Consider the following 230686-nt stretch of genomic DNA (forward strand, 5'->3'; position numbering starts at 1 on the left):
ACCGATTTATTAGCTTATTCAAGATTATCATCTCAGGTAAAACCCGAAGTAACAGATCTTAATGTGGTTTTGCAGGAAGTTTTATCTGATTTTGATTATTTGATCGAAAGAAAAAATGCGACTATAAAATCGAACGAACTTCCTACTATAGATAGTATTCCGAGTCAGTTGAGACAGGTTTTTCAGAATTTGATAGGTAATGCTTTAAAATTCTCCGGAAATTCCCAACATCCATTAATCGAAATTACTTCAGAATTAATTTCAAACAAATCATTTGAAAGTCCAACTTCCCCGGAAGGGAAATTTTGCAGAATTACAGTAAAAGACAACGGAATTGGTTTTGATGAAATTTATCTCGACAGGATATTTATTATTTTCCAAAGCTTAAACGATCGTCAATCATACGAAGGAACCGGAATTGGATTGGCCATCGCTAAAAAAATCATCGAAAAACATAACGGATTAATTACCGCAAAAAGTCAGGTGGGACAGGGCGCAAGCTTTATTATTATCCTGCCTTTAAAATACGAATAAATAAAAATATTGATTAGGTACAAGTTTGAACCTGAAAAAAAGAAAACCAAAGAAACCAAAAACCAAAAACAAAAAATAAGAAACAAAAACATGAAGAGTAATTTTAAAAGAAATTTATTAATAAGTTCGATGGTATCGTTACTGGTCTTAATGATCAGTTCGACGGCTTCATTTCTTAGTATAAAAAGCTTGTTAGACAGTAATTCGTGGGTCAATCATACTCAGGAAGTTATTTATAACCTGAACGAAGGTTCGGCTATCATTACCGAGGCACAAACCAGTATGCGTGGTTATTTGATTACGGGCGATGAGCAATTTGTAGACCGATACAATGACGCCGAGGCAAAATCTAAGGTTTTTTTCGATAAAGTAACTGAACTTACGGTTGATAATCCGTCGCAGCAAATGCAGCTAAAAGAGTTGAAGGTACAACGCGAAAACTTTTTTAAATATCTGAACAATCAAATTGTAAAGAAACGTCTCGGAAAAAACTCGGCTACATTTGACCTTACCGAAGGTCGTAACATGATGAACGATTTGCGAGCGCAAATAAAAACGGTCGAAAATACAGAACAAAACCTTTTAAAAGTTCGCAACGAAAATTCAGAACGTTATGGGACTTATAGTATTGTACTGATTATTGTGGCGTTTATCATCGCTTTTGTTATTTCGATTGTGTTCTTAATCAGAATCCTGAAAGATTTTAACGAGCGTGCTTTACTTCAGAACGAATTAGAGAAAAAAGACAAAGAAACGGCTGAAAGAATTGTAGCAATTAGTGCAATTGCGAGTAATATTTCGAGCGGAAATTATGATATCAGGGTTGATGATACGCAGTCTGATGCTTTGGGTAGTGTAGGAGAATCGCTGAACAATATGGGAGTTTCGCTTAAAACCTCTTTTGATTTATTGTCTCAAAAAGAATGGCTTCAAACCGGTATTGCGAATCTTAATAATGTGATGTTGGGCGATAAAACGCTTCAAAAATTATCAAAAGATGTGATCGAATTTGTGTGCCAATATACCAATAGCAGCGCGGGAGTTTTATATGTTTTAGAAGATAATGAACTTTTTGTTACGGGAGGATACAGTTATATTCCCGGCAAAAATCGCGAACGCATTCGAAAAGGAGAAGGTTTAATTGGTCAGTCGATTGTTTCAGGAAAAATCCTCGAATTAAAAACATTATCTCCGGATGATATTCAGATTAATTATGCTTTAGGGCAGATAAAACCAACGCATATTGTAGCAGTTCCGTTGTTAGATAACAAAATCGAAGGTGCAATTGAGCTGGCAAGTATTTACGGATTTTCGGATTTGCATTTAGAGTTTTTGAAAAGTATTTCGAACAACATTGGTATTGCGATTAAATCGACTCAAAACAGAAAAAGAGTGATGGAATTGCTGGAAGAGACCAAATCTCAGTCTGAAGAACTTCAGGTGCAACATAGCGAACTAGAGGCTATTAATGCTGAATTAGAAGCGCAAACAGAGAAACTTCAGGCATCAGAAGAAGAATTAAGAGTGCAGCAGGAAGAATTAGAGCAAACGAACGAAGAATTGTCTGAAAGAAGTGTTTTATTGGAAGAAAAAAACAACGAAATCCAGAAAAAATCTGAAGCTTTAGAACTTACAACGCGTTACAAGTCAGAGTTTTTGGCTAATATGTCGCACGAATTAAGAACGCCTTTGAACTCGATTTTACTTTTAAGCCGTTTGTTATCTGAAAATAATAACAAAAGTATGGTGGCCGAGGAAATTGAATTTGCAAAAGTGATTCAGAGTTCCGGAAATAGTTTGTTAGGTTTGATTGATGAAATTTTGGATTTATCTAAAATTGAAGCCGGAAAAATGGAGCTTGAATTCCTGGATGTTTCTACCAAAGAAATTACAGATAATTTATGGAATTTGTTTAATCTGGTGGCAAAAGAAAAAAAGATTGAGTTTGAAATTATTGCCAAAGACGCGCCGGTTGTTATTAAAACCGACAAAATGCGTTTAGAGCAAATTCTTAAAAACTTGATTTCTAATGCGATTAAGTTTACTGAGAAAGGAAAAGTAACGTTAGAAATTAAAATAAATACTGACGACGATAAGATTATCTGTTTTATTGTAAAAGATACCGGAATTGGAATTCCGTTAGAAAAACAACCTTTAATTTTTGAAGCTTTCCAACAAGCCGATGGTTCTACAAAACGTAAATACGGAGGAACCGGTTTAGGATTATCAATAAGCCGCGAATTAGCGAAACTGCTTCGTGGAGAAATTATATTACATAGTAAGGAAAATGAAGGAAGTTCGTTTACTTTATGTCTGCCTGTTTTTGGATCTGCAATTCATAAAATTAATGTAGAAAGAATTCCGCCAACAGAATTTACAGAAGTAGAAGAGGAAAAAGCGCCGCCAAAGAAAAAATACATCAGCGAAGTAATTCCTGCTGAAATTGAAGACGACAGAGATTCAATTTTGCCGGGAGATAAAGTAATTCTGATTGTAGAAGACGATATTAATTTTGCAAAATCACTTTTAACCTTTACCAGAAAAAAAGGATATAAAGGAGTTGTTTCTGTACGTGGTGATTATGCTTTAAACTTTGCGTTGATTTACAATCCGGTTGGGGTTTTATTAGATATAGAATTACCAATAAAAAGTGGTTGGGAAGTTTTAGAAGAATTAAAAAATCATTCAGCAACCAAACACATTCCGGTTCATATTATGTCATCGCACAAATTAAAACAGGAAAGTTTATTAAAAGGAGCCGTAGATTTCTTAGACAAACCGGTGGCTTTCGAGAAAATTCCGGATGTGTTTTTACGAATCGAACATATCATTAATAAAGAAGCACAAAAAGTTTTAATTATAGAGGATAATCCAAAACACGCTAAAGCGCTAGCTTATTTCTTAGAAACGTATAATATTAATTCAGAAATAAAAAGCGAAGTTTCTCAGGGATTAGAAGCTTTAAACAAGACCGAGGTTGATTGTGTGATCCTTGATATGGGAATTCCGGACAAACACGCTTATCAAATTTTAGATGGCGTTAAGAAATCTCCGGGATTAGAGAATCTTCCGGTAATTGTTTTTACAGGAAAAAGTTTATCGATGAAAGAAGAAGTGAAAATTAAAAAATACGCCGATTCAATTATTGTAAAAACAGCTCATTCGTACCAAAGAATGCTTGACGAAGTATCATTATTTCTGCATTTGGTAGAAGATAAAAAAGATCCAAAAGATAAAAAAGAAAGCCATAAAAAGCTAAATTTACTAAATAATATCCTGCACGAGAAAAAGGTATTAATTGTAGATGATGATGTTCGTAATATTTATTCGTTAACGAAAGCTTTGGAAGTTTTTAAAATGAATGTAATTACCGCTTTTGATGGTAAAGAAGCTATCAAAATTTTAAGCGAACATCCTGATACAGATGTAGTTTTACTGGATATGATGATGCCAAATATGGATGGCTACGAAACAGCCGAAAAAATACGTTCAAATCCTAAATTCCTGAACCTTCCGGTTATTGCCGTAACAGCAAAAGCAATGACAGGCGACAGAGAAAAATGCATCAAAGCAGGAGCATCAGATTATATTACCAAACCGGTAGATATCGATCAGTTATTGTCGTTATTGAGAGTATGGTTGTACGATAAGATATAATGAAAGGTTCGCCAAAGATTAAAAAAGTTAGCCACGAATTGCACAAATTACACAAATCAGGATGAAAAATAATTCGTGAAAATTCGTGGAATTCGTGGCAAAAAAATTAAGCCCAAGATTAAAAAAAGTTCGCCACGAATTGCACGAATTGCACAAATTAGGATGAAAAATAATTCGTGAAAATTAGTGAAATTCGTGGCAAAAAAAGCCAAAGATTAAAAAGATTCTCGCAGATTATTTTCTATAAAGAAATCCTTTTTAATCCTTTAATCTGTGGCAAAACTAATCTGTGGTAAAACTAATCTGTGGCAAACAAAAGAATTCACAGCAAAAAAATAAAAAAACAAACCAAATAAAAAGTAGACGAAATGAGTAAAAAAAGACTCTTGATTATTGATGATGATTCTAGAAATATTTTTGCTCTGGAACACACTTTACGTGCAAAATCATTCGATTGTTTGTCTTGTTTAAGTGCCGAAGAAGCTTTGAAATTATTAGAAACAGATGAAGTTATTGATGCGGTTCTGATCGACATGATGATGCCTGAAATGGATGGTTATGATGCGATTCCGCTTATAAAAAAGATTCCGTCGAGAGAGTCGCTTTTTGTTGTAGCAGTAACAGCTCAGGCGATGACAGGCGATAGAGAAAAATGTTTAGAGGCCGGGGCAGATGCTTATATTTCGAAACCGGTAGATGTAGATAAATTACTGCTTATTTTAGGTAAAATTTGATGGGATTATGATTGAGGATATTGAGTTAGAAACACTAATTAATGATGTTTATGAATATTATGGTTTTGACTTTAGCAGTTACTCGCGCGCTTCTTTAAAAAGACGCGTAAACAGGGTAATTCATCTTGATGGATTTACACATTTTCATGAATTTCTTTCCAGGGTTCGTTACGATCCTGAATATTATAAAAGAATGGTCGATGAAATCACGGTAAATGTTACCGAGATGTTTCGCGATCCTGCTTTTTATGCCGTTGTCAGAAACGAAATATTACCATTATTAGGTACAAAACCTTTTATTAGATTATGGCATGCAGGCTGTTCTACAGGCGAAGAAGTCTATTCTATGGCCATTATGCTAAAAGAAGCCGGTTTGCTGCACAAATCCCTGATTTATGCCACAGACATTAACGCATCAGTTTTAGAAACGGCCAAAAAAGGAATTTTCCCTTTACGAATGATGAAAGAATACTCAGAAAACTATCGTGATGCCGGAGGACAAGAAGATTTTTCGAGTTACTATATTGCCAATTATGGTATTGCTAAGTTTAATGAAGAACTGGCAGAAAAAATGGTTTTCTCGCAGCATAATTTAGTTTCAGATACCTCATTTAATGAGTTCGATATGATCTTATGCCGTAATGTTTTAATTTATTTTGATAACGATCTTCAAAAAAGAGTCATTAATTTATTTGATGAAAGTCTGTCCGTATTGGGTTTTCTGGCGCTCGGAACCAAAGAAACCATAAAATATTCGATTTCGATGAATAAATACAAGCAGTTGGATAAAGAGAAAATATGGAGGAAGATAAAGTAATATCAAATTGCAAAGTGGTAATAATAGGAGGATCTGCAGGAAGCTTAAATGCTTTAATGCAAATTCTGCCTGATTTATCGCAATTAAATGGTTTTGCCATTGTAATCGTTTTGCACAGAAAAAGTACAGACGATCAGACTTTAGAAGAATTAATAGCTTTAAAATCGAGTATTCCGGTAAAGCCGGTTGAAGACAAAGTACCACTTGTAGCGGGTTCTATTTATATTGCACCTTCAAATTATCATTTATTATTTGAAAGAAACGATACACTTTCTCTGGATATATCTGAAAAAATAAATTACAGCCGTCCCAGTATAGATGTTTCGTTTGAGTCGGCATCAGAAATCTATGGCGAAGCTTTAGTTGGGATATTACTTTCAGGTTCTAATACAGACGGAACCATTGGTTTAAAAGCCATTAAAGCCGCCGGAGGAAAAATCGCGGTACAAAATCCAACCGTAGCCGAAATGCCTTTTATGCCTAATAACGCGATCCTGTATACTGATCCCGATTTTGTTTTAGACAATCAGGAAATACTACAATTATTGGGTGCTATAAATACTAAATAATACGAATCAGGATTTGGTTGACATGCGCCGTTTGGCACTAAATGTTGGTAAAAATTCGGTTTATAATAGGCTGGCGTGCCGTAGGTACGCAACAAACCGATTAATAAGGCGTACTTAGATCTGATTATCTACCGATATTTAAAGCCTGACAGCACGAATTACAGATTTTTTATAACCTATTTTTTAGGTTTAGGCGCTTCATCTTCCGGAAGAACAACCTTATTTAATTCAGCCTCTTTTTCAGCCCTTCTCTGAGCCGCTTTTCCTTTACCAATAGGTATTCCAGCCGTGAGATATAAAGATCTGTTGTATACATTGGGGCCATCGCCTTTCATTACAGGAACCAGTCCGTAATAATATTGAACCGTTACATTTAGTCCGTTTCCGATATTCATATGATAACCCGCGCCAAAACATACTCCGGCATCAATAACACGAATCTGATCGCGAATATTCTTTTTATAAATCACATCATCTTTATCGTATTCCTGCTTAAATTCATCAAAAGCTTTGGCCAGCAAACCAAACTGAGGCCCGGTTTTAAGATAAATTCTATTTTTAAATTGATATTTAATTAAAATAGGCACATTAAAATACCTGATTTCGCGATTCACGCTTCCTCCCGCAAAAGTATTGTCGAGATTTTCGTCGTTGAGAGCATACACAGGCAAGCCATGCGCTCCCATGGGCGATTTTACAATAACTCCCGTATTAATCATCCAGGCCGGATTTTTATGAGACCGAATATCAAAATAAAAACCAAGATTAAATCCCGGTTCTGTTCCTGAAGTATTCAGATCAGAAATAGTAGAGAAATTTGCTCCGCCTTCAAGACCAAATTCTAAAAAAGGAGAATTCAGTTTGTCTCCAAAAATTAAGGAAATTAAAACCTGCGAGCGCGCCGGAGCCATGCAAAATAATGCGATAAGAAGTAATAAACCTTTTTTCATTATAATAAGGATTAAAGTCCAAAACGATATTGCAGCCCGGCTAAATATTGAGTTCGCGTGCCTAAAAATCCGGCTTCGACTCTAAACATAATATGTTTGTTGTATTGAAATTGAGATCCAACAATAAAGTTCCACATATCCTTAGGTGCTTTGTGCAGAGAATATTGTACCGTCGATGATCCCGCCGTGCTCAAAGCCCCGTCCAGCGTCGTTAAAAAATTCCCTGCAGATTCCAATGCCCTGTCTGCTGTATTGTGTTTGGCTACATTCGCAGGATTTTTTTGCTCTGCCGGAGTTAAACCATTCCACCAGGTATCTACTTTGTTTTGGTTTTCAGAAACTTTTGTCAATCCGTCATCAACTTTTTGCTGCGCGTTATCCAGATTCAAAACATCAGATAAATTGATGTTTCCCTTAGTATTTCCTTCAATATGAACTCGGAAACCACCCACCCAAACCGCAATATTGCGTTCCGCTTTATGAAGTTTAAAGGTTTTTCCCAATCTTGGTCCAAAAATATAAGAGAAAGCAGGTTTATCTAAAGCACTAACATCACTCCACGACATATTCATATCAAGCGCCAGCCAACCGCCGCCAATACCAATAGTTGGTGTTAAACCTAACCCAAATGTAGTGGCACTAAAATTAGCTTTCGTACTAAAATTGGCAATTTCCGACCAATTATTATTGGCATCAGGAATCCAGATTCCGGCATTTATCTTGGTGGTAGGATTCGATTTTCCAAAAATCCCATAGACATTTAAAAACGGAAGTAACCAAATATCAGGTCTTATGGTAATAGCACCAACTTCTACAGAAGATTTATCAAAACGAACAATTTCGTCTAAATCGTGCATTGGCCCATTGTTGAATCCAACTTGAAGATCTTTGATTGTAATTTCAGAATCCTGCCAGAAATAGTTAATAGAAAGTCCGGCTGAGTAAGGTAAATTATATCCTTTCTGGGCTACTTTTTCTCCCCAAATAGGTAAAGCGTAGGGATATTTTACGACTGCGAGGCTGTCTTTTAGTTCTTGATTTTTTTCTCCTACGATTTTATCGGTGTAGACTTGTCCAAAAATTTGCATGCTAAAAAATAATAAAATGGCTGATAGTAGTGTATTATATTTCATTGAATTCGGTTTTAAATTGTTAATTAATAAAACTGCGTAAAATAAATATGTACTAATGATTGTAAGGGGTAGAATATGCGTATTTTTCTGTTCTGCAGGTAGATAGAGTTATCGGCTTTTAGATAAAAAACTGGAAGTGTATGTTAATTATTGTTAAAGTTAACTAAATTTTCGTACCAACAATCAAAATTTTTTAAGAAAATAGAATTTTATTCAAATGCATTTCAACTGAATTTGTGAAAAAATTATCCTTTTTCATTCGCATCATTTTCAATTATTTAAATTTTAGAATAGAAATAAATACTATTTTTGTATCGTGAAATGGATAACAATCATATTGTCGATTTATTTAATGGCGCTTTCTAATATGCCTTGTGCAGATATGGAAGTGAATAGTGCTGCTCATAAAACAGCCCAGTTTTCATCAGAAGACAACCATACTCACGATAAAGACAATGATTTATGTTCTCCGTTTTGCGCTTGTAATTGTTGTGGAGCACAGGTTTTAAGCTATCAGACTACTGTAAATTTCGACTTTCCTGTTGCGTATTCCATTATTTCAATTGCATTACCTAATTATACCTCAGTTGCTGCTTCCACTTTCTACGGAAGTATATGGCAACCCCCTCAAATAGCATAATGATGCCCATTTCTAAGGCTATCTTACGAATACAAATGCTAAAAAATTACACACGAATTTTCAATTCTGTATTAGTTTATTAAATTAATTCCACGAAAAAATCCGTACCAATTGGTGAAATCTGTGTTTACTATTTGTATTAAGATCCGGACAATCAATTATTTTTTCTTTTATCGAAAGTTCCTAATAGTACTTTCATAGAATAAAATCTAATAAGTCTGAAGATTACTTAGAATTTGGGTAAGAGAGTTGTAGATTTTTCTACAAAAGTAATAGGCAGACTTTGCCTCATTTCTCACGTCATTATACCCTAAAAATGTTAGATAAAATTATACAGTTTAGTATAAAGAATAAGTTCGTTATACTATTATTTACCCTTGTTTTAATAGCTTGGGGAAGCTATTCGCTCAAGCATTTACCACTTGATGCTTTGCCTGATATTACCAATAATCAGGTACAAATTATTACAACGGCACCTACTTTGGCAAGCCAGGAAGTCGAGCAGTTAATCACATATCCGCTCGAGCAAGCCGTAAAAACAGTTCCGGATATTATAGAATTGCGTAGTATTTCGCGTTTCGGATTATCGGTGGTGACTGTTGTTTTCGAAGACGATGTTGATATTTACTGGGCGAGAGAACAAATATTTCAGCGCTTAAAACAAGCCGAAGAAAACATTCCGGATTATGCGGGATCTCCTGAATTAGCCCCAATTACAACAGGTTTAGGAGAAATTTACCAATATGACGTTTATGCCAAAAAAGGCTATGAAAACAAATACGATGCGGTAAAATTAAGAACCATTCAGGATTGGATTATTATTCCGCAATTGCAAGGGGTTAAAGGCGTTGCAGATGTAAGTACCTGGGGTGGAAAACTAAAACAATACGAAATCGCCGTAAACCCAAATACGCTTAATAGTTTGGGCGTTACGATTACAGAAATCTTTGATGCTTTAGAAAAAAACAATCAAAATACAGGAGGTGCGTATATCGAAAAAGATCAATTGGCCTACTTTATTCGTGGTGTTGGTATGGCAAAAGGCACGAAAGACCTGGGAAATGTAGTGGTAAAAAACCGAAATGGTTCTCCCGTTTTGGTTCGTGATGTTGCCGAAGTTCGTGAAGGAGTTGCCCTGCGTTACGGAGCATCGACCAAAGATGGAAAAGGTGAAATTGTTTCCGGTATGGTTTTAATGTTAAAAGGCGAAAACTCAAGCGCAGTTGTAGACCGAATCAAAGAAAGAATGGTTCAGATTAATAAAAGTTTACCCGAAGGCGTTGTAGCCGAAGCTTTTATTGATAGAGGAAAATTAGTAGATAACGCGATCGGAACGGTTACGAAGAACTTATTAGAAGGCGCTTTAATCGTAATTTTTGTATTGATTTTATTCCTTGGGAATCTTCGCGCCGGATTAATCGTTGCTTCGGTGATTCCGTTAGCCATGCTTTTTGCTATTATATTAATGAAAGCCTTTGGCGTAAGCGGAAACTTAATGAGTTTAGGTGCGATCGACTTTGGAATTATTGTCGACGGAGCTGTGATTATTGTAGAAGCCACGATGCATCACTTACAGCAATTGAAACGCAAAAAAGAGTTATCGCAAAGCGAAATGGATGCTGAAGTTTACAATTCGGCTTCGAAAATCAGGAATAGTGCGGCTTTTGGAGAAATTATCATTTTGATTGTTTACTTGCCAATTCTCGCTTTGATTGGTACTGAAGGAAAAATGTTCAAACCTATGGCGATGACGGTTGGTTTTGCCGTTGCAGGAGCATTTATTCTTTCGCTGACTTATGTACCCATGATGAGTGCTTTATTCTTGTCTAAAAATACAGAACACAAAGAAAACTTCAGCGACAGAATGATGGCCTGGTTAGAGTCATTTTATACGCCTTTATTAGAAAAAGCACTTCAATTTAAAAAGGTCGTTCTGGGGATATCACTTGGATTATTTGCACTCGGATTAATCGTTTTTAATAGTATGGGAGGAGAATTTATTCCTACTATCGAAGAAGGAGATTTGGCCATAAATGCGACTATTATGACTGGAAGTTCGCTTACGCAGATGGTAGAAACGACGACGAAATACGAGCAGATATTAAAAGCGAAATTTCCGGAGATAAAAACCATTGTAACCAAAATAGGAAGCGGAGAAATCCCGACAGATCCTATGCCTATTGAAAGTGGCGATTTGATTATTGTGCTTAAAGATAAAAAAGAATGGGGACGAAAATATCGTAATTGGGAAGAATTGGCCAATGCCATGAAAGAAGAAATGGAAGTCATTCCCGGAGCTAATATTGAGATTTCGCAACCGATACAAATGCGTTTCAACGAGTTAATGACCGGAAGCCGAAGCGATATTGCCATCAAAATTTTTGGTGATGATCTTGAAATTCTGGATGCCAAAGCCACCGAGTTAATTTCGAAAATTAAAGGCATCGAAGGAATTGGAGATTTAAAAGCCGATAAAGTAACCGGTTTGCCTCAAATTACCATTAAATACGATTATAATAAAATTGCTTTATACGGACTAAACATTTCAGACATCAATCAGATTATACGTTCGTCGTTTGCGGGAGAAAGTGCAGGAAAAATCTACGACGAAAGCAAGAGATTTGATGTTGTGGTGAGAATGAATCAGGACAATCGCGCTGATATTACTGATGTTAGTAATTTGTTTATTCCGCTACCAAATGGTCAGCAAGTACCGCTTTCGCAAGTTGCGACAGTCGATTATGAGCAAGGTCCGGTACAAGTAACGCGTGAAGACGGAAAACGCAGAATCACCGTTGGGCTTAACGTTCGCGGACGAGATATAAAAAGTGTTGTAGAAGAAATTCAGCAAAAACTAGATAAAGACTTGAAACTTCCGGCGGGATATTATGTAACCTATGGTGGTCAGTTCGAGAATTTAATCGAAGCGACAAAACGACTTTCGATCGCATTACCAATCGCTTTAGGACTAATATTAGTGTTGCTGTATTTCACTTTTAAAAGCTTTAAACAAGCGGGATTAATTTTTACTGCAATTCCGTTATCGGCAATCGGTGGTGTTTTTGCGCTCTGGTTACGCGGAATGCCGTTTAGTATTTCGGCAGGAATTGGTTTTATAGCTTTATTCGGAATCGCGGTTCTCAACGGAATCGTATTGATATCGTATTTCAATCAACTAAAAACCGAAGGAATTTTAGATCCGTTACAAAGAGTTTTAATCGGAACCAAAACCAGATTACGTCCAGTTTTAATGACCGCAGCCGTAGCTTCCTTAGGATTTTTGCCAATGGCATTATCAACAAGTGGAGGAGCAGAGGTTCAGAAACCTTTAGCAACCGTAGTAATTGGTGGTTTGTTTTCGGCAACATTATTAACGTTGATTGTATTACCGATTTTGTATTTGCTTTTGGAAAGTAGGTTTAACCGCAAAGATCGCGAAGATTTACGCAAAGAACGCAATGAAGATTAAAAAGAGACAAGATGAAAGACACAAGATATAACTTAAACACAAACCCCTTTGCGAACTTTGCGAATCTTCCTTTGCGAACTTTGCGGTTAATCACGTTCCTATTGATTAGTCTATTTTCGCAAGCACAAGAAAAAATCAGCTTAGAAAAAGCAATAGAACTTGCCAAATCAAACAACATCGATTTAAAAATTGCCGATAAAGAAATAGAGCGACAAACGGTTCTAAAAAAGACCGCATTTCAGCCGGAACCGCTTCAGGTGCAATATCAGGGCGGACAATTTAATAGCGCTGATTTTGATCATAATGTTTCGGTTCAGCAGTTTTTTCCAATGGGAAATATCACCAAAGCCAATCGTCAATTGCAGGAAGAATTGGTGAAACTGGCCGAAAAACGAAAAGCGTTATCTTCTTATGACTTAGAAAAAGCCGTTACCTTATCGTATTATCAATATTTATATGGCGTTTCGATTCAGAAATTGAACTCGGAACTCAATGATATTTATACCAAATTCTTAAAGAATGCCGAATTGCGTTTTAAAACCGGAGAAAGCGGAAATATCGAAGTTATTAGCGCTAAAGCGAAAGTAAAAGAGATCGAAACGCAAAAAGCACAATTAGAATACGATTTGGTGATTTACCAAAAACAATTGCAATTCTTTGTTCAAACCGATGAAAATATTGTTCCGGATGATAAAACGTCTTTGCAATATACGGTTCTAAATGAAGAAGGAAATTCGAAAGCAGAAAGTTTAATGACCGATTATTATCAGCAACAGATTTCGGTTTCTCAAAAAGAAGCCAATACGTTTAAAGCAATGCGAACGCCTAAAGTAGGATTGGGGTATTTTGCCCAAACGATCGATACGAGATCATTGTATCAGGGATTCACGGCAGGATTGCAGATTCCCTTGTTTGGCGGCGTAAATACTGCCAGAGCAAAGGCTTCGGCTATTAGTATTTCGCAATCGCAATTGGCTTTAGATAAAAATAAATTAACGCTGAATCTGCAAAGACAAGAGTTGCAAAACAATTATGCCAAGCAGCAAAAAGCATTAGATTATTTCCAAAAAGAAGGATTGCAATATGCGGATCAGATTATTACGACAGCGCAAAAAAGTTATGCCAATGGCGACATGAGTTATTGGGCGTACATCAGTTTTTTAAATCAGGCAATTGATATTAAAAAACAGTATACAGAGGCGACTCATAACTTCAATCAAAGCGCTATCGAGCTTCAATTTCCAACCATCAAAAACAATTAAAAATGAAAAATATAGTTAAAAACTTAACCGCAAAGAACGCAATAGATTTTTCGCAAAGTTCGCAAAGTTTAATTTCCTTGCGTGCATTGCGCTTTTTCCTTGCGTGCCTTGCGGTTATATCCTTTGCATCTTGCAATGAAAAGAAAACAGAAGAGCCACAAGAAGAAGAAAAATCACAAACAGAAGTAGCTCTAAACGAATCTCAATATAAAACAGTCGGGATCGAAACGGGATTTATTGAAGATAGAAACTTAAACAAAGTCATAAAAGCGAATGGTTATACGACAGTTCCGCCACAAAATTCTGCCGAAGTTTCGACTCTGATAGGAGGAACGGTAAAAGACATTTTTGTTTTAGAAGGTACATATGTTAATAAAGGAAAAGTTTTGGCTACGATTCAGAATCTGGAAGTAATCGAAATGCAGGAAGATTATCATTCGGCTACAGCCAATATCGAATATTTGCAATTAGAATACAATCGTCAGAAAACGTTAAGTGATGAAAATGTAAATCCGAGGAAAGTTTTTCAGGAAGTAAAATCAAAATTGGCAGCAGAAAGAGCGAGAGCACAAGCAGCAAAAAACAAATTAGACGCTTTGCACGTGAGTACAAAAGGCAGCACTTCGTTAGTGCCAATTGTAGCGCCAATAAGCGGTTATGTTGGGAATATAAAAATTGCCAAAGGAGCATTCGCACAAAGCGGAGTAACATTGTTTGAAGTGGTAGATAATACGCAAATGCACTTGGATTTAAATGTATATGAGAAAGATTTAGGTTCTATCTCGATCGGGCAAGTAATTGATTTTGTACTGACGAATCAGTCCAATAAATCTATTAAAGGAAAAATATTCGGAATCAATAAGTCATTTTCTAACGAAAGTAAAACGGTTGCCGTTCATGCTAAAATCGAATCGGATGATGCAAAAGGATTGATTCCGGGAATGTATGTTTCGGCCAATATCAACATTACCAATGCAACCGTGCCAGCATTACCAAAAGATGCCGTGGTTCGAAATGCCGATAAGTATTTTGTATTTATTCAGGAGGATGAACACGAAGAACATGAGAAACATGATGAAAAGAAGGGAGAAACAGAAACTCCTCATGAAAAAGAAATTCACTTTAAAGCCATTGAAGTAATTCCCGGAACAACCGATTTAGGCTTTACAGAAATAAAGTTTGTCAATGAAATTCCTGCGAATTCAAAAATTGTTACAAAAGGTGCTTTTTATTTGCTTTCGGCAATGAAAGGCGGGGGAGAGCATGGGCATTAATTTTTTTTTGAAGGTGCTGAGTGACTAAGATACTAAGGTGCTAAGGTTTAAACGTAATCTTTGGATAGCCCCTAGCTTTAGCTAGGGGAATTCATAGAGGTAATAAAAAGGCTTCAGCCAAATTGTTTTTCGGCTAAAGCCATTTAAATTGATTTGATAAAAACCCCAGCTAAAGCTGGAGGCAATTCAAAACAAAAGCTTTTTACTCTTTAACATTATAATTTTAACCTTTAAACTTACTTATTAAAAATTGATACAAAATGTTTAACTTTAGAAAGTATTAAATAGTAGTAATTATTTGCGCTAGTTTGTCATTTCGACGGAGGAGAAATCCCCACAACGTTAGTAATAACCAGCGGAGATTTCTCCTCCGTCGAAATGACAGTACTTTGTGACAATCCTTGATAAAAAATGGAACATATACATACAGAAGAAAAAATAACAAAAAAGAAACCAAAACAATCTAGCTGCTGTTGTTCACATGACGAACCCGTTCATTCTGAAAATGACGGACACGATCACGGAGACGGTCACGATCATGAACATAACGCCGAGGGAAGTTTGTTTAAAATGTTTTTACCAGCCATAATATCCTTTGTTTTATTGCTTATTGGTATTGGTCTTGACAATTATTTTCCGCAAACCTGGTTTACCGGTTATGTTAGAATTGCATGGTACATCGTGGCTTATTTACCAGTTGGACTTCCGGTTTTAAGAGAAGCGTATGAAAGCATTATGAAAGGCGATGTTTTCTCAGAATTTTTCCTGATGTGCATTGCTACAATCGGAGCTTTTGCGATTGGCGAATATCCTGAAGGTGTTGCCGTAATGTTGTTTTATACGATTGGTGAAAACTTTCAGGGATTGGCGGTAAGCCGTGCAAAATCGAATATTAAAAGTCTGCTGGACCAACGTCCTGATGAGGTGAATATTATAGAAAATAATGTTGCAACAAAAGTCAAAGCAGCTGAGGTTGCCATAGGATCGATTATTCAGCTTAAAGCGGGAGAAAAATTAGGCTTAGATGGCGAATTATTGTCAGATACCGCTTCGTTTAATACGGCTGCTTTAACGGGCGAAAGCAAACCTGATACCAAGGTAAAAGGAGAAACGGTTCTTGCCGGAATGATCAACGGAAACACGATTGCTTTAGTAAAAGTGACTACGGCGTACAAAGACAGTAAACTTTCTAAGATTCTGGAAATGGTACAAAATGCCACGACCAAAAAAGCCCCAGCCGAATTATTCATTAGAAAATTTGCTAAAATCTACACGCCAATTGTGGTGTATCTGGCAATTGCGATTTGTTTGTTGCCATGGCTTTTTGTCGATCAGTATGTTTTTAGCGATTGGTTGTATCGAGCTTTGGTTTTCTTGGTAATTTCATGTCCTTGCGCTTTGGTTATTAGTATTCCGTTAGGATATTTTGGCGGAATTGGCGCTGCAAGTAAAAACGGAATCCTGTTTAAAGGAAGTAATTTTCTGGATAGTATTTCGACGATTCAGAATGTGGTGATGGATAAAACCGGAACCATGACCGAAGGTGTTTTTAAAGTTCAGGAAGTGATTATTTCTGATGATTTTGATAAAGATGAAATTCTGAAATTCGTGAATGTTCTCGAAAGTCAAAGTACACATCCTGTTGCCACGGCGATTCATAATCATGTGGGTAAAATTGATGCTTCGATCGAATTGAAAAATGTAGAAGAAATTTCAGGACATGGTTTAAAAGCCGAGATCAACGGAAAAGAATTACATGTTGGGAATTTCAAATTAATGGATAAATTCAATATTAAGTACGATCTTGATCCTAATTCGGTGGTGTATACTACGATTGCAATTGCCTACGATAAGAAGTTCGCAGGATATTTAACAATTGCTGATGAAATAAAAGCCGATGCACAAGAAGCCGTTAGCAAACTAAAAGCATTGGGGGTTAAAGTAACGATGTTAAGCGGTGATAAAGCTAATGTCGTGCAATTTGTAGCGGACAAATTAGGGATTACAAATGCTTTTGGAGATTTACTTCCTGAAGGCAAAGTCGATAAACTAAACGAGATTAAAGCCAAAAACGAAACCGTAGCTTTTGTGGGCGATGGTGTAAATGATGCTCCGGTTATTGCCTTAAGTACCGTAGGAATCGCAATGGGAGGTTTAGGAAGCGATGCTACGATCGAAACTGCGGATGTGGTGATTCAGGATGACAAACCAAGTAAAATTGCAATGGCGATCAATATTGGGAAACAAACAAAAAAAATCGTGTGGCAAAACATTACTTTGGCTTTCGTCGTAAAAGCTTTTGTATTGATCCTTGGCGCCGGTGGACTTGCCACAATGTGGGAAGCTGTTTTTGCAGATGTTGGAGTGGCATTATTGGCGATATTAAACGCTGTGAGAATTCAGAAAATGAAATTTTAATTCAGCATTACATTAAATATAAAAATCCCAATTCATTTGTTTGAATTGGGATTTTCTATTTTGATAATTACTTCTTCAAATGTTTTTGTTCCTGAATTTCTCCATTACCAAAAGACCAATTCTCCTGACCATTATTTTCTAATAAAACAATGATCACATTGTTGATTAAAATTTCGGTTGAAGCAGCAATTCTGGTCGCAATTTGATGGTATAATTTTTTCTTTTGTTCTAATGTTCTTCCTTGTCCAGCCGTAATCTGAACATAAATAATTTCATCAGAATGCGAAATGTCAAGGTAACTTTCAGGATATTTTATCTGATGAGGTTCTAATTCTTCAATTACATGAAAATAATCGGCTGCAGGGATATTAAATTCGGCTATTAAAGATTGATGAATCGATTCTGAAATAGTATTTTTTGTTTCTAATGAAAGCTTTTTAGGCAAACTGATTCTAACGAATGGCATTTTTGATATTTTAAGTTTTTATAAAAGTAAGGAATATTTATAAGATGAAAAGAGGAAGTATTACTGAAATTTTAATTCAATTACAGCGCCGTTATTCTCAATCTTAACTTCAGTTTTATTACTTTCAGAAGGGGTTTGGGTTGGATACCACTTTCTATTTGGTTGCACCATAATCAGTAAACCTTCATCATCTCCAACGGCAGCAAATAATTCGCTATTGTCATTTTTAGAAAAGAATTCTAAGTCGTGTTGTGCTATTAATTCTTTTCCTAATTCGAGTGGATTTTCATTTACAATACCAATTTCACTAATATTTAAAATAGACTTAGAACTGAATTTTTCGGATTGAGCATTGTTTAGATCATGTCGGGCAATAAACTCTAATAAATTACCATTATTATCATAGAAATAAACGGCATGAGCGTTCCAGTTTTCGAAATTAGTAATCACGTTTTGATCTTTAATTAAAATTAAACCGACTTTGTTTTTGCACCATTCAATTGCTTCTTCAAGTTTGTTTTCAGGGATATTAAAAGCAAAATGATAAATAGACTTAAACTGAGGATTTTCGACGAATTTTAAAGCTGAATTTCCAGCCTGAACGCTAACGGAATCGGAGTCTTTTTCTATGATTGGCAATTCTAATATATCTTGATAAAATGCGGTTGTCTGTTCGATATTGTTGGTCTGAATTTGTATGTGTGCTAACTTCATGGTGGTATTTTTTATAAAGAAGAAAAAGCTTCCTTTCGTTTCAAACAAATTTAAGAAATGATCGAAGGATTACGATCAGCAGACTATTTTATACTTCGATGAAAGAATAGTAAATTATGATGGAAATTTGTCTCATCATAATAGGTCTTTAAATAAAGAAAAGCCCATTTCATAAAGAAACAGGCTTTTAGGATTTGAAAAATTTGGAGCAATTTACAAACCATTAACTAAATTATTTTGGCATTTCCGGCACCATAATTCTTCGTGTTGGCGTGCTTAAAGTTTCTATAAAAGCCAAAATATCACTGATTTCTTCTTTGCTTAAATCTAGTTTTCTAAGCATCGGATCTGATTTTGGAATTAAAGTATCTCTCGCAGTTCCTAAATATTTTTTCTGAACCGGAGATGGATTTCCTAAATTATACAATTCGACAACATCTAATAAAGACGGAAAATGCCCGTGATGCATCCAGGGTTTTGTGTTAGCTACTTCACGTAGTGTTGGCGTTCTGAATTTGCCAATATCTTCTTTGTTTTTGGTTACATTATAACGTCCGAAATCTTCATTTTTTGTTCCGAATAAAGTTTGTCCGTCATTATGAAACTGATTGTCGCTAAAATAAGGCGTATTATGGCAATTGATGCATTGTGCTTTGGTTCTGAACAAATGCAGACCTTTTACCTGCGCATCAGTATAAGCATCAGATTTTCCGCTAATGAAGTTATCAAATTTACTTTTCGGACTATTGATCGATCTTTCGAAAGTGGCAATGGCATATTGTATACGTTGAAGATTCACTTTTTTATCTCCAAAAGCGGCTTCAAACAACGGTTTATACCCTTTTATTTTAGCAATTTTATCAACGGCAATCGTCAATTTTTCGTTCATTTCGAGAGGATCTCCAATAGGAAATTGTGCCTGATCTTCAAGACTTGAAGCGCGGCCATCCCAAAATAAAGAGGTGGCATACGCCGAATTTAAAATTGTCATCGAATTTCGTTTTCCCGTTTGGCGATCATGACCAAAAGAACGCGTTAAATTATCTGTCCAGCCCAATTCGGGATTATGGCAGGAAGCACACGCAATTTGACCGCTATTAGATAATCTCGGATCAAAAAATAAGATCTTACCCAGACTTTCTTTTTCCTTCGAATACGGATTATAAGCCGGATAAGGAACCGCGGGAAGCACACCAATATCCTGAAATTTAGATTTATCGACATTTTGGTGTAATTCTGCTGCCGGCCATTTCGTGACATCTCCACCGGAATATAGTTTTCGCAATTCCTTAATATCGATATAATCCGGCTGTTCAACGCTTTTGTAAGCCGTTAAACTCAGAAGAAGTAGAATAGGGAAGATTAGTTTTTTCAATTCTTTTTGTTTTTGTTTTGACTTGTTTCAGGTTTTCAGTCTCAGTCTCAGTTTTCAGTCTCGATTTTTGTTTTTTTAATCGTAAACTTGTCAGACATAGCCCGTGGTTTCAACCACGGGGTCGGGGTACAATATTATTACGTCTCGTATTGTGTTCCCGTGGTTGAAACCACGGGCTATGTTTGAAAATAGAGATTAATTTTTTTTATTTATAAAATGACCAAAATGCGAATAAATACTAAAGCGCAACTTCCTTAGGGCAATCGATACTTAAAGCTGCGGGTTTTGGATATGTTTTGTTATTGTACATTCTGTATTGTGTCGAAACAGTTCCTCCAAATAATGCGTCGTTTGTAAGTTTTAGTTCGAAAGAAATTTCAAATAAACCTGCACTGATTTCTTTATAAGTACCTTCTCCGGCGATTTCAATATTATGACTGTTTTTATTGGTTCCTGCAATGGTAATATATTGCGGAATCACCAATACTTTCCCTTGCGTTTTGCTGTTTCCGTTCTCCGGAAAAAATTCTAAAGCTGAGGTAATATTGAATCCTGGAGAGCTTGCTGCAGCTACTGCTTCATTACTAAACCATCTTTTTAAATTAAAGGAATTGGTTGTTGAGGTACCTGTTACAACATTAAAACCAATTTTAAAGGCATCGTGGTAAACATCGTCATTTGGGTTGGCGGTTCCTTTATCACTATACAAAATCGCATTTTCATTATCTTTTGTTACTACAACAGGAAACGTAAAGGCATTATAAGCCTGCCACGCACAAGTACCGCTTTTATCAAACCAGGTTTCGCCATAAGTCAGGTAAAACTGGCTAGATAAATCGTAAAATTTAGATGCCGGATTTGCATTAACATCTCGGGGTGATCGTGTAGGTTTTATGATTTGCAAAACGGTATTTCCGGTTGCAACATAATTAGGTGTATTGGTTAATGTTAGTTTAGTTTCATAACGTACATCCGGATTTTGAATATCTTCTAAAAGAGTTAAATGATAGTTGATGGAGCTTCTGTTATCTCCAAAATCATCATGCGTTAACGAGTAATCAAAACCATCAAGAAATTTAAAAATAGAGGCATTTTCAATTTCAGACGGAATAAATCCGTTAGGGAAGTTGACTTTAAAATCGATTTTTTCGCCCACTTCTCCTTTAATCAAATATTGACCCACAGGAAATGTATACGCTGTAGTTATTTCGCCCAGGGTTATGGTAAAAGTATCGTTTGGAGCGTAAGTATTTATGTTTCCGATATGAATAGCGGGATCTGATGCGCTTTCTAGTTTTAATGTAATAGTTTGCTGGTTAGTCCATCTTTTATCAAAAGAAACAAAAACAGTATCAGTAAGCTTATTTCCTTCAAAAAGCAATTCACTCTTTGGTGATACACTAAAACTATTTGAATCTCCGGAAGTAGTCGCACTAAAATTAACCTTAACCTGAGATTTTAAAGGTGCGGTCGTTAAAGAAACCGGAACTTTCAAAACCTTAACCGATTTGTTTTCAAAAGTATTACTGGGAACTATCGTTGTACTTACTGTTGGATATTCGATAGGAGTGTTATTGCCTCCCACTAAAAAATTAAATCTTACAAAACGATCAACGGGACCAGAATCTAATCTATAATCATCTTTTGAACAAGATGCAAATGCAAGAACGAGACTTAATACGAATATAATTTTAATACGATTCATTTTGCTTTAGATTGTTGTTAAGGTTAATATTGCTTCTTGGAATTGGGAGTATAAATTTTGGTGAAGGATAGGTGAGACTACAACTAAGGGCGATACAGCCATCATTTCTCGAAACATCTTTTTTATTTCTGGCGATATCAAAAAATAAATGTCCTTCAAAGCAAAGTTCTTTTCTTCTTTCTAAAAACACAGCTTCTTTAAGATCTTCATTTCCTTTTAAAACCGCCGCATTTGCTCTTGTTCTAATGGTATTGATGTCTTGTGTTGCCTGAGAACTATTGTTGAGTTCGATTGCTGATTCGGCACGAATTAAATATTGTTCGCTTAAACGGAAAGCCACATATCCCGGATTTCCCTGAAATTTATCGGTAAAATAGTAATTTAGGATTTCCTTTTGCAGATTGACTGAAGTAGGCAATGGATGATTTTTGAATAACTGTTTGCGGATATCTGTAGATTCGTAAAGATCAAAGAGATCTTTAGATGCAGTGTACTTTCCGTATTGAGAATCTGATGTATATCCAAAAAATGCTGCTAATGAGCCGCTTATTGCTCCTTCGGCATCTTTGGGAATTGAAAACTCCAGTAAAACCTCAGAAACCGGAGCATCTGGTTTTTGCCATTGTGCCAGGTAATCGGCAGAACTCATTAAAACCACACCCGAATTTTTAATAATATCATCTGCGGTATCATAGGCATTTTTCCAGTCTTTTTTGGCTAAATAAACTCTTGCCAATAAGGCTTTTGCATTATTTTTATTAAAATAAGAATAAGCAGGACCGTTTGAAAGAACGGTATTAGCATATAAATTCAGGGCATCTTTAATATCATTTATAATAAAGGTATAAGTAGTTGCCACAGTTTCTCTGGCAGGATATTGCAGGCCATTTGTAATGGATGTATTGTTATAGATAATTCCTAAATGAGAAGCATCTGCTGTAAAACCATAATTCTGACTGTAAATTTCACTTAACAAAAAGTGGGTGTAAGCTCTTGCGGTTAAGGCTTCTGCTTTGATCTGATTTTTTTCAGTTTCCGAAGCATCTGTTAAGGCATCTGTAAATTCTAAAATTAAATTTGCCTGATTGATAATATTATAGCTAGTACTGTAAAAGGCTGCCAAATTTGATTTATCTGCCAGATCATCAAAAGAATATAGGTTGACCACATTTCCCGGAGTGGTTACTTGTCCTACTGTTGTATTTGTAGATATACCAGGTGCAAATTTTAAATTACCGCCCTGTAAATCAGCATAAGTAGTAAAAGCTTCGGTTCTTACATTGGCTTCAATAGACCGGTACATACCATTCATTGCCTGAAGAACGCCTTGTTTGGTTCCTAATTGTTCGTTTATAGAGGTTTGTGTTCCCGGTTCCTGTTCCAGAAAATCACTGCAGCTTTGCAATAGAAAAATCACTGCTAAAATCGCTGCAAATTTTATGGGGCTGCTATTTTTTAAATATTTCATTTTTTTAAAATTTAGTATTAATACCCATCGAAATCGTTCTGGCTTGCGGGTAGGTATAATTAAATTCTCTAATGCCATTCATTCCGGCCGGACTTTTCTCTTTGTACGAGTACAGCACATTCGAAACATCGGCAAAAACAGTCAGGGTATCCAGAAATGTATTTTTTATAGGAACATTATAACTTAAGTTAATGTTACTGATTTTGATATAAGTAGCATCATAAACATACTTGCTTAAGTTGGACAATAAAGTATTGTTCCCTGGTGCAGTTTGTGTTGCAATGTCGCCGGGATTTCTCCAATAATCAAATGCGTTTACTGACATATTTCTATTTGAAGTTGTCGAGTATTTTGCAATAATGTCGTTTGAAACTAATTTATCTCCGCCCCATTGATAAGCTCCGGTGATCGATAAAGTGATGCTGTTATTGAATGAAAATCTATTACTGAAACCACCAAAAGCTTTTGGTTGTGTATTACCAATTGGCACCCAGTCGGCATTTGTAAATAAACGGTTGTAAGTAACTGAATCGTAAATTTCTCCGTTCTTTTTAACAAGATCACGACCTGTTGCAGGATCAATCCCAACCCAGTTTATTCCCCAAATTGTCGAAGTACTGTAACCAATTTTTTGGGCAAGAGCAAGATTGGCCAGCGAATAATCACTTCCTAAACCAATTAAATCTGTAACTTTATTTTCGACTGTAGAAATATTAAATGAAGTACTCCATTTGAATTTCCCTTTTTGAAACCATTTAATTCGGGTCGTAAATTCAAAACCTTTATTGTACATACTTGCAGCATTTAGTTCTAAAGTACTATAGCCGTTTTCTGATGGAATATCTCTCGAAACAATCAAATCTGATAAATCATCATAATAGTATTCTAATGATAATTCTACCGTATTAAAAACATTAAAATCTACTCCCGTATTGAATTTTTTATTTTTTTCCCAGCTTAAATTTCCATTTGGTGCGGCGCCTGGTGTAGCATAATCTTCGCCATTGTAACCGTTTTGCGCGTAATTGTACAAACCTTTTGAACGGTATGATCCAATTCTTGAATTACCGGTTGAACCATAACTAACCTTTAATTTCAATAAATCAATCCACGAACTGGACTGCAGAAAATCTTCGTTGTTGATGATCCATGCTAAACCTGCTCCACTATTTAGAGCTACATCTGAGTCGTTACCAAAAACAGAGCTTTGGTCGCGTCTTAAATTCGCTAAAAAGAAATATTTCTTTTTATAATTGTAGTTGATCTGAGAGAAAAAAGAAACTCTCGAGCCATTGCTGATTTCGCTATTGTAAGTTTGCCCGCTTAAGGATTCATCTTTTTTAGTCGTAGGATCATCATCACGTCTGGCATCTGAAACGGCATTGATAACATTCGGATTCACAAAACCAGATCCGGCAGCATAATGAAATTTACCTTTTTCTTCGGCAATCTCAAATCCCAAAATACCATCTATACCGTGATTTTTATTAATTTCTTTATTAAAAAGCATTTGTCCCTGCCAGTTCCATTTGGTAGAATTTCTTTGGTTAATTGCCCTTCTTCCCCAAGTATTATAAGCAATACCTCCTAATGAAAAATTACCATTTAAACGTCCGCTTTCATTTTCTCCTGAAAAATAACGGTCTTGTTCTTTATCCTTATAATCAATACCAAAAAGAGTAGAGAATTTAATAGATTTATTAAGTTCGTAAGCTAAATTTAAACTTCCTAAAAGGCCGTAAGTATCGGTTTCGTTTTTATTTTGGGCAATCGCCGCCAGAGGATTTCCTCCGGTTGTGCCTATAAGTCCCGTTGAGGTATAAGAACCATCTGCATTATAAGGCGCAAGAGTAGGAATATGAGCATGCGAATAATATATGTTTGGAGCAATACTTTGAATGTAACTCGGATTCAACGATAAATTTACATCAAGTTTATTGTTTCTGTAGCCTAAATTAATCCCTCCATTTAACTGTTTTGTCGTATTGCCTAATTGTGGTTCATCAATATTTAAATACGAGATATTGGTTCTATATGAAAATTTTGAAGTTCCGCCCGAAACATTAAAATTATACTTATTATAAATTCCTGAATTGTTCAGTAAATCAAACCAATCTGTGTTAACGCCATTATATGGAATTGGACTATAGTTGGTTGATGTATTTTTTAAATACGTATTTCGCATTTCGTTGTATTGCTCGCCATTTAAATATTTAATCTGATTAACGGCAGAAGAAATCCCAAGCTGATTAGAAAACCCAAATTTTGCTTTTCCGGTTTTTCCTCTTTTAGTTGTAATCAAAATAACACCATTAGCACCATCGGCACCATAAATACCAACAGCTGCAGCATCTTTTAATACCGTAAAAGTTTCAATATTTTCCGGAGCAATTTGCGCCAGGGGATTCATTAAATTTTCAGATAATGCAGTCTGGCCATTAAAAAACGGACTTGATATATAACTCTCCTCACTCATAATAACCCCATCGACAATAATAAGCGGTTGTGTTGAAGTTCCTACAATCGTACTCCCAAGCGGTTTTAAAGTTCCCTGACCACGAATATTGATTTTTACAGGCCCTCCAACACCAGAAGTATTTTCGATTAAAACCCCTGCAACTTGTCCTTCAAGCATTTTATCGACACTTTCAGAAGCCTGATATACCGGAATATCTTTTGCTGTTAGCGTAGAAATACTACCCACAATCTCTTCTTTTAATTTTGTAGTACCATAAGAAGAAGTAATTACAACGGGATTTAACTCATCTGTAACTTCTTTCAAATAAAAAACAAATTGCTTTTTGTTATCTGCTTTTTGAGATTCTGTTTCCATTCCTAAAAAGCCAACTTCGAGCACCATATCGCTGATGTTATTTCCTTTTAGCTGATAAATAAATTTTCCGTTAAAATCAGTTATAGCGCCCATTCCGGTTCCTTTTATACGAATGGTCGCACCAGGAAGAGGCTGTTTGTCTGTGGCATTATAAACCGTTCCGCTAATGAATCTCTCTTTTTCATCAGAAGGTAAAGCAGAAGTTGGAGCAGGAGTGGAGTTCGTTAATAAAACCTGCTTTTTCTGGATGTAAAACGAAATGTTTTTACCGGCAAATAATTGCGTTAAAGTAGTTTCTAAAGTCGCATTCTGAACATTAAGATCGGCCAGTTGATCGGCATCTATTTTTCGGGCATTATAAATAATTCTAAAATCGGTTTGTTCTTCAATGGCTTTGATAATTAAACTAATAGGTTTGTTTTTTAGCTGTAATGTGATGCTTTTATTTTGAGAAAAACCTTTAAAACCGGATATGAATAGGGCTAGGAAAAATAGAATTTTCCTTAAATCGTGTATCGTAAAAGTCATGTTTATTTAGTTATGGAAGATTGGTAATGGTTATTGTATTTCCTTTAATAGAATAAGTAAAAGGGGTGTCACGTTTTAGAAGTTCTAAAATGTTTTCGACACTAGATTCGCTAATTTTAATCGTACCGGTAAAATTCTGTCTGGCCAAAACAGTATTTTCATTGATAATTTCGACGTCGTAGGTACGCTGAATTATTTTAGCGATGGTAGAAAATGGGGTATCTTTAAAAGCAAGTTCACCTTTTGTCCAGGCTGTATAAAAGCTGGGGTCAACTTGTTTTGTTATAATTTTTTTGGAGTTTTTATTCCAGGTTGCCATTTGGTTGGGTTGAAGCAACACGGCATTAAGTTTGTTTTCGACTTCATACATCTGAATACTTCCTTCGACCAAAGTACCATTAACGCTTGGGTTTTCAGGATAAGCACTTACGTTGAACTTTGTTCCCAGAACCTCAATATCGACCTGATTCGCGTTTACAATAAAAGGATGTTGTTTGTCTTTGGCAACTTCAAAAAAAGCTTCACCGGTTAGGTAAACATTTCTTTTTCCGTTAATGCCAAATTGCTCCGGATATTTTAAAGTTGTTCCGGAATTTAAACTCACCACCGTTCCGTCTGAAAGGGTAAGTTTAAAATTTTTCCCGTAAGGAACTTTTAGCGTATTATAAACTACTTCCTGATCCTGAACTTTACCAAAGTACACAATATGGTTGGGTAATTTTTTGGCTATCAAATCGCCTTTGTCGTTTACAATTTTAGTCAGATTGTCTTTCGTAATATATTCTGAACGGCCATCGGCTAATTCTAAAACAATTTCTTTTGATGAGTTTGTTTTTTGAGTAAAGTCGAAAGCTAATTTCCCTAAACCAAATAAAACAAGAAATACAGCTGCATATTTCAAATAGTGAATTACTTTCTTTTTAGGCTGAAGCGTAATTACCGGCGTAGATGCTGTCGAAAGATCTTCAGAAAGTGCCGTTAATGCCCAGGTTTTCTTTAGCGTTATAAATTGCTTTTTGTTTTCTTCAGAAGCATCAATCCAATCAAAAAGCATTTGAACTTCTTGTTCTGAAGCTTCATTAGAAAGGTATTTATAAATTAGTTCCGATGTCATATTTAAGTTTTTAAACTTTCCTGTTTTAGTAAGTACACTTCAGAAATAAAATACCCTACCTTTTATTTTTAATTATTACAAATAAGGATAAAAATTAAGAACAAATAATCTGATAATTTAGTTTTTAAAATCTTCAAAGCCTTTGTCATGTGGGCTTCGACAGCTTTTAGAGTCACCTGCATTTCTTCAGCGATTTCTGCATTTTTTTTATTTTCAAAGCGTTTTTTTATAAAAACTTCTCTGGTTTTAGGCGGAAGTTCACTTATAGATTCCTGAATTAAGCGTTCTAATTCTGTCAATTCTAAAGTATCAAACTGTACCGAGTTTAAGATTTCGATATCCAGCTCTCTTTCCTTCTGATTTAAAACGTCACTTTTGAATTTATCCTTTACCTTATTATGTCGAATCATGTTCAGGCATTTCGATTTGGCATAGGTATATAAAAAAGATTGTATACCATTTATAGATTCAACACTTTCCTTATTTTGCCATAAGTGCACAAAAGCTTCCTGCGCCAGATTTTCAGCTTCCTCTTTATCATAAATAAACTGAACACTAAAAGCCGTGATTCTTCGGAAATATTTATCGTAAAAATAAGTAAAGGCAGTTTCGTCTCCTTCTTTGAAAGATTCAAAAAGATTCAATTCGAAACTGTTATTGTTGTTCATCAAACGAAATTTACTTGTAGAGACAATCGGGTAAATGTATTAAACTACCGGAATTTGTCAAGAAAGCGGCAAATATAAAAGTTTATTTATATTAATTCTAAATAAAATTCAAATAAAGAGCGTTTCAAAAAATATTATTCAGAATAAGTGTAAAAAACGCGTTTATCATATAACTTATAAGTAAGTTTAGTGTTGTGCTTTGTATTTTTTTGAACCATATAAGTTATATAAGTAAATATAAGCTTGCGTATTTTGAACCGTAAAAGTTATATGAGAAACTTTAATATGAATTTATATAACTTATATGGTGAAATGCATTTTTGAAATCCTTTTTATTCAAAGTAAAAATTATACGGACCAACTTTTAATATGAACTTATATAACTTATATGGTGAAATACATTTTATAAATTCTTTTTATTCAAAGTAAAAATTATAAGCACCAACTTTAATATGAACTTATATAACTTATATGGTGAAATGTTTTTTATAAATCCCTTTTATTCAAGGTGTAAAATTGTGCGAAACAACTTTATTATGCACTTATATTACTTATATGATAAAAAATTTCACACTCAAATATTGGTAAATTAATTTTAATTTGTATCATTGTAGTATAGAATAGTATAATAACCTAAAATTTATTTAATGAGACAGTATCCTTTCCTACTAAAAAACCTGTTTTTATCCGTTTTATTGGTTGCATTTTGTACGCCTGCTTTCGCCCAAAAAAGTATTAAAATGACTTTTGGTAAAAGTGGTGTTATTAATTATGATGCAAAGCAAAAAACAATTGCGGTAAGTCAGTCAGGTAAAATTATTTTTAGCGGAGCAAAAGCTTCAGTTATAGTTAATGGTAAAACAATTTCTGTAAATGATTATCCGGAAGCGGTTTTTGCAAAAGAAGCTATTAGCGATGATTTAGGTAAAGGTTTAAAATATACATTGACATATAAAGATAAAAGCAAAGCAACACTAATCCAAAGTTTTTATATTTATAACAATCAGGACTATTTTATAACTCAATTAGAAGTTTTAGGCAACGGACAACAAATTGCGACCAATTATATTGCACCGTTAGATTTAGGAAAAATTGCTTTTGATAAAATCGAAAATCTGCATACCGTTTTTGTTCCTTATGATAATGATGCCTTCATTAGTTATAATTCAAAAAAGTTAGATACCATTGCTCATAATAATAGTGCCGAAGTTGGTATCATATTCAATAATACATCCCGTAACGGTTTTATCGTAGGTTCGCTTGAACATACTATTTGGAAAAGTGCTGTAAAAACTATCAATCAAAATAAAACAGCGTCATTTTCTGCCTGGGCAGGATATTCAGAAAAAGAAAATACACGCGATAGTATTGCGCATGGTATTGTAAAAGGAGATAAAGTAGCTTCACCAAAATTTTTCGTGGGTTATTATTCAGACTGGAGAAACGGAATGGAACAATATGCGAAAACCAATCGTATCGTAGAGAAACCTTATGTTTTTGCGTGGGACAAACCAACGCCGGTAGGCTGGAACAGTTGGGGAGTTTTGATGGAAAAAATCAATTTTGAGAATACTACGAAAGTAGCTGATTTCTTTGCAGACTCAGTTCCGGAATTTCGTGTTGGCAATACCGCTTATATCGATTTGGACTCGTTTTGGGACAATATGGTAAAAGGTGGTTTTACAGGAGACTTTAGTAAACTAAAAGAATTTGCAGATTATTGTAAAAAGAAAGGTTTAGAACCGGGAGCTTATTGGGCGCCGTTTACAGATTGGGGCTGGAAAGACGGACCTAGTCGCAAAGCCGAAGGAAGTGATTATACTTTTGGAGAAATGTGGACGAAAACCGGAAAAACTTATTTTGATTTTGATGGTGCTCGTGCCATTGATCCTACACATCCGGGAACTTTAAAACGTGTTGATTATGTGATCAATAAACTAAAAGAATGCGGTTTTAAAATGATTAAAATTGACTTTTTAGGTCACGCTGCCGCGGAATCTACTTCGTTTTATGATCAAAATGTAACAACAGGAATGCAGGCTTATAAAGTAGGAATGGAACATTTAGTAAATGCTCTTGACGGAAAAATGCTAATTTATGCTGCGATTTCTCCAAATATGGCAACTTCCCGTTATGCGCACGTTCGTCGTATTGCCTGCGATGCCTGGAAAACAATCGAACAAACACAATATACCTTAAATAGTGTAAACTATGGTTGGTGGCAAACGTATTCATACGATTATATCGATGCAGATCACGTGGTTTTTGCCGATGTGACCGAAGGAGAAAACCGCGCAAGATTAATTTCGTCTGTAATTACAGGAACCTTAATTACCGGAGACGATTACAGCAAAGACGGAATCTGGAGCAAACGTGCCAAAGAATGGTTACAGAATAAAGAACTACTTAAAATTGTAGAAAACGGTGTAGCATTTCGCCCGCTGGAAGGAAACACAGGAAAATTAACCACCGAAGTTTTCGAACAAAAAATAGGAAACAATTGGTATATCGCCGTTTTAAATTACAGCAATATGCCTAAAAATTATGCACTTCCTTTACAAAGATTAGGCGTAAAAAACGGAAACTATAAATTGCAGGATGTTTTTACCGGTCAAAATAGCGAAGTAAAAAACAACAGTGTAATTTTAAGCCTTGGTTCTAAAGATGCCCGTTTATTTAAAATTGTAAATCGTTAACTGAATGCTTATGAAAAAACAGTTTTTTAAGAAAACGATGCTAGTATTGACGTTACTAATACTTTCGTCAAATGCGATAAATGCTGCAGTGTCGTTGCCTTCTTTCTTTACCGATAATATGGTACTGCAACAAAAAAGTGCCGTTCCGTTTTGGGGAGAAAGCGATGCAAAATCGGTTGCGATTACAACTTCTTGGGATAAAAAAACATATACATCCAAAGTTGTAAACGGTAAATGGAATCTAGTTTTAAAAACGCCAGTTTATGGTGGGCCTTTTACCATTACTATAAATGACGGTGCTGTAAAAACACTCAACAATATTTTAATTGGTGAAGTTTGGTTGTGTTCCGGACAAAGTAATATGGAAATGCCTCTTGAAGGCTGGGGAAAAATTGACAATTATAAAGATGAAATCGCCAATGCCAATTATCCTCAAATACGATTATTACAGGCAGAACATATCGAGAGCACTTTACCATTAAGTACACTAAAAGTACAACACGATGGATGGAATGTGTGCAGCCCTAAAACCATCGCTGATTTTAGTGCAACGGCATATTTTTTTGCGAGAAAAATTTATAAAGAAAAAAAGATTCCAATTGGGTTGATACATTCTTCTTGGGGAGGAACATTAATTGAAGCTTGGACAAGTTCTGGAGCGTTATCGACCCTTCATGATTTTGATGCTCAAATTCAGGCCATGAAATCTGAGGTAGATGCCGCTGCATTATTACAAAAATATAATGCTGATATGGCGGTTTGGGAAAAGAAAGTATCAGATTCTGATAAAGGTTTTGGAGCAGGAAAAGCGATTTGGGCCGCTGGCAATTTTGATGATTCATCTTGGGAAAGCATGAAACTGCCGTCATTTTTTGATAGCAACGGACTAGGAAATTTTGATGGCATCGTCTGGTTTAGAAAAAAAGTAGCTCTTACGGCAAACGATAAAGATTTTACGCTAAGTTATTTTGCAGATGATGACGATATGATTTGGGTAAACGGCAATTATATTGGCGAAACCAAAGGATATAATGTAGAACGTCATTATACCATTCCGGCAAAGTTTCTTAAAAAAGGTGAAAACACCATAACCATAAGAGTTTTTGACGGAGCAGGGAATGGCGGTGTTTACGGAGATGAGAATTTCATTCTGAAATCAGCAAAACAATCTATTGCCTTAGCCGGAAATTGGAAATATAAGATTGGTGCAGATATCAAAGATTTGCCTGTAAGGCCATATTTGGCTCAAGGCCAAAACAGACCAAGCGCCATATACAATGCAATGATTGCGCCTTTGAAAGATTATAAAATAAAAGGAGTAATCTGGTATCAGGGAGAAAGTAATGCCGAGAGAGCGTATCAATACCAGACGTTATTTCCATTATTGATAAACGATTGGAGAGATCAGTTTAAGGATAAAAATTTACCGTTTTTCTTTGTTCAGCTTGCCAATTACAAACAACAAAAACAAGAACCGGGAGATTCTGACTGGGCAGAGTTAAGAGAAGCTCAATTTAAAACCCTAAAAGTATCCAATACCGGAATGGCTGTTACAACAGATATTGGTAATGGAGAAGATATTCATCCCAAAAACAAACAAGATGTTGGTGGTCGTTTAGCCAATATTGCTTTGGCAAAGGTTTATAATGTCAAAATCGATTATTCGGGACCGTTGTATAAATCTTATACTATAAAAGGAAATACAGTTATTCTGGATTTTGATTTTAATAAAAACATAAAAGCCAGAGACGATACGCTTAAAGGATTTAGTATCGCAGGATCTGACCAAAAGTTTTATTGGGCAGAAGCTAAAATAGTAAATGGTAAAGTCGAAGTGCATTCGGAAAAAGTACCAAACCCTGTGGCCGTTCGCTACAATTGGGCTGATAATCCTGACGAAAATGTAACCAATGCATCAGGTTTGCCTGCATCATCTTTTAGAACAGATGATTGGGCAGGAATTACACAAGAAAAGAAATAGAAATAAAATATAATAAAAATGAAAAAACACATTACCAATTTAAGGCAATCTTTTGGGATCGCATTTTTTGTGCTGGCGAGTTATTGCAGCCCGGTTTCGGCGCAACAAATTATCTCAGTAAAAACAAAAAGTAATGCGCTTGTTTTGCAAGTTACTCCTGGAAAAGAGTTGAACACTATTTACTTAGGAGAAAAATTAGCCAATGATTTTGATTATGTAAAAATACAAGGTCAGTTCAAACAGGGAACAGATTATTCAGGAATTTATAATGCAGCATATACACCATCTGGTTCTAAAAACTTATTAGAACCTGCAATTGCAGTAACGCACGCTGACGGAAATACTTCGCTGGATTTATTATATGTAGATCATAAAACGACTACAGTAAGTACAGGAGTTTCTCAAACTGAAATTACCTTAAAAGACAACGTTTATCCAATCGAGGTTCATTTGTTTATTCAGTCTTACTATGATACCGATATTATCGAGCAATGGACAACGATTAAACATGCTGAAAAGGGAAATATTACTTTAAACAAATATGCTTCGGCTAATTTATACCTTAAAGGATATAATAATTTCTATTTGAATCAATATCACGGAGACTGGGCAAAAGAAATGCAACCTGAAGAAAGCAAATTAACTCACGGAATTAAAGTGTTAGATACTAAATTAGGTTCACGTGCGAATTTGTTTCAGCCTTCAGTATTTATGGTTTCTTTAGACAAACCAGCTACAGAAGATGACGGAAAAGTGTTATTTGCAGGTTTAGAATGGTCAGGAAATTTCCGTACAGATTTAGAATTAGATCCTTTGAATAATCTTCGTGTTATTTCAGGTATTAATAATGCAGCGGCAGCTTATTCTTTGGCTAAAAATACTGTATTTACAACTCCAAAATTTTGGTATACTTTATCTTCTAAAGGAAAAGGACATGCAAGCCGTAACTTACACGACTGGTCAAGAAATTATAAAATATTAGACGGAAAAGGAAGCCGTTTAACTTTGCTAAACAACTGGGAAGCTACTTATTTTAATTTTGATGAAGACAAACTAAAAGTACTTATCGCTGATAGTAAAAAACTAGGTGTTGATATGTTCTTATTAGATGACGGATGGTTCGGAAACAATTTCCCTCGTAACAATGACGACGCAGCTCTTGGAGACTGGGACGTAAACAAAAAGAAATTACCAAACGGAATTGGAACTTTGGTAAAAACAGCCAAAGACAATCAGGTAAAATTCGGAATCTGGATTGAGCCGGAAATGGTAAACCCAGCGAGTGATTTATACAAAAAACACCCGGAATGGATTGTGAAACAACCAGGAAGAACGGAGCATTATTTCCGTAATCAATTGGTTTTAGATTTATCAAACCCTAAAGTTCAGGATTTTGTTTACGGAGTAGTAGACAATCTTTTTACAGAAAACCCGGAATTGGCGTATATCAAATGGGATTGTAATGCAGTAATTTACAACGCCTATTCAAGCAATTTAAAAGACAAACAAAACAATTTCTATACAGATTATGTAACAGGATTGTATAAAGTTTTAGAGCGTATTCGTGTAAAATACCCTACAGTACCTATGATGCTTTGCTCTGGTGGTGGTGGTAGAGTAGATTATGCTGCAATGAAATATTTTACAGAATTCTGGCCAAGTGATAATACAGATCCTTTAGAAAGAGTATATATGCAATGGGAATACTCGTATTTTTACCCGGCTTTGACCATCGCAGCTCACGTAACAGATTGGGGAAAACAACCTATAAAATACCGTACAGATGTTGCCATGATGGGAAGATTAGGTTTTGATATTGTGGTAAAAGATTTAAACGAGAAAGATTTGACTTTTGCTCAACAGGCAATCAAAAATTATAATGCATTAAGCAACACAATCTGGCAAGGAGATCAATACCGTTTGCAAAATCCTTGGGGTAATGATGCGGCGTCTGTAATGTTTGTAAACAAAAGCGGAAACGAAGCAGTTGTATTTAGTTATTCTGTTAATTCAAGATACGAAGCAGGAACGCATCTTCCTATAAAATTAAAAGGATTACAAGCAGGGCAAAACTATAAAGTAGAAGAAATCAATGTATATCCGGATAAAAAGCCAGTGGTAGAAACTGCGACTTATTCTGGTGATTTTTTAATGCAGGTTGGTATCAACCCGAATGTAAATTCTACTAATACGAGCGTTGTTTTAAAAATTACAAAGGCCTAAATCTCAAACATTAGTATATATTTGTACTATCATTTCTAAATAAATACCTATTAAAACGTTTTATGAAGCAAATTATTCAGCAGATAAAAAATCTCGAATCTATAAATTCCTTCTCTAAACATGAACAATTGGTTCAGGGAATAATTAATGCCATCGATGAAAAAGTGGTTACAAAAGGAGATTTACTTCCGTCTGTAAATACTTTTATAAGTGAGTTGGGTTTTGCGAGAGAAACCATTGCAAAAGCTTATAAAGAACTTGTGCACAGAGGAATTATCGAATCAAAAAACCGACTGGGTTATTTTGTTGCGACCAATGATGTAAAGCAAGAACTAAAAGTGGCACTGCTAATATTTGCATTTGATATTTTTCAGGAAACGTTTTATGAGAATTTTAGAAAAGGTCTTGGAAAGAACATTCAGCTCGATATCTTTTTTCACCACAATAATTTCGATACATTCGAAAGTATTGTTCAGAACATCAAAGGAAAATATGGCATGTTTGTGATTGCTCCAATTCCGAGTAAAAAAACACCGGCTGTTTTAAAACAATTGCCTACCAACAGAGTTTTGCTGGTAGACCGTTTTATAGAAACAGATGAAGATTATAATTATGTTGCACAAGAGTTTGGAGATTCGTCTTACAATGCTTTTGTGCAGCTTAAAGATAAAATTAAAAAATACGATGAGATTATTTTCTTCTTTAAACCCTCATCTGCAGAACCTGATGAAATTTTAAATTCATTTAAAAGATTCATGAAGGACTATGATATTAAGGGAGTTATAGAAGAAGAGTATGTGTCCGGTTCTCTTGAAAAAGGGAAAGTATACTTCACAATTCACAATCTTGAACTTTGGGAAATGCTTAAAGATTCTAAAATCAAAGGGCTTAAAATTGGTACCGATATTGGTTTTATTTCGCACAATGATGATATCGTAAAAGAGATCATTTTTGATGGCGTTACCACTTTCTCAACTGATTTCTCTGAAATGGGAAAAAAAGCAGCTAATTTTGTTCTGAACCGTAAAAAAATTCAGGAGATTATTCCAACAGTTTTGGTCGACCGAAATTCGCTGTAGTTTATGAGTGTATTGTCTATTGTTAGTTTTTTGCTTATTACAGGTTTTATCGCCTTATTTTCAGCTTTAAAAACACGTAAAAAAAAGGTCCAAACTACAAATGGACTTTTTTTTGCAGATCATAACAACAATTTTTTTATAGTAGGAGGAGCATTGTTACTCAGTAATATAAGTGCGAATCAATTTATAGGCGAAAACGAATCCATATACACCAACAACATGAGCGTTATGGCATGGGGCGTAAGTTCTGTGTTTGCGATGTTGCTTGTGGCGGAGTTCTTTTTGCCTATTTATTTTCGTACCGGTGCCATGACAATTCCGGATTATCTGGGAAAACGCTACGATAATTCGACCAAACGATTGGTATCGATCGTATTTCTGTGCAGTTATGTCGTGAATCTTTTGCCAGCCGTTTTATATGGTGGCGCAGTAGCTCTTACCGGAATGTTCAATTTTCTATTGCCTTTGCAATTAACCTATTGGCAAAACATCTGGATTATGGTTTGGGTGATTGGCCTGACGGGTTGTGCGTATTCGGTTTTGGGAGGTTTACGCGCAATATCGATAAGTGATACCATTTTAAGCATCGGATTATTGACTATTGGAATCGCTTTTCCATATTTTGGGTTTAAATTTCTAGGTAACGGAGATTGGTTTAAAGGATTTCATATCCTGCTTTCTCAGCATACAGACCATCTCAATGCTATTGGAGGGCCAAAAGACGAAATTCCGTTAAGCACTATTTTTACAGGAATGTTCATCATGAACCTGTATTATTGGGGAATGGAACAGTTTATTGTTCAGCAGGCACTTTCGGCAAAAAGTTTATCGCACAGTCAAAAAGGGATGGGGTTGGCTTGTTTGGGAAAGCTTCTATGTCCGTTTATCATTAATATTCCCGGATTAGTTGGGGTACATTTGTATAGTAATCTCGAAAACACCGCTGAGGTTTTTCCTCTCGTTGTCAAAGATACATTGCCGGGTATTATGATTGGTTTAACGGCCGCAGTTGTTCTGGGTGCAGCAATAAGTACTTTTAATGCTGGTTTAAATAGTAGTAGTACGCTGTTTGTGCTTAACCTTTACAAACCGTGGTTAGAGAAAAGAAATAAAGAAATTACCGAGAAACACTTGGTTTACACAGGACGTAAATTCGAAATCATTGTTTCGGCTTTGGCCATGTTTTCGGCGCCGTTTATCATGTTTAGCAAAGCAGGTTTTTACACCTATTTGCAACAATTGGGCGGAATGTTTTGTGTGCCTATTTTCACCATTATTCTCGTTGGTTTTGTATCTAAAAAAGTTCCGCCACAAGCCGCTAAAATCGGAATGATATTCTTTATTTTTAGTTACATCGTCTTTAATTATATACTCGATATCAAGCTGCATTATTTGCATATGCTGGCCTTGTTATTTGTTTTTACTACAATATGCATGCTGGTTGTGGCTAAGTTTTATCCCAACTATCATTACACCGAAATCAAATTAGAGTCGGTTGAATTATCACCATGGAAAAACCGTTATTGGTATTTCGCTTTACTTTTGATGGGGATGATTAGCATTTTTGTTCTGTTCTCGAAATGGGGGATAGCGTAGGTTGAGGTTCAAAGGTTCTGAGAGACAAAGGTTCAAAGGTTTTAATATAGGGACGCATTTTTGATGCGTCCTTTTTTTGTGTTCAATACAGACCCGACAGGTTTTTAAAACCTGTCGGGTCTACTAATAACGATAAACCTATGAACGATAGTTTATTGTAGAGACGCACAGCAGTGCGTCTAACCACAGAAATTCCGCATTTATAATCGACAATAATGTCCTGCTGATTTTTATGATTAAACTAAATCTTTTTTTTTTAGGAGCTAATCCCGCTATTCGTTCCAATCTTTTGTGGCGAACCCCGCCACAAAAGGATTTCCACTTCTATCGGGGCTAGGGAACTAGTTTTCATAAGAACTATTTCTCATTTTTGTCATCCCGAGGAACGAGGGATCTCCGTAAGAAACTCCTCCTGCAAAATCGCCAATCTTTGTAGAGCTGCTTGTGGAGATCCCTCGTTCCTCGGGAGACAAGATTGCTTTGAAAACTAAAATGGTAAACTGACACTTCAAACTGCGACTTTAAACTGCGACTGTAAACTGAGACTGTAAACTGAGACTGTAAACTGAGACTGTAAACTGAGATTGCAACTGAAAACTGAGACTGAAAACTGAGACTGCGACTGTAAAACTGCGCCCTCTTATCGGGATGGTGGCACGCCCTTATATTTAAAAGTCTGTAATAAATAATGTAAATGTATTGATCTTAAAACTGCTTTTTATGTAAAAATACGTGGCTGTGTGTCTTTTTTACGCAAAGAAATTGAGGGTTAAAAGGGTTATTTTAAGACAATAAGGGCGATTTTTTTATAATGATTTTAGTAATAATTTTTTAGAAATTATGCTTTTTTTATGAAAATTAACAAAATGAAATTATGTAGTCTAAATCATTGTAAAGTGGTTATTTTCTTTGTTAAAAAATATAATTGAGAGTTTTTTGTGTGAGATTTCTCTATTTTATTGCTTTCTTTTTTTTCTTTTTCCTTTTTAAACGTAGTTATTTATGGTAAAGCCGAAATAAAAAGCGGAAAAAAATAACAAATTCTTAAAACATAAATTTGGATGTTATGAAAATATTTGTATGTTTGTATTGTTGTAGTATAGTATAGTATAAGTCAATTCGTTTTCTCATATTTTAAATGCTCAATATTCAAAAAAACCAACTCAATATTTTATTAACTAAAAACCAAATCATTATGAGAATCGCAATAAGATACTTATGCTTCTTAGTAGTTATGATGTCCGCCGGTACACTTTATTCCCAAACCATCACCGGTAAAGTTACAGATAATGAAAATTTACCTTTGCCTGGAGCTACTGTTGTAGTAAAGGGTACACAGACCTCGACTGTAACTGACATTGACGGAAGTTACAAATTAAGCAATGTAAAAACAGGAGCTATTTTAGAATTTAGTTTCATAGGATTTAATACTTTAAGTATTACGGCCAATAACCCGGTTGTAAATGCGTCTTTAAAACCAAGCTCTCAGGAACTAAATGAAGTGATAATAGTGGGAACTGTAATGAAAAAAGGAGATCTGACAGGAGCTGTAAGTAGTGTTTCTGGTGATAAACTTAGAGAAGTTCCTACGCCAAACGTAGTGCAGGCATTACAAGGGCGTGCCTCGGGTGTATATGTACAACAAAGTGCTGTACCTGGTCAGTCAGGTTCGATAAGAATTAGAGGGAATAATTCGCTAAACTTTGGCGGTAACCCAATATTTGTTATAGATGGCTTGGTTACTGATGGTAATTTTGAAAACATTAACCCTGACGATATTGCGAGTATGGAAGTTCTTAAAGATGCTTCGGCTACTGCATTATATGGTTCAAGAGCTGCAAACGGAGTAATCGTGATTACGACAAAAAAAGGTTCAAGATCAGGAGAAGCAAAAATACAATATGATACATGGACAGGTGTTTCTGAATTTGCAAGAAATATCCCGTTGATGAATGGTCAGCAATTATTTGATCTAAGAGTTGATGCTTATGCGAATCGTTATATGGATGAAAATCCAGGTGCTGATCGTGCGGCTTATGTCAACCAAATTAAATCGAATGGATCGACTGTATTTGCACCTTATGAATTAGAATCTTACAGAACAGGAAAAAGTTACAACTGGTTAGATCAGGTAACACGTTCAGGTTTTCAAAGTAATCATAACTTAAGTTTTAGCGGAGGAGGAGAAAAAGGAACTTATTTTGTGAGTTTTAATTATGTTGATCAGCAGGGACTTCTTAAAAACTCTGATTTTAAAAGATATAATGGAAAAATTAACCTTACGCAGGATTTAAAATCTTGGTTGCAGTTTGGTACTAATACTACTTTCTCAAGAAGTAAAACTGATTATCAGGAAGGTAGCACTTTTGGTGTAGCATTGGGAGCAAATCCATTATTACCTATAGATTCTAAAGCTACGTATCTTAGATATGGTGAAGTGTTTGACCAGAATCTTTATAACCCAATAAGAAGTCTTGATATCATTAATTCAAGCACACGTAACAGACTTACAAGTAGTAATTTTTTAAGTGCAAAACCATTAAAAGGACTTGATATCAGAACTACTTTATCTGTAGATATTGCAGATCAGGCTAACTTTGATTATGTGCCAAGTTACACGGGACAATCGCTTAGAAATTCTATGAATGGTGAGGCTCATCACTATAGATATTCACAATTCAATTATCAGTGGGATAACACGGTAAGCTATAATAGAGTTTTTGCTGCAAAGCATGACGTAAGTGTTATGGGAGGATTCTCTGTATTGAGTAATTCTGGAAATAGTACTGATGTAAGAGCTCGCGGATTTGTAAGTGATGATTTGACTTATAAGGCATTATCTGGTGCATATCAAAAAGATAATGCGCAGTTAAGCTCGAATTTTACAGATTACTCAAACCAATCTTATTTTGGAAGAGTTAACTATACTTTTGATGGTAAATACAATATTACAGGTACAGTAAGAAGAGATGGTTCTTCTAAATTTGGTCCTAACAACAAATGGGGAACTTTTCCTTCAGTAGCAGGAAGTTGGGATATTGCTAAAGAAAATTTCCTTTCAGGATTTGAAAAATTAAACCAACTTAAATTCCGCGTAGGTTATGGTATAGTGGGTAATCAAAATGTAGATGCTTACAGATACTTTGCCTTATACAATGCACAAGTTAGTAATAATTCAGGGACTTATGTGTCTGATAATTATATTGATAACTTTAATTTGAGATGGGAAAAACAAAAGCAATTTAATGTTGGGTTAGATACTGGTTTCTTTCAAAACAGGTTAACTGCAAGTGCTAATTATTTCCATATTAATAATGATGACCTTTTGATGTTGCGTAATATGCCGGTTTCATCAGGATATAAATATAAACTGGATAATATTGGTAGTACAACGAATGAAGGTATAGAATTAGAAGTAAGAGGTGATATTATTAGAAACAAAGACTTTAAATGGAATGTTTCTGCTAACATATCATCAGCAAAAAATAAGGTTACAAAACTTTATGGAGATGCTACAGAAATATACAATTTAGGTGGTTACAGTAACAATGAGATCCAACGTACAGGGAACTTTTTCTTAGGTAAATCAGTAAATACAGTTTATGTGTTTGAGTACGATGGTATCGCACAGCAGGGAGAAGATCTTACTAAAGTAAATTACGGAAGCAGAACTGTTCAGCCTGGAGATATTAAAATTAAAGACCGTAATGGAGATGGTGTAATAAATGATAAAGACAGATATGTAGTTGGCGATTTGAATCCTGATTATTATGGAGGTTTTTCTACAGATTTTAATTATAAAGGTTTTGCATTAAACGCAGTATTCTCTTATTCAATAGGAGGTAAAAGACCAAGTGGTACCTACGAAAGCTATATGAACTCAGGAGGTATGAGTGCAGCACATACAGATCTTTTAGATCGTTGGACGCCTACTAATACCAATACAGATGTGCCAAGAGCTTATTTTGGAGGAGGAAGATACAGTTTGGGTGAGACAGATAAGGCAATACAAGATGCTTCATTCTTAAGATTAAATGCACTTACATTCTCTTATACATTACAAGACAAGGTTGCAGAAAGTGTTTTCCTTAAAAATGTAAGGTTTTATGTAACGGGATCGAATCTATTTATTGTAACTAAATATAAAGGTTATGATCCTGAGGGAGGAGATTCTTATCCTATATCCAGAATGGTAGTTTTAGGATTAAATGTATCTCTTTAATCAAATTAATTTAAAAAATTATTTTATGAAAGCAAAAATTATAGCCTTTATGGCTCTGGCAATATTATCGACCTCCTGTTCTTCAGATTTTTTGGAAGAAGATCCTCAAAGTTCACTTACTGCTGCTCAGGCTTATGGTAGCTTAGGTAAAATTGAGCCTGTTCTTTTGGGAGCTATAACAAATTGGAGAAATATGCAAAAAGACCGTGCAGGACTTTATACTTCTCTTGGTACAGACGAAGCACAGCAAGGTGCTTTGCAGGTAACGGGAGATGCAAACCAGGCCGGACTTGATTTATACAATGGTTTTCTAAGTCAGGAGAATCAGGCAATTGGGCAATTGTGGAATGACAGATGGCCAGTAATTGAGGTAGCTGCACAAACTATTAGAGCATTAGGAACTAATACTGAAGATGATAGTGCAAAACGTGATCTTTTAATGGGTGAAGCTAGTTTTTTAAGAGCAACATTAATGTTTGAGCTTACACAATATTGGGGAGAAATACCTATTAATGATAAAGCAAAAACAGCAGAATTTGGTTTAAAACGTCAGCCTTTGCCTTTGGTTTATTCTTATATCGTTGCCGATTTAGAAAGAGCAATCGAGAAACTTCCTGCATCACAGAGCAATCCTGCATTTCCTGCAAAAGGCGTGGCTCAGGCACTTTTAGGGAAAGTATATTTATATGCTCCTCAAGCTTCAGGATACCGTGATTATACCAAAGCAAAACAATGGTTTGGAGCCGTTATTACTTCTGGCAAGTATAGTTTATTGGCTAATTATGCAGATGTTTTTAGTCCGGATCATGCTAATTCTTCAGAATCGTTATACGAATGGCAGTACAATAACAACTGGCCTGATAATAACCAGATACAATGGCAGACAGGTTCAAGAGTTTTAGCAAACATAAACCAATACGCTTATTTTGGAGGTTATGATCTTATACTTCCTACTCAATATTGTTATAAAGATAAAACGGATGGCGGAATTTGGGAACCAGGTGATACGCGTAAAGATGCAAGTATTCGTTATGACTTTACTTATAAAGGAGTTAAACCAACGCTTCCGGCTGGTTTTGGAGGTGATGAGTTAGATCCGCACATTAAGAAATTTGAAGATATTCGTGTAGAAGGAAAACAATCATTTTGGAATTCAGGTAAAAATAAAGCCTACATCAGATATTCAGATGTATTGCTTAACTATGCAGAATGCTTAAATGAATTAGGAAATACAACAGAAGCTGAAGGATATGTAAATCAGGTTCGTACAAGAGCTTTTGGAGGAACATTGCCAGCAGGAATGGCATGGAGCGGACTTTCTCAGGCTCAGTTTAGAGATCAAATTTTGGATGAACGTATGCGCGAATTAGCTTTTGAAGGCTGGAGAAGAATGGACCTTATTCGTACAGGAAAATTGGTAGACCTGGTAAAAGCACGCAACAAATGGGCCAAACAAAATGGTACAATAGCTGCATTTCATAACCTTTATCCTATTCCTATAGGCGAGATTAAGCTTAATGATGAGATTGGTCCGGAAAATCAAAATCCAGGATATTAATGTTTTTGAAGACAGTTTTAATGTAATTTTTTATTTTTTGGTCATGTGATTTTGGTTAGTCACAGTTTTGATTGTAATGCCATTTTGGATTTAGGTAATAACAGTACGAAGTTTTCTGTTAGAAAAAACTTAGTCCAAAATGGCATTCTTTTTTTTAATGTTTACAAAAATGTAAACGAATCAAATAGTAATATGAAGTTCAATAATATTCACTTTTTTATATGGTTATTAGTTTTAAATGCTTTTTCGTTAAGTATTTATGCTCAAAACAAAGTCAGTTTAAACTCTTCTGATATCGTTTGGAAAGTAAAACCGCAAGCAGAAATAGGGCAGGACAGTATTAAAATATTCTCCCCAAATTATTCCGGAACCAATTGGGTAAATGCCGTTGTTCCCGGTACTATTTTCAATTCCTATGTTGTAAGCGGATTAGAAAAAGATCCTAATTACGGCGACAATATTTATCAGGTCGATAAAACAAAATACGATCGTAGTTTTTGGTACCGTTCAGAGTTTAAAGTACCTGCAAATTTTACAAAAGAAATTATCTGGCTCAATTTTGAAGGAATCAATCGCGAAGGTGATGTTTACCTTAACGGAAAAAAACTGGCCACATTAAGCGGTATGATGCAACGCGGTAAATTTGACATTACAAAATTGGTACGTCGCAACGATAAAAATGTATTGGCAATTTTGGTAAGTATCCCAAAGCTGCCCTTAAATAATTACGGAAGTCCAACTTATATTTCAAGCGCCGGTTGGGATTGGATGCCTTATGTACCAGGATTAAATTCCGGAATTACAGATGATGTTTTTCTAAGCAATACAGACAAAGTAACGATTGTAGATCCGTGGATTCATACCAACTTACCTTCAAATGCACGCGCAGATCTTGAAGTAAAAGTAGAGCTTAAAAATTCATCCGCACAAAATCAGGAAGGAGTTCTTACGGGCGTAATTATGCCCGGAAACATTACTTTTTCTAAAAAGATTAATCTGGAGGCCAACGCAATTACAAGTGTCAATTTAAGCAAAGAACAATTTCCGGAACTTTCTATTCAGAACCCGAAACTATGGTGGCCAAATGGTTACGGAGATCCTAATTTGTATACATGTCAGTTTACTTTTAAAATAGGTAATACAGTTTCAGACGAGCAAAAAATAACCTTCGGAATTAAAAAATATACTTACGATACAGAAGGCGGCGTTTTGCATGTTTCGATCAACGGAAAACGCGTTTTCCTAAAAGGAGGAAACTGGGGAATGAGCGAATATATGCTTCGCTGCAGAGGAGAAGAATACGATCTTAAAGTAAAACTCCACAAAGAAATGAATTACAACATCATTCGTAACTGGCTAGGTTCGACTACAGATGATGAGTTTTACGAGGCCTGCGATAAATATGGAATTATGGTTTGGGATGATTTTTGGCTTAATGCAAATCCAAACCTGCCATTAGACATTCATGTTTTTAATAGTAATGTAATTGAGAAAATCAAACGAGTAAGAAATCATGCGAGTATTGCCGTTTGGTGCGGAAATAATGAAGGTTTGCCACAACCTCCGCTTAATGGCTGGATCGCTGAAAACATTAAAACTTTCGATAATAACGACAGATATTATCAGCCATGTTCGAACACAGGAAACCTAAGCGGTAGCGGACTTTGGGGCAATAAAGATCCGAGGTTTTATTTTACCAAATATCCTGCGGCTTATGTAGGCACGGGAGATGGACCAAGTTGGGGTTTAAGAACCGAAATTGGTACAGCCGTTTTTCCAAACATAGAAAGCTTCAAGAAATTTATTCCGGAGAAAGACTGGTGGCCAAGAAACGATATGTGGGACAAACATTTCTTTGGAGAAAAAGCCTTTAATGCATCACCGGATAATTATGATAAAAGCATCACAGAGCGTTACGGAAAACCGAATAATCTGGAAGAATATACCACAAAAGCACAGTTACTAAATATCGAAACCAATAAAGCCATGTACGAAGGCTGGTTAGATCATATGTGGGAAGATGCTTCAGGTATTATGATCTGGATGAGTCAATCGTCGTACCCAAGTATGGTTTGGCAGACTTATGATTATTACTACGATTTAACTGGCGCCTATTGGGGTGTAAAAGCTGCTTGTGAGCCAATGCACATTCAATGGAACTCGGTGAATAATTCGGTTAAAGTAATTAATACAACAGGAACTGATTTCAAAAATCTAAATGCCGAAGCAACGGTTTATAATCTGGATGGAAAATCAGTAGCAAAATTCAACCAAAAAGCCGTAGTAGATTCGTATTCGAATACAGCCACAGAAAGCTTTGTGATTCCGTTTTATTCGAACCAAAAAGATCTTGCTTTTCAGAAAAATGTAACAGCTTCTTCAACAGATGGGGGGAATACCAGAGACGTTACAGATGGAGATTCTAACAGTCGCTGGGCAAGTAAATCAACAGACGACGAATGGATTTACGTTGATCTTGAAAACGAATATACCGTAAACCGAGTAGTTTTAAACTGGGAAAATGCCTTTGGAAAAGAATATAAAATCCAAACTAGTACAGATGCAAAAAACTGGACAGACGCAAGCATTATAAAAGAAGGAAAACAAGGACTTGAAACTATTTCTTTTGATGAAGTAAAAGCCCGTTATGTTCGAATGTTAGGTATAAAACGCGGTTCTGGCTGGGGATATTCACTTTATGATTTTAAAGTTTTTGGTGCCGATGCCAATACTTCAGAGTTGAGTCCGGTACATTTCATTAGATTAAAATTAAAAGACGCTCAAAATAAAGTAATTAGTGAGAATTTTTATTGGAGAGGAATTAACATGAAAGACTTCACCGATTTGAATAAATTGCCAAAAGCAAATGTAAATGTTTCCAGTAAAGTCGTAAAACAAAACGGGAAATATGTTGTAAAAGCTAAAGTTTCAAATCCGTCAGGAATTGCATTTGGAGTGCACATTCAGGCATTAAATGATAAAACCGGAGCTCAGATTTTACCGGCAATCATTAGTGATAGTTATTTTACTTTGCTAAAAGGAGAAAGCAAAGAAATTACGGTAGAATTTGATGAAACACTTTTGAAAAACGGAGAAAAACCGGTGATAAAAGCTATTCCATACAATAAATAAAAAAAAATTATCCTAACAGGTTTCCAAAATCTGTTAGGTCTGTTTTAAAACCCAAAATTTAATACCAATGTATCATAGATTAGAAATCATTTCCAATGTTTTTAATCTGTGATTAAAAACAAAACAATTATGAACATTAAAAAATTTAAAGCACTGCTTTTTATACTATTGCCCTTGTTAGGCTATTCGCAAAATAACCCATTAGAATTATGGTATAATAAACCAGCTTCTCAATGGGAAGAAACATTGCCGTTAGGAAACGGACGTTTAGGAATTATGCCGGACGGCGGAGTGACAACCGAAAAATTGGTTTTGAATGAAATTACCTTATGGAGCGGAGGTCCGCAAGATGCCAACAATTACAAAGCATATTCTTTTTTGCCACAAATAAGACAACTGCTATTGGAGAATAAAAATAAGGAAGCCCAAAAACTAATCGACCAGCATTTTATCTGTACAGGAGCAGGTTCCGGAAGCGGAAACGGAGCTGATGTACCCTTTGGAGCGTATCAGGTTTTGGGAGATATGACATTAAAGTTTGATTATAAAACCCAGTCAAAACCGGTTAATTACAGCAGAAATCTGGATATTCAAACCGCAGTTGCCGGAACTCAATTTACAATTGACGGCGTGACGTATAAGCGTGAATATTTTACAGGATTTGGCGACGATGCAGGTTTTATCAAATTGACTTCTAGTAAAAAAGGAAAACTAAATTTCACTATTCAGTTAGATCGACCAGAGCTTTTTAAAACCGTAAATGGTTCTGATAATTCGCTTGTTATGACAGGTCAGCTTAACAACGGAACTGACGGAAAAGGAATGAAATATAAAGCAAAAGTAAAAACTCAGCAAGTAGATGGAAATGCTTTATATACCAATAATAAAATTGAAATAAAAAATGCTACAGAAGTTGTGATTTTTATTTCTGCAGGAACAGATTATAAAGATAAAAACTTCGAAATTACTACAGATAAAGTTTTGGATGCAGCGATGCAAACGAAATATCAGGATCAGAAGAAAAAACACGTTGAAAACTACCAAAAATTATTCAATCGTTTGACTTTAAATTTCGGAAAAAGCGCAAAGAAAACATTACCAACCAATGAGCGCCTGGATACTTTTGTAAAAGAACCAGATGCAGATACAGCGCTTCCAATTTTGTTTTATCAATACGGACGTTATTTAAGTATCAGCAGCACCAGACTAGGATTGTTGCCTCCAAACTTGCAGGGATTATGGGCGAAAGATGTACAAACGCCATGGAATTCAGATTATCATTTAGATGTAAATGTTCAGATGAATCACTGGGCTTTAGAAACCGCAAACTTATCTGAATTGAATCTTCCATTAAAAGATTTGACTAAAGATCTTGTACCAAATGGAGAAAAAACAGCCAAAGCTTATTACAATGCTGATGGTTGGGTTGCACACGTTATTACTAATGTTTGGGGCTTTACAGAACCGGGAGAAAGTGCTTCATGGGGAATCACAAAATCAGGTTCAGGCTGGTTATGTAACAATTTATGGAGCCATTATTTGTATACCAATGATCAGGCTTATTTGGCTGAAATTTATCCTATTTTGAAAGGAGCAGCACAATTTTATAAAAATATGTTAGTGAAAGATCCTGAAACGGGCTGGTTGGTAACATCGCCATCAGTATCGCCGGAAAATTCATTTTTATTGCCAAATGGTGATGCGTCGCACGTTTGTATGGGACCTACAATAGACAATCAAATTATTCGCGAATTGTTTAATAACGTGATAATCGCCTCTAAAAAACTTGGTTTAGATAATGATTTGAGTATTGAATTAGACAAACAATTAAAATTATTACCGCCTCCGGGAGTTATTAGCCCTGACGGAAGAATCATGGAATGGTTGAAAGATTATAAAGAAGAAGATCCTCAACACCGTCATATTTCTCATTTGTATGGTTTATACCCAGGATCTTTGATTACTCCTGAAAACAAACCAGAATTGGTTGACGCAATTAAAAAAACGCTTGAAGTAAGAGGAGATGACGGAACAAGCTGGTCTATAGCATATAAAATGCTGTTTTGGGCTCGTTTAAAAGATGGAAACAGAGCTTATAAATTATTTAAAACAATCCTTAGACAAACGCGTGATACCAATATTAATTATGGTCCTGGTGGTGGTGTTTATGCCAATTTACTTTCTGCAGGGCCGCCATTTCAAATTGATGGAAACTTTGGTGCATCTGCCGGAATTGGTGAAATGTTAATTCAGAGTCACGCCGGATTTATAGAATTATTGCCTGCAATGCCGGATGCCTGGTTAAACGAAGGAGAAGTAAAAGGACTTAAAGCCGAAGGAAACTTTACCATAAACATCAAATGGGAAAAAGGCAAAGTAACAAAGTATGAAGTTTTATCTCCTGTACCAACAAAGGTAAAAGTGAAAGTAAACGGAGAAATGAAAGAGATTACATCTTCTAAATTATAATTTGTAGAATTTAATTAGACCTGACAGTCCCGAAGCCTCGGGACTGTTAGGTCTACTATATTGAATAGACTCCAGCTTTAGCTGGAGGTAATAGAAAATCATCTCAAATATGGCTTTAGCCGAAATCTTAAAGTATTTTGGCTAAAGCCATTATTATATTCAATTCTTAAAATCTCCAGCTAAAGCTGGAGCCTATTCAATAAAAGAATGAAATCATGTTTTATTAATTTAATTCTAAACAATGAATTTTACTAAAATAATACTCTTTGGAACACTATTAAGTTCAATAGTTTTGGGAGCACAAACCAAAGAAAAAATAACCTCGCACGTAAACCCTTTTATAGGTACGGGAGCAGCTCACGGTTCGCCGCTTTCGGGGAATAATTATCCCGGAGCGACAGTTCCGTTTGGGATGGTGCAATTAAGTCCTGACACGAGAAATACTCCCGATTGGAGCGTTGCCAGTGGTTACAATTATAACGACAGCACTATTGCAGGTTTCAGTCACACTCATTTAAGCGGAACCGGTGTAGCCGAATTATTCGATGTTATGTTGATGCCATTTAGCGGTGCAATAGTCAAGGAAGAAGCCGGACAAAATGCGTATCAGTCTAAATTTTCTCATGAAAAAGAATCCGCTAAACCCGGTTATTACAGCGTAGAATTGTTAGATTATCAAATAAAAGCAGAATTGACGGCAACTACACATGCCGGTTTTCATAAATACAGTTTTCCTAAAAATAAAGAAGCGCATATCGTGATCGATTTAGATCATTCGATGAAAAAATCAGATTGGAATACACGTATTATTGCTTCACAACTTTCGTTTCCTAATGATCATACTATCGAAGGTTATCGCGTTATCACGGGCTGGGCGCCAATGCGAAAAGTGTTTTTTCACGCTGAATTTTCGCAGCCTATAATCCGTAATCATGTTACAGATGGCGGAAATATTTATGACAATGCTAAAATAGTCAACGGAAATGCAATAAGAGCGATTTTAGATTTTGATACCTCAAAACATCAAGAAGTTTTGGTAAAAGTAGGAATCTCAGCAACCAGTATCGAAAACGCACGTTTGAATGTTAAGACTGAAATTCCTAATTGGGATTTTAAAGCAACCGTAAATGCTGCCGATGCTGTTTGGGAAAAAGAACTCAGCAAAATAAAAATTGACGGAACAGAAGAACAAAAGCAGATTTTCTATACCGCTTTGTATCATACTTTTATACAGCCGAATACTTTGTCAGATCTTAGCGGAGATTATCCTTCAGCTGATTTTACGACCAGAAATTCATCAAAACCTTATTATTCAACATTTTCTTTGTGGGATACATACCGTGGTGCACATCCTTTGTATACTATTTTGCAGCCGGAACGTTCGGTTGATTTTCTAAATAGCATGTTGGCGTATTACAAAGTCTTTGGTTATTTACCCATCTGGCAATTGTGGGGACAAGAAAATTACTGTATGATAGGCAATCACGCCATTCCGGTTGTGGTTGATGCTGTTCTTAAAAATCTATCAGGAATTGATGCCGAAGCAGCGTTCGAAGCCGTAAAGAATTCGTCAACACGTGAACATCCGGGATCACCATTTAGTCTTTGGGAAAAGTATGGTTACATTCCTGAGAATCTAAAATCTCAGTCGGTTTCATTGACTTTAGAAATGGCTTATGATGATTGGTGTGTAGCCGAATTAGCGAAAAAACTCGGTAAAACAGACGATTACAATCATTTTACAAAACGTTCTCAATTTTACAGAAACCTATACGACAAACAAATAGGTTTTTTTAGAGCCAAAGACGACAAAGGCAATTGGATCGTGCCTTTCGATCCGCTAAAATATGGTGCAAACGGTGGATATCCGTTTACAGAAGGCAATGGATGGCAATACTTTTGGTACGTTCCACAAGATGTAAAAGGACTTGTAGGTTTAGTAGGCGGCGATAATGCTTTCACTAAAAAACTAGATACTTTTTTCACTTTAGAAGACAAACCTGAAGAAGTAAATGACAACGCTTCCGGTTTTATTGGTCAATATGCGCATGGAAATGAACCAAGTCATCATATCGCTTATTTGTACAATTACGCAGGACAACCCTGGAAAACACAGCAATACGTGTCAGAAATTCTGACGAAAATGTACAATACCACTTCATCCGGTTATTCCGGAAATGATGATTGTGGAGAACTTTCGGCCTGGTATATTTTTAGCGCAATGGGTTTTTATCCTGTTAATCCGGCAAGCAGTACGTATGTCATTGGATCACCGTCTCTTAAAGAAGCTTCTATCGAATTGAATGACGGAAAGATTTTTAAAGTGATAGCAAAGAATGTTTCTGATAAAAATATTTATATCCAAAGCGCCAAACTGAATGGTAAAAACTACACCAAGACTTTTATCCATCAAAAAGATATCGATGCTGGCGGAACTTTAGAATTTGTTATGGGATCAAAACCTAATAAAAAATGGGGAACTAAATTAGAGGATAGACCGATTAAATAGATTTATATTTTACGGAAATAGCCCACAGATGATGTGGGTTGAACGGGTCTTCGCAGATTTTAATTTTGTTATTTGTGCGTATTCTTGTCATCCTGACGAAGGAAGGATCACACTATCCCGAAGCTTCGGGACGCAATCTGAATCACCAATCTTTGTAGAGCTACGTGTGAGATCCTTCCTACCTCAGGATGACAAGATTGTGGAAACCTTTGTCAAAGTTCTAAACTTCCAAGATTAGAAGAAAAGATTCTTATGAAAATGATTGCCCTAGCCCCGATAGAAGAGGAAATCCTTTTGTGGCGGTGTTCGCCACAAAAGATTGGAACGAATAGCGGGATTAGCTCCTAAAAAAATATTGCAGAAGTAAGCATGACAAGATTGTGCAAACCTTTGTCAAAGTTCTAAACTTTGACAAAGGCTCTCCTTAAAAGTTATTCTGCGCAATTTTGTCATCTCGACGAAGGAGAGATCACACGAGAAGCTCCACAAGGAAAAGACATAACCTTTGCCGATCTACGAGTGTGATCCTTCGTGCCTCAGGATGACAAGATTGCGAGTATTTAATATGAGCGTAACATAAAAAAAATCCGTTTTATATCCGCGTTTTCGCGAAGCGAATCCGTGTCATCCGGGTGCCATATTCAATGCTCAGAAAAAACAAAAAAGGTTTGATGAAATTAATCATCAAACCTTTTTTTATTCCCAAAGACCCGACAGCTTTTTAAGGCCTTTCGGGTCTAACTGTTTAAATACCTATACTAACTTAAACAGAAACGGATTCTTCATTTTTCAATAAAGACAAATGTATGGTAACGCCTGAATGGCTTTTTTCTTCAGAAAGAACTGTTTTGAAAGTCTCTTCAGCTTCGGCTTTTTTATCCAAACCTAAAAGCCCTAAACCTTGCATGTACAAACAGTGAATTCTATTACGTTTATCTAAATCATCTTCCCAAATCATAAGATCGGGTAATGAAACCGCGAAATAGTCAATCGTAACATGATCGTTCAGGTGCTTTTGCGCATAGGCAACAAGTTTTTCGAAACGTTTATTGGCTTCAGAAATATCATTTAATTTTAAGAAAGCAAGACCCTGATAGAAAATTTTATCCGGTTGCTGATCGTTATAGAAAATCGCAGCCGTAGGTTCTTCTAGTCCCTGAGTGGCTTTTTTCCACCAGTTATTGGCTTCTTCCTGATTGTTCTTTTTATCGAAAGCAACGCCTAACCAATAATGAATATCATTTTCCTGAGCGCCCGGTAATTTCCCTTCGCCAAGATTATCAGGATAAGTTTGCGCTTGTTCTAAAAGTTTTATGGCCTGATCATAATTGCCTTCAGAGATTTGTTGTTTTGCAATTTCGGTTAAACTTGTAAGATATTGGCCGCTTACTTTTCCTTCGCCGCCTTCCCACGGATGGAAAATTCGGTTTTGTAATAGGGTTAAAGCCTTGTCGTGTTTCCCTAAAAGGTTGTACAAAGCCACTCTTTCTAAGTAAACATCGTCGCGCTGAATCACTAACTCTAAATGTTTCTCTAAGAAAGCCAATCTGAAAACCAGATCTCTGTTCAAACGTTTGTACAATTGATCCAACTCCATTAAAATTCTTGAATCATCTAAATCTAATGAAAATGCTTTCTCTAAACTGGTAAGTGCTTTTTCTTCATTTTCTAATTTATTGTAATAGGCCAGAGCCAAATTACGATGTACAGTTGGGAAAGTATCGTCTATAGCAACTGATTGTTCCCAACAAGAAATGGCATCATCATAATATTTAGAAGCGTACCAAAAGTTTCCTAAATAATACAAAGCTTTTGCATCATTGTTTTGTTTCGCGATCACATTTTGAAGTACCAATGCGGCTTCAACCTGATTTGGGAAACAATAATCCGGTTTTGCGTGAGACGCCATTTTAAAGCACTTTTCGGCTTGACCGAAATCATTTAATTTTTCATAGAAAGAACCTGCAAAATACCACGCCAATGGATATGTTTCTTCGTCTTTTAATCCTTCATTCAATAAATTTGCGGCTTCCTGATACAAACCTGCAGCAGCATAATCTAATGCATATTCTATATACGTATGAATGTTGTTTCTGATTAATGAATTAAAATACGCAAGATCTTTTTTGTCATTGCTTAAAAGGTATTTCTCGAAAAGTAATCCAAAATTGAAACAATCATTTTCAAGATAATCATTTGCTAATTGTAGCGCTTTTTCCTGCTGTCCTAATTTTCTAAGGAAAGCTACTTGCAAATGCAAGGCTTTATGATCTTCGGTATTTTTAGAAATTGCTTTTTTGATGTGTGTTAAAGCCAATTCATAATCGCCATTTAATGCGTCAAGTTGCGCTACATAAAAGTAACCTTGATTTTGCCATGCCGCATTCCACGTTGCTTTATAGAAAGCATCATAAGCCTCTTTGTTTTTATCTTGATATTTAAGACATAAACCTAAATTGAAATAAGGTTCTCCATCATAAGGATTCGGGTTTCTTTGCGTCAAAGTTTTGATAGCCGCTCTAAAATAAGGTTCAGCTTCTGTAAATTTTGCTCTTCGCATTAACCATAATCCCATCGCATTATTCGAACGAACATCGCCGGCATCACGTTTTATAGCTTCTTTGTAATACGGAATCGGGCTATAAGTTGCGTGTCTGTATTGCTCTAAATGCTGTGCTGTAAGGAACAATTGCTCATTACTTTCGATAGCTTCCGGAGCAAGAGCAGGTTTTGCTGCTTCTGGAATTTCATCTTCATTTTGTGCTTCATATGCCCAATCTACCAGAATTTTACCATCGGCATCCGTTACTGAAATCGACAAACTTTCTAAAGAAGCATTTTGATCAAAATCAATTGTTTCTTCGAATGAATTGTATGGTGAAGCATCGTATTGTTTTTGTAATAAAACAGTATCATTGCTTTTTAAAGTTACTGTTGTATTCGGGTAAACGCCTGTTGTATACGCTTTAATTACTAATTTATTATCGATACTTTCAATATTGACCATCGCATTTTTAGTCGCATTTTTCACGATGCCTAAATCGCGATACGGCATAAAATACTGCGTAAAATCTTTTTGTTCACCCGGCATAATCCACGTAAAATCTGGCTGATTATCCGTGTAAACGCCACACATTAATTCAATATATGGGCCATCTTCATCGGTAAGGTTACGATCCCACGCACGGCCAAAATCGCCATGTCCCCAAGTCCATTGTTTTTTACCGGGAGAAACATGGTGGTTGGCTACGTGCAATAACCCGCCTTTTGAATCATTTTCGTATCCGCCCACAAAATTATATTTAGACGCAATCGCCATATAAGAGGTGGGAACCGGAATATTTTTATAACGCGAAATATCAGTTCCCGGTGAATAATCTACTTTGTAATAGGTTCCTTTTGCAATCGGGAAAGACGAAACATCACGTTTACCGTGGTCAAAAACAGCATTTACATCCGGTGGAAAAACCGATTGATAATCGTCATTTACTTTAACCGCAGGATTTGCCCACCATAAAAAGGTTTGTGGGAAAGATGTTCTGTTGTACAATTGCGCTTTGATTTCTAAATATGCTTTGTCAGGATACAATCTAAATCCCGCCATACCTTTGGTTCTAAACATACGCTCAACTTCGCTGCACCAAACGGTTGCGCTTCCATCTTCATGTTCTTCGATCGTAAAATCTACCGGATCAAAAGTCGTTGGTCTGTGGTGTTGTGGCCAGTTAAACTCAATTCCTCCAGAAATCCAAGGACCTGTAAGCCCTACTAATGCCGGTTTTACAACTTGATTATAGTATACAAAATGACGTTCTTTGGTTTTATCGTATGCCATATGCACACGTCCGCCAAGTTCAGGCAAGATCATTATTTTAACAAACTCATTTTCAAGATAAACGGCTTGATATTCTTTGTCGACTTTTTCGTCTGCGATTTTTTCAATAACCGGATAAGGATATACAGATCCGTTACTTCCCTGATAAACTCTTTTTTCAATGAATACAGGATTTTTTTCAGGTTTGCCCACCTCATAGGTTGGTAGGATTATTTTTTCCTTCCAAACATTTACTTTTTGCATGATGTAATGAAATTTAAATTATTGAATATTCTTTGATTTTTTATCAGAAACCATCAGTTCCTCAATCTCTTCAAGACTTTTGTTTTTGGTTTCAGGAAGTTTTTTGAATACAAACAGAAATCCTAAAGCACAGATAACTCCGTAGATCCAGAAAGTTCCGGATGTGCCTAAATATTCGTTGAAAATGGGGAATGTTTGTACCAAAAGTGCAGAGGCAATCCAGAGTGCAAATGTCGCTACAGACATCGCAACACCTCTGATTCGGTTAGGGAAAATTTCAGATAAAATAACCCAGGTAATAGGAGCAAGGGACATGGCATAAATAGCGATCGCTAATAATACCAGTAATAATAATGGGAATCCGGTAACATTGGTATAATAAAAATACCCCAATAAAGCATAGATTACAGCAAGTGCGCCAGAACCAAAAAGCATTAGTTTTTTACGTCCAATTTTGTCTACAGTTCCCATCGCAACCAATGTAAACACAAGGTTGATACTTCCTGTAATTACAATGTTCATGAACAAATCGTTGATACTATAACCCGCTGAAACGAAGATTTCCTGAGCGTAATTAAAGATGATATTGATACCACACCATTGCTGAAAAGCGGCTAATACAATCCCGATTGTTAGAATTGGTAATGCTTTTTTATCCAGTAACATTCTGAAATCGGTTTTCTCGCTTTCGTCGGTAAACGTTTCTTTTATTTTTACCGTAGCTTCTTTGGCGTAGGCCAAACCTCCAATTTTAGTAAGCGTATTTTCGGCTGTATCGTAATTTCCTTTTTTAGCAAGGTATCTTGGGCTTTCAGGAATTAAAAACATTAATATAAAAAATAGAACTGCCGGGAAAAATCCAGCCCAAAACATCCATCTCCAGCCCGTTTGTCCGTTCCATGAAGCCAGAATTTCAACGTGTGTATATCCTGCCGGAATAACTTCGGTAATTAGCATATTGGTAATTTGTGCGGCAAGAATACCTATAACTACAGTAAGCTGGTTGATTGATACAAAAAGTCCGCGGGTTTCTTGCGGAGCGATTTCTGCAATATATAAGGGTGAAATTGTCGACGCAATTCCAATTCCGATTCCGCCAATAATACGCCAGATAATAAATACCGTAAAAGTTTCTGAGGCTCCGGTTCCAAGAGCCGATAAGGAGAATAATATGGCGGCAACGATCAACATAGGACGTCTTCCGTAAGTATCTGCCAGTTTTCCGGCAACGGCTGCTCCCGCAACACAGCCTACAAGTGCACTACTCATTGCCCAGCCCTGAAGCGCAGGAGAATTAGAAATGCCAAAATAAATTTCGTAAAATGGTTTTGCACCACCTATTACAACCCAGTCGTATCCAAAGAGTAAACCACCCAATGCTGCGACAAGGCTAATTGATAGTAAAAAGGTATAATTATAATTTTTCATAAAAAGGTTTTAATAGCTTTTGTAAAATTAGCAGAACAGGAACCTTTGATTTATGGATATTTTTTTTGAATAGATGGATTATAATACGATTTTTTTGCACTTCTGGCTAAAATACGAAAACAATTGCGTTACTGCTTGTATTCCGTACGATATTGTATGGGTGAAGTACTCATTATTTTTTTGAATAAACGCGAAAAATACAACGGATCATTAAACCCCAATGCAAAGCTTATTTCTTTAATACTCATAGTGGTAAAGCTGAGATATTGACAGGCTTTTTGCATTTTTAAGTAATTGAAATAATGTATAGGAGAGTAGCCCGTTTGTTTCTTAAACAAGGTAAAAAAGTGCGAAGACGAGTAATTAAAGTAAGCCGCGACATCATTGATTTTTAGAGCCAAATCCAGATGTTTTTTCATATAATCAATTGCGGACTCAATAGTATTATCCTCTGAAAATTGCCTGTTTTTTTTGATGAAAAACCGCTCATATAAAAAAGCATTCAGTAATTGCCATAACGAGAGATTGGCATATTCAAGATTACTGGCACTATAACCATCTTCCATAACATCGAGTATGTTTTCAAAAAGTTCAATACGTCTTTCTTCAAGCGATAATTGAGGCGCTGTGTCCGGAAATTCGCTGATGAACTTTTCGTAGAAATGTGGCGCTTGCGGTCCGGTAAAATGAATCCAGTAAATACTCCACGGATTTTGTTTTAGTGCATAATAATCATGCGCCACTTCAGGAGGTATTATATAAAAGGTATTCGCTTTGAGCGTTATGGTTTTGTTTTCTTTACTAATGATACCTTCACCTTTATAACAATAAATAAGAATGTATTGTTTGCTGCCATGTTTTCGTTTCATCGAGTGGTGGCTTGCATTGGGGAAAACACCAATATCTGTAAAATACAAACTGGCAATAAGTGCATTTTTTTTAATGCTCGAAAGTATGTTTTTAGGAATCACGATCATACGTTGGCCTAAAAAACCTTCTTTAACTTTTATTTTTTCCTTTTGTGGTGAATTCTTCATTTTTGCGGATATTATTTTTCAAATATCGTAATTTAATCCATGTTTTTAAAAAAAATGTCCATTTTGATGACAATAATCAAAACTACATTTGAAACATTCGAATAACAATGATGTTTTCAATCCTTTTTTTAAAACAATATGAATCCTATTAATAATATTGTATGCGAACCTTTTGGCGTATGCGATGGCAAAGAAATCTTTAACTTTCGACTCACCAATGTTCACGGAAACTATGTTGAACTCCTTAATTATGGAGCAATAGTAAAATCCATAGTGGTGCCGGATAAAAATGGAATTAAAGAAAATGTAGTCTTAGGATTTCCTACTCTTGAAGGCTATCTAAAAGACAAATCTTATATAGGAGCAACGGTTGGGCGTTTTGCCAACAGAATCAATAATGCTCAATTTTCGATCGAAAATAAAACCTATTATCTCGATAAAAACGACGGAAAAAACAATAATCACAGTGGCTCAGCAGGATTTAACAATAAGGTTTTTGATTTTGCGATAAAGGATGATTCAGTAGTTTTTATTCTCGAAAGCAACAGTGGAGAAGGCGGTTTCCCCGGAAACTTAAAAACAAAAGTGATATATAGCTGGACGGATAAAAACGAACTCAAAATTAAATATTTGGCTTTAGCCGATGAACCAACGCCGCTCAATTTTACCAATCATTCTTATTTTAATTTATCGGCCTGTAAAGAAAAAATACAGCATCATATTCTAAAAATTGAAGCAGATAAAATAATTGAAAGTACGGCAGATTATATCCCAACAGGGAAAATTTTACCCGCAGAAAACTATGCTTTTCAAAACTATAAATTAGGAGATGTGATGAAAAATAGTGGACTCAACACGTATTATATTTTTAATGATAATAAAATACGTCCCGATTTTTCATGCGAATTATTCGAAGAAAAATCAGGTAGAAAGCTATTGGTTAAAACCACTTATCCCGGCGTACAATTGTATACAGGAGATTATCTTAACAGTACTGTTTTGGGCGAACATGGCAAGTTTTACGAACCTTTCGACGGGCTTTGTTTAGAATGCCAATATTATCCGGACAGTCCGAATCACGCTCATTTCCCGAATACAATTTTCGAAGCCGGACAAGTTTATAATGAAACGATTATCTATGCTTTTGATGTTGTGATTTCTGAAAATTAATCTATAGTAATGCATTGGATGCAATTAAAAAAAAATATTAAACACATAGAAACATAGATTTTATGTTTAAGAAAGATTATAAAAAAAGAAACACATTTCTTCACACATAGCTATGTGTATTAATGCTAAATGAAATGCCTTTTTATGCGCAAAATAAATCTATGTTTCTATGTGTTAAAATAATTGCGCTAAAACTGTTAAAGCAGTAAAAATGAACTATCACCTCTAAATTATATACAATGAAAAAAATGCTTATTCATCGATCCTTAAGTTTGCTGATACCCGCAATGTTTTTTGTGCAGCTAACCACTAAAGCACAAAACGATGGACTTTCTCTAAAGTCTAAAGATAATCTCAACAAAATCGAGTTGTCTTTGGCTAAAGACGGAAGCTTATCTTATGAAGTAACACGTCGTGACAAAAAGATACTTTTAAATTCTCCTCTGGGTTTGACTTTCACCAACAATGATTTTACCTCTGGTTTATCGGTTGTAAAAGTTTCACCTGTCGAAGAAAAGGTAGAAAAATACGAGCTTAAAGTGGCGAATAATAAAATTGCCAATCATGTTTTTAAAAGTAAAAGCATCACGTTTAAAAATGGGCAAGGCGCTTTAATGACAATAGATTTAATTGCCGGAGAAGAAGGAGTTGCTTTTAGATACAGATTTGCCGAAAAAGAAAATCAAACCAGAGTTCTTAAAAATGAAAGTACAGGATTCCATATTGATCAAAATGCCAAAGGATGGCTTCAGCCGTACAATAAAGCTGGAGATTATACGCCTGGTTATGAAGATTTTTATATTAATGTAAAACCTGGAGACCCAATAAATGGTGCAAGAGGTGAATCTGTGGGTTGGTGTATGCCGGCACTTTTTAATGTAAACGATGCTAAAAGTTGGGTTCTGATTGCAGAATCTGCAACTGACGGTTCGTTTCCGGGATGCCATTTGCAACCCGATTCTAAAGGCGGAATTTACAATATAGCTTTCGCTAAAAAAGACGAAAAATTTACGTTGCCTTTGCCAGATAAAGAAGCTTATCCGGAATCAAATTTGCCTTGGACAATGCCTTGGAGAGTAATTATGATTGGAGATAAAGCAGGAGATATTTTATTATCGACTATGATTACAGATTTGGCTCCAGCGTCAAAAATCGAAGATACTTCGTGGATTATATCCGGAAAAGCTGCCTGGTCCTGGTGGTCACATCCTGAGGATTTTACGCCAGAAATGTACAATAAATTTACTGATGTTTCGGCTTCGTTTGGCTTTAGATACACGCTTTTTGATGCCGGATGGGAAAAAGCCAATAAAGAAGGAAAAATTATCGATTACGCTTTAGCAAAAGGAGTTCAACCGTTAGTTTGGGGATATTCAGCAGAATATTTCGATGCAGATAAAAGAAAGAAAAGGTTCAAAGAACTGGCTGATATGGGCGTAAAAGGAGTTAAAATAGATTTTTGGTGCTCAGATCGTCAGGAAGTTATGGGAACTTTACAATCGGTTTTTGAAGATGCCGCGAAACAACATTTATTAGTAAACTTACACGGAACAACGGTACCAAGAGGATGGCACAGAACATGGCCTAATTTTGTAACCGCAGAAGCAATTCTAGGAACCGAAAGCTATTTTTACGAGCCAAGATTTCCGGAAATGGCAGCGGAACAAAACACTGTATTGCCTTTTACCAGAAACGTAGCCGGACCTTCTGATTATACACCGTTTGCATTAACTTTTAGAAAATACACTCGTCTAAATACAGGAACACATGAGTTAGCGATGGCGATGATTTATACATCAGGAATTATTCATTTTGCCGATTCAGAAGAGGTTTTTAATTCATTACCAAATGAATTGAAAAATCTGCTAAAAGAAATGCCGGCAACCTGGGATAAAACCGAATGCATCATTGCGGAACCTGGAAAGGCCGTTGTACTATCGCGTAAAAAAGACAACCTTTCGTATATCGTAGGAATCAACGGAACAAACAAAGCAAAACCGGTTTCAATCGATCTTAAAAAATACGGAAAAGGCTATTCAAAATTCAGAATTATCTCTGAAGGCAAAGACCCTTTAATGGATTTTAAAGTAGAAACTCATCCGATAACTTCAAAATGGCAATATAACTTAGCTCCAAAAGGAGGATTTATTATTGAGTTTATAAAGTAATTTTTTAAACCATATAAGTGATATAAGTTCATATTATAGCTTTACACATAGTTAAGCTTAAATTACTTATATCACTTATATGGTTTTCTTTTTTATTTTTAAAGATTACTATACAGTAATTGTATCGTATGAAAATCTGAAGATCCGTCGAAATATTTGTCTAATACTTCATTAAATACAGGTTCAGTATTCTGAACACTGGCAAACAAAGTCATACACGATTGTAGTTTTTCATTGTCCGGATTTCCAAATATATCTTCTGCCGTTTTTTCATCAGTTTTGATCAGTTCGGCACTGATTTCTATCAAATGTTTTCCTAAAATCGGATGTTCCAGAAAAGCGATTGCTTCATCTGCATTTTTAATTTCGTAGAATTTAGATGTATCACACGATCCCAATCCTTTTATCTGCGGAAAAATAAACCACATCCACGGAGATTCTTTTCTTCCTTTTTTAATTTCCGAAAGCGCAGACAAGTATAATTTGTTTTGCGCGTCTAAAAAGCGAACCAATCCTTTATTATTGTAAGCCATTATTTACTGATTTTATTTGGGGCAATCAGGTCGTAAAACTACTGAAAATAAATATAGTTAAGTATTCTGAAAGTTTTTTTTACATTCCTTTTTTTCTATATATTAAGCGGGAAATTATCTGTAGTATTTATCGGAAATTTTATTGATTTAATTCTTTTTAGCTTTTTTATTTCACTCAGATTTTAAAATGATTGAAGCAGATTTTTAAAATCATTTAGATCCTTTAATCTGTGGCTAAATAAACTTGGCGTTTTTTTGATCATTTTCGATTGCTAATGGTAAAGCCAAGTCTTTTTTTCAGGAGCTAATCCCGCTATTCGTTCCAATCTTTTGTGCCGAACACCGGCACAAAAGGATTTCCTCTTCTATCGGGGCTAGGACAATCATTGTCGTTTATTTTGTCATTTCGACGAAGGAGAAATCACACAAGAAACTCCGCAATCATAATCGCCAATCTTTATCGAATTGCGAGTGTGATTTCTCCTTCGTCGAAATGACAAGATTGTGCTTTGCAATCTTTATGGTTAAAAAATTCACAATATTATTCCTGTTAACAATCCTCTTTTTTGTTATAAAACTCAATAATCTTTAGTCTTCCCGTTATAATATTTCTATTTTTACTAGTACACTACATTATCGACTTAGATAATAATTGAATTTTTGATTTGACATTAGTTTCAAAAAATGTCAATTTCTGTTAACGGGCGTTCTGCTCAATAAAAAAAATAAATTATGAAAATAGGATTAATCGGATTTGGAAAGACTGGAAAATCGGTAGCATCAATACTACTTGAAAACAAGAAATTTTGCCTGGAATGGGTTTTAAGACAAAGTACTGTTTTAGAACACAGATCAGTTCCGGAGTTTTTTGGAATTCAGTCAGAAGAACCCGGATTGATCTATTCAAGTTCTAAAACCACTATGGAGGAATTATTAGACAAACATCCTGTAGATGTCATTATCGATTTTTCGTCTAACGAAGGCATTTACACTTATGGCGAACTTGCCGCAAGCCGCAATATTAAAATTATCTCAGCAATCTCTCATTATAAGGATAAAGAATTACAATTATTAAAAAAACTGGCACATAAAACCACCGTTTTCTGGTCGCCTAATATTACACTTGGTGTTAATTATTTACTTTTTGCGGCGAAATTTTTAAAGAAAATCGCTCCGTGGGTTGATATCGAAGTCAACGAAGAACATTTTAAAATGAAACAAGGAACGTCAGGAACCGCGGTTAAAATTGCAGAAGCTTTAGACATTGATAAAGAAAATATCAATTCGGTTAGGGCAGGAGGAATCGTTGGGAAACATGAAGTAATCTTTGGTTTTCCATATCAAACCGTTCGGTTGATTCACGAATCGATTTCGAGAGAAGCCTTTGGAAACGGAGTTGTTTTTGTTGCCGAAAATTTAGAACACAAACAAAAAGGATTATACAATTTTGAAGATATTTTGTCGCCTTATTTTACGGTTTAGTTTACTGCAAATTGCTTTGCCACAAAGGCACTAAGGCAGAATTTTTTTAGGTAAAACGTTAAAAAAATCTTTCAATCCCGATAGCTATCAAGAGCTTAGACGCAAAGTTGTTTCTTTTTTAAGTTTAAAACTTTGCATCTCTGTGACTTTGCGCAAAATTCTTGTTACTACATAAAAAACTTCAGTATTCAAACCCGACAGTTCCCTAAAACTTGTCGGGTTTTTTGTATGCGAAAATTTAAAATAAAAAATAATTGATAAAAATATATTTGATATATCAAATAAATAATTACATTTGATATATCAAATACATTGTAGAGCGAATTTATCCTATAGCAGAAAATATCGCTTTCTACAAATAACTTTAAACTATAAAACTTCATAAAATGAGAAGACTATTAGCCTTATTATTGCTAACATTTTCAATTGGTTCGTATTCGCAAAACGCGTCAAACGTAAAAGAAAATCTTACTGAATTAAGTAAAAAACAAATTATTGATTCGCTAACCCAAAAACTTGAAGAGTTTTATATACGACCAAATGCTGTTGGAGATATTAAAAAGAAACTGAATGAGAATTATAAAAAAGGGCTTTATAAAGACATTGTAAAACCAAATGAATTTGGGAGTAAATTAAGTGCAGATCTTATAGAAGTTAGTAAAGACTTGCATTTTTCAGTACGATATGATCCGGAATGGACAGAAAATCAGCTTAAAAAAGAAGATAAAGAAGTACTGAAAAAAATTAAAGCAGAAGAATTGGCCGAAGCAAAAAAGAAAAATTTCGGTTTTCAGCAAGTACGAATTTTAGAGGGAAATGTAGGTTATCTAAAATTTGATTATTTTGAAGATCCTGCAATTGGTAGCGAAACGGCTGCATCGGCTATGCAATTTTTAAGCACTACTGATGCGCTGATTATCGACTTACGCCAAAATAATGGCGGAGCTATGGAAATGGGACAATTTCTAAGCAGTTATTTTTATTCCGGTAAAGAATTGCCTCTTTACAAATATTATTATAATGAGAAAAACAGAAAAAAAGTAGAACGCGAAATGTGGTTATTGCCATCTGTTCCCGGCAAACGTCTGGAAGATATTGATATTTATATTCTAACCAGTTCCGTTACTTTTTCTGCAGCTGAATGGATGAGTTATTCGCTTCAAAATTTAAAACGTGTTACAATTGTAGGCGAGAAAACGGCGGGAGGAGCACACCCAATTGATCGAAAAGTATTACCAGATGGTTTTTCTGTAAATATTCCTTTTGGAGAAGTAAAGGACCCAATTACAAACCTTGATTTTGAAGGAAAAGGGGTTATGCCCGATGTTTTATGCAAAAATGAGGAAGCTGTAAATACCTCTCATATCCTTGCTTTACAAAAACTATCAGCCAAAAATAAAGAGGTGACTAACAACCTCAATTGGTACATTCCAATCATTAAAAACAGACAAAAAGCAGCTAATATTGACAGCACGGTTTTAAAATCGTATCAGGGAAAATACGGTAAATCAGAGCTGAAGCTTGAAAATGATAATTTATATTATAAATGGAATAATTTATTCACTTTGTTATTGACTCCTCTCGAGCAAGATTTATTTCTGGTGGATGGAATAGATGATTTCCGTATAAAAGTTATTTCTGAAAACAATTTGGTAACGGGAATTAAGAGAGTGTATCAGGACGGAGAGGAGAAGTTTTATAAAAAAGAGTAAGTTTTTTTTAGAATTTAATCTCGCAAAGTCGCAGAGACGCAAAGCTTAAAATTTAAAAACAAAAAACTTTGCGTCTCTGCGACTTTGCGAGATTCTTTTTTCTATAATATCACTTCCTAAAAATCAAAGCCTTAGTATATTCCGCATTCATTTTGGCGATTGAAAGAATCGAAATTCCTTGCGGGCATTCGATTTCGCAGGCTCTGGTATCAGAACAATTTCCAAAACCTTCCTGATCCATTTGCTGAACCATGTTTAAAACCCTTTTTGACGCTTCTATTTTTCCTTGCGGAAGCAAAGCCAGATGCGTTATTTTAGCACCAACAAACAAAGCTGCACTTGCGTTTTTACAAGTGGCCACGCAAGCGCCACAACCAATACAAGCGGCGGCATCAAAAGCGGCTTCGGCGGTTTCGTATGAGATCGGGATAGTATTGGCTTCAGGCGCCTGACCTGTAGCAGTGCCAATAAAACCTCCGGATTCAATAATAGCATCAAAAGCAGACCTATCGATTTTTAAATCTCGTAGCACCGGAAAAGCTTTGGCTCGAAAAGGCTCGATATAAATGGTATCTCCATCTTTAAAACTTCGCATATGAAGCTGGCAAGTTGTTGTATTTTTTAAAGGTCCGTGTGCTCTTCCGTCAATCATAACGCCGCATTGTCCGCAAATTCCTTCTCTGCAATCGTGATCAAATTCGATGACGCGTTCTTTTTTCTGAATTAAAGATTCGTTCAAAAGATCGAGCATTTCCAGAAAAGACATATGTTCAGAAACTTCGTCGATTTCGTAATTTACCATTTCTCCTTTCGCGGAAGCGTTAAGTTGTCGCCATATTTTAAGATATAGTTTCATAGTTAATTATGAATTATAAATTGTTAATTATGAATTGTCTGTAAGTTGTGAAATTGAGATTTATGGATTGTTAATTAATAATTTATAATTAACAATTAATAATTATTTATAACTTCTAACTGCCAATTCAACCGATTCGAATACGAGAGGCTCTTTGTGTAATTCCGGCCGATGTCCTTTTCCTTTCCATTCCCAGGCCGAAACATAACAGAAATCTTCGTCGTTTCGAACTGCTTCGCCATCTGGCGTCTGGTATTCTTCACGGAAGTGTGCTCCGCAGGATTCTTCTCTTTGTAAAGCATCGTAACACATTAATTCTGCCAATTCTATATAATCAGAGATGCGTCCGGCTTTTTCAAGTTCGCTGTTCAAAGTATCGTCTCCTGTAATTAATAAGTCTTTTTCGAAAGAAGCTTTTAAGGCTTTAATTTCTTCGATGGCTTCTTCGAGTTTTTCTTTACTTCTCGAAAGACCGCATTTTTCGTATAATAATCGGCCTATTTTTTTATGAAAATAATCTGTAGAAAGCGTTCCTTTACTATTCAGAAATCGATCTAATTGTGCTCTGACTGATTTTTCGGCTTCATCAAATGCAGGATGATTTGTATTTAATTTTGGAGCGTTTAATTCTCCTGCCAAATAATTAGGGATGGTATATGGTGCAATAAAATAACCGTCGACACAAGCCTGTAGTAATGAATTTGCACCTAATCGGTTTGCGCCATGATCGGCAAAATTAGCTTCGCCCAACGCAAATAAACCAGGAATTGTAGTCATTAATTCATAATCGACCCAAAGACCGCCCATCGTAAAATGTGCCGAAGGTGAAATAAGCATCGGTTCTTTGTAAGCATTGATTCCGGTAATCTTCTCGTACATAGCAAAAAGGTTACTGTATTTGGCTTCGATCGTATCTTTTCCCTGCGCTTTTATGGCAGCGGAAAAATCGAGATAGATCGCATTTTTCATTGGTCCAACGCCATGTCCTGCATCGATTTGTTCTTTTGCGGCTCTTGATGAAATATCTCTTGGAGCCAGATTTCCAAAAGAAGGATATTTACGTTCCAGATAATAATCTCGTTCATCTTCTGGAATTGTATTGGGATTTCGATCGTCCTGGGCTTTTTTAGGTACCCAGATTCGGCCGTCATTTCGAAGCGATTCCGACATTAACGTAAGTTTAGATTGATTGGCTCCGTGTTGCGGAAGGGAAGTAGGGTGAAACTGAATCCAGCTCACGCCCGCCATATAAGCGCCTTTTTTATGCGCTCTCCAAATAGCAGAGCTATTGCAGCCCATTGCCAATGTCGAAAGATAATAGACTTTGCCATAACCTCCGGAAGCCAAAACTACAGCATCTGCAACATGACGTTCCAGTTCTCCGGTTTCCAGATTTCTGGCGATAATACCTTTTGCTTTTCCGTCAATGACTACCAATTCGAGCATTTCGTGACGGGTATGCAACGCGACTTTTCCTAAAGAAACCTGACGTAATAAACCCTGATAAGCTCCTAATAAAAGTTGCTGTCCGGTTTGTCCGCGAGCGTAGAAAGTTCTCGAAACCTGAACACCTCCAAAAGATCTGTTATTAAGATATCCCGCATATTCTCTTGCAAACGGAACGCCTTGCGCCACAGCATGATCGATTAAAGCTGCTGAACATTCAGCAAGACGGTAAACATTGGCTTCACGAGATCTGAAATCGCCACCTTTTATGGTATCGTAAAACATTCTATAGGTGCTGTCGCCATCATTTTTGTAGTTTTTGGCCGCATTTACACCACCTTGTGCTGCAACAGAATGTGCTCTTCGGGCAGAATCCTGAAAACAAAATGACTGAATGTTATAACCTTGTTCTGCTAATGATGCCGCACAAGAAGCACCTGCAAGACCAGTTCCTACCACTATAATGTTGAGTTTTTTTCTGTTGGCCGGATTTACAAGTTTAGCTTTGGCTTTATAAGTATTCCATTTTTCTGCTAAAGGGCCTTCAGGTATTTTTGAGTCTATCATTTTTATTGTATTTAAAATGAAACTTATCTTTAAGAAGCTGTAATTTACTACAAAATATCGAGTTTTGAAATAGAAAAATGGGTAAAAAAAATAGCACACAGATCTAATTTTAAAATTAGAATCTATGTGCTAAAGAGGATGATCCCAAAAGGGAAATATTATTGTTTACTAACAGGAATAGATTTAGTAGTACCGTTTACTTTTACAAAATAAATTCCTGACGGATGTTCTGAAATAGAAATTACATTTCCTTTTCCTTGTTTTATTTTAGTTCCTAAAGGCGAATAAACACTCCATTCCAGCTCTTTCGATAGGTGAAATATACCAGTTGAAGGATTTGGGTACACCGTAATTTTATTCGATTGTTCGTTTGGAATTTCAACTCCAAGATTACAATTACGAACAGTAAAAGGGGAGTTGTTTTTAGTACTGCTTCCTACTGAATTACTAACGGTTAAAGAAACGTTTTTAACTCCTTCTGTTCCGTAAATTACAGTATGCGGACCAACTCCTGTTGCAGTAGCAGGTTGTGCACCTTCACCAAAATTCCAAAGATAATTATCTACCGTACCTATAGAAACAGATTCAAAAATAACAGGCGCATTGAGACATCCCGTTTGCGGACTTACCTCATAATCTGCGATTGGAGCAGTAGTTCCTCCGGTCAGTACAAATTCCATTTTATTAATATTGATATCGCCTTCTTCAAAAAATAGGGTAATAGTACGCGTACCCTGCGTTAACGGAATATTCGAAATACTTGCGGTTTGCCAGTTTTGAAAACCTCCTGTATTGGGTAAATTAATAGTTCCGGTAACGTTTACACCATCCACTTCAATACGAATTTTTCGGTTGGCATAAGGAGAGGAAACTCTAAAATTGATGGTATAATTGGCAGTCGTATTTACTTTTGCGGTGTATTTAAGCCATTCATTTTTGGCTACATACGAGATATTAAAACCACCTTCGTTACAAACTTCTGTTCCTACGCCGTCGCCAGGTCTGTACGCAGTATCACCGCCGCCATTGCTGTCAAAATAAGCGCCGGTTCCTATATCATAATTTTCGGCTTCGATAACTCCCGGAATTTGTGCAATAACTCCTAAATAAGGTGCATTAGGCAATGTTGTTGCCGTATAAACAGCGGTATAAGTGGCAGTTCCTGTTGCAGGAGCCTTAAAGGTTTGATTGGCTGCTCCGCCATGATTCCAATGGTCAAAATCGTATCTGATATTACCCACATATTGCGGAGTTGGGGCATTTAAGGTTTGTACGCTGGCATTGGCAACTACTTTTCTGGTCGCTGGTGCTGTAACTGGTTTTTGGTTGAATTCTAAACCTAATAAAGCCGGAGTACTTGTTACCGTTACATCAATTAAATTAGGTTTAATATCTACAAAAGCAGATCCTGTAAGGCCATTACTGTCGGTTACTTTTACGGTAAAACGGTACCAAATGTTTGGTGTTTTTTCGCCTTGGTTACCCGCTGTAAAAGTACCTGATTTCACGCCCTGCGGACTTGCACCGGGATGTGAATGTCCGGCTCCCGGAATATCTTCATGAAAAAGATCAATACTCCAGGAATAAGCACTTGCAGGAAGATTTCCGTCTTCGACATCGGTGGCATTAGCTTCAAAAGCTACTATATCGTCAGCGTTCCATTTTAAAGTTGGTAACGGAGAAACGATCGTAACGGTTGGTGTATTATTAAAAGGTGTAACGGTTAGGGTAGCAGGGTTACTGGTGGCGCTTCCGGCCGTATTGGTTACAATAACTCTGTAATTTCCGGCATTTGCTGGTAAAACATTGGCAATTGTATAGCTTGCTGTAGTAGCTCCGGGAATATTAACATTATTAAATTGCCACTGATAACCAAGTCCTACGCCACTTGCCGAAACTGTAAAAGTAACGGGCGTAGTTTGCATGATGGTTTGAGACAACGGATGATTTACGATCGTAGGTGCGGCTGTTGCAATATAATCGAGTTTGATCAAGGCTCCGTTATTTTCATAGGAACAATAATAAATATATCCATCATTGCCTAACGTCATTCCTAATGCCTGTTTTTGCGGTGCGAAATAAAATTCAGTTGAAACGGGATCAGCAATGTTTGGATCGAAAGAACGAATTTCATTTCGAACGTAATCCTTTATAATAAATTTTCCTTCAAGATTAGGGTAACGCGGCGTATCCGGATTGTATAAAAGACCGTTGGTCAGCGCGTTTCCTATGCTTCCGGTCGCGTAGGTAAAAATAGGGTTGGTAAATAAATTAATTTCGGTTTGTTTCCCGTCGCCACCTTGCGGATGTCCCCAGGCGTAGTTGCGAATAGTTGGATTGCTGATTTCATTGATTTCTTCCCATGAAGTTCCAACATCCAGAACATATAATTTATTGACTTTTTTATTGGCTACAAGTCTAAAAGGATTTCTAAAACCATAAACCCAGATACTTTGTCTTTGCACAGAACCGCTTCCGTAAAACGGATTTCCGGGTGCAGGTTGCCCGTCTTCAGTAACTCTTAGGATTTTTCCTTTATAAGTATCCAGATTTTGAGCATTCGTATCCACCTGACTGTCTCCAACGGTTATGTACAAAAATCCGTTAAAGAATTTTAGATCGCCACCATTATGAAAACCCTGACCAATAGGTTCTAACAATAAGATTTCCTGTCTGCCTAAAACCTGATTGGTATTGTTTACTTGTATTCTTTCTATTCTGTGTCGGATTACTGCACCATCAAGAATGGCGTAAAACACATAAATATAACCGTTTGTTGCAAAGTCAGGATGTAGTGTTAAGCCTAATAATCCTTGTTCTTTATCTGTAATGGTATTTACGGTAAAAACAGTAGAAACGGCGTTATTCTGAAATACTTTTACAATACCCGCTCTTTCGGCAATAAATATTCGTCCGTCAGGAGCTTGTTCTAAAGCTAAACCTTCTTTTATTACAGCTGTAGGAGCAAGGTTTTGCGTAATATATTGACAGTTTCCCTGCCATGACAGCAAGAGAAAAAAAGCATAGAATATATGCTGAAATGACTTCTTTTTAAATTTTTTGAGTAGATTTTTTTTCATAATTATTCAGAATGAATTTATAATTTGGGTAACCAAATTTAACCTTTTTCTTTATAATTATTTTAGTTTTTGATATTATCTTTATTTTGCAAAATATTGATTATTAGTTGTTTTGGTGGTTTTGTGTAAGGATTTGATGTATTCTTTAGTCAAAATTATTGTTTGATAAATTTTTCTACATTCGGAATTTTCTGTAATGATTTTGTGTTTTCTTCGAGAATTTTAGCTGCAGCTTCATTTATTTTTTTTGATGGAATTGCTTTCCATTTTTCTAAATCTTTTTCGTAATCGTTATGAAATAATACTCTCGATAAATCTCTGATGACACAAAAAGCAGCAATCGAATGACCATTTTCGCTATCGTAATTACCATTATTAATAAAAAACTGAATTCTTTTATAAAGTCCATCGGGAGAGTAAAGGGACAATTCGGTCAATTTTCCGCGGTATTCTAAATCGGCAGAACCGACTCCTTTTAAATTGGGAAATAATTTATAATCAGCAAAATGTCTGCCTTCATGGCCAATATAACTTACTCTAAAGGTTTCCGATTTTAAATCGTATGATTTTTTTACGCAAAACAAAGCTTCTTTGGTGGCCCAGCCAGCAGGATAATAACGTCCCAAAGTGGCATATTCGCTCCAGCCGAGCGTTATAAAATCATCCATAAAATAAACTTTTACAGGCGTTTCTTTTCCGTCATAATTGAGTTTATAGATAGTGTCTTTTTCTGTTTTCCAAACTAATAAATCATAAAGACCTCCTGTTTTTCCAAATCCTGTGGTATGATAACCTAAACTGGCAATGTATTTTTTTTGATAGACATTGATGCTGTCTTCATTAAGAGTTAGTTTTTCTGCCGATGGAAAGTTTTTTCTAAGAAAATCAGATACATTTTTCATGATCAGCGTGTCGTTTTTCTTTTCTTTATTTAAAAATGAAAATCGCCAGTAATCTCTGTAGATTTTTAATAATTGATCTATTTTAGATTTTCGGGTTTCCAGGAAATCACTTTGATCGTTTTTGAACTTAAAACGGTTTTCAAAATTGGTTTTGAATTGTAAATCTTTTGTTGCTATTTTTTTTGATGGATCTATTTCTAATAATGGCAAAGCCAATACAGGATTTCCGTCTAATGCAAGAGAATAAATCTTGGTATAATCGAGTTTTATGCTGTCATTTTGAGTCGATTGAGCATGTATTTCCGATAATGAAATCAAAGTAAAAAGAAGTAAAGTAACTGATTTTAAGGTTCTCATAATAAAGGATATAAGGTTGAGTTTATAATGACTTTTTTACTATAGAGACTTATTTTTTGATTTTGTTACAGTTTTTATTAAAAAATTAAACCCGACAGTTTTTTAATACTTGTCGGGTTTAGATTTTGCGAAATTATTTAGTGACCAATAATTTCTTTGCGGTGTAAAGTTCCCCATTCGTTTAATGCACCAATTACATTATATAAAGTGTGGCTGTGTTCTGTTCGTGCGTATTCAACAGTTGGCGGAAACGTATCATAAACGGTTCTCGTAACGAGTTTGTTTATTTCGAGATCTTTAAGTTCTTTCGAAAGCATTTTGTCTGTAATTCCGTTTATATCTTTTGAAATTTCCTTAAATCGTTTTGGCCTGTTGGATAATGCTATTAAAATGGGCAGTTTCCATCTGCCGCTTAAAACTTCTAATGCATCTCTTACCGGTAATAATGCTGCAAGACATTCTTCAGGCTGACCATTACAACCCATTTCTTCAGTTATTTCGCTCTTTGTTTTCATATGTATTGCGTTACTATCCTCAAGGATAGCGCTATCCTTGAGGATAGTACTATAAAAGAGATAGCAAATGTATATAAGTTTGTATCATAAAACAAAATAGTTATAAAAATGAGCAAAAAGATTCTGAATATAGTGACAAGCATCAAAGGAGATGCTTCTTTTAGTAATAAATTATCAAATGCAGTTATTGAAAAACTGGCTAAAGAATATCCGGCAAGCGTAGTACAAACTTTTGATCTTTCTAAAACGCCTTTGCCATATTTGAATGAAGTGCAGCTGAATGCATTTTATACTCCTGAAGAGGCACATACAAGTGCACAAGTGGAATCTATTAAACTTTCTGACGATGCGATTACAGATTTACTGGAAGCTGACATTATCGTTATCGGGGTTCCTATTTATAATTTTGGAATTCCGGCATTGCTAAAAGGATGGATCGATCAGGTAGCTAGAGCAGGAAAAACGTTCAGTTATGATGAGAATGGACCAAAAGGCTTAATAAGCGGTAAAAAAGTATATTTATCGGTTGCTTCGGGAGCTGTGTTTTCTGATGGTCCGTACAAAAGTTATGATTTTGCAGAGCCGTATTTGCGCGTAGTTTTGGGCTTTTTAGGAATAACTGATGTTACGACTTTTCGCGTAGAAGGAACTGCAATTCCTGATTTTGCTGATAGTGCTTTACCAAATGCTTTGGCGGCGGTTGAAGAATTTGCTTTCTAAATTGAAAACAATAATACGAGGGTTGGACATTTTCGTATGCAATAAACCCGACAGTCTTTTTCATTAGAAACTGTTGGGTTTTATATGAAGTTTTTTCTTAATGAGATTTAGCATCACTCATTGTCATTCCTCGTTCCTCGGGATGACAAACTAGCCGAAAATATTATTATGAAAATGATGCCCCTAGCCCCGATAGCAGTGAAAATCCTTTTGTGGCGGTGTTCGCCACAAAAGATTGTAACGTATAGCGGGATTAGCTCCTGAAAAAAAGATTTGGTTTTATCATTAGCAATCAGGATGACAAAAGAGCTTGCATCACAAAAAAAACGAATATTGGAGTAAATTATTATTTCTCAATTATCATAGTAACACCTTGTCCTCCGGCAGCACAAATAGAGATAAATCCTCTTCCGGAACCTTTTTCATTTAATAATTTTGCCATAACTCCAATGATTCTTCCTCCGGTTGCGGCAAAGGGATGCGCTGCGGCGAGACTGCTTCCTTTTACATTCAATTTATTTCTGTCGATTGCTCCAAGAGTTTTCTTTAGTCCTAATTGTGCGCTTAATTCGGAGCTTTCCCATATTTTTAAAGTGGCAAGAACCTGAGCAGCAAAAGCTTCGTGAATTTCATAATAATCGAAATCCTGTAGATTTAAGTTGGCTTTTTCGAGCATTCTGCTGGCAGCAAATAAGGGAGCTAACAGTAGATTTTGTTGGTTTTTGACATATTCGATAGCAGCGATTTCAGCAAAAGTAATGTAAGCTAAAATGGGAAGTCCTTGTTCCTTTGCCCATTCTTCGCTGGCCAAAAGTATGCAAGATGCTCCATCTGTAAGCGGAGTCGAATTTCCTGCTGTAAGCGTTCCGTTTATTTTATCAAAAGCAGGATTTAGTTTGGCCAATTTTTCAATCGTACTGTCTTTTCTAAGATTATTGTCTTTATCCAGTCCGTTAAAAGGAGTAATCATATCGTCAAAAAAACCTTCGTCGTAAGCTTTTGCCATATTCAAATGACTTTTAAGTGCGAGATTGTCCTGATCTTCACGGGAAATCTGATAATGTTTTGCTGTAATTTCAGTATGTCCGCCCATTGAAAGTCCGGTTTGCGATTCTTCGTTTTTAGGAACCAAAGGCGATAAATCTTTAGGGCGAAGTTGTAGAAACAGCTTGATTTTTTCTCCCAATGATTTTGCTTTTCGGGCATTCAGTAAAATCTTTCTCAGTTTTTCGCTCACCGCAATTGGCATATCACTAATAGAATCTACACCACCGGCAATACCAGATTCTATTTGACCCAAAGCAATTTTATTGGCGATATAAATAGCACTTTCTATTCCGGTATCACAAGCTTGTTGCAAATCGCAGGCAGGAGTTGCAGGGTTCAGCGAAGTTTTCATAACACATTCTCTAATGAGGTTATTATCATAAGTGTGTTTAATTACAGCTCCTCCGGCGACTTCGCCTAATAATTTTCCTTTTAGATGGTATTTCTCGATAAGTCCGTCAAGCGCGGCCGTCATCATTTGCTGATTTCCAACATTGGCGTAAGCGGTATTGGCTCGGGCAAACGGAATTCGGTTGTATCCAACAATAGCAACTTTTCTAACTGTATGTGTGGTATTCATAGTTTAGATTTTTGTTTTTTAGGCTCAAAGGTTCAAAGCTTCAGAGGTTCAAAGACTCAGAGTTTTATTAATAAAGGTTATTATAGGATTTATTAAAAATAAAAAAATCTGTGTCAATCCGTTTAAACCTGCGATATCCGTGGGCTAAAATCTATTTATGCTTTATGAATCAAGGGAATCACTTTTGATCCTATAAGTTCTATAGCATTCATTAATTGTGTGTGCGTAAGTCCGGCATTATCCATTTGGAAAGTAAATCTCGAAATTCCGCCTAATGATTCGCTGTGACGTAAAATTTTCTCGGCAATACGTTCAGGATCACCTACAACTAAAACACCCTGATCGTCAATTAGCATATCAAATTTGTCTTTGGTTACAGGGGGCCAACCGCGTTCTCTTCCTAATTTTGTCCAAAGTTCAGCATAACCGGGATAATATTCTTCGATCGCTTTTTGAGTTGTATTACTTGCATAACCTGGGGAGTGTAAACCTACTTTAAGTTCTTCGGGTTTGTAACCTGCGGCTTTTCCGGCTTCGCGATACAAATCGACCAAAGGTTTAAAACGATACGTTTGTCCGCCAATAACAGCCACCATCAAAGGCAAGCCCAGCGATCCTGCTCTTACAAAAGATTCAGGAGTTCCGCCAACGCCTAGCCAGATAGGTAATTTTTCCTGTAAAGCTCTGGGATATATTGGGAGATTATTCAAAGCCGGACGAAATTTTCCGGACCAGGTAATAAACTCATTATCTCTAATTTGTAAAAGAAGGTCTAATTTCTCGCTAAAAAGTGCATCGTAATCATTTAGGCTATAACCAAAAAGGGGATAAGCTTCAATGGCAGATCCGCGGCCTACTACAATTTCGGCTCTTCCTTTTGATATTAAATCGAGCGTAGAGAAATTTTGGTACAACCTGACCGGATCAGCAGCACTTAAAACCGAAACAGCACTTGCTAATCGTATGCGTTTGGTTCGTGCAGCAGCAGCACCTAATATTACGGCTGTAGCCGAATCTAAAAACTCTTTTTTATGATGTTCTCCAATTCCAAAAACGTCAAGACCAGCCTGATCCGCCAGTTCGATTCTTTGTAATAATTGTTCCATCGCATCGACACTACTCAAAGTGTTGTTGTCTCCGTACATTGCCGAAGCAAAACTGTCTATACCAATTTCTATCATATAGTAAAGATATTAAATTTTATTTTTTCTGTTATGAAATGGTACTTTAAAGAATCGTAATTAATTTATCATCTGTACCCTGAAATTAAATGATTTTTGTATCTGTGTCCCGCTGTTTTTGAGTAGTAATTTTGAATAGAATTTAAACAACTATAGCAATGGATACCACTACTACCACCAACATTCAATTTAATCCAATCGATGTGTCTTCATTACAATCTGTTGTAAATATTTATCAGAATAAGAAGCATGATCATGATGATTTTAAAACAGGATTATCGCCTTTTACGAATCATTTTGGACTTCCTTTAAGCATTGCTTGCTTCGAAAATCGAGTAATTGGTTATGCATTTGTAATACCTAATAAAGCAGGGGAAACTGAAATTAATTCGTATTGGGAAAAAGAATTTTACAGTATCGAAGCGGAGCACGATTTAAAATTTCATGCCCAAAAAACGTTTGATTCGATGTTTGCAGATCCGGAAACACGCACGATTAAACTTCAAAATGCTATCGACAGATTATCAAATTGGTTAAATAGTTGTAATTAATACCAGATGGTTACAGATGTAATTTTCGTAAATTTACCAGATACAGATTCCAAGAAATGGCAAAAGAGATTTTATACTTAAAAATTGCAAATATTATCGAAGAGCAGATTTTCTCCGAGACTTTAAAAATCGGGGATAAGCTGCCTTCTATTCGTGCCTTGCAAAAATTGCACGATGTAAGTTTGAATACCATAAAACAGTCATTTTTAGAATTAGAAAGCAAATCGCTGATAGAATCCCGCCCAAAATCAGGATTTTATGTGAGTAAAACTTCTAATAGAAAGCTGTTAATTCCTTCTATGAATAAGCTTAAATTATCGGAAGAAAAAACAACTTCGGAGGATTTAATCACAAAGGTTTTTGATAGTTTGAGCGATAAAGATATTACCCGATTTTCGATTGGAGTTCCTGATCCGAGTTTGCTGCCTATTGCCAAATTGAATAAAGGTCTTGCAAAAGTGGTACGCAATCTGGCCGAAAGTGGTACAAGTTACGAACCTGTTCAGGGAAGTGCGAATTTGAGACGTAATGTCGCAAAATGGGCTATTGTATTAGAAGGAAAATTGACTGAAGACGATTTTGTAACGACTTCGGGAGCTATGAATGCTATTTTCAATTGTTTAATGGCGGTTACCAAACGTGGTGATACCATTGCCATTGAAAGTCCGGTTTACTTTGGAATCATTCAGGTGGCGCAGAATATGGGACTTAATATTATCGAGTTGCCTACACATCCTACAACCGGAGTAGATTTAGAAGCTCTGAAAAAAGTGATTCATAAAGTTGATGTTTGCTGTTTTATGAGCAATTTCAGTAATCCGTTAGGAAGTTTAATGCCGGATCAAAATAAAAAAGAACTGGTAGAATTGCTTACGTATCATAATGTTCCTTTAATCGAAGATGATTTGTACGGTAATTTATTTTTTGGAACAGTTCGGCCAAAGCCTTGTAAATATTATGACGAAGCGGGAATCGTCATGTGGTGCGGATCAGTTTCTAAAACTTTGGCACCGGGATATCGCGTTGGCTGGGTGGCACCGGGGAAATTCAAAGATAAAATCATCAGGCAAAAAATGGCACACACGGTTTGTATGCCTTCTTTATATCAGGAAGTAATTGCCGATTTCTTAGAGCACGGAAGATACGATCATCATTTAAGAAATTTAAGGAGTACATTATATACTAATTCGCTTCATTTTCAGCGTACGATTGAAGATCATTTTCCGGAAAACACTAAAATTTCGCAACCACAAGGAGGTTCTTTTTTATGGCTTGAACTCGATAAAAGTATTGATACCGCGGTTTTGTACGATAAAGCGATTCAGCAAAAAATAGGTTTTGCTCCAGGCAGAATTTTTACGCAACATGATCAATACAATAATTGTATGCGTCTTAATTTTGGTTTAGAATGGAAAGAAAAAGTGGAATTAGATCTAAAACGATTGGGACAATTAGTCAAAAATAGTCTCTAAATAATTTGTGCCTTTAGGTACAAAATATCGGTAGCTTTTTAAAGTTTAAGATTCGTCAGCGTGCCGTAGGTACGCAACAAAAGTTAATTATGGCTTTTGGTATCCATCTTATATTTATTCTTCTATTTAGTTTACACGAAGATTTTGTACCTAACGGTACAAATATCTATTCGCGTACTTTGTTTTACCAATATTTTGTATCTAACAATACATAGACCCGATGAATAATCTTAGTAATATTACAAGTCTAGTTAAGATTTTTTTATCTGTTCAATCCTTTAATCTGTGGCAAATAATTTTTTATCTAATGCGAAAATCCAAAGGAAACACTTATCAGAATAATCAAAATAACGATTAATGTGATTACTACGTACAGATAATCTTTCTCTAAAATAAAAGAAAACAGCGATAGTAAAACACGTAATACAGGCGTTAGAAAAAGCAAGATGATCCCAACAAATATTAATGATTCTCCATTTCCCTGAATAGCTCCGTTATAAATGGTCGAAATTACTTCGAATATATTACGGTCATTTTCCTTGAAAACAGAATAGTTTTCGATATCGTTGCTGTGTCCCATCAAATAAACAATTCCGCCAATAAAAGCGACTGACAATGAGATCCAGACACCGTAACGCAATAAATTACCAATGATGTATTGAAAATCTTTTTCTCCAAATTTTTCGTGTTGCATTGTCTTAGATTTTTCCATTAAGTCCATTATATATCATGTTCACTGCAAGCACAAAAATCAGGCACGCAAAAAATATTCTTAGTTTTTTAGGGTTTGTTCTTACCAAAACTTTTGCTCCGGCCATAGCCCCAAACAAAACACCAATAACAACTGGCATACAAATTCCTGGTTCGATATATCCTTTCTGAATGTAGATTACAGAACTCGCCATTGCCGTAACACCCATCATAAAATTACTTGTTGTGGTCGAAACCTTAAAAGGAATTCTCATGATATTGTCCATCGCAATTACTTTAAATGCACCAGAACCAATACCCAATAAACCTGACATCATTCCGGCGATTCCCATCATTCCAAAACCACCCACTACGTTTTTGGTTCCGTAATGTACTACTTGTCCGTCATGAGTAGGATAAGTTCCTTCAAGTCGTAATTTTTTAGCCAAAGGAGAGGATTCTAAAACAATATGTTCTTCTTTTTTTCGAAGCGAATTAATAGCCGAGAAAATCAAAGTAAGACCAAATAATACAGCTATGAATGAAGTAGGAGCGATGGTAGAAAGTAAAGCTCCGCAAACAGCTCCGATAGTAGTAGCAATTTCGAGAAAAATTCCCAGTCGCATATTCGTGATTCCTTCCCTGACATAAGCTGCGGCTGAACCTGAAGAAGTTGCGATTACAGAAACTAAAGCGGCACCAATTGCATAATGAATGTCGACGCCAAGAATAACTGTTAAAAGGGGAATTATGATGATTCCGCCACCCAAGCCTGATAATGAGCCAATAAAACCTGCTAAAAAAGCACCAAGAATCATAATCAGGGTAAATGTAAGTACTGTCATTCGGATAAATTTTGTTGGTGCTAATTTACGAATTGATATTTGTTCGTGATAGATTTAGGAGCTTAAATAAAGCTTAAAAATGCGAAAACGTTATTTTAGCGCCATCGTGATTTTGTAATTGGCTACTTTATTTTACTATACTTTCAACCTCAATTTCGTTGGTGGATAGCCAAAAATCCTTTTAAAAGCAATACTAAAGTTGGATACATTCTGATAACCTGAAAGAAGGCTGATTTCCTGAATAGAAAGCGATGTATCAGAGAGATAATGTCTGGCTTTGTTCATTCGGATTTCTTGCAGATAGCCAAAAACCGTATCGCCAAAAACGGTTTTAAAACCTTCTTTGAGTTTGGTTTGGTTTACGCCAACTTTGCGGGCCAATTCTACAATAGTAAAAGGATGATCAATATTCTCGCGGATTAATTGTGCTGCAAATTTTATTTTTTCAACGTCATTTCCGGCTAAATTCATCGCTTCTTTATCAGTATCTAAACTATAATGGCTTAAGGCAATAAGCTCGTAAATTTTAGATTCCATGTAGATTTTTCGGGTAAGTCCGCGATAAAAGCAGTTTTTAATATCCTGCATTACACCAAATATTTTGGCGCTTATTTTGATTTCGCCTTTTGCCAGAGTCGAACTCACATTTTTCTGGATATTATTCAGGAAATTATCCATTGCTTTCGATTCTCCCTCATATTTGGTAAGTACATCAAGAGGAAGATGAATATCGAAAGTATTGTAAATGATATTTTTTTTGAAGTTAATTTTGGCGTGATTATCCTGAGCAGAAAGAAACGTAATATTACCCGACATTGGCGCAACAAAATCAGCAGAATTTGTAGTGTTTTTGTAGCCAATTCCCTGATCAGAAAGATTAAAATGCATTTCTAAAAGTGAGGAATCCCCTCGTCCGGAAATCGCAACATCATCGTGAAGCTGATAATTTCCCTGCAGAATCGATAAGTCTTCTGTAATGGTTTGTTCATGATATAAAATATCGCCTTTTGGTGTTACGAACTTTATATCTTTTTCATCTTCAATTAATTGATTTGAAAGTAAAGTTTGTTCTTTAGGAATTACCTCAAGAAAGTCTGCAAAATCATCTGAATCAATTTTAAATGCCATTATTATACTTCTATATTCATAATTAATACTTCCACTTTCATAAGTACATCCATAAGTAATCAAATACTTTTGCACTTGCAAATATAATTTATAATCAGTTTAAATAAAAACAGTTTGACAATTAAATTAAACCTTATGTTTATGCTATTGGTTGGTTTTTTCTCCGGAAATGCTTGTCCGATTTATATTCATATTGAAGATAATCTTGGAAACTCTGTATCCGGAGCGACCATTTTGGTAGATAATAAACCAATGGGACTTACCAATAGTTCCGGAACTTTAGAACTTTCGCTTTCTGCCGGAAATCATATAGTCGAATTATCAAAAAACGGAACTTCAAAAATTACACATGCCATTTCGGTTTTATGTAATGATAACGAACATTTCAAATTTACTTTGGATGTTTCTAATGCTGATGCAAAGTTAAAAGAAGTTGTTATACAATCAAAAACCGTCAAAAAACAAATAGAAGAATCTCCTTTTTCTGTTCAGATTGTAGATCTTAAAAAGCAATATGACAAAGCCGGAGATGTTGGCGATATCCTGAACCGAACTTCTGGCGTAAAACTAAGAACTGACGGAAGCATGGGCTCGCAAGTACAAATAAATCTGGGAGGTTTACAAGGAAAAGCAGTTCGTTTTTTTAAGGATGGAATTCCAATTGAGTTATTCGGGCACGGGTTTAGTCTTGGTACAATTCCGGTAAATATGCTCGACAGGGTTGAAATTTACAAAGGCGTTATGCCGGTTTATCTGGCTTCTGACGCTTTGGGTGGTGGAGTGAATTTAGTAAGTCGTACTTCTAATAAAAACTACGCTGAGGTATCTTATGAAGTTGCTTCTTTTAATACCCACAGAGCAACTGCAAATCTTTACTTTCAAAATAAAAAGAATAATTCGTTGTACGGAGGGTTTAATGGTTCTTTTAATTATTCTGATAACAATTATACGGTTAATGCACCTTTTTATGACATCAATACAAGCAAGCAGGAATTTAGAGATACCAAACGTTTTCATGATCTTACGCGTGCTTCTTACGGCGAGGGTTTTATCGGTTTAAAAAATAAATCCTGGGCAGATGATTTTCGTTTAACGTTGATTTACTCGGAGTTTTACAAACAAATTCAGAACGATGCGCAAATGATTAATGTTTATGGTCAGGCATTTTCTAAAGAGCAAAACTATACCGGAATGGTGAATTACAAAAAGCAATTTTTTGATAATAAACTAAAGGTTAATTTCCTCGCTAATTACAGTCATTTTAATACCAAATTTATTGATACAGCAACCGTTCGTTATGACTGGGGCGGCAATATAATCGCGAGAAATATGCAACCGGGAGAAATTAATACCGGAAACGATCAGCGATTGAAATACAATTTTGTTTCGGCAAGATTAAACGCAGAATACAAACTTTCAGACCGGAACTTTTTAGAGTTTAGTGAGATGTTGTATTATCAAAGACGCAAAGGAAGTGATCCGCTTGGAGCAATTTCGGTTATAGAAGGTGTCGATGTTTTAACGATTCCGGCCACTTATAAAAAAGACAATCTGGCTGTAGCCTGGCGTTCTCTTTGGTTCGACAGTAAAGTTGAAAGTATTATTGCTGCCAAATATTACCATTATAATACAGAAGGTTTTACGACAGATAATTACGGTTTTGCCTGGAAAGCTACCAAAGATGACAATCAGCCCGGTTATTTGGGTGGATTAAAATGGTCAAACGATCATTATTTACTAAAGATGTCCTACGAATATGCGACTCGTTTACCGGATGAATATGAAATTTTTGGAGATGCCAGACTGGTAAAAGAAAACTTAGATCTTGATCCTGAAAAGAGTCATAATTTGAATCTAAATGCACAATATTCTTTTAATGAAGAAAATAAAAGCTTAACAGTTTCGGGTGGACTTTTTTACAGAAAAGTAAAAGATATTATTTTCCTTCAGCTTGATATTCCGTTTAGCCGATACATTAATTATGAAAATTCGATTGTAAAAGGTTTTGAATTCGAAACCAATTATTCTCCAGTAAAATGGCTAAATACAGGATTTAATGTAACCTATCAGGATATCAGAAGAGTTAATATTAAGGAAGCTACTTTTAAATATCTTGAAGATTCTCGCGTGCCAAATATTCCGTTTTTGTTTGGAAATTTTTGGGTTAATACTTATTTCAAAGATTTGTTTAAAGGCGGAGATAATCTTAATGTAACCTGGAATGCCAATTATACTCATCGATTTTTCTTAGTCGCAATTCCTAAAAATCAAGAGCCTTCTTTATTTGGAAAAGTAGAAGATTTTCAGACTTCTCTGATCATTCCTAAAGATGGAAGAACGGGACAATTTTCTAATGATCTTGGTGTGTATTATCATTTTTCGAATCAAAAAACTACTGTTTCTGCCGAATGCCGCAATATTGGAGACGCGAAGTTGTATGACAATTTTAATGTTCAGAAACCAGGAAGATCTTTCCACCTTAAACTAGTATATCAAATTTTTTAAATCAACCATAAATCAAAAATTAATTATGAAAAAGAGTAACAGATTTCGTTCTATACTTGCAGGTTTAGCTGCCGGTATGCTTGTTATTGCTTGTAGCAGTGACGACGATAATAAAACAGATAACGGTAACACAGACAATACTTTACCAAAAAATGAAACTTGGGTTATTTATAACGGAGCCGCTAACTGGAGTGGTGGTGTTTATGCCTTAAGAGATAATAAATCAAGAGAAATTAACCTTTCAGGACTTCCGTTTCTTCAATTGGCTTATTCAGGTGGAGGTAGAACTTTAGATAAAACACTTTTTAAAGTAAATGATGTTTCGAACACGAAGCAGGGAATTAACAAAATGGGATTCAATGCTGCCGGAAATGTGGTAGATCAGGGATTTTTGCCTTCTCTTTCTAACGCTTACGAAACCAATTACCTTATTGCAAGTGCTACTGAAGGATATTACTGGGATAAAGTAAGAGGTGGTTTGAAATTGCAAAAGTTTAATCCGTCGACTATGGAAAGAACGGGCGAAATTGATTTCAGTTCTCTGTCAGAAGGGCAACCGCTTGAATCTGTAGGACAATTGATTATTGCTAAAAGAGATAATAAATTGTACTTAGACTTATTATTAGGTTCTAAAGCAGCAGGAAACTGGCAGGTAACTCCGGTAACAAAAGAGGTTGCAATTGTAGTTTATGATTTGACGGCAAACAAAATCGAAAATGTAACTAAATTGCCTGGAACTACGAATTTAGGGGTATTTATCGATCACGTTTTATGGAGTCTTGATGAGGTAACGAAAGATTTATATTTTGCTACTGTTGGAGATATGAAAACGCAACCAGCTGATTATTCGTCTAAAATTCTTAGAATTAAAAGCGGCGCCACTACGTTTGATACCACATTTGCAATTGATATGAAGACCTACCAATTTCCGGCAGAATTCAACAGATTGTTTGCTTACAATAACAAAGTTTACACTACAATTCCTTCAAGAGCAGTTTCTTACTACGGAGGCGGACAACATGGTGTGAAATACAGAGACGATGTTTGGTTCTGGAACGAAATTGACGCGACTTCTAAAAAAGCAACTCGTTTAAATATTCCGGTTGATAATTTCTATTGCAACCAAAATCCATTTATTCATAACGGAGAAATCTATTTCTTATCGAACAATGCTACAGATGGTTTCTCTGGTGTTACACAATATAACCCAACTTCAGGAGCTACAAAAGAAACTTTCCGTTTAAAAGAAAGCGGAAGAATCTTAGGATTTAATATTATCAAAGACTAAATTTTGTTTTTGCCCTGAATAAGAGCTTAGATTTGGAACTATTTTTTTTTGACAGAAGTAACTTTTTTAGAAAGTTGCTTCTGTTTTTTTTTGCTTTTATAAAAAGGATTTACACTTCTATCGGGGCTAAGGCACTCGTTTTCATAAGAATGTTTTCTCGTATAGTTTGTCATCCTGACGAAGGAAGGATCACACTAGAAACTCCGCAATCTATATTGCCAATCTTTGTAGAATCTCGTGTGTGATCCTTCCTTCGTCAGGATGACAAGATTGCGGGCGGCTATAGATTGCGGGTAGCTGTGATGAGTAAAAAAAAATAAAAAAAACCGTGTAAATCCGCGCTTTCGCAAAGCGAATCCGTGTCATCCGTGTGCCATTAAAAGCAAAGTACTCATAATAAATGCCACAAAAAAAAACTCCATTGCAATAATGAAGTTTTTATAAAAATAATAGTCTGAATCCTTTACTAAACAGGATCATGAACTATTTTTTTGCTTTTGCGACAGAATCTCTTTTTATAGCAGATGTATCTGCTGGTACAGTTGCTGTGTCTATTGCAGTGTCTACACTATCTATTGCTACTTCGGTAGAATCAACGTATGTATTGTCTGCCGGGATTGTTTCATTTTTCTTGCACGAAAATGAAAGTCCGATTAAGATAAAAAGAAATGCGATTTTTGATTTGATTAGCGTTTTCATAATTTCATTTATTTCGTTAATAATTAATTATTTCAAAATTAGCGGTTTAGGTTTTTAATCCTTTACATGATTCTTAATTTTGTTTTATAAAATACTCATTATTAATGTTTTAAAATTATAATTGCTTTTCTTTAAAATAAAGGTTTTTATGAAAACGAGTGCCATAGCTCAGACAGCAGCGGCATCCTTTTGTGGTGGTCCCGATAGCTATCGGGAACCACAAAAGATATAGTGGATGGCTGGATTAGCTACAAATTATTATAATGAATTTTTTACTTATTATCGACTGCAAAAGAAGTTCTGCTAATTGTAGAAAGCAATAAAGCCGCCGCAGCACTTGTTAGAACCGAATAGTCAAAAGGTGCTTTTACAGCAACAGAAACGGCCATGGAGATTGCGAAAAGAAGCATTAATCCGGCAGTTCCCAAAGCGGCATATTTTGTTTTGAATCCGATGATTAGTGAAACTCCAAATGTTATTTCGAAGAAGGTGGCTAAAGCGCCTAAAATTCCTGCAACAGAAGTGCTTACAAAGGGATTTAGTGTGTGGGTATAGGTGATAAAGTTTTCCCAATTTCCCCATGCAACTCCCGGATCACCCGGCGCGCCCCAAAGTCCGAAGCGGTCCGCAACGGCCGAAAGCATTGTGATTCCTAAAACTATTCGTAAAATTAAACCTGCTTGTGGTATTGATATGTTTTTCATTTTTGGATGTATTTTTACGTAAATATAATAAGATGGCAAGTAACTGTATAGTCCAGTTTTTATAAATACTACAGCCCAGATTCCGACTTAAATCCATCCTCTTTATCCTTAAAAGCCCATGTTGCCATAGCTTCGATAACGGGCATTAAGCCTTTTCCTGCATTACTAAGTTTATAGGTTACAAAAGGAGGAACAACTGGTTTTGCTTCGCGAATAACGAGATTATCTGCTTCGAGTTGTTTGAGATGCTGAATGAGCATTTTTTCGGTCACTGCCGGAATGGCTCTTTTTAATTCGCTGTAACGTTTGCTTCCGCCAGAAAGATGGTAGATAATAATGGGTTTCCAATAACCGCCAATTTTTTCCATTACATAAGTTACAGGGCATTGTTCTAAGGCATACTGCTTATTTTCCTGAATAGTCGACGATTCTTTGATTGCTGTCATTTGTGCATACTTTAGGGTAAGTACTTGTATAAAAGTAAGTACAAATATACCTTTGTTACAGATAATAAAAAAATAAATTAGTTATGAAAATTACAATCTCAGGTTCTTTAGGAAATATAGGAAAACCGTTAACAGCAAAATTGATTGCTTCAGGCCATGAAGTAACTGTAATAACAAGCAATATTGACAGAGTTGAAGCAATTGAAGCTCTGGGTGCAAAAGCAGCTATAGGTTCAGTAAGCGATGTGAATTTTCTTAAAAGCGCATTTAAAGCTGCTGATGCCGTTTTTGCTATGACTCCGCCAAATTTAGGAGGATCTAATATTATTGCTAATACAACAGCCGCAGGACAAGCATTGGCAACAGCAATTAGCGAAGCAGGAGTAAAGCGAGTAGTGATGCTAAGTAGTATTGGTGCCGATTTGCCTGCGGGTACAGGACCAATTGCGGGACTTTATAATATCGAAAAAATATATGAAGGATTAGAAAATGTATCGCTGACTTTTCTTCGTGCCGGATTTTTCTATACCAATTTGTACAATGATGTTCCGATGATTAAAGGAGCGGGGATTATAGGTTCTAATTATGGAGCGACAACCGTGATTCCGTTTGTGCATCCGGTTGATATTGCAACTGCAGTTGCCGAAGAGTTACAAAAAACTCCATCAGGAAAAAACATTCGTTATATTGTGAGTGATGTAAAAACGCCAGGTGATGTTGCAAAAGCTTTAGGTTTAGCTATTGATAAACCAGAATTACCATGGATTGAGTTTACGGATGAACAGGCGCTTGGCGGAATGAAAGAAGCAGGATTACCAATAGAAATGGCCGAATTATATGCAGAAATGGGTTCAGGTTTAAGAAGTGGTAAGATTCAGGAGCATTTTTTAAGCAACCAATTTCCGGTTGATGGAAAAATTAAATTAGAAGATTTTGCAAAGGAATTTGCTGCTCAATTTTAATCACACTATTTTATAAAAAAGAAAGCCAGTTGTAAAATTGGCTTTTTTTGTATGTTATAATGAAAGAGTTTTTGAGCTGATAAAAATATACAGATATACAATCAACTTATACCATTCTTAAAATTAGATCAGCTAGTATCTTTGTAGTACAATGACAACTAAAAATTTAAAAAGATGAAAGCTATAGGATTTAAGACATCATTACCCATAACCGAAGAAGAGAGCTTTGTAGCATTTGAAACTGCAAAACCTATTCCGGGTTCGCATGATTTATTAGTAAAAATAAGTGCCGTATCTGTAAATCCTGTAGATTTTAAAATACGTCAGAATAGTGCAAAAGATACTGTTTTAGAAACGCCAAAAATTATTGGTTGGGATGCCGTAGGAATTGTTGAAGCGGTAGGAGAGAACGTTCGTTTATTTGAGGTTGGCGATTCCGTATTTTACGCCGGAGATATTACCAAACAAGGAAGCAATGCCGAATATCAGATAATCGATGAACGAATTGTAGGGAAAAAACCAACGTCTTTAACTATCGAAGAAGCTGCTGTAATACCTTTAACAGGTTTAACGGCTTGGGAAATACTATTTGATCGTATCAGAATTAATCCTGAAAAAGATAAAGGAAAATCGATTTTAATTATTGGTGGTGCTGGCGGAGTAGGTTCGATTGCGATTCAACTGGCTAAGAAAATTGCCGGACTAACCGTTATTGCAACAGCATCCCGTCCGGAAACTATCGATTGGTGTAAAAAACAAGGCGCTGATTTTGTCGTAGATCATAAAGATTTGGTTGCTTCGGTTCGTGAAGCGGGATTTCAATACGTAGATTTTATTGTAGATTTTGTAGATACGAATGCATATTGGGATACGATGGTCGAATTGATAAAACCTCAAGGACATATTGCGTCTATTACCGGAAGTAGTGATCCTGTAGCGTTGAACAAGCTAAAAAATAAAAGCGCATCCTTTTCATGGGAATTAATGTACACGCGTTCGATGTTTGAAACCGACGATATTCAGGAACAACATACTATTCTCAATAAAATAGCGGATCTTTTAGATGATGGAACATTAAAAACTACTTTAAACGAAACGCTTATCGGACTTACAGCAGATAATTTTAAAAAGGCGCATGAGTTGCTGGAATCTGGAAAGACTATTGGTAAGATTGCTATTAAGTTTTAATATAAATTCAAATTAAAAAGGGAATAGAAATTATTTTTCTATTCCCTTTTTTTACTTCTATTTCTCTTGTGAAAAATTATCTTGCCGTTAAATTTAGGGAAACCGTGGACATTGTTGCGGTTCCATCAAATCGCTCTACCCAAATTTCGATGAAATCATTTGTTTTCATTTGTACTGCTCCTATAATAGGTAAAGCTATAATAGGAGAAGTGGATAATAAACCACCACCACCTTTACCATATACTTTGGTTTCAGTAAGAACGATATTATTTTTCGCTATATATAAAATTAAGGTTGCATCAGTATTAGTTTGATAAGAAACGGAAGCTGCAACCTGAAAATATCTGGTTTTAGTTCCTTTATAAACTATTCTATTATCTCCATCTTTTGCAAAACGAAATAGATTATTAGAAGTAGTAGTTCCTGCTACTTTTCTTCTAGTTGATGTTCCTGTTCCAGCAGAAAATGTTGAAGAAATACCACTTCCAACAGGTGCATTAAGATTAATATCTCCGGTAGCATCTGCATCAGATTCTTTGGGTATGCCAGGAGAATCTACTGTCCATGCATTACTAAAAAGAAAGCCTGTATAGGTTGAAGCAGCAGGGTAACCTTTTACATAACCTGCAGTATTTGTTGTTGTACCTGAAAAAACTGTACCCAATAAAGTTCCTGTACCTACACTAAGATCACTTGCACTGACGTCCATTGCTAAATCACTTCCATCTACAGTGCTAAAACCACTATTTTTTTCTATTAGCCAAAATATGCCTGTAAATGTTTCAAAAGTTCCATTATTAGAACTAGTCCAAGCTTGGTTGTTGAGTAGTAAACTACCAATAGCAGAATACGTAATCCCGCTGGTATTGTTAACAAATTGAATTATGTTACCAAAATATAATCCTACATTTGCAATGGTTCCCACATTTGTGGTCATTCCGTCTATTATTGTATTTTGAACCAAAAGCGAAGTTCCACCAGTAATATTAAAAGCTCTTGCTGCTGCTTTTAAAGTAACATTTCTAATACTACCACCACTACTTCCCGAAAAAATAATTCCACCTGGAAATGTTAGAATATCTTCGTTTGTGTCAATTCCGGTTACATAAGCATCATTTAAGTTAATAGGTGCAGCGAGCGTTATTGATCCATTTATTTCATATAGGGTATTTGAACTTAACTGATAAACAGATCCTCCGGCTGCAAGTTCCGGTGCCAGATCAGCTGCAGATTTTACACGTTTAAAATTAGTTCTTCCTACTGAACTGTTTAAAAGTGGTAACCAACCACTTGGAGAGGAATAATAGTAGAATAATTTTAAATCGGTATCATACACTAATAATCCCTGAGCAGGAGTTGTTATTGCATTTCTCTGAACGGTTGTCATTCTGGGAGCTAACATTCCCTTTGTTGTAGAGGTAATATCTAAAATAGAAGTAGCATCCGGCGTTGTTGTTCCAATTCCAATTTGTGCATTTCCTATAAAAGTAATAAGAAAGAAAAACAACAATAAAAATGTCTTATGATTCTGTAAAGTAAGTTTAGTGCTCATAATTGCTAAGTATTAGTTAGTGGTATAATATTTTGATCCAATGTTTTAAGTTTTATTTACCTGAATTTGAAATGACAATTTTTTCAATAAATCTTTGATTATCGGTTGTTAAGAATTCAGAGATGTAAATTCCGCTGCTTAATCCCGTGGTAGAAAAAGTATAATTTTCATCCGTTCCCAAATCTTTTTTAGACAATACTGTTTTGCCTAAGACATCATAAAGTTTAAAAGATTTCAACGCAAAATTATTTGGATTTGAAGCCTTTAAATTCTTATTGATATTATCCTGACTGATGAAAAATTGTTTTAGTGAATTATTTTCAACACCAAGTGTAGTAGCATCTTTAAAAGTAATTTTAAAGCGGTCATTGTAAACGCCCGGAGTAACGCTAACCTCGTAAGTTCCGTTTTTAACGTCATGATAGGAATCATCAAGGGCATCATAAATATAAATCTTCTGATTTGGATCGAAGTTGATGACTTCCGGAATGAAAAATTTAAAGGTTGTATTTGTAGTTGCTTTTGCTATAAGTGCTATTTTTTTATTTTCATCAAAATTGACTCCCTGAATAACGTAGCTTCCATCTTCTAACCAAAAAGTAACATCACTGGGTAAATCATCATCCATGTTTAATGCATCCATTCCGTAATCTATTCCATCAGTCGCTTCGGGTACAAAAGCCAATGCTAATTGTCTGGTAAATTGGTTGTTGATGATGGTGTTTAGTTTAAAATGCGAAACTTGCTCCACTACTTCTTCAGTATTTTTTGCTGAAACGTCTTCTTTTTTGGTGTTTTTGTCTTTTGAAGCTGGTCTTTCAAATTGTGATGAACCTGGAGCTTCCTGCATAAATATTCTGTGGCTATTTTTGAATTTTGCAGTTCCTGTTGCAGTAGCATTAATAACAAATCCTTGACCAATAGGTAAATATCTGCGATTAATTGAAAGCGGAGATAGCGAACCACCAGGATTCATTGATCCATCGCCATTATAAGAACTAAATGTTGCGGGGGTGTAAACACCTTGACTTGTTCTGGTCATAGGCGCATAAGAATCATAACCTCCTCTGTAATTTATAAGCGTGTGAGAGTTTACTGTTTTATCCTGCTCCCAAAAATAAGCGGCACCACCAGTCGCCGCATTTTCGCTATCAAAAAGAAACTCATTTAAATTTAGAGCTGAAGGATACGGATTTCCCGTTAAAGTGCTGCTATTAGCACCCAATATAATAGTTATAGTACCATCATTTGGTTTTCCTTTAAAATCATATCGCTGGGCACTTCCGGGATTATTTGTAACTCCCGTTCCTTCTGGATCTGTGCTATCAGTTCCGCTGGTTCCTTTCATAGAAAAGCCTTCTCCGGGAGCGAGTGTGGTAGTATTGCCAACGAAAACCCATTGCGAATAACTAGTAGCACTACTTAACTTGTAAATCCATTTTGAGGCTATTGCAAGCGGAGATGATGTTCCGTCAGAAGTGGTTGCTGGTAAAATAGTAGCAGGAGTAGATATAGTAGCACTTGTAGGTCTGCCTAACATCGTGATTCCAAATTGTCCATTATCTGCCGGAACAGTACTTCCAACGGGTGAGCACCAATAATTATAACTGTAATTGTTTGTAGTGCCTTCCTGATAAACAGATACAGTTCCTGTTCCGCTATTAGTTGAAGTTCCAGTGGTTCCTTGTACCAATTGAGAATTATTTCGTAAATACAAATTCGAGCCTGCGCCTAAATTAATATCCTGCTGAACAAAAAGTACTTCACTTTTTACATACATATATGCACTTGGACTGAAATAAATTTGTGAAACTGATTTTGTAGTGGTCAGTATCAAAATAAGTAGTATCGTTTTTTTCATAACTTATGATAAAAGATTAAACTGTTGATTTTGATTTTCTTAAGATAAAAAATATGCCAAGCAAAATTCCAATTGCAAAAAGTATTGCGATTTCACTATCTATGGGTACTGGATCACCAACCGGAGGTATACCTCGTGGCTGAGGTACGGGGGGATCGGGCATGGCATGACTGGTATACGTAATGCAAAAAAATAAGGCTAATAGTAACTTTCTGGCTTTCATATAGGTAATTCTAGATTTGGGTAAATAAAATTCATGAAAAAGAAAAATTATTACGTATCGATAATTTAATCGGTAAGAATAATTTTATAAAAAAAAGAACGGCCTGTAAAAATTTGTTGGTTTAGATAAAAATGTGCTTAAATGTAATTTTTTGGCTACGAAATGAAAATAAGATAATCTGTTAAAACGTAAATCAATCTGATAAAAAAACACGTACTTATCTTACATAAATTAGAGTTTTCGTATTTTTTTAACAAATCACTCTTGTAGTATAAATAAGATGTTTACTCTAATATATTGAATATAATCGTATTATATGACTGTTTGTCGATATTATTTTAAGTAAATTCTGATGTTAACATCGCGTTTTTAAGAGAAGTAATCTATTGTGAAAAATGAAGTAAAAAGGCAATTAGTTTAATAAAATCTAATCAAATGAAGTAAAACAAAAAAAAGCTGATCATAACGAGATCAGCTCTTTTTTTGTAAGTATTAAGGAGTTTTTTATTATTTAAGCGTCGCTTATTGTTCAATGATGGAGAGAATACTTTTAGGAATTTCATCAAACCCTTCTATCGAATAGGGTTTTATCAAATAAGCTTTTACGCCCATCAAATCGCATTTTTCTTTATAAACAGGATTAATGCTTGTGGAATAAACAAAGCATGGAATCGTTTTTAAATTGTTATTGTTTAAAATTTGCTGTAATGCCTCGATACCGTCAAGTATAGGCATATTGATATCAGTAAGAATAATATCAGGGATTTCATTTGAAGCATCTTCTAAAAAATTTAAAAGCTCTTCGCCATTAGCCACGAGGCTTACTTTTGCAAAATCCGGATTTTTATTAAAGGTATGACAGATTATATCCGCATCATCGATATCATCTTCGGCAATAATAATATGTAAGTTATATAAGTTTGGCATTTTATAAGATTGGGAAATAAAGGTTAAATATGGTACCCTCATTCAGTTTACTTTCTACAGTAATATTTCCTGAATGGTTCTCCATAATTTTTTTGCAAATTGCAAGACCTATACCGTTACCGGAATATTCGTTTTTGGCGTGCAATCTCTGAAATATAGTGAAAATTTTCAACAAATGGTTCTGTTCCATTCCAATACCGTTGTCTTTGATCTGAATTTTGATAAACTGATCGGACAGATTTGTAATTTCGGATTCAAAATTATCAATTTGTGAGATTTCGATAACAGGAAAATTATCTTTTCTACTATATTTAATCGCGTTTGAAATTAGATTAGAAAAAAGCTGACGCATTTGTACTCTGGAAGCTTTTAGCGTAGGCAATTTTCCTATTTTGATAACTGCTTTTTTATCAGACATTATAATCTCTAAATCTTCACTAACTTCCCGAATAATATCTACAAGATTAACATCGGTACGTTCTTCTTGTGCGGTATGAGAAGAATAGCTCACTAAATCATCTACCAATGAATTTAAGCGTAAAGCTGCTGCTTTCATAACGCTCATCGATTTGGCATCAGTTTCAGAAAGATAACTTCCATCAATTCGGCCATTATACATGACAATTTTTCTAAGCGGTTCTTTAAGATCGTGCGATATTACATGAATAAACTCTTCAAGATTATCATTTGTTTTATTGAGTTCATGAATTTTTTCTTCAAGGTCTTTTTGATGTTTTATTAAAGCATCTTCATGTTTTTTCTTCTCGGTAAGATCCGTAATTATAATTCCAATTCCCTGAACGGCAGGCTCAAGATCCGTTACTGAAATATAGGCTGGAAAAGTATTTCTGTAAGTCTCGGTTTTAAATACAATTTCGTGCGTAGTAATGCCGTATTTTAACGCTTCAATCATCGGAACAAAATTATCCTGACTATTAAAGTATTCGTAAAGGTAGCTTCCAATTATTTTTTCAGCCGGAATTCCTATCAGTTTTGAGAAAAAGTCATTACAATACAATACTAGTCCATTTCTGGAAATGCTTAATGCGCCCTGAGCAAATTTCTCTATTAGTAACCTAAAAGTATAGTCGGCAGTTTCGAGCGAATACAGCTGAGGAGTTCCGTTTGCATTCACTACAAGCGCATCTACATCTCCTTGCTTTATGGCATCAACAATACTATTAGATTCATAAAGTTGTTCTTTTAAGGCAGCTATTTGAGCTTTTAGGGATTCTATATTTGTATTATTATCCTTCAAATTATTTGCGTATGTTTAGGATTCTTAATACCTTTTCTTTGTCTGATAAATCGCCCAATATTATACGTCTTGGTGCAGGATTTGTTTTTATCAGAGTAGGTATCGCTACTATTTGATGTATTACAGCTTGTTCTGTATCACGACTAATATCTATGATTTCGAGTTCGTAAGCATCCTTGAGATATTGATCGCAGATTTTACGCAGGTTTTCGATGGCATGGCCTGATTTAACAGACATACCCGAAACAAAAAGCATAAATTTATGTTTGGTTGTACTTGAGCCATCAGAGGAATCGTCCATTTTTTTTAAGAGTTTAAGGGTTTTATGTTTAGCCCAACAAGTACTCGTTCTTCATTCGATAGATCACCAATGATCTTGCGAATAGGTTCTGGAAATTTTCTCACTAATGTAGGTACAGCAAAAATCTGATCACCTTCTGCCAATTGCGGATTTTTAAGCAAATCTACAATTTCGATGCTGTAAATTCCTTTCAAATGTTCTTCGGCGTATTTTTTTATATTTTCCAGTGCCGTTATTGACTTTGGCGTTTGACCTGCAATATATAGTCTTAACTGCCATTCGGCTACAGCTTCTTTTTTCATTTTATTCTATTTTTTCGAACTTAGTTTTTCCTGTAATTCTTCGGTTGCTTTAAGGATACTTAGTTCCTCTTGTGCCGATTCGAATTCAGTTTTAAGTGATTCAATATTAGCTTCAAGAACTTTGCGTTTACGCTCAATTTCTCTGTCTTTTCGGCTAATTTCGTTTTGAAGCTTAATCTCAGATATGGTTTTCTTCAATTGATGCGATTGTCTTGCAGCACCCGTCAGTATACCCTGAGGACCTAATTCTACATCTAATAATTCTATTCCCTTATTGGTAATTACAAATTCTCTAACCTGATTAGAATGTCCCATTCCTCGGGCTTTTACAATAAAAATTCCACGATTTCTTTCGCCAATTCCTTCCATATCACGAACTGTAATCCAGGTATCTACTAATGACGATACAGATTCTTCGGCAAGATCCGGCCTAAAATTATCGGTTTGTTTGTTTAATGAGGTAAAAAGCGCCGTAATATTATTGGCTTTCAGCATATCAATAAGCCTCACCAACATTGATCGTACTTCATGTTCGCTTCCCACTGTAATTAAATTACTAATAGGGTCGATAATAATTGTAGTAGGTTTAAATTCCCTGATTAATTTGCGGAGCGTAAGCAAGTGCAGCTCGAGACCATTAAGGGACGGACGTGAAGAATGAATTTGAAGAGTACCATCATTAATATGTTTTTCAAGATCGATACCAATCGATTTCATATTGCGAACCAATTGTTGAGGTGATTCTTCAAACGCAAAATAAATTGTTTTTTCTTTCTTTTCGCATTGCTCATTGGCAAAATAACACGCAATAGTGGTTTTAGCCGTTCCTGCTGTTCCTGAAACTAAAATATTGCTTCCACGGTAAAATCCGCCACCCTGAAACATATCATTTAATCCCGGAACTCCCGTCGAAATAATATCTGATGAAACTTCATTATCCAGTTTTAGCGATGTAATAGGCAAAACCGAAATTCCGTCTTCATCAATAAGAAACGGGTATTCATTTGTACCATGCGTTGATCCTCTGTATTTTACAATACGAAGTCTTCTGGTCGAAACCTGTTCGATTACACGATGATCCAGCACAATTACACAATCAGAAACGTATTCTTCAAGTCCCTGACGCGTTAAAGTTGCTTCTCCGCGTTCTCCTGTAATAATTGCTGTTACACCTTTGGTTTTTAGCCAATGAAATAATCTTCGCAGTTCTGCTCTAAGAATCGCCTGATTATCAAGACCCGCAAAAAGAGATTCTATAGTATCGAGTACCACTCGTTTTGCTTTTATAGAATCAATGGCGTGTCCTAACCTGATGAATAATCCATCAAGATCGTATTCGCCTGCTTCTTCGATTTCAGATCTTTCAACTCTTACGTGATCTACGACGAGTTTTTTATCTTTTTTGAGTTTTTCGAGGTCAAAGCCAAGGGATTTTACGTTTAAAGTAAGATCATCCGATGGTTCTTCAAACGACATGAAAACTCCGGGTTCGTTATATTCTGTAATACCTTTAATAAGGAACTGCATTGATAACAATGTCTTTCCGCAGCCGGCGCCACCGCAAATTAAAGTTGGTCGTCCTTTCGGAAATCCACCATCAGTAATTTCATCAAGGCCGTCTACTCCCGTAGGAGTTTTGGGAAATATAAAACTATGTGATTTTGATTGTTCTTGCACGCTATTTAATATTCTATGTTACTCAAATATACGTTTTCCTAGAATATTAACAATTAATATTTATTAAAGATTTAACAGCTGTTTAGATTAAAATGAAATTTTTTAGGAATGCTTTTATTCTAAACATGGGAATAATGTAAAATTTAAAGTAAATTATAAAACAATTTATTATGGAGATTTTATATTTGACCTGTGATTTTTTTTATATTTAGGCAATATTGTTTTTTTTCAGAATTAGAATTAAACAAATCAAACCGGTTTCAAAGTGCTCGTAACCCTTTTGTCATCATAGCGTGAATATAATTTGATGAATAAAGAATGCTTCAAATACATTAAACAGAAAGGGAATAGTAATTAGCTATTCCCTTTTGTTTTGAATTAATATTTAACCTTTAAAATAAGGATCAAATTATTTAATAGTGATTGCCATATTTGGTACTAATATATCGCCTGTTACTCCTGAGTAGCGTTGTGCATATACTTCTATATAATCATTATTTGATAATTCAACAGATCCATTTAAAGGAAGAACGACAATATCATTTACAACTGCCCCTCTTCCATAAATTTTGTATTGATTCAATGGTACCCCATTTTTCGCTATATAAATAATATAGACGGCTATTCCCGGAACCTGAAAAGAAATAGATCCTGCAATCTGAAAAATTCTTTTCTTTTTTCCCACATATCTTAATCTGTTATTGTTATTAGGAATTACATCTAAAGCAAATCGAAATAAATTGTACGATGTTGAATTTCCGTTAACTTTTACTGAAGTACTTGGATTTGATGATGTGAAAGAAGTATTAGCTCCCGATCCAACTGCATAATCCATCGCAAAATCGCCAACCGCATTTGCATCTGCCTCCGTAGGTATTCCGGCAGCTCTTACAGTCCAACTGTTGGTAAAATTATAACCTGAATACGTTCCTGCCGTATAGGGTTTTACATATCCCGCAGCATTTCCACCTGTAAATACAACTGATTCTAAAACGGCATCACCACTGATAACTGGGTTTGAGGATACGTCAAAACCCACTGCGCTACCTTCAACCTGACTAAAGCCGCCTTGTTTTTCGACAAGCATAAAAGTTCCTGTAAGTTTTTCATAAGTTCCTGTGTTATTAGCAAACCATCCTTGGTTACTAAGTAACAATTGGTTTATGTTGTTATAAATGATTCCGTTTGTATTTGCGGAAAACTGAATGATACTTAAAAATACTAATCCAAAACCTGAAATTGTACCCACTGTATTAGAATTTGCCACAACACAATCCCTGAATATTAAATTTTGCGTTGCTGCCCCACTAAGGTTAAATACGTTTCCTGCTGTAGCTATAATGGTTACACCTTTGATGCTTCCTCCATTTGCTCCTTCAAAAATATTTCCTGAAGTTCTTATGATAATATCGTTATTGGTATCCAATCCTTGAACATACGCATTGTTTAAATCAATAGGAAAATTAAATGGTACTGTACCATTAATTTCATACAATGTATTAGAATTTAAAACATATTTTGATCCTCCTCCTACAGCAAGTTCAGCAGCTAAAACCGTTGCTAAAACATCTGTAGATTTTATACGTTTAAAATTGATTCGGCCTGGTACGCCGCTAACAATTGGTACCCAGGAACCGGTTGAATAATAATAAAATGTTTTCAAATCAGTATCATAAACAATTAATCCCTCTGCCGGAGTTGCAATAGCGTTTTTTTGTATTGTTCCCATTCTGGGCGTCAACATTCCTTTTGTGCCAGATGTGACATCCAAAACAGAACTTATATTGGGTGTTACTGTTCCAATCCCGATTTGAGCATTTCCTGTTAAAGTAAAAAGAAGGAAAAAAAGGAACATTACTACTTTATTATTTTGAAGAAAAGATTTAGTGATCATAATTTTTAATTTTAGTGAGTTGGTGTATATTTTATTTACCTGAATTTGATATGATAATTTTTTCAGTGAATCTTTCATTATCAATTGTTAAGAACTCTGTAATGTAAACGCCGCTGCTTAGTCCGCTGGTTGAAAAAGTATAATCCTGATCTGTTCCCAAATCTTTTTTTGATAGTACAGTTTGGCCTAAAACATCATATAGTTTAAATGATTTTAGATTTAAATTATGAGGATTTTCGGCTCTTAGTTTACTATTACCGTTATCCTGAATAATGAAAAATTGTTTTGCAGTATTATTACCAATGCCAAGTGTAACAGTATCTTTAAAGGTGATTTTAAAGCGGTCATTGTAAACTCCGGGCGCAACAGTAACTTGGTAAGTTCCATTTTTGATGTCATGATAAGAATCGTTAAGAGCATCATAAATGTAAATCTTCTGTGTATTGTCGAAGTTTATCACCTCGGGAATAGAAAATTTAAAACTAGCTGTAACGGTAGCTTTTACAGTAAGTGCAATTTTCTTTGTTTCATCAAAATTGATCCCCTGAATAACATAGCTGCCGTTTTCTATCAAAAAAGTAACATCGTTAGGCAGCGCATCATCCATATTTAGTGCATCAATTCCATAATCAACTTCATCAGTAGCTGTTGGTACAAAAGCTAATGCTAATTGTCTTGTAAATTGATTGTCAATGATTGTATTTAACTTAAAATGCGAAACCTCTTCACCAGCTTCTTCGGCGGAATTTCCTTTTTTAGCGTTTTTTTCTTTTGGAGTTTGTCTTTCAAATTGAGACGAACCAGCGCTTTCTTTCATAAACATCCTATGACTATTTTTGAATGTGGCAGATCCGCTTGCAATGCCACTAATAACAAATCCCTGACCTATAGGAGAATATTTTCTACTTATTATAAGTCCGGATGATGAACCACCGGCGTTTACTGAACCATCTCCGTTATACGAACTAAAAGTAGCGGGGGTATAGACACCAGCAGCCCCTAAACTTACAGGAGAATAGGATCCGTAGCCTCCTCTGTAGTTGATAAGAGTATGAGAGTGTACTGTTTTATCCTGTTCCCAAAAGTAGGCGATGCCACCAGTTGCCGCGTTCGAACCGTCTAAAAGAAAAGCATTTAAATGCAAAGCTGATGGATAAGGATTCCCGGTTAGGGTTGCATTATTGATACCTAAAGTAATAGTGATAGTTCCATCATTTGGTTTTCCTCTAAAATCATATCTCTGCGCACTTCCTGAATTGTTGGTTAGTCCGGTTCCTTCAGGGTCTGTTGCATCTGTTCCGCTAGTACCTTTCATCGAAAAACCTTCGCCGGGAGCTAATGTTGTTGCTCCGCCAACGAAAACCCATTGCGAATAATTATTGGCGTTAGTGAGCTTATAAATCCACTTTGAAGCTATTGCCAGTGGGTTGGAAGTTCCGTTAGAATTAGCCGGAGCTAAAATAACAGTCGTTGTCGAAGCTATAGAAGTTGTTGGTCTGCTTAACATTGTGATTCCAAAGTTTTCATTTCCGGAAACAGCAGAAGCATTTCCTACGGGTGAACACCAATAGTTATAATCAAAATTGTCTGAAGTGCCTTCCTGATAAACAGAGACAACACCTGACCCTGTATTGATAGAAGCTCCCAAAGTTCCCTGTAATAATTGCGAATTATTTCTTAAATATAAATTTGAACTTGAAGCTAAATTAATATCCTGCTGAACATATAAGACTTCATTTTTTACATACATGTTTGCATTGGGACTAAAATAAATCTGTGAGATGGATTTTGTAGTTGCCAGAATCAAAATGAGTAAAGTAGTTTTTTTCATGATTTTCATTTTTTAGGACATTAATAAAGTTTGATTTTTACTTGTATCATGACCTATTTGATTTTTCGACGATCGATTTTGAGATAGGTTTTGTTCTTTTTAAGAGAAAAAAAATGCCCAACAAAACACCGCCTGCGAATAGTATAGATATTTCGCTGTCTATTGGTACCGGATCACCTACAGGAGGGGGTATAGATTGTGGCTGCGGAGGAAAGGGCATAGCGGCACTTTTAAAAGTTACACTAAAAAATAAGAGTAGTAATAACTGTAACTTTCTAATTTTCATATGATATTTTTAGATTTGGGTAAATAAAATTCATGAAATCGAAATTATTTTTACTTTATTGAAGCATCAATTGGTAAGAATAATGGTATAAAAAATAAGAACGGCTTGTAGTAAAATAGTTATTTAAGAGAATCGTGTATGATGTCTAATCTGTTGGCAAAGAGTGAATGATGGAACAATGTGTTAATTTGTGAAACAATCTGATGGGCATTTCACTTTAATCTTGTAATAAATAAGCTTTTCGTACTTTTAAGATCTATTTAGGTTTAATAGAATTAGGTAGGTATTTTTTAAATGTATTGAAAAATTATCATGTATTTTTAAATATTTTTAAAAAAAAATTATACTGTGTGGCGATAAAAATTAAAATATTCGTAAAATTTAGCCAAAACACATTAACGAAGATTTTGAAGAAGAAAATAATCTACTAACAAATAATGATTGACTTTTAATTGAAGTTTCTTTTATTAAATAGAAAGTTTTGCGTGATAATTAAAATGCACACAAAAGAAAAGATTGTTTTTTGAAGATGAATCTAAAGTGAAAATACTTTATACTTTCGTTTAATTGTTTTGGCTTGGAAGTGCCAGTATATTTTTGTTGATGATATTTTTATCCGAAACATTTTTGGCTAAGCCAAAGGCAGTTTCAAAATGTTGTAAAGCTTTTTGATCATCATACCCTGAATATAAATGTCCGAGTAAAGAATAATAAAAATGATTATCAGTTAATTGTAGTTTTTCTGCTTCAACAATTGCTTCTTGTTTTCCTGCCACTTTAGATAAAGCATACGTTCTGTTTAAAGCAACAATAGGAGAATACTCTAAAATGATCAAATGGTTATACAATTCTAAAATATGCTGCCATTTTTCAGTTGTGTCTTTTTTCTGCGTATGCCAGTAGGCAATTCCGGCTTCGAGATGGTATTTAGATAGTGTATTTCCGGTAGAAGACTGACTCAGAAAATAAGTTCCTTTGTCTATTAATTCCTGATTCCATAACGATTCATCCTGATCCTGATATAAAATAATTTCTCCGTTTTCTGTTGTTCGGGCATCGAATCGTGACGAATGAAAACACATTAAAGCCATCAATGCATTAGTTGCAGGCAGATTGGTCGTTTTGTTCTGAATTAATAAATAAGTCAAACGCATGGCTTCGGCACAAAGATCTTTTCGTAAAGTCGTATTTTGCGAAGTAGAGTAGTAGCCCTCAGAAAATAAAAGATAAATGGTTTTAAGAACCGTATCGATTCGTTCTTGTACTTCGGTTGAGTTCGGGTTTTGAATTTTGATGTTTTCTTCCTTAAGTTTTTCTTTGGCGCGATTTATTCTTTTATAAATCACTTCTTTATTAGAAAGAAAAGCATCGGCAATTTCGTTGATTCCAAAACCGCATAGTAAATTTAAGGCAAGCGCAATCTGAGCTTCATCAGAATTGCAGGGATTGCAAACTGTAAAAATCATTGCTAACTGACTATCAGAAATATTCTGATCAGATAAATCAATTTCGATTTCAGGATTGTTTAATGCGGAATTATATTTTATTTCGGTGACAATTTTCTTTTCGAAAATATCATTTCGTTTAAAATAATTCTTGGTTTTATTTTTAGCCACAATATAAAGCCAGGCCGTTGGATTTTCAGGAATTCCTTTAATTGCCCATGTTTCTGATGCTGTCAAAAAAGTATCACTCACAATATCCTCAGCAATTTCGATATGATGAATACCAAACAAATTGCACAAAACCGAAACTATTTTCTGGTACTCGGTTCTAAATAAATGAGGGATGAGTTCTTGGTTCATAGTGGTGAAAGTAAATTCTAATATATTGCCCGCGGGTTTTACGGGTTAAACGGGTTTTCGCTGGTTTATTTCTTTTTGGCATCTTTGTCATCTTGGCGAAAACACTCTTATGAATGATTGTCCTAGCCCCGATAGAAGTGGAAATCCTTTTGTGGCGGTGTTCGCCACAAAAGATTGGAACGTATAGCGGGATTAGCTCCTAAAAAAAACAGCGAAAACCCGTTTAACCCGCCTAATCCGTGCGCAATGTATTGGAATTTGGAATTTAAAAAAAATTGAAATTTTTAATAATTCTACATCGCCTGACGTATCTCTACATTTCCACCCAAGTTCAAAACCGGACATCCTTGAGCGATTTCGGCTGCTTCGTCATAATCCTTGGCTTTTATGATAATCAATCCGCCAATAGATTCTTTGATTTCTACAAAAGGTCCGTTTGTAATTCCTTTTGCTTTGCTGACAATTTTTCCTTGTCCGTCCCATTTTTGCAAAGGTCTGGCAAGTTTATCCTGTGCGGCCAAACCACCAAACCAGTTTTGCCATTGTTGCAAATGTTGTTGCAATTCTTCGGGTGAAGGCTGATTTTCTTTGGTGGTAAAATCTCTTCTGAATATTAATATAAATTCGTTCATTGTTTTTATTTTATTGTTTTATCTTAAATGTTTTTTACGCAGATTTTCCAAATTAAATCTGCAAAATCTGCGTGAAATAAAAATCTTTTTTAATCTATTATCTGGGACTAATGTCTAATATTATAGTAAAAAAAGCTGTCTTTTATTTGAGATATAAATTTAGTGTTTTACCAAAGACAAAAAACAGCCTGATTTATTTATCCAAATTGTCCCACTCTGTAAGTTCCCGGAGTATTAGGAAATGCAAGGTTAAAACGATTCCAGGTATTGATTGTGGTAATTACAAGTGTAAGATCGATTAATTCCTCATCAGAAAATTCACTTTTTGCGATCGCATAAACATCGTCATGAACCTGACAAGCCGTTACAGCTTCCGCCCAAGCCAAAGCAGCTCTTTCTCTTGAAGTATAATACGGAGTTTCTCTCCAAGCGCTTAAACCAAATAAACGTTGTGGAGTTTCTCCGGTTGCCAAAGCTTCTTTTGAGTGCATGTCTAAACAATACGCACAACTATTAATTTGTGATACTCTAAAATCGACTAAATCTAATAACGATTTTTCAAGTCCTGATTTTTTAATGTAACCTGTAATGGCAAATAAAGTACTTAACGCTTTTTGACCTTTTTCGAATGCATTGATTCTAGTTTCCATGATGTATAATTTTTAATGTTATACTCTAATGACAACTGAACTTTCAGGATTGGACAAATTTTCGAAAAAAAATATAGAATTTTACGAAGTTTTTTTTAACCCTTGATTTTGCTGGGTTTTGATGTGTTTTTAATTGAGGATTAAATCTATATTTTTAGAATAGTTAGACAATAAAGGTTTGCCATTAAAACTATTTGTCATTGTCCAGGGTACAAGTTGTCCTTTTTCGATGATTTCTTTTTTAGAATAAACCATACTAAAATACATTTCTAAATCATTTGGATTTTTCGGCATTGGTTTATTTTTAGACTCTTGGGGAATATCTTCGTAATAATATGTGGATTGTTTTAAAACAGGATATTTATTAAGTAAATAATCATTTAAAGTAAATCGCGGGCCATCGCCTTTGCATAAATCTTCAAATAAAATAGGTGTAATAGTCAGATTTTTAATATTCTGCTTTAAACTTTTGTATTGATCCGAAGTTGTCGAAAAATCAGATTCCTTCAGATTATCCTTTTGAGACAATTGCCTGATAACCGAGAGTCGGACATAATCGCCATTGATTTCGGTAACCTTAAATACAAAATAATATTTTTGGTAACTCTGGCTTCCGTTAATACCAGTTTCTTTACTAAAAATAAAGCTTCCTACTTGTAGCTGATGTTCTTTTGTAGTGATGGCTTTTTTCCACATATAAGGCTTGTAAACCTTTTCTCGTATGAGATAAAAAGCGATTAATGTGATAACGGAAATTAGGATTATTTTTTTCATTTGTTTGGATAGTAGGAGCGAAGTGCTTTTACAAATATCAACAAATTTTAATTAGGGTTGAAGAAAAAAAATAGCCACAGATTAAAAGGATTAAAAAGATTTTTTAAAAGATCTGCGAAATCTGCTAAATCTGTGAGAAAAAAAATACTAGCTAATAAATATTTCACCCCACTGGGCTTATTGAAATGTGGATATTAAATTACCTATAAATATTACGTCCCGCCGGGACTTTTTATTATTAACCTTAAAAGTAAAGAAAGCTCCAGCGGAGCGTTATATTTATAGCAAAAGAAGAATACAATTGTTGCTAAAGCTCCAGCGGAGCGACATATATTGCATAGCGATATTTTTATGTGTTGAAATATGTCAAACACAAAAAATTTAAGAATCCAGCCAATTCTTAAAATTATTAATTTCTTTTTTGCTTAAAATAATAGGCTCGCTATCCGGAATGGCAACATTTAATAAAATCTCGATTTTCTGACTAGAATGCTTGATTATCTCCTGAATATGATGACGGTTGATAATGTATTTTCGATTGATTTTAAAGAAAAGTACAGGATTTAGTTTGTTTACCAAATCTTTTAGATTGCTGTTGTATAAATAACTGCTGCCGGAATTGGTGTAAATAAACATATGCTTTCCTGTGGCATAAAAATAGGTAATTGAAGTATCGTTTATAGAAAGAAGCTTATCCCTGTGATTGACCAAGAAATGATGCTGAACGTTGCTTTGATTTTCAATTTCGACCAAAGATTCAACAATCAGGTTGGTATTAAAAGTTTCTTTTATGTTTTTGTATTTTACGAGCGCTTCATGTAATTCTTCTTCTTCGTAAGGTTTTAGAAGATAATCTATAGTGAAATGTTTGAAAACTTTTACGGCATAAGAATCGTAAGCGGTAATAAAAATAACGGGGCATGAAACAGTTGCCTGCTCAAAAATGTCAAGACTTTTTCCGTCTCCTAAATGAATATCCATAAAGGCAAGATCAACACTATTTTTCGTAAAGAAAGCTACGGCATCTTTTACAGACTTGAGTACCGTGATTTCATTGATCGAAATAATACTTTGTTGTTCTAATATTGATTTGAGATAGTTTGAAGCCAAATGTTCGTCTTCAATAATAACTATTTTCATTACGTTTAATTTTCTGTAAAGTTAAAAAAAAAGCTCCGTTAAAAACGGAGCTAATTTTTTTACAAATCAGGATTATTTAAACGGGCATCAAGAGGGAATGGAAGCGTATAACGCGGATCATTTTCTATTAATGTATAATCTTGATCATTAAAAGTATGATTGATTTGTTTTTGTGTTGTTCTTCTTAAATCAAACCAACGGTGACCTTCTACAGCAAACTCACGTTGTCTTTCCTGAGCAATAAACTCAAGAAGCTGAGTTTGTGTCATTGTAGCAATCGAAGTACTTAATGTATTAAAAGCTGTTGTAGTGTATCTGTTTTTGATAAAAGTGATTACAGTTGCTTTTGCTGTTGGCAAATCGCTTAATTGTGCCGATGCTTCTGCTTTAGTCAAATACAATTCAGATGTTCTGAACGTACATTTTTGAGCGATATCACCACCTTTTTTAAATCTATATCTGCTTCCGCTTGCCTGATAATATAAAGCAAAACGTAAATCGTTTGTTTTATCGTAAACGCCTGTTAAAGTTGGCGCAGCATATGATGCTCCTTTCAAAAGATTAATAAAAGGATCCTCAAGTGCTAGTATAGATTCTGGTCCGTTGTAAAGATTTGGTAAAGCAGCAGTAGTGTTTAAGTTGATTAAAGCACTTTTGTATGTCATTGCTTTATCTGCAGCAGCAATAGCTTTTGCCCATTCTTTTCTGTATAAGAAAATACGAGATTCCATTGCATATAAAGCAGCTTTAGAAAAACGGTAGTTTATACCCGCTGTCTGAGTGTCTAAATTCAATAATTTGCTAGCCGCTTCATTATCAGATAAAATCTGGTCGTAAATAACAGCGACACTTTGAGGAACGTAAGCCTGCTCTAAATCTATTTGTAAAGCCAATGGAACACCTCTGTCTGTTCCAGCTGTTGCAGCATTAAAAGGTTTACTGAAGATATTCAATAAATCAAAATAAGTTAATGCTCTTAGTGCATAAGCTTCTCCTATTAGTTGATCTTTCTCTGCAGAAGGCGCTAGTTTTGCGCTTGCTTCATTGATGATAACATTCGTATAGAAAATTCTATTGTACAAAGCAGCGTAAGGAAAACTGTTTGTAGTTTTATCAGGATTGGCATCGTTCCAGATATAATGATCTCTGTAAAAAGTGGCATTATCATTAAATTCATCTAAAATCAATTCGTCTGCTCTAATAGCAGATAATGCTTTATGAATAGCAGTTGTAGAATAACCGCTTGTCATTACAGCTCTGTAATCAGTTAAAGTTTCCGGAATTACTTTACCTACCGGCTCAACATCAAGATAATGATCGCAGCTTACAGTAGTAATGGCTACACCGGCAAAGAATACGTATTTTAATATATTTTTCATTTTAAATCAGATTAAAAAGTTAGGTTACATCCTAAAGATATTGATCTTGGGATTGGTTGTGCATAGATATTTCCGTACGTTTCAGGGTCAAAGTAACCTTTATAATTAGAACTGATTACAAATAAGTTTCTTCCTTCGATACTAAATCTAACACTATCCATAAACAATGTTTTTGTTGCTGTTTTAGGCAATGAATATCCTAAACGAACGCTGCTTAAACGCATATAGCTCATTTCATGAACCCATGTATCTAAATAGTTGTAAACATTAAGCGGCGCCCCTGCTGGAGAAAACCATTGGAAAGCCATCCATGAATCTCCTGTTCCTGAAGTTGCACTAGTAATTCCAGGTATGTTCGAACCTGTATTAGTAGGTGACCAAGCATTAAGTATATCTGTAGTGTAGTTTTGACCACGATCTACTTGTGTACCATTAAAATTTGGTCTTTCAACAACAGTTTGTTTAAGATTGAAAGTGGTAGCAACAGTAAGATCAAAATTATGAACTTTAAAAGTGTTAATAATACCACCGGTAAATTTAGGATCTGCATCTCCAACATAAGTAAACAAATCTCTTGTTTGTTCATCTGTAAGTTTTGATTGCGAGAAAACTCCAGGGAAAAAATCTGCATAAGGATCAAAAAGACCAAAAAGAGTTTGCGTGTTTACAGTTTCTCCTTTTTTATTTACAAATAAAGGGAAACCACTTTCGTCAATTCCGTTAGTTTTTAATGCAAATACAGCATTAACAGGTAATCCTTGTCTTGAAGGTAAATAGCTGTTAGATCTTGTCTGGATACGATCAACAGTACTCTTATTATGAGCAAAATTAATAGTCGTGTTCCATTTAAAGTTAGGACGGTCAATGTTTCTTGTAGACAAAGAAATTTCATATCCTTTATTCGTTACCTGAGCCCAGTTAGCGTTTGTATATTCAAAACCGTTTTCAACAGGAAGTGATTGTAAACCAATTAAATCAGTACTTTTTCTTCCGTAAACATCAGTTACAATGCTGATACGATTGTTGAATAAACCAAGATCCATCCCGAAGTTGGTATTCTCCGTTTTTTCCCATCTTAATTTATCATTTGGAGGAGAAATTACAGTAATAATAGGTTCTGATTGCCCCGGTAAAATAATAGTTGTCTGATTTGTTCCAACAACATACGGAGAAGTATTTTTATCGATATTTCCTTGTAAACCGTAAGACGCACGTAATCTTAAATTAGAAACTATTTCGCTGCCTTTTAAGAAATTTTCTTCAGATACTGCCCATGAACCAGAAACTGCCCATAATGGTAAGTATTTGTATTTAGGATCTACACCAAATAAATCTGAACCGTCGTAACGAACACTTCCAAAGAAAGTATATTTTCTGTCATAAGTATAAGATGCTGTTGCGAACAATGATGCAAATGCATTTTCGTTTTCACTCTTTAAATACGTTCTATAGTTTAGATTAGATGCATAAGCCTGAGTTGGAAAAACAATTTGAGTTGTAGTCAATGTTTTCGGGTCGAAACCAAAACCTTTTGTATTAATAGAGGTGTTTTTGTTTTTTCTTAATTCATTACCCACCATAAATTCTAACTCATGTTTTCCTGCAAGAGTAGTACTATAGTTTAACATCGTTTTCCAGTTATATTGAAAAAAGTCAGTGTTTGAATTTTGAATAATTCCGCCCACAGGAAGGAAATAAGTATAAGCTCCATTTGCAAATACACTTGTTTTTTCTCTTTCTTTTCTTGTAAAGTAAGTGTCTTTACCAGCATATTTTTCAGAAGCATTGTTGTCAAACTGTAAACCAATTTGTGTACTTGCTTTTAATCCTTTTACAATATTGTAATCAACGTCAAGTAATGCTTTTATAGATCTTGTAGTCAATTCGTAATTGGTATTTTCCCTTTCTTCTAAGTAATTAAAAGGAATATATACACTTCCATTTCCATACCCGGTCATGTCTTTATCATAATTATAACTTCCATCAGCGTTTAATGGAGCTAAATATGGATTTGCGTTTCTGGAGTAATTAGCAGGATTTGTAAAAGTGTCTGTATCTGAAATATAAGATGATTTTTTACTTTGCGTACCAAAAATTCCAACTCCAACATGTAATTTATCAGTTACATCAAAGTTGTTTTTTAAAGTAAGGTTGTATCTGTCAAAACCAGTTCCGATAGTAGCACCTTCTTCGTTGTAAGCTCCTAAAGAGAAATAGTAATCAGATTTTTCTCCACCACCAGATAAACTTAATGTATATTGTTTGTTGATGGCACTTCTGTACAATAAATCGCCCCAATTGGTATTGGTGTTTCTTAAAGCGTTAATTGAGTTTTGTGTTGTTGGACTTAGAGACGAAAAACCTCCCGATCTGTAGGCTCCTAATTCATTAGCCTGTTTAAGAATACGGGAAATTTCTCCGTTACCGTCTCTGTAAGTCAAATCTTCTCTTGAAGCCAGCGAAAGTTCAAAATCTACTTTTTGAGAAGAATTTAAAAGGTTTAATTTAGAAAAATCAGGTTTTTGAGTCACGAAAGTATTCACATTCAAATCTACTTTCATGCTTCCTTTTTTTCCTTTTTTAGTCGTTACCACAATAACACCGTTTGCAGCTCTTGCCCCGTAAATGGCAGTTGCAGCAGCATCTTTTAATATGGTAATATCTTTAATATCTTCAGGATTTAAACCTGCGATAGAAAAATTGCTTAAAACATCGATATTGTCTTTATCATAATTTTGAGGAACATCATTTCCTTCAAGTGGTAAACCATCTAAAACCCATAACGGATCCTGCGCACCATTAAGAGAGGCAGTACCACGAATTCTGATTTTAGAGATCGTTCCAGGAGCTCCTGTTTGTTGTGTTACGGCAACACCCGCAACCTGACCAATTAACATTTGATCTAAACTCGCCACACCCGCTTGTTTGATATCTGCCATTTCAACTTTTGCAACAGCTGATGTCAGTTTTCTTTTTTCGATCTTTTGGTAACCTGTTACTACAATTTCTTTTAATTCGCTAACATCAGATTTTAAAGAAATAGTGTATTGGTTTTTATCTGTAATATCAATTGTATAAGGCAAATATCCCATATAAGATACTCTTAAAGTTTTGATATTACTGTTAATTTTAAATTCAAAAGCACCATCAAAATCGGTTACGGTCCCAAGGCTTGCACTTAGGATCACCCCTTTTTGTTCTGTGTTATTCGATACGGAACTGTTCTCTACAGAAACAGTAACTCCTGGTATTGGCAGTCCGTCTTTGGCATCAAGTACCTTTCCTTTAATAGTCCTTTCTTGCGCATATCCCGAAAGGGCAAGAAGGAAACTCAGCATGTAAAATAAATTCTTCATTGGGTTGTTTTTGGATTGTATTAATTTATAGTGTGTTGTTTAAAGCCTTTTCAATACGTTGAATCAAATCAAAATAATGGTTTCTGGTTTCCTGATTTCCGATGTTTCTTTTCGTTTTCAGTAATTGTAACACCTGATTCAATTCGCCTTTTTTATCAGATGTAACTTCAGAAACTCTTTTTAGAGAAGATTGATTAATGTTACGCGCCATTTTAGATTCATCTAAATAATCACATAAATGAGGCATGCTTAATGTTTCTTCTAACTGAATGATTTTTTTAGCATCAGTTTTTTCAAAAAGTTTATTTGTTGAAACAATCAATACATCAACATAATTTTTCTGAGTCATACGCTCCATAATCGTAAGTGATTTATTCTGGATCGTAGGAGCAAAAATATTTTGGTGAAGTGTTTTGAATAATTGAGTTACCGTAAACACATTTTCTTTAGCTTCATTACGCTGAAACAATTCATTTTCTGTAATTCGCAATAAACGATCATCGCTTAATAAACTGTATAGAATTCCGTATTGTAATTCTCTTGCCAATGTGTAAGGAGTGTACTCATAAGGTCCAAGAGGAGAATCTTTCAACGGATTTGTTTTATCTAAAATCGGGTTAAAAAACAACCATTCCGGAAGTTTGATACTATTGCTTAATAGGTATGAAACCGCTCTTTTCTGGATCGCAGCCGGAACTGCAACATAACTTTGTTTGTTATCACCATGAACCGTTGTGTTCAGGTAAATACCACCAACATTGCTTAATACATGGTAGTTGTACAAATTCCATTGCCCAATTGCACCAATATAAAGTTTACCGGTTTGGTAGTAAGATTCGTCTTTATCATACGTCCATTCAAGGATTTTGCTTACGACTCTTTTTAAGTTTTTAAGTCCGTATTCACTCGCTTTCATCGCGTCATCACCTAAATCTTCAGATTGAGAACGAGGATCAATCGTGCTGTCTCCGTCTTGTTGTTCTCCGTAGAAATAAACAGGATCATTTTGGTGTTTAGAGATTAATGCATTTAAAGCATTGTGCTCTTCTGTTTGATCAGCGTACCATCTGTAACCCCATTCGATAGCGTATTTATCATATTCACCAATTTTTGGCGTAATAGCTTCTACGTGATCTTCCGGTTGTGCGATATAATTGTAACGCGCATAATCCATGATTGACGGAGCAGTTCCGCCCATTTTTGCTGTAAAAGCCGGAGATCTTAACGATTCTACCGGGTAAGCAAATGAAGCACCCATGTTGTGTTTTAAACCAAAAGTGTGTCCAACTTCGTGAGACGATACAAAACGAATTGCTTCTCCCATATGTTCATCACTAAATTTGTTTCCTCTTGCTTTAGGGTCGATCGCACCAGTCTGAATACGCATCCAGCTTTGTAATGAAGTCATTACATTGTGCCACCAGATAATATCAGATTCGATAATTTCACCGCTTCTTGGGTCTACAACTGCAGGTCCCATCGCGTTAGATTTTGGCGAAGCCACATAAGTAATAACCGAATAACGTACATCATCAATATCAAAATCAGTATCTTCTTCAGTAGGTTCTTTGGCAATTACAGCATTTTTAAATCCTGCTTTTTCAAAAGCAGCCTGCCAATCGCGAACACCTTCTATAATATAAGAACGCCATTGTTTAGGTGTCGACGGATCGATATAATATACAATAGGTTTTTTAGGCTCTACCAATTCGCCTCTTTTGTATTTTTCGATATCTTCTTTTTTAGGCTCTAATCTCCAACGCGTAATTAATTCTTTCTCTAACATTGCATGTTGGCTATCGCTAAAATACCAGTGTTTTTCAGAGAAATATCCAACACGTTTGTCTGCAAAACGAGCAGGCATAGGCGTTTTATCCAATAAAATAATATTAGAAGTTACACCAATCGTAACCGATAGAGCAGGACCACCTTCAGCTACGGAAGTAGTCAATTGTGATTTTACTACAATATTTTTAGGGAAAGTTTTCACACTTTCTATATACGAAAGATCAGATTTTACAGATCCTCCAAAACCAATATTGCTTAAAACATCATTAAAGCTTTTTTGTTTTCCGTCAAAAACCTTATTTGCTTTAATAACTATCGATGTCGAATCGTTGTTTTTTGTTTCGATATCAAAAACTTCTATAATAGATTCTGAGAAGTTACTGTTTACAGATGCTGTAATAGCGTCTCCAACCGGCGATGAAACTTTTGGTACAGATGATTTTACCCAAACTTTTTTGGCAACAAGATCTTTATGAAAAGTGATAATTTTATTTTCGTAATTCATTCCTTTATTCAAACCTGCATCATTAACCGGTAAAGGAACATTTGAAATTTTATTTACAACTAAAAATTCTCTTTGAAACAATGAATCGTTGATCTCCAAATAAAGATCTGTTTTTACCTGAATGGTATTGAACAATCCTTTTTTGAATGTTCCTTTTTTAATAAGGTCATCATATTTTTGTCCTTTCGAATTTTTTAATGAATCCTTAACTTGTTCTGTTTTGTCTTCTTTATTCTTTTTATTCTTTTTTTGAGCTATCATAGTACTCGTATTCAGCACTAACATCACTAAAGCGATATTTTTTAGACTTCTCAACAATGCCTTTTCTCTCATAGAAAGTTAAGTTTAGGTTAATTTTTGGCTAAAAATATTGCATGGATTACGTTAAAAAAAGCAAAATGGAGTGAGTGGCTTTTTTTCGGGAGTGAATGTTTTTTTTTATCCAATTAAAGGTAAAATGCAAGTAAAATCGCCGTCTTTTTTGTAGGCTTTAAAATTGTCTTTAGAGTAGTATTTATAAATACTTTCTAAATATTTGTGACCAAACTTAGATTCTTTCCCGAAGTTTTGCTTTTCGTTTAAATTATTGGTAATAATTACAACGTTTTCGTTAATGTTAATTGTTATTTTTAATGGCGTTTCTTCAGAAGCAATATTGTGCTTGATCGCATTTTCTACAGCAATCTGAAAAGCTAGATATGGTACTTTTTTCGCCAGAAAACTTTCGTCTTCTATGTTGATGGTAAAAACAAATTCTTCGGTAAAACGGGTTTGTTGCAAAAAGATATATTTCTCTATAAAAAGCAATTCTTCCTGAACCGTAACAATATTATTAACCGGAGGATTTATAAGATACCTGTAAATTTTAGAAAGGTTTAATGTGAATTTTCTCGCCACACCAGTATTCGAATCGATAAGCATATAAAGCGAATTGAGCGAATTGAACAAAAAGTGCGGATTTATTTGCTCTTTTAAATGTTGCAACTGAATCAGGGCTTTCTCCTTATTGATCATTTCGTTTTCTAAAAGAAGCTTGTTTTTTTCCTGCGCCAGGATTTCTTTTTCCTGAAAAGTTTTCCGCGTAAAAATGGTAAACAAGTAAAAGAAAACAATTAAAATGGCCGTAGTAATAATATAAATGAGATACGCGTATTGTTTTACCGCATTTACATCTTCGTTTGAAATTTCCCTCGGAAAGTTTACTGCGATATACCAATGAGTTCCCTTTACATTCAGACGTTTGGTATATCTTACAATATCTAAAAACAAATATTCTGATGGAGCGATTCTCTTGCTAAAACCTTCTCTTTTAGTAAAAGTAGTATCCTGAGGCGCTATATTCGTCAGTTTAAAAATGTTCTTTTTAAGTAATTTTACTTCAGGATGGTAAATGATCGTTCCTTTTTTATCAAAGACAAAAGCATAGTTAGGCGCTTTTTGATCGATGGTCGAGAAATACGTCTGAAGCGATTTTAAGTCGATGTCGTAGCCATATCGTATTACAGTTCCGTTTGCAGCGGTATACTTATAATAAATGCGCCAGAAAAAGTTTTCAGGATCCTCGACAATAGTATTAGATTGATTAAGATCTCTGTTTTTAGCCACAAACTCTTTTATAGAATTTTCCAGCTGACTATTATTTTTAGAAACGGTAAACTCTATCTTTTGATTGTCGATCTGAAACCAGTTATTCTTTACCAGACTGTCATTGGCATGAATGTTACTTAAAACTTTTAAATTATCAGATAAGTTTTTGGCGTTGCTAATATCTGCAATTCGTTTCAGTTCATTTTTAGTCTCCAAAAAGCGCGATAATTCCTGAGCAATGACTTCTTGTTTTTTTACAAAACTACGTTGTGAGCTCTCAGCATTAGATTTTTCGGTAACCTGAGTCATTAATCCACTCAATATATAAATGGAAAGCAGCGTAAGAAAAACGAAAATGATTCCTAAAATGAAGAAGTTCCTGCCGGAAAAGGTATTTTTTAAAGTAAATTTCAAAGTGTAATAAAAAAAATTAAGAAGCATCGAAGTCCTTAATTGCAATAGGGTAATAATTTTTTTTCGTGTGCAAATATAAAACTTTTTGACTGATACACTTAGAGTTATGAAATCTTAACACATATTTCGGGTAGTCGTTTAGTAAAAATCTTGTTAAGAGAGAAGAATGTTTCTCGTTACGTAGATTTAACCGCAAAGCGCGCAAAGTTTTTTTATTTTTCTGTACGGTTAGAAAACGCAAAGTTCGCAAAGCTTTGTGTTTAAACTTTCTTACTTTGTGCTTAATCATTTAACTGCAAAGAGCACAAAGTTTTTTTATTTTAGGAACGTTTATAAAAACGCAAAGTTCGCAAAGCTTTATTTAAACTTTGCGAACTTTGCGTAAACCTTAGCGTTCTTTGCGGTTAAATCTACACAGCATTCATTGAAACCTGAAGTCTGAAATAAAAATTAAGAAATCTGAAGATGTTCCAGTTTTTTCCCCACCAAAGTTTTCTCTCCCACAACCTTAAAACCTAATTTTAAGTACAGTTTTTTAGCACCCGGATTTTCTTCCTCTACCAATAAACCTAAAGTCTGTTTATTTTTGGTAACAAATTCTTCGATTAGAAATTGCAGCATTTTAGAACCAATCCCTTTTCCCTGATGGTTTGGGCTTACACCTAATGAATCGATATAAAATTCACCACTTTGAGTTTCGTTTTCAGGACTAAAATCAGGATTAAAATTCAGGCGAACGTAATCAACAATAGGTTTTCGCAATTCCTGTAATTTTCCTCCGTCGTAAACTGAAACTGCACCAATAATTTCTTCGTTTTCTTCAGCTACAAAACAGTTCTGATAGGAGTATTGATTGTTTTCAGATTCAACAAAATGAAGCAGGAAATAATAAGCCGTTTTTGGATCTCTTTCATCAATAAATTTATAAATAATTTCCTCCATTGCCAGCAATAAATATTTTGCAATAAGTTCTGAATCGTCAATTGTTGCTTTTCTAATAATCATGATTTCGTCTTTTAAGTATCGCAAAATTACAGTAACTTTTAAATATGAGCTATTTTGATTGAAATTATGCTGAAAATTGTTCTTTTTTTTAAGTTTTTATTAAATCAAAATAAATTTAAACTTTTAAAATTATTAAGTTAAGATGTTTAAAATCAATTATTTATTTGTTTTTTGAAGAGGACCATTTACTCCATTATCAAGGAATTCAAGTAAAAGTAAAAACCAAGTTTCGAGACATAATTATTTTTGAGAAAATCAGTTTTTTATAGTAAAAAGCTTATTTTTTAGAACTTGATTGTTGATAACTGTTTTTTTTGAAAGTAGTATTAGGATGTCTTTTTCTGTTGATAACTTTATTTAGATCTATTTTAAATAGCTGATGTTTTGGGTGTTACGGAATATTTTGAGGCTGTTGATAAAAACCAAATTTCATATCGATTTCAAGAGGTCATGACCTGTTGATAATTGGTCGGTTTTTTAACATCAAAACTTGGCGCAACGAAGATCTGTGGGTTAATTTTGTAGGTGTAGAAATATCGTTGAAATCCCCCAAATAAACGCATCATTTTTATTTAGATAAGTCACCATTTAATACTATACATATGTCTATATTCGATAAAAGAATCAATTATAAACCTTTTGAGTATCCGGAGGTATTGCAATTTACAGAAGCCATAAACAAAGCTTATTGGGTTCATACTGAGGTCGATTTTACTGCTGATACTCAGGATTTTCATTCTCATTTAAATGCAGCTGAAAAAACAGCGATCAAAAATAGTTTACTGGCAATTGCTCAGATAGAGGTAGCGGTAAAAAGTTTTTGGGGTAATATTTATGAGCATTTCCCAAAACCGGAATTCAATGGTTTAGGAAGTACTTTTGCGGAGTGTGAATTCAGACATTCTGAGGCTTATTCACGTCTTTTAGAAGTTTTAGGATATAATGATGAATTTGAAAAACTGATGGAGATTCCGGTGATCCGCAAACGTGTCGATTATCTTTCGAATGTTTTAAAAGATACCAAATCTCAGGACAATAAAAAATATGTCGTTTCCTTAATATTGTTTAGTATTTTAATCGAAAACGTATCACTTTTTAGTCAGTTTGCGATTTTATTATCGTTTACAAGATTCAAAGGATACATGAAAAATGTGAGTAATATTATCGCCTGGACATCGATAGACGAACAAATTCATGCCAATGGAGGAATTTACATTGTAAACAAAATACGCGAAGAATTCCCGGATTACTTCGATGAAGAAACTTTAACGCTTATTAGAGAAACAGTTAAAGATTCAATCAACGTAGAAGCAGACATTTTAGACTGGATTTTTGAGGATGGTGAAATCGAAACAATCAAAAAAGCAGATTTAGTAAACTTCATGAAATTCAGAATCGATGAAAGTTTAACTCAAATCAATATTCCAACAATATTTAATGTTCCTGCTGATGATTATAAAGCAATGGCATGGTTTGAAGAGGAAGTTTTTGCCAACAGCCTTGATGATTTCTTTGCGAAAAGACCTGTAGAATATACAAAACACGACAAAAGTATTACCGCAAACGACCTTTTCTAAAAACAGCAAATTACAATTATGAATACAATAGATACAATTTCAGGAAACAGCGCTCCGCTAAGCGAAGCAGACAATAAAATGTGGTGGAAAAACTCTGAAAGTGAACAAATTTTAAATCGTGGCTATCTTTTAAAAGGTGAAACTGTAGAAGGTGCAATCGACAGAATTTGTACCGCTGCAGCAAAAAGATTGTACAAACCCGAGTTAAAAGAGTCTTTTGTAGAAATGATCGAACGCGGCTGGATGAGTATTAGCTCTCCGGTTTGGGCCAATATGGGAACAGAACGCGGTTTGCCAATTTCTTGTTTTAACGTTCACGTTCCGGATGAAATAGAAGGAATTACACATAAATTAGGTGAAGTAATCATGCAAACCAAAATTGGTGGAGGAACATCCGGATATTTTGGAGAATTGCGCGAAAGAGGAAGCGCCGTAACCGATAACGGAAAGAGTAGTGGAGCGGTAAGTTTCATGAAACTTTTTGATACCACAATGGATACCATTTCTCAAGGTGGCGTTCGCCGAGGTGCTTTTGCGGCTTATTTAGACGTAGATCACCCGGATATTGAAGAATTTTTGAAGATAAAAAGTATCGGAAACCCAATTCAGAACTTGTTTACCGGAATCTGTGTACCAGATTACTGGATGCAGGAAATGATTGATGGAGATGCCGATAAAAGACAAGTTTGGGCTAAAGTTCTTGAAAGCCGTCAGCAAAAAGGATTGCCTTATATCTTTTTTAGCGACAACGTAAACAAGAACAAACCACAAGTTTATAAAGATAAAAACCTGCGTATTAATGCCAGTAATTTGTGTAGCGAAATCATGTTGCCATCAAGTTTTGATGAATCATTTATTTGCTGCCTTTCGTCAATGAATCTGGAGCTTTACGAAGAGTGGAAAGATACTGAAGCAGTAAAATTAGCGATCTTTTTCCTTGATGCCGTTTTACAGGAATTTATCGAAAAAACCGAAGGAAACTATTATTTGGCAGCAGCGAATCGTTTTGCAAAAAGACACCGCGCCCTTGGATTAGGAGTTTTAGGATGGCATTCGTATTTACAAAAAAATATGATTCCGTTTGAAGGTCTTGAAGCTAAGATGAAAACGACAGAAATATTCAAACATATCAGTGACAAAGCCGATAAAGCGACTCAGGATTTGGCCCGTATTTATGGCGAACCAGAATTGCTAAAAGGATACGGAAGACGTAATACCACTACAATGGCAATTGCTCCAACGACTTCATCATCAGCTATTTTAGGACAAACTTCACCAGGAATTGAGCCTTTTAGCAGTAATTACTACAAAGCGGGTTTAAGCAAAGGTAATTTTATGCGTAAGAACAAATATCTTAAAGCATTATTAGAAGAAAAAGGTCTTGACAACGAAGAGGTTTGGAGAGAAATCATGCTAAATGGCGGTAGCGTTCAACACATGAGCCAATTGACTCAAAACGAAAAAGACGTTTTTAAAACCTTTAAAGAAATCAGTCAGTTAGAGATTGTGCAACAAGCATCGATCCGTCAGAAATATGTAGATCAGGGGCAAAGCATCAATTTGAATATCCCTTCAGATTTACCAATTAAAGAAGTAAACCGTTTGCTTATCGAAGCATGGCAATTAGGAATCAAAAGTTTGTATTACCAACGCAGCCAAAGTGTATCTAAAGAATTAGTTACAAGTTTGGTAACTTGCAGTAGTTGCGAATCATAAAAAATAAAGCCGGATTTTGTCCGGCTTTTTTTATGCCGTAATTTTTGCCCACGGATTATGCGGGTTAAAACGGGTTTTCGCTGGTTTTTTTTTATGTTTGGCATTTAAACTTTGACAAAGATTTATGCTCACTTTTGTCATCCCGAGGAACGAGGGATCACACGGGAAACTCCGTAAAGTAAAGAACCAATCTTTGTCGAGTTTCGTGTGTGATCTCTCCTGCGTCGAGATGACAAACTGTACGCTACAACTTTGTCAAAGTTCTATGCTCATTTTTGTCATCCCGAGGAACGAGGGATCACACCAGAAGTTCCGTAACGTAAAGGACCAATCTTTGTCGAGTTTCGCGTGTGATCCTTCGTTCCTCAGGATGACAAACTAGACGAAAAATGCTCTTATGAAAACGAGTGCCCTAGCCCCGATAGTAGAGGAAATCCTTTTGTGCCGGGGTTCGGCACAAAAGATTGTAACGAATAGCGGGAATAGCTCCTGAAAAAAAGAAACATAGATAACAAAAAACGACTTACTTTGTCACCATTATTATTGTGATTGCTTCGTTCCTCGCAATGACAAAAAGGACGAAAAAAAAAGACTGCCCTTTTACAGACAGTCTCTCTTCAAAATAAAAAAAAACAAAATTTTAATGGCTTTTACTATTCTCAAAACCTAAAATAGTAATCGTATAAGGCGTAGCCGAAACCTTGATTTTCTTAGCAATTGACATATTCGATAAGTTCAACTGAAACAATTCTCCTGTTGCTGGCGACGTGATGTAAGCGAAATTCTCTGTTAACTGCATTTGTGGTTTCGATGTCGCATCGCTTACTGTTTCCGGAATTACTTTTGCTTCTTTTTCAACCTGAAGACTCGTTAAATTGAATAATTTGAATTCACCAGAGAATAATAGAATCCCCAGTTTAGTGTTGTTGTAACTTACTTTACACTGCATAATCGTAGTGCTTTGCAGGATTGGTTTAATGGTACTGTTTTCAACATCAATTAAATAAGCGCCTTTTGCGGCAGTATATCCTATAAATTTCCCTTTGGCTTTTGTTTCTAAAATTGTTCCAAACCAAGCTGTTCCAAAATCTGCTGGAAGTGCAATTAGTTTCTGTTTTCCTGAGCTTTCAACTACAAGAACGCCACTTGCAGAGCCAAAAACAGCGTAAGTTCCGTCAGAAGCATTTCCGTGGATTCCTTTTGTGGCAACAGTAGATTCGAATAACGTTTTACCTGTATTATCGATAATTTTTACTCTTTCCGGCAATGTTCCCGCAACCGAATTATCTTTTTGGGTAATGGCATAAGTTCCGTTTAAGAAAGTCGCCATAGCGCCGTGATGTGCCAATAAACCGGCATTGATAGTTTTGAATTTAGCTCCGGCAGTATTAATTTCAGATTCTTTGGCAACAGATAAAGTTCCGTCTCCGTCATTGAAAGTTAACAATTCACCAATTTTACTTTTAAAGTGAGTTGGTAAAAGTGATTGCCCTGTTAAGGCACCAAATTTAGGATTTCCGTCTACATCAACATGATCGCCGTGGCTTTCGAATCCGCTGTCAAACGTTTCTACCGTATTGTCTGCTCTGTGAACAAGTCCGGCATATCGGCCAGATTCTGTGGTGTAAAGCGATGATTTAGCGAATTTTGCATTAAAAGAACTTATCGTCGCATCCACCGGATTGACAAGCGTAATGGCGGTTGTTTTTTCGTCAGAAAGCAATAGTCGTAAATATTTATATTCTGTTAGCGCTTCTTGCGGAGTTTCAGTGGTATTATCATCGTCATTGCTACAAGAGACCGCAAAAGTGGATAAAGCAAATAGGAAAACGAGCTTGAAATAATTGTTTTTCATGGTAAAACGTGTTTAAATTAATTTAGGTTTTAAAAAATGTGTAGATTAAAAATTGATGGTAATAGGCATTGATTTGTAAACACTTAAGTTGTAAGTAGTGTTTTTATAAAGAATGACCCAATTGTATTGGCCGGATTGCCAGGATTTGTCTGAAGTGGTTGGGTTTCCTTCAGCATCTTTGTCAGCGCCAACGACGATACTTTCGCCGCCCCAGACATCATTGATTTTTTGTAGCGTAGCAATTTTAGAAGCTGCCGGAAGCCCTTTGTGCTCTACTTTCGAAATCACTATAACTTTCTTGAAATCAAGATTATCAATGCTTTCCGGATAGTAATTCAGGCTCTTTTTGATTAAAACAGAATATAGAATTCCGTCGCCCATAATCTGGCTTACTTGTGCATGCGCCGTAATTTTATCGTTCTTTTTAAAGATCAATTCCGGTTCTACCCAGGTATTCATGTAATAAATAAGATCGTCGTTTCGCGAAAGCATATCACGGCCAATTAACGGATCAGCAGGCATATTGGCAGGATCTGTAATCGTAACTTCTTCTTTGATTTCGAGTTGCGATCCGTTTTCATCCACCACAATAAATGAGAAATCGAATTTACCTTCGGGCGCATCGGCAGGAATATTAAAATGCTTGTGTACATTGGTGTTCTTAGCGCCCTTGTATTCTGCAAATGATAATTCGAATTTCCAGTCTTTCGTATATTTTTCGCCTTTTTTAGGTAGTATTTTCAGTTGTACATCGGCGATTTTGCTGCCGGCAATTACATCTGCATTAAAATGGAAATCACGACCAATTAAAGCTCGTTTATTATTGGCGGTTCCAATTTCGATGTTTGTCGCTGTTGGTTTCAAAACTTCGTTATTGTCATCGTTGTCACAAGCTGTAAACGCAGCGGCGACAATAAAAAAGAGCAGAAATGATTTTACTTTTTTCATAAGGAATTTGGGTTTGTTAATTGAATTCATATTAAATTTATTGATGTATTAAAAAGGGAATTTTAACTGACAGAATAATGTTTCGGCTCGCTTCAGGAAGTTCGATCAACCTGTAAAAACTGGTATGATTGAGGTATTTGGCATTAAACAAATTCTGAACCTGAAGGCTAATGATAAAATCCTGTTGTCCCGCTTTTGCTTTGGTTCCCATTGCGAGATTGAACACATTACTGCTGGCGGTTTTCTTTTCGGGAGGAACAATCTGATTTTGTTGCGCTGTATAACGATAATCAAGCGAGAAATAAGTGTCTTTTAAATGCTTTATTTCTGGATTATAGGTCAAGCCAAATAAAACCGAAGCAGGCGGAGAAAAGGGAAGTGTATAGCCTTTTTTACTTCCGGACATTTGCTCCGAATACAGATATTCGGCGAGAATTTCACCGCTTAAATTTTTCAAAAACTGATAACGCGTTTGCAATTCGCCACCATAGCGCATGACTTTACTTTGCTCGTATTCAAATACCTGATTGCCGGCTCCGTAATAAATATCATGTTGTGAAGTTGGATTTAAATAAATGTAATTGGGGAAATAATTAAAAAACGGACTCAGTTGAACCGACCATTTATTTTCCTGCCAATCGATACCCAGATCTAACTGATACGAACGTTCTGCGGATAAATTAGGATCTCCTTTTTCGAACCTGAAATAATGATAGTTTACGCCGTTTGAAGCCAGTTCTTTGGCAATAGGCATTCTAAAACTTGTTCCTAAATTGGCTTTAAGTGACCATTGTCCCGGAGTATAATTTACACCTGCCGACCAGTTGAAACTATTGAATGTTCTGGTAAGTTCCTGAGATCGTTTTAGATATTGCTGCGTAGTCTGACCATTTTCTGTGATTTCGCTCTGAAACCAATCGTAGTATTCTTTCATTTCGATTTGACCATGATCGAGACGAATGGCGCCATGAAGCAGCCACAAATCATTAAGCTGAAACTTATCATAGGCAAATAATCCGGCGTTTGATTGCTTAAAAGCAGGAATCAGAAAACTCCAACCATTAATGGCATTTTGCTGTTGCTCGCCATTTAAGCCTACCGTAAATTGATGCTGACCTAGCGAAAACTCATCTTTGATCGCAACAGAGAAAACTTCTTTATCGTATTGTCTTTCAAGATCTTTTGGTGCATACATGTCGTCAGGATAGAGTGGTGGCATAAAACCATGATTAACGTAATGGCTCCATTCACGACGAAAATTTTGCTGAAAACCCAATTGTGTTTCTAGTTTATGAGTTCCTATCGAAAAGGAAGTTGTATTGCTAATTTTAGTATGCGTAACTTCCTGATGAGGCATGAGAATATCACGGCTTGATTTGTCGTGAAGTTGCGTATCAACATTTCGGGGTTCAAGTCCGTGTGCATTGGCAAAAAAGCCGCTTTTGGTGTAAATATTACTGACATAAAAAACCGATTTAAAACGATCGGTAACATAACCCAAACTTCCGTGCAAATCGAGTTCCCTTCCGGCTGTATTACGCAAATGATTTTTGTAAAGCGGAACGGTATAATTGTAAACCTGCACAATATCAGTAGGAACGCGGTAATCGCCATACTCCATAGCGGTGATTCGGGTATCGAAGAACCATTTTTCATTTCGGCCAAATAAATTAAGCGATCCTCCAAATTGTTCGTTGTTACTTTTTCCTGTAAAATCAGCGCTTCCGCCTAAAACATGCTGGGCAGGAAAAGGCACAGGTTTTATATTGATCGCGCCGCCAATAGCATCAGATCCGTACATAAACGAAGAAGGCCCTTTGATAATTTCGACTCTGTTTACGGCATATTGATCGATTTCTAAACCATGATCTGCGCCCCATTGTTGTCCTTCGTGTTTGATGCCATTTTCGACCACAATAACCTGATTGAAACTGAGTCCGCGTATTAAGGGTTTCGAGCCTCCTGAACCAATAGAAATGGTTTTTACGCCTGGAAGTCTTTGTAGTGATTGCATAAGGCTTCCGCCAAGGTTTCGCTGGATAAAACTACTGTTAACACTTTCGATATTAAGCGATTCCTGTTTCTTTTTACGGGATTCATAGCTTTCTGTAATGACAACTTCCTGTAATTGTTTGGCTTCCGGATGTAGAAAAATATCAGATAATAGAATTTCATTTTTATCGAAAGAAAGCCTCATTTCGTAAACCGAGTAACCGGAATAACTGACTGTTATTTTCTTAGAATCTTTAGGAATTTGGGTAAAGAAAAAATGACCTTTTTTATCGGTAATAGTACTTATCGAAGACGGAAAAATGGTTACGATAGCGCCATCCAACGGTTTATGACCGTCGGAAAATACGCTACCGGATATACGAACAGATTGCGCTGAAGCTTTTGTAACTATAGCAAAACAACATAGCAACAGCAAAAATGTGCGTAATCGATCTAATTTATTTTCGTTCATCAAAAACACTATAAAATTTTAATACTTAGGCCTTTAATGGTTTGCCAGCCTTCTTTATCGGTCAAGCGAATCATGAAATGATAATCGCCCGGATCGATATCGGTTGGGATGGTAATTTCCTGAACGGCTTCATAACTTTTTTCTCCGTTTGGAATCGTAACCGAATTGATATACAACATCGGATTTACAGGCTTCTTGATAGGATCTGCAACACAATTATTGACTTCGGTACTGTGCGTATGATGGTCAAAATTGTGGTGAATGTCGAGACTGTAAGAGCCCAAAGCTGCATTATCTGTAAATTTTGCCCTGAAAGTGATTTTTTGTCCGCGCGTGATTTCGCTGCATTGTATCGGGAATGCATTCGAAGCCGAAATATCAATTACAGGATATTCGGTATCAATTTCGTTGTTGTCGCTGCTACAAGAAGCAAGCGCTAACAAGCTTATTAATAAAGCAATAAGCGATTTAGTTTTCTTCATTTTGATTGATTTTTAAAGGGTTCATATTGATAAAATTGGAATTACGAAAGGGAAAATGGGATGTAGGAGATCCTATAAGAAAACCGATTTTAAACCTTGAAAACAGGATATAAAAAGGATTTCTTCGATCAATTTTTGGGATAGACAAGGAAAGTTGTAAAATCTAAAAAGCGAGCTTAAAACGAAGTGTAATGGCGTTTAAGCGATATTCAATACAAGAATGTTGAATTTAATAGTAATAGAAATAAGGGAAAATACTATTGCTCCTGATTTGATTTTTGAACAAGTTTTATCCTATAAAGGAAAATCTTTGATACCATCAGAATAGGAAATGACTTTTCTAATCAATACAATATTGAAAGAAAAACGAGTAGTAAGAATCCGGAAAAAGCGAATAACTTTTTCGATATTATTTAATTCTAAAACCTATAAATACACATCAATTTCAATTGAAATGAGTTACTTTTTATGATTTTAGAAAATAGGAGGTGCTCTCAGAGAGAATAGAGAACCCTTGAAAAATTCAGAAAGTGATTTCGAATAAAAATGTACAAAGTGAATGATCGTACTATTTTTATAAAACTGAAAAGTGATAAAAGAGAAAGTACCAACGGGACTAAATTTAAAATGACAGATGGCGCATTCTTCGTTAGAATGGTCGTGTATTTTAAATTCACTTTTCGTATTGTTATAATGTTGCGTTATATTTTTATGTGCAGCATTATGGCTTTGTATATGTTCATAAGAATGTATCGCCGGAAATAGTATTGCAAATACTACAATCAGCGGCATTAAGAGATTAAGGATTTTAAATTTCTTGTTCATTCTATGAAAATGGGCACTTTATTGGTAAAGTTGGTACAAATATAAAATTCTTATTTATAAATGCAACAATGTTTCGTTAAAAAAAATAGATGTTTTTGAATTACGAGTTAAGCGTTGAATGTTAGCAATTGTGCCTTTAGGCACAAAATATTGGTAAAATTAGATTCTAAATGAATTTAGTGTGCCGTAGGTACACAACACACCGAAAACCCTTGCGTACCTACGGCACGCCATATTTGCTATAAATTGTTATTTTCTACCGATATTATGTACCTAACGGCACATTTCAATTTTTAATTTGTTTGAATTAAGATTAATTCAAACTCAAACTTTAGATTTTAACCTGCTTAAGGTTTCTTGTGAGACATTAATGTACGACGCGACAATTTTATTAGGCAAGCGTTTTACAATAGTGGGATTGATTTTTAGCAAAAGCTGATATCTTTCGCGAGCATCCATAGTCGTAAACGACATCAATCTGTTGGTATTATTTACGTAAGCTCTTTCTAAATACCGACAATAAAATTGCAACCATTCCGGAACGTTTTGTAGTAGATGATTAAAGTCTTCGTGACTGATATACAAAAGCTCTGATTTTTCGATTACCTGAATGTATTCTGCTGAAGGTGCTTTGGTAATAAAACTCACCAATGCCGTAGCAATTTGGTTTTCGAAAGCAATGTATCGGGTTACATCTTTTCCTTCTTCATTGATATAATAGATTCTCAGGCATCCTTTGCCCACAAAATAAGTATGCTGACTAGTTTGTCCAGCTGAGACTAATAATTCGTTTTTAGCGTGTTTTAATGGCTTAAAATAAGATAAAATCGTATTGAGGCTTTCATCAGAAACCTCAATACGACCTTTTATATAATCTCTAAGTTGCTCGTATATCATTTGTTACTTATAATCTCTCACGAATTTGCGGTAATAAATAATATCTTCTATAGACAATACTACCAAATCGTGTTCTTCTGCAAAGCTAATGATTTTGCCAAGTTTAGCCATCGTTCCGTCTTCATTCATTAATTCGCACAAAACAGCTTCTGGTCGTAAACCTGCTAATTTCATTAAATCTACGCTTCCTTCGGTATGTCCGTTTCGTTCAAGAACACCATTATTTTTAGCTCTTAACGGAAAAATATGTCCAGGTCTGGCTAAATCGGATGCTTTTGCGTTTATAGCACTTGCGGCTTTAATAGTGGTAATGCGATCTGCAGCCGAAACTCCTGTAGTTACGCCTTCTTTCGCTTCGATTGTTACAGTAAACGGAGTCTGAAAACTACTGGTGTTTTCCTGAACCATATACGGCAATTCGAGTTGATCTGCTTTTTCGTTAGGCAAACAAAGACAAACGATTCCGCTGCATTCGCGAATCATCATGGCCATGTTTTGAACGCTGATATGTTGTGCCGAAAAAATCAAATCGCCTTCGTTTTCGCGGTCTTCGTCATCGGTTAGTAAAATTCCTTTTCCGTTTTGTAGATGTTTTAAAGCATTTTCTACACGTTGTATGCTGGTTAAACCAAATTTTTCTAAAGGATATGTTAGTGTGCTGATCATTTGTTTTGGGTATTTCAAATTAATAAGCAGCAAATCTAGAATTGTTTAATATGCAAAAGTTTGATGTAGGTCAATAAAATGAGGGTTGGTTTTAATTGGTCGTGGATTTTTTTGGGAAGAGGAAGTTTGCCACTAATTGCACGAATTTTCACGAATCTCTTTTGTAATGGTTTGTTTAAAAATAAAAGCCACGAATTCACGAATTTTTATTGATTATTATGAGGACGAAATTTGCCACTAATTACACGAATTTTCGCGAATCATTTTTCTACGATTAGGGATAAAATTGTAAAAAGAAATTCGTGAAAATTCGTGTAATTTGTGGCTATTTTTTCTACTGGAATAAACTAATTTCTATTGTAGAGATATAATCTTCGTTTTCATCCAAAACAAAATCATTTAGCTTTAAAGCCTTTTCTATAGAAGCTTCGGTTCTATGCGTGTAGAATTTCATAACACTATTAATGTGCAGGTTGTCTAATAGTTTCAAAAGATCACATGCAACAATCGTTTTTCTAAAACTACCAACACTAATTTCTTTTTCGTACAAAGATTTAGTCAGAATTTCTTCTGTTTTTAGCGTTTCAAAAGCATCAGTTCTAAAGAAAAATGAAGTAGCCAGTTCACTTTGATTGTTGTATTCGATGCTTTTAAAAAAGCCCAATTCTGCTTTAATTACTATGATTGTTGCACCATAAAAATTATGTTTTGAGATAATGTTGAAATCCGAATAGTAATAAAGATTTTCCTCGTTTAAAATGTAAATCGCATATAAATCAGACAGATCAAAGGTTCTAAAAAAGGACGTCATGTAATCTGTATTGAATACGTCTACAGCTACATGGTATTTTAGATCACTTTTATGGTTCGTCTGGATAAACGGAATATCATCATATTTTGTAACAAACTTTTGAGATATTAAATTATAACTTCTTAATCGGGACATATTGCGGTTGGTATGGTTTATTTCAGGCTGGCAATAAATTCTTTATAACCACTTTTTTCTAAGAAATCTTTTAAAGGTATTGTATAAATATCTTTCCAGGAATCTTTTCCATTTTTTTCGGCATATTTTTGAATGATTCTGTAGCCCAGAAAATAGCACAATTCATTTTCGACCTCTTTTGGTAAGTTTTCGATAACGGGTTTACATTCGCTGTTTCTTCCGCAATGTCTAAAAATAGGACAGCCTTCTTCGTTGGTTTTATAAAAATAGGGTTCTAGTTTTTCGAAAATTTCTTTTTCGCGACTGAACAAAATTTTAGTATCATCGCCATACAAAGCTTCTTCCAGAGATTGATTTAAGTAAAGAGAAGTAAAGTAAACCGCCAAACCTTCATCTAGCGTAATACCCAAACCTTTTTGTCCGTTTGGATCTTTCTCTAAAGCCGGATTAAAAAGCAAGTGTTCGAGTTCGTGTGCAAAAACTTTGTCGATCGATTTGCTGTTCCACTCAGAGCCAAACATATCTAAAATCATAGAATTGTTATCGCAGCCGCCAAAAATCTGAAAATCTTTAGGTCCAAAATACACCATCCATTTTCCTTTTCCTTTCTGGCCCGTAATTTCTTGTAAGGCTTTTAAATGTTTCGTAAACAATTGATTGATGTTGACCGAATCTAAAACAGTAAGTTTTTGTTTGATCAGTGCTTCATGGTCTTTTAATAAGTTTCGATTCCAGGAATACATACCATTGGGTTTGAATTTAAGTCCGTTTTCTTCTCCGAATATTTGAGAAAGACAATTGTCGAAAGCATATTTATTAGGTTTATAAACCTTATTTAAAATTGCCAAACTGTCGAATTTACCGGAACGATGGGCGAGAATCTGATTTTTGAAAGCATTATGAATCGTCATTTGCCCGACATTTATGCTATCATCAATGTTTTTGACTTTATCGATAAGATCTGAATATTGATTTTTTTGGGAAGGCTTAGAAACGGAACAACTAAATAAGATAAAAGATAAAATGAGTAAAGTAAAGTTTTTCATAGAGTTAAAGAGATATGGTTTTGGTTTTAACTTCATTCTATTGCCAAACAAAAATGGCTAAGGGGTAAATATATAGAATTGATCAGGTATTTACAAACGAGAAAGTTTAGAATGGGTTTCTGATATTGATCGATTCTTAATTTTATGTAGCTAAAAGACTATTTAATTTTAAACTTGTTAAAATTATTTTTAATCACATCAAAAACATTCTTATCAATGAGAGTAGACTTTCAGGGATTATATATGAGATAAGTTGGTATGGTAGAAGTCAAAAGCCTGAGTAAATAAATATGTTTCGCCTATTCCCGTTTATTTAAGTGTACATTTGATATATACGATAGCCCCAATGAATATAAACGAGAATATAAAGATTTTACTTACTGATGATGATGAAGACGACAGAGAGTTTTTTGCAGAAGCAGTAGAAGATCTGAATTTGAATTATCCTGTCGAATTTTGTAAAAACGGTATAGAACTTCTAAACCGTCTTGCAGATAACACTTTAGGTATTCCTGATATTATTTTTTTAGATCTTAACATGCCTATTTTGTCTGGTTTTGAAACCCTTCAGCAAATTCGGGAAGATACCAGATTTAAAGATGTTCCAGTGATTGCTATTTATTCAACTTCAGCAACTAGTGATGGTATTAATAATACTTTTGGATTAGGTGCTAATGCTTATATTATAAAACCAATCGCTTTTAGTGATTTAAAAAAATTGCTAAAAAAGGTTATCGAAACCGATTGGAATGAAAAGTTGAAGCATGCAAAAATTGAATCTTATATCATTACAGTATAGATTTCAAAGCGTTTACATGGAATATTGTTTAGAGATTATTCCTTAATACCTAAAAATTGAAATCATGCATAAGCAAAAAAGCAGTTTACCCAAGGCTACACGCCAGGATTTTCCTATTGTAGGTATTGGTGCTTCAGCAGGAGGACTAGAGGCTTTTAGACAATTTATAGAAGCAGTTCCGTCTAATTCTGAAATGGCTTATGTCATTGTACAACACTTGCATCCGTTGCACGACAGTATGCTTACAGAACTTTTATCACGTGTTGCAAAAATTCCGATAAACGAAATTACTGATGATATTCATTTGGCTCCCAATAATATATATGTTATTCCGGAGAATAAAATGCTAACCTCTTACGATGGTGTTCTTAAATTAAGTCCGCGTCAAAAAGATACTAAAAATCAGGCTATAGACGTCTTTTTTAATTCATTGGCAGAGGTTCATCTTGATCTTGCTTATGGTGTTTTACTTTCCGGAAACGGATCTGATGGTACAATTGGACTTAAAGCAATCAAAAAACATGGTGGAATTACTTTTGCACAAGATATTGAAGCCGCCAATAGCGAAATGCCACAAAACGCCATCAATGCCGGAGTGGTAGACTATGTTTTATCACCAAGTCAGATCGTAGCCAAATTGATTGAACTCGCCAAAGCAAAAGAGAATTTTATTCAGGAAAATGATCCAAATGACGAAGTAGTTTTTCAGGAGATTATTAAAATATTACGCTACCATAGCGGGGTAGATTTTACGTATTATAAACAAACAACCATACGCCGACGCATTGCCAGAAGAATGGCACTGAATAAAATAGTTACTCTAAGAGATTATCTAAAAGTGCTTCAGGGCGATAAGGTCGCGTCTGAAGATTTGTTTAATGATTTATTGATTCCTGTGACAGAATTTTTTAGAGATACCAAGATCTTTCAGATAATGAGAGAAAAAGTTTTTCCGATATTAACCAGCAGAGTAACTGAGGGAAATTCTATTCGTATCTGGATTGCAGGATGTTCTACCGGAGAAGAAGCTTATACTTTAGCAATTGCCCTGCATGAATATTTAGGCGAAAATCTGGAGGGAAAAGAAATTCAGATCTTTGCTTCGGATATTTCAGAAGTGGCTATAGCCAAAGCAAGAATTGGGTTTTACAGAAAATCGCAAATGCGAAATGTTTCTGAGACCATTCTGACTAAATATTTTACAGCTAACACAAGTGGTTATAAAATTAAAAGACAAATTAGGGATTTATGCATCTTTGCTGTTCATAATTTTCTAACAGATCCGCCTTTTGCCCGTATGGATTTGATAACCTGTAGAAATGTATTTATTTACATGGATTCGTTTTTGCAAAAAAAATCACTGACTACTTTTCATTATGCCTTGAAAGAAAATGGATTTTTACTTTTAGGCAAATCCGAAACTGCTGTTCCTGCCGCTGAACTTTTTCAACCGTTTGAGAAAGCAGGAAAAATTTATACCCGTAAGCAGGTTTCAGGGAGATTTGTGCATTCTGGTATGGAATCGAATGATAAATTAAAAACACTAAAAACAAATATACCCAGAAAAGAGATTATTAAAGAAGATTTTAGAAAAAGCGCCGAAGCCGTATTATTATCGAATTATACCCCTGCCAGTGTCATAGTTAATGAACAAATGGATATCGTGCACATAAACGGATCGATTGCTGATTTTATTGAACTTTCTACCGGAAAACCGACTTTTAATTTGCTGAAAATGGCCCGGGAAGGATTGGCTTTCGAACTTAGAAATATCTGGCATAAAGCCAAAGAATCAGGTGCATTGGTTAAAAAAGAAGGCATTCAGGTAAAAAGCAGAGGAGCAATTAGTGAAATTACAATCGAAATTCGACTGCTTGAAGATACTTCTGAACCTTATTTTTTAGTATTATTTTATAAAAGTATCCTTAGAAAAGAAGATATATCATCAAGTGAATTTACCGCAGATGAAATTCGCGAAAATGCCAATTTAAGAAAGATTGCCCAGCTCGAAAAAGAACTGGCAAAAATACATGATGATGTAAATGCAATCAGCGAAGAGCAGGAAGCATCAAACGAAGAATTGCAAAGCGCTAACGAAGAATTACTAAGTGGGAGTGAGGAATTGCAAAGTTTGAATGAAGAACTCGAAACCTCAAAAGAAGAGCTGCAATCGAGTAACGAAGAGCTTTTGCAGATTAATCAGGAACTTTTAAACAAACAGCAGCAAATTAATATTTCTAAAAATTATACTGAGGCTATTGTAGCAACACTTCGTGAACCTATAGTAGTGCTGGATACTAATTTGAGAATTAAAAATATCAACAGGGCATTTTCTAAAAAATACAATATTGCTAAAGAAGAAGCAAGCGGAAAACTGATTTATGAAATTCAAAATCACCTTTTTGATAATATTCCGATGCGTGCCATGCTTGAAAAAGTATTGCCCGAAAAAACACAACTTGATGATTATCAAATATCAGTAAATCTTTTGCCTTATGGTGAAAGTATTATGCTGCTAAATGCCAGACAAGTAACCAATGAAAACAGCAAAGAACAACTGATTTTATTGGCTATTGAAGATATTACCGAACGTAGAATCATCGAAAAAAGACTGCAAATATTATCAAGTGAATTAGAAGCAAAAGTTGAGGAACGTACTACTGATTTGTTAACCGCTAATAAAGAACTCGAAAGCTCGGTTAAGAATTTACACGGAGCCAATGTTCAATTGCAGGAATACGCCTATGTAGCGAGTCATGATTTGCAGGAACCTTTGCGTAAAATATTGATGTTTATAAGCCGACTGCTGGAAATGAATGAAGATTTTTCTGCAGAAGCTCTTGTTTTGGTCGAAAAAATTAGCAAATCGTCCATTAGGATGAATACGCTTATAAAAGATTTATTGGCATATTCATATCTTAATAATCCTGACCGACAATTTGTAACTACAGATTTAAACGTGATTCTAGCTGATATTCTGGTTGATTTTGAGTTAATGATCGAAGAACGTAAGCTTGATATAAAAGTAGGTTTGTTGCCTGTAATCAATGCGATTCCGCTGCAAATGAACCAGCTTTTTTATAATTTAATAAGCAATGCTCTTAAGTTCTATAAAAACGACGGTTCGCTCTCTAAAGTCGAAATATATTCTCAGAAAGTGAGCATGGGTCAAGTTCAAAAATACCCTACTTTAGATCCCAAATTAAGCTATTGCGAAATCATTATAAAGGATAACGGAATAGGTTTTAACAAACAATACGAAAACAAAATTTTCACCATTTTCCAAAGGTTACATAACAACGAAGTCTACTCCGGAACCGGAATTGGTCTAGCAATTGGAAAAAAAATTGTAGAAAATCATAAAGGTGTTATCTTCTCAAAAGCCGAAGAGGATGTTGGCGCTGAATTTCATATTATATTACCTGTTTAAGATTTTACTATTTATTTAATTAATGAAAAGACGATATGCTGAAAGGTGTATTGTCTTTTTGTTTTTAATTGAAGTTATAATGAATAACAGATTTCTATTTTCCAATTCACTTCTCATGAAACCGATTTCCCTAGCCCAGACAGCAGCGGCATCCTTTTATTTTTTTTCTTTAAAAAAATAAAAGATATAGTGGATGGCTGGAAATAGCTCCTAATAAAACCCATTAGAATTTTGTATCTTAGTTTTTAGTAACTAAATTTTATTTGATCACGAGTTTTTCCTGATGCAATAAGATTGTAAAATGAAATAAGATGCCTTGGAATCCAGAGATTTATAATAAGTTTAAAAATATTCGTTATCAGCCTTTTTATGATTTGGCGGATTTTATCGAACCTGTAAGCGGAATGAAAGCGATTGATTTGGGCTGCGGAACGGGGGAGCAAACTTCAATTTTGGCGGATAAATTTGCAGAAGCTAATTTTCTGGGTGTCGATTCTTCGGCAGAAATGCTGGAACAATCGAAGTCTTTAGAAACGGATAATTTGCATTTTAGAAAAGCAACTACCGAAGAAACGCTAAAATCGGGCGAAAAATGGGATTTGATTTTTAGTAATGCGGCTTTGCAATGGTCTAACAATCATGAAACTTTGTTCGCTGAATTGATAAAATTGGTAAACCCAAAAGGTCAATTTGCGGTACAAATGCCGGTTCAGCCTGAAAATAAACTGAATGTAATTCTAGCCGAATTGGTGGATGAAGAACCTTTTAAGTCCTATCTAAAAGGTTATAAAAGAGATTCTCCGGTTTTGAGTATTGATGAATATGCCCAAATTTTGTTTGATGGAGGACTGGAAGATCTTAAGATTCTGCAAAAAGTTTATCCGATAATCGCGAACGATCATGAAACGCTTTATAATTTTATTTCCGGATCGGCTTTGATTCCGTATATCGAGCGTTTGGATGGCGATGAGAAAGCACTTTTTATTAATATGTATAAGAAGAGAATCGCACTACATTTCCCGAAACTTCCGGCGATATATTCTTTTAAGAGGCTTTTGCTTTATGGTAGGAAAGGGTAATTTTTTTTATGCCACAGATTACAGGATTAAGCAGATTTTTTTGTTTCACGCAGATTTTAAAAAGGATTTAGGCAGATTTGCGCAGATGATTTTTTAAAATTAAATCTGTGATTATCTGCTGCAATCTGTGAGATCTGCGTGAAAAAATATGTCTTTAAATTTTTGCCACAGATTACGGGATTAAAAAAGATTTTATTTTTTTGTTTCACGCAGATTTTAAAAGGATTTAGGCAGATTTGCGCAGATGATTATTTTAATAAATCTGTGATTATCTGTTGCAATCTGTGAGATCTGCGTGAAAAAATATGTGTTTAATTTTTTTTTGCCACAGATTACAGGATTAAAAAGATTTTATTTTTTGTTTTACGCAGATTTTAAAAGGATTTAGGCAGATTTGCGTAGATGATTTTTTAAATTAAATCTGTGTTTATCTGCTGCATATGTGGGATCTGCGTGAAAAAAAAACGCATAGACTGTACCCATAGCTATGTGTAAAAATCTGGATTTTTTTAACTACCTCAATTAGGAACGTAGAATCTATGTTTCTATGTGTTTAAAAATTTTTCTCGCAGATTTTGCAGATTGAGCAGATTTTATTTTTTTTGTTTCAGGCAGATTTTAAAAGGATTTGGGCAGATTTGGGCAGATGATTATTAAAAATTAATTCTGTGATTATCTGCTGCAATCTTTGAGATCTGCGTGAAAAAAAACCGCATAGATTGTGCGTGAAGCTATGTGTAAAAATCTGGATTTTTTTAACTACCTCAATCAGTAACGTAGAATCTATGTTTCTATGTATTTAATTTTTTTCTCGCAGATTGAGCAGATTAAGCAGATTTTTTTAATCTTTTTAATCCTGTAATCTGTGGCAAAAAAATAAACTATTTCTGCAATACGGCCGAAGGCGTGATGCCATATTTTTTCTTAAAAGCAAATGAAAAATGCGAGAGATCTTCGAAACCTAGATCGAGATAGATATCAGAGGGCTTTTTTCCTTTTTTTTCGATCAGGAAATAACCTTCCTGGAGTCTTCGCTGAATAAGCCACCGACTTGGGGTATCTGAAAAAATAGCGGCAAAATCGCGCTTGAAACCTGAAATGCTTCGGCCTGTGAGATAGGCAAAACGCTCCATGCTGATATTAAACTTATAATTGCGGTTCATATAGGCTTCGAGATCGATTTTTTCTGGTGGTGCAAAATCAAAAAGGATGTCGATTAATTGCGGGTTTTCTTTTAAAAGAATCAAAAGCAATTCTTCGCGCTTGATGTTCGAAAATGTATCGTCGATTTCGCCTCCGTCATTATAATACGGCATGAGCGAAAGAATGAAATTAGGTATTAAATCACTTTTGTTAATGTGTACAAACGATGCTTCATTGATACTATTTTGACCAATTACTGTATGCTTTATGGCGAATTTTTCGAGAAAATCGGTATCAAAAATAACAACGACTTTTTCGAATTCTCCGTCTTGTTTTTGTTTGTTGTACCGCGCCAGATGATTTTTACGAACGATGCAATATTCGCCGGGTTTTAGATGGTATTTGCTAATGCCGTCATAACCTTCGATCGTGCCTTTTGCGAGGTACAAAAAGAAATGTTCGGCAATGAATTGTTCCGGCGATATTTCGGGACCAATATAACAGCTTTTAATTTCGGTATATCTCATGGTTTGAAGCGTCAGTTAGTTGGAATTGTATTTCCACCATTGTTTAAAAACTTTGTGCTCATCAAAAATAACGATTTCTCCGATAACAGGCGTAATCAGCGGAATCTGATATTTTGCATTGAGTCGGTTAAGCTCATTTAGCGGTGCATTCCAGGTATGTTTGGCCAGTGCAAATTTCGAATTATGAACAGGAACAATGCTCTTGGCATTCAGATCTTTTGCGGCTTGCAGGGTTTCCTCTGGCAACATATGAATGTAATGCCAGGCTTTATCATATTGTCCGTTTTCCATAATGGCAACATCAATAGGGCCAAATTGTTTTCCGATTTCGGCAAAATGCGTGTCGTAACCGCCATCGCCGCTGTAATAGATTTTAAGCGTAGGCGAATTAATTAAAAAAGAAGCCCATAACGATTGATTTTGTTTAAAACCACGCCCTGATTTATGTCTTGCAGGCAAAGTATGAATGGTAAAGTTTTTTGCCACAACAACATCATCGTTCCAGTCCTGTTCTATAATTTTGTCTTTTGGATATCCCCAACGTTCGAAATGAGCGCCAACTCCCAAACCGCAAATCACGGTTTTTACTTTATTCTTAAGCGCCAGAACGGTTTCGTAATCAAGATGATCATAATGGTCGTGCGAGATGAGTAAATAATCTATATTGGGTAAATCCTGCACGTGATACGTATTGGTTCCGTCAAAAACTTTTACGGTATTAAGCAACGGAGACGCATTATCGCTAAAAATAGGATCGATTAGAATTTTCTTTCCATCAATTTGCAAAAGGGCAGAGGAATGTCCAAACCATACCAAAAGATTCTGATCTGCAGGCAAATGTTTTAAATCTGTTTTTACAGACGGAATTCGTTTTGAAGGCTCTGTCGGAACGCTTTTATCGAAAATCTGCTTTTGTATTTCGCCCCAAAAACTATATCCCGGAGCCAATGTTGGCGTATAAATTCTATTCTGAAATTCTCCGTCTTTATAATGAGGAGATTTCTCGATTTGTACCATACTTTTAGATGATGGCAAACTTCCGAAAGTTGCCTTTTGCATGTACAAAAACGTAGCAATACCAAGAACTATTATTATTGCCAGGATTGTAATGAGTATGCGTTTTATTATTTTTAAGATTCGTTTCTTCATTTTAAATTCGCGGCTGTTAGAATATCTTTTGCTTCGAGTATTTTTTTAGGAAAACCTATTTTGGTCACTAAAATCATGGCGCGTCCTATTTCTCTGGTGGTGCATCCTGTATAAAACAAACCTAAAATAGGCGAGAATAACGGAATGTATTTATTGTATCCTTTAAGCTGAGTTTGCGTTTTATCAGGTTTCATTAATCCCGGTCTAAAATTGTATTGCGCTTTAAAAGGTAACGCTTGCAAAGCATTTTCGGTTTTTCCTTTTACACATGCCCACATTACTTTTCCGTTTTCAGAACTGTCTGTGTGCGCTCCAGAAATAAAATTGAAGGTAAAGTTTAAGTTTTGTGCTAATAAAACTTTGGCAAAATGCAAGGTAGTATCGTACGTAATTTGCGTGTATTGCGCTTCATCTAATCCTACACTGCTTATTCCGGCGCAATAAAAACATGCATCATAACCAGAAAGCTGACTGTCATCGCTTTTCAGCGAAAGAAAATCAGGTACAAGATATTCTTTTAGTTTAGGATGCGATTTTCCGCTTGGTTTTCTTCCTACGTATAAAACTTGTTTTACCTCATTATTATTCAAACATTCTATCAAAACTCCTTCGCCTACCATTCCGGTAGCGCCTGTTACAATTACTTTCATATTTATATTTTAAGAGATTTCCATTTAATTAAACTAATTACGCTTGCCATAATTGCTTCTTCGTTATTTCTGGGTTTCCAGCCTAATACGGTTTTCGCCTTTTCGTTACTGGCTTCGCGGTAAATACCCACCAATGGCAGAATGGCTTTTGCCTGATCGTTAAACAAAGCTGTTAAACGTATTATAAAGGTAGGTAAAGATTTTGTAGATGCTTTCCCGGCAACATACGGCATTTTTACTTTTATGAGTTTCACGATTTCTAATAACGACATTGTGCCTCCGGCTAAAGCCAAAAAGCGTTGTCCTTTTGCATCAGGATTTTCCATTGCCAGAATATGCAGTTCTGCTACATCTCTTACATCAACGATTCCTAGTCGGATATCGGGGATTGCTTTCATGGTTCCGTCTAATAGTTTTTTCAGCATTTCGAAGCCACTCGATAAATCAGTGCTTAACGACGGACCAAAGATTCCCATTGGGTTAATAACGCTAAGTTCTAGCGATCCACCTTCGGTTTTCATAAAATTCCATGCGGCTTGTTCGGCCAGAACTTTAGATTTATTGTAAGTCGAAAGTCCTTTTTCGTTCGGATTTGTCCAGCTTTCCTCAGTAACAAGGCTATTTCGATCTTTATGGCTATAACCTACAGCACCAAAGTTTGATGTCATAACCACACGTTTTACACCTGCTTCGCGAGCAGCTTTCAGGACACGCAACGTTCCGTCTACCGCGGGACGAATCATCTCGTCTTCGTTTTTGGGCAATCTTAAAAATATTGGTGAAGCAATATGCAACACATATTGACAGCCAATCATGGCTTCGAGCCAGTTTTTATCTGAGGTAAGATCAGCTTCGATAAAGTCCAGTTTACTAAAATCTGTAATACCGCCATTTTTTAGCATTTCATAGATCTTGTCTTTCCCTGTAATCGAGCGAATGGTTGTTTGAACCTCATAACCACGGTTTAATAATTGTAAAATACTATGTATCGCTACAAAACCGGTTCCGCCTGTTACCAATACTTTTTGATGGGTATGTATCATTGATTCCATTTTTATGGTACAAAGATCTTAAGAATATCATCTTCTAACTTTGTTGAAAAGTCCAAAGTTGTTTTGTTGAGAGGTTCAAGGGGGAGGAATTAGATAATTAGAAAATTTGATAATTAGATAATGAGAGATGGGAGGCGGATGACACGGATTCGCTTTGCGAAAGCACGGATTTGGGCGGATTTTTATAGCAGGGTTTGTTGTTTTTGTATGTCAGACTGAGCGAAGTCGAAGTCCCTCGATGTGACTACAGATAATTTTGTCATGCCGATTTCTATAATAAAACCGAATCTTTTTTTCAGGAGCTAATCCCGCTATTCGTTTCAATCTTTTGTGCCGAACACCGGCACAAAAGGATTTCCACTTCTATCGGGGCTAGGGGAATTATTTTCATTATAATATTTAGTTTATCAAAAATGAAATAAACTGGTTTAAACATATAAAGTAACCACAATCCTGTCATCCCGAGGAACGAGGGATCTCCGCAAGAAACTCCGTAATTAGTGAGACCTGACAGGTTTTTAAAACCTGTCAGGTCTGCTTTATGTGCCAATCTTTGTCGAGCTGCTCACGGAGATCCCTCGTTCCTCGGGATGACAAGATTGAGGATAATGATAGGAAAGTAAATCTTTTTCAAAGTTGTAAACTTTGAAAAAGATAGTAGAAAATCTAAAATCTAAAATCTAAAATCTAAAATCTAAAATCTAAAATCTAAAATCTAAAATCTAAAATCTAAAATCTAAAATTATATTAATGTATCTTCTTTTTTACCTAATAAAAATTTTACGTAATAAATTTCTTAAAGCCTTGTTTTAGTGTTTTTTTTACGGTTATTTAATTGCAATTATTTCGAAAAAAAATGCTGGAAGACTGTTGATTGATAACAAAAAATATTGTTCATTTGCGCCTTAATTTAGAATTGGTTTAAATAATAATAACATGAAAACAAAAATAGTATCAACTTCCTCTTTCATAAGAACTTCAGGAAGAATGATCGCAAATCTAAAACAGCAATTTAATTTCGTTATTGTAGTTGGTTTATTAATGAGCGGAGGATTTATTCAGGCTCAAACTTCAGATACAGGACAAATCTCCGGAACTATTATTACCAATGACGGAAATGCAAATCAGGGTGTTATTGTTAAATTAATTGAAATTAATAAAAGCGCGGTAACAAACGCATCTGGTAATTATGAGTTTAAAAAGTTGCCTTTTGGTACCTATACACTCGAAGTTACAATGTCAGGTTACGCATCTTCTACAGAAACAGCTGAGGTTACGGCAGAGGCGCCATCAGCGAAAGTAGATATCAGAGTAAATTCATCTGTAGAAAATCTTGAAGATGTTGTAATTCGTACCGGTGGAAATCGTTTTGCGAAAAAAGAAAGTATCGATGTGGCAAAAATGCCACTTAAAAATATCGAAAACTCTCAGGTGTACATTATTGTGAGTAAGGAATTAATGAAGGAACAGGTTATTACAGATTATAACAGCGCCTTTAAAAACGTACCCGGAGCTGGTATTGCCGAGGTGAGAAACCAAGGACGAACGACTTCTATATCAAGAGGTTTTCCAACACCACAGTTGGTTAGAAACGGAGTTGGAAGTTTTACGTATACTACAATCGATCCTTCGAATCTGGAGCGTATCGAAGTGATCAAAGGACCATCGGCAACACTTTTTGGAAGTACTTTATCATCTTTTGGAGGATTGTTTAATCGTGTGACCAAAAAGCCTTTTGATAGTTTTAAAGGCGAAATATCGTATTCAGCAGCAAGTTGGGATTTAAACCGATTTACAGCAGATGTGAATACGCCATTAAATAAAGATAAAACAGCTTTGTTAAGAATGAATACTGCTTTTCATAGCGAAAGAAGTTTTCAGGATGCCGGATTTAATAGAAATTTTTCTTTTGCTCCAAGTTTTTCATACGAAATCAATGATCGCTTAACGCTTTTAATCGATGCAGAATTTAGTATGTACAAAGCAACTTCTCCAACGAGACTGGCACCATTTGTTGTAAAAAATACCGAAAGTAGTATTGAAGCACTTGATATTCCGTACAAATTGTCTTTCGCTAATAATACCATCAATTATACAAGTCAGCAATATAATGTTTTTGCACAGTTAAAATATAAAATGACTGATCAATGGACGTCTCAAACGGTTATATCGAGAACAAGATCTTCATCTGAGGGTTATACGGTGGCGTTACAAATGATGTCTCCAACGACATTAAGACAACAAGTTACGTATCAGGATTCTCCTTTTTACGGAACAGATATTCAGCAGAATTTTATTGGTATTTTTAACATTGGTAAACTAAAAAACAGGGTAGTAGCAGGTGTCGATTTTTACAGTCTTCGTGCGACTCGTAACGATGCCATCGTAAATATGCCTGCCATGGATTATAAAAAACCGGGCGACGCTTACAACAATTTTAATTTAGATAAAGTGGCTCCGATGTTTACTGATCCTAAAGTAAAATTCACTAATTATGTAGCGAATAATGAAAATACGTATAGTGCTTATGTTTCTGATGTTTTGAACGTTACGGACAAATTATTGGTAATGGGAGGAATTCGTGTAGACCGATATGAAAATAAAGGAACGTATTACCCAAGTAAAGATTCGATTGCAGGAAATTACAATCAAACGGCATTTTCACCAAAATTCGGAGTGGTTTATCAACTTATGAAAGACAAAATTGCGGTTTTTGGTAATTATATGAATGGTTTTAGCAACGTTTCAGGTTCTGATTTTGACGGAAACACGTTCAAACCAAATCAGGCGAATCAATATGAAGGAGGTTTTAAATTTGATTTGAACAAAATATCAGCAACACTTAGCTATTATGATATTCAGGTGACAAACATTACGCGTGATGATCCTAATCATATCAATTTCTCTATTCAGGACGGAACTCAGGTAAGTAAAGGTTTTGAAGCTGAATTGATTGCCAATCCTATTTCCGGATTAAATATCGTGGCAGGTTATACGTATAATGATAGTAAATTTGAAAAAAGTAATGCCAGCGTTCAGGGTTTACGACCATCTACGGCGGGATCTCCAAGAACGGCGAATTTATGGGCAAGTTATAGAATTGTAAATGGTCCTGCGCAAGGTTTAGGATTTGGTTTTGGAGGTATCTATGGTAGCGAATATTACCAGACGAATACCGCAACATTCAAATTTTCTATTCCGTCGTATACCGTTTTAGATGCGTCGCTTTTTTACGATCAGCCTAAATATCGACTTGGAATTAAAGTGGATAATTTAACGAATGAAAAGTATTGGTCGTACAGACTTGCGGCTCAAAACCCAACGCGTGTTACAGCCAATATTACATTTAAATTCTAAGTTATTTATTTCAGATCAATAATTTATAAATATAGAAAAAGGGTAATATTTCAACAATGAAATATTACCCTTTTTTATTGTTATTTATTCAACCATGCTTTAAACTCAGCAGCTTTGTTTTTACTAATTATGACATCGATTTGAGATTTCGGCATAACTTCAATTTTCAATTGATTATTACCATATTTTAAAATTTTATCTATCGATTTTATTGCCAGAATAAATTGTCTGTTGGCTCTGAAAAAAGTAGAATTGTCTAATTCGCTGTAAATTTCTTCTAGACTGCTATTACTTGTCGATACTTTTCCGTTTATATCTTTCACGTAAGTGATTGTATTTTCCATATAGATATAAGCGATTTGTTCTATTTCGAGCGAGACGATTTCGTTTTTCAGATTCGTTAGAATTCTCTTTTTATTCGTACCGGTAATCGCAACATCCTGAACCTTTGATTGTTCATTCGATTCCAGTTTAGATTTATAATTCGTTAAATCATAATTGAGTTTCGAAAGGCTTAAAACTTCATTAAAAAGGTTTTCATTTTTCTGTTCCAGTTTTCTTTCATAACGGCTTCCAAAAAGTCGGATCATAAAAAATGAAATCAAAACAATCAACGCGCCTGTACTAATGTAAACGAGAATAAAGTAGAATTTTAAATCCTGTACTTGTTTGTTAATGCTTTGAAGATTGGCATGCGAAGCAATAATCCAATCGGTGTCTTTAACGGCATAGAGGTAAATAATTTCAGAATCTATTTTTGGATCGTTATAATTTCGAATTCCGCCGCCTTCGGTTTTATTTTTTAGGTACGAATAAAAATCTTCTGGGTTTACTTCGTTATGCGTTGTCGAAATAAATGATTCGTCAGGTCCGGTCATTCGGCCAATTTTTTCCGGATTTGGATGGCATATTTCTTTTCCTGTCTGATCAAACATGCAAATGAATCCGGTTTGGGTATCGGTTTTTTCAATGCTTTGCTGAACATTATTGATGATGACTTTTTTGTCGGCATTTTGTTGTGCTTGCAAAGAAATAAGGTTGGCCATTTCTTTGGCTTCTCTTTTACTGGATTCGATCTGGATTTTTAGAAATTGTTCTGTACTCAGATTGACCAAATAATTCATACTAAAGTATCCGCAAATGTATACGACTACCAATAATGATAAAAAAGTAAAAAGATAAAGCTTGTCTTTTTTCATGGGAAATTTTTGTATTCAGGATTCAAATTTAATTAATAATAATGGGTTGGGTATAATTATTTTCAATACTTAAAAATAGAATTCGATAGTAATTCCTGTAATGAAGCTATTAAATAGAAAAAACCAATTTCCATTCGATTCTATTTATTCCCTTTTAAGTTCATTTTTTCCCTTTCGCACATTTTTAGTTGATTCCAGTGGGTTTTCAGCGCTTTATTTGCACTATCAAATTGAAAAATGAGAGCATTTTGTTCAGCTTCATTTTGATGAACAGATTAAAATTCAGCCATTAAATACAAAAACCAACGATATGAAAAAGCAAAAAATATATAAAAGAAAGATTATCATGATTCCGTTATTCCTCTTGTTTGGAATTTTTGCGGCCGTACAATTTTTGCGACCTGAAATTACAAATCCGCTAGTAACGGGAGAGGTAAAAGTACCTCACGAAGTACAAACTATTTTAAGAAATTCTTGTTATGATTGCCATTCGAACCAGACTAATTTAACCTGGTATGATAAAATAGTTCCGGCGTCGTGGTTGGTGGCGCAACACATTAAAGACGGCAGAAACGGACTCAATTTTTCTGAATGGGATAAATTATCACCGGCAGACCAAAAAGCAAAACTTTGGGAATCTGTGAATCAGGTTTCTCAGGGAGCAATGCCTTTGCAGAGTTACACACTGGCACATCCGCAGGCTAAACTTTCTCAAAATGATATCAAAGTACTTCAAAATTATATATGGAGTTTACGAGTGAACAATAAACCTCAGGATACGGCTAAAATAAAGGCTCTGAATGATCAGTCTGCAGCATTAAAAAAGGTTGAAAAATCCGCAAAAATACCTCAAACGCCAAACGGAATTGCTTATGTAGCTGATTATAAAAACTGGGCTGTTGTAAGTACAACGCAACGTCTGGATAACGGAACCATGCGAATTATTTACGGAAATGATATTGCGATAAAAGCTATTAAAGAAAAGAAAATCAATCCCTGGCCCGACGGAGCAATTTTAGCGAAAGCGGCTTACGAAGAAATTGAAGATGAAGATGGGAATATTTCTCAGGGTGCTTTTAAACAGGTAGAATTTATGAGTAAAGATCATAAGAAATACAGGAAAACAAACGGTTGGGGATTTTCACGCTTTAAAACCACCGAACTGATTCCGTACGGTAAAAGGGCAGATTTTGTAATCGAATGTATGAATTGCCACAAGCCTATGGAGAAAAACGATTATGTATTCACACTTCCAATACGTCAATAAACATGAAAACGATACTATATTTTACTGCCATTATTTCTTTCTTTTTTCTTTTGGGATGTTCAGACAAAACCAATGAAAATGCTTTGAATAAAGAAGCTTCGTTACCGGACAATATGCTGGATAAAGTTTCCGGTTTGAAGGTCATCAATTCTTCTATCAACAATAAAAAACATACTACATCATTGTTGTATGGCAATCAAATAGCCATTGAGAGGATTGAAACAAATAGTTCTCATTTGCAGAAAGGCGAAAAACTGATTTGCATCACATGGCATCAAAAACCCGATCCTAACTGGCTTGGAGCGATTATTCCAGGTAAGTTGTTATCTATGGAAGTTTTGGAATCTGTGGGAGAAAAAGAGGATTTTAAATATCAAAAATTTGAAGGGAATACGATGATACTTCAAAAAGATACACTTGGTAATTCGCATCGAATCGGGCTTTTACTGAATCAAAAAAGGGCAATTGTGCCGGAATTATAAATTAAATAAACACTAAATAATTAAACAAATGAAAACAATTAAAATTTTAGCTTTTGCTGTTTTGGTATCTCTTAGTAGTATAAAAATGTATTCACAGGAAACAACATCAAATAAACCAACAATCATTTTTGTTCACGGAATCTGGGCAGACGGATCTTCGTTTACCAATCAAATTGTGGCTTTGCAGGCAAAAGGATATCCGGTAATTTCGGTTCAAAATCCAATTACCTCATTGGCAGATGATGTTGCTGCTACCAAAAGAGCGATTGCGCAGGCGAAAGGAAATGTTATTTTAGTGGGACATTCGTGGGGAGGTTTTGTGATTACACAAGCCGGAAACGATCCTAAAGTAAAAGGTTTGGTTTTTGTTGCCGCATTGGTTCCTGATTTAGGAGAAACAATTCCTGCTTTATCTGCGCAAGGCCCTGCAATTACGCTTAGTAATTATTTAGAGCCTTTGGATGGTTTTGTTTATTTGTCGAAAGCCGGAGTTAAGGAAGTTTTTGCTCAGGATCTTAAAGAGAAAGATCAAAACCTGATTTATGCGACACAAACTCCTGCCAAACAAGGTGTTTTTGCAGATAAAAGTGGAGAACCTGCATGGAAAACAAAACCAAGCTGGTATATTTTAGCCAAAAGCGATAAATCGATAAGCCCGGAATTAGAACGATTTATGGCAAAAAGAGCGAATGCTAAAACAACAGAAATTGAAGCTAGCCATGTGGTAATGCTTTCGCACCCAACAGAAGTTTTACGTATTATTGAAGAAGCTGCAACAGCAAAGAAATAAATTATTTAAAAGGTTAATTATAAACTCCAAAGTCGTTTGATTTTGGAGTTTTTTTTATGAAGTTTTATTGATGAAACCTATTTTGTTGTAATAAAGGTTTCACGCAGATTTGAAAGGATTTATGAAGATTAACGCCGATTATTATCTTGAATAAAATCTGCTTAATCTGCGTGAAAGAATTTTGCATTGTTTGAGCTGATAAATGCATTGTTGAAGTTTTGTAATCTCTGCCCATAATCGTGTAAGATTTTCTGATGTGTTGTGAATTAATTTTAACCCTCTGTAAAAGAAAATATTAGAACAACAAATCAAACTATAATCATTATGATACATAAAATAGAAACAGCCAAAAATTTAATTGCTTTTAGAGCTCTTGGTCAGGTAACAACTGCTGATTTTAAGAGTGTTGTATTGCCTGAGTTAGAAGGTTTATCCAAACAATCAAACGAAATAAATTTTTTATTTGCGTTGGATACGGATGTTCAGAGTTTTACTGAAAACGTATGGTTTCAGGATGCGGTTCTGGGATTGCAACAATTTGAAAACTGGAACAGGGTTGCGATTGTTTCAGATTCTGAAGAGATGAATTTTAATGACAAATTTACATTTAACAGCACGGGAGAATTACGTGGTTTTAAAAAGCTAGCTTTCAATAAAGCTCTGAAATGGGTGGAAGGAAATTCAATTTTATAAACTAAAGTTATGAGAGCAATTTGGACAGGATCGATAAGTTTTGGGTTAATTAATATTCCCATTAAAATATTTTCTGCGGTGCAGGAAAGCAGTATTGACATGGATATGCTGGATGAAAAAGATCACGCCAACATCAAATTCAAAAGGGTAAATGAAAATACCGGAAAAGAAGTGGCGTACGCCAATATTGTAAAAGGATATAAAATAGACGACAAATATGTTATTCTTGAAGATGCGGATTTTGAGGCGGCAGATGCTGAGAAAACCAAAACGATTAACATTCAGAGTTTTGCTTTAGAAACAGAAATTAATAGTATTTACTATGAGCAACCGTATTATCTTGAGCCTGATAAAGGCGCGATGAATGCGTATGCTTTGCTTAGAGATGCGCTTGAAGCGTCGGGAAAAGTAGGGGTAACGAGTTTTGTTTTGCGTAATAAAGAAAGCCTGGCGATTTTGAAACCGTACAAAAATGTAATTCTTTTAAACCGAATTCGTTTTGAGCAGGAAATACGGGATACATCAGAATTAAAATTGCCTGCAGTGTCTAAAAAAGCCACAAAAGAAATGGACATGGCCGAAAAACTGATCGATCAGCTTACAGAAAAATTCGATATCAGCGCTTATAAAGATGAATATACCGCAAAACTTTTGCAAATTATAAAGAACAAAGCAAAAGGTAAAAAGCAAGCCGCTCCAAAATTGAAAGTCGTTCACAAACAAAGCGACGATTTAATGGCAATGCTAAAAGCAAGTCTGGAAAAAAAGAAATCCTCTTAATTACCAAGTTGCTAATAAGTGTAGTTCCTACGGAACAAAAAAACGGCACAAATAAATTGATTTCTACCAATATTTAGTCTCTCCGGGATATTTTTTATTAGTCTGTAGGACTTAAATATTGGTAGAATTAACGAAAGGCACACCCTGAAAATATCCCGTAGGGATTATTCTTTTGTAGTAACGATTTTATTTATTAAACTAGCAACCTGAATTAGTTAGGATTTCTATTTTCCAGTTTGTGCAATATCTTTTTGATGTTGGCACCTTTTCCTAAAACGGGTTGCCATAAATCGCCTTTTTTCTCAAAACGTTTCAATACATTTTTGATGGTAAATTGTGAAGGATGCAGTTTCGAATTTACTTCGCTCCATTCTAAAGGAGTTGAAACTGTTGCTCCGGGTTTAGGTCGTACAGAATAAGGCGAAGCCAAAGTTTGTCCTCGTCGGTTTTGTAAATAATCGATATAGATTTTATGGTTTCTTTTTTTAATGCTTCGTTCTAAAGAAGTTGTTTTGGGTAAACGCGAATGAATCTCGGTAGCCAGTAATTCTCCAAAAATTTTAATCGAATCGTAATCGTATTGTGCACCAAGCGGAATGTAAACGTGTAATCCGGTTGCGCCCGAAGTCTTGCAATAACAATCGGTTTCGAGTTCGTCGAGAACCTCTTTTACGGTTAAAGCTGTTTTTACCACTTCCTGAAAATCATCTTTATCAGGATCGATATCAATAACAAGCCAATCTGGATTTTCGATGTGTTTGATGGTAGAATTCCACGGATTCATTTCGATACAGCCTAAATTCGCCATATAGAGCAAAGTTGCTTTATCATTACAAATCAAATAATTGAGATATTCTTCATTTGATTCTGAAAATATTTTTTTGGTCTTCAGCCAATCCGGAACTTTATCTACAGCGACATCTTTTTGATAAAATCCCGGTGCATTGATTCCGTTAGGAAAACGATTCATCGATTGCGGACGATCTTTAAGATACGGAACAATCAAATCAGCGACTTCATTATAATACTGCACGATTTCTCCTTTGGTAATACTATCTTCAGGAAAATAAATCTTGTTTTGATTGGTTAAATGCAAAGTCGTTTTTCCTATTTTTAAGTCGTAATCGTTTTCTGTTGCAGGGGTTGGTTCTTCTTTCATTTTTTCTTCTTTTAAAATTTTATCCGGTTTAACCTCTAATTCAACATTTGATTTAGTGTTTGATGGAACAAAAACTTCATTGGCTTTTTTATCAATTCTTAAGCCCAGATATACGGGATGTCTTAAATGTTTGTCATTCGTCCATTCTGAAAATTTAACCTGACAAACCAGTTTCGGTTTTACCCATTGAATTTGATCTCTTAGAACCAGTTTTTCGCTAAGTGGAGATTCATTCACAAAATGAGGTTTTAGCTTTGTGTACAATTCTTTTAATGTTGCATCTGTAAAACCGGTGCCGCACTTCCCAATAAACTGAAGTCTTTTACCATAATATTGCCCGAGTAAAATAGCACCAAAATATTTTCTTGAATTCTTAGGCTGCGTGATTCCAATGATAATGGCTTCTTCTTCATTCGAAATTTTAATTTTAAGCCAGTCGCTGCTTCTTTTATTTGGGATATAAGTACTATCGGCTTTTTTGGCAATAATTCCTTCGCCTTTGTTTTTTATCGAAAGATCAAATTGCTTCAAACCTTTTTCTACGGTATGTTCTGAGTAAAAAACATTGGTGAAATCATATTTATTAAAGAGAATTTTCAAAAGCTCTTTTCTTTCAAGCAACGACAAATCAGTAATGAGATTTCCATCTAAATTAAGAAGATCAAAAACATAATATTTTAGCGTTCCAAAACCCGTTTTCAGATAGTTTTGAAGCAGCTGAAAATTAGCTTTTCCGTTTTCGTCTTCTACTACAATTTCGCCGTCTAAAACTGCAATATGATCTATTTTTTGTAATTCATCTGCAATAGGTTTAAAATTAGCATTAAAAGATAATTCATTTCGGCTAAATAATTGCACATCAGTAGGATTAATTACAGCAATTGCCCGATATCCATCGTATTTATTTTCGAATACCCAATTGGTATCATCAAATGCTTTTTCTTTGGTATTCGCTAACATTGGTTTAATAAAAACAGCAGGAGTTTCACTTGATGAATGACTTTTTTTCGAAGCTTTTTTTTCAGAGCTATTCTCATCCATTTTTTTGGATTTTTTCTCTAATTCTTCTAAAGTTCTTTCTGTTATAACCGATTTATTTTTATTTAATATATCACTTTCTGTAGCATATGGATCTTGTTTTTTAATGAGCAGCCAGGCATTTTCCTGTTTGCCTTTTAATTTGATGAGTGAGAATTCTCCTTTTAGTTTTTTTCCTTTTAAAATAAAACTCAAATGACCTTTTTTAAGATCTGCCAGCAATGTTTTTTCAGGATTCTGAGTAGGCTCATCTGGAGTATAAGTGCCATTATCCCAAACAATAACATTTCCGGCACCGTAGTTTCCGGCCGGAATTGTGCCTTCAAAATCTTTATAACTATAAGGATGATCTTCGACCATCATGGCCAAACGTTTATCGTCAGGATTCATCGACGGCCCTTTGGGAATCGCCCAGCTTTTGAGCACGCCATCCATCTCGAGTCTAAAATCGTAATGTAAATGCGAAGCGGCGTGTTTTTGCACCACGAAAATCAATTTGCTGGCTGATTTTTCGACTTTTCCTTTTGGTTCCTGAGTTTGTTTAAAATCTCTTTTTTGATTGTATTTAGACAGTGACATGGGCGTTTGTTAAGATTAAAACAGTTAATGAAAGGGCGTAAATCCCTGCTGCAACAAGACCGAAAATAATATGGGCCAAAAGCAGCTGAAAATAATAACCTTTAAAATCGATTTTGGGCTTATGGTCGCTCATTTTAAACATGATCATCCAACCCAAAATGCCAATGATTCCGCTGGCAAAACCTAGTAAAAAAGCGATTAAAAAGGAAAGTGGTAAAATCTCGTTTATCCATAAAAAATAGTACGATAAAACGAACAGAAAGCCTATAAAATAATGCAATATCCAGGCTAACGTTTCTTTTGTATTAGGGGATAAGTCAAGATGCAGTTTGCTTAACATAAAAGTTAATAAAACCGGTTCTTTGTACAATTCCCGAAAGCTTTCTGATACAATATAACTGAATAACGTCATGGCAGATGTGGCTGCGATGGTAACAATTATTAGTTGAAAAAAAGTATAAATATCCATGATCAGCTGATTTATGATTGATAAAAAAGTAAATAAACCATTCAGGTAGAATGGTTTATTTGAGTAAAGCATTGTGCTTAAAACTTTCTTGGATTATTTACCGGATCTTTTTCTTCGAGATCCTGATCGATGTCGTATTCCTGGTCAAGTTCGTCTTGTTTTAAATGGTCTGTGGCAAAATTGTCGGGATCACGATCGTTTTCATCATATTTTTCTATAAGATCATCGTCAAGATCACTTTCGTCAAGGTCTTCATCTGGATTTTCTTCTTCAAAATAATCATCGTCTTCGTTTTCTCTGTCAAGGGCATCAGCGAAATTATCATCTAAATCATCAGGATCTTCGTCCTGATTTAAGAATTGATCTTCCTCTGCATCATATTCTTCATCCATTCTTTTTTGATATTCGTCGACATAACTTTCGTCACTTTCGTCATTATTGTTATTTACGGCGTAGATATCGTTTTGTGTTTGATCAGCTGCAAGACGAATATCATCTTCAGGATGAAGAATGCGATCGTCTTTAAGATAACTTCCTATATGTCTGCTTGTTTTATGGTTTGAAGTATTCATAGCTATTTGAGTTTAAATTATTAGATAATTAAAATTCATTTTTTCTGATTCTAAATGTCTCACTCAAAATTAGTTAGGAAGTAGTCGTATTTACTTATAAAATTTGAAATAGTAATTATATAATTAACAGCATTTTAGCTTTTATAAAAAGAAATTCTTAGTGATTTTGCCATAAATGAAAATTATATAAGCAGAAAAGAAGATTTTGTAAGTAATTTTTGGTCAATTTTTAAAATATTTGAATAGAATTAATTGCGGGAAGTTATGTGCTTGCAGTTAAGAATTTAAATGTATTTGTTATGAATAAAAAAGGACCCATAGTAGTCATAGAGAATAAGCAGGAAGACCGAAAATTATTTATTGAGGTTTTTAGCGAACTCAACTACGCCAACCCAATTATATATTTTAATACCGCCGAAACGGCTTGCAATTATATGCTTCGCCATCAGATTAAGCCTTTTTTGGTGTTTTCTGATATTGTTTTGCTGAATGTGATGAATTATAAAGTGATGGAAACGAATCCGGATAATAATGGAGTAGGGACGATATTCAATTGTCCGTACTTGTTTTTTACTACTTTGTTTGAGCAAAGTTTTGTAATCGATCCGTATTCTCTGCCAACGCACAGTTATTTTGTGAGACCTTTTGATTATGTGAAGTTCAAAGAGGTTATCAAAACGATTATAGAATATTGGCGAAAACCAAAATCTATTGCACAGTACAATAAGATCGAGATCAAATCGGTTAAGATTGAATAAACTTCAATAAAAAAATCCATTCGTCGCAACGAATGGATTTTTTATTTTTAATAGTTTGTGTGATCGAATTTACATATTACCGAATCGCATATCTTAGTTTAAGTCCGTAAGAAACCAATCTGACATCATTTGAAAAAGAAGAGTCAAGTATGCTGTTGTATTGCAACTGCACAGGTAATTGCGGATTGTATTGTACCAGATTTTTGCTTCCTTTATTATCATAAACATTATTCAAACCGTAGTCCAAATAAAGTCCGATATAAATAGCACTGCGATCACCAATTTTTTGTTTTAAACCAGTTTCGAATGTAGCAGAATAAGATACCTCTGTATTTAGATCTTGTTTGCTTGTTTTTAGGTCGTTTACGTTTTCAAAACCAGCAAATGCAGGACTAAACAATTCTACATTATACTGCGGATAATACCCGCTTGTAGTAAGGTTCTGGAAAGTGCTTTGGTAAGTTCCGTTTGTAGCGAAACCTATTTTAGCTCCTGCTGCAACATATAATTTTGTATCTCCGGGAGTTTCAAACTGAATACCAATTGGAATGTTGATGTATCCCAGTTTTTGTTCCTCTCTTAAATTAGTTGCTTTGTATCTAAATTGAAAAGCTTCATTTTCAGCATCAATAGCATTGTATTGTCCGTTAAAAAAGCCATACTTTACATCAGAATTATAGGTTTGATATTCAACACCAATGCCAATACTTAAACCTTCATTTAAGTAATAAGAATAGCGAATTCCTGCATTTATACCATTTCCGGGAACTACATCTCCGCCAGAATTATACTTTAGAAATGAAAAAGGTCCTCCTACAGCTATTGATAATTCTTGTTTTCTGTCCTGAGCGTAACTGTTTAGGCAAGTTCCTAAAAGTAGTGTAACGATTGACAGTGATGTTATATAGTTTCGTATATATTTTTTCATCTTATTTTTTATTATGTCAGTACTACTCTAAAGTAGTACTGACAGATTTTATTTATTTACAATTACTTTTAGTGTTTTCTTGATATTGGCAGTTTCAATAACTACAACATACATATTACTTTCAGCATCTGGTAACTGAACTTCAGTTCTTACCGTAGATGATTTCAAAGTTTTTACCAATTGGCCAGAAACAGTATATAAGCTTATTTGCATATTTTCTAATTCTTCGGCAGGGAAATCTGCTTCAACTGTAATGACTTGTCCTGTTTGAATTGGGTTAGGATAAAGTCTTGCCGTTAACGATTTTTGAACCGTAATTTTGGTACTACAAGTTTGAAGAATTTTTCCGTCTTTGGTTGTCATTTTTACACTAAAATCTGCAGAAGTATCTAATGAATTCGCTAAATCTTCTCCCGCTGAATAGTATTGACCTGTTCCTACCAACTGTCCGTTTTTAAACCATTGGTACGAAACAAATTCGTAACCTCCGTTTGTCTGAGGATTGTTATTTATAAGCAATACATTGTTGAATTTTTGATGAACAATGTCATAGAAACCAAATGGTTTTTCTATCGTTAAGGCATAAGTAGCCGTTGCTGTTCCGTCTTGTGAAGTTACAGTAACATTTTGCGTATAAATTCCAGGTTTAGGAGTTGTAATCGTAAGATTAGCAGCAGGTGAGAATGTCGCTCCGGTTTCATTTGTGAAACTAACGTTTGGATTATTCTCATCACATCCCATCACGTATGTAATTTGTTTCGCAGGATTTTGATATACTTTGTTACCAAGTGTGATTTTAGTAATGGTGATATCATTGTTTTTGATGACAAGAACTTGCTCTACATTTGCAGCAGGTAAATAATTGTCATTACCATCCTGATGTGCTACAATCACTAAACTACCAGATCGTAACAAATTAACTAACCCTATTGCAGAAACATTTGCAGGTGGCAGGGCAGAAGTGTATGTAAATGAATAACGAATTGGTAAACCTGAATTAGAAGTAGCATCTAAACTGAAGTCATTAAGTACTCCTAAAATTTTAGCAGGAATTGCACCAAAAGTAATCAGTTGCGCTGCTTTGTTAATCGTAAGTTGTGCAGTAAGTGTAATTGGCGAACAATTTGGTGTACTTGCTGCAGGCGAAACGATTGCAGTAACGGTATAGGTACCAGCATTAATTGCACCATTTAAAGTACTTGCGGCTGGCGTAATAGAATACGCTACAGTAGCTCCCGCAGGAAGATTAGCCACTTGTAATGCATGAAGATTTCCATCAAAAGTATACGAAGCATTGCTAAAAGTTACCTGATCTAAAGGTGAAGCTGTTACATTAATCGTTTGATTTTGAAATGAAGTATTTCCATGTCCGTCATTATAAGTCCATTTGATGGTATACGTTCCTACAGCTGTATAACTTAAAGGATCAGTTGTAGTAGCATTTATAATTCCTGCACAATTGTCTGTTGCTGTTGGAACAGGAATTTGTGATGCCAAAACTGAACAAGTATTTGTAATTGCAGGTAGATTTGCTACATCAGGAACTGGTGCAGTTACATCTGGAGTGGTTACGATTGTTACTGTTTTTGTAGCAAAACATCCTTTAGCATCTGTAATAGTTACTGTATAATTTCCTGCACTAAGTCCGGTTGCTGTTGCTGCAGAACCTCCAGAAGGTGACCATGAATAAGTATAATTACCATTTCCGCCTGTTGCAGTAACAGTTGCAGTAGCATCGGAAGTACCAATACAAGTTACATCAGTTTGTGCAATCGTAGCGTCAAGAATTGTAGGTTCAGCTATAGAAACATTCTCTGTTATACTACAATTATTTTCGTCTGTAATGGTTACAGTGTAATTTCCAGCAGCTAATCCTGTTGCTGTAGCAGCAGATCCTCCGGTTGGAGACCATGCATAAGTGTAGTTTCCAGTTCCTCCTGTTGCATTTATTGTTGCAGAACCGTTAGATCCACCATTACAAGATACATCTGTTGTTGTAGTGGTTGCTGTAATTGCAGTAGGTTGTGTAATTGTGAAATTTTGTGTTTTAGTACATAAGTTAGCATCTGTAACTGTTACAGTATATGTTCCGGCAGCTAATCCTGTTGCAGTTGCTGCAGTTCCACCAGAAGGTGACCAAGAGTAAGTATAGCCTCCAGTTCCTCCTGTTACGACAACACTTGCAGATCCCGTTACGGCACCATTGCATAATAGATTAGTTTGCGAAGGTGTAATATTTATAGCAGCAGGTTCCGTGATTGTAAACGTTTTTACAATAGAACATCCGTTAGCAGATGTAATCGTTACGGCATAATTTCCTGCAGTTAAATTAGCTGCTGTATCGGCATTTCCTCCAAAAGGAGCCCATACATAAGTAAATGGACCCGGAGCACCACTAGGAACTACAGTTGCAGATCCTGTATTAGATCCATTACATAAAACATTAGTTTGAGATGTTGTGGCAACTAAAGTATTAGTTGTAGTAATAGTAAAGTTTTTAGTTAGCGTACATCCGTTACCGTCTGTAATTATGACACTATAATTTCCAGCTAATAACCCTGTTACAATTTGTGTCGTAGCACCATTTGACCATGAGTAAGAATATGGAGTAGTACCACCATTAACATTTACTGCAGCCTGACCACCTGTTGAACAAGTTGCATTTATCTGGCTTGTTGTAGCTGATAATATTGCAGGTTGCGTAATAGTAAAACTTTTTGAAACAAAACATCCGTTGTTATCTGTAATTAAACAGCTGTAATTTCCAACAGTAAGACCAGTTGCAGTAGCTGCTGTTCCTCCAGTTGGAGACCATAAGTACGTATAGTTTGATGTTCCTCCAGAAGCAACTACGGTTGCTGTACCAGTTGCGCCTCCATTACAAAGAACATTAGTTTGTGATGCAGTTGCAGCTAAAGGACTTGGCTGGTTTATTGTTATACTAGCAGTAGTAGAACATACATTAGCGTCTGAAATTGTAACTGTATATGTTCCAGCAGGTAATCCAGATGCTATTGCAGCATTTCCACCAGTTGGTGACCAAGAGTAGGTATATCCACCAACTCCACCTGCTGGAATTACAATTGCAGTACCATTAGTGCCTCCATTACAAGAAACATCTGTTTTTGAAATTGTTCCAGATAATGCAGCAGGTGATGAAATAGTTATGTTTTTAACTAATGTACAACCATTAGCATCTGTAATGGTACAAGTATAGTTTCCTGCGGGTCTTCCGTTAATAGATGATGTTGAACCTCCAAGCGGAGCCCATGCATAAGTATAACCAGGTGTACCTCCTGATACTGTTACGCTTGCACTACCATTGCTTCCTCCAAAACAACTTACACCTGTAGAAGCTGTAGTTGCAGCTAAAGCTGTTGGCTGTGTAATAGTAAAACTTTGAGTAGTAAAACATAAGTTTGCGTCTGTAACTGTTACAGTATAAGTCCCGGCAGCTAATCCAGATGCTGTTGCAGCAGTTCCTCCAGAAGGAGACCATGAATAGGTATAAGCTCCAGTTCCTCCTGTAGCTGATACAGTTGCAGATCCGGTTGTACCACCATTACATGCAATATTAGTTTGAGCAGATGCGCTAGCAATTAAAGCTGATGGCTGCGTGATAGTAAAACTTTGTGTAGTCTGACATAAGTTAGCATCTTTTACAGTTACTGTATAAGTACCTGCGGTTAATCCTGTTGCCGTAGCAGCAGTTCCTCCAGAAGGAGACCATTGATAAGTATAAGTTCCAGTTCCTCCTGTTACTGCAACAGTTGCAGATCCAGTTGCAGATCCATTACATAGAATATTAGTTTGTGCAGCTGGTGTTGCTACTAAAGCAGCAGCAGGGCCGCCAACAACAATACCCGTTATAGTTTTGACACAAGCGTTAGCATCAGTAATGGTAACACTATAAGTTCCTGCAGTAAGACCGCTAGCTGTAGCCGCAGTCCCGCCAGATGGTGCCCAAGAATAAGTATAACTCGGAGTTCCGCCTGTTGCTGTAACAGTTGCACTACCATTAGATCCTCCAAAACATGAAACCGATGTTGTTGATGTTGTTCCATCTAAAACTGGCGGCTGTGTTACATTGATATTTACAACTTTGGTACAAGCATTAGCATCCGTAACAGTTACACTGTAAGTACCAGCCGTAAGACCTGTTATTGTTTGTGTTGTAGCTCCTGTATTCCATAAGTAGCTATAACCTACAACTCCTCCTGAAGGAGTTACACTAGCAGTACCATTAGCTCCTCCATTACACGCAACATTTGTTACAGAGGGTAGTGCATTTAAGACAGATGGTTGTGATACCATAATATTACTTATGGTTTTGATGCAAGCATTTGCATCAGTAATAGTCACACTATAAGAACCAGCAAGAAGACCTGTTATAGAAGAAGTTGTAGCTCCTGTATTCCATAAGTAAGTATACGGACTGGTTCCTCCTGTTGCAGTTATAGAAGCAACACCATTTGATCCACCGTTACATGCAACGTTTGTTACAGCAGGCGTACCATTAAGCGCAGCTGCTGGCTGACCAACAGTAATACCCGTTATAGTTTTGGTGCAAGCGTTACCATCGGTAATGGTAACACTGTATGTCCCTGCGGTAAGACCTGTTGCTGTTGCAGCAGTTCCTCCAGACGGTGACCAGGAATAAGTATAGCTTCCGCCTCCAGTTCCTCCAGTTGCTGTTACTGTTGCAGTACCATTTGATCCTCCAAAACATGACGCTGCTGTTGTAGAAGTTGTTCCATCTAAAACAGGCGGCTGAGTTATTGTAATATTATTTAGAGTTATAGTACATGAATTTGCATCTGTAACCGTTACGCTGTAAGTACCTGCTGGACGACCTGTTATAGCAGCTGTTGAAGCACCTGTATTCCATAAGTACGTATAACCTCCGGCTCCTCCTGTTGCTGTTACAGAAGCGACACCATTACTGCCTCCATTACATGATACGTTTGTAACAGCAGATGAAGCACTTAATGCAGATGGCTGTGTTACTTGAATATTACTTACTGTTTTGGTACAAGAATTTGCGTCTGTAACCGTTACACTATATGTTCCGGCTATAAGACCTGTAATAGCAGCTGTTGTAGCACCAGTATTCCATAGATAAGTATAACCTCCGGCGCCTCCTGTTGCAGTTACAGCAGCAACACCATTAGAACCTCCATTACACGCTACGTTTGTAAAAGCAGGTGTAGCGTTTAATACAGGTGGCTGGGTTATAGTAGCAGATCTTGTTATTTGTGTTCCTTCACCATCAGTAACGGTTACAGTATAAACTCCAACACCAAGAACAGATGCTGTTGCATTTGTTCCTCCAGATGGCGACCATGAATAAGTATAAGGAGTTGTGCCTCCGCTTACAACAATTGTAGCAGTACCATTGTTTCCTCCGTTACAGCTGACATTTGTTTTAGAGATTGTTGCCGGAGCAGTTAAAGCAGCGCCTGTAGTAAAATTTGATTCAGCACCATAACTGGTACCGCCGGCATTGGTAGCATAAGCTCTGTAATAAATAGTTGTTGCAGATGGAAGTCCTGTTATAGTAGCGCTAAATGTTCCTGTTCCCGTTCCATTCTGAACTTTATGATCAGCAATAGTTGGAGCTGTAGTTGTAGCCCAAACAATTCCTCTTTGAACGGTTGCATCACCACCATCTACGGTTAAATTTCCACCCATTACAGCAGAAACAGCTTTAACACTTGTAGCTGTTGTAGTTGAAACAGTTGCAACTACAACAGTAGATACTGCAGGTGTAGGATAACTAGTAGGAATAATTCCTAAATCAGTAGCTCCATTGCTATGTGACCAGTATGTGGCTGACGGATTATTAATTTTTGCCAATAAATCAGCAGTAGTACCTGTCAAAGTTCCTATGTATTTACTGTTATTCTGTTCAGGACCAGGTGCCGGAAATAAAGAAATACAATTCACACCATTAGTTAAACCGGGAGGTAATGAACTTTCAGATCCTCCAAATAAATTTGCTTGTGCTGCATTATTCCATGTTGTCGTAGCGTCATAAGTCGAAGAGTTATAATCTGCATGGATACCTGCAATAAATGTAGGTGACGCCGGTTCTGGACCTGTTGCAGATTGATAGGCCAATATCTGGTCGCCGGAATTAGCAAGATTAAAACCTGTACCTGACGCAAGTGTTATTCCAGTTGTACCTGTAACTGTAAAAGTATCAGCCGAAGTTTCGACTATTGATACAATTTTACCGGCAGGTGTAAAGGCTGGAACAGTCCACAATAAGTGCGTCTCGGGATTTGATGTAATCCATGCACCATTTCCCCAGCCATCTTCTGTAAAATATACAAGCGTTCCGGCATTGATATCTTTAAGAGTGATAAAAGAGAAACCATCGGTTGGAGTTCCCGCTTGATAACCAATAAAGGCTATATCACCTGGGGCCAGAACAGTTGCCTGGGCTTTAAGGTTTTGTTGTACAAAGAATGTACACAAAAAGATGATAAATAAGAGTAATTTTTTTTTCATAACATACAGTTTAGTTTAATGACATAAATAGGCATTTTGCCATCCGCCTACGTAATCGGGCTTTGCAAACGAATTAAAAGCTCTGGTAAATTGCCCGTCATTTACAAATGTTTCAATTTTATTGAAGCTTAAATCGTTAGAAGAATCAAAATTTAATTTATACATATAATGATTAAATATTGTTCTGTTAGTGTCTTTGTCAAATTCAATATTACCTCTTGGTCCGGCTATATTCAATTTGCCAATTTGTTCAATTAAAGAACTTATACTAAGATTATTTTCTGCATTTAGGAGAAGGTTTTCTAATATAAGTCCGTTTTCATACCCTAAAATAGAAAAGACTGTCGGGGTCTCTGAGTATCTATTTTTATAGTTCTCGGTAAAATTGGTGCTATCGCCATCATTTTGCATCCATGAACTCACTACATAAAGATCATGAGGTTCATTTTTATAGTTTTCAAGAATCTTATCATTGATAAAAAACGGAGTAACATAAAACGGATATTTTTTAGTTATTTTATTTTGGTTTACAAAATCAGCATTTTCTTCAGCATACAAACCACTATAGAAAGCAAAAACAGCATCTGGTTCATACGAATTAATAAACTGCCACATGTATTCAGATTCGTCTTCTCTGGGCACAAAAGGAGTGATGTAGTGGCCTGAAAAAATTGTTTTTTCTTTAAAAGCATATTCAATTGCCGCCAGCATACCATAACCTGAATCATAAAATGAAGTTGAGGTTACGACTTTTTGATAGTTTTTGGCGGTTAAATAAGTTCCTAAATGATAACAGGATTCCGTTAATCCAAAAGAATTGATGTAAACACCTTTATAAGGAGATGTTTCATAAGGCATTGTTGCTCCGGTATCTGCGGCAAGTAATAGAATATCGTTTTTAGAGGTATAATTATAAACCTCAGACATATTATAATGCCCAAAAAAACCAACGATAATATTTATATCCTCTTGAAAATTTAATTTTTGTATTTTATCAATTATCATTTTTTCATCAGCACCAATACCAATACTTTCCACAAAAAACTTCACATTGAGATTATTAAGTTTTAATCCTCTCATAAAATCTTTGTCCAGAGTAGGGTATTGTTGTGATTTTGGAATTAGAATTCCTATTTTAATAATATCTTCCATAAAATGAGATTAAAAAAACAGAGGCATAATTGCCTCTGTTTCATTTTAATTGTATTAGTTTCTACTAGGAAAAATTCCTTCCATAGCGATACAAAAGTTTATACCTAAGTATGGATTTCTTGAGCCAAATGGTTGGCTACCTCCTGCAACACCTGTAGCACCGCTAATTGTTGCAGTTACACCACCAACTGCATTATTTGTTCCTCCAGTTTCACTATAGATATTTGGAGTATTACCGCCAGCAGCAAAATTATTATTACCACCATCAGGATCATTGCTGATTGGTTTTGCGCTTATTGCATTGACAGCTACAGTAATAGGAGACGTAGCAGCAACAAGAGGATGACCATGTATAGGCATGTTGTTTGCTGTAAGCGTAATGTTTTCAGTACCACTTATTTCTCCCATAACGATATTAGTTAAGCCATTTCCTTGTCCTTGACCTACAAGAGATCTACCTCTTAAATCAGGCAAAGCAAATGTTGATGTACCATTGCCTCCATAAGTTGTTCCAAGTAGTGCAAAGAGTGCATTGTATTGCGATATGGGAACTAGTTGCCCATAACATAATTGCCAACCTCTTGGGTTAAAGTTAAATCCGAATGCTAGAATTGTTCCTAAAAATACGTCCATAATTGTTTTTGTTTAATTGGTTAATGTTAGTGATAGATTTATTAATGGTTAATATGATTTGATTACAGTTTAGTTTTTAATTGTTCAATAACGAAGTTACTTTATGTAATCTTCTTACAAGCAGGTATTTACACCTGTTTTTTGAATGGTTAAAATATTTGCAATAAAAAAAGAAAGTATTTTGTTGATGTCTCTAAACACTCTGTAATAAGCACTCCTTCTTCAATTTGATTTTAAAAGTAGATATCTATTACCTATAACAAGAAAAAGATGTTACAGAACGGCTTTTTCATGTCATGAAATCTATTTTTAATGTCAGATAAATTTTGAATGATAACTTCTAATTATGCGAATTCATTTTTCTTTGAAAAAAGTTACTTTTTAGTGAAAAATGTATTAATGATACATCGTTTTAGGCTTGTAGAAATGAGGTTTTGTGTATTTGAACGAATAAATTTACAAAAATAAATAACATAACTATCAGGTAGACAGTGTTTTTTGTGTAAATTCTTATGTAATGAATAAGCAGGAGAGGAGTAAGCTTATATTCGTTTAATAACTATCTTATGTCCGGAAATGCCGGAAGATAAAAAGGCAGGTATAAAAGTTGTTGAGTTTGTAGTCGATTGAGGTAAGATGAATTGTCTAACATCAACCCGCAATTTTCCTGAATTGATTTTTTATAGGAAACAGGGAAGAACTTTAGGATAATTTATGTAACATACTTTTGTAAAATGTCAAGTCTTTCTTTTACAGTCAAATCACCTTCCAGAAACAAAGTAGCGCATTGTACTTCTGTTAACCATTGTTTTTGCTGTCTAAGGCTTCTGCTTGAAGTATTTTCTTCTAAATCATATTCGGCTGCCCATGCAAGAAAAGCTTTGTATTTAGCATTTAATTTTTCGTCGGAGAGTATTTTATCTCCATATCTCGAGATTTCCCTTTCAATCAATCTTTGCATTCTAAGTTCTTGCGGAATATATAATAAAACAATAAGATCAAATAAAAACTTATAGTTAGTATGCCAATGAAATATGGAACCGGTAACTACTACATCTTCCTTAGAATAAAAATCATTTTCAAATAAAGAATTACGTTCATCATCAATTCTTGCTTCCTGAAACGGAGGTTCGGTTTTTTTCCAAAAATAATCATCAGAATCCAGGTGTAAAAAACGATCATTATTTTTTACGAAATAATCGCCCAATGTTGTAGCACCGGCTCCTGATGCGCCCATAATCATTATTCTCATTTTGTTTTTGATTAATATGTAGTAATTCAATTTAGAATATAAAAATAGTCATAATCTTAAAGTTGACTTCAGTTTATTTAAGTTGAAAAATAGAAAAATTTTCTGAAGTAATGGTGAGTCGAAATAGTTTTCTTAACCAATCAACTCAGTACGATAGCGGATTACTTCACTAAGTTGTATATTTGCGATTAGTTTTTTAAAATACATTAAAGCCTGTAATGTTTCAATTTTTGCCACTAGATCCAAAAACGATTTTTATACTTTATTTTTGGGGAAACTTATTTATTTGCATTCTTATTTTTAGTTACTCGTTTTCATATGCTACCGTTGAGAACAGAAAAAAACTAAGAACCTTTGGCAATGGTAAAATATTATTAACCATAGGATGGGTTTTAATTTTTTTAAGAAACATCATCCCGGATTTTATTTCTATTAATGCTGCCAACTCAATAATTTTGTGTGGTACATGTTGTGAAACAATAGCGATAATGTCTCTTCTTAAAACGAAATGCAACAGACGGTATCATTTACAAAAAGGACTTACAATTGCCGGAATACTAGTTTTTAACCTGGCGACATTGTTTGAGAATACGATCAACACGCGCATTTTTATTATGTCGATGGCAATATTTTTTATTTATTTACCGCCAACGATAGGTTACTTTAGAGAAAAAGGAACTAATTTTTTCCGAATATTTTATCTGCTTTGCTATGTTTTATTCGAAATTTTAATCTTTTTACGAGCGATTTACAGTCATATCGATCCGCAACAATATTTTTTCAGGCCCAGTATTTTTGATAGTTTATATAGCATAAGTTTATTTTTGCTTACCCTTATTGGTACTGTTGGATTTTTATTGTTGGTGAAGGAAAAACAGGATTCTAAAATCAAGAAACTTCTAAACGATAAAAATTTATTCTTTTCGCTTATAGCACATGATTTAAAAGGACCCTTGGGATCTTCAGTTACATTATCAGAAATACTAGCTCAGAAAATTGATACTTACAGCCATGAAGAAATTAAGGAAATTACAGGAATGCTTCATGAATCGAACAAAAATATTTACAAACTGCTGGAGAATTTGCTAGACTGGTCGCGTGTGCAAACCGGAATGATAGAATACAATCCTCAAAAAGTGGTTTTAAATCAATTAATTGAAGAAAATATAGCGCTCCATAAAAATAGTGCTTTAAATAAAAATATAGATTTAAGTTTTGAACCAACCGAAATTATTGAAGCTGAACTGGATAAATACATGATTGATACTGTTTTGCGAAACTTACTGACCAACGCAATTAAATTTACAGATCAGCAAGGCGAAATTAAAATTACAATGCAGATAACGAATGAGAAAGTAGAAGTATCTATTACAGACAATGGCATCGGAATTCCTGATAAAATAAAAGAAAAACTGTTTAAAATTACCGGAAAAGTAATTCAAAAAGGAACAGAAAATGAAACCGGAAATGGTTTAGGATTATTGCTTTGCAGTGAATTTATAAAAAAACACCAAGGCGAAATTTGGGCCGAAAGTGAATTTCGAAAAGGAAGTACTTTTAAGTTTATTTTACCATTAGGAAAATAAAATTCCAATATTAAAAATTCCAAATTCCAATGTTGGAGCTGTTTTTAAATAATATAAAAAAGAGGAAAAGATTTTAAGCTTTTCCTCTTTTTTATTGGAATTTGGAATTTAAGATATTGGTATTTAGTACTGGAATTTGGAATTTAAAAAATTGAGATTTTAACAAAGCATTTGTTTAAAAAAAGTTCCCCAGTTTCATAAGGGTGTGAAACTGGGGGACAAATAAAAAAATAAAACACAATCTTTTAGAACGAATATCTAAGTCCAAGTTGTCCTTGGAATCTTGAGGCTAGTTGATCTATAGTATAAGGTGTAGCCGTTGGTTTTTGGAAAGTATATGTTGGGTCGCCAGTAGCAACTCCGCCTAAGTTTCCTGATTTTGTTAAACCAAGGTTAGCTGTTGAATTGTAAGTATTTGGAACAAAGTAGCTTCTTCCCCAATCTTTATTGATAAGGTTTCCAACATTTGCCATGCTAAATGAAATTTGGAATGTACCTACTTTTTGAACTTTAATTTCATCTGTTAATTTCAAATCTGCCTGAATGTTCCAAGGAGTAGTATCACCATTTCTTTGAGTGAATGTTCCTCTTCTGCTTTTTAAGTAATCATTTCCATTAACGAATTCTTCGTAAGCTGCAACTTGTTGAGCTGCTGTTGCTGAAGGAACTCCTGCTGCATTTACACCAATGTATTTAGCTGCTTCTGCTGCATCTTTAAAGATATAAGCCAATCCTGCTGCTTGTCCTGTTCCTGCAATTGTAGAGTTTACAAATCCCCATGAAAACGGATTTCCTGATTGTGCATTAAAATACACATTAGCAGAGAAAGTATTGTTGTCAGCTAGTTTTACAGAGTAACCAACATTAGAAACGATTCTGTGTTTGATGTTAAAGTTAGAAGTCGCCAATTGAGGATCATTAGGAGTCAATGACTGGTTCATTTGGAAGTTACTTTCCATAGAGTTACGAATTCCGTTTGTTACGTCACGAGAATCTCCGTAAGTATATGCTACCATAAAGTTCAAACCAAAATCGTATGATTTCGTAACCATTTCAGTGATGCTGTATCTGTATCCTTTGTTTGTATTTGACAATAAATAAGCATTAGAAAAAGCTGAATTTATGTTTGCTGCGTAAATTGGCATTTGGTGATTTGTATCGTAAGAGAAATAAGTTGGGTTATCTGTCTTATTTACTTGTTGAAATTCAAGATCACGAATTACTTTAGTATAAATACCTTCGGTTGTAAATTTATAACCGTTGATGATTTTATCGATGGCCAATGAGTTTCTTAATACAGCTGGCATTTTAAATTTATTGTCAACTAAATCTGCCTGAACTTTTGGCGTTGCATCGTGATATCCATTTAATCCGTTGTTTGCCAAAGGATCACCAGCTGCTGCAACCTGAGCAGGAGTAAGGTTGTTTTTATCATAACTTCCGTAACCAACACCGTCATTGTAGTAAGCATATCCTAACCATGCAAACGGAATTCTACCTGTAAATACTCCAGATCCACCTCTTAAAACAAGCGTTTTATCTTCGTCTACATTATACGTAAAACCAATTCTTGGAGAAACTAATGCAGTACTGAAAAAGTTATTATTAATTTGGCTTAACGGCGTGTAAGTGTATGTATTACCATAATTAGGATCAGCAGGAGAATTTTGTACCTGTGGACTTAATTTTGGTTTGTTTGGTAAATCAGTATAATCAACTCTTACACCAGGAGTAACTTTTAATTTGTTTCCAATTCTAATTTCGTCTTGTACATAAACACTATAAAGGTTTACTTTGAATTTAGCATAAGGATTATCAAAGATCTGATCTCTTGTAGAACCATCAAAAGGATACGTTCCGCGAACACGAGTAGGAAGTTTATTGAAGAAATCTGCCAGAGATTTGTACGAAACTCTTCCGTTAAGTGCATTTACAAATCCGTAGTTAATGTCGTAGAATTCGTTGTGTGTACCAAACAATAAAGTATGGTTTCCTGTTTTGTAAGTAAGGTTATCAGTGATTTCGGCAGTGTTTTGTTTCATGTTAAAAACAGTTGCTTCACGATCATTTCCTAAGAAAATTGTTCCTCCGTTATAACCAATTTCTGCCTGAGGAAACATTGCATTTGATGATTTTGGATCACGGTAATCTTTAATAGCCGAGTAACTTGCGATAAATGAGTTAGACCATTGGCTGTTAAAGTGGCTTTTTAATTCTAAAACCGTACTAATAGATTGGTTTTTTTGAGTAAAGTCCATGCTCGAAAACCTGAAGTTTGCAGCATCACGTTCTAAGTTCGAAGCTTGAGAAATAACAGTATTGTTTCTTAACGAAAGAGAGTGCTTGTCGTTAATTTTCCAATCTAATTTATTGAAGAATTTTTGACTTTTCGCAAAGTTGTTATAAGCACCGTAACTTCCCGGATCAAAACCATAATTTGTCTTAACGAAGTTTGAAATTTGTTCTGCTGTAGTATTATCAACCAATGAAGTTAATTTTCCTTCAGAATTTGTTTGTCCTGCATTGTAGAACAAAGGATCTGTTCTTTCAGCATATTCCATGTTGGTGAAGAAAAACAATTTATCTTTTATAATTGGTAAACCTAATCTGAAACCAACTTGGTAATCACCAAAAGAGTTTGGCATTTTAGAACCATCACCTGCATTATTAGGACCAGTAATAGCAGCATTTCTGCCATAACTATAAATAGATCCTGTTACTTCATTTGTACCGCTGCGGGTAACGGCATTTACGCTTCCTCCTAAAAAGTTTCCTAATTTAATATCATAAGGAGCAATATAAACCTGAATATCCTGTATCGCATCTAAACTTATAGAGTTTGATCGTGTACTGCTTCCTGGCATTCCTGAAGTTCCTGACTGACCTCCTAAAGAAGGGCTAAAACCAATTGCATCATTGTTTATAGAACCGTCAATAGTTACGTTGTTGTATCTAAAGTTCGTTCCTGCAAAAGAGTTGTTAGAACTTTGTGGTACTAATTTAGTAACATCCTGAATTCCTCTGTTGATTAACGGAAGACCATTAATTTTTTTCTCATTAATGCTTGTTCCGTTATTTTTAGAAGAAGGTTTAGAACCTGTAATTACTACTTCTTCTAAAACATTATTATCTGATTTACCAACTACTATTGTAGGCAAATCATTGTCTCCAAGTGCTAAATGTATTTGTGCATTTGAATAATCCTGAACACCAGAACTTTTAATTTCAAGTTCGTAAGGTCCACCGGCATTTAAATTTTCGAAACTAAACCTACCTTGTTTATCTGTTACAGCTCTGTAAACGGAGTTGGTAGGTAAATGTGTTAATGTAACCTCGGCGCCAGTTAGAGGGCTTGTACCATCGCTAACTTTTGCAGATAAAGATGAGGTTGTAATTTGAGCAAAAATGTTCCCCATAACAAGAAGCATGAATGCCGAAAAAAAGAGTTTTAGTTTTGTCATGTTGTTTTTAGTTTTTATTTGACAAAGAAACTGTCTTTGTTTCGATCAGATTTAACGCTTTTGTTAACTTAAAATGATAAAACTATTCATTGTTAACTTAGGATTATGAAGATGTTATTTCAAGAGAAAGGAATTAGCTCTTTAAAATCAACTACTTGTGTAAAAAGCTAAAAATAAGTAGATTAAAGCTAGATTTAAAGTAGATTAGAAAAAGATTAGAGTGTTAAGCAAATGTTACCGATTGCAAAAATCGATAACTCTAAAGACTAATATTATAAGTTAAAAAATGCAATTCTTAATTATTTAAACACATAGAAACATAGTTTTTAAGATCGAATAGGAGGCGTCTCACTTTGAATAATACCGCATAGCTATGCGAAAGCAAATACTCTTGCTATGCGTTGAGTTTTTTCTCGCAGATTTAGCAGATTCGGCAGATTTTCTTTTCTACTTCTATCGGGGCTAGGGCAATCATTTTTACAACAATATTTTCGTGTAGGTTGTCATCCCGAGGAACGAGGGATCTCCGCAAGAAACTCCGCAATCAAAATCGCCAATCTTTGTAGAGCTACTTGTGGAGATCCCTCGTTCCTCGGGATGACAATGATTGTGGTTACTTTGTTTCTATGCGTTAATTTTTTCTCGCAGATTTAGTAGATTTTTTTTTCAATTAGATTTATGCAAATTCAAGATTAGATCTGCGTAAAGAGAAGAATCATTTTAATCTTTTATCCCGATGGCTATCGGGAGTGGCTATTTTATAGAGAATAGCTTTTAAGATATATCTTATATTAAGGAAACACCAAAGAAAACGAAGTACCTTTTTCGAGCTCAGAATCTACTATCAAATTGATATTATGAAGTTTCAGAATTTGTGTGGTTATAAAAAGTCCCAATCCTTGTCCCTGAATATGGCGTGTATTATCGCTTCGGAAAAAGAGATCGAATATCGATTTCTGATCGGTTTCTGAAATTCCCGGGCCCTGATCTACGATTTTGATGATCAGTTTACCTTCAGTAGAAAGCGCAAAAATATTGACCGGTTTAGGATTTGAGAACTTTATTGCATTATCTAAGATATTATACAAGGCAATAAAAAGCATGTGTTTGTTGGCATAAACAGAAAGTAAATTTTCCTGATCTGCAATGGCATTCAAATTGAATGAAACCTTAGATTCCGGATATTCGATGGCTTTTTTCTCGAGAACATTCCATAAAATTTCGTCTATTCTTACGGTTTCCATTTGTTGCGGTTCAGAAAGTTCTAATCCCGATAAAACCAAAAGACCTTCGAGAGTGGCTTTTAGATGTAAAGTATCTTTACGGAGCGATTTTAGAATTTCTTCATACTGTTCGTTGGTTCTGCGTTGTTGCAGCGATACATCAATATCTCCTATAATGATGGTAAGCGGTGTTTTTAATTCGTGCGAAGCATTTTTTAGAAAATTATTCTGAATCATGATTCCGCTTTCTAATCTTTCTAAAAGATAATTAAAAGTCGTTACCAGTTCTTTAATCTCATCTTTGCCGCTGGTTTGTGGCACTTCTAATCTCGAATGAAGATTTTCGGTTGTTATGGTGTTTACTTTTTTAATTACTTCTGTAAAAGGGCGAAAAGTTTGCTTGGCCAAAAACGTTCCCAAAAGATAATTTAGAGGAATTCCCACCAGATAAAACAAAATAAACATGAGCCCTAACATCTCTAATTGGCGATTTCCGGCACGATCGATTCCGGAAACGACAATGATAAAATCGCCCTGATTGTCTTTATAAAACAAGCCAACAAATTGCCTGTCGCCACGGCTAAAAGTTTGTAGTTTTTCTTTCTTGATATTTTTTAAGTCCTGATCGCTTAATTCAAAATCAATAGTATCGCGTAAATAGAGCTTATTGGTTTTGGCATCATAAACGCGTATCGATTCATTGTTGATGCGTTTGTACTGAAGTTCGATTTGTTTATAACGTTCGCTATTAAACTCTTTTATTTCATCTTTTTCAAAGTAAAAAAGTGCCGTTGTCATGGCATGATCTTCGAGATTATCATAATAAAGATCCTTCATATGACTTTTGAACAACAGGAAAGATCCGGCCATAAGAAGTCCGGTTATAAAAGCAAAAAGCAAAGTAGAATTAGCGGCTAACTTGTTTTTAAGATTCATAACTCTTTTGTTTGAGCATATATCCCGTTCCTTTTATAGTATGGATGAGAGGAGTTGGGAAGTTCTTGTCGATCTTGTTTCTTAAATAATTAATGTAAACATCTACGGTGTTTGATGTCGTATCAAAATCGATATTCCAAACCGCTTGTGCAATCGCAATTCGGGACAAGGCTTTCTCACGGTTTTTCATGAAAAAGATCAAAAGTTTTAATTCTCGCGAAGACAAATTCAGTTCTTTTCCGTCTCTTGTTGCGCTTTGTTCTTTCATATTAATTTCGACTCCGGCATACGACTGAAAATCGAGAATTCCGGTGCTGAATTCTGCACGACGAAGCTGTGCATTTATTCTTGCCAGTAATTCTTCGAACAAAAAAGGTTTGGCTAGATAATCATCGGCTCCGGCTTGAAGACCTTTTACTTTTTCGTGTGGCGTATCGAGCGCACTCAAAATTAGAATCGGAACAATTATTTTTCGGCTTCTTAAAACTTCGCAAACTTCAAATCCTGTAATATCAGGCAGCATGATGTCGAGAATAATAATATTATACTCGTTGTCCATTACTTCTTTTATGGCATCAAAACCTTTTGTAATTGTTTTCACTTCATACAGATGCTCTTCAAGTCCTCTCGTAATAAACGAAGCAACCCTCGGATCGTCTTCAACTAATAATACTTTATTCATAAATCGAATATAATTGGAGTGTTTAATTTTAAGTAATACAATAATCGCTGGCATTTTGTATCGGGTTTACCTTTTTACCGTTTAATTCTAAAAGCGTATTTTCGATCATTTGCGACATGGTATCGAGCGCAAGATCATTGGGCTGCATCCCAAACGGATTTTCTAATTCATCTGCAATCGCTTCTAATGCTACAAAAGTATAGGCGATAAAAACAATCACAAAAGGCGTAACCCAACCCATTGTTTCTACAAAACCAAAAGACAGTAAAAAGCAATAAATATACACCGTTCGATGAAGCAAAACGCTATAGGTATACGGAATTGGCGTTCCGGCAATTCTTTCGCATCCGCCAACAATGTCAGAGAGTTTGTTCAGGTTTTCTTCAAAAGCCAATTGTGTAATGCTGTCTATTTTATTTTCTGACTTTGCATTTTTTACCCAAACGCCCAATGCTTTCAAAATAATAATGGGTTTATATTGAATCTCTTTAAGTTGCGCTGCAAATTCTTTAGGCAGTAAACGATTTAAGTCTTCGTCAGGATTAGTTTCTCGTAACTGATGTTTCAGGCTGTATACAAAAGCGATCAATAAATTAATGAAATTCTGGCGCTCAGTATCGTAATCTTTATCGTTGATAAGTGTAATGCTTTGTCTGGCAAGAGATCGCGTATCGTTAAGCAATGCGCCCCAAAGTTTTCTGCCTTCCCAAAAACGATCATAACTCACGCTGTTTCTAAAACCAAGAAATATGGCAAGCGCAATCCCAAACAAAGTAAAAATAGCAGGATTTACATGCAGATTGTATTGTATAAGATAAGGCTTAAAATATACTATTAAAAAAGAAAATAGTAATAAAAGTAAAAGCCGCGGAAGCAATTGAGGTAAAACAGAACCTCTCCATTCAAAGAGCATTTTGAACCAGGTATCCTTTTTCTTTATAATCATTTGTGGCGATCAAATTTGTTGCTATAAAAGTAATTAAAAAGTAGAACCTCCTGCAAAAAATTAACCAAAGAATATGACGATGATTTATATCAAAATTTAGAGAATAGGGAATAAAACCTAAACAAGAATGTTATATATTTGAAGTACAAAGTTGTATTTTTTTAAGAGTTCGAACAATTAACCACCAGTAATCTATGAAGCTATTATACACTAAAACAATATTGTTTTTACTACTCTTTACTTTTTTTTCCTGCGAAACCAAAAAAGAAAAACCAGAACCTAAAAAATATGCAGCAGGTGTAATTTTATCTTTTGATGATGCCTATGTCGACGAATGGTACGAAGCCGATCAGGCCTTGAAAAAATACGGATGGAAAGCTACTTTTAATGTTTGCCGAATAGATTCTATTGGTGCTCCTCAAATAAAAAAACTCCTTGAAATGCAAAAGGAAGGCCACGAAATTGCCGGTCATGGTTACCATCATTACAACGCCGTAAAATTTGTCAACCAACACGGAATCGATGCCTACATGAAACAGGAAATCGACCCGATGATTGCTTCTATGAAAAGATTAAAATTTAATGTGACCACTTTTGCTTATCCTTACGGAGAAAGATCTGACGCACTTGACAAAGCTTTATCGAATGATTTTAAAATTATAAGAGGAAGAGCTTTTGGAGGTGAAGCGCCCGAGAAACAAGACAGTTTTTTTAATAATTCAAAAATTGTATTTGCTTTTGATATCGACAACAGCCACATACATTTTAGTATTCCGTATGTATTAGAACTATTAGATTACGCTAAAAAACACAATAAAATTTTGCTTTTATGCGGACACAAACCCGTTAAAAACGTAACCGAAAATTATCAGACAAAAATAGAAACCTTAGAGTTTATTTGTAAATACATGAAACTTAACGATCTTAAATTCTATAAGTCATCAGACTTAGACGATTTATTACCTGAATAATTAATAATAAAACATAATAAGTTGTTTTTTTAGGAGCTAATCCCGCTCTCCGTTCCAATCTTTTGTGCCGAACGCCGGCACAAAAGGATTTCCTCTTCTATCGGGGCTAGGGCAATCGTTGTCATAACAGGATTTTCGTGTAGTTTTTCGAATGAGAACATCAAGCACTTTGTCTATTATTCATTTTCAACTATTAAACTCATTTTTGTCATCCTAACGAAGGAAGGATTACACTAGAAACTCCGCAAAGAAATTCCAATCTTTGTAGAGTTACTCACGAAGATTTCTCGTTCCTCGAAATGACAAATAATATGGATAATTGATACCTAGTAAATTAGTAGAACAAAATAGATAAGAAATCTAGAAATCAAGCTCCAGCGGAGCGACATATTTATAGAAAAAAGATATAGAATTTAGAAATGAAGCTCCAGCGGAGCGACATATAATTACATACCTGATAAATATTTCACCCCGATGGGGCTCTGTCCATTTTATCTAATATTTCTATAAATATTTCATCCCTCCGGGACTATAAAATATCGTATTTATAATTTGTTCTTTATACTATAAAATTCAACAATTTTAAATTAGTGAATTCGTGGCTTTTTTCCATTCAATAACTATCAAATTAAAATAATTAACCACAAATAATTAAATCATTTTAATCCTTTAATCTGTGGCTAAAAAACTTTTTTTCGCCTTTTTCGAAAATCATAAAATTTACTTCGCGACCACCATCATTCTTTCAGTTTTGTCTGTAAATGTTAATAATCCTGTTATTTTTTGTATGATTTTGGGCTCAACTGCTCGATTTTTCGTACCTTAAAAATTCTAACAAATAAAAGACAATGATGACAAAATTACGAATTTCATTAATCAACATTCACGGACTGCTAAAAGGTTCTGGTTTGGAGATTGGTAGAGATGCTGATAATGGCGGACAAACAAAATATGTATACGAGCTTGCAGAGTTTTTATCACAACACGAAAATGTAGAACATGTTCACGTATTTACAAGATTAATCGACGACCCAAATCTTTCTCCCGAATATGCAGTACCTATCGAAATCATTAATGATAAATTAGACATAAGGCGTATTCCCTTTCTGGGAAAAAAGTACAAAGCAAAAGAACAATTATGGGACGGTTTAGACACTTTTGTAAACGGAATTGTGCAACATATCAAACTCCATGATATATTCCCCAACTGGATCCATTCACATTATGGCGACGCAGGATATGTAGCCAGCGAATTATCAACCATCTTAAATATTCCCTTCGCGCATACAGGCCATTCTTTAGGTTTTCATAAAAAAAATAAATTACTGGAAAGTGGTTTAAACGAAGAAGAAATCGAAAAGAAATACAAGTTTAAACAAAGAATTGCCGCCGAAGAAAAAACATTAGAATTATCTGAATTTATAGTTACTTCGACAGAGCAGGAAATCGAAACTTACAAACCCTATAAAAATTTCGAATTAGGTAAATACCACGCCATTTCACCGGGAATCGATACCAGCAAATTTGTTCCGTATTATCATAGAGAACAAGATTCTGATAAGCAAATGGAAGAAGAGCAACGAAAATATTGGGTAGCCGAGACCATTTCGAAGTTTTTAATAAATCCGCACAAACCTTTTATTCTGGCGCTTTCACGACCAGATCGCCATAAAAATCTTCATACCCTAATTGAAGTTTATGGTAAAGACAAAGAACTGCAAAGTATTGCCAATCTGGTGATTTTTGCCGGAATCAGAAAAGATATTTCAAAAATGCCGGAATCTGAAAAAGATGTCCTTACAGATCTGTTGTTATTAATGGATAAATACGATTTGTACGGAAAAATGGCAATTCCGAAGAAACATGACGTCGAAAATGAAGTTTCGATTATTTATCGATATGCCGCCGAAAAAAGAGGTGTTTTTGTGAATTTAGCCCTGCATGAAAATTTTGGTTTAACCGTAATAGAATCCGCAAGTTCAGGTTTACCGGTTGTGGTAACCAAAAATGGTGGACCATCAGAAATTATTCCGACTTGCCAGAACGGAGAATTGGTAAATCCGCTGGATGAAAACGAAATAAAAAAAGCGTTGCGAAATATTTTAACCAATGAAAATCAATGGAAATATTACTCAAATAATGGCGCCATTAATATTCAGAAACATTACAGCTGGTTAAGCCACGTTAACCAATATGTAGATTTGGTCAACGAAAACCTGTCATTATCATCCGGTTCAGGAATCAAAAAACAACATTACCCAAATATCAATATCGAAAGATTAAAACGTAAGGTCGAACATTTATTTGTTTCGGATATCGACGGGACATTAATAGAACCAAAATTAAACAATCCCGGACTAAAAGAATTAAAAGAGCATCTGATCAATCGTACTGATAAAATGGCATTTGCCCTGGCATCAGGACGAAATTTAGCATTGGTAAAACAAGTTATCGAAGAAGAACAATTTCCGTTGCCTGACTTTATTATTTGCTCCGTAGGAACCGAAATCTATTATACAAACGGAAAAGACTATATTTTAGACAAAGGCTGGGCTAAATTTCTCGCCGGCCGATGGAAAAGAGATGATATTGTAAATCGTCTTAAAGAAGTTCCGTGGTTACGATTACAGGAAGAAGAAGCCCAAAATCCTTATAAAATATCTTATTATTATGATCAGGAAAAATACGATCACGAACAACTAATTTCAGTTTTAGGCACAGGCTGGTACAAAGTAAATATCATTCCGAGTCATGGACAATTTCTTGATTTTATTCCCAAAAGAGCTTCAAAAGGAAATGCCATTAAATTTTTATGCCGTAAATGGTCTATTCCGTTATCGAATGTCATTGCGGCCGGAGATTCAGGAAATGATATCGACATGTTCAGAGGTTCGATAAAAGGAATTATCGTAGGAAACCGAAGCGTAGAACTCGCCAATTATGAAACCACAAAAAGTATTTATGTGGCCAAAGATGCAGCTTCGTCCGGTATTTTAGAAGGATTAAAGCATTATAAAATAATAAAATAAATAAGTTCCGGAGGAACGATTCATATTGTAGCAAGGGATTTTAATCCCTTGAAATATGGAAATTAAAGATTGGCGATTTTGTTTGTGATCCTTCGACTTCGCTCAGGATGACAAAAATGACACAATATGTTAAATAATAAAAATAGGTTAGTATGTATTCAGGTTCAGGATTTAGTAATTGGGAAATAGGAGACGTAGATGTATTTATCGATGAAAGCGGTGTACATCATTTATTTCATCTTATTATTCCCAATCACGATTATATTGCGCATGCGGTATCAAAAGATGGTCTTTCTTGGAAAAGAGTAAAAAATGCTTTGTTTGTAGGCGATCCCGGCGAATGGGATGATGATATGTTGTGGACAATGCATGTGAGTAAAAACTCGGCGGGAGAAGGTTACGAAATGTATTATACAGGTTTAAAACGTCAGGACAAAGGGATTACACAAAAAGTGGGCAGGGCAGTTTCTCCGGATTTAATTCACTGGACAAAAGACAATCAATACGGGTTGCCTTTGCGAAGTGATGCTCCGTATTATGAAAGCCGCGATAATAACCCGCGTGAATGGCTCAGTTTCAGAGATCCTTATAAATACGAATTCGAAGGAGAAGATTATTTACTAATTTGTGCCCGCAGTGCCGTAGGACCAACTTATAGAAGAGGTTGTATTGGCGTTGCAAAAAGAGGCGAAAAAGGTTTTGTATTGCAAAAACCATTGCACGTAGCTTATGTATATGATGATATCGAATGTCCGTGCGTGGTAGAAATAAAAGGAATGCATTATTTGCTAGGCTCAATTCGAGAGGATATAAAAGTGCGTTATTGGTTTTCGCCCGATTTTAAAGGAGAATATCACGCGTTTCATAATAATGTATTAATGCCACAAGGCAATTATGCGGCAAGAATTGTAAAAGAAGGCGATTATTATCTGATCTACAATTTTTATTTTGTGGGAGGAAATGTCAACACACTTCGCGTAATTCCGCCGCCAAAACAATTGGATGTAGATAGTAACGGCCGATTGTTATTGAAAACCTATCACCATTGGAGAACACTTTACCAAAGAACCATTCACCAAAGAAACTTGCCTGTTCCTACACCAATTTTAGGAAATCCGTCAGCAAATTTTGAGATCGAAAATGAGAATAAATGGCGAATTGGCTGTCGAAGCGGTTATGAAGTTTTTTGTTTTGATAAACCTTCAGAAAATTTTGTCTGGGAAGGAACATTGGCTGTCGAAGGAATGGGAAAAACAGGTTTCGTAATCGAATGTGATGAGCAGGGAACAGCCTATTATATATCAATTGATTTTGTAAACGGTTTTGTGCAGTTTAGAGCCTGGGGATTTAATGAAAAAGATGTAAAGAATAATTTTGTTTTTGAGAACATTCAAACCAATCAATTTGAAATCGTCGAAAACAAAGAAATCTACTTTAAGATTATCCGTTACGGAAATTATTATGAGCTTTCGATTAATGAAGTCGTAAAATTAACCTTGTTGGACTATAAATACAGCGAAGGTAAGATAGGTGTTTATGTTTGTTCAGCGATTGTTTCCTTAAGCGATTCAAAAATTCATGTAATTCCGGAACCGGAGAATGAATATGCAACTGCAGATCCTAATAAAGCATTTGATGAATACAATAAAATAGCCCAATAAATGTACCTGGCAGATTATGATCGAACTATCTGGAATTAGTATCTATAATGCTTTTAACGCTTTGAATAAAAGTTTCGGTATTGTTGATTTCGCCTTTGATGTAAACATCATAATCTGTTAATTTAAACTGCTCTAACATATCTTTTTTAAGATATTTTATCATAGACTCAAGGCTTCGGGTATCATTTTCATTTTGTCTTTTCAATTCGCGTTGCTTACTTTCCAGGTAAGATAAAGTTCTTTTTAATCTCAGTACATTAATTTTGTCCACACTTAATATTCTTAAAATTTATAAAAAAAATAACGATAATCAGGAATAAGATAAAATTCAATATTTTTCCAAAAACGTACCAGTGAATTGAATTTATCTTATTACAAGACTATCGTTTCAGGTAATTACGTAAAAATGGAAATTTTAGTTTTGAAATATAAGGCAAAAAATTAAAAAATTCTGCACCAATTCCATGTTTTTTCAGATAACGATTTGAAAGACTATTGATTATGGTAAAATTGTAAGAAAATTTCAACTCGTTTTTCTTTTTAAAATTGATTCAAAAATGAAAGAACCTTTCTGAATTTTTAGAAACGTTTAGAAAATTCAATAAAAAAAAGCTGTGTTTTTTTCGTTCAAGAAAACACAGCTTTTTCTATTTTATAAAGGTTTTTATTTTACGACAGTAGCTTCCAGTTCGACTTTTAAAGTTTCAAAAAGACTTTTCACTTCAAGCAGAGTAGTAGCTTGTTGGATACCATGTTTGGCTACCCAATCCTGAATAAGATTAAAATGAGGCCAAAGTTCATCCGTAGCCGTAGTGTAGATATTCAACCGAACAATTCCTTTGCATTCATAACCGGCTTCTGTAATCACTTGTTCCAGATTTTTTAAAGCCAGTTTTATTTGCGATTCCATGTTTTCGTTACTCGAAATTCCGTCTGCGCTTATAGCCGTTTGTCCTGAAACATATAATGTTCCTTCCGGATTTTTTACTTCAACCGCTTGTGCGTAACTGCGCTGATTTTGCCATTCCCACGGATTAATAATTCTTTTTTCCATTTGTTTTCCTTTTTTAGTTTGCGCCCATAAAGGCATTGCAGTGAATAATAGTAATACTAAAAGGTTTGCTGTTTTTTTCATTATTACAGTTTAAAATTTATACTGCAAAATTGTAGATAACAGCCGGAATAAAGAGGTGACATTTTTAACGATTTTACTGTGAGAAATGTCACATCGGGAAAGCAATCACGAAATAAATCAGGACGATAATCTGCTTAACGTTTCGCGCGAAACACCTAAATACGAAGCAATAAGACTTTTAGGAACACGCTGCATTAGCGAAGGATATTGTTTTAATAATTGATCGTAACGCTCCTTTGAGTTAGAAGTTTGCCAGGAAATAATACGGCGTTGCGATCCCAGAAAACCAAAAGTAGCCTTCTCCAGAAAAAAGCGTTCCATTTTCTGTAAACCGCTGCATAGTTTTTTATAATCTTCAAGAGTACAGCAAAGTACCTCCGTATCTTCAAGGCATTCTAATGACATTGTAGCTTTAGTTTCAGTAAAAAAAGCATAATAATCACTTTCCCACCAATCTTCCATAGCAAAAGAAACCACATGCTGTTTTTCTTTATTATCCGTATATACCAATTTTAAAAGTCCTGAAATTACAAAATACGAATAATTTACAGGATCGCCTTCCTGAATTAGAAATTGGTGTTTTTTAAACTTTTTGGTGGTAAAATGGCTGTATACAAAAGCAAATTCCTCATCGGTAAGAGGAATTATTTTTTCGATATGTGCTCTAAGTTGGGTTTGCATAGTAACGGCCAAAGTTATAGAAAATTTAATAATAGATTGAAGTTTTAAGTAGTAACATCAATTTTGCGATGTCTCGTAGAAGATAGGAAATTAAAATTTAAATAGTAATTAACGATTTGATAAAATTAATAACAATTTATTAAACTTTTGTTTATTAGTGTGTTGATAAATAATGTTTTATAAGGCTGTTTTAGGAACATTATTAACGAATTAATATTTATATTTGAGAATGAGTTTGAGTATAATAATTTAAAATATTTACAAATGGATAAAGCTATAAAACTAAAAGTTCGTAAGGAGTTAGATAGTCAACAGCAGTTGAATATTATTAAATTAAAGGGAAGTTTAATTTCGAAAGGATACACAGAAATTATACATATCCTGGATCAGGATGATGAGTTTCATATTAATTCTTTTGCCACTCCTTCAGAAACTACTAATGAAGTTCAGGAATTTATCAAAGCATTTATCTACAAAGAAAATCTGGCCGATACCATAACCATTTTCAGGTAATTTTTTGAATTGAATACTATCATCGAAATTAGTTAAGATGCTAAAAAGTACAAAGTATAATTTTTTTAGAGTTATATTTTGTACTTTTTATATTTAATAAGCCAAGTAAACCCATCCTGCTTTTTGATCTCCATTATCAGATAAAATAATATAAAAATAAGTACCCATTGGCAACCTGTTTCCTTCTTTCCATTGTCCATGCCATTGCTGATCGTATCTCCCTCTAAAATCATAAACCTCTCGGCCCCAACGATTATATATCTTTAGGGAAGTAACATTATAGGCTGTAAGATCGAAGGTGTCATTGACTCCGTCACCGTTTGGAGAAATCGCATTGGGAACACCGCATAAATTATTTTCAATTTCGAAAGTTTGCTCACTTTCGCATGATCCGTTACTTACAATAACTTTAAATTGTAAAGGAAATACCAGCTGATCATTAGAACTTTTGCTGTATGCCGTAAAATCAAAAGTGTCATTGTTTGATCCTATTGCATCTCCCTTCTCATTCAACCAGTTAAAATTATAATTAGAAGAAGGTGATTCGGTTACCGCTTTTATTAAATAGGTATTGTCCACACATTCTTTTGATATAGAGAAAGAAAGTGATGTAATATTTACTGCCAAAGTTGTTGTTGTGGCGCATTGTCCTGTGTTTGGCGTAAAAATATAATTACCACTTGTTGTGGTGCTAATAATGGAAGGATTCCATGTTCCCGTAATTCCGTTGGGCGACGTTAAAGCCAAAGTTGGAACGACATCAGCACTACATAAAGTAAGTGTTGTAGCAAAATCAGGCGTAGTTTTAGGCGTTATAGTAACGGCCAAAGTAGTTGTTGAAGCGCATTGTCCTGCATTAGGCGTAAAAATATAATTACCATTTGTTGTGGTACTAATAATGGAAGGATTCCATGTTCCTGTAATTCCGTTGGGCGATGTTAAAGCCAAAGTTGGCGCAGTATCAGCATTACATAAAGTAAGTGTTGTCGCAAAATTAGGCATAGTTTTAGGTGTTATAGTTATGGCCAAAGTTGCTGTTGTGGCGCATTGTCCCGTGTTTGGTGTAAAAATATAATTACCACTTGTTGTGGTATTAATAATGGAAGGATTCCATGTTCCCGTGATTCCGTTAGGAGAAGTTAAAGCCAAAGTGGGTGCGGTATCCGTACTGCATAAAGTAAGTGTTGTAGCAAAATCAGGCGTAATTTCAGGTGTTATAGTAACGGCCAAAGTTGCAGTTGAAGCACATTGTCCTGCATTTGGTGTAAAAATATAATTACCACTTGTTGCGGTACTAATAATGGAAGGATTCCAAGTTCCCGTGATTCCGTTAGGAGAAGTTAAAGCCAACGTTGGAGCGGTATCCGTACTGCATAAAGTAAGTGTTGAAGCAAAATCTGGCGTAATTTCAGGTGTTATAGTAACGGCCAAAGTAGTTGCTGAAGAACATTGTCCTGCGTTTGGTGTAAAAATATAATTACCACTTGTTGTGGTACTAATGATGGAAGGATTCCATGTTCCCGTAATTCCGTTGGGCGATGTTAAAGCCAAAGCTGGCGCGATATCAGTATTACACAAAGTCAAATTTGTAGCAAAATCCGGAGTAACGTTTGAAGTCACAGATAGATTAATTACATCACTAATTTGCAACCCACAAGTATTAGTGGCTTGCAGCGTTAGTGCTATCGTTGTTCCGCCGGCTGCACTCGGAATTGTATAATTTGTTGTTGTGGTGGCTGGTGAAGAAAAACTTCCGGAAGGTGATGACCAGGCAACAGATTGTTGTCCTACAGCAACACCATTCAAAGTTATCGTAGATCCTGCACAAGCTGTTAGGGTAGAAGGCCCTGCATCCACAGTAAAAGGAGGGACTGGTGCTTTACATCCGTTATTAGTGTAACTGGCAACTCCGGCTGGAGTAAAGTTAACGGTGGCTCCATCTGCTGCTACTTTATTTCCATTGATATCATTCAACTGTGTTCTATCGTAAACCACAATATCTGAACAGCTTCCTACAAAATTCATTGTAAGCGTTCGTGCACCCGGAGCGGGTCCAAAATTAGCAAAGTGTCCGTTAGGATTTATAGAATTTTGAAAAACCATATAGATCGTTTCCGACAAAGGTCCAAATGAATTGGCACTTGGAGTCATTTGGTAGCTGGTAACGAGTATCGCAGTTGCATTAAGCGGTAATATTCCTCCGGGTGGTTCCACTATTTGCCCACAGCCACCTGCTGCAATTATATCAGCATTTAATTGAGCCACAATAGCTGCCGTTGTAGCATCCTCAACAACGCCTTGCCAGGTATTATTGGGCCATATAACTGTTAAAGTATTAATGTTTAATGGAGCATTTCCAATTTTGAAACGTACCATTTCATTACGTCCTTCAAGTGTTCCTCCGCAGGCATCAATTAATATGCTCTGGATTTCAAAACATTGAGAAAAAACGGTCGAACTAAATAAAAAAAGCAGAATTAAAAAAAAATGGGTACGGCGTGTAATTCTTAAATTCATATCAAATAGGTGTTAATTATGATACTTACTTTAAAATAGTTACGTTAAAATTAAGTCTTTTATAGTTAAAAACACTAAAAAACCAAGCTTAATTAATTGATTTACAGTGATTTTTGTGTTTTTTGTTCAAGTTTTTCTTTTTAAGTAAACTCCTGTTATTTTATTTACTGCAGTATCATAAAATGATTTTTAGCGTATTTTATAGAATTTTCCTTATATATCTTAAATTATTGTGAAAAATGTATTTTTAGCAAGCAATACTTGTTTTTATAAAGTTAGTCCTATCTTTACGTCAGATTTTGGTCTGTTTTCTTTAAAAAAGTAAAGAAAATAGTTAAAAGGGAATCAGGTGCAAATCCTGAGCAGACCCGCTACTGTAAGTTCTATATACGTCTTTAAACATTACTAACGCCATTGTTCGCTGTCGCGGACGAGAAGGCTGTTTTAAAGATAGAACAAGTCAGGAGACCTGCCACAATCACATAGTTTAAGACTTTCGTGGAATAAAGTTGAACAACAAGAATTGACCTGTTATTGTATAGCGGGATTCTCTTTTTTTGCTTTTTGATTGCTACATCTGCGAAGTTTATTTAATTAAATCAGTGATGTACAATACAAAAAAAATACTCTTTTTTCTTTTCTTATTTATTGCCCCTTATTGGCTTCATTCGCAGGTTTCTAATGACAGTTTGCGCGTATTAAAAGAAGTCATCTTAAAAGGCAAACCCTATCAGGAAGTAATTCCGGTACAAAGTCTTTCAGGCAAATTACTGGAGAATTTAGCGAGCCATAATGTTGCGGATGCCCTTAGATATTTTGCAGGAATTCAAATTAAGGATTACGGTGGTCTCGGGGGACTTAAAACGGTCGATGTACGTAATATGGGTACGCATCATGTTGGTGTTTTTTATGATGGTATTCAGTTAGGAAATGCACAAAACGGAGTGACAGATCTTGGGAAATATTCCTTAGATGATATGGAATCCCTAACCTTATATAATGGTCAAAAAAGCGAAATTTTTCAATCGGCAAAAGACTTTTCTGCCGCATCGACCATTTATCTAAGAACAAAACGTCCTGTTTTTGTTGGGGATAAAAAGACAAATTTACTGGTTCGATTTAAAACCATGTCAATCAATTATTTTGATCCTTCTTTTAGATGGGAACAAAAGCTGAGCGATAAAGTGAGCATGAACGTAAGCTCTGAATACATAAAGTCTAACGGTCAGTATAAATTTAGATACAAAAGAAATAATCTTGACGGAACCGTTGCCTACGATACCACTGCCACAAGACACAATAGCGATATCGAAGCTTTACGATTTGAAACCGGTCTTTACGGAAAACTTCACAATGGTTCGTGGGATGCCAAAGTGTATTATTATGATTCTGATAGGGGAGCGCCGGGAGCAATTGTAGAGAATAAATTTTCAGACGGTTTCAGACAATACGACAAGAATTTTTTTGCACAAGGAACTTTAATTAAAGATTTTACAAAAAGATATAAGTTTCAGGCCAAAGCAAAATATGCTTATGATTATACACATTACGTAGCCAGAGATACGACCAATATATTGGGCGAAACAGTAACCGAAGGCGCACAATCTGACGATAGTTATTATCAGCAGGAATATTATTTCTCGGCCGTAAACATGTACAGTATATTGTCAAATTGGGATGTTTCGTTGTCTACAGATTTTCAGTACAATAGATTAAACGCAACCCGAAAAGGAATACAAACCCAGTTTTCTTTTCCGGAACGTTATACAGCATTATTTTCTTTGGCAAGTTCCTACAGACTTGGCCGGTTTAAAGCCTTAGGAAGCGTTGTAGGTACTTATGTTCAGGAAGAAGTGCGTTACAATGCAAAAGCCCCGGATAAAAAAGAATTCACTCCGGCATTATTTCTGGGTTACACACCCTTTGCAGCATACGATTTTAATATAAGAGCATTTGCAAAACGTATTTTTAGAATGCCCACTTTTAATGATTTGTATTATACGATGGTTGGTTCGAGTACTTTGAGGCCAGAATATATGAATCAGTACGATGTTGGTTTTACCTATAATTTACCTGTAAATAAAGGATTTTTCGATAAGATATCTTTTCAGGTCGATGGATATTACACCAATACTAAAGACAAAATTGTGGCAGCGCCAACAGGAAATTTATTTCGCTGGATGATGACAAACATGGGGCAGGTGAAAGGTAAAGGAATAGAATCTGTTATAAATATGGGAATGCATATTGGCAAGGTAAATTTAAGCACCAATCTAACTTATACTTTTTCTGAAAGCAGAGATTTTACCAAATTTAATGGTCTTGAATTATCTTCTTATGGAGACCAGATACCTTATACACCGTGGCACAGCGGATCCGGAATACTAAATGCCGAATACGAAACCTGGAATTTCAACTACAGTTTTGTATATGTAGGAAAACGATACAACGGGAATGTCAATAATATAAAAGTCAACGAAGTTCAGCCTTGGTATACGCACGATTTGGCGATACAAAAATCATTTGCATTTCAGCATTATAAAATGAAAGGCGCAATAGAACTTAATAATGTTTTCGATCAGCAATACGAGGTAATTTATAATTATCCGATGCCGGGTCGCACAATGAAATTTATAATAAGTATCGAGCTATGAAAAAGATCACAACAAAGTTAGTCCTCGGTTTATTGATAAGCCTTGCTTTTGTCTCCTGTAGAGAAGACGAAACCATTTTTCCATCTTCTTCTAAAAGTGTTGCCGCACCAAGAAGCGACGGAAATATTGAAGGTTTTTATCTTCTTAATGAAGGTAATATGGGAATGAATAGGGCGAGTATAGACATATTCAGTTACCGAACAGGAAACTATACCACCGATATTTATTCAGAACGAAATCCTACAGTAGTAAAGGAACTGGGAGACGTTGGAAATGATATTCAAATTTACGGCAACAAGGTTTATGCTGTAATTAATGTTTCCAATAAAGTAGAAGTTATTGATAAATGGACAGCAAAACGTATCAAAAAAATAGACATTCCTAATTGTCGTTATGTCGCTTTTTATAAAGACAAAGCTTATGTGAGTTCTTATGCAGGCCCAGTTGCTATTGACCCTAATGCCGAAATAGGTTTTGTTGCAGAAATAGATACAATATCATTAGAAATAAAACGAAAAGTAAACGTAGGATATCAACCTGAACAAATGGTCGTGCACAACGGGAAATTATACGTGGCCAATTCAGGAGGTTACAGAGTGCCTAATTATGACAGAACCGTGTCTGTAATTGATCTTGAAACGTTTACCGAAATAAAAAAGATAGACGTAGGTATCAATCTGTATAGTATGGAAATAGACAGCAGAGGAGATATTTATGTGAGTTCAAGAGGAGATTATTACAATACGCCTTCGAATCTTTTTGTGATTGACACCAAAACCGATGAGAAAAAAATGCAGCTCAATATGCCGGTTTTAGGAATGTGTCTCGTTGATGATTTACTCTATTACTACAGTGTATCATGGAGTTATCTCACAAATAGTAACAAAGTGACCTACGGAATAATGGACACCAGAACGAAAAAAGTAATCAGCGACAAGATTATTACAGACGGTACAGACAAACAAATAATGATTCCGTACGGACTTCAGGTAAATCCTGAAACCAAGGAAATCTATATTACGGATGCCCAGAATTATGTAGTAACAGGCTACATCTATTGCTTTACGCCGGAAGGCAAATTAAAATGGAAAACTACAGGCGGAAATATTCCCGCACATATTGCTTTTATAACTAAAAATTAAAATGAAAAAAATGTATCACAACTTTTTAAAACATTTTCGATTCGCGGTGCTTTTATTAATAGCACTAACACTTACCAATTGTTCTGATAGTGGTTCGAATGACGATGATAACGGAGAAACTATTGTAGAAAACGAATACACAATACAACGTTCTAAAATAATAGCAGTTACAGCAAAGAATGGCTTGAGTGCAGATGCGAAATTTACATGGAGCGTAACAAAAGGACCATCTGAAAATTATGCGTTTTCTGATGTTACAGCCAAAGAAACTTTATTTGCCGCTACAGATGTTGGTGTTTATGAACTTACACTTCTAATCAACGATCAGGGAATAGTACAAACACAAAAAGTAAAAGTAAACGTAACCAAGGAAACAAAGGAATACAAAACTTTTATAGACAAAGTATTTGAGTTTAGACCTGCACCGGGACAATTTATAAATGATTTACCCGCAGCCAATGACGGAGAAACTGCCGAAAGAATTTTGGCCAGAGCCAATACATACCTTGCCAAGAAAAACGGAGATCTTATTTCACTTGGCGCATTTGGAGGTTACATCGTTTTTGGATTTGATCATACCGTGGTAAATATAAAAGGGAAACGCGATTTTAGAGTTTTAGGTAATGCTTTCTGGGCAGAAGCCAACCCAAATCCAGATGCTACGATGCGCGGTGGAAGCAGTGAAGCCGGAGTTATCATGGTTTCTTACGACAAAAATAAAAACGGACTTCCGGATGATGAATGGTACGAAATAGAAGGCGCCGGACACAAAATGGAAAAAACGATTCATAATTACGAAATCACTTATTACAGACCTGATCCCAATAAAGCACCCGTTCCCGGAGGAGGTACAGGAGGTGTTCTTTTTACAGATATAGAATACATCTACTGGAAAGACAATCAGGGCAAAGACGGTTATTTGGTACAAAATAATGCCTACAATCACTCCTTAGATTATTGGCCAAAATGGCTTAAAGATCAGCCAAGCCTGACTTTTAAAGGAACAAGATTACCGGACAATGCAGTTGATGAAAGCGGAACCGGAAGTTATTATGTTCAGTATGCATTTTTGTACGGATATGCAGATAACGCACCCAACAACGACGACGATTCGGCTATAGATATTGACTGGGCGATTGATAAAAACGGAAACAAAATTCACCTTCCGGGAGTAGATTTTGTAAAAGTATACAATGGTCTAAGTCAGCAGGCAGGATGGCTGGGCGAAACTTCTACCGAAATAATGGGAGCGACAGATTTGCACCTTTTGGGAGAAAATATTCCGACCAGAAAGTAGAATTATAGAATGTTAAATTAAATATTAATACCAAAACCATGAAAAAAAACTTTACCCATTTATTATTAATTGCCATTGCAGCCGTCTTTACAGGATGCAGCAGCAACAATGATGATGATAAACCTGAACAAAAAGCGATAGCAATTACACTTCAGGAAAAATACGAAGCAGCAACATTTAGTGTTTTAAATATACCGGCTTCTGCCGAAATTGCAAGTCCTGTTTACGAATGGGTGTTATCAAAAAATCCTGTTAACCAGACTAAAGATTCTATCGTAGGAAATACAAAAGACTTACGTTTTGTTGCCATTTATCCTGGGGCTTATGAACTTACTTTAAATGTTTCGTCAGGAGATAAAAAAGGCAGCAAAAAAACAATCGTAAACGTAACAAACGAAACTAAAAATTACAATCCGTACATCACGAGTATTTTCGATTTTGATCCTGCTCCAGGTATGTTTGCCAATGATTTATACAAAGACGGCTTTAAAAAAGAAGATATGTTACGTACTGCTTTGGGCAGAATCAATGAAACCAACGTAGGTTACCAATTAGACTTGGGAGGTTTTGGAGGTTCTATCATTGTAGGTTTCGATCATACCGTTGTAAATGTTGCAGGACAAAGTGATTTTAGAATTTACGGAGGAGATTTAACAGACAAAGCGAATCCGCCGGCACCCGGAATTGTATATGTTGCTTATGATAAAAATGGCAACGGAAAACCAGACGAAGACGAATGGTATGAAATCGCAGGAAGCCAGCATACGAAAGCCAACACAACAAAGAATTTTAAAATTACTTACCATAAAAAAGCTGCCGGAGCTCCTGTTGTAGTAGGCGGACCAAATGATATGTTTTCTGATCGTGAGCACGTCTTATGCGAAAATAACTCACCTGAGTCATACTACTTGCCAAGATCTAAAAGCAAAAAAGAATATTATCCTTTATGGGCTACTCAAACCGCAGTTACGTACGAAGGAACAAGACTTAATGTAGATTTTGTTACGGCGCGTCCGGGGCAAACTACACTATGGAATTTTACAGCGCCACAATGGGGATATGCAAATGCAGTGAATCCGGATATTGATATTGACTGGGCAGTAGATAAAAACGGAAACAAAGCCAATCTTCCGGGAATTAATTTTATAAAAGTAATGAACTGTGTTAGCGAACCAATGGGACTTTGCCATCAGCAATCTTCTATGGCTACCAAATTTGCAGGAGCAGGAGACCTTCATTTATTAAAAAAATACAATCTAAAAAAAGTAAAATAATAAGAATATGAAAAAGTATTTAAAACATGGTTTGTTTCTGGTAGCTATTGGCGCTTTTTATTGCTGTAGTAATGACGATTCAAAACAAGATAATCCGGAAACGCAACCCGTTAAAGAAGCTTCTCTTTCATTAAAATTAGCCTCAGATTTTACCGTAAGCCGATACAATGCAGTAACCTTAGAACCACAAGTATTAATCGAAAACGCTGATGCTGAACTTGCAAAATACAAATGGACAGTAAAAGTAACCGGAACTGGCGGAGCTCTAAAAGATTCTGTTATTGGAGATACCAAAAACTTACAGTTTATAACAGCAAAAGCAGCTAATTATGCGGTAGATCTAACGGTAACATTGGGCAAATTGGTAAAACAAGCTTCTACAAAAGTTACAGTTTCAGAAACGGGAAAAACCTATACTTCAAAAGCATTATCGCTAATCGATTATGTACCTGCTCCGAGTTATAATCTTGATAATTATGGTTTTACTACAAAAGCAGAAGTTCTGGAACAAGTGAAGTCAGATCTTATAGAAGGAAATGCAGTTCCGTTAGGGACTTTCGGGGGATCTATTACCACAGCATTTGATCATACAGTAATAAATGCTTACGGAAAACGTGATTTTAAGATTCAAATGAATGAAGACAGCGGTAACTCAAAAGTTTCTCCTGTGAGTGTTTATGTTGCTTATGATGCAAACAAAAACGGTATTGCAGACGATAACGAATGGTATGAAATTGCTGGTAGTGAATACAATAAATCGACTACTGTAAAGAATTATGAAATTACATACAACAAACCAAATGCTGGCAAAGCTGCTGTAACAGGTACAAAAGACTGGCAGTTTGATAAAGAATATCTTAAATGGACCGACAATAAAACGGCAGCAGGTTTTATCACAAGAACAAAAAAATGGAGACGCTATAATTATTACCCACAATGGATGGGGGAATCTTACACATTAAAAGGAACAAAAATCTACCTGCCTGTAAAAGATGTAAGCGATGGAGAAGGAACAACCTATAACGTAGGAACTTTTGAGTGGGGTTACGGAGGTATCAAAGACCCATCAATAGATATTAGCTGGGCTGTAGACAGCAACGGAAAAAAAGTTCATTTACCTGGAATCGATTTTGTAAAAGTATACGTTTCGACATATGCTGAAGCCGGCGCAACAGACTTGGTAACTAATTTTTTTACACACGTAGAAGATTTGAATTTCCCAAAAGCAATCAAGTAAAAACCACCTTTTCCTGAAAGTTATTAAAGACGAATATTAACCCTAAATTTTATAAATTATGAAAAAAGTACTTTATTTTTTGACAGTTGGTCTTTTCTTAGGACTTTCATCGTGTAACAATGATGACGCCCCTTTAAGCAACGAAAGCGCAAGTGCAGTAGCAAAAAGCGCCAATGGTATCACAAAAAAAACAGTTACCGATCCAGCAATCGGAACCACATCAACGCTTAATTTAACCAGTTCATTATTAACCAGCGGAATCACTACAACGGGTGGTAAATACTGGGAAAACACGTATGTAGCTAACACGAATTTAAATGTTGATATTTTTACGTTTTCGCATACAGGAACCTCTTCAGGTTACAATTATTGGGATGGTTTTATCGTTTCTAATGTAAATGACATTACAAATTATGGTTCAGGTTCAGCTCCTGGAGGTTCTGACGGATGGGTGCCTCATCAATGGGGAACTATGGCCGGAAGCGGTTTTGGTTCTTCGTCTACAATTGCGGCAGGAACTCCGGGAACAACTGGTGATCCTTATATCGTGGCTTATTGGTCAAGTTATTTAGATCCTAAAAATCCACAAGGAACTACTTTTAGCGAAAGCGGTTTTTCTAACTGGATTAAAATTGGAAACACAGGATTATACAAAGTAGAAGGTTTAAAAATAAACATGCATCCATGGCCATATTACGGTTGTTTATACGGAGATGGATTTGCAAGAGCTTTTGCCTCAGGTGATTCTTTTAAATTATTAATTTATGGAGTTGCTGAAGACGGAACAGTTACGAATCCTATTGTACATACATTAGCCAACCATAACGGGTCTTCATTAGTGATGCCTACAGGATGGGTAAACGTAAATACAAGTAATCTTCAGAGTTTAGGAGAAGTAAAATACCTTGTTTTCCAAATGACTTCGACAGATTCAGATTTAGTTTACGGAATGAACACAGCAGCTTATTTTTGCTTAGACAAACTTTCTGTAAAACGTGTAGATTAAATATATTAATCTCATTACATATAAAAGCTGCAAGGTTTCTTGCAGCTTTTTTTATAAATATTTCTTCCCCAATAAATATTCTTCTTATAACGCTTCCAGAAAAGCAATATACTCTTTCGCGTTTTCTTCTATACTTTCAGTCGAAGGATTGTTTTCGGCATTATAAAAAGCAAATAAAGGACGATAATTGGCTTTTACATAATTAAACGTAACCTCAAACGGAGTTGTCAGTTGTTCCAGAGTATATTTATATCTTCCGCTTGCGCTATAATCTTCTTTAGTAATACCTGCAGAAATCGCAAGTGCAATTTTTTTATTGGCTACTTTATAACCGCTTGTACTGCCATAAGCCCATCCGTAAGTAAAAACTTCATCAAGCCATTTCTTTAACAATGGCGGACAATTGAACCAGTAAAATGGAAACTGAAATACAATGCTATCATGCGCTTCTATGAGTTGTTGTTCTTTTTCTACATCAATCTTTTCATCAGGATACAAACTGTACAAATTGTGCAAAGTATATTGATTGGGATATTTTTTTAATTCTTCGATCCATCTTTTATTAATTAAAGAATTTTCAAGCGTGGGATGAATTATAATGACCAGAGTTTTCATTGTATAAATATTAAAAATTACAACTGCAAAGATCAAACTCATTCAGCGATACAACAATAAGGGGCGAATTAATCATATAGTGATTAATTAATCACCATGAAATTTTGATACAAAAACGGCATTTCTCAGTACTTTTGTAGTTCTAAAAGAAATGAGTATGTATCAGCGAAAAATACCAATAGATTATAATTGCGGACTTAATGTAGCGATGGAAGTAGTAGGTTCTAAATGGAAATTTTGTTTATTAGATGAAATTTCGAAAGGAACAAAACGGCCTAAAGATCTGGTAAACGTTGTAACAGGAATTACCAAAAGAGTATTGCAAAATCAATTGAAAGAACTCGAATTTCACGGACTTTTAGGTAAAACAATCTATAATGAAATCCCTCTAAAAGTAGAATATTTTCTAACAGAATCAGGAGAATCTCTCATGCCTTTAATCGTTGCCCTTGATAAATGGGGATTAGCATTTGCGCCTCAGTTACAAAATATACTAGAAAATCAAATTCTGGAAACAGAAGAATTGTAATGCGCAAAGCAAAACTTTAGAATTTATATAATCCTGAAAATTCTTATATTTAATCTTTGAAAAAATAAAGATGTTTTCTAATCTTATAAAACAATAATTTTGAGTACGACAGAATTCTTCACCCGATTGGTAATAGCCTTATTTGCCGGATTAATTATAGGTTTTGAACGACAATGGCACCATAAAGAAACGGGACTAAAAACCAATATGCTGGTAGCAACAGGAGCAGCTGCTTTTGTCTTATTATCGATAAAAGTCGCAGCAACCGCACCCAATATCGATGTTACCCGTATTACCGCTCAGGTCGTTATGGGAGTGGGTTTTCTGGGAGCCGGAGTTATTTTTAGAGAAGGCGCAAATGTACACGGATTAAATTCTGCCGCTACAATCTGGTGCAGCGCCGCCATTGGTTGTATTGCCGCTTCAGGATATTTTGCCGAAGCCTTGATTTGTACTTTTCTGGTAACGATTGTAAATACAGTTTTAGAGCCGATAGAAAAGTGGATGAGGAATAGGAAGTAGGAGGAGAGAGAAGATAGAATATAGAGAATAGAACATAGAGGAAAGAGGAAAGAACCAAGAATAAATAGCGCTCAGCTTTAGCTGAATGTAATTAATTTAAGGACATCTTAAATATTGTATTGAATAAATCTTTCGCAAAAGCGCAAAGATTTGTCATTTCGACGCAGGAGAAATCTCCGTAAGGAACTCCGCAACGCAAGTCCAATCTTTGTCGAGCTTCTCGCGGAGATTTCTCCTGCGTCGAAATGACAATATTGAGTTTAAACTTTGCGTCTTAGCGCCTTTGCGAGATTAATTTTATCTTTTAAAAAGCCTCGCCAATTCTAAAATAAAGCCCCCAATCGCCTTTACCAACAGCAGCATCCAATCCTATATTAAATTTTTCAGACTTAAAAGCTCGGTATCGATACCCAACACCAGCTCCGGGATATAATCCCCAATCGAAACTTTTGGTATCAGAACCATAAATAGTCGCAATTCCCGCAAAACCCACAAGTCCCATTCTTTTATTAAAATTGTATCGGTATTCACCCTGAAGAGCCATAAGTCCGTCGCCACGGTATTTGCCTTCAGAATATCCTCTAATGTCTTCATTAGCAATCGTAACTTGCTGTTCGAAAGCAATAGTTCCCAAACCGAACTTTCCTGCAAATCGGGCTGCTAATACATCGGTTCCGTTTCGCATTGGGAAATAAGTATTGTATTCAGAGAGGATTTTATTCGCAGTAACATCATTTCCAAACCATTCCGGATAATTAAGCCAGCGTAATTTTATTTTACTTCCTTTTGTCGGATAATAAACAGCATCACGCGTATCGTACATCATATTCAATTGTAAGCCATTAGTGTGCGTAACAGATGTTGGCTCAACATTATCCTGATAATTTGTATTGTAATGCGCGTAAGCATAACCAATACCTGCATATAAGTATTTTATCACTTTACGCTGAAGACTAAAATTGACCATAGTCGTTTTGGTACTGTAATCGTAAAACCCCGGTACATCAATATCATCCGCATAAAATTGTGCATTCTGGTCGCCCGTTGCAAAAAATAATTGCCCGCGCCAGGTATCTTCTTTAAAATACCATTTGTTAAACGACGCAATAAAATACGATTTATTAGTACTGTAAACAGCAGAAATTCCAGATAAAGACTTAGGCGAAATAGTATCAGCCTTGTTTACTTTGTACATCATCATTGGGATTGCGCCAAACATAAATTCAAGAGTGCGATTATAATTTAAATAAGGCATTACATTAAAATCAATATTTTTATCAGCCTTAGATTTTGCGATACTATCTTTAGATTTTGTTTGGCTCCAAATGCCTGAAGACCACAAGAACATGATGACGAAAGGTAGAATTTTCTGCATTTTAAATTTACTTTTAAATTAGTTCTTATAAACCGTTTATGTATTCTAAAGCGCATGAAATGAAATGGTTATAAAATGCTTTGGAACATTTTTTTGCCTTCATATAAAACTTAAAGATAAAAATTTTTTTCTAAAGTTTTAAGAAAGAGGACTTTATGGGCTGAAAAACAGAAAACAATCAGATTCTCTACAGCTTAATTTAAAATATTTTTAAAAATAAATTAAAACTCTACTAATTACATAGAATTTATATTATATATTTGCAGAGTAGAAAAAATCTACATGAACTTATCCAGAAAGACTGAGGGAGTAGGCCCGGTGATGTCTTAGCAACCTGTTGCCAAATAAGGTGCTAAATCCTTCCGTCAAGGCGGACAGATAAGAAGATTTCATTAGTAAATCTGCATAAGATCATTAAGTATTAAATCATTTATTTTTTAGAATGAAAACTGAACAAATATTATCCGACTGTCCAGAACAATGTAACTTATTTTCAAAAAGAGAAAATCCTTTTTCGATTTTCCGAATGCAATACACGTAACTTTTCTCAAAAATCCCTTTCCCTTTTTATCCCTAAATAACAGATCATTTTTATAATGGTCTCGGAATTTCTATGTCCAATTTTTTAAAAACAAACCCAATGAAAAAAATAGTAGTATTTCTGGCCCTGTGTCTTGCCGCAACAACAACTCAGGCACAAGAGGCAAATGTACAGTTAAAAGGAACAGTTGTAGATACTGTTGCGCAATATGTATATCTGCAAAAGTTTCATAACAAGATGTTTACCACTATAGATTCTGTAAAAGTTACAGATGGTAAATTTAGTTTTAAAACAAAAGTAAAATTACCGGAACTCTACGGATTAAGCGTAAATACATCAAATTCGCCATTGTATATATTCCTTGAAAAATCTCCCATTACGGTAAAATTAAGCCCCGTTAAATATTACAGCACATCCATTGTAGAAGGTTCTGCGTCTCAGGATTTGTTTAATCTTTATAGAAAATCAAACGATATTAATATAAGTAAATTTATAACAGAACATCCTGGTTCTCTGGTTTCTGCATACGTATTGTATCGAAATTGGTCGTATAGACTAAGCCCGGAACAAATAACACAAAACATTGCACTTTTAGATAAGAGTCAGCAAAATTCCACTTACGTGAAAGAACTACAGGAACTTGTAAAAGTACTTAACGGATTGCAGGTAGGGAAAAAAGCACCGGATTTCGTGTCTAAAGATCCCGAAGGAAAATCGGTTCGTTTTTCAGAAAATCTAAAGGGATACACCTTAGTTGATTTTTGGGCGTCATGGTGTGGACCTTGTAGAAAAGAAAACCCAAATATCGTTGCCGCTTACAAAGAATATCATGATAAAGGATTTAATATTATTGGTATTTCTTTAGATAAAAAGAAAGAAAACTGGATAAAAGGAATTCAGGACGATCACTTAGACTGGTTACAAGTTTCCGATTTATTATTCTGGAATAGCGCTATCGCAAAATTATACGGAGTAAGAGCAATTCCAGGCAATTATCTCGTAGACTCTAAAGGTATTATTGTAGCAAAAAATCTTCACGGCGAAGAACTGCAGGCTACACTTAAATCGCTTATCAAATAAAGAACTACAGGGCTTTCGAGCTTTTAAAACCAAGACTGTAAAGAACTTTGCGAATAGTTCAATTTTCAAGTTCATCTGCGCATTTTTGTCATTTCGACGAAGGAGAAATCTTCGCGAGAAGCTCGACAAAGATTGTCGATTATGATTGCGGAATTACTTGCGGAGATTTCTCCTTCGTCGAAATGACAATGATTGTGGCTATTTTAAGTAAAACCAAAGTTCTTCACAGTTTAGGTTTTAAAACTTTGCAGGTTTTATTATTATTAAAAACGTCTAAACCCCTTGGGAATGTAGTTTTATTAAAATTATAATAGAATATTTCTATCCGTTTAGCATTAAACATTACCAGCAGAATAACGATTAAAACGCCATCAAAAAGCGAAATAAAAAACGTATTCTCAACAATAAAATTATGATATTAAAAAAATCAATAGAAAGATTAGTCTCAGAAAATGAGCAGAATGAAGGAGCAGGATTAAAACGTTCGTTAGGGCCATTAAACCTTGTTGCATTAGGAATTGGCGCCATTGTAGGAGCAGGAATATTTTCGCTTACAGGAATTGTAGCAGCCGAAAATGCCGGACCAGCCGTTATTTTATCTTTTATTCTGGCAGCCGTAGCCTGTGCTTTTTGTGCATTATGCTATGCCGAATATGCCTCGATGATTCCCGTTGCCGGTTCCGCTTATACCTATACGTACGCAACAATGGGCGAATTTATGGCCTGGATTATTGGTTGGGATCTGGTTCTTGAATATGCATTGGCCTCTGCAACCGTCGCAGTAAGCTGGTCGAGTTATGCAACTAAATTGTTAGCACAGCTTCATATCAATTTACCTCCGGAATTAACCAGTTCACCATTCGATCCAATAAAACTAGCCGACGGATCGACTTTAAGTGGCGGAATCGTCAATCTTCCTGCCATTGTAATTGTAGCACTGCTTTCGTTGGTTTTGGCAAAAGGAACTAAAGAATCAGCAACGATGAACAATTTACTGGTATTGCTAAAACTAAGTGTCATTGTGTTATTTATTGTTTTAGGCTGGTCTTTTATTCAACAAGAAAATTATCACCCTTTTATACCTGAAAATACAGGAGAATTTGGTCATTTTGGCTGGTCAGGAATTGTTAGAGGTGCCGCTGTAGTATTCTTTGGTTTTATTGGTTTCGATGCCGTTTCTACAGCCGCGCAGGAATCTAAAAATCCACAAAAAGATATGCCAATTGGTATTATAGGATCGCTTTTAGTAGCGACTGTTTTATACGTTGCGTTTTCTTATGTTATGACAGGAATGGTTTCGTATAAAACCTTTATTGGCGATGCAAGTCCGGCGGCAACTGCTTTTGCGGTTACAGGATTTCATTTCTTAAACAGCGCTTTAATCATTGCGATTTTAGCCGGATATACCTCTGTGATTCTCGTAATGCTTATGGGACAATCGAGAGTTTTTTACAGCATGTCTAAAGACGGACTTTTACCATCCTTTTTTAGTGATATACACAGCAAATTCAAAACACCCTGGAAAAGCAACCTTTTCTTCATGGTATTCGTGAGTTTATTGGCCGGATTTGTACCCATTTCAGATTTAGGACATATGGTAAGCATCGGAACCCTATTTGCCTTTTCATTAGTATCATTAGGTATTATCATTCTAAGAAAAACAAGTCCCGATGCAAAACGAGGATTCATAGTTCCGCTTGTACCTTTTGTACCCATTTTAGGTATCGGCGTATGCGTTTTCCTAATGACAGGACTTCCTCTCGAAAGTTGGGAACGCTTATTTATCTGGATGGCAATTGGGATTGTTTTTTATTTTTTATACGGAAAACGACACAGCAAATTAAGAAAAGAGCAAGAACATTTAGATCAGTAATCTAAAAGTTCAGCAAGAAATCAAAGTTTCAAAAAAGAAGTTAATTTTAAAAATGATATGGAAATGAGTGTTATTGAGAAGAAAACGAAACCAAGTCAATTAGAACATTATTTTTCTAAATTTAGAGGAAATACAATAGGAGTCAATCATACTTTCGAATCGGCTTATGGCCAGCAAAAACTGCTTTATGCAGATTGGGTAGCCAGCGGAAGATTATACCTGCCAATTGAAGATATCATGCTCAATAAAATCGGGCCAATGATTGCCAATACACATTCCTTTTCGAGCGAAACAGGCAAAACGTCAACTTACGCGTACAACCATGCCAGACAATTGATTAAGAAGCATGTAAACGCCAAAGAATCCGATGTTTTGGTGACAACCGGAACCGGAATGACAGCCGCTTTATCAAAATTACAGCGTTTTATAGGATTGCGTAATGCACATAACAGACTAAATACAGACCCGGATAATGCTGACAAACCTGTCGTTTTTATCACCCACATGGAGCATCATTCCAATCAGGTTTCCTGGTACGAAACGAATGCCGATGTTGTGGTGGTACCTCCGGATGAAAATAATCTGACCGACCCGAAAATACTGGATCAATTGCTCCAAAAATATGCCAATAGAACTTTAAAAATTGGTTCGTTTACTGCTGCCTCAAATGTTACGGGAATCATTACACCTTATCACGAATTGGCTAAAATAATGCATCAGCACAACGGATTCTGCTTTGTCGATTTTGCCGCTGCGGCGCCTTATGTACATATCGATATGCACCCAAAAGATCCCGAAGAACAATTAGATGCGATTTTCTTTTCTCCTCATAAATTCCTCGGCGGACCCGGAACCTGCGGTGTTTTGGTTTTTAATGAAAAACTATATAAAAGCGATGTTCCTGATAATCCCGGCGGAGGAAATGTAAAAATCACCAATCCGTGGGGAGTTTACCATTATAGTGATTCAATCGAAGTCAAAGAAGATGGCGGAACTCCCGGTTTTCTGCAAGTCATGAGAACCGCTTTAGCATTAAAACTAAAGGATCAAATGGCCATCGAAAACATAAAAAAGAGAGAAAAAGAATTGCTTAATCTCTGTTATGCCGAGTTTGAAAAAATTCCCGGTTTATCTATTCTTGGCGATAAAAAAACAGACCGAATAGGTTGTGTTTCTTTTTTAATAGAAGACATTCATTACAATTTAATCGTCCGACTTTTAAACGATCGTTTTGGCGTTCAGGTTCGTGGCGGATGGTCTTGCGCAAGCACATACGCCCATTATTTATTTGATATCAATGAAGCACAATCCAACAAGATAACCGAAGATCTTCTTCAGAGAAACCAAACCAATAAACCGGGTTGGGTACGTTTGTCTTTGCATCCCATCATGACCAACAACGAGGTTTTATTTATTTCTGATGCCATCCAGCAAATTGTTTTGCACCATAAAGAATGGCAAAAAGACTATCAGCACAATAGCGCTACTAATGAATATGAAAGCCTTGTAAAAGAAGAAAGCATAGAAAACGATGTAAAAGAATGGTTCTGGTTAGAATAAAGAAGATTTTGTAGCGGATAATCTTTTTTAGGAGCTAATCCCGCTATTCGTTCCAATCTTTTATTTTTTTAAAGAAAAAAAATAAAAGGATTTCCACTTCTATCGGGGCTAGGGCACACTTTTTCATAATAATGTTTTCGTCTAGTTTGTCATCCTGAGGAACGAAGGATCACACTGAGTTCAGTTTGCACGCGGATGACACGGATTCGCTTCGCGAAAACACGGATATTCGCGGATTTTTTACTCATTGTGGCTATCCGCAATCTTGTCATCCTGAGGAACGAAGGATCACACTAGAAGATCGATAATCACAATCAAACTGAGTTCAGTTTGCACGCGTATGACACGGATTCGCTTCGCGAAAACACGGATATTCGCGGATTTTTTTTACTCATTGCGGCTATCCGCAATCTTGTCATCCTGAGGAACGAAGGATCACACTCGTAACTCGACAAAGAATGGCTATACGTCATTTTTACCGCGATAGCAAACAGACGATACAAAATAGAATAAATTATTTTCATTAATAAAAGCTCCAGCGGAGCGTAATATTTATAGCTAAGCAGAATGTAGTTTTCAATAGCTCCAGCGGAGCGACATATCATAGCAATGTATCTTAAAACGCGTTGCGATAAAATTGTAAACAATTAAACCAAAACAATTTTTAAATCAGGTATTTACATCAAAAAACAATCAAAATGAATAATATAACAGGATTTCATCATTTTGCTATCAAAGCACAGGATTTTGAAAGAACCGTACAATTTTATAAAACTCTTAATTTTGAGGAAGTTCACGATTGGAGTCTGCCCGAATTTAATCTGGAAAAGTGCGTAATGCTCAAAAACAAAGCATTTGATTCTTATATAGAAATATGCGACTATAACGCCGATTTTCCTACTCAGGGACGCAAAAGAAAACAAGGCGATCCGTACGTCGAAAATTCGCTTTTGCACATTTGTTTTACCGTTATTGATGCCCAAAAAGCGTATGATGAAGCCATCAAAAATGGCGCAAAACCATTATCAGCAAAAGAAACTTTAGAACTTAAAAATAAAAGAAAATCCGTAACTGTAAGTAACAGTCTGGTATATAGCCCGAATGGAGAAGTAATTGAATTTCTGGAAACTGTGGTATTTTAAAACACGAATTTCACGAATTAGCACAGATTGGTTTGTGGATAATTTCACAAACTAAGCTTAGACATAATTACAAAAAGAGAACACTAATTTCACGAATTAACACAGATTGCTTTGTGTAATAATTTCACAAGCATTAAAATTAGTGTCAATACGTGAAATCCGTGTTCAATTACAAACTTACTGTTTGATAAATTTAAAGTTTTGCACTTTATTTCCTGAAGTAGAAACTTTCACCACGTAAACTCCTTTTGCAAGATGTTGTACAGGTATTTCTGAACTGATCATATCTTCGGCAACAGTAGTAGTTTTCCAAATTTCTTTCCCCACTAAATCGTAAACAGAAATAGCAACAGGACCATTAATCGAATGATCAAACTTTATCTGGAAAGTATTCGTTGCCGGATTAGGAAAAACATAGTTTGTCGAAGCATTTCCCCAATTGTAATTTGGCGTACTTAAAACCGGCCCCTGATAAATTGCATACAAAGCGGCATCGGCCTGAGGAAGCTGAACGCTTAATGTACCTTGTGTTGAACTTATCGTACCAGAATACAATTCTTTTACGCTGTAAGTGCCGGAACCTAAACCAAGTCGGCTTAAACTAACATTGTTCGTGGTAGCCGTATTGCTGTAATTAAACACAGCAACATACGTTACATTATTGTATGTGGCGGAGAAAACATTCGCGGCATTATAACCCGTATTTCCATCAGCAGGAACAAAATGCATATCCGCACGCGCCACATTCAGTACATCATTGTTTTGTAAAAGAAGCTGCGATCTCGCTTTCCATGCACCAGCAGTCGAAAAATCGTCTCCGCTTGTAATTGTACCCGTTACCACGCTGCTTAGTAATCTCGCACGATTTTCGCCAATAGAAGCATTACCAAAAACCACATGATCAGCATCTAAATAATCGTAAATCTTATTTTGCCACCAGCCATAAGTTGTACTGTTTAAAGTATAATCAGTTTCACCGATACTCGTATACGCATCGCACGCAATACGACGAACATGTACAAACGGACCAGTTGCTAAATTTGGCGATATTGCTGCCTGAACAAGCATTTTTCCGGCAATTTCATCAACTAAAAATTTCATTCCTTCCTGATACGCTTCCATACCCGTATGCAGCTGATTGTTGGCAAAACCGTCAGCTTCAATACTCGCATGAGTCAAAAAGTCGATTTTGATCATTTCAAATCCTGCGGCTTTAAAACGGTTCATAAAATATCGAATTCTTGCCTTAGTTCCCGGACTTGTAGGATCCATGGCATAAGCGCCATCCAACTCAAGCGGACTTCCGTTGACCATTGTCCAACATTGATTGTAAGTATACGAGCTTCCTTCTACAGGACGATTGTACTTGCCCCAATCGACAAACGGAGCCCAATAAATACCGGCTTTAAAACCTTTGTTTTTTGCATAAGTAACAAACTGTGCCAGTTCAGCATCCGACATATTGTCCCAATACGAATCAAGATCAATAAATAAGGTGTTATCCTCAGTTTTGAAGGCTGGACAATCATCATGGAAAAAATCTACAACAGCTTTTGCCTTCGTAAGATTAATATTCGATTGTATAGCGCCCCAACTGTTCCAGCCAATAGGTTTTGGAGCCGTCCAGTCAAAAATATATTTAGGCTGCAATGCTGCATTAGCTTGTGCAAATTCTTCCAGACCAGTTCGCCAGTCGTCATTAGCATTCAATAATACTTTTGGCGAAGCACAACTCGTTTGGCCAACATTTACCCAGCCATGTCCGCGTTGGTCTCTTGTAATATCGTTTTTTGTCCATCCGGCAATCACCGAAACATAAGCAGATGAAGCACCGCCGCCACTTACGGCAATACCGGTTTTCCATTTGGTATGTTCAACCGATCCTATAACCAAACCTTTTCGATTGGTATTATTATAAATATTCGTTACTTCCGAAGCGGTAAACTCAGCAGAAGTAAGCGGATAAGCATTATAACGAATCCATGCATCATTGTCATAAGGAACAAATAAAGCTCGGGTATCTCCGCTGCCAAAATTAGGCGTTACCTGATAACTGGTTAATGGCGACATTTTATAAGAGTTAGAACCATTTCCGGTAAGTACGACTTGTACCGCAACGTAGTTTTTATTGTTGTAAGCATAAAAAACTTGTTGCATTCCTAAAGTATAATTACCGCTTAAAGTAAAGATATGCTTGGTTCCGCTACCAATATTATCCGTAAACGCTTCTGATGTATAGGTTGCCGTAGCATAATTACCACTCAAATATTGTTGATCGCTATAAGCATAAGCTGATGCATTGGTAATTACCGTAGCGCCATTAAATTTTACGTTGTAAGTTTTGGTGCCTAAATTATAAACAATGCTATTGTTTACACCAAAAGGAATTGTTTGTGTAGAAGAAGTACCAATTGGGCTTAAAACAAACTTGTCTAAGTTAGGCGCCCAGGAACTGGTATTGTCCCAAAGCAGGGTAGTAGTACCGCTGTTCAGATATACACTTACGTTTTTTGAAGCTGCAGTGCTCCATCCGCCGCTTGGTTCGCACGGAATAGCAATTGTCGTTGCAGAACCTGCCGTTAATCTAATCGTTCTTGGATCACCCGTGCAGTAAAACAATTTCAGATTGTACCAGCCTGTTGCGGCTACATTCACATTTACAGAAACACTACTGTTACCACCTAAATTGCCTACTATTTTCCCGGAGCAGGAATCGCAATTTTGTATGTCGGCATTATTGGTACGCGTACCATTTTCGAACTCATAAGTCTGAGCTGAACTTACTATTGCCACAAAAAACAGCAGCATCGTCAAGACCTTTTTGACCGATAATTTTCGTTTTGTAATTTTTTCTTGCATAATAATATATTAAAATTAGTTAAAATGCAGTACTATACTATACTGTGCTACAATGATAGCAAAAATATTAATATAATGTTAAAAAATAACCGATTTAATTATTTTGGATGGTCTAATTTGAGGTTTAGATATTCTAAGTGCTATTATTTTGGTTAAAGAAGAATTGTATTTTTCGCATTCGACATTGACTAATGCCTCAGAAAAATATACCGTTAGGACTAATAATAGGAGATGAAATTTTGAGCAAAATGTTTTTTGAAAAACAAAATCAGGGATGAAACTTTAACTTTCGCAGTAAAAAATCTTAGCGTAAATAATCGTAAATTTAAGTTTCGGTAGCCAAAAAATACGGTTGAGCATTAAAAAATGATTCTACAGTATTATTTTTAGAATGCGAAACGTTTATTTGAGCACTTTTACCGGAATAATTGCTTAATAAATATCTCATGAATGTACCTCCAACAATTATAGCAGCAACAAATTTTTCGGCTATAGCCAATAATGCGGTTGCGTATGCTGCCGGACTTGCAAAAAGTGCCAATGCCAGACTTATTCTCTTCAACTCTTTTCAGTTAAGTATTCATAGTGCTAATTCTCACATTAGTGCAGAATCGATGCAAAAACAATTAGATATGGCTTCTGAAAAGCTAACTACTTTGGGAAAAGACATTGCCAGTAGCTTCAATATCGAAGTAAGCTGTTTTTGCAGTTATTCATTTTTAGAAGAAGAACTTTCGTCGTTAATAGCGCTTAATAATGCCGAATTGGTTGTAATGGGAATGGCAGAACGCTCTTTCGAACAGGAATTAATGGGGAATTCGACCACATCTGTCATCAAGAATTTAAAGACAGCCGTATTAGCAGTTCCTTTAAAAGCACGTTTTCAAAACGTAAAAAAAATACTGTATGCCTGCGACACTTTAAGCTTTTCGTCTATAAAAAGATTCAGCTGGTTAAGAAGCATTGTAGGCAATCTTGGAGCAGAGGTAGAATTCTTTAGTGTTGATGCAAAATTAGACGATCTTAAGCATGAACAAGAGAGGTTATTATTGAGTTCGACACTCGAAGAAGAGTTCCAACAAGTAAAATATCTCTATAAAACTGTTAAATCCAATGCGGTGATAAATGAGATTAAGAAGGAAATTAACATTTATGATGCTGATATTTTAGTAATGGTGCCACAAAAGTATGGTTTTTGGGATTCTTTAGTACATAAAAGCAAAACTCGTATTATGGCAGCAGGTTTAGACATACCGCTATTGTCTTTTCCAAATTTCTGACGTTATTTTGCAGTCTGATTTTTATCCAAAAAAAAACAGCAAAAGAAAAGATTCAAAATAACAAAAACAAATAAAAATGAAGGCAACAATTACAGCTATAGGAGGATTTGTACCAAACTCCATATTAAGTAATGAGATGATTTCAAGAATGGTTGACACAACTGAAGACTGGATAGTAAAAAGAACAGGAATAAAAGAGAGAAGATTAGCTAAAGATGAAAATCTGGCAACATCGGATCTTGCAAGTGCCGCAATCGAGAATTTATTAGATACTTACGAAATAGACCGTTTGGAAATTGATGGTTTAGTTTTAGCAACTGCAACGCCGGATCATCTTTTAACTCCTACTGCAAGTAAAGTATGTGAACTTAGCGGATTCACCAATGCATTTGGTTTCGATTTAAACGGTGCCTGCAGTGGTTTTCTATACGCACTAGAAATGGCAACGACCATGATCGAAAGCGGACGTTATAAAAAAGTGGTTGTGGTTGGAGCAGATACAATGAGTTCTATTGTAGATTATGAAGACCGTAATACCTGTATTCTTTTTGGAGACGGGGCAGGAGCAGTACTTTTAGAAAGAACAGATTTAGAATACGGAATGATGAAAAGTATTCTTCGTACAGACGGTAGCGGTACATCATCACTTTTAGTGCCTGCAGGAGGCTCAAAAACGCCTGCAACAATGCAAAGCATTATACACAGAGAACACTTTATCAAACAAGAAGGTTCTTTTGTATTTAAAAAAGCAGTAGAATCAATGTCTAGTGTTTCTCAGGATGCGATTGCAAGCAATGATTTAACAGTAGAAGATATTGATTGGGTAGTGCCGCATCAGGCTAATCTTAGAATCATAAAATCAGTAAGCGAGCATTTGAATATTGGTATCGAAAAAGTAAAAGTAAATATCGATAAATACGGTAATACAACATCAGCAACTATTCCGTTATGTCTTTGGGACTTTAAAGATGATTTTAAAGAAGGTCAAAACATATTGATTACCACTTTTGGAGCTGGTTTTTCATGGGGCGCAACCTGTATAAAATGGGGCGTAATGAGAGCGCTGAGAGCGGTAGAATCATCAACAAACGGAAAAATTCTAAAACATGATCTAATGTATCAGTAAGATACTCAGATCGTAATGTTTTTTTTAATGCATATATTGTCAGTATATTAGCTTATGGATGCAAGTGTGCAAAGTAAAACCAGAGGGAAGAATTTTTTCTATAAGTATTATAGGATTATTGTAATACCGGTTGTTTTTTTTCTCTATTTATCGTCTTATTATTTTTTGAATCCTTATCAGGATTTTGAACAAAATACGTTACTGGTTTTAGACTGGACAGTTGATATCTTTATCATTCTGGTATATTGCGCCGTACTCACAGAATTAAGTCTGTTTGTAGGCCGAAGTCTTAATTACTGGATTAGCTGGGAGCAGAAGCCTATTTTCAGGGCATTTGCGCAATTTATTTGCCTCATTGCAGGAAATATTCTTTTAAATATTTCTTTTTCGCGTTTGTGGCAATTTTTTTACTCCTGGACACCATTAAAAGAAAGCGAATTGGTACAAATATGGCAGTCAAATTTAATGGCTGCTATATTGTCTCTTTTCATCAGTTTCATTCACACCAGTATCTTTCTGCTGAATCGCTGGCGCGTTACTTCTGAAGAAGCCGCCGAACTCAAAATCAAAGCTTCGGAATTGCAGGAAGCTGTAACCAGATCTGAGTTAGAATCTTTAAAACTACAGCTCGATCCGCATTTTATCTTTAATAATTTCAGTACACTTACAGAGTTAATTCACGAAGACCAGCAATCTGCGGCGTCATTTCTGGAAAATATCACGCGTGTGTATCGCTATATGATTTCTAATCTCGATAAAGATACGATCACGGTAAGGGAAGAAATAGAATTTTTAAATGCTTATTTTTATCTTTTAAAAAAGCGTCTGGGTGAAAAAGTAGAGTTAAAACTGCAGGTAGATATGAGTTGTTTAGACCGTCATTTGCCGCCTTTAACCTTGCAGTTATTAGTCGAAAATGCTGTTAAACACAATAGTGCAACGGTAGCGAATCCGCTGGTTATTGCTATTTATTCTGATGTTGGAGATCTTGTGGTGCGCAATAATTTGCAGCCAACATCCGGAAAGAACTTTATTTCGACCGGAGTCGGAAATAAAAATATCGAGTTCAGGTATAAAATTTTGTTCGATCGAATGCCTGTTTTTTCAGAGTCTAATGGTTTCTATTGTGTGCGTTTGCCTTTAATTTAATGCTATGAAAATTTTAATTATAGAAGATGAAAGTATCAATGCCAACCGTCTTAAAAGATTGTTGGAAGAACTAGAACCCAATTGCGAAATACTGGACGTAATTGATACGGTTCAGGGCTCCGTAAAATGGCTGAATTCGAATGATATGCCTGATTTAATCACCATGGATATTCGTTTGGCAGACGGTATTAGTTTTTCTATTTTCGAAGAAGTTAAAATTACCTGTCCTATCATATTTACAACAGCTTATGATGAATATGCCGTTCGCGCGTTTAAGGTAAACAGCATCGATTATTTGATGAAACCTATCGAAAAAACAGAATTAGAACAAGCTTTGACGAAATTTAAATCAGTATCGAAAGTTCAGAATAATACCGAAGATATTGCCGTTATTTTGAAAGGATTCATGAATAAACCTTCTTTTAGATTACGATTCCTCGTTACCTTTCGTGATGGCTATAAAAGCGTTGATGTAGCCGATATTGATTTTGTGTATTCAGAATTTAAAACCTCGCATCTTTTTCTTCAAAACGGGACTACAATTCCCATCCCGCAAACTATGGAAGAACTCGAGGAAGAACTTGATCCCGACGTTTTTTTCCGCGCCAACCGACAGTTTTTTATTCGTGCCGAAAGCATCAAATCGATCGCCAATTATTTTAATGCCAAACTCAAAATTCAGCTCAAGGCAGATCCTGAGCGCGAAGTAATCATTAGCAGGGAAAAAGCGCCTTTTTTCAAGCAATGGATGGATCGTTAAAATAATTTTAACTTCATTTTAGGCAGTATAATCTACTATTCGGTTCGTTTAATCACCGTTTGGGTAATACTTTCCTGTGTTTACGTTTACTCTCTTTTTAATTTTGTTGTTTATTATTCCGAATCAAATGCTCTTTTTGATTTGAGTTGCATCAAAATTATCGTTAATGAAATACTCCCTAAAAACATTTTTAAAATTTAAAGAATACTTACAAATTATAGCACTTTGGATAACTGCATTTTTGTTCTATGTCTTCATGACCTACAGCATGATCGATGAAGCTTTCTTTGCTGCCCATAAAATTTGTGCAAAGGATTTTTTACTTTCAGAAATAATGGGAGCCTTGACTGTCGGGGTTTTTATGGGAACGATTCTGTTTCTGTTGCAGGAATTTGTATACCCCAGATTCTTTCATAATTATGGAATTTTATTGACTACATTACTCCGAAGTCTTTTGTTTATAATAGTCTGTTTCCTCGGACTTTTGATTGTGCTCGAACTTAATAAAGTACATTTTATCAGCATTAATAATTTGTTTACACTTCAGGTCAATGCAAAATGGCTGATTTGCTTTACGACCTATTGCCTAATCGTACACATTTTTATAACACTTTTGCAGGCTTTTAGCCGAAGATTAGGCAATAACTATTTTAAGAATATTTTACGCGGCAATTATATGATTCCGGTTGTAGAATACAGGGTTTTTATGTTTTTGGATATGTGTTCTTCGGCTACAGTTGCAGAAGAAGTAGGGCATTATAATTACAGTCTTTTGTTGCAGGAATGCTTTACCGATTTATCTGAAATCTTAATTGAATATGATGCCGAAGTCTACCAATATGTGGGCGATGAAGCCGTATTGACCTGGAAAGTAAAAGAAGGTTTTAAAAGACATCAATGTATTGAATTGTATGATGCTTTTTCCGTCAGATTGCTTGAAAAGAAAGAGTTGTATCAGCAAAAGTTTGGATTAGTGCCAAGATTCAAAGCTTCGATCAACGAAGGTCTTGTAACCGTTGCCGAAATTGGACAAATCAAAACCGAGATTGCTTATCATGGCGATGTGCTTAGCACCGCAGCCCGTGTTCGTGATTTATGCAACGATTATAAAACAAACCTTCTTATTACCCAGTCCTTTTTCGAACAATTAACTTCTTTTGATCAGGATAATTTTACAGCGATCGAAACCACTATTTTGCGCGGTAAAAAAAGACCCGTGACTATTTATAAATCTTTCGATTAAATCTTTCTTACAGCACTGTCAGCCTACTATTTTTCTCGGTTGACCTATTTTTCGTTTCAGCATCAAAAAAATACGGTTGGGTAAACTTACCTTAATTTATGAGGTCTTTGGGTTGTTATTTTGTCGTCAAATCCTATGTATTCATTAAAAGTGAAATAAAATGACAAAACAAATTTTCCAAAATAATAAAACACTCAGCAAAATGGTAGTTTTATTGATTATCATTAGCTTTTCTTCATGTGGCAAAAGCGGGCAGGAAGGTTTAGCACCTCCAAAACCTGAAGTCGATTTTTTTGAGGCTAAATCGATCACCGGCGAAGTAGAAAAAAAATATCCAGGTATTATAGAAGGTACCGTAAATGTTGACATAAAAGCGCAGGTTTCAGGTTATCTTGAAGCGATTTATGTAAAAGAAGGTGATTATGTTACCAAAGGACAATCACTATTTAAAATTAAAGGTGATGTTTATGCTGAGCAGGTTAACAATAGCCGTGCAGCTTATAAAAGCGCTTTAGCAAACCTTGCCAATGCCAAACTCGAAATCGAAAAAATCAAGCCGCTTGTAGAAGCCAAAGTATATTCAGACATGCAGCTAAAAACGGCACAGGCAAATTATGATGCTGCAACAGCTCAGGTTGCACAAGCAAAAGCAGCATTGGGATCTTCACAGCTTAACGCAGATTTTTCTTTGATTAAAGCGCCGGTAAGCGGTTACATCAGCAGAATCCCGAATCGTGTGGGTAATCTGGTTACGCCATCAGATGTTGTGCCGCTAACGATTCTTTCTGAGATCAATACTGTTTTTGTTTACTTTTCTTTAAGTGAGGCCGATTATCTGGCTTTTGCTAAAGATTCAAAATCAAACCAAACCGTTAGTTTAATTCTGGCCGATGACAGCGTATACGAACATCAGGGAAAATTGGAAGTAGCGAGTGGTAATATAGACCGTACAACAGGAACTATTGCATTAAAAGCAGTTTTTTCAAATCCTAAAAAACAATTACGTTCAGGAGGTTCTGCCCGTGTGGTGCTTAATAGCAGTTTAAGTTCAGTAATTACAGTTCCGATGGCAAGCGTAAAAGACATACAGGATAAATTCTTTGTTTATGTTTTAAAAGCAGGCAATAAAGTGGCGATGGTTCCTATCGAAATTGCAGGAAGCGCAGGTACAGATTATTTCGTAAAAAGCGGCGTAAAATCAGGTGATAAGATTGCATTAAACAATATCGATCTGCTTTATGATGGTAGCGAAGTAGTGCCAAAAACAGCGGCAAAATCGCCAGTTAAAAATTAATTTTTTGGTTTTAATATAAATAACATTTCCATGTTAAAAAAAATAATAGACAGGCCTGTATTGGCTACAGTTATCTCCATTGTATTGGTGATATTAGGTATCATAGGTCTTACAAGATTATCGGTAACCAGATTCCCTGATATTTCGCCACCAACCGTAATGGTAAGTGGTTCTTATCCGGGAGGAAATAGTGAAACCGTTATACGTTCTGTGGTAACACCACTTGAAGAACAAATTAACGGGGTAGAGAACATGCAGTACATTAAATCTACTGCGAGTAATGACGGATCTTTTTCGATCAGTGTCATTTTTAAACAAGGTGTTGATCCTGATCAGGCTGCTGTAAACGTACAAAACAGAGTACAACAGGCAACGCCAAAATTGCCTCAGGAAGTAATCAGAATGGGACTTACGACCTCGAAACAGCAAAATAGTATGATCGTTATTTTTAACCTTTATACAGATGATAATGCGAAGTACGACGAATTGTTCCTTCAAAATTATGCCAACATCAATCTGGTGCCGCAAATAAAGCGTGTTCCGGGTGTTGGACAAGTGCAAATTTTTGGACAAAAAGATTATTCGATGCGTGTCTGGCTTGATCCCCGAAAAATGGCCAATGCAGGTTTAGTACCTTCAGATGTTACGCGCGCCATTGCAGATCAAAGTTTAGAGTCGGCTCCGGGAAAACTGGGAGAAGAATCAAAAGCAGCATTAGAATACGTTATTCGATATAAAGGAAAGAAAAACAAACCGGAGCAATATGAAAACATTGTCGTAAAAACGGATGGCAATAATATCTTAAGGCTTAAAGATGTAGCAAGAGTAGAATTTGGTTCGATTTCGTATAGCGGAGACAACAAATCAAACTCTAAAAATGCCGTGACAATGGCCATTTTACAAACATCAGGTTCGAATGCGAATGATATAGAGATCGGAATCAATAAAGAAGTAGAAAGATTATCGAAATCCTTTCCTCCAGGCATCAAGTATGTCAACGTAATGAGTACCAAAGAAAGACTGGATGAAGCTACAGGACAGGTAAAATCGACTTTATTAGAAGCTTTTGTACTGGTATTTATCGTTGTTTTTATATTTCTTCAGGACATTCGTTCTACCATTATTCCGGCCATTGCGGTTCCGGTGGCGATTGTAGGTACTTTTTTCTTCCTGTTGGTATTTGGTTTTACTATCAATATTTTAACGCTTTTTGCTTTGGTTCTCGCCATTGGTATTGTCGTCGATGATGCGATTGTGGTCGTCGAAGCGGTTCACAGTAAAATGGAAGAAGATTCAAGCCTTTCGGCTAAAGAAGCGACGCATAGTGCTATGGCAGAGATCACAGGAGCCGTTGTTTCGATCACGCTTGTAATGTCGGCAGTATTTATTCCAATTGGTTTCATGACCGGATCATCAGGGATTTTCTACAAGCAGTTTGCTTATACTTTGGCCATTGCGATTATCATATCGGCAGTAAATGCATTAACGCTTACTCCGGCATTATGTGCACTTCTTTTAAAGAACAGCCATAGTGGTAAACACGAAGGAGACGATCATAATAACGGATTCAAAGAACGTTTTTTCATCGGGTTTAATTCAGGTTTCAACAACTTAACCGGTAAATATATCAAAGGAGTTCGTTTTCTTATTGGCAGAAAATGGCTTGCCGGCGGATTAGTTTTAGGAATAAGCGCCATCGCGGTAATGATGATGATGAGTACTCCAAAAAGTTTTGTACCAATGGAAGATGACGGATTCATGCTTTATAGTTTGTCAATGCCGCCAGGAACCGCTTTAGATCGTACTACAGAAGTAATACAGAAAATGGAAAAGGAACTTGAAACGATTGAAGCGATTGATGTAAATACAAGTATTACAGGTTTCAACATTTTAAGTAATAGTGCGAGTACCGCTTACGGATTAGGATTTATAAAATTAAAACCTAAAAAAGAAAGAGGCGCTGTTAAGGATATCGATGAAATTCTGAATGTGGTCAACGCCAAATTATCTGTCATAAAAGAAGGTCAGATTATGGTATTAAGAATGCCACCGGTAGAAGGATTTGGAGTAACAAGTGGAGCCGAAATCGTGCTACAGGACAGAACAGCGCGTGATCCGGCTACATTAAAAGCAATGGCTGATAAAGTAATTGGGCAAATTATGCAACAACCCGGAGTACAATATGCGTATACTACTTTTAGAGCAGATTATCCGCAGCTTGAATTAGAAGTTGATGAAGAAAAAGCAAGCCAAATGGGCGTGAACATTCGTGAAATGTTAGGCAACATTCAGACTTATTTTGCCGGAGATCAATCGGCCGATTTTTCAAGATTTGGAAAATTTTACAGAGTGAATGTCAAAGCCGATGGAATTTTCAGAACAGATCAGGATGCATTCAACGAGATATTTGTTCGAAATGCCAAAATGGAAATGGTACCGGTAAAATCACTTGTAAAACTGCGTAAAGTGTATGGCCCGGAATCGGTAAATCGTTACAACTTATACAATTCAGTAAATATTACAGCAGTGGCATTGCCTGGATTTAGTAACGGACAAATTATGGGGAATCTTGAAACGGTTCTGGATAAATTACCATCTGATTACAGTTACGAATGGACAGGATTAAGTCTTGAAGAAAAAGCGGGAGGAAACCAAACCATAGCCATTTTTGGATTGTGTCTGTTGTTTGTATTCTTTTTACTGGCAGCCCAATACGAAAGTTATTTATTGCCTCTTGCCGTATTATTATCGATCCCAACAGGAATTCTGGGCGCTTTTGCAGGAGTTAAAGCAGTAGGATTGGATAACAATATTTATGTTCAGGTTGGATTGATCATGCTTGTCGGGCTTTTGGCTAAAAATGCGATTCTTATTGTAGAATTTGCGCTTCAGAGACGTTATGCAGGTTTATCTATTGCTGAGGCGGCGATAGAAGGTGCAAGATCGAGATTAAGACCAATTATCATGACATCGCTGGCTTTTATTGTAGGTATGATTCCGTTGATGTTTGCCTCTGGAGGAACGGCAGTAGGAAACAGATCGATAAGTGTAAGTGCCGCTATCGGAATGTTTAGCGGAGTAGTTTTAGGAGTTTTTGTAATTCCGTTACTTTTTATCCTCTTTCAGTATTTACAGGAAAAAGTGTCAGGTAAAAAGATCGTAATTCAAACTATAAAAGAAGAATAATGAGAGTATTATATAATATCGGAATTAGTTTATTTACAGGTATGGTTTTGACATCATGCGTTGTAGGAAAGAAATATTCCCGAGCAGATTTAAACGCACCCGAGAAATATCGTGAAGACATAACATTGACAGGAGATACCATTTTGCATCCCTGGAAAAGTTATTACAAAGATCCGATGCTGGTGAGTCTAATCGAAAAAGCCCTCGTTAAAAACAACGAGGTGCTTATCGCGATGAAAAGCATGGAACAGCTTGATCTTACATATAAACAGGCAAAATTATCATTATTGCCAACCCTTGATTTTGATGCAGGAGCAAGCCGTAGTTATCAGTCTAAAAATTCCTTAAATGGTTCATTGAGCGCACAATTTATTGGTAAAGATTATATGGATGATTATAGTGCTAATCTTAGATTATCATGGGAAGCCGATATCTGGGGAAAAGCAGCCATGCAAAAGAGAGATGCTAAGGCAGGTTATTTTGCACAAAAAGAAAATCTTTCGGCCTTAAAAACAAGAATTATTGTGCAGGTGGCTCAGTCGTATTACAACCTTTTAGGATTAGACGAGCAGCTTAAAATTGCACAAAAAAATATTGATTTGAGCAATAGTACTTTGAGTATGATGCAGATGCAGTACCAATCAGGATTGATTAGTTCGTTAGCGCTTTATCAGACAGAGGCTCAGAAAAAAACAGCAGAATTGTTGGTTCCTTTAGCAGAGGCAAATATAGCGGTTCAGGAAAATGCATTGCAAATTTTATGCGGTGAATATCCTGATAGCATTATACGTTCAGGAAATCTTGACGTAGCAGAATTGAATGTTACCTTATCTTCAGGAGTTCCGGTATCGCTTTTAAGCCGAAGACCGGATGTAAAAGCTGCTGAATATGCCGTTATGTCTGCCAATGCTAAAACCGGATTAGCAAAAGCCACCATGTATCCAACGCTGAGTTTAAGTCCTTCAATCGGGATTAATTCGTTTGAATTTGATACCTGGTTTAATTTTCCGGGTTCAGTTACTAAAACCATTGCAGCCAATTTGGTACAGCCCATATTTAAAAAACGTCAGTTAAGAACAGCGTATGAAATTGCCGTTCTGGAACAGGAGAAAGCAGTTGTTCAGTTCAAACAATCTTTTATTATCGCTGTCGGAGAAGTTTCTGATGCCATGTCAAAACTAAAAAATGCTGATAAACGAATGGAACTTGCTACAGAAAAGTCGGTTTCTTTAGATAAAGCAACGCATGATGCCAACTTGTTGTACAAAAGCGGAATGGCGACTTATCTTGAGGTTATTGTAGCACAAAATAGTGCTTTGCAAAATGATCTTGATGTTGTTGCCATAAAATTAGAAAAACTAAACGCAGCAATCAACTTATATCGCGCATTAGGCGGAGGAGTAGAGTAGTTTGTACTCAAAATAAAAAATCATCATCTGTACAAGTTTACTGTACAGGTGATGATTTTTTTATGTTATAATAGCAATTGTAAATCTTAATTTACAATATCGTGTAAAGCCTGAAATATATTCAAAGGATATTCTGCAATTCGGTTACATAAATACAAATACCATTCTTTACCATAAACAAAATACAGTTTTGTTGGATATCCCTGTTCTTTTAAAGCGATAAGTTGTTGGTTCTGGATTCCGTATAAACTTTCAAATTCATATAAATCTTTACTCGTTTTATAATGATTTACTAAGGCAACCACTTCTTTCTGAATAAGATCATGATGCGTAGCAATCGCACAAATGTGATTTCTGGATAATAATTGATCTACATAATACAAATAACGTTCATCAAGTTCAGTTCCTCTTGCAATCGAAACATCTTTAGGAGTTTCAAAAGCACCCTTAACCATTCTGATCCTTCCGTTTTGTTGTATTAAATCTTCAAAATCATCTTTTGATCTGTGCAAATACGCCTGAAGTGTTATCGAGGTATTGCTGAAAGTTTGAGAAGCCAATTTGTACATATCTATAACTGCATCTGTTATTTCGATGTTTTCTGCACTAATGGTTACTTCGATATTTTTTTGTTCGGCTTCCTGACATATCAAACTTAAATTATTAAAACACAAATCTTTTGAAATCGATAATCCGATATGCGAAAGATCAAGAGAAACTGTCGAATTTAATTGCTGCGTTTTAATTTCCTGAGCAATCCTGATAAACTCATTCGTGGCGCTAATCGCTTCTTGTTCCGTAAGAGTATTTTCGCCCATAAACTCCATAGAACATTTAAAACTCTGTTTGTTTTGTTCTTTTACTTTGGTAATGGTTTCTTCGAGTGTTTCACCACCAATAAAGCGATCGGCTGCTTTTTTTATGGTTTTAAACAATACTTCGTTTGATAAAATATATTCTTTTGCATGTTCATTCAAGGCCGCTTTTCGTAAAGCATTGGCTCCCATTAAAAGTAAATCTTTTTCCATTTTTATTTAATAATTTGTTTTTGATAATTAATTAAAGTGATGCAATCCAAACTGGTCTGACAAAGTATTAATGTCTTAAAATTTCACTTTTGTTTTTTCTGAATTTCTCTACTTTACGTGCCTGAGCGAAATAAGTAAGTATGTTTTTTGCACTATTATTACATAATGCGATACAGTAGATTTTGAGCAATCGATTTTGCTTTATACGCGTTAAAGAACCAACGCCAGCACTAAAATTCGGAATATAAATGTATCATTTATATTGAGATATAAAAACAGGAAATTGATTTTATTCAGATAATTTTTGTTGGAAGATCATCTCTGGATTTTTAAGATATATTCTAAACCGTAATATTAGTTTGAAAATGAATAGTAAGAGATAAATCAAATTGTAAATTCTAAGTATAGACCAACTCTAAAATTTGTTGAGCGATAAAAAAACTGAGTTTATTTTTCTCCAAAACATCTAGTATTGATTTATAACTATCACAAAACCAATAAGTAAAATTATTCGTATGTAAGCGAACGAAAGATAAAATGTTGAAATGATGGAAGACAAATATCAAAAAATAATTGATGACGAAAATAAAAGGCTAAACGAGAGAATAGCTAAGATAGAACGTGATCATAAGCGTGTTATACGTAGAATTTATATTTCGGCTATTATAATTATTGTGGTCACTATTTATTTTTGCCTGATCGCATAATAATGAATGCTGAAATAGTGAATGCCATACTATAGTAAAATTTAAAATTACAATAGTATGGCATTCAAAAAATGATTAAACCTTAAAGTGGAGTTGAGTTTTGAAATACTCCGTTTTTATTCTTTGTATAAAATAATAGTCGCTTTATAACCCGTACCAACATTCCATTGACTTGCCTGAATAACAGCTCCTTTATCATCATAAACCTGAAATTCAGCGGTATTTGGCGAAGCAGAACCTTCGTTTAAAGCCTCAAAATCAATTTTGTTAATTCCTTTTACCAGATTTATTTTAAATCCCTGAAATTCACCATCCAGAAGTACTTCTGTTTCGATAACTTTATCATTCAAAAGCACCCTGATTTTATCGCCATCGACAAAAGCAGCATCACGATAACGAACTGTAGAAGTAGATGAATTGGTTACAAAACCTCCTAAATATTCATTTCTTCTATAAAAAATGCCTTCTACATTTGCTTCTGGCTTGTACAGAATATTATTTTTATAAAGATCTTCCGGATTTATTTTTAAAACGGTCGATTCTTTTAACGGAGGCGGATCGTTTGGCGGAGTCTCTGTTGGCGGCAATGGTTCTTTTATGTCAGAGTTTTTAGCCGGAATTGGTTTGTATTTATCTTTTATTTCTTTTTGCGAATATCCGTGTAAAGAGAGACCTAATATAGAGAATAGAAATACTATTTTTTTCATAAATTTTAAATATTTAATATATAAACGGCAATGAAGTCTTAAACAGTTAATTGCTACTTATAAAACATTCAATTATTGTATTTATTGCGTTTACAGCCATTTTATTTCTTAAAAAAAGCTTTCTCATTCTATTTCATTACACATAAAAAGATATTGATACCAATAGCTTTTCAAACCATAATTATTTACTTTTTTTAAGCGCATCTATCAATTCATCCATATTGACTACAGCATAAGTAGAAGAATAATCAGAAACTGCATAAGGCAATATCAGGCTATTGTTGTGTATGATCGCGCCACAAGAATAGACAACATTCGGCACATAACCTTCTCGCTCATCTTCAAGTGGAGAAAGCAAGGGTTCAGAAAGTCTTCCTATTTCTATAGACGGATCTTCAAGATCTAATAATGAGGCTCCAATACAATAACGTCGCATTGTACCAACGCCGTGCGTTATAACAAGCCATCCATCAGGTGTCCAGAGTGGCGAACCGCAATTTCCTATTTGAGTAAATTCCCAAGGATAGCGTGGTTCCTGAAGTAAGATAGGAACATTCCATTGTGTAACCCTGTCAGAATACATGATGTAATTGTTTACACCGTCTATTCGCGAAAGCATGGCATATTTGCCTTTTATTTTTCTTGGAAATAAAGCCAGGTTTTTATTCTGAGCTCCGGCGCCATGCAAAGGCATAACTCTAAAAGTGTAAAAATCCTCTGTAGAAATAAGTTTAGGCAATATCGCATGACCATTGTAAGCGGTATAAGTGGCCATAACGCGGCTTGAACCATCATCATCTTCAAAACGTACAAAACGTGCATCCTCGATACCACGGCTTTCGGACTCAGATATCGGAAATATAACGCGTTCTGTAAGATCAGAATCGTGTTTGAATTGCAAATCATAAAACGAATCGGCAAGCCAGAGTATTTCTTCGAGTGCTGTTCTTCTTTCCTGACGAATCGACGGATCGCTTAAAGCAGTATTTACCATACTTTTTAATACGGCAAACTCGAATTCGTTGGGCAAATCCTGCATAATTTGAGCGATATATCTGTCCTGCGTATGCATTTCGGACAACTTTAATAAAAAGCGCTCTTTATTGAATAGGGTTTTATGTTCGATTTCGGCTTTGTCAATATTATGACCAATTTTCATGACCTGAAGATTGTTGTCTTTATCGAGAATTCCGCGTCTGAAAACTATAGATGAAATATGGCCTTCGCCTGTTGCACGAAAAGAAATAATCACACGTTTTTCGCCAGCTTCAAGACCAGACTGATCAAAATCTTCTATGATCGAAGGATTAAAAATCGCAGCAGATTCTATGGCATATTCCATTGTACAATAAGAACCTATCAGCATTTTTCGATCCAGAGTCATGGCCTCGTAATCTATTTGCATGGCTTCGATGATAGGTTTTATTTTTTCGCAATGTCTAAAAAAGATAGCCGAAATATTTCGGTGGCGTCTTGCAAATTCACGAAGTGTCTGTTCTAAAGTTTCCAGCACTTGCTTTTCGTTCAGCATCATTATGCGTGAGACCATTTGTTTGGTCCGCTCTTCGCCATTCATAAAATATCTTGCAACAACTCTTTTAGAATCCGGGGTGAATTTTATGTCTTTACGGATGACTGATACTCGCATAGTAAATTTGTTTTTTTGATGTTAGAAAAATTTCTTCGGCTGCATTATTATAATTTATTTAAAGAAAATGAAGCTATATACCTGTCAGAAAACAGCATTAATAGTTAAAAGAATGATCTATTTCTAAACAAGTTAGTGATTTTGTGAACGAAATAAAACTTTTTTTTAAAACTTTTATTGTTGGTTTCCCGATAAATAGGTTTATTTTATTGTAAAGATAAATTAAGAATAGCGCTGAATGTTAGATAAATACAATCTTCAAAAAGCTTTGATACTTTTATAAGCTTTTTAATTGTCTTTATAATTATGATTAAATTTTGTTGGGTTTACTTACATATTTGTTGTTTATAACAAAAAATCGCCAGGGCAGGAGCGCGTCTTCCTGTGCATAGGCAACACCAACTCGTGGTACGGCGGCAATTTGGTCAGGAGTATAACGAATATTATGATCTTCTATCCAGATTTCTTCGCCTGTTAATTCTTTTTCGTTAAATGTCCGGTCGATTCCCAAAGCTTTGGCAGCAGATCCCGGACCTGATGATATCGCAGCTTTTGAGGCCGCAATCTTGCGTCTGGTTTCCATGATATCCAATCCTGTAAGAGGTTCAATGGCACGTATCAATACTGCATGTGGCTGTCCTTCGACAGAACTTACAATATTAAAAAGATAGTGAATTCCGTAGCATAAGTACACATACGAAATGCCTCCTTGCTGATAAAGAGTTTCGGTTCTGTTCGTCCGGCGTCCGCCATAGGCATGCGATGCCTTATCCTGAACACCAAAATAAGCTTCGGTTTCTACGATAATACCAGCAGTTACAACACCATCAATTTGGGTAAAAAGAACTTTGCCCAGAAGATCTTTGGCTAGAAAAATAACATCCGGATTGAGATAATACGAAAAGGGTAATTTCAACTTTATTGGTATTGTATTAATAATTATGACTTGCTATGACTGATCTTTTTTATTTCAATAGTAGTCTTTTCATTATTTCTTGATGAGGTTGACTTTAGCTCCGGTTTTTTTTCTGAAGTTCTGGCGCTCGAAATATTGTTTTTGTGATTTGAAGTTGTCATCATACATTATTTAAATCATTAATAGACACAAATGTAGCAACTTCAAAAGCAACATTATTATAGAATTTATAGCGCACAATTGCATTATTTTCAGTTTGTTTAAAAGTAAAACGTCATCGATAATTGTATTATCTTTTTAGATTTTTTAATTAATAATAAAATCACTGGTTTATAGCCATCCTTTTGAAATCTTATAATCATTAGGCAGATAAGTAAGATATTGCACCATTCTCGGGCTTTTGCCTTTGTTTGGCGTTGCGCAATGTGGCAATCGGTTATCCCAGATGATAAAATCTCCGGCATTACCCAAAATAGGATCAGCCTGTAAGGTTTCAAGCGCTTTATCTCTTGGGTTTTCGTCTGGTTCAAGATGATCTAACCAATGATTTATTTTATTATGAAATCCCGCTACACAATGAAAAGCACCATCATTTGCGCCACAATCCGTAAGATAAAGAAGTCCCTGAAGGCCAAACGTTATAGGTTGTCTCAGGCTGGTATCCCAATGAAGCCCACTTCCCAAAAAAGTAAATTCGTCAGTTTCAGGAGGGTTAAAGCTTACTTTGTCAATGGTTTTGTAGATATCTTTTGTATTGTAAAGCTGTTCATATGCTTTTTTTATTTTAGGCGAAAGCCTGTTTTTATTTAAAGTTTCATGATCCGAAAAATTAAGCATTAATCCTTTTTGATCTTCATGCCTTTTGTACCAACTTTCTTTTATATCAGGATCCATTGCTAAAAAATCCCAAATAGCTTGTTGAGTTGCTTCGCAATCTTCTTTCGAAACGGCATCTTTTATGACTATATAACCGTTTTTATTCCAAAATTCAAGATCTTCTTCTGAAAGTACATTAGCTGTAAAAACATCTGAATCAGTATTTTGATTTCTTTTTTTGACAGAAATCCAGTTTTTAAAAGTTTCGAAATCAGGTTTTTCAAAGTATAAAAACTGCAAAGTTTCTTCCATACCAATACCCAATTCGTATAAGGTTTTAATTTCTTTATTCCAGCTTTCTATTTCCTCTGTAGTAGGTGCTTGAGTAGGATTTACGGTACGTGTCCAAAGGTTTTGAAGAGTAGTCCAGGGCATAATTTTTGTGGTTTTTATAGTTTTTTAATAAGGCCAGTAGACATGCAAAGGTTTACTCATCCAGGGGTATTTTATAATTGAAAAAGCAAAAGGGGATTTATGTAATAAGATATCGTAAGCTTTTTTGTCTACTGTAAGTTCCCATCTATCCACTAACTCTACAAGTATTCCGTCGCGAATGAGCCAATTTCCTCTAAAACCATCTATAGAAGTGCTGCCGATGTCCTGCCAATAAGAAATGGCGGCATTTATTAAGCCATTGATAAGATGCTCTTCTTCGTCAGTAATCTCAATTCTATCAGGAACACTGTCGCTAACAGACAAACCACAAAGCACTTTATTTAAGGGTAAATAAATTTCTTCTGTTTCGGTAAATCCTGTAACAACATAATGTAAGTACTGTACAGCTTTTTTTTGATTTTCTACATTAGTAAAATTTCTATCCTCTACAAGATGAAGTCTTTCGAATAGCATGGGGATGTAATTGTTTAAAATAACAATTCCTGCATTTCTGACCGGAATCCCTTCTTTAAGCGGAGTTGCAGGTCTTTTTATCGGTTGATTTTCAGAAGATATTCCCATTTTAGTGGTATTAGTTATAGATAGAAAAGAAACATAAAATTAGAAATCTTTTATTAATAATAGACTAAGTAGTTTTACCTGATATGGTTTTTTTATAAGAGAAAGTTAAAAAATAAATAGCATACATTTGTTGTGCTTCATCATTCATAAAGTAAAATATTTTTAAAATGTACGATACAATTTTCAAACATCTTGAAGAAAAAGTCAAATTATCCCCAGAAGAAAAGGAGCTAATAAAAACTTTCTTTAAACCTAAAAAATTAAAGAAAAAACAATTTGTAGTGGTTGAAGGTCACGTTTGTAATTATCTGACATTTGTTTCGAAAGGACTTTTAAAAGCTTATAATGTCGATGATAAAGGCAATGAACATATCAATCAGTTTTCGCCGGAAGGTTGGTGGACATCAGACATGAGCAGTTTTTTTAGCGGAGGAATTTCTTTTTATAGTATTGATGCCATGGAAGATTCAGAAGTATTGCTAATTACCAGAGAAGATTTCGAAAATTTAACGATAGAAGTTCCGGTAATGGATCGGTATTTTCGATTGCTTTTTCAGAATAGTTTAATTACAAAAGAAAGAAGATTAATAAGTTCGCATACTCATACGGCAGAAGAAAAATACAAACATATAGTAGAGAACAATCCTGATTTAATTAAGCGGGTTCCTCAAAATCTATTGGCATCTTATCTTGGTCTTTCTCCTGAAACATTAAGCCGTCTTAAAAAAAATATCATTTTCGATCAGAAATAATTGATTTAGATCAAGTAAATTTCTTGCTTCAGGTCATCTTTCTGAACAGGGTTTGTAAAGTAATTTTGAAAAAAATAAATTACTTATGAATTCTAAAAACTCACCGATACAGGAAACAACCGGAAACATCGCTTTAGTAGTAGGAGCGACCGGTATTGCAGGAAGTAATCTTGCGGAAAAACTTCTGGAAAAAGGATGGACTGTTTATGGACTTTCCCGCAATCCGAAAAATAATATTAAAGGCTTAAAACCCATTGCTGCAGATTTATTAAACAATGAATCATTAGAAAATGCTCTAATCGATGTTTTACCTACGCACGTATTTTTTACAACCTGGATGCGAAATGATACCGAAGAAGAAAACATCAGAGTAAATAGTGCTTTGGTTCGAAATTTATTAAACGTTTTATCTCTTAAAAAGTCTGTACAGCATGTTTCGTTGGTTACAGGTTTAAAGCATTATTTAGGACCGTTTGATGCTTATGCTACAACGGGAACTTTGCCTGAAACGCCTTTAAGAGAAGAACAACCTCGTTTAAACCTTCCTAATTTTTATTATGCTCAGGAAGATGAAGTTTATGGGGCAGCGGCCAGAGATGGTTTTAGCTGGAACATACACAGACCACATACGCTAATTGGTAAAACCATTGGGAATGCCATGAACATGGGAACGACATTGGCTGTTTATGCCAGTATTTGCAAAAGCGAAGGAATTCCTTTTATTTGGCCGGGATCAGAAGCACAATGGAATGGGGTATCTGATGTTACAGATGCAAAAATTCTGGCAGATCAGATTATTTGGGCAGCAACAAATCCTGAAGCTCATAACGAAGCTTTTAATGTAACTAACGGAGACGTTTTTAGATGGAAGTGGCTTTGGCCAAAAATAGCAGAATGGTTTCAAATAGAACTCGAAGGATATAACGGAACTATAAAACCTCTTGAAACAGCATTAAATACAAAAGAAGCTATCTGGAAAACAATTGCAAAAGAACATCAATTAATAGAAGAAGATTTAAATCAGCTCGCTTCTGCATGGCATACAGATCTTGATTTAGGAAGACCTCTGGAAGTAATGACCGACATGTCACGAAGCCGAAAACTTGGTTTCACAACTTATAAAGATACCAAAGATTCGTTTTTTGAATTGTTCGGGCAATTACGAAACGATAAAATAATACCTTGAAAGATTAATTAGATAATTTGGTAATTAGAAAATTAGATAATTTTAGCGACAGTTATTACTAGTTTAATTTATAAAAGAAAGGACGGTTTTTTAAAGACCGTTCTTTTTGTTTTTAATCATTACAACCTTATTATTTCTGAAGGCGCAGTTTTAATGGCAATTTTAAGCTTTATTTAGGTTTTTTAGTGTTTTTTCTTTCAAAAAAAGGAGTAACTTGCGAACAATTAAATGCAATTAAAAAAGCAATGACGATTTCAAATTTTTATTTAACAAATAATGACTTGATGAGCCTTATGGGCACGTTATTGTATTTGCATGACGATACTTTCTTAAAAAGTTCGAAAGAGTTTATTAATTAAGCCCTGTCATAACTCTGGACAGGGATACTTTCATCCACGATGCTCAATTATTTAATCTTCAATTTTTATTGGGATTAAGATATCATTGAATTCAACACTACATAAGAGCTATAAGAGATTTAATGAAGAGTTATTATCTTACCTATGAAATTGGAGCAACAAGAAAGTTATGTCACAATCACAAAATATCATTTTAACAACAGGAATATACGATTTAATTAAAGATCACGTAAGAAGAAAAAAAGTAACAGTAGAAGAAGAAGTATTATTGCTTCATGAACTTAAAAAAGCCACACAGGTACTAAGAAGAGATTTACCGGAAGATATTGTTTCTGTAAACAGAAGAGTAACTTATAAAGATTGTACAACCAATGTAGAAAAAACGGTTGTGTTTGTAGGACCTGAGAAAAACAAAGTAAGTAAAAACAGAATTTCTATTCTTTCAGACGAAGGTATAGCAATGGTAGGATATAAAGAAGGAAATGTTGTAGAATGGCCTGCTAAAAAAGGAAATCTAAAACTTGAAATCTTAAAAGTAGAAGAAGTAGCGTAACGCACTTTTTAAATGTAAAACATCCCATAAAGAAATTTCTTTATGGGATGTTTTTTTATCTTCAATTACAGCAATTTTTAATTTTCGCAGAAAGCGCCAATTTGCTTTAAATGTCTTTCGGTTTGGTATTTATTAAAGTTATTCCATGTAGGCGGAACACTTGTTTTTTGTCCGTACATCGCATCCAGACAAATATTGTTGTCTTTGTACATTTCATGTAAAACGGCCAGAATTTTAAAGAAAAATTCATCTAATAATACGATAACATCAAACTCTGATTTTAGAATTTCGTAATTAGCATCAGAAGGATTCAATAATTGTAATAATGCTAAAACTTCGTTCTTTTCTTCGGTATTAATTTCTGTAGCATAACCCATTTTTAAAGTTTTAAAAACAAGATTATTCCATGCTTTGCTGTCGTGTCCCCATTGAACATCAGGAAGATTCAATGAATGCTCGCAAATTAAGATAATAGCAAAAAGAACATCATTTAAATATTCTGCAGGAAACTCATCAAAACTTCTAAATTCGAAACCGCTTTGGTACATTTTTTCCTGATTAAAATCAAGACCAACCTCAGAAAGCATTTCGTACTCCATATCAGCTTCGATCTGATCTCTCCACCAAATGTTTTCTTCTTTCTCAAATTTTAGTAATTTTCTAAAATTGTCTACGTTATAAGTCAAAATTTTACCCTTTGGCATTGCTTTATTATACGTTCCTACGCCTATATAACGAGACATGGCATTTCGCATAGAGCCTAATGTAAATTTCTTGTCAAGACTATACGTATCACTTATCACGCCCATAATATCAGGACTGCCAAGAGTAGCAATAAAGAAAGGCTCAAACCATTGCAATAAATAAATGGCATTGGCATGTGTTCTTTCGAATTCATTATAATCAACAATTCGGCTGTCTTCAGTCAATGATGGTAAAGTAATGTGAAAATGGTATGTTCCGTTATTAAACAAAACCAGATTTTCCTGATTGGTCATGAACATATTAAGTCCGTTGTTGTAATCCGGAAAGTTTAATTTCCCGTTCAATACAGATGATTCATTGATTTTATCAAGGAACAATTTTTTAGTAGCTTTCAGTTCTTTGCAAGACTCCGCTATGGTTCTGTTCTCGAAATATTTGGTTACAAATTCGATCGAATCGCCATCAAAATGTACAGAACCCATTGTTTTGTTTCTTTGGGTAATCATACTCTGAATGTTGTACGGCTGATCTTCAAGGAAAAGTTCCATGATCGATTTTCCTAAATATTCAGGATTTTCGGTAGGTTGTGCGCTTACTTCGCCAGTTTCGGTATCAATTAAGGGTTTTACCGGCGATATTGTTTTGTGCTGATAATTGATATCGAGTTTTTCCAGCGAATGACTGTTCATCATTCTGCTCACGGTATAGTTTTCGTTTGCATCAAAAGCTTTCTTTAAAATAGGAGCTAAGCTTTCAGGCTTGTAACATTTTCTATAATCGATACTGTATTTCTCAAAACCAATTTTTTCTTGTATAAATTCACCAGAAACTATTAGGGATTCTTCAAATTGCATGTAGGTTTCGTTTTCCAACCCTATTCCCCAATAATATTTTTTTGTCTGATTGTCTTTCATTTATACTTACTTTCTTTTTTTAAGGTTATTTTAAATTTTCAAGTCATTTTTTATCAGGAAATATAAATTCAGTCCGTTTCGATCAGAGACAAGAAACCTATAACGGATTAAGCATATTGTTGCCTCCATTATAAAAGTTTTCGATTACTTTTAAAAATATAGGAATTTATATTTTAGAATTGCTGCAATTTTATCGACTGAAACATCAATTAAGAAGTAAATTTTTATAATAAGGCTATAAATTTACTATTGTTATTAATTGCTTTTGTATCAATAATTTAAGCAAGAGAATAGTCAAATCACAACTTTTGCTACCCTTGTTTTTTCTAAGTTGCAAAAGTAGTTTTTTATTATCGTATTTGCAAGTAGTTAACAAGCTGATAATCAATATTTTTTTTTGAATGTTTGAGCAATTCTGCTAATTCTATTTTTATTCGTGATAATAAAGCACGTACGACGAATATAACTCGTCATTCCACCAGTCTTTACGAACTTCTGCGAAGTAGTTGTAATTCAGTTTTCCCGCTTGAGATTGCAGCGGATATACTACAATTCCATTTTCGCGATACGCTTTATGCACATCAGTTTCAGGAACAACAGGAACAATATGTCCTGAAAGTCCTTTTTCTCTTCTTTTGGCACAAATAATTCCAACGCCGCCATTAGAATTTACCTTATTCTGAATTTCTTCAACAGTAAACATTCTTTCCCAACCAAAACTTGGTCCCCATTCTAGAAACCAATCGTGTATTGCGCTCGAGTAAATTCGGTCTACGGTTTCCTCAAAGACAGGTTCTACTTCTTGTCCTTCTAAAACTTTTTCAAGAGATTCCGGTGTCCACCAAACCGTTGGCAGATATACTTTAGAGAAATAGCAGTAATCATAAGAGTATACATTGCAGTAAGTATCTTCTACCGTTCTTTGATATCTCAGGTTATTTTCAACATCCAATTTATCAATCAGTTGGGCAATACTTTCTTTTTTAGTTTCAGCATTCGTTAAATCTCTAAACGGGATACTCGAATCCATAAGAGGTTTTTCTTTCATTTCCATAGAATCCAGACGAGATTCCGGATCTGGTAATAAATCTACTTTTTTTATTCTAGTATTCGATATTGTATTATCATCTAAGGGTAACGATGCTACTGATACAGTATGTTTTTCCATCTTGACTGCTTAAAATTAATTGGCTTAACCTTGCTTGAATTGATTAATGATGCAACATAAATTGGTTGGCCAGCGGGTAAATGTAAGGATTTTAAACTTTCTAAAGAGTTTTAGAAAAAGACAATTTGCAGAAAAAAACAGCATTAGCAGGGTAATTTTGTTGTTTTTACACACAAAAAATGGCATACCAATAGGTATGCCATTTTGTAATTTTAATTTGTAATCATTCGATTATTACTCTTTTTCAGTACGATCATCCTTTTCAGAAGTATCTTTATTACTGGTTTTATCCTGATTTTCGGTCTTTTCTGATGAAGCAGAGGAGTTGTTCTCAAGATTGATTTCGGTATCAAGATCTTCAGTAAATTTCTCCTCATATCGGTACGGATCTTCATCTCTTGCATAATTATCGTGATCTACAGGAGTTTCCTGGTCGATATAATCAGGATCGCTTTCTACAAATTCAGAAGTAGATTCTGTATGAACTGTTTTTTTATACTGATTGTCGCTTTGAATATTATTTCCATCAATTAGCGTATTTTGATCAATAAAATCAGGATCGGTCTGTCCGTATTCGTTGCTGTTTTGCTTTTCCATAACGCTATTTTTTTAAATTAAACTTCTTTTATTGATTGAAGCTTTTCATCTCATTTTCTGTAAACGAGATAGTAAAACTTACTTTCTTAAGGCGTGTATTTTACAAAATTAGAACAGAGGCGGCTGTTATTCATTACAGGAAAATAAATTATAGTTGCATAATTTGTAGGTATTGATAAGATATAGAATAGCAATTTTAACAGAACGCATTTAAACTTTGAATTAATGCTATTTTTGAGTTTGTGTTTTAACAGGAAAACGTTTTTACTTGTTGTTAATTTATGCTAAAGTAGCTTCATTCTGTCGTTTACAGAGAATAAAACGGCAACAACGAGCGTTCTTAAACAAAACTATATTATGGGCTTATTTGATTTTATGATAGTGGAAATAGCTATGGATTTGGGAACAGCGAATACTTTAATAATTTATGACGGAAAAATTGTAGTAGATAGCCCATCGATTGTGGCAAGAGATATTAGAAACGGAAAAATTATTGCTGTAGGCAAAGAGGCCAGTTTAATGCAGGGTAAAACACACGAAAATATTAAAACAATCCGACCGCTGAAAGATGGTGTAATTGCCGATTTTGATGCTTCGGAAAAAATGATTAACTGGTTTATCAATAATATACCGGAAATAAAGAAAAATCTTTTTAAACCTGCTTTGCGAATGGTGGTTTGTATCCCCAGTGGAATTACAGAGGTGGAAATGCGAGCAGTAAAAGAATCCTGCGAACGCGTAAACGGGAAAGAAGTATTTTTAATTCATGAACCTATGGCTGCTGCTATCGGGATGGGAATAGATGTGATGCTGCCTCAGGGTAATATTATTGTTGATATTGGAGGAGGAACTACAGAAATTGCAGTGATTGCACTTGGTGGAATTATTTGCGATAAATCGATAAAAATTGCCGGTGATGTGTTTACCAATGATATCCTATATTATATGAGAACACAGCACAATTTATATATTGGAGACGCTTCTGCCGAAATGATTAAAATTGAAGTAGGTTCAGCAATGGAAGAACTCGAGCACCCACCAAGTGATATGCTGGTGCGCGGAAGGGATTTGCTTACTGGAAAACCAAAAGAAATCAAGGTTACCTACAGAGAAATCGCGAAAGCACTCGACAAATCAGTACTCAGAATCGAAGATGCCATTATGGTAACGCTTTCATTAACTCCGCCTGAATTGGCCGCCGACATTTATAATACCGGTTTGTATCTCGCAGGAGGAGGAGCAATGCTACGCGGACTTGATAAAAGAATTTCTCAAAAAACAGATTTACCGGTCTATATCGCCGAAGATCCTTTAAGAGCCGTTGTTAGAGGTACTGGAGTGGTTTTAAAAGATATTGCTAAATACAAAAGCGTCCTGATTAAGTAGGTTTCTTGTTTTGTATTTGTTATTAAAGTTATACGCTAGACTAATTTTTTTTAGGAGCTAATCCCGCTATCCGTTCCAATCTTCTGTGCTGAACCCCAGCACAAAAGGATTTCCTCTTCTATCGGGGCTAGGGCAATTGTTTTCATAAGAACTATTTCTCATTTTTGTCATCCTGACGGAGGAAGGATCACACATGAAACTCGACAAAGATTGACGATTTTCTTTGCGAAATTCCGAGTGTGATCCTTCCTCCGTCAGGATGACAAGATTGTGCGTAATCAAAGCGTGCGATTAAAAAATCCGTAGCAATCCGCGCTTTCGCATTAGCGAATCCGCGTCATCCGCGTGCCATTTCGCAAGGTTACTCAATAAAACCTACCATTAAAAAACCCGTACCAATCCGCATTTTCGCGCCAGCGAATCCGCGTCATCCACGCACCATTTCTCAAGTTTACTCAAAAAAAGTAAGATTAAAAAATCCGTACCAATCCGCGTTTTCGCGCCAGCGAATCCGTGTCATCCGCGTGCCATTTCGCAAACTATATCAGCTAATATATTGATGTACAAGTCTTTTTATGGTTTGTAGGACTCTCTAAATAGCGCTATTTTACTGATATTACTAACTAATTAGTTAAAAAACTAATCAATTAGTTTGTCTACTAATTAATTAGTAGTATCTTGCATCAAAATATTTAACTATGATAAAACTAGCCAAACGAGAAGAACAGATCATGCAAGTGTTTTGGGATTTAAACAAAGCTTTTATTAGGGACATAATTCCGTTGTTGCCAGATCCTAAACCACATTATAATAGTGTGGCAACAATTGTAAAAATTCTGGAAGAAAAAGGCTTTCTTAATCATGAAACAGCCGGTAATATGCATTGTTTTTTCCCTGTAATCAGTAGGGAAGAATATCAGCAATTTGCATTAAAAGACATTGTGAGTGACTATTTTGATAACTCTTATCCGCGAATGCTCGCCTTTTTTGCAAAAGAACAAAAGCTTACAGAAAAGGATCTTGATGAAATTGTAAATATCATTAAAAAAGGAAAAGTATGATACCTTATATCTTATATTCTGCCTTAATTCTTTCTGCCTGCCTTGTGTTTTACAAGTTGCTTTTGCAAAAAGAAACCTTCTTTTATCTAAACAGATATGTATTGCTGTCCTGTATGTTACTGGCTTTTATCGTGCCCCTGATTCCGGTGCCTCAGCAATTATCGTTTAGAAATGTACCAGCAGAAACAGCTGTTGTTTTGCCGGAAACTCAAATTATTAAAAATAGTACAATCCAGCAAAAAACAGAATCTACGCAGGAAACATCCGTAGCACCAACAAAACAACTCATCAATGTTGAAGTGGTATTACAGTGGATAATCTACCTGTATTGGTTTGGAGTACTTGTTTTCGGGGCGAATTTTTTAATGCAGGCCGTGATATTGATTAAGAGAGCGTATTCAGGTTCAGTAATTCAGGACGGAAAATTTCGAATTGTAGAAATAACAGGAGACAAAGCTCCTTGTTCTTTTGCCAACAATATTTTCATTAATCCTGAAAAATACGAATGGGAAACCTACAATCA

At 35.3% G+C, this 230686-nt stretch carries 161 protein-coding genes, 1 pseudogene and 2 riboswitches (2 of these 164 running past the window's edge); of the genes and pseudogenes, 74 read left to right on the forward strand and 88 right to left on the reverse strand.

All coding sequences use genetic code 11. From position 1 onward, the window contains the following. The 5 genes from L0669_RS14610 to L0669_RS14630 all read left to right on the forward strand — a co-directional run. Positions 1-534, forward strand: partial view of a hybrid sensor histidine kinase/response regulator gene (locus L0669_RS14610; protein ID WP_263758464.1) — the 3' portion only. The gene continues 681 nt to the left of window position 1, outside the view; 534 of the gene's 1215 nt are visible here — the last part of the coding sequence; its start codon lies off the left edge, out of view; it ends in the stop codon at positions 532-534. A 90-nt stretch (positions 535-624) separates the two neighbouring features. Beyond that, complete coding sequence (locus tag L0669_RS14615) at positions 625-4191, forward strand: response regulator (RefSeq protein WP_263758465.1); 3567 nt, start codon at positions 625-627, stop codon at positions 4189-4191. Positions 4192-4559: 368 nt separating this feature from the next. Further along, positions 4560-4925 carry a response regulator gene (locus tag L0669_RS14620; protein ID WP_173970453.1) on the forward strand — a complete coding sequence of 122 codons (366 nt, stop codon included), beginning with the start codon at positions 4560-4562 and terminating at the stop codon, positions 4923-4925. A 7-nt stretch (positions 4926-4932) separates the two neighbouring features. Further along, positions 4933-5742 (forward strand): CheR family methyltransferase, encoded by an 810-nt coding sequence (locus L0669_RS14625; protein WP_263758467.1) that lies wholly within the window; start codon positions 4933-4935, stop codon positions 5740-5742. After that, positions 5724-6311, forward strand: a complete 588-nt coding sequence (locus tag L0669_RS14630; protein ID WP_263758469.1) for a chemotaxis protein CheB — start codon at positions 5724-5726, stop codon at positions 6309-6311. The genes L0669_RS14625 and L0669_RS14630 overlap by 19 nt, the downstream gene beginning before the upstream one ends. 176 nt (positions 6312-6487) lie before the next feature. Here the strand turns inward: L0669_RS14630 and L0669_RS14635 are convergent, their stop codons facing one another. Then, complete coding sequence (locus tag L0669_RS14635) at positions 6488-7261, reverse strand: porin family protein (RefSeq protein WP_263758471.1); 774 nt, start codon at positions 7259-7261, stop codon at positions 6488-6490. Between the two features lie 11 nt (positions 7262-7272). Then, a complete protein-coding gene (locus L0669_RS14640; protein ID WP_173970457.1) occupies positions 7273-8394 on the reverse strand; it encodes a hypothetical protein in 1122 nt (373 codons plus the stop codon). A 316-nt stretch (positions 8395-8710) separates the two neighbouring features. On the opposite strand from L0669_RS14640, the gene L0669_RS14645 reads away from it, so the two are divergent. The 5 genes from L0669_RS14645 to L0669_RS14665 all read left to right on the forward strand — a co-directional run bounded on the left by L0669_RS14645 (position 8711) and on the right by L0669_RS14665 (position 17457). After that, positions 8711-9034 carry a DUF6660 family protein gene (locus L0669_RS14645; protein ID WP_263758473.1) on the forward strand — a complete coding sequence of 108 codons (324 nt, stop codon included), beginning with the start codon at positions 8711-8713 and terminating at the stop codon, positions 9032-9034. 316 nt (positions 9035-9350) lie between these two features. Further along, positions 9351-12503, forward strand: a complete 3153-nt coding sequence (locus tag L0669_RS14650) for an efflux RND transporter permease subunit (protein WP_263758474.1) — start codon at positions 9351-9353, stop codon at positions 12501-12503. An 11-nt stretch (positions 12504-12514) separates the two neighbouring features. Beyond that, on the forward strand, positions 12515-13765 hold the full coding sequence (locus L0669_RS14655) for a TolC family protein (RefSeq protein ID WP_263758476.1): 1251 nt from the start codon (positions 12515-12517) through the stop codon (positions 13763-13765). Between the two features lie 2 nt (positions 13766-13767). After that, the gene (locus L0669_RS14660) at positions 13768-15039 is read left to right on the forward strand and encodes an efflux RND transporter periplasmic adaptor subunit (RefSeq protein ID WP_263758477.1); all 1272 of its coding nucleotides are present in this window, start codon (positions 13768-13770) and stop codon (positions 15037-15039) included. 411 nt (positions 15040-15450) lie between these two features. Beyond that, complete coding sequence (locus tag L0669_RS14665) at positions 15451-17457, forward strand: heavy metal translocating P-type ATPase (RefSeq protein ID WP_263758478.1); 2007 nt, start codon at positions 15451-15453, stop codon at positions 17455-17457. A 67-nt stretch (positions 17458-17524) separates the two neighbouring features. Here L0669_RS14665 and L0669_RS14670 read toward each other — a convergent pair whose 3' ends face one another. From L0669_RS14670 to L0669_RS14705, 8 genes are all read right to left on the reverse strand, one after another. After that, positions 17525-17923, reverse strand: a complete 399-nt coding sequence (locus L0669_RS14670; RefSeq protein WP_263758479.1) for a tautomerase family protein — start codon at positions 17921-17923, stop codon at positions 17525-17527. A 60-nt stretch (positions 17924-17983) separates the two neighbouring features. Next, positions 17984-18637 carry a VOC family protein gene (locus L0669_RS14675; RefSeq protein ID WP_263758480.1) on the reverse strand — a complete coding sequence of 218 codons (654 nt, stop codon included), beginning with the start codon at positions 18635-18637 and terminating at the stop codon, positions 17984-17986. A 232-nt stretch (positions 18638-18869) separates the two neighbouring features. Continuing rightward, on the reverse strand, positions 18870-20012 hold the full coding sequence (locus L0669_RS14680) for a cytochrome-c peroxidase (protein ID WP_263758481.1): 1143 nt from the start codon (positions 20010-20012) through the stop codon (positions 18870-18872). A 238-nt stretch (positions 20013-20250) separates the two neighbouring features. After that, complete coding sequence (locus tag L0669_RS14685) at positions 20251-21717, reverse strand: hypothetical protein (protein WP_263758483.1); 1467 nt, start codon at positions 21715-21717, stop codon at positions 20251-20253. Further along, positions 21704-23185 carry a RagB/SusD family nutrient uptake outer membrane protein gene (locus tag L0669_RS14690; RefSeq protein WP_263758484.1) on the reverse strand — a complete coding sequence of 494 codons (1482 nt, stop codon included), beginning with the start codon at positions 23183-23185 and terminating at the stop codon, positions 21704-21706. Before L0669_RS14690 ends, L0669_RS14685 begins: the two co-directional genes overlap by 14 nt. Before the next feature lie 4 nt (positions 23186-23189). Next, a complete protein-coding gene (locus L0669_RS14695; RefSeq protein WP_263758486.1) occupies positions 23190-26546 on the reverse strand; it encodes a SusC/RagA family TonB-linked outer membrane protein in 3357 nt (1118 codons plus the stop codon). A gap of 10 nt (positions 26547-26556) precedes the next feature. Beyond that, positions 26557-27660 carry a FecR family protein gene (locus L0669_RS14700; RefSeq protein WP_263758488.1) on the reverse strand — a complete coding sequence of 368 codons (1104 nt, stop codon included), beginning with the start codon at positions 27658-27660 and terminating at the stop codon, positions 26557-26559. Positions 27661-27728: 68 nt separating this feature from the next. Then, on the reverse strand, positions 27729-28328 hold the full coding sequence (locus tag L0669_RS14705) for an RNA polymerase sigma-70 factor (RefSeq protein WP_263758490.1): 600 nt from the start codon (positions 28326-28328) through the stop codon (positions 27729-27731). Positions 28329-28975: 647 nt separating this feature from the next. Between L0669_RS14705 and L0669_RS14710 the strand changes: the two genes are divergently transcribed. The 10 genes from L0669_RS14710 (at position 28976) to L0669_RS14755 (ending at position 51793) form a co-directional block, all read left to right on the forward strand. After that, entirely contained in the window at positions 28976-31024 is a 2049-nt protein-coding gene (locus L0669_RS14710) for an alpha-amylase family protein (RefSeq protein WP_263758492.1), read from the forward strand. A 10-nt stretch (positions 31025-31034) separates the two neighbouring features. Next, positions 31035-33005 (forward strand): sialate O-acetylesterase, encoded by a 1971-nt coding sequence (locus L0669_RS14715; protein WP_263758493.1) that lies wholly within the window; start codon positions 31035-31037, stop codon positions 33003-33005. A gap of 18 nt (positions 33006-33023) precedes the next feature. Continuing rightward, a complete protein-coding gene (locus L0669_RS14720) occupies positions 33024-35228 on the forward strand; it encodes an alpha-galactosidase (RefSeq protein WP_263758494.1) in 2205 nt (734 codons plus the stop codon). 62 nt (positions 35229-35290) lie between these two features. Beyond that, positions 35291-36307 carry a GntR family transcriptional regulator gene (locus L0669_RS14725; protein ID WP_173969700.1) on the forward strand — a complete coding sequence of 339 codons (1017 nt, stop codon included), beginning with the start codon at positions 35291-35293 and terminating at the stop codon, positions 36305-36307. Positions 36308-36310: 3 nt separating this feature from the next. Next, positions 36311-37903 (forward strand): solute:sodium symporter family transporter, encoded by a 1593-nt coding sequence (locus L0669_RS14730; protein WP_263758496.1) that lies wholly within the window; start codon positions 36311-36313, stop codon positions 37901-37903. Positions 37904-39098: 1195 nt separating this feature from the next. Further along, positions 39099-42125 carry a SusC/RagA family TonB-linked outer membrane protein gene (locus tag L0669_RS14735; protein WP_263758498.1) on the forward strand — a complete coding sequence of 1009 codons (3027 nt, stop codon included), beginning with the start codon at positions 39099-39101 and terminating at the stop codon, positions 42123-42125. Positions 42126-42150: 25 nt separating this feature from the next. After that, entirely contained in the window at positions 42151-43683 is a 1533-nt protein-coding gene (locus L0669_RS14740) for a RagB/SusD family nutrient uptake outer membrane protein (RefSeq protein ID WP_263758500.1), read from the forward strand. A gap of 192 nt (positions 43684-43875) precedes the next feature. Next, positions 43876-46815: a discoidin domain-containing protein gene (locus L0669_RS14745; RefSeq protein WP_263758502.1), complete on the forward strand. Its 2940-nt coding sequence runs from the start codon at positions 43876-43878 to the stop codon at positions 46813-46815. A 129-nt stretch (positions 46816-46944) separates the two neighbouring features. Continuing rightward, a complete protein-coding gene (locus tag L0669_RS14750; protein WP_263758503.1) occupies positions 46945-49284 on the forward strand; it encodes a glycoside hydrolase family 95 protein in 2340 nt (779 codons plus the stop codon). A 241-nt stretch (positions 49285-49525) separates the two neighbouring features. Beyond that, positions 49526-51793: a GH92 family glycosyl hydrolase gene (locus L0669_RS14755; RefSeq protein ID WP_263758504.1), complete on the forward strand. Its 2268-nt coding sequence runs from the start codon at positions 49526-49528 to the stop codon at positions 51791-51793. A 763-nt stretch (positions 51794-52556) separates the two neighbouring features. Here L0669_RS14755 and L0669_RS14760 read toward each other — a convergent pair. From L0669_RS14760 to L0669_RS14770, 3 genes are all read right to left on the reverse strand, one after another. After that, positions 52557-55871, reverse strand: a complete 3315-nt coding sequence (locus tag L0669_RS14760) for a tetratricopeptide repeat protein (RefSeq protein ID WP_263758506.1) — start codon at positions 55869-55871, stop codon at positions 52557-52559. A gap of 18 nt (positions 55872-55889) precedes the next feature. After that, positions 55890-57299 carry a sugar porter family MFS transporter gene (locus tag L0669_RS14765; RefSeq protein WP_173969709.1) on the reverse strand — a complete coding sequence of 470 codons (1410 nt, stop codon included), beginning with the start codon at positions 57297-57299 and terminating at the stop codon, positions 55890-55892. 128 nt (positions 57300-57427) lie between these two features. After that, positions 57428-58336: an AraC family transcriptional regulator gene (locus L0669_RS14770; protein WP_263758508.1), complete on the reverse strand. Its 909-nt coding sequence runs from the start codon at positions 58334-58336 to the stop codon at positions 57428-57430. Positions 58337-58474: 138 nt separating this feature from the next. Here L0669_RS14770 and L0669_RS14775 point away from each other — a divergent pair, with 138 nt between their 5' ends. Both L0669_RS14775 and L0669_RS14780 read left to right on the forward strand, forming a co-directional pair. Continuing rightward, entirely contained in the window at positions 58475-59506 is a 1032-nt protein-coding gene (locus tag L0669_RS14775) for an aldose epimerase family protein (RefSeq protein ID WP_263758509.1), read from the forward strand. A 239-nt stretch (positions 59507-59745) separates the two neighbouring features. Beyond that, positions 59746-61674: a glycoside hydrolase family 97 protein gene (locus L0669_RS14780; RefSeq protein WP_263758511.1), complete on the forward strand. Its 1929-nt coding sequence runs from the start codon at positions 59746-59748 to the stop codon at positions 61672-61674. Between the two features lie 98 nt (positions 61675-61772). On the opposite strand, the gene L0669_RS14785 is transcribed toward L0669_RS14780, so the two are convergent. Continuing rightward, positions 61773-62207: a DUF1810 domain-containing protein gene (locus L0669_RS14785; RefSeq protein WP_263758512.1), complete on the reverse strand. Its 435-nt coding sequence runs from the start codon at positions 62205-62207 to the stop codon at positions 61773-61775. Between the two features lie 732 nt (positions 62208-62939). On the opposite strand from L0669_RS14785, the gene L0669_RS14790 reads away from it, so the two are divergent. Next, positions 62940-63689 (forward strand): 4-hydroxy-tetrahydrodipicolinate reductase, encoded by a 750-nt coding sequence (locus tag L0669_RS14790; protein WP_263758513.1) that lies wholly within the window; start codon positions 62940-62942, stop codon positions 63687-63689. Positions 63690-64075: 386 nt separating this feature from the next. Further along, the gene (locus L0669_RS14795) at positions 64076-65401 is read left to right on the forward strand and encodes a S41 family peptidase (protein WP_263758514.1); all 1326 of its coding nucleotides are present in this window, start codon (positions 64076-64078) and stop codon (positions 65399-65401) included. 109 nt (positions 65402-65510) lie between these two features. Here L0669_RS14795 and L0669_RS14800 read toward each other — a convergent pair whose 3' ends face one another. The 5 genes from L0669_RS14800 to L0669_RS14820 form a co-directional block, all read right to left on the reverse strand. Beyond that, positions 65511-66257: a succinate dehydrogenase/fumarate reductase iron-sulfur subunit gene (locus L0669_RS14800; protein ID WP_263758515.1), complete on the reverse strand. Its 747-nt coding sequence runs from the start codon at positions 66255-66257 to the stop codon at positions 65511-65513. A 102-nt stretch (positions 66258-66359) separates the two neighbouring features. Continuing rightward, complete coding sequence (locus L0669_RS14805; RefSeq protein WP_263758516.1) at positions 66360-68270, reverse strand: fumarate reductase/succinate dehydrogenase flavoprotein subunit; 1911 nt, start codon at positions 68268-68270, stop codon at positions 66360-66362. A 158-nt stretch (positions 68271-68428) separates the two neighbouring features. Then, on the reverse strand, positions 68429-71350 hold the full coding sequence (locus tag L0669_RS14810) for a PQQ-dependent sugar dehydrogenase (RefSeq protein ID WP_263758518.1): 2922 nt from the start codon (positions 71348-71350) through the stop codon (positions 68429-68431). 155 nt (positions 71351-71505) lie between these two features. Further along, positions 71506-72609: a hypothetical protein gene (locus tag L0669_RS14815; RefSeq protein WP_263758519.1), complete on the reverse strand. Its 1104-nt coding sequence runs from the start codon at positions 72607-72609 to the stop codon at positions 71506-71508. Positions 72610-72746: 137 nt separating this feature from the next. Beyond that, positions 72747-73124, reverse strand: coding sequence for a winged helix-turn-helix transcriptional regulator (locus tag L0669_RS14820; RefSeq protein WP_173969725.1), 378 nt, complete (start codon positions 73122-73124; stop codon positions 72747-72749). A 108-nt stretch (positions 73125-73232) separates the two neighbouring features. Here L0669_RS14820 and L0669_RS14825 point away from each other — a divergent pair, with 108 nt between their 5' ends. Continuing rightward, entirely contained in the window at positions 73233-73844 is a 612-nt protein-coding gene (locus L0669_RS14825; RefSeq protein ID WP_263758520.1) for an FMN-dependent NADH-azoreductase, read from the forward strand. Between the two features lie 346 nt (positions 73845-74190). On the opposite strand, the gene L0669_RS14830 is transcribed toward L0669_RS14825, so the two are convergent. Next, entirely contained in the window at positions 74191-75471 is a 1281-nt protein-coding gene (locus L0669_RS14830) for an acetyl-CoA C-acetyltransferase (protein WP_263758521.1), read from the reverse strand. A 155-nt stretch (positions 75472-75626) separates the two neighbouring features. Further along, entirely contained in the window at positions 75627-76649 is a 1023-nt protein-coding gene (locus L0669_RS14835; protein WP_263763952.1) for an LLM class flavin-dependent oxidoreductase, read from the reverse strand. A gap of 161 nt (positions 76650-76810) precedes the next feature. On the opposite strand from L0669_RS14835, the gene L0669_RS14840 reads away from it, so the two are divergent. Continuing rightward, positions 76811-77203, forward strand: a complete 393-nt coding sequence (locus L0669_RS14840) for a hypothetical protein (RefSeq protein WP_263758523.1) — start codon at positions 76811-76813, stop codon at positions 77201-77203. A gap of 56 nt (positions 77204-77259) precedes the next feature. After that, positions 77260-78675 (forward strand): aminotransferase-like domain-containing protein, encoded by a 1416-nt coding sequence (locus L0669_RS14845; RefSeq protein ID WP_263758525.1) that lies wholly within the window; start codon positions 77260-77262, stop codon positions 78673-78675. Positions 78676-78979: 304 nt separating this feature from the next. Here the strand turns inward: L0669_RS14845 and L0669_RS14850 are convergent, their stop codons facing one another. The 3 genes from L0669_RS14850 to L0669_RS14860 form a co-directional block, all read right to left on the reverse strand. Then, on the reverse strand, positions 78980-79369 hold the full coding sequence (locus L0669_RS14850; protein ID WP_263758526.1) for a DUF1634 domain-containing protein: 390 nt from the start codon (positions 79367-79369) through the stop codon (positions 78980-78982). A gap of 4 nt (positions 79370-79373) precedes the next feature. Continuing rightward, on the reverse strand, positions 79374-80210 hold the full coding sequence (locus L0669_RS14855) for a sulfite exporter TauE/SafE family protein (protein WP_263758527.1): 837 nt from the start codon (positions 80208-80210) through the stop codon (positions 79374-79376). Positions 80211-80345: 135 nt separating this feature from the next. Beyond that, a complete protein-coding gene (locus L0669_RS14860) occupies positions 80346-81338 on the reverse strand; it encodes a helix-turn-helix domain-containing protein (protein ID WP_263758529.1) in 993 nt (330 codons plus the stop codon). Between the two features lie 114 nt (positions 81339-81452). Here L0669_RS14860 and L0669_RS14865 point away from each other — a divergent pair, with 114 nt between their 5' ends. Next, a complete protein-coding gene (locus L0669_RS14865; RefSeq protein WP_263758530.1) occupies positions 81453-83843 on the forward strand; it encodes a TonB-dependent receptor plug domain-containing protein in 2391 nt (796 codons plus the stop codon). Between the two features lie 25 nt (positions 83844-83868). Next, a complete protein-coding gene (locus L0669_RS14870; protein ID WP_263758531.1) occupies positions 83869-85131 on the forward strand; it encodes a hypothetical protein in 1263 nt (420 codons plus the stop codon). A gap of 483 nt (positions 85132-85614) precedes the next feature. On the opposite strand, the gene L0669_RS14875 is transcribed toward L0669_RS14870, so the two are convergent. The 3 genes from L0669_RS14875 to L0669_RS14885 all read right to left on the reverse strand — a co-directional run bounded on the left by L0669_RS14875 (position 85615) and on the right by L0669_RS14885 (position 86980). After that, positions 85615-85830 carry a hypothetical protein gene (locus L0669_RS14875; RefSeq protein WP_173969735.1) on the reverse strand — a complete coding sequence of 72 codons (216 nt, stop codon included), beginning with the start codon at positions 85828-85830 and terminating at the stop codon, positions 85615-85617. A gap of 272 nt (positions 85831-86102) precedes the next feature. Next, positions 86103-86534, reverse strand: coding sequence for a DoxX family membrane protein (locus L0669_RS14880; protein WP_263758532.1), 432 nt, complete (start codon positions 86532-86534; stop codon positions 86103-86105). A 68-nt stretch (positions 86535-86602) separates the two neighbouring features. Continuing rightward, positions 86603-86980: a winged helix-turn-helix transcriptional regulator gene (locus tag L0669_RS14885; protein ID WP_173969737.1), complete on the reverse strand. Its 378-nt coding sequence runs from the start codon at positions 86978-86980 to the stop codon at positions 86603-86605. 83 nt (positions 86981-87063) lie between these two features. Here L0669_RS14885 and L0669_RS14890 point away from each other — a divergent pair, with 83 nt between their 5' ends. Together L0669_RS14890 and L0669_RS14895 are read left to right on the forward strand one after the other, a co-directional pair. After that, complete coding sequence (locus L0669_RS14890) at positions 87064-87942, forward strand: NAD(P)H-binding protein (RefSeq protein ID WP_263758533.1); 879 nt, start codon at positions 87064-87066, stop codon at positions 87940-87942. 174 nt (positions 87943-88116) lie between these two features. Beyond that, positions 88117-89130, forward strand: a complete 1014-nt coding sequence (locus L0669_RS14895) for a zinc-binding alcohol dehydrogenase family protein (RefSeq protein WP_263758534.1) — start codon at positions 88117-88119, stop codon at positions 89128-89130. A 76-nt stretch (positions 89131-89206) separates the two neighbouring features. Here the strand turns inward: L0669_RS14895 and L0669_RS14900 are convergent, their stop codons facing one another. From L0669_RS14900 to L0669_RS14990, 19 genes are all read right to left on the reverse strand, one after another. Continuing rightward, positions 89207-90682: a hypothetical protein gene (locus L0669_RS14900; protein ID WP_263758536.1), complete on the reverse strand. Its 1476-nt coding sequence runs from the start codon at positions 90680-90682 to the stop codon at positions 89207-89209. 52 nt (positions 90683-90734) lie between these two features. Beyond that, entirely contained in the window at positions 90735-92543 is a 1809-nt protein-coding gene (locus L0669_RS14905) for a T9SS type A sorting domain-containing protein (protein ID WP_263758538.1), read from the reverse strand. Positions 92544-93288: 745 nt separating this feature from the next. Next, positions 93289-93693 carry a response regulator gene (locus L0669_RS14910; protein ID WP_173971632.1) on the reverse strand — a complete coding sequence of 135 codons (405 nt, stop codon included), beginning with the start codon at positions 93691-93693 and terminating at the stop codon, positions 93289-93291. Between the two features lies 1 nt (position 93694). Next, the gene (locus L0669_RS14915) at positions 93695-94951 is read right to left on the reverse strand and encodes a PAS domain-containing sensor histidine kinase (protein WP_263758539.1); all 1257 of its coding nucleotides are present in this window, start codon (positions 94949-94951) and stop codon (positions 93695-93697) included. A gap of 1 nt (position 94952) precedes the next feature. Continuing rightward, complete coding sequence (locus L0669_RS14920; RefSeq protein WP_263758540.1) at positions 94953-95252, reverse strand: circadian clock KaiB family protein; 300 nt, start codon at positions 95250-95252, stop codon at positions 94953-94955. A 5-nt stretch (positions 95253-95257) separates the two neighbouring features. Further along, on the reverse strand, positions 95258-95554 hold the full coding sequence (locus L0669_RS14925) for a circadian clock KaiB family protein (protein ID WP_055092894.1): 297 nt from the start codon (positions 95552-95554) through the stop codon (positions 95258-95260). Positions 95555-95560: 6 nt separating this feature from the next. Next, positions 95561-97231, reverse strand: a complete 1671-nt coding sequence (gene kaiC, locus L0669_RS14930; protein ID WP_263758541.1) for a circadian clock protein KaiC — start codon at positions 97229-97231, stop codon at positions 95561-95563. A 409-nt stretch (positions 97232-97640) separates the two neighbouring features. Next, a complete protein-coding gene (locus L0669_RS14935) occupies positions 97641-99125 on the reverse strand; it encodes a hypothetical protein (protein ID WP_263758542.1) in 1485 nt (494 codons plus the stop codon). Positions 99126-99156: 31 nt separating this feature from the next. Continuing rightward, entirely contained in the window at positions 99157-100956 is a 1800-nt protein-coding gene (locus tag L0669_RS14940; protein ID WP_263758544.1) for a T9SS type A sorting domain-containing protein, read from the reverse strand. 849 nt (positions 100957-101805) lie between these two features. Further along, on the reverse strand, positions 101806-103047 hold the full coding sequence (locus tag L0669_RS14945; protein WP_263758545.1) for an RNA polymerase sigma factor: 1242 nt from the start codon (positions 103045-103047) through the stop codon (positions 101806-101808). A 293-nt stretch (positions 103048-103340) separates the two neighbouring features. Beyond that, entirely contained in the window at positions 103341-103679 is a 339-nt protein-coding gene (locus L0669_RS14950) for a YciI family protein (RefSeq protein WP_173971627.1), read from the reverse strand. 197 nt (positions 103680-103876) lie between these two features. Continuing rightward, a complete protein-coding gene (locus L0669_RS14955; RefSeq protein ID WP_263758547.1) occupies positions 103877-104329 on the reverse strand; it encodes a carboxymuconolactone decarboxylase family protein in 453 nt (150 codons plus the stop codon). Between the two features lie 129 nt (positions 104330-104458). Further along, positions 104459-105103, reverse strand: coding sequence for a hypothetical protein (locus L0669_RS14960; RefSeq protein ID WP_263758549.1), 645 nt, complete (start codon positions 105101-105103; stop codon positions 104459-104461). Between the two features lie 381 nt (positions 105104-105484). Beyond that, positions 105485-106243, reverse strand: a complete 759-nt coding sequence (locus tag L0669_RS14965; RefSeq protein WP_263758550.1) for a LytR/AlgR family response regulator transcription factor — start codon at positions 106241-106243, stop codon at positions 105485-105487. A 59-nt stretch (positions 106244-106302) separates the two neighbouring features. Further along, positions 106303-107622 (reverse strand): RagB/SusD family nutrient uptake outer membrane protein, encoded by a 1320-nt coding sequence (locus L0669_RS14970; protein ID WP_263758552.1) that lies wholly within the window; start codon positions 107620-107622, stop codon positions 106303-106305. Between the two features lie 11 nt (positions 107623-107633). Further along, positions 107634-110978 carry a SusC/RagA family TonB-linked outer membrane protein gene (locus L0669_RS14975; RefSeq protein ID WP_263758554.1) on the reverse strand — a complete coding sequence of 1115 codons (3345 nt, stop codon included), beginning with the start codon at positions 110976-110978 and terminating at the stop codon, positions 107634-107636. Positions 110979-111003: 25 nt separating this feature from the next. After that, complete coding sequence (locus L0669_RS14980; RefSeq protein ID WP_263758555.1) at positions 111004-113604, reverse strand: zinc-dependent metalloprotease; 2601 nt, start codon at positions 113602-113604, stop codon at positions 111004-111006. Between the two features lie 105 nt (positions 113605-113709). Further along, on the reverse strand, positions 113710-115167 hold the full coding sequence (locus L0669_RS14985; protein ID WP_263758556.1) for a histidine kinase: 1458 nt from the start codon (positions 115165-115167) through the stop codon (positions 113710-113712). 555 nt (positions 115168-115722) lie between these two features. Then, on the reverse strand, positions 115723-116277 hold the full coding sequence (locus L0669_RS14990; protein WP_263758557.1) for a GNAT family N-acetyltransferase: 555 nt from the start codon (positions 116275-116277) through the stop codon (positions 115723-115725). Between the two features lie 602 nt (positions 116278-116879). Here L0669_RS14990 and L0669_RS14995 point away from each other — a divergent pair. Together L0669_RS14995 and L0669_RS15000 are read left to right on the forward strand one after the other, a co-directional pair. After that, positions 116880-117854 (forward strand): ribonucleotide-diphosphate reductase subunit beta, encoded by a 975-nt coding sequence (locus tag L0669_RS14995; protein ID WP_173971618.1) that lies wholly within the window; start codon positions 116880-116882, stop codon positions 117852-117854. Positions 117855-117872: 18 nt separating this feature from the next. Then, on the forward strand, positions 117873-119570 hold the full coding sequence (locus L0669_RS15000; protein ID WP_263758559.1) for a ribonucleoside-diphosphate reductase subunit alpha: 1698 nt from the start codon (positions 117873-117875) through the stop codon (positions 119568-119570). A 640-nt stretch (positions 119571-120210) separates the two neighbouring features. Here the strand turns inward: L0669_RS15000 and L0669_RS15005 are convergent. The 8 genes from L0669_RS15005 to L0669_RS15040 form a co-directional block, all read right to left on the reverse strand. Then, positions 120211-121425, reverse strand: coding sequence for a hypothetical protein (locus L0669_RS15005; RefSeq protein ID WP_263758560.1), 1215 nt, complete (start codon positions 121423-121425; stop codon positions 120211-120213). 45 nt (positions 121426-121470) lie between these two features. Beyond that, positions 121471-122373, reverse strand: coding sequence for a DUF4625 domain-containing protein (locus L0669_RS15010; RefSeq protein ID WP_263758561.1), 903 nt, complete (start codon positions 122371-122373; stop codon positions 121471-121473). A 37-nt stretch (positions 122374-122410) separates the two neighbouring features. Then, on the reverse strand, positions 122411-124837 hold the full coding sequence (locus L0669_RS15015; protein WP_263758562.1) for a TonB-dependent receptor: 2427 nt from the start codon (positions 124835-124837) through the stop codon (positions 122411-122413). Positions 124838-124845: 8 nt separating this feature from the next. After that, on the reverse strand, positions 124846-125319 hold the full coding sequence (locus L0669_RS15020) for a DUF4625 domain-containing protein (RefSeq protein ID WP_263758565.1): 474 nt from the start codon (positions 125317-125319) through the stop codon (positions 124846-124848). A 1149-nt stretch (positions 125320-126468) separates the two neighbouring features. After that, a complete protein-coding gene (locus L0669_RS15025; RefSeq protein WP_263758566.1) occupies positions 126469-127041 on the reverse strand; it encodes a Crp/Fnr family transcriptional regulator in 573 nt (190 codons plus the stop codon). Between the two features lie 3 nt (positions 127042-127044). After that, a complete protein-coding gene (gene ribB / locus L0669_RS15030; protein WP_263758567.1) occupies positions 127045-127707 on the reverse strand; it encodes a 3,4-dihydroxy-2-butanone-4-phosphate synthase in 663 nt (220 codons plus the stop codon). Positions 127708-128041: 334 nt separating this feature from the next. Then, complete coding sequence (locus L0669_RS15035) at positions 128042-128653, reverse strand: hypothetical protein (RefSeq protein WP_263758568.1); 612 nt, start codon at positions 128651-128653, stop codon at positions 128042-128044. Positions 128654-128670: 17 nt separating this feature from the next. Continuing rightward, complete coding sequence (locus L0669_RS15040) at positions 128671-129699, reverse strand: DUF2268 domain-containing putative Zn-dependent protease (RefSeq protein WP_263758569.1); 1029 nt, start codon at positions 129697-129699, stop codon at positions 128671-128673. A gap of 346 nt (positions 129700-130045) precedes the next feature. On the opposite strand from L0669_RS15040, the gene L0669_RS15045 reads away from it, so the two are divergent. From L0669_RS15045 to L0669_RS15055, 3 genes are all read left to right on the forward strand, one after another. Further along, positions 130046-130498, forward strand: coding sequence for a response regulator (locus L0669_RS15045; protein WP_263758570.1), 453 nt, complete (start codon positions 130046-130048; stop codon positions 130496-130498). A 64-nt stretch (positions 130499-130562) separates the two neighbouring features. Then, a complete protein-coding gene (locus L0669_RS15050) occupies positions 130563-133928 on the forward strand; it encodes a CheR family methyltransferase (RefSeq protein WP_263758572.1) in 3366 nt (1121 codons plus the stop codon). Between the two features lie 311 nt (positions 133929-134239). Next, positions 134240-135007, forward strand: a complete 768-nt coding sequence (locus tag L0669_RS15055) for a methyltransferase domain-containing protein (RefSeq protein ID WP_263758573.1) — start codon at positions 134240-134242, stop codon at positions 135005-135007. An 881-nt stretch (positions 135008-135888) separates the two neighbouring features. Here L0669_RS15055 and L0669_RS15060 read toward each other — a convergent pair. Genes L0669_RS15060 through L0669_RS15075 form a run of 4 tightly spaced genes read right to left on the reverse strand, consistent with a single transcriptional unit; the run spans position 135889 to position 139519 of the window. Then, complete coding sequence (locus L0669_RS15060; RefSeq protein ID WP_263758574.1) at positions 135889-136677, reverse strand: helix-turn-helix domain-containing protein; 789 nt, start codon at positions 136675-136677, stop codon at positions 135889-135891. 15 nt (positions 136678-136692) lie between these two features. Further along, positions 136693-137826, reverse strand: a complete 1134-nt coding sequence (locus L0669_RS15065; RefSeq protein WP_263758576.1) for an MBL fold metallo-hydrolase — start codon at positions 137824-137826, stop codon at positions 136693-136695. Next, positions 137823-138476, reverse strand: coding sequence for an NAD-dependent epimerase/dehydratase family protein (locus tag L0669_RS15070; protein ID WP_263758577.1), 654 nt, complete (start codon positions 138474-138476; stop codon positions 137823-137825). Before L0669_RS15070 ends, L0669_RS15065 begins: the two co-directional genes overlap by 4 nt. A gap of 2 nt (positions 138477-138478) precedes the next feature. After that, the gene (locus tag L0669_RS15075) at positions 138479-139519 is read right to left on the reverse strand and encodes an SDR family oxidoreductase (RefSeq protein WP_263758578.1); all 1041 of its coding nucleotides are present in this window, start codon (positions 139517-139519) and stop codon (positions 138479-138481) included. A gap of 945 nt (positions 139520-140464) precedes the next feature. Here L0669_RS15075 and L0669_RS15080 point away from each other — a divergent pair. After that, positions 140465-142885 carry a TonB-dependent receptor gene (locus tag L0669_RS15080; RefSeq protein ID WP_263758579.1) on the forward strand — a complete coding sequence of 807 codons (2421 nt, stop codon included), beginning with the start codon at positions 140465-140467 and terminating at the stop codon, positions 142883-142885. Between the two features lie 80 nt (positions 142886-142965). Here the strand turns inward: L0669_RS15080 and L0669_RS15085 are convergent, their stop codons facing one another. After that, on the reverse strand, positions 142966-144084 hold the full coding sequence (locus L0669_RS15085; protein ID WP_263758580.1) for a LytTR family transcriptional regulator DNA-binding domain-containing protein: 1119 nt from the start codon (positions 144082-144084) through the stop codon (positions 142966-142968). 310 nt (positions 144085-144394) lie between these two features. On the opposite strand from L0669_RS15085, the gene L0669_RS15090 reads away from it, so the two are divergent. The 5 genes from L0669_RS15090 to ku all read left to right on the forward strand — a co-directional run bounded on the left by L0669_RS15090 (position 144395) and on the right by ku (position 148096). Next, positions 144395-145351: a heme-binding domain-containing protein gene (locus L0669_RS15090; RefSeq protein WP_263758581.1), complete on the forward strand. Its 957-nt coding sequence runs from the start codon at positions 144395-144397 to the stop codon at positions 145349-145351. A 2-nt stretch (positions 145352-145353) separates the two neighbouring features. After that, positions 145354-145833 (forward strand): cytochrome P460 family protein, encoded by a 480-nt coding sequence (locus L0669_RS15095; RefSeq protein ID WP_263758582.1) that lies wholly within the window; start codon positions 145354-145356, stop codon positions 145831-145833. A gap of 28 nt (positions 145834-145861) precedes the next feature. After that, positions 145862-146623, forward strand: a complete 762-nt coding sequence (locus L0669_RS15100) for an alpha/beta hydrolase (protein ID WP_263758583.1) — start codon at positions 145862-145864, stop codon at positions 146621-146623. Positions 146624-146947: 324 nt separating this feature from the next. Continuing rightward, a complete protein-coding gene (locus tag L0669_RS15105; RefSeq protein WP_173969497.1) occupies positions 146948-147316 on the forward strand; it encodes a SpoIIAA family protein in 369 nt (122 codons plus the stop codon). Between the two features lie 9 nt (positions 147317-147325). After that, positions 147326-148096 (forward strand): non-homologous end joining protein Ku, encoded by a 771-nt coding sequence (ku, locus tag L0669_RS15110; RefSeq protein WP_263758584.1) that lies wholly within the window; start codon positions 147326-147328, stop codon positions 148094-148096. A 211-nt stretch (positions 148097-148307) separates the two neighbouring features. Here the strand turns inward: ku and ligD are convergent, their stop codons facing one another. The 3 genes from ligD to L0669_RS15125 form a co-directional block, all read right to left on the reverse strand. Further along, the gene (ligD, locus tag L0669_RS15115; RefSeq protein ID WP_263758585.1) at positions 148308-150872 is read right to left on the reverse strand and encodes a DNA ligase D; all 2565 of its coding nucleotides are present in this window, start codon (positions 150870-150872) and stop codon (positions 148308-148310) included. Then, the gene (locus tag L0669_RS15120; RefSeq protein WP_263758587.1) at positions 150859-151341 is read right to left on the reverse strand and encodes a hypothetical protein; all 483 of its coding nucleotides are present in this window, start codon (positions 151339-151341) and stop codon (positions 150859-150861) included. Before L0669_RS15120 ends, ligD begins: the two co-directional genes overlap by 14 nt. Positions 151342-151418: 77 nt before the next feature. Beyond that, positions 151419-151913, reverse strand: coding sequence for a hypothetical protein (locus tag L0669_RS15125; protein ID WP_263758589.1), 495 nt, complete (start codon positions 151911-151913; stop codon positions 151419-151421). A gap of 299 nt (positions 151914-152212) precedes the next feature. On the opposite strand from L0669_RS15125, the gene L0669_RS15130 reads away from it, so the two are divergent. Further along, positions 152213-152671 carry a response regulator gene (locus L0669_RS15130; protein WP_173969494.1) on the forward strand — a complete coding sequence of 153 codons (459 nt, stop codon included), beginning with the start codon at positions 152213-152215 and terminating at the stop codon, positions 152669-152671. A 76-nt stretch (positions 152672-152747) separates the two neighbouring features. Here the strand turns inward: L0669_RS15130 and L0669_RS15135 are convergent, their stop codons facing one another. The 6 genes and pseudogenes from L0669_RS15135 to L0669_RS15160 all read right to left on the reverse strand — a co-directional run bounded on the left by L0669_RS15135 (position 152748) and on the right by L0669_RS15160 (position 163149). Further along, on the reverse strand, positions 152748-153599 hold the full coding sequence (locus tag L0669_RS15135; protein ID WP_173969493.1) for an outer membrane beta-barrel protein: 852 nt from the start codon (positions 153597-153599) through the stop codon (positions 152748-152750). A 48-nt stretch (positions 153600-153647) separates the two neighbouring features. After that, positions 153648-160112, reverse strand: a complete 6465-nt coding sequence (locus L0669_RS15140; protein WP_263758590.1) for a T9SS type A sorting domain-containing protein — start codon at positions 160110-160112, stop codon at positions 153648-153650. Between the two features lie 15 nt (positions 160113-160127). After that, on the reverse strand, positions 160128-161264 hold the full coding sequence (locus tag L0669_RS15145) for an ABC transporter substrate-binding protein (protein ID WP_263758591.1): 1137 nt from the start codon (positions 161262-161264) through the stop codon (positions 160128-160130). 54 nt (positions 161265-161318) lie between these two features. Beyond that, positions 161319-161672 carry a phage tail protein gene (locus L0669_RS15150; protein WP_263763979.1) on the reverse strand — a complete coding sequence of 118 codons (354 nt, stop codon included), beginning with the start codon at positions 161670-161672 and terminating at the stop codon, positions 161319-161321. 54 nt (positions 161673-161726) lie between these two features. After that, positions 161727-161897 (reverse strand): annotated as a pseudogene (locus L0669_RS15155) (phage tail protein); the annotation flags it as partial. A 712-nt stretch (positions 161898-162609) separates the two neighbouring features. Next, positions 162610-163149, reverse strand: coding sequence for an AAA family ATPase (locus tag L0669_RS15160; protein WP_263758592.1), 540 nt, complete (start codon positions 163147-163149; stop codon positions 162610-162612). 488 nt (positions 163150-163637) lie between these two features. On the opposite strand from L0669_RS15160, the gene L0669_RS15165 reads away from it, so the two are divergent. After that, positions 163638-164735 (forward strand): sensor histidine kinase, encoded by a 1098-nt coding sequence (locus L0669_RS15165; RefSeq protein ID WP_263758593.1) that lies wholly within the window; start codon positions 163638-163640, stop codon positions 164733-164735. 245 nt (positions 164736-164980) lie between these two features. Here L0669_RS15165 and L0669_RS15170 read toward each other — a convergent pair whose 3' ends face one another. From L0669_RS15170 to L0669_RS15185, 4 genes are all read right to left on the reverse strand, one after another. Continuing rightward, positions 164981-168196 carry a TonB-dependent receptor gene (locus L0669_RS15170; RefSeq protein WP_263758594.1) on the reverse strand — a complete coding sequence of 1072 codons (3216 nt, stop codon included), beginning with the start codon at positions 168194-168196 and terminating at the stop codon, positions 164981-164983. Between the two features lie 791 nt (positions 168197-168987). Then, a complete protein-coding gene (locus L0669_RS15175) occupies positions 168988-170355 on the reverse strand; it encodes a HAMP domain-containing sensor histidine kinase (protein ID WP_263758595.1) in 1368 nt (455 codons plus the stop codon). Then, the gene (locus L0669_RS15180) at positions 170345-171037 is read right to left on the reverse strand and encodes a response regulator transcription factor (RefSeq protein WP_263758597.1); all 693 of its coding nucleotides are present in this window, start codon (positions 171035-171037) and stop codon (positions 170345-170347) included. Before L0669_RS15180 ends, L0669_RS15175 begins: the two co-directional genes overlap by 11 nt. 28 nt (positions 171038-171065) lie before the next feature. Continuing rightward, positions 171066-171983, reverse strand: coding sequence for a bestrophin family protein (locus L0669_RS15185; RefSeq protein ID WP_263758598.1), 918 nt, complete (start codon positions 171981-171983; stop codon positions 171066-171068). A gap of 194 nt (positions 171984-172177) precedes the next feature. On the opposite strand from L0669_RS15185, the gene L0669_RS15190 reads away from it, so the two are divergent. From L0669_RS15190 to L0669_RS15200, 3 genes are all read left to right on the forward strand, one after another. Next, a complete protein-coding gene (locus L0669_RS15190) occupies positions 172178-172954 on the forward strand; it encodes a polysaccharide deacetylase family protein (RefSeq protein WP_263758599.1) in 777 nt (258 codons plus the stop codon). A gap of 848 nt (positions 172955-173802) precedes the next feature. Next, on the forward strand, positions 173803-175983 hold the full coding sequence (locus tag L0669_RS15195) for an HAD-IIB family hydrolase (protein ID WP_263758600.1): 2181 nt from the start codon (positions 173803-173805) through the stop codon (positions 175981-175983). Positions 175984-176135: 152 nt separating this feature from the next. Continuing rightward, positions 176136-177644, forward strand: a complete 1509-nt coding sequence (locus L0669_RS15200) for a glycoside hydrolase family protein (protein ID WP_263758601.1) — start codon at positions 176136-176138, stop codon at positions 177642-177644. Positions 177645-177669: 25 nt separating this feature from the next. Here L0669_RS15200 and L0669_RS15205 read toward each other — a convergent pair whose 3' ends face one another. The 3 genes from L0669_RS15205 to L0669_RS15215 all read right to left on the reverse strand — a co-directional run bounded on the left by L0669_RS15205 (position 177670) and on the right by L0669_RS15215 (position 179460). Further along, entirely contained in the window at positions 177670-177915 is a 246-nt protein-coding gene (locus tag L0669_RS15205) for a hypothetical protein (RefSeq protein ID WP_263758602.1), read from the reverse strand. Between the two features lie 393 nt (positions 177916-178308). Then, complete coding sequence (locus tag L0669_RS15210; RefSeq protein WP_263763954.1) at positions 178309-178698, reverse strand: RidA family protein; 390 nt, start codon at positions 178696-178698, stop codon at positions 178309-178311. Between the two features lie 198 nt (positions 178699-178896). Beyond that, a complete protein-coding gene (locus tag L0669_RS15215; protein WP_263758603.1) occupies positions 178897-179460 on the reverse strand; it encodes a Crp/Fnr family transcriptional regulator in 564 nt (187 codons plus the stop codon). Between the two features lie 264 nt (positions 179461-179724). Here L0669_RS15215 and L0669_RS15220 point away from each other — a divergent pair, with 264 nt between their 5' ends. Beyond that, positions 179725-179973: a hypothetical protein gene (locus L0669_RS15220; RefSeq protein WP_065449787.1), complete on the forward strand. Its 249-nt coding sequence runs from the start codon at positions 179725-179727 to the stop codon at positions 179971-179973. A gap of 93 nt (positions 179974-180066) precedes the next feature. Here L0669_RS15220 and L0669_RS15225 read toward each other — a convergent pair whose 3' ends face one another. Further along, entirely contained in the window at positions 180067-182490 is a 2424-nt protein-coding gene (locus L0669_RS15225) for a T9SS type B sorting domain-containing protein (protein ID WP_263758604.1), read from the reverse strand. Between the two features lie 283 nt (positions 182491-182773). Continuing rightward, positions 182774-182981, forward strand: a riboswitch (cobalamin riboswitch). 114 nt (positions 182982-183095) lie between these two features. Between L0669_RS15225 and L0669_RS15230 the strand changes: the two genes are divergently transcribed. Genes L0669_RS15230 through L0669_RS15255 form a run of 6 tightly spaced genes read left to right on the forward strand, consistent with a single transcriptional unit; the run spans position 183096 to position 191100 of the window. Further along, a complete protein-coding gene (locus L0669_RS15230; protein WP_263758605.1) occupies positions 183096-185144 on the forward strand; it encodes a TonB-dependent receptor in 2049 nt (682 codons plus the stop codon). Then, on the forward strand, positions 185141-186286 hold the full coding sequence (locus L0669_RS15235; RefSeq protein ID WP_263758606.1) for a DUF5074 domain-containing protein: 1146 nt from the start codon (positions 185141-185143) through the stop codon (positions 186284-186286). The genes L0669_RS15230 and L0669_RS15235 overlap by 4 nt, the downstream gene beginning before the upstream one ends. Before the next feature lie 10 nt (positions 186287-186296). Then, positions 186297-187583, forward strand: coding sequence for a cell surface protein (locus L0669_RS15240; protein ID WP_263758607.1), 1287 nt, complete (start codon positions 186297-186299; stop codon positions 187581-187583). Positions 187584-187621: 38 nt separating this feature from the next. Next, positions 187622-188857: a hypothetical protein gene (locus L0669_RS15245; protein WP_263758608.1), complete on the forward strand. Its 1236-nt coding sequence runs from the start codon at positions 187622-187624 to the stop codon at positions 188855-188857. A gap of 7 nt (positions 188858-188864) precedes the next feature. Beyond that, positions 188865-190094 carry a hypothetical protein gene (locus L0669_RS15250; protein WP_263758610.1) on the forward strand — a complete coding sequence of 410 codons (1230 nt, stop codon included), beginning with the start codon at positions 188865-188867 and terminating at the stop codon, positions 190092-190094. A 58-nt stretch (positions 190095-190152) separates the two neighbouring features. Next, the gene (locus L0669_RS15255) at positions 190153-191100 is read left to right on the forward strand and encodes a DUF4465 domain-containing protein (RefSeq protein ID WP_263758611.1); all 948 of its coding nucleotides are present in this window, start codon (positions 190153-190155) and stop codon (positions 191098-191100) included. A gap of 84 nt (positions 191101-191184) precedes the next feature. Here L0669_RS15255 and L0669_RS15260 read toward each other — a convergent pair whose 3' ends face one another. Then, a complete protein-coding gene (locus L0669_RS15260; RefSeq protein ID WP_263758612.1) occupies positions 191185-191715 on the reverse strand; it encodes an NAD(P)H-dependent oxidoreductase in 531 nt (176 codons plus the stop codon). A gap of 157 nt (positions 191716-191872) precedes the next feature. On the opposite strand from L0669_RS15260, the gene L0669_RS15265 reads away from it, so the two are divergent. Together L0669_RS15265 and L0669_RS15270 are read left to right on the forward strand one after the other, a co-directional pair. Continuing rightward, a complete protein-coding gene (locus L0669_RS15265) occupies positions 191873-192244 on the forward strand; it encodes a winged helix-turn-helix transcriptional regulator (RefSeq protein WP_263758613.1) in 372 nt (123 codons plus the stop codon). Positions 192245-192343: 99 nt separating this feature from the next. After that, positions 192344-192766, forward strand: a complete 423-nt coding sequence (locus L0669_RS15270; RefSeq protein WP_173969319.1) for an MgtC/SapB family protein — start codon at positions 192344-192346, stop codon at positions 192764-192766. 304 nt (positions 192767-193070) lie between these two features. Here L0669_RS15270 and L0669_RS15275 read toward each other — a convergent pair whose 3' ends face one another. Continuing rightward, a complete protein-coding gene (locus tag L0669_RS15275; RefSeq protein WP_263758614.1) occupies positions 193071-194141 on the reverse strand; it encodes an outer membrane protein assembly factor in 1071 nt (356 codons plus the stop codon). 285 nt (positions 194142-194426) lie between these two features. Beyond that, positions 194427-194526: riboswitch (SAM riboswitch) on the forward strand. A 255-nt stretch (positions 194527-194781) separates the two neighbouring features. On the opposite strand from L0669_RS15275, the gene L0669_RS15280 reads away from it, so the two are divergent. The 4 genes from L0669_RS15280 to L0669_RS15295 all read left to right on the forward strand — a co-directional run bounded on the left by L0669_RS15280 (position 194782) and on the right by L0669_RS15295 (position 200337). After that, positions 194782-195762, forward strand: a complete 981-nt coding sequence (locus L0669_RS15280) for a TlpA disulfide reductase family protein (protein ID WP_263758616.1) — start codon at positions 194782-194784, stop codon at positions 195760-195762. Positions 195763-196174: 412 nt separating this feature from the next. Beyond that, positions 196175-197635, forward strand: coding sequence for an amino acid permease (locus L0669_RS15285; RefSeq protein ID WP_263758617.1), 1461 nt, complete (start codon positions 196175-196177; stop codon positions 197633-197635). 63 nt (positions 197636-197698) lie between these two features. Next, positions 197699-199195 carry an aminotransferase class V-fold PLP-dependent enzyme gene (locus L0669_RS15290; protein WP_263758618.1) on the forward strand — a complete coding sequence of 499 codons (1497 nt, stop codon included), beginning with the start codon at positions 197699-197701 and terminating at the stop codon, positions 199193-199195. A gap of 698 nt (positions 199196-199893) precedes the next feature. Continuing rightward, on the forward strand, positions 199894-200337 hold the full coding sequence (locus L0669_RS15295) for a VOC family protein (protein ID WP_263758619.1): 444 nt from the start codon (positions 199894-199896) through the stop codon (positions 200335-200337). A gap of 177 nt (positions 200338-200514) precedes the next feature. Here L0669_RS15295 and L0669_RS15300 read toward each other — a convergent pair whose 3' ends face one another. After that, positions 200515-203196, reverse strand: a complete 2682-nt coding sequence (locus L0669_RS15300) for a T9SS type A sorting domain-containing protein (protein ID WP_263758620.1) — start codon at positions 203194-203196, stop codon at positions 200515-200517. Between the two features lie 446 nt (positions 203197-203642). On the opposite strand from L0669_RS15300, the gene L0669_RS15305 reads away from it, so the two are divergent. The 8 genes from L0669_RS15305 to L0669_RS15340 all read left to right on the forward strand — a co-directional run bounded on the left by L0669_RS15305 (position 203643) and on the right by L0669_RS15340 (position 214643). Further along, the gene (locus tag L0669_RS15305; RefSeq protein WP_263758621.1) at positions 203643-204476 is read left to right on the forward strand and encodes a universal stress protein; all 834 of its coding nucleotides are present in this window, start codon (positions 203643-203645) and stop codon (positions 204474-204476) included. A 76-nt stretch (positions 204477-204552) separates the two neighbouring features. Further along, positions 204553-205602: a beta-ketoacyl-ACP synthase III gene (locus L0669_RS15310; RefSeq protein ID WP_173969311.1), complete on the forward strand. Its 1050-nt coding sequence runs from the start codon at positions 204553-204555 to the stop codon at positions 205600-205602. Between the two features lie 165 nt (positions 205603-205767). Beyond that, on the forward strand, positions 205768-206751 hold the full coding sequence (locus L0669_RS15315; protein ID WP_263758622.1) for a sensor histidine kinase: 984 nt from the start codon (positions 205768-205770) through the stop codon (positions 206749-206751). Positions 206752-206755: 4 nt separating this feature from the next. Continuing rightward, complete coding sequence (locus tag L0669_RS15320; RefSeq protein WP_263758623.1) at positions 206756-207511, forward strand: LytR/AlgR family response regulator transcription factor; 756 nt, start codon at positions 206756-206758, stop codon at positions 207509-207511. A 166-nt stretch (positions 207512-207677) separates the two neighbouring features. After that, complete coding sequence (locus L0669_RS15325) at positions 207678-208754, forward strand: adenylate/guanylate cyclase domain-containing protein (protein WP_263758624.1); 1077 nt, start codon at positions 207678-207680, stop codon at positions 208752-208754. A 160-nt stretch (positions 208755-208914) separates the two neighbouring features. Continuing rightward, positions 208915-210048, forward strand: a complete 1134-nt coding sequence (locus L0669_RS15330; RefSeq protein ID WP_263758625.1) for an efflux RND transporter periplasmic adaptor subunit — start codon at positions 208915-208917, stop codon at positions 210046-210048. Positions 210049-210078: 30 nt separating this feature from the next. Next, positions 210079-213234, forward strand: a complete 3156-nt coding sequence (locus L0669_RS15335; protein WP_263758626.1) for an efflux RND transporter permease subunit — start codon at positions 210079-210081, stop codon at positions 213232-213234. Beyond that, the gene (locus L0669_RS15340; RefSeq protein WP_263758627.1) at positions 213234-214643 is read left to right on the forward strand and encodes an efflux transporter outer membrane subunit; all 1410 of its coding nucleotides are present in this window, start codon (positions 213234-213236) and stop codon (positions 214641-214643) included. Before L0669_RS15335 ends, L0669_RS15340 begins: the two co-directional genes overlap by 1 nt. A gap of 86 nt (positions 214644-214729) precedes the next feature. On the opposite strand, the gene L0669_RS15345 is transcribed toward L0669_RS15340, so the two are convergent. From L0669_RS15345 to L0669_RS15370, 6 genes are all read right to left on the reverse strand, one after another. Next, the gene (locus L0669_RS15345) at positions 214730-215671 is read right to left on the reverse strand and encodes a proline dehydrogenase family protein (RefSeq protein ID WP_263758628.1); all 942 of its coding nucleotides are present in this window, start codon (positions 215669-215671) and stop codon (positions 214730-214732) included. An 823-nt stretch (positions 215672-216494) separates the two neighbouring features. After that, a complete protein-coding gene (locus L0669_RS15350; protein ID WP_263758629.1) occupies positions 216495-217085 on the reverse strand; it encodes a hypothetical protein in 591 nt (196 codons plus the stop codon). A 181-nt stretch (positions 217086-217266) separates the two neighbouring features. Next, positions 217267-218733: a glycoside hydrolase family 130 protein gene (locus L0669_RS15355; protein ID WP_263758630.1), complete on the reverse strand. Its 1467-nt coding sequence runs from the start codon at positions 218731-218733 to the stop codon at positions 217267-217269. Between the two features lie 310 nt (positions 218734-219043). Next, a complete protein-coding gene (locus tag L0669_RS15360; protein ID WP_263758631.1) occupies positions 219044-219649 on the reverse strand; it encodes a DNA-3-methyladenine glycosylase in 606 nt (201 codons plus the stop codon). A gap of 330 nt (positions 219650-219979) precedes the next feature. Further along, positions 219980-220900 carry a phytanoyl-CoA dioxygenase family protein gene (locus L0669_RS15365; protein WP_263758632.1) on the reverse strand — a complete coding sequence of 307 codons (921 nt, stop codon included), beginning with the start codon at positions 220898-220900 and terminating at the stop codon, positions 219980-219982. Between the two features lie 24 nt (positions 220901-220924). After that, positions 220925-221482 carry a contractile injection system tape measure protein gene (locus tag L0669_RS15370; RefSeq protein WP_263758633.1) on the reverse strand — a complete coding sequence of 186 codons (558 nt, stop codon included), beginning with the start codon at positions 221480-221482 and terminating at the stop codon, positions 220925-220927. Positions 221483-221649: 167 nt separating this feature from the next. Here L0669_RS15370 and L0669_RS15375 point away from each other — a divergent pair, with 167 nt between their 5' ends. The 3 genes from L0669_RS15375 (at position 221650) to L0669_RS15385 (ending at position 224332) form a co-directional block, all read left to right on the forward strand. Next, positions 221650-222234 (forward strand): Crp/Fnr family transcriptional regulator, encoded by a 585-nt coding sequence (locus tag L0669_RS15375; protein ID WP_263758634.1) that lies wholly within the window; start codon positions 221650-221652, stop codon positions 222232-222234. An 85-nt stretch (positions 222235-222319) separates the two neighbouring features. Then, complete coding sequence (locus L0669_RS15380; RefSeq protein ID WP_263758635.1) at positions 222320-223420, forward strand: SDR family oxidoreductase; 1101 nt, start codon at positions 222320-222322, stop codon at positions 223418-223420. Between the two features lie 528 nt (positions 223421-223948). Next, the gene (locus L0669_RS15385) at positions 223949-224332 is read left to right on the forward strand and encodes a GreA/GreB family elongation factor (RefSeq protein ID WP_263758637.1); all 384 of its coding nucleotides are present in this window, start codon (positions 223949-223951) and stop codon (positions 224330-224332) included. A gap of 77 nt (positions 224333-224409) precedes the next feature. Here L0669_RS15385 and L0669_RS15390 read toward each other — a convergent pair whose 3' ends face one another. The 3 genes from L0669_RS15390 to L0669_RS15400 all read right to left on the reverse strand — a co-directional run bounded on the left by L0669_RS15390 (position 224410) and on the right by L0669_RS15400 (position 227716). Beyond that, entirely contained in the window at positions 224410-225951 is a 1542-nt protein-coding gene (locus L0669_RS15390; protein WP_263758638.1) for a hypothetical protein, read from the reverse strand. 430 nt (positions 225952-226381) lie between these two features. Next, on the reverse strand, positions 226382-227119 hold the full coding sequence (locus tag L0669_RS15395) for a hypothetical protein (RefSeq protein ID WP_263758639.1): 738 nt from the start codon (positions 227117-227119) through the stop codon (positions 226382-226384). A gap of 234 nt (positions 227120-227353) precedes the next feature. Beyond that, the gene (locus tag L0669_RS15400) at positions 227354-227716 is read right to left on the reverse strand and encodes a hypothetical protein (protein WP_263758640.1); all 363 of its coding nucleotides are present in this window, start codon (positions 227714-227716) and stop codon (positions 227354-227356) included. 357 nt (positions 227717-228073) lie between these two features. Between L0669_RS15400 and L0669_RS15405 the strand changes: the two genes are divergently transcribed. The 3 genes from L0669_RS15405 to L0669_RS15415 form a co-directional block, all read left to right on the forward strand. Further along, a complete protein-coding gene (locus tag L0669_RS15405) occupies positions 228074-229102 on the forward strand; it encodes a rod shape-determining protein (protein WP_173971668.1) in 1029 nt (342 codons plus the stop codon). Positions 229103-229800: 698 nt separating this feature from the next. After that, the gene (locus L0669_RS15410; RefSeq protein ID WP_173971667.1) at positions 229801-230163 is read left to right on the forward strand and encodes a BlaI/MecI/CopY family transcriptional regulator; all 363 of its coding nucleotides are present in this window, start codon (positions 229801-229803) and stop codon (positions 230161-230163) included. Continuing rightward, positions 230160-230686, forward strand: partial view of a M56 family metallopeptidase gene (locus tag L0669_RS15415; RefSeq protein WP_263758641.1) — the 5' end (the start) only. Its footprint extends 1492 nt past the window's final position; the window shows 527 of its 2019 coding nt (coding positions 1-527); its start codon is at positions 230160-230162; the stop codon falls past the right edge of the window. Before L0669_RS15410 ends, L0669_RS15415 begins: the two co-directional genes overlap by 4 nt.

It is taken from the genome of Flavobacterium bizetiae (genome assembly GCF_024271895.1).
GTDB lineage: Bacteria > Bacteroidota > Bacteroidia > Flavobacteriales > Flavobacteriaceae > Flavobacterium > Flavobacterium bizetiae.

Bases quoted from the DNA above. Each gene is read 5' to 3' on its own strand.
- L0669_RS14615 (WP_263758465.1), top strand. From the start codon at position 625: ATGAAGAGTAATTTTAAAAGAAATTTATTAATAAGTTCGATGGTATCG.
- L0669_RS14620 (WP_173970453.1), top strand. From the start codon at position 4,560: ATGAGTAAAAAAAGACTCTTGATTATTGATGATGATTCTAGAAATATT.
- L0669_RS14625 (WP_263758467.1), top strand. From the start codon at position 4,933: ATGATTGAGGATATTGAGTTAGAAACACTAATTAATGATGTTTATGAA.
- L0669_RS14630 (WP_263758469.1), top strand. From the start codon at position 5,724: ATGGAGGAAGATAAAGTAATATCAAATTGCAAAGTGGTAATAATAGGA.
- L0669_RS14635 (WP_263758471.1), bottom strand. From the start codon at position 7,261: ATGAAAAAAGGTTTATTACTTCTTATCGCATTATTTTGCATGGCTCCG.
- L0669_RS14640 (WP_173970457.1), bottom strand. From the start codon at position 8,394: ATGAAATATAATACACTACTATCAGCCATTTTATTATTTTTTAGCATG.
- L0669_RS14650 (WP_263758474.1), top strand. From the start codon at position 9,351: ATGTTAGATAAAATTATACAGTTTAGTATAAAGAATAAGTTCGTTATA.
- L0669_RS14655 (WP_263758476.1), top strand. From the start codon at position 12,515: ATGAAAGACACAAGATATAACTTAAACACAAACCCCTTTGCGAACTTT.
- L0669_RS14660 (WP_263758477.1), top strand. From the start codon at position 13,768: ATGAAAAATATAGTTAAAAACTTAACCGCAAAGAACGCAATAGATTTT.
- L0669_RS14665 (WP_263758478.1), top strand. From the start codon at position 15,451: ATGGAACATATACATACAGAAGAAAAAATAACAAAAAAGAAACCAAAA.
- L0669_RS14670 (WP_263758479.1), bottom strand. From the start codon at position 17,923: ATGCCATTCGTTAGAATCAGTTTGCCTAAAAAGCTTTCATTAGAAACA.
- L0669_RS14675 (WP_263758480.1), bottom strand. From the start codon at position 18,637: ATGAAGTTAGCACACATACAAATTCAGACCAACAATATCGAACAGACA.
- L0669_RS14685 (WP_263758483.1), bottom strand. From the start codon at position 21,717: ATGAATCGTATTAAAATTATATTCGTATTAAGTCTCGTTCTTGCATTT.
- L0669_RS14690 (WP_263758484.1), bottom strand. From the start codon at position 23,185: ATGAAATATTTAAAAAATAGCAGCCCCATAAAATTTGCAGCGATTTTA.
- L0669_RS14695 (WP_263758486.1), bottom strand. From the start codon at position 26,546: ATGACTTTTACGATACACGATTTAAGGAAAATTCTATTTTTCCTAGCC.
- L0669_RS14700 (WP_263758488.1), bottom strand. From the start codon at position 27,660: ATGACATCGGAACTAATTTATAAATACCTTTCTAATGAAGCTTCAGAA.
- L0669_RS14705 (WP_263758490.1), bottom strand. From the start codon at position 28,328: ATGAACAACAATAACAGTTTCGAATTGAATCTTTTTGAATCTTTCAAA.
- L0669_RS14710 (WP_263758492.1), top strand. From the start codon at position 28,976: ATGAGACAGTATCCTTTCCTACTAAAAAACCTGTTTTTATCCGTTTTA.
- L0669_RS14715 (WP_263758493.1), top strand. From the start codon at position 31,035: ATGAAAAAACAGTTTTTTAAGAAAACGATGCTAGTATTGACGTTACTA.
- L0669_RS14720 (WP_263758494.1), top strand. From the start codon at position 33,024: ATGAAAAAACACATTACCAATTTAAGGCAATCTTTTGGGATCGCATTT.
- L0669_RS14725 (WP_173969700.1), top strand. From the start codon at position 35,291: ATGAAGCAAATTATTCAGCAGATAAAAAATCTCGAATCTATAAATTCC.
- L0669_RS14730 (WP_263758496.1), top strand. From the start codon at position 36,311: ATGAGTGTATTGTCTATTGTTAGTTTTTTGCTTATTACAGGTTTTATC.
- L0669_RS14735 (WP_263758498.1), top strand. From the start codon at position 39,099: ATGAGAATCGCAATAAGATACTTATGCTTCTTAGTAGTTATGATGTCC.
- L0669_RS14740 (WP_263758500.1), top strand. From the start codon at position 42,151: ATGAAAGCAAAAATTATAGCCTTTATGGCTCTGGCAATATTATCGACC.
- L0669_RS14745 (WP_263758502.1), top strand. From the start codon at position 43,876: ATGAAGTTCAATAATATTCACTTTTTTATATGGTTATTAGTTTTAAAT.
- L0669_RS14750 (WP_263758503.1), top strand. From the start codon at position 46,945: ATGAACATTAAAAAATTTAAAGCACTGCTTTTTATACTATTGCCCTTG.
- L0669_RS14755 (WP_263758504.1), top strand. From the start codon at position 49,526: ATGAATTTTACTAAAATAATACTCTTTGGAACACTATTAAGTTCAATA.
- L0669_RS14760 (WP_263758506.1), bottom strand. From the start codon at position 55,871: ATGCAAAAAGTAAATGTTTGGAAGGAAAAAATAATCCTACCAACCTAT.
- L0669_RS14765 (WP_173969709.1), bottom strand. From the start codon at position 57,299: ATGAAAAATTATAATTATACCTTTTTACTATCAATTAGCCTTGTCGCA.
- L0669_RS14770 (WP_263758508.1), bottom strand. From the start codon at position 58,336: ATGAAGAATTCACCACAAAAGGAAAAAATAAAAGTTAAAGAAGGTTTT.
- L0669_RS14775 (WP_263758509.1), top strand. From the start codon at position 58,475: ATGAATCCTATTAATAATATTGTATGCGAACCTTTTGGCGTATGCGAT.
- L0669_RS14780 (WP_263758511.1), top strand. From the start codon at position 59,746: ATGAAAAAAATGCTTATTCATCGATCCTTAAGTTTGCTGATACCCGCA.
- L0669_RS14785 (WP_263758512.1), bottom strand. From the start codon at position 62,207: ATGGCTTACAATAATAAAGGATTGGTTCGCTTTTTAGACGCGCAAAAC.
- L0669_RS14790 (WP_263758513.1), top strand. From the start codon at position 62,940: ATGAAAATAGGATTAATCGGATTTGGAAAGACTGGAAAATCGGTAGCA.
- L0669_RS14795 (WP_263758514.1), top strand. From the start codon at position 64,076: ATGAGAAGACTATTAGCCTTATTATTGCTAACATTTTCAATTGGTTCG.
- L0669_RS14800 (WP_263758515.1), bottom strand. From the start codon at position 66,257: ATGAAACTATATCTTAAAATATGGCGACAACTTAACGCTTCCGCGAAA.
- L0669_RS14805 (WP_263758516.1), bottom strand. From the start codon at position 68,270: ATGATAGACTCAAAAATACCTGAAGGCCCTTTAGCAGAAAAATGGAAT.
- L0669_RS14810 (WP_263758518.1), bottom strand. From the start codon at position 71,350: ATGAAAAAAAATCTACTCAAAAAATTTAAAAAGAAGTCATTTCAGCAT.
- L0669_RS14815 (WP_263758519.1), bottom strand. From the start codon at position 72,609: ATGAGAACCTTAAAATCAGTTACTTTACTTCTTTTTACTTTGATTTCA.
- L0669_RS14820 (WP_173969725.1), bottom strand. From the start codon at position 73,124: ATGAAAACAAAGAGCGAAATAACTGAAGAAATGGGTTGTAATGGTCAG.
- L0669_RS14825 (WP_263758520.1), top strand. From the start codon at position 73,233: ATGAGCAAAAAGATTCTGAATATAGTGACAAGCATCAAAGGAGATGCT.
- L0669_RS14830 (WP_263758521.1), bottom strand. From the start codon at position 75,471: ATGAATACCACACATACAGTTAGAAAAGTTGCTATTGTTGGATACAAC.
- L0669_RS14840 (WP_263758523.1), top strand. From the start codon at position 76,811: ATGGATACCACTACTACCACCAACATTCAATTTAATCCAATCGATGTG.
- L0669_RS14845 (WP_263758525.1), top strand. From the start codon at position 77,260: ATGGCAAAAGAGATTTTATACTTAAAAATTGCAAATATTATCGAAGAG.
- L0669_RS14850 (WP_263758526.1), bottom strand. From the start codon at position 79,369: ATGCAACACGAAAAATTTGGAGAAAAAGATTTTCAATACATCATTGGT.
- L0669_RS14855 (WP_263758527.1), bottom strand. From the start codon at position 80,210: ATGACAGTACTTACATTTACCCTGATTATGATTCTTGGTGCTTTTTTA.
- L0669_RS14860 (WP_263758529.1), bottom strand. From the start codon at position 81,338: ATGGCATTTAAAATTGATTCAGATGATTTTGCAGACTTTCTTGAGGTA.
- L0669_RS14870 (WP_263758531.1), top strand. From the start codon at position 83,869: ATGAAAAAGAGTAACAGATTTCGTTCTATACTTGCAGGTTTAGCTGCC.
- L0669_RS14875 (WP_173969735.1), bottom strand. From the start codon at position 85,830: ATGAAAACGCTAATCAAATCAAAAATCGCATTTCTTTTTATCTTAATC.
- L0669_RS14880 (WP_263758532.1), bottom strand. From the start codon at position 86,534: ATGAAAAACATATCAATACCACAAGCAGGTTTAATTTTACGAATAGTT.
- L0669_RS14885 (WP_173969737.1), bottom strand. From the start codon at position 86,980: ATGACAGCAATCAAAGAATCGTCGACTATTCAGGAAAATAAGCAGTAT.
- L0669_RS14890 (WP_263758533.1), top strand. From the start codon at position 87,064: ATGAAAATTACAATCTCAGGTTCTTTAGGAAATATAGGAAAACCGTTA.
- L0669_RS14895 (WP_263758534.1), top strand. From the start codon at position 88,117: ATGAAAGCTATAGGATTTAAGACATCATTACCCATAACCGAAGAAGAG.
- L0669_RS14900 (WP_263758536.1), bottom strand. From the start codon at position 90,682: ATGAGCACTAAACTTACTTTACAGAATCATAAGACATTTTTATTGTTG.
- L0669_RS14905 (WP_263758538.1), bottom strand. From the start codon at position 92,543: ATGAAAAAAACGATACTACTTATTTTGATACTGACCACTACAAAATCA.
- L0669_RS14910 (WP_173971632.1), bottom strand. From the start codon at position 93,693: ATGCCAAACTTATATAACTTACATATTATTATTGCCGAAGATGATATC.
- L0669_RS14920 (WP_263758540.1), bottom strand. From the start codon at position 95,252: ATGGACGATTCCTCTGATGGCTCAAGTACAACCAAACATAAATTTATG.
- L0669_RS14925 (WP_055092894.1), bottom strand. From the start codon at position 95,554: ATGAAAAAAGAAGCTGTAGCCGAATGGCAGTTAAGACTATATATTGCA.
- L0669_RS14935 (WP_263758542.1), bottom strand. From the start codon at position 99,125: ATGATCACTAAATCTTTTCTTCAAAATAATAAAGTAGTAATGTTCCTT.
- L0669_RS14940 (WP_263758544.1), bottom strand. From the start codon at position 100,956: ATGAAAAAAACTACTTTACTCATTTTGATTCTGGCAACTACAAAATCC.
- L0669_RS14945 (WP_263758545.1), bottom strand. From the start codon at position 103,047: ATGAACCAAGAACTCATCCCTCATTTATTTAGAACCGAGTACCAGAAA.
- L0669_RS14950 (WP_173971627.1), bottom strand. From the start codon at position 103,679: ATGAACGAATTTATATTAATATTCAGAAGAGATTTTACCACCAAAGAA.
- L0669_RS14955 (WP_263758547.1), bottom strand. From the start codon at position 104,329: ATGGAAACTAGAATCAATGCATTCGAAAAAGGTCAAAAAGCGTTAAGT.
- L0669_RS14960 (WP_263758549.1), bottom strand. From the start codon at position 105,103: ATGAAAAAAATAATCCTAATTTCCGTTATCACATTAATCGCTTTTTAT.
- L0669_RS14965 (WP_263758550.1), bottom strand. From the start codon at position 106,243: ATGAAAATAGTTATTATTGAAGACGAACATTTGGCTTCAAACTATCTC.
- L0669_RS14970 (WP_263758552.1), bottom strand. From the start codon at position 107,622: ATGAAAAATATATTAAAATACGTATTCTTTGCCGGTGTAGCCATTACT.
- L0669_RS14975 (WP_263758554.1), bottom strand. From the start codon at position 110,978: ATGAAGAATTTATTTTACATGCTGAGTTTCCTTCTTGCCCTTTCGGGA.
- L0669_RS14980 (WP_263758555.1), bottom strand. From the start codon at position 113,604: ATGAGAGAAAAGGCATTGTTGAGAAGTCTAAAAAATATCGCTTTAGTG.
- L0669_RS14985 (WP_263758556.1), bottom strand. From the start codon at position 115,167: ATGACTCAGGTTACCGAAAAATCTAATGCTGAGAGCTCACAACGTAGT.
- L0669_RS14990 (WP_263758557.1), bottom strand. From the start codon at position 116,277: ATGATTATTAGAAAAGCAACAATTGACGATTCAGAACTTATTGCAAAA.
- L0669_RS14995 (WP_173971618.1), top strand. From the start codon at position 116,880: ATGTCTATATTCGATAAAAGAATCAATTATAAACCTTTTGAGTATCCG.
- L0669_RS15000 (WP_263758559.1), top strand. From the start codon at position 117,873: ATGAATACAATAGATACAATTTCAGGAAACAGCGCTCCGCTAAGCGAA.
- L0669_RS15005 (WP_263758560.1), bottom strand. From the start codon at position 121,425: ATGAAAAACAATTATTTCAAGCTCGTTTTCCTATTTGCTTTATCCACT.
- L0669_RS15010 (WP_263758561.1), bottom strand. From the start codon at position 122,373: ATGAAAAAAGTAAAATCATTTCTGCTCTTTTTTATTGTCGCCGCTGCG.
- L0669_RS15015 (WP_263758562.1), bottom strand. From the start codon at position 124,837: ATGAACGAAAATAAATTAGATCGATTACGCACATTTTTGCTGTTGCTA.
- L0669_RS15020 (WP_263758565.1), bottom strand. From the start codon at position 125,319: ATGAAGAAAACTAAATCGCTTATTGCTTTATTAATAAGCTTGTTAGCG.
- L0669_RS15025 (WP_263758566.1), bottom strand. From the start codon at position 127,041: ATGATATACGAGCAACTTAGAGATTATATAAAAGGTCGTATTGAGGTT.
- ribB (WP_263758567.1), bottom strand. From the start codon at position 127,707: ATGATCAGCACACTAACATATCCTTTAGAAAAATTTGGTTTAACCAGC.
- L0669_RS15035 (WP_263758568.1), bottom strand. From the start codon at position 128,653: ATGTCCCGATTAAGAAGTTATAATTTAATATCTCAAAAGTTTGTTACA.
- L0669_RS15040 (WP_263758569.1), bottom strand. From the start codon at position 129,699: ATGAAAAACTTTACTTTACTCATTTTATCTTTTATCTTATTTAGTTGT.
- L0669_RS15045 (WP_263758570.1), top strand. From the start codon at position 130,046: ATGAATATAAACGAGAATATAAAGATTTTACTTACTGATGATGATGAA.
- L0669_RS15050 (WP_263758572.1), top strand. From the start codon at position 130,563: ATGCATAAGCAAAAAAGCAGTTTACCCAAGGCTACACGCCAGGATTTT.
- L0669_RS15055 (WP_263758573.1), top strand. From the start codon at position 134,240: ATGCCTTGGAATCCAGAGATTTATAATAAGTTTAAAAATATTCGTTAT.
- L0669_RS15060 (WP_263758574.1), bottom strand. From the start codon at position 136,677: ATGAGATATACCGAAATTAAAAGCTGTTATATTGGTCCCGAAATATCG.
- L0669_RS15065 (WP_263758576.1), bottom strand. From the start codon at position 137,826: ATGAAGAAACGAATCTTAAAAATAATAAAACGCATACTCATTACAATC.
- L0669_RS15070 (WP_263758577.1), bottom strand. From the start codon at position 138,476: ATGAAAGTAATTGTAACAGGCGCTACCGGAATGGTAGGCGAAGGAGTT.
- L0669_RS15075 (WP_263758578.1), bottom strand. From the start codon at position 139,519: ATGATACATACCCATCAAAAAGTATTGGTAACAGGCGGAACCGGTTTT.
- L0669_RS15080 (WP_263758579.1), top strand. From the start codon at position 140,465: ATGAAAACAAAAATAGTATCAACTTCCTCTTTCATAAGAACTTCAGGA.
- L0669_RS15085 (WP_263758580.1), bottom strand. From the start codon at position 144,084: ATGAAAAAAGACAAGCTTTATCTTTTTACTTTTTTATCATTATTGGTA.
- L0669_RS15090 (WP_263758581.1), top strand. From the start codon at position 144,395: ATGAAAAAGCAAAAAATATATAAAAGAAAGATTATCATGATTCCGTTA.
- L0669_RS15095 (WP_263758582.1), top strand. From the start codon at position 145,354: ATGAAAACGATACTATATTTTACTGCCATTATTTCTTTCTTTTTTCTT.
- L0669_RS15100 (WP_263758583.1), top strand. From the start codon at position 145,862: ATGAAAACAATTAAAATTTTAGCTTTTGCTGTTTTGGTATCTCTTAGT.
- L0669_RS15105 (WP_173969497.1), top strand. From the start codon at position 146,948: ATGATACATAAAATAGAAACAGCCAAAAATTTAATTGCTTTTAGAGCT.
- ku (WP_263758584.1), top strand. From the start codon at position 147,326: ATGAGAGCAATTTGGACAGGATCGATAAGTTTTGGGTTAATTAATATT.
- ligD (WP_263758585.1), bottom strand. From the start codon at position 150,872: ATGTCACTGTCTAAATACAATCAAAAAAGAGATTTTAAACAAACTCAG.
- L0669_RS15120 (WP_263758587.1), bottom strand. From the start codon at position 151,341: ATGGATATTTATACTTTTTTTCAACTAATAATTGTTACCATCGCAGCC.
- L0669_RS15125 (WP_263758589.1), bottom strand. From the start codon at position 151,913: ATGAATACTTCAAACCATAAAACAAGCAGACATATAGGAAGTTATCTT.
- L0669_RS15130 (WP_173969494.1), top strand. From the start codon at position 152,213: ATGAATAAAAAAGGACCCATAGTAGTCATAGAGAATAAGCAGGAAGAC.
- L0669_RS15135 (WP_173969493.1), bottom strand. From the start codon at position 153,599: ATGAAAAAATATATACGAAACTATATAACATCACTGTCAATCGTTACA.
- L0669_RS15140 (WP_263758590.1), bottom strand. From the start codon at position 160,112: ATGAAAAAAAAATTACTCTTATTTATCATCTTTTTGTGTACATTCTTT.
- L0669_RS15145 (WP_263758591.1), bottom strand. From the start codon at position 161,264: ATGGAAGATATTATTAAAATAGGAATTCTAATTCCAAAATCACAACAA.
- L0669_RS15150 (WP_263763979.1), bottom strand. From the start codon at position 161,672: ATGGGAGAAATAAGTGGTACTGAAAACATTACGCTTACAGCAAACAAC.
- L0669_RS15160 (WP_263758592.1), bottom strand. From the start codon at position 163,149: ATGAGAATAATGATTATGGGCGCATCAGGAGCCGGTGCTACAACATTG.
- L0669_RS15165 (WP_263758593.1), top strand. From the start codon at position 163,638: ATGTCTCTTCTTAAAACGAAATGCAACAGACGGTATCATTTACAAAAA.
- L0669_RS15170 (WP_263758594.1), bottom strand. From the start codon at position 168,196: ATGACAAAACTAAAACTCTTTTTTTCGGCATTCATGCTTCTTGTTATG.
- L0669_RS15175 (WP_263758595.1), bottom strand. From the start codon at position 170,355: ATGAATCTTAAAAACAAGTTAGCCGCTAATTCTACTTTGCTTTTTGCT.
- L0669_RS15180 (WP_263758597.1), bottom strand. From the start codon at position 171,037: ATGAATAAAGTATTATTAGTTGAAGACGATCCGAGGGTTGCTTCGTTT.
- L0669_RS15185 (WP_263758598.1), bottom strand. From the start codon at position 171,983: ATGATTATAAAGAAAAAGGATACCTGGTTCAAAATGCTCTTTGAATGG.
- L0669_RS15190 (WP_263758599.1), top strand. From the start codon at position 172,178: ATGAAGCTATTATACACTAAAACAATATTGTTTTTACTACTCTTTACT.
- L0669_RS15195 (WP_263758600.1), top strand. From the start codon at position 173,803: ATGATGACAAAATTACGAATTTCATTAATCAACATTCACGGACTGCTA.
- L0669_RS15200 (WP_263758601.1), top strand. From the start codon at position 176,136: ATGTATTCAGGTTCAGGATTTAGTAATTGGGAAATAGGAGACGTAGAT.
- L0669_RS15210 (WP_263763954.1), bottom strand. From the start codon at position 178,698: ATGGAAAAAAGAATTATTAATCCGTGGGAATGGCAAAATCAGCGCAGT.
- L0669_RS15215 (WP_263758603.1), bottom strand. From the start codon at position 179,460: ATGCAAACCCAACTTAGAGCACATATCGAAAAAATAATTCCTCTTACC.
- L0669_RS15220 (WP_065449787.1), top strand. From the start codon at position 179,725: ATGGATAAAGCTATAAAACTAAAAGTTCGTAAGGAGTTAGATAGTCAA.
- L0669_RS15225 (WP_263758604.1), bottom strand. From the start codon at position 182,490: ATGAATTTAAGAATTACACGCCGTACCCATTTTTTTTTAATTCTGCTT.
- L0669_RS15230 (WP_263758605.1), top strand. From the start codon at position 183,096: ATGTACAATACAAAAAAAATACTCTTTTTTCTTTTCTTATTTATTGCC.
- L0669_RS15235 (WP_263758606.1), top strand. From the start codon at position 185,141: ATGAAAAAGATCACAACAAAGTTAGTCCTCGGTTTATTGATAAGCCTT.
- L0669_RS15240 (WP_263758607.1), top strand. From the start codon at position 186,297: ATGTATCACAACTTTTTAAAACATTTTCGATTCGCGGTGCTTTTATTA.
- L0669_RS15245 (WP_263758608.1), top strand. From the start codon at position 187,622: ATGAAAAAAAACTTTACCCATTTATTATTAATTGCCATTGCAGCCGTC.
- L0669_RS15250 (WP_263758610.1), top strand. From the start codon at position 188,865: ATGAAAAAGTATTTAAAACATGGTTTGTTTCTGGTAGCTATTGGCGCT.
- L0669_RS15255 (WP_263758611.1), top strand. From the start codon at position 190,153: ATGAAAAAAGTACTTTATTTTTTGACAGTTGGTCTTTTCTTAGGACTT.
- L0669_RS15260 (WP_263758612.1), bottom strand. From the start codon at position 191,715: ATGAAAACTCTGGTCATTATAATTCATCCCACGCTTGAAAATTCTTTA.
- L0669_RS15265 (WP_263758613.1), top strand. From the start codon at position 191,873: ATGTATCAGCGAAAAATACCAATAGATTATAATTGCGGACTTAATGTA.
- L0669_RS15275 (WP_263758614.1), bottom strand. From the start codon at position 194,141: ATGCAGAAAATTCTACCTTTCGTCATCATGTTCTTGTGGTCTTCAGGC.
- L0669_RS15280 (WP_263758616.1), top strand. From the start codon at position 194,782: ATGAAAAAAATAGTAGTATTTCTGGCCCTGTGTCTTGCCGCAACAACA.
- L0669_RS15285 (WP_263758617.1), top strand. From the start codon at position 196,175: ATGATATTAAAAAAATCAATAGAAAGATTAGTCTCAGAAAATGAGCAG.
- L0669_RS15290 (WP_263758618.1), top strand. From the start codon at position 197,699: ATGAGTGTTATTGAGAAGAAAACGAAACCAAGTCAATTAGAACATTAT.
- L0669_RS15295 (WP_263758619.1), top strand. From the start codon at position 199,894: ATGAATAATATAACAGGATTTCATCATTTTGCTATCAAAGCACAGGAT.
- L0669_RS15300 (WP_263758620.1), bottom strand. From the start codon at position 203,196: ATGCAAGAAAAAATTACAAAACGAAAATTATCGGTCAAAAAGGTCTTG.
- L0669_RS15305 (WP_263758621.1), top strand. From the start codon at position 203,643: ATGAATGTACCTCCAACAATTATAGCAGCAACAAATTTTTCGGCTATA.
- L0669_RS15310 (WP_173969311.1), top strand. From the start codon at position 204,553: ATGAAGGCAACAATTACAGCTATAGGAGGATTTGTACCAAACTCCATA.
- L0669_RS15320 (WP_263758623.1), top strand. From the start codon at position 206,756: ATGAAAATTTTAATTATAGAAGATGAAAGTATCAATGCCAACCGTCTT.
- L0669_RS15325 (WP_263758624.1), top strand. From the start codon at position 207,678: ATGAAATACTCCCTAAAAACATTTTTAAAATTTAAAGAATACTTACAA.
- L0669_RS15330 (WP_263758625.1), top strand. From the start codon at position 208,915: ATGACAAAACAAATTTTCCAAAATAATAAAACACTCAGCAAAATGGTA.
- L0669_RS15335 (WP_263758626.1), top strand. From the start codon at position 210,079: ATGTTAAAAAAAATAATAGACAGGCCTGTATTGGCTACAGTTATCTCC.
- L0669_RS15340 (WP_263758627.1), top strand. From the start codon at position 213,234: ATGAGAGTATTATATAATATCGGAATTAGTTTATTTACAGGTATGGTT.
- L0669_RS15345 (WP_263758628.1), bottom strand. From the start codon at position 215,671: ATGGAAAAAGATTTACTTTTAATGGGAGCCAATGCTTTACGAAAAGCG.
- L0669_RS15350 (WP_263758629.1), bottom strand. From the start codon at position 217,085: ATGAAAAAAATAGTATTTCTATTCTCTATATTAGGTCTCTCTTTACAC.
- L0669_RS15355 (WP_263758630.1), bottom strand. From the start codon at position 218,733: ATGCGAGTATCAGTCATCCGTAAAGACATAAAATTCACCCCGGATTCT.
- L0669_RS15365 (WP_263758632.1), bottom strand. From the start codon at position 220,900: ATGCCCTGGACTACTCTTCAAAACCTTTGGACACGTACCGTAAATCCT.
- L0669_RS15370 (WP_263758633.1), bottom strand. From the start codon at position 221,482: ATGGGAATATCTTCTGAAAATCAACCGATAAAAAGACCTGCAACTCCG.
- L0669_RS15375 (WP_263758634.1), top strand. From the start codon at position 221,650: ATGTACGATACAATTTTCAAACATCTTGAAGAAAAAGTCAAATTATCC.
- L0669_RS15380 (WP_263758635.1), top strand. From the start codon at position 222,320: ATGAATTCTAAAAACTCACCGATACAGGAAACAACCGGAAACATCGCT.
- L0669_RS15385 (WP_263758637.1), top strand. From the start codon at position 223,949: ATGTCACAATCACAAAATATCATTTTAACAACAGGAATATACGATTTA.
- L0669_RS15390 (WP_263758638.1), bottom strand. From the start codon at position 225,951: ATGAAAGACAATCAGACAAAAAAATATTATTGGGGAATAGGGTTGGAA.
- L0669_RS15395 (WP_263758639.1), bottom strand. From the start codon at position 227,119: ATGGAAAAACATACTGTATCAGTAGCATCGTTACCCTTAGATGATAAT.
- L0669_RS15400 (WP_263758640.1), bottom strand. From the start codon at position 227,716: ATGGAAAAGCAAAACAGCAACGAATACGGACAGACCGATCCTGATTTT.
- L0669_RS15405 (WP_173971668.1), top strand. From the start codon at position 228,074: ATGGGCTTATTTGATTTTATGATAGTGGAAATAGCTATGGATTTGGGA.
- L0669_RS15410 (WP_173971667.1), top strand. From the start codon at position 229,801: ATGATAAAACTAGCCAAACGAGAAGAACAGATCATGCAAGTGTTTTGG.